This window comes from Bacillus sp. S2(2019) (assembly GCF_005144805.1).
Classification (GTDB): Bacteria; Bacillota; Bacilli; order Bacillales; family Bacillaceae; genus Bacillus; species Bacillus altitudinis.
Genome location: NZ_SWFL01000002.1, coordinates 113,394 through 344,079, shown reverse-complemented (window position 1 = coordinate 344,079; position 230,686 = coordinate 113,394). Strand labels below are relative to the sequence as shown.

232 protein-coding genes, 1 other RNA gene, 1 pseudogene and 2 riboswitches (2 of these 236 only partly in view) are annotated in these 230,686 nt (G+C 41.8%); of the genes and pseudogenes, 181 read left to right on the top strand and 53 right to left on the bottom strand.

Annotation, left to right across the window (positions count from 1 at the left end):
- The 6 genes from nikA (FBF75_RS06925) to abc-f all read left to right on the top strand — a co-directional run.
- A protein-coding gene (nikA, locus tag FBF75_RS06925) for a nickel ABC transporter substrate-binding protein (protein ID WP_025208017.1) crosses the window boundary here: on the top strand, window positions 1-671 show its 3' portion. It extends 973 nt beyond the left edge of the window; the window shows 671 of its 1,644 coding nt (coding positions 974-1,644); the start codon falls outside the window, past its left edge; its stop codon occupies window positions 669-671.
- Window positions 672-686: 15 nt separating this feature from the next.
- Window positions 687-1,616 carry a nickel/cobalt ABC transporter permease gene (gene opp1B / locus FBF75_RS06920; RefSeq protein ID WP_025208016.1) on the top strand — a complete coding sequence of 310 codons (930 nt, stop codon included), beginning with the start codon at window positions 687-689 and terminating at the stop codon, window positions 1,614-1,616.
- 5 nt (window positions 1,617-1,621) lie between these two features.
- Entirely contained in the window at window positions 1,622-2,509 is an 888-nt protein-coding gene (opp1C, locus tag FBF75_RS06915; RefSeq protein WP_025208015.1) for a nickel/cobalt ABC transporter permease, read from the top strand.
- Window positions 2,472-3,290: an ABC transporter ATP-binding protein gene (locus FBF75_RS06910; protein ID WP_136944562.1), complete on the top strand. Its 819-nt coding sequence runs from the start codon at window positions 2,472-2,474 to the stop codon at window positions 3,288-3,290. The genes opp1C and FBF75_RS06910 overlap by 38 nt, the downstream gene beginning before the upstream one ends.
- The gene (locus FBF75_RS06905) at window positions 3,284-4,054 is read left to right on the top strand and encodes an ABC transporter ATP-binding protein (RefSeq protein ID WP_017368095.1); all 771 of its coding nucleotides are present in this window, start codon (window positions 3,284-3,286) and stop codon (window positions 4,052-4,054) included. Before FBF75_RS06910 ends, FBF75_RS06905 begins: the two co-directional genes overlap by 7 nt.
- Before the next feature lie 334 nt (window positions 4,055-4,388).
- On the top strand, window positions 4,389-5,948 hold the full coding sequence (gene abc-f / locus FBF75_RS06900; RefSeq protein ID WP_025208012.1) for a ribosomal protection-like ABC-F family protein: 1,560 nt from the start codon (window positions 4,389-4,391) through the stop codon (window positions 5,946-5,948).
- 16 nt (window positions 5,949-5,964) lie between these two features.
- Here the strand turns inward: abc-f and FBF75_RS06895 are convergent, their stop codons facing one another.
- Complete coding sequence (locus FBF75_RS06895; protein WP_048001963.1) at window positions 5,965-7,374, bottom strand: polysaccharide deacetylase family protein; 1,410 nt, start codon at window positions 7,372-7,374, stop codon at window positions 5,965-5,967.
- 310 nt (window positions 7,375-7,684) lie between these two features.
- Here FBF75_RS06895 and FBF75_RS06890 point away from each other — a divergent pair, with 310 nt between their 5' ends.
- The 4 genes from FBF75_RS06890 (at window position 7,685) to FBF75_RS06875 (ending at window position 11,018) form a co-directional block, all read left to right on the top strand.
- A complete protein-coding gene (locus FBF75_RS06890; RefSeq protein ID WP_038475387.1) occupies window positions 7,685-8,737 on the top strand; it encodes a FecCD family ABC transporter permease in 1,053 nt (350 codons plus the stop codon).
- The gene (locus tag FBF75_RS06885; protein WP_017359188.1) at window positions 8,734-9,735 is read left to right on the top strand and encodes a FecCD family ABC transporter permease; all 1,002 of its coding nucleotides are present in this window, start codon (window positions 8,734-8,736) and stop codon (window positions 9,733-9,735) included. The genes FBF75_RS06890 and FBF75_RS06885 overlap by 4 nt, the downstream gene beginning before the upstream one ends.
- Window positions 9,736-9,751: 16 nt before the next feature.
- A complete protein-coding gene (locus tag FBF75_RS06880; RefSeq protein ID WP_136944561.1) occupies window positions 9,752-10,648 on the top strand; it encodes an iron-hydroxamate ABC transporter substrate-binding protein in 897 nt (298 codons plus the stop codon).
- Between the two features lie 145 nt (window positions 10,649-10,793).
- On the top strand, window positions 10,794-11,018 hold the full coding sequence (locus tag FBF75_RS06875) for a phage holin (RefSeq protein WP_008347764.1): 225 nt from the start codon (window positions 10,794-10,796) through the stop codon (window positions 11,016-11,018).
- Window positions 11,019-11,310: 292 nt separating this feature from the next.
- Here FBF75_RS06875 and slrR read toward each other — a convergent pair whose 3' ends face one another.
- Complete coding sequence (slrR, locus tag FBF75_RS06870) at window positions 11,311-11,781, bottom strand: HTH-type transcriptional regulator SlrR (protein WP_136944560.1); 471 nt, start codon at window positions 11,779-11,781, stop codon at window positions 11,311-11,313.
- A gap of 257 nt (window positions 11,782-12,038) precedes the next feature.
- Between slrR and FBF75_RS06865 the strand changes: the two genes are divergently transcribed.
- The 19 genes from FBF75_RS06865 to FBF75_RS06775 all read left to right on the top strand — a co-directional run bounded on the left by FBF75_RS06865 (window position 12,039) and on the right by FBF75_RS06775 (window position 32,354).
- Window positions 12,039-12,770 carry a YveK family protein gene (locus FBF75_RS06865; protein ID WP_007500132.1) on the top strand — a complete coding sequence of 244 codons (732 nt, stop codon included), beginning with the start codon at window positions 12,039-12,041 and terminating at the stop codon, window positions 12,768-12,770.
- Complete coding sequence (locus FBF75_RS06860) at window positions 12,760-13,443, top strand: CpsD/CapB family tyrosine-protein kinase (RefSeq protein WP_007500133.1); 684 nt, start codon at window positions 12,760-12,762, stop codon at window positions 13,441-13,443. The genes FBF75_RS06865 and FBF75_RS06860 overlap by 11 nt, the downstream gene beginning before the upstream one ends.
- A gap of 165 nt (window positions 13,444-13,608) precedes the next feature.
- Entirely contained in the window at window positions 13,609-15,483 is a 1,875-nt protein-coding gene (locus tag FBF75_RS06855; protein WP_136944559.1) for a polysaccharide biosynthesis protein, read from the top strand.
- Window positions 15,449-16,588: a glycosyltransferase family 4 protein gene (locus FBF75_RS06850; RefSeq protein WP_136944558.1), complete on the top strand. Its 1,140-nt coding sequence runs from the start codon at window positions 15,449-15,451 to the stop codon at window positions 16,586-16,588. Before FBF75_RS06855 ends, FBF75_RS06850 begins: the two co-directional genes overlap by 35 nt.
- 2 nt (window positions 16,589-16,590) lie before the next feature.
- Window positions 16,591-17,430 (top strand): glycosyltransferase EpsE, encoded by an 840-nt coding sequence (gene epsE, locus FBF75_RS06845; protein WP_017368088.1) that lies wholly within the window; start codon window positions 16,591-16,593, stop codon window positions 17,428-17,430.
- Entirely contained in the window at window positions 17,423-18,553 is a 1,131-nt protein-coding gene (locus tag FBF75_RS06840; protein WP_136944557.1) for a glycosyltransferase family 1 protein, read from the top strand. The genes epsE and FBF75_RS06840 overlap by 8 nt, the downstream gene beginning before the upstream one ends.
- A gap of 14 nt (window positions 18,554-18,567) precedes the next feature.
- The gene (locus FBF75_RS06835) at window positions 18,568-19,671 is read left to right on the top strand and encodes an EpsG family protein (protein WP_050826622.1); all 1,104 of its coding nucleotides are present in this window, start codon (window positions 18,568-18,570) and stop codon (window positions 19,669-19,671) included.
- Between the two features lie 27 nt (window positions 19,672-19,698).
- Window positions 19,699-20,727 (top strand): glycosyltransferase family 2 protein, encoded by a 1,029-nt coding sequence (locus tag FBF75_RS06830; RefSeq protein WP_060832670.1) that lies wholly within the window; start codon window positions 19,699-19,701, stop codon window positions 20,725-20,727.
- Window positions 20,727-21,755 (top strand): polysaccharide pyruvyl transferase family protein, encoded by a 1,029-nt coding sequence (locus FBF75_RS06825; RefSeq protein WP_017359196.1) that lies wholly within the window; start codon window positions 20,727-20,729, stop codon window positions 21,753-21,755. Before FBF75_RS06830 ends, FBF75_RS06825 begins: the two co-directional genes overlap by 1 nt.
- Before the next feature lie 28 nt (window positions 21,756-21,783).
- A complete protein-coding gene (locus FBF75_RS06820; protein ID WP_060832669.1) occupies window positions 21,784-23,313 on the top strand; it encodes an MATE family efflux transporter in 1,530 nt (509 codons plus the stop codon).
- Window positions 23,314-23,333: 20 nt separating this feature from the next.
- The gene (locus FBF75_RS06815) at window positions 23,334-23,927 is read left to right on the top strand and encodes a sugar transferase (protein WP_060832668.1); all 594 of its coding nucleotides are present in this window, start codon (window positions 23,334-23,336) and stop codon (window positions 23,925-23,927) included.
- Window positions 23,890-24,579 carry an acetyltransferase gene (locus tag FBF75_RS06810; RefSeq protein WP_060832667.1) on the top strand — a complete coding sequence of 230 codons (690 nt, stop codon included), beginning with the start codon at window positions 23,890-23,892 and terminating at the stop codon, window positions 24,577-24,579. Before FBF75_RS06815 ends, FBF75_RS06810 begins: the two co-directional genes overlap by 38 nt.
- Window positions 24,576-25,739 carry a DegT/DnrJ/EryC1/StrS family aminotransferase gene (locus FBF75_RS06805; protein WP_008347739.1) on the top strand — a complete coding sequence of 388 codons (1,164 nt, stop codon included), beginning with the start codon at window positions 24,576-24,578 and terminating at the stop codon, window positions 25,737-25,739. The genes FBF75_RS06810 and FBF75_RS06805 overlap by 4 nt, the downstream gene beginning before the upstream one ends.
- A gap of 164 nt (window positions 25,740-25,903) precedes the next feature.
- Window positions 25,904-27,523 (top strand): nickel ABC transporter substrate-binding protein, encoded by a 1,620-nt coding sequence (nikA, locus tag FBF75_RS06800; RefSeq protein ID WP_048002931.1) that lies wholly within the window; start codon window positions 25,904-25,906, stop codon window positions 27,521-27,523.
- 18 nt (window positions 27,524-27,541) lie between these two features.
- Window positions 27,542-28,486 carry a nickel ABC transporter permease subunit NikB gene (nikB, locus tag FBF75_RS06795; RefSeq protein WP_060832666.1) on the top strand — a complete coding sequence of 315 codons (945 nt, stop codon included), beginning with the start codon at window positions 27,542-27,544 and terminating at the stop codon, window positions 28,484-28,486.
- Entirely contained in the window at window positions 28,483-29,316 is an 834-nt protein-coding gene (gene nikC / locus FBF75_RS06790; protein ID WP_060832665.1) for a nickel ABC transporter permease subunit NikC, read from the top strand. Before nikB ends, nikC begins: the two co-directional genes overlap by 4 nt.
- A gap of 13 nt (window positions 29,317-29,329) precedes the next feature.
- On the top strand, window positions 29,330-30,136 hold the full coding sequence (gene nikD, locus FBF75_RS06785; protein ID WP_136944556.1) for a nickel import ATP-binding protein NikD: 807 nt from the start codon (window positions 29,330-29,332) through the stop codon (window positions 30,134-30,136).
- Window positions 30,137-30,149: 13 nt separating this feature from the next.
- Entirely contained in the window at window positions 30,150-30,965 is an 816-nt protein-coding gene (locus FBF75_RS06780) for an ABC transporter ATP-binding protein (RefSeq protein WP_056702803.1), read from the top strand.
- Window positions 30,966-31,028: 63 nt separating this feature from the next.
- Complete coding sequence (locus FBF75_RS06775; protein WP_056702800.1) at window positions 31,029-32,354, top strand: MATE family efflux transporter; 1,326 nt, start codon at window positions 31,029-31,031, stop codon at window positions 32,352-32,354.
- 24 nt (window positions 32,355-32,378) lie between these two features.
- Here FBF75_RS06775 and yvfG read toward each other — a convergent pair whose 3' ends face one another.
- Window positions 32,379-32,594, bottom strand: coding sequence for a protein YvfG (yvfG, locus tag FBF75_RS06770; protein WP_017359206.1), 216 nt, complete (start codon window positions 32,592-32,594; stop codon window positions 32,379-32,381).
- Between the two features lie 70 nt (window positions 32,595-32,664).
- Between yvfG and rpoN the strand changes: the two genes are divergently transcribed.
- Window positions 32,665-33,963, top strand: coding sequence for an RNA polymerase factor sigma-54 (gene rpoN, locus FBF75_RS06765; protein WP_136944555.1), 1,299 nt, complete (start codon window positions 32,665-32,667; stop codon window positions 33,961-33,963).
- A gap of 173 nt (window positions 33,964-34,136) precedes the next feature.
- Window positions 34,137-34,874: a FadR/GntR family transcriptional regulator gene (locus tag FBF75_RS06760; RefSeq protein WP_041507789.1), complete on the top strand. Its 738-nt coding sequence runs from the start codon at window positions 34,137-34,139 to the stop codon at window positions 34,872-34,874.
- Between the two features lie 227 nt (window positions 34,875-35,101).
- Here the strand turns inward: FBF75_RS06760 and FBF75_RS06755 are convergent, their stop codons facing one another.
- On the bottom strand, window positions 35,102-36,544 hold the full coding sequence (locus tag FBF75_RS06755; RefSeq protein WP_136944554.1) for a sigma-54 interaction domain-containing protein: 1,443 nt from the start codon (window positions 36,542-36,544) through the stop codon (window positions 35,102-35,104).
- Window positions 36,545-36,753: 209 nt separating this feature from the next.
- Here FBF75_RS06755 and FBF75_RS06750 point away from each other — a divergent pair, with 209 nt between their 5' ends.
- The 13 genes from FBF75_RS06750 to FBF75_RS06690 all read left to right on the top strand — a co-directional run bounded on the left by FBF75_RS06750 (window position 36,754) and on the right by FBF75_RS06690 (window position 50,266).
- Entirely contained in the window at window positions 36,754-37,947 is a 1,194-nt protein-coding gene (locus FBF75_RS06750) for an ornithine--oxo-acid transaminase (protein WP_060832659.1), read from the top strand.
- Between the two features lie 138 nt (window positions 37,948-38,085).
- Window positions 38,086-39,471 (top strand): amino acid permease, encoded by a 1,386-nt coding sequence (locus tag FBF75_RS06745; protein ID WP_052463368.1) that lies wholly within the window; start codon window positions 38,086-38,088, stop codon window positions 39,469-39,471.
- A gap of 288 nt (window positions 39,472-39,759) precedes the next feature.
- Window positions 39,760-40,797: a sugar-binding transcriptional regulator gene (locus FBF75_RS06740; protein ID WP_008347711.1), complete on the top strand. Its 1,038-nt coding sequence runs from the start codon at window positions 39,760-39,762 to the stop codon at window positions 40,795-40,797.
- Between the two features lie 31 nt (window positions 40,798-40,828).
- Window positions 40,829-41,836 (top strand): type I glyceraldehyde-3-phosphate dehydrogenase, encoded by a 1,008-nt coding sequence (gene gap, locus FBF75_RS06735; protein ID WP_007500174.1) that lies wholly within the window; start codon window positions 40,829-40,831, stop codon window positions 41,834-41,836.
- Window positions 41,837-42,049: 213 nt separating this feature from the next.
- Complete coding sequence (locus FBF75_RS06730; protein ID WP_017359212.1) at window positions 42,050-43,234, top strand: phosphoglycerate kinase; 1,185 nt, start codon at window positions 42,050-42,052, stop codon at window positions 43,232-43,234.
- A 30-nt stretch (window positions 43,235-43,264) separates the two neighbouring features.
- The gene (tpiA, locus tag FBF75_RS06725) at window positions 43,265-44,026 is read left to right on the top strand and encodes a triose-phosphate isomerase (protein ID WP_060832658.1); all 762 of its coding nucleotides are present in this window, start codon (window positions 43,265-43,267) and stop codon (window positions 44,024-44,026) included.
- Window positions 44,019-45,554 carry a 2,3-bisphosphoglycerate-independent phosphoglycerate mutase gene (gene gpmI / locus FBF75_RS06720; RefSeq protein ID WP_017359214.1) on the top strand — a complete coding sequence of 512 codons (1,536 nt, stop codon included), beginning with the start codon at window positions 44,019-44,021 and terminating at the stop codon, window positions 45,552-45,554. Before tpiA ends, gpmI begins: the two co-directional genes overlap by 8 nt.
- A 29-nt stretch (window positions 45,555-45,583) precedes the next feature.
- Entirely contained in the window at window positions 45,584-46,876 is a 1,293-nt protein-coding gene (gene eno, locus FBF75_RS06715; protein WP_136944553.1) for a phosphopyruvate hydratase, read from the top strand.
- Between the two features lie 280 nt (window positions 46,877-47,156).
- Window positions 47,157-47,426, top strand: coding sequence for a hypothetical protein (locus FBF75_RS06710; protein ID WP_008347702.1), 270 nt, complete (start codon window positions 47,157-47,159; stop codon window positions 47,424-47,426).
- A 59-nt stretch (window positions 47,427-47,485) separates the two neighbouring features.
- Complete coding sequence (locus FBF75_RS06705; protein WP_008347699.1) at window positions 47,486-48,253, top strand: ATP-binding cassette domain-containing protein; 768 nt, start codon at window positions 47,486-47,488, stop codon at window positions 48,251-48,253.
- The gene (locus FBF75_RS06700; RefSeq protein WP_136944552.1) at window positions 48,225-49,622 is read left to right on the top strand and encodes a hypothetical protein; all 1,398 of its coding nucleotides are present in this window, start codon (window positions 48,225-48,227) and stop codon (window positions 49,620-49,622) included. Before FBF75_RS06705 ends, FBF75_RS06700 begins: the two co-directional genes overlap by 29 nt.
- The gene (locus FBF75_RS06695; RefSeq protein WP_079920171.1) at window positions 49,619-49,984 is read left to right on the top strand and encodes a hypothetical protein; all 366 of its coding nucleotides are present in this window, start codon (window positions 49,619-49,621) and stop codon (window positions 49,982-49,984) included. The genes FBF75_RS06700 and FBF75_RS06695 overlap by 4 nt, the downstream gene beginning before the upstream one ends.
- The gene (locus FBF75_RS06690; protein WP_065461090.1) at window positions 49,985-50,266 is read left to right on the top strand and encodes a hypothetical protein; all 282 of its coding nucleotides are present in this window, start codon (window positions 49,985-49,987) and stop codon (window positions 50,264-50,266) included.
- A 20-nt stretch (window positions 50,267-50,286) separates the two neighbouring features.
- Here FBF75_RS06690 and FBF75_RS06685 read toward each other — a convergent pair whose 3' ends face one another.
- Both FBF75_RS06685 and FBF75_RS06680 read right to left on the bottom strand, forming a co-directional pair.
- The gene (locus tag FBF75_RS06685) at window positions 50,287-50,751 is read right to left on the bottom strand and encodes a GNAT family N-acetyltransferase (RefSeq protein ID WP_017359218.1); all 465 of its coding nucleotides are present in this window, start codon (window positions 50,749-50,751) and stop codon (window positions 50,287-50,289) included.
- A gap of 15 nt (window positions 50,752-50,766) precedes the next feature.
- Entirely contained in the window at window positions 50,767-51,231 is a 465-nt protein-coding gene (locus FBF75_RS06680; protein WP_136944551.1) for a hypothetical protein, read from the bottom strand.
- A gap of 118 nt (window positions 51,232-51,349) precedes the next feature.
- Here FBF75_RS06680 and FBF75_RS06675 point away from each other — a divergent pair, with 118 nt between their 5' ends.
- The gene (locus tag FBF75_RS06675) at window positions 51,350-51,985 is read left to right on the top strand and encodes a MarC family protein (RefSeq protein WP_035389414.1); all 636 of its coding nucleotides are present in this window, start codon (window positions 51,350-51,352) and stop codon (window positions 51,983-51,985) included.
- 55 nt (window positions 51,986-52,040) lie between these two features.
- On the opposite strand, the gene FBF75_RS06670 is transcribed toward FBF75_RS06675, so the two are convergent.
- Complete coding sequence (locus tag FBF75_RS06670; RefSeq protein WP_060832655.1) at window positions 52,041-52,577, bottom strand: GbsR/MarR family transcriptional regulator; 537 nt, start codon at window positions 52,575-52,577, stop codon at window positions 52,041-52,043.
- 269 nt (window positions 52,578-52,846) lie between these two features.
- Between FBF75_RS06670 and FBF75_RS06665 the strand changes: the two genes are divergently transcribed.
- From FBF75_RS06665 to FBF75_RS06650, 4 genes are read left to right on the top strand one after another with little or no spacing between them, the layout of a single operon-like run.
- Window positions 52,847-53,995: a betaine/proline/choline family ABC transporter ATP-binding protein gene (locus FBF75_RS06665; RefSeq protein ID WP_017359222.1), complete on the top strand. Its 1,149-nt coding sequence runs from the start codon at window positions 52,847-52,849 to the stop codon at window positions 53,993-53,995.
- Window positions 53,996-54,008: 13 nt separating this feature from the next.
- Window positions 54,009-54,662 carry an ABC transporter permease gene (locus FBF75_RS06660; RefSeq protein ID WP_008347681.1) on the top strand — a complete coding sequence of 218 codons (654 nt, stop codon included), beginning with the start codon at window positions 54,009-54,011 and terminating at the stop codon, window positions 54,660-54,662.
- Between the two features lie 13 nt (window positions 54,663-54,675).
- Complete coding sequence (locus tag FBF75_RS06655; RefSeq protein ID WP_008347678.1) at window positions 54,676-55,593, top strand: osmoprotectant ABC transporter substrate-binding protein; 918 nt, start codon at window positions 54,676-54,678, stop codon at window positions 55,591-55,593.
- Between the two features lie 21 nt (window positions 55,594-55,614).
- Window positions 55,615-56,304 (top strand): ABC transporter permease, encoded by a 690-nt coding sequence (locus FBF75_RS06650; protein WP_008347676.1) that lies wholly within the window; start codon window positions 55,615-55,617, stop codon window positions 56,302-56,304.
- Between the two features lie 81 nt (window positions 56,305-56,385).
- Here FBF75_RS06650 and FBF75_RS06645 read toward each other — a convergent pair whose 3' ends face one another.
- The 3 genes from FBF75_RS06645 to FBF75_RS06635 form a co-directional block, all read right to left on the bottom strand.
- Window positions 56,386-56,706: a winged helix-turn-helix transcriptional regulator gene (locus FBF75_RS06645; protein ID WP_007500199.1), complete on the bottom strand. Its 321-nt coding sequence runs from the start codon at window positions 56,704-56,706 to the stop codon at window positions 56,386-56,388.
- 82 nt (window positions 56,707-56,788) lie between these two features.
- Window positions 56,789-57,190, bottom strand: coding sequence for a helix-turn-helix domain-containing protein (locus FBF75_RS06640; RefSeq protein ID WP_008347673.1), 402 nt, complete (start codon window positions 57,188-57,190; stop codon window positions 56,789-56,791).
- A 130-nt stretch (window positions 57,191-57,320) separates the two neighbouring features.
- Window positions 57,321-57,725 carry a helix-turn-helix domain-containing protein gene (locus FBF75_RS06635; RefSeq protein ID WP_007500204.1) on the bottom strand — a complete coding sequence of 135 codons (405 nt, stop codon included), beginning with the start codon at window positions 57,723-57,725 and terminating at the stop codon, window positions 57,321-57,323.
- A 154-nt stretch (window positions 57,726-57,879) separates the two neighbouring features.
- On the opposite strand from FBF75_RS06635, the gene FBF75_RS06630 reads away from it, so the two are divergent.
- The 7 genes from FBF75_RS06630 (at window position 57,880) to ssrA (ending at window position 63,246) form a co-directional block, all read left to right on the top strand.
- Entirely contained in the window at window positions 57,880-58,113 is a 234-nt protein-coding gene (locus tag FBF75_RS06630; RefSeq protein ID WP_008347669.1) for a helix-turn-helix domain-containing protein, read from the top strand.
- 37 nt (window positions 58,114-58,150) lie between these two features.
- Window positions 58,151-58,441: an AbrB/MazE/SpoVT family DNA-binding domain-containing protein gene (locus FBF75_RS06625; protein ID WP_017359225.1), complete on the top strand. Its 291-nt coding sequence runs from the start codon at window positions 58,151-58,153 to the stop codon at window positions 58,439-58,441.
- A gap of 187 nt (window positions 58,442-58,628) precedes the next feature.
- Window positions 58,629-58,862 (top strand): preprotein translocase subunit SecG, encoded by a 234-nt coding sequence (gene secG, locus FBF75_RS06620; RefSeq protein WP_003212746.1) that lies wholly within the window; start codon window positions 58,629-58,631, stop codon window positions 58,860-58,862.
- 123 nt (window positions 58,863-58,985) lie between these two features.
- Complete coding sequence (locus FBF75_RS06615) at window positions 58,986-59,732, top strand: alpha/beta hydrolase (RefSeq protein ID WP_008347663.1); 747 nt, start codon at window positions 58,986-58,988, stop codon at window positions 59,730-59,732.
- 19 nt (window positions 59,733-59,751) lie between these two features.
- Window positions 59,752-62,091: a ribonuclease R gene (gene rnr / locus FBF75_RS06610; RefSeq protein WP_008347660.1), complete on the top strand. Its 2,340-nt coding sequence runs from the start codon at window positions 59,752-59,754 to the stop codon at window positions 62,089-62,091.
- A gap of 139 nt (window positions 62,092-62,230) precedes the next feature.
- Entirely contained in the window at window positions 62,231-62,701 is a 471-nt protein-coding gene (gene smpB / locus FBF75_RS06605) for an SsrA-binding protein SmpB (protein WP_008347658.1), read from the top strand.
- A gap of 181 nt (window positions 62,702-62,882) precedes the next feature.
- Window positions 62,883-63,246, top strand: a transfer-messenger RNA (tmRNA) gene (gene ssrA / locus FBF75_RS06600).
- A gap of 110 nt (window positions 63,247-63,356) precedes the next feature.
- On the opposite strand, the gene FBF75_RS06595 is transcribed toward ssrA, so the two are convergent.
- Window positions 63,357-64,193, bottom strand: coding sequence for a hypothetical protein (locus tag FBF75_RS06595; RefSeq protein ID WP_017368065.1), 837 nt, complete (start codon window positions 64,191-64,193; stop codon window positions 63,357-63,359).
- A 414-nt stretch (window positions 64,194-64,607) separates the two neighbouring features.
- On the opposite strand from FBF75_RS06595, the gene FBF75_RS06590 reads away from it, so the two are divergent.
- Window positions 64,608-65,174, top strand: coding sequence for a hypothetical protein (locus FBF75_RS06590; protein WP_017359229.1), 567 nt, complete (start codon window positions 64,608-64,610; stop codon window positions 65,172-65,174).
- 102 nt (window positions 65,175-65,276) lie between these two features.
- Here FBF75_RS06590 and FBF75_RS06585 read toward each other — a convergent pair whose 3' ends face one another.
- A complete protein-coding gene (locus FBF75_RS06585) occupies window positions 65,277-65,522 on the bottom strand; it encodes a hypothetical protein (RefSeq protein WP_017368063.1) in 246 nt (81 codons plus the stop codon).
- Between the two features lie 239 nt (window positions 65,523-65,761).
- On the opposite strand from FBF75_RS06585, the gene FBF75_RS06580 reads away from it, so the two are divergent.
- From FBF75_RS06580 to FBF75_RS06535, 10 genes are all read left to right on the top strand, one after another.
- Window positions 65,762-67,360, top strand: a complete 1,599-nt coding sequence (locus tag FBF75_RS06580) for a histidine kinase N-terminal 7TM domain-containing diguanylate cyclase (protein WP_046344481.1) — start codon at window positions 65,762-65,764, stop codon at window positions 67,358-67,360.
- Window positions 67,361-67,615: 255 nt separating this feature from the next.
- The gene (locus FBF75_RS06575) at window positions 67,616-68,071 is read left to right on the top strand and encodes a DUF6376 family protein (RefSeq protein WP_017368061.1); all 456 of its coding nucleotides are present in this window, start codon (window positions 67,616-67,618) and stop codon (window positions 68,069-68,071) included.
- Window positions 68,072-68,168: 97 nt separating this feature from the next.
- Window positions 68,169-68,474, top strand: coding sequence for a metal-sensing transcriptional repressor (locus FBF75_RS06570; RefSeq protein WP_008347647.1), 306 nt, complete (start codon window positions 68,169-68,171; stop codon window positions 68,472-68,474).
- Between the two features lie 83 nt (window positions 68,475-68,557).
- On the top strand, window positions 68,558-68,764 hold the full coding sequence (copZ, locus tag FBF75_RS06565) for a copper chaperone CopZ (protein WP_008347645.1): 207 nt from the start codon (window positions 68,558-68,560) through the stop codon (window positions 68,762-68,764).
- An 84-nt stretch (window positions 68,765-68,848) separates the two neighbouring features.
- Window positions 68,849-71,284 (top strand): heavy metal translocating P-type ATPase, encoded by a 2,436-nt coding sequence (locus FBF75_RS06560; protein WP_060832650.1) that lies wholly within the window; start codon window positions 68,849-68,851, stop codon window positions 71,282-71,284.
- Window positions 71,281-71,469, top strand: coding sequence for a hypothetical protein (locus tag FBF75_RS06555; RefSeq protein ID WP_136944550.1), 189 nt, complete (start codon window positions 71,281-71,283; stop codon window positions 71,467-71,469). The genes FBF75_RS06560 and FBF75_RS06555 overlap by 4 nt, the downstream gene beginning before the upstream one ends.
- Window positions 71,470-71,586: 117 nt before the next feature.
- On the top strand, window positions 71,587-72,864 hold the full coding sequence (locus FBF75_RS06550) for a cation:dicarboxylate symporter family transporter (protein WP_007500222.1): 1,278 nt from the start codon (window positions 71,587-71,589) through the stop codon (window positions 72,862-72,864).
- A 16-nt stretch (window positions 72,865-72,880) separates the two neighbouring features.
- Window positions 72,881-74,326, top strand: coding sequence for an aspartate ammonia-lyase (gene aspA / locus FBF75_RS06545; RefSeq protein ID WP_007500224.1), 1,446 nt, complete (start codon window positions 72,881-72,883; stop codon window positions 74,324-74,326).
- A 117-nt stretch (window positions 74,327-74,443) separates the two neighbouring features.
- Window positions 74,444-75,760 carry an ATP-binding protein gene (locus FBF75_RS06540; protein ID WP_017368058.1) on the top strand — a complete coding sequence of 439 codons (1,317 nt, stop codon included), beginning with the start codon at window positions 74,444-74,446 and terminating at the stop codon, window positions 75,758-75,760.
- Window positions 75,757-76,692, top strand: a complete 936-nt coding sequence (locus tag FBF75_RS06535) for a response regulator (RefSeq protein ID WP_017359238.1) — start codon at window positions 75,757-75,759, stop codon at window positions 76,690-76,692. The genes FBF75_RS06540 and FBF75_RS06535 overlap by 4 nt, the downstream gene beginning before the upstream one ends.
- A 220-nt stretch (window positions 76,693-76,912) precedes the next feature.
- On the opposite strand, the gene FBF75_RS06530 is transcribed toward FBF75_RS06535, so the two are convergent.
- Entirely contained in the window at window positions 76,913-77,521 is a 609-nt protein-coding gene (locus FBF75_RS06530; RefSeq protein WP_035389404.1) for a TetR/AcrR family transcriptional regulator, read from the bottom strand.
- 88 nt (window positions 77,522-77,609) lie between these two features.
- On the opposite strand from FBF75_RS06530, the gene FBF75_RS06525 reads away from it, so the two are divergent.
- On the top strand, window positions 77,610-78,158 hold the full coding sequence (locus FBF75_RS06525) for a hypothetical protein (RefSeq protein WP_019743629.1): 549 nt from the start codon (window positions 77,610-77,612) through the stop codon (window positions 78,156-78,158).
- Window positions 78,159-78,196: 38 nt separating this feature from the next.
- Here FBF75_RS06525 and FBF75_RS06520 read toward each other — a convergent pair whose 3' ends face one another.
- The 3 genes from FBF75_RS06520 to FBF75_RS06510 are packed head-to-tail and all read right to left on the bottom strand — an operon-like array spanning window position 78,197 to window position 80,764.
- On the bottom strand, window positions 78,197-79,135 hold the full coding sequence (locus FBF75_RS06520) for a metal ABC transporter substrate-binding protein (protein WP_108610975.1): 939 nt from the start codon (window positions 79,133-79,135) through the stop codon (window positions 78,197-78,199).
- 13 nt (window positions 79,136-79,148) lie between these two features.
- Complete coding sequence (locus tag FBF75_RS06515) at window positions 79,149-80,021, bottom strand: metal ABC transporter permease (RefSeq protein WP_007500236.1); 873 nt, start codon at window positions 80,019-80,021, stop codon at window positions 79,149-79,151.
- On the bottom strand, window positions 80,021-80,764 hold the full coding sequence (locus FBF75_RS06510) for a metal ABC transporter ATP-binding protein (protein ID WP_008347622.1): 744 nt from the start codon (window positions 80,762-80,764) through the stop codon (window positions 80,021-80,023). The genes FBF75_RS06515 and FBF75_RS06510 overlap by 1 nt, the downstream gene beginning before the upstream one ends.
- A gap of 423 nt (window positions 80,765-81,187) precedes the next feature.
- On the opposite strand from FBF75_RS06510, the gene FBF75_RS06505 reads away from it, so the two are divergent.
- The 7 genes from FBF75_RS06505 (at window position 81,188) to FBF75_RS06475 (ending at window position 89,670) form a co-directional block, all read left to right on the top strand.
- The gene (locus FBF75_RS06505) at window positions 81,188-83,287 is read left to right on the top strand and encodes a heavy metal translocating P-type ATPase (RefSeq protein ID WP_136944549.1); all 2,100 of its coding nucleotides are present in this window, start codon (window positions 81,188-81,190) and stop codon (window positions 83,285-83,287) included.
- 146 nt (window positions 83,288-83,433) lie between these two features.
- A complete protein-coding gene (locus FBF75_RS06500) occupies window positions 83,434-84,120 on the top strand; it encodes a DsbA family protein (protein ID WP_017359241.1) in 687 nt (228 codons plus the stop codon).
- Window positions 84,117-84,530 (top strand): disulfide oxidoreductase, encoded by a 414-nt coding sequence (locus tag FBF75_RS06495; RefSeq protein ID WP_007500241.1) that lies wholly within the window; start codon window positions 84,117-84,119, stop codon window positions 84,528-84,530. Before FBF75_RS06500 ends, FBF75_RS06495 begins: the two co-directional genes overlap by 4 nt.
- Before the next feature lie 345 nt (window positions 84,531-84,875).
- Entirely contained in the window at window positions 84,876-85,487 is a 612-nt protein-coding gene (locus FBF75_RS06490; RefSeq protein ID WP_007500242.1) for a trimeric intracellular cation channel family protein, read from the top strand.
- Window positions 85,488-85,807: 320 nt separating this feature from the next.
- Window positions 85,808-87,823 (top strand): Na+/H+ antiporter, encoded by a 2,016-nt coding sequence (locus FBF75_RS06485; protein WP_017359242.1) that lies wholly within the window; start codon window positions 85,808-85,810, stop codon window positions 87,821-87,823.
- Window positions 87,824-87,886: 63 nt separating this feature from the next.
- Window positions 87,887-88,756, top strand: coding sequence for an ROK family protein (locus tag FBF75_RS06480; RefSeq protein WP_035389396.1), 870 nt, complete (start codon window positions 87,887-87,889; stop codon window positions 88,754-88,756).
- A gap of 68 nt (window positions 88,757-88,824) precedes the next feature.
- Window positions 88,825-89,670 carry an aldo/keto reductase gene (locus FBF75_RS06475; RefSeq protein WP_041507765.1) on the top strand — a complete coding sequence of 282 codons (846 nt, stop codon included), beginning with the start codon at window positions 88,825-88,827 and terminating at the stop codon, window positions 89,668-89,670.
- 218 nt (window positions 89,671-89,888) lie between these two features.
- Here the strand turns inward: FBF75_RS06475 and modB are convergent, their stop codons facing one another.
- The 4 genes from modB to FBF75_RS06450 form a co-directional block, all read right to left on the bottom strand.
- Entirely contained in the window at window positions 89,889-90,554 is a 666-nt protein-coding gene (modB, locus tag FBF75_RS06465; protein ID WP_041507764.1) for a molybdate ABC transporter permease subunit, read from the bottom strand.
- On the bottom strand, window positions 90,554-91,330 hold the full coding sequence (gene modA / locus FBF75_RS06460; protein ID WP_116306211.1) for a molybdate ABC transporter substrate-binding protein: 777 nt from the start codon (window positions 91,328-91,330) through the stop codon (window positions 90,554-90,556). The genes modB and modA overlap by 1 nt, the downstream gene beginning before the upstream one ends.
- Window positions 91,331-91,445: 115 nt before the next feature.
- On the bottom strand, window positions 91,446-93,296 hold the full coding sequence (locus tag FBF75_RS06455) for an LTA synthase family protein (protein ID WP_116306210.1): 1,851 nt from the start codon (window positions 93,294-93,296) through the stop codon (window positions 91,446-91,448).
- Window positions 93,297-93,419: 123 nt separating this feature from the next.
- The gene (locus tag FBF75_RS06450) at window positions 93,420-93,911 is read right to left on the bottom strand and encodes a metal-dependent hydrolase (protein WP_025207969.1); all 492 of its coding nucleotides are present in this window, start codon (window positions 93,909-93,911) and stop codon (window positions 93,420-93,422) included.
- Window positions 93,912-94,081: 170 nt separating this feature from the next.
- Here FBF75_RS06450 and FBF75_RS06445 point away from each other — a divergent pair, with 170 nt between their 5' ends.
- The 3 genes from FBF75_RS06445 to FBF75_RS06430 all read left to right on the top strand — a co-directional run bounded on the left by FBF75_RS06445 (window position 94,082) and on the right by FBF75_RS06430 (window position 96,639).
- Window positions 94,082-94,510: a MarR family winged helix-turn-helix transcriptional regulator gene (locus FBF75_RS06445; RefSeq protein ID WP_007500254.1), complete on the top strand. Its 429-nt coding sequence runs from the start codon at window positions 94,082-94,084 to the stop codon at window positions 94,508-94,510.
- A gap of 82 nt (window positions 94,511-94,592) precedes the next feature.
- Window positions 94,593-94,736 carry a small acid-soluble spore protein SspJ gene (gene sspJ / locus FBF75_RS06440; RefSeq protein ID WP_008347117.1) on the top strand — a complete coding sequence of 48 codons (144 nt, stop codon included), beginning with the start codon at window positions 94,593-94,595 and terminating at the stop codon, window positions 94,734-94,736.
- Window positions 94,737-94,858: 122 nt separating this feature from the next.
- A riboswitch (Lysine riboswitch) is annotated at window positions 94,859-95,037 on the top strand.
- Window positions 95,038-95,229: 192 nt separating this feature from the next.
- Entirely contained in the window at window positions 95,230-96,639 is a 1,410-nt protein-coding gene (locus FBF75_RS06430) for an amino acid permease (RefSeq protein ID WP_035701368.1), read from the top strand.
- Window positions 96,640-96,676: 37 nt separating this feature from the next.
- Here FBF75_RS06430 and FBF75_RS06425 read toward each other — a convergent pair whose 3' ends face one another.
- Window positions 96,677-97,615 (bottom strand): iron-hydroxamate ABC transporter substrate-binding protein, encoded by a 939-nt coding sequence (locus tag FBF75_RS06425; protein WP_041507762.1) that lies wholly within the window; start codon window positions 97,613-97,615, stop codon window positions 96,677-96,679.
- Window positions 97,616-97,874: 259 nt separating this feature from the next.
- On the opposite strand from FBF75_RS06425, the gene FBF75_RS06420 reads away from it, so the two are divergent.
- The 20 genes from FBF75_RS06420 (at window position 97,875) to pdxA (ending at window position 123,137) form a co-directional block, all read left to right on the top strand.
- The gene (locus FBF75_RS06420; RefSeq protein WP_008347113.1) at window positions 97,875-98,927 is read left to right on the top strand and encodes a FecCD family ABC transporter permease; all 1,053 of its coding nucleotides are present in this window, start codon (window positions 97,875-97,877) and stop codon (window positions 98,925-98,927) included.
- On the top strand, window positions 98,928-99,950 hold the full coding sequence (locus FBF75_RS06415; protein WP_048003212.1) for a FecCD family ABC transporter permease: 1,023 nt from the start codon (window positions 98,928-98,930) through the stop codon (window positions 99,948-99,950).
- Window positions 99,951-99,971: 21 nt separating this feature from the next.
- A complete protein-coding gene (locus FBF75_RS06410) occupies window positions 99,972-100,787 on the top strand; it encodes an ABC transporter ATP-binding protein (RefSeq protein ID WP_017359249.1) in 816 nt (271 codons plus the stop codon).
- Window positions 100,788-100,965: 178 nt separating this feature from the next.
- Window positions 100,966-101,688: a response regulator transcription factor gene (locus FBF75_RS06405; protein WP_008347112.1), complete on the top strand. Its 723-nt coding sequence runs from the start codon at window positions 100,966-100,968 to the stop codon at window positions 101,686-101,688.
- Between the two features lie 3 nt (window positions 101,689-101,691).
- Window positions 101,692-103,446, top strand: a complete 1,755-nt coding sequence (locus FBF75_RS06400; RefSeq protein WP_017359251.1) for a HAMP domain-containing sensor histidine kinase — start codon at window positions 101,692-101,694, stop codon at window positions 103,444-103,446.
- Between the two features lie 136 nt (window positions 103,447-103,582).
- Window positions 103,583-105,019: a glucuronate isomerase gene (gene uxaC, locus FBF75_RS06395; RefSeq protein ID WP_136944548.1), complete on the top strand. Its 1,437-nt coding sequence runs from the start codon at window positions 103,583-103,585 to the stop codon at window positions 105,017-105,019.
- A gap of 67 nt (window positions 105,020-105,086) precedes the next feature.
- Entirely contained in the window at window positions 105,087-106,097 is a 1,011-nt protein-coding gene (locus FBF75_RS06390; RefSeq protein WP_046344464.1) for a LacI family DNA-binding transcriptional regulator, read from the top strand.
- Window positions 106,098-106,156: 59 nt separating this feature from the next.
- The gene (locus FBF75_RS06385; RefSeq protein WP_136944547.1) at window positions 106,157-107,608 is read left to right on the top strand and encodes a tagaturonate reductase; all 1,452 of its coding nucleotides are present in this window, start codon (window positions 106,157-106,159) and stop codon (window positions 107,606-107,608) included.
- Complete coding sequence (locus tag FBF75_RS06380; RefSeq protein ID WP_017359255.1) at window positions 107,605-109,098, top strand: UxaA family hydrolase; 1,494 nt, start codon at window positions 107,605-107,607, stop codon at window positions 109,096-109,098. The genes FBF75_RS06385 and FBF75_RS06380 overlap by 4 nt, the downstream gene beginning before the upstream one ends.
- Window positions 109,099-109,118: 20 nt before the next feature.
- On the top strand, window positions 109,119-110,510 hold the full coding sequence (locus FBF75_RS06375) for a glycoside hydrolase family 28 protein (RefSeq protein ID WP_136944546.1): 1,392 nt from the start codon (window positions 109,119-109,121) through the stop codon (window positions 110,508-110,510).
- 171 nt (window positions 110,511-110,681) lie between these two features.
- Window positions 110,682-111,632, top strand: coding sequence for an ABC transporter substrate-binding protein (locus tag FBF75_RS06370; protein ID WP_136944545.1), 951 nt, complete (start codon window positions 110,682-110,684; stop codon window positions 111,630-111,632).
- Window positions 111,598-112,656 carry a FecCD family ABC transporter permease gene (locus FBF75_RS06365; protein ID WP_052320875.1) on the top strand — a complete coding sequence of 353 codons (1,059 nt, stop codon included), beginning with the start codon at window positions 111,598-111,600 and terminating at the stop codon, window positions 112,654-112,656. The genes FBF75_RS06370 and FBF75_RS06365 overlap by 35 nt, the downstream gene beginning before the upstream one ends.
- Entirely contained in the window at window positions 112,653-113,945 is a 1,293-nt protein-coding gene (locus tag FBF75_RS06360) for a heme ABC transporter ATP-binding protein (RefSeq protein ID WP_099496741.1), read from the top strand. Before FBF75_RS06365 ends, FBF75_RS06360 begins: the two co-directional genes overlap by 4 nt.
- Window positions 113,946-114,124: 179 nt before the next feature.
- Window positions 114,125-115,027, top strand: coding sequence for a 4-hydroxy-tetrahydrodipicolinate synthase (dapA, locus tag FBF75_RS06355; protein WP_035701352.1), 903 nt, complete (start codon window positions 114,125-114,127; stop codon window positions 115,025-115,027).
- A 4-nt stretch (window positions 115,028-115,031) separates the two neighbouring features.
- Window positions 115,032-116,204, top strand: coding sequence for an iron-containing alcohol dehydrogenase (locus tag FBF75_RS06350; RefSeq protein WP_017359261.1), 1,173 nt, complete (start codon window positions 115,032-115,034; stop codon window positions 116,202-116,204).
- Window positions 116,205-116,275: 71 nt separating this feature from the next.
- Window positions 116,276-117,679, top strand: coding sequence for a sodium:solute symporter family protein (locus FBF75_RS06345; RefSeq protein WP_025207958.1), 1,404 nt, complete (start codon window positions 116,276-116,278; stop codon window positions 117,677-117,679).
- Window positions 117,679-118,854 carry a sialidase family protein gene (locus FBF75_RS06340; protein ID WP_099496740.1) on the top strand — a complete coding sequence of 392 codons (1,176 nt, stop codon included), beginning with the start codon at window positions 117,679-117,681 and terminating at the stop codon, window positions 118,852-118,854. The genes FBF75_RS06345 and FBF75_RS06340 overlap by 1 nt, the downstream gene beginning before the upstream one ends.
- A 146-nt stretch (window positions 118,855-119,000) precedes the next feature.
- Window positions 119,001-120,785, top strand: coding sequence for a sigma-54-dependent Fis family transcriptional regulator (locus FBF75_RS06335; protein ID WP_169476064.1), 1,785 nt, complete (start codon window positions 119,001-119,003; stop codon window positions 120,783-120,785).
- A gap of 25 nt (window positions 120,786-120,810) precedes the next feature.
- Window positions 120,811-122,157, top strand: coding sequence for a four-carbon acid sugar kinase family protein (locus FBF75_RS06330; RefSeq protein WP_048003203.1), 1,347 nt, complete (start codon window positions 120,811-120,813; stop codon window positions 122,155-122,157).
- On the top strand, window positions 122,133-123,137 hold the full coding sequence (gene pdxA, locus FBF75_RS06325) for a 4-hydroxythreonine-4-phosphate dehydrogenase PdxA (RefSeq protein WP_048003202.1): 1,005 nt from the start codon (window positions 122,133-122,135) through the stop codon (window positions 123,135-123,137). Before FBF75_RS06330 ends, pdxA begins: the two co-directional genes overlap by 25 nt.
- A gap of 36 nt (window positions 123,138-123,173) precedes the next feature.
- Here the strand turns inward: pdxA and FBF75_RS06320 are convergent, their stop codons facing one another.
- Window positions 123,174-123,920, bottom strand: a complete 747-nt coding sequence (locus FBF75_RS06320; RefSeq protein ID WP_136944544.1) for an SDR family NAD(P)-dependent oxidoreductase — start codon at window positions 123,918-123,920, stop codon at window positions 123,174-123,176.
- Between the two features lie 186 nt (window positions 123,921-124,106).
- On the opposite strand from FBF75_RS06320, the gene FBF75_RS06315 reads away from it, so the two are divergent.
- The 7 genes from FBF75_RS06315 (at window position 124,107) to liaR (ending at window position 129,587) form a co-directional block, all read left to right on the top strand.
- Window positions 124,107-124,676: a cob(I)yrinic acid a,c-diamide adenosyltransferase gene (locus FBF75_RS06315; RefSeq protein WP_136944543.1), complete on the top strand. Its 570-nt coding sequence runs from the start codon at window positions 124,107-124,109 to the stop codon at window positions 124,674-124,676.
- A gap of 365 nt (window positions 124,677-125,041) precedes the next feature.
- Window positions 125,042-125,437, top strand: coding sequence for a membrane protein (locus tag FBF75_RS06310; protein ID WP_019744034.1), 396 nt, complete (start codon window positions 125,042-125,044; stop codon window positions 125,435-125,437).
- A 15-nt stretch (window positions 125,438-125,452) separates the two neighbouring features.
- On the top strand, window positions 125,453-126,118 hold the full coding sequence (gene liaH, locus FBF75_RS06305) for a stress responsive protein LiaH (protein ID WP_019744035.1): 666 nt from the start codon (window positions 125,453-125,455) through the stop codon (window positions 126,116-126,118).
- A gap of 111 nt (window positions 126,119-126,229) precedes the next feature.
- Complete coding sequence (gene liaG, locus FBF75_RS06300; RefSeq protein WP_136944542.1) at window positions 126,230-127,099, top strand: LiaG family protein; 870 nt, start codon at window positions 126,230-126,232, stop codon at window positions 127,097-127,099.
- Between the two features lie 30 nt (window positions 127,100-127,129).
- Window positions 127,130-127,894 carry a cell wall-active antibiotics response protein LiaF gene (liaF, locus tag FBF75_RS06295; protein ID WP_034646654.1) on the top strand — a complete coding sequence of 255 codons (765 nt, stop codon included), beginning with the start codon at window positions 127,130-127,132 and terminating at the stop codon, window positions 127,892-127,894.
- Entirely contained in the window at window positions 127,891-128,955 is a 1,065-nt protein-coding gene (liaS, locus tag FBF75_RS06290) for a two-component system sensor histidine kinase LiaS (RefSeq protein WP_008347087.1), read from the top strand. Before liaF ends, liaS begins: the two co-directional genes overlap by 4 nt.
- On the top strand, window positions 128,952-129,587 hold the full coding sequence (gene liaR, locus FBF75_RS06285; RefSeq protein ID WP_007500305.1) for a two-component system response regulator LiaR: 636 nt from the start codon (window positions 128,952-128,954) through the stop codon (window positions 129,585-129,587). Before liaS ends, liaR begins: the two co-directional genes overlap by 4 nt.
- A 42-nt stretch (window positions 129,588-129,629) precedes the next feature.
- Here the strand turns inward: liaR and FBF75_RS06280 are convergent, their stop codons facing one another.
- From FBF75_RS06280 to FBF75_RS06265, 4 genes are read right to left on the bottom strand one after another with little or no spacing between them, the layout of a single operon-like run.
- On the bottom strand, window positions 129,630-129,998 hold the full coding sequence (locus tag FBF75_RS06280) for a hypothetical protein (protein WP_007500307.1): 369 nt from the start codon (window positions 129,996-129,998) through the stop codon (window positions 129,630-129,632).
- 37 nt (window positions 129,999-130,035) lie between these two features.
- Window positions 130,036-131,157: a Ger(x)C family spore germination protein gene (locus FBF75_RS06275; protein ID WP_058213628.1), complete on the bottom strand. Its 1,122-nt coding sequence runs from the start codon at window positions 131,155-131,157 to the stop codon at window positions 130,036-130,038.
- Entirely contained in the window at window positions 131,154-132,248 is a 1,095-nt protein-coding gene (locus FBF75_RS06270) for a GerAB/ArcD/ProY family transporter (protein WP_008347081.1), read from the bottom strand. Before FBF75_RS06270 ends, FBF75_RS06275 begins: the two co-directional genes overlap by 4 nt.
- Complete coding sequence (locus FBF75_RS06265; RefSeq protein ID WP_136944541.1) at window positions 132,235-133,659, bottom strand: spore germination protein; 1,425 nt, start codon at window positions 133,657-133,659, stop codon at window positions 132,235-132,237. The genes FBF75_RS06270 and FBF75_RS06265 overlap by 14 nt, the downstream gene beginning before the upstream one ends.
- A 115-nt stretch (window positions 133,660-133,774) precedes the next feature.
- On the opposite strand from FBF75_RS06265, the gene FBF75_RS06260 reads away from it, so the two are divergent.
- A complete protein-coding gene (locus FBF75_RS06260; protein ID WP_003213147.1) occupies window positions 133,775-133,942 on the top strand; it encodes a YvzF family protein in 168 nt (55 codons plus the stop codon).
- A gap of 87 nt (window positions 133,943-134,029) precedes the next feature.
- A complete protein-coding gene (gene fumC, locus FBF75_RS06255) occupies window positions 134,030-135,424 on the top strand; it encodes a class II fumarate hydratase (protein ID WP_017359275.1) in 1,395 nt (464 codons plus the stop codon).
- A gap of 112 nt (window positions 135,425-135,536) precedes the next feature.
- Here fumC and FBF75_RS06250 read toward each other — a convergent pair whose 3' ends face one another.
- The gene (locus FBF75_RS06250; RefSeq protein ID WP_017359276.1) at window positions 135,537-136,415 is read right to left on the bottom strand and encodes a TetR/AcrR family transcriptional regulator; all 879 of its coding nucleotides are present in this window, start codon (window positions 136,413-136,415) and stop codon (window positions 135,537-135,539) included.
- A 192-nt stretch (window positions 136,416-136,607) separates the two neighbouring features.
- Here FBF75_RS06250 and spxO point away from each other — a divergent pair, with 192 nt between their 5' ends.
- Window positions 136,608-136,772, top strand: a complete 165-nt coding sequence (gene spxO, locus FBF75_RS19645; protein ID WP_008347070.1) for an anti-adapter protein SpxO — start codon at window positions 136,608-136,610, stop codon at window positions 136,770-136,772.
- A gap of 19 nt (window positions 136,773-136,791) precedes the next feature.
- Here spxO and FBF75_RS06245 read toward each other — a convergent pair whose 3' ends face one another.
- Both FBF75_RS06245 and FBF75_RS06240 read right to left on the bottom strand, forming a co-directional pair.
- Window positions 136,792-138,123, bottom strand: coding sequence for a HAMP domain-containing sensor histidine kinase (locus tag FBF75_RS06245; protein WP_007500323.1), 1,332 nt, complete (start codon window positions 138,121-138,123; stop codon window positions 136,792-136,794).
- A complete protein-coding gene (locus FBF75_RS06240; RefSeq protein WP_008347066.1) occupies window positions 138,120-138,794 on the bottom strand; it encodes a response regulator transcription factor in 675 nt (224 codons plus the stop codon). Before FBF75_RS06240 ends, FBF75_RS06245 begins: the two co-directional genes overlap by 4 nt.
- 337 nt (window positions 138,795-139,131) lie before the next feature.
- Here FBF75_RS06240 and FBF75_RS06235 point away from each other — a divergent pair, with 337 nt between their 5' ends.
- Window positions 139,132-140,502: a S1C family serine protease gene (locus tag FBF75_RS06235; protein WP_017368023.1), complete on the top strand. Its 1,371-nt coding sequence runs from the start codon at window positions 139,132-139,134 to the stop codon at window positions 140,500-140,502.
- A gap of 244 nt (window positions 140,503-140,746) precedes the next feature.
- Here FBF75_RS06235 and FBF75_RS06225 read toward each other — a convergent pair whose 3' ends face one another.
- Window positions 140,747-141,589, bottom strand: coding sequence for an oxidoreductase (locus tag FBF75_RS06225; protein WP_017368022.1), 843 nt, complete (start codon window positions 141,587-141,589; stop codon window positions 140,747-140,749).
- Window positions 141,590-141,702: 113 nt separating this feature from the next.
- Between FBF75_RS06225 and FBF75_RS06220 the strand changes: the two genes are divergently transcribed.
- The 3 genes from FBF75_RS06220 (at window position 141,703) to FBF75_RS06210 (ending at window position 143,449) form a co-directional block, all read left to right on the top strand.
- Complete coding sequence (locus tag FBF75_RS06220; RefSeq protein ID WP_169476062.1) at window positions 141,703-142,149, top strand: YusW family protein; 447 nt, start codon at window positions 141,703-141,705, stop codon at window positions 142,147-142,149.
- A gap of 145 nt (window positions 142,150-142,294) precedes the next feature.
- On the top strand, window positions 142,295-143,125 hold the full coding sequence (locus FBF75_RS06215) for an ABC transporter ATP-binding protein (protein WP_008347057.1): 831 nt from the start codon (window positions 142,295-142,297) through the stop codon (window positions 143,123-143,125).
- A 72-nt stretch (window positions 143,126-143,197) separates the two neighbouring features.
- Complete coding sequence (locus FBF75_RS06210) at window positions 143,198-143,449, top strand: YusU family protein (protein WP_017359282.1); 252 nt, start codon at window positions 143,198-143,200, stop codon at window positions 143,447-143,449.
- 232 nt (window positions 143,450-143,681) lie between these two features.
- Here FBF75_RS06210 and FBF75_RS06205 read toward each other — a convergent pair whose 3' ends face one another.
- The 3 genes from FBF75_RS06205 to FBF75_RS06195 are packed head-to-tail and all read right to left on the bottom strand — an operon-like array spanning window position 143,682 to window position 144,441.
- On the bottom strand, window positions 143,682-144,029 hold the full coding sequence (locus FBF75_RS06205) for a spore coat protein (RefSeq protein ID WP_017359283.1): 348 nt from the start codon (window positions 144,027-144,029) through the stop codon (window positions 143,682-143,684).
- A gap of 12 nt (window positions 144,030-144,041) precedes the next feature.
- Window positions 144,042-144,293 (bottom strand): hypothetical protein, encoded by a 252-nt coding sequence (locus FBF75_RS06200; protein WP_060698253.1) that lies wholly within the window; start codon window positions 144,291-144,293, stop codon window positions 144,042-144,044.
- 10 nt (window positions 144,294-144,303) lie between these two features.
- Window positions 144,304-144,441: a YuzL family protein gene (locus tag FBF75_RS06195; protein ID WP_008347049.1), complete on the bottom strand. Its 138-nt coding sequence runs from the start codon at window positions 144,439-144,441 to the stop codon at window positions 144,304-144,306.
- 199 nt (window positions 144,442-144,640) lie between these two features.
- On the opposite strand from FBF75_RS06195, the gene FBF75_RS06190 reads away from it, so the two are divergent.
- The 22 genes from FBF75_RS06190 to FBF75_RS19800 all read left to right on the top strand — a co-directional run bounded on the left by FBF75_RS06190 (window position 144,641) and on the right by FBF75_RS19800 (window position 164,446).
- Window positions 144,641-147,028, top strand: coding sequence for a 3-hydroxyacyl-CoA dehydrogenase/enoyl-CoA hydratase family protein (locus FBF75_RS06190; RefSeq protein WP_136944539.1), 2,388 nt, complete (start codon window positions 144,641-144,643; stop codon window positions 147,026-147,028).
- Window positions 147,029-147,040: 12 nt separating this feature from the next.
- Window positions 147,041-148,216 (top strand): acetyl-CoA C-acetyltransferase, encoded by a 1,176-nt coding sequence (locus FBF75_RS06185; RefSeq protein WP_007500336.1) that lies wholly within the window; start codon window positions 147,041-147,043, stop codon window positions 148,214-148,216.
- A gap of 14 nt (window positions 148,217-148,230) precedes the next feature.
- On the top strand, window positions 148,231-150,012 hold the full coding sequence (locus FBF75_RS06180) for an acyl-CoA dehydrogenase family protein (RefSeq protein WP_046344434.1): 1,782 nt from the start codon (window positions 148,231-148,233) through the stop codon (window positions 150,010-150,012).
- A gap of 110 nt (window positions 150,013-150,122) precedes the next feature.
- Window positions 150,123-150,479, top strand: coding sequence for an arsenate reductase family protein (locus FBF75_RS06175; RefSeq protein ID WP_008356673.1), 357 nt, complete (start codon window positions 150,123-150,125; stop codon window positions 150,477-150,479).
- 65 nt (window positions 150,480-150,544) lie between these two features.
- Window positions 150,545-150,928 carry a glycine cleavage system protein GcvH gene (gene gcvH / locus FBF75_RS06170; protein WP_003213614.1) on the top strand — a complete coding sequence of 128 codons (384 nt, stop codon included), beginning with the start codon at window positions 150,545-150,547 and terminating at the stop codon, window positions 150,926-150,928.
- A 44-nt stretch (window positions 150,929-150,972) separates the two neighbouring features.
- Complete coding sequence (locus FBF75_RS06165) at window positions 150,973-151,209, top strand: YusG family protein (protein WP_008347037.1); 237 nt, start codon at window positions 150,973-150,975, stop codon at window positions 151,207-151,209.
- Window positions 151,210-151,340: 131 nt separating this feature from the next.
- A complete protein-coding gene (locus tag FBF75_RS06160; RefSeq protein ID WP_008347035.1) occupies window positions 151,341-151,685 on the top strand; it encodes a toprim domain-containing protein in 345 nt (114 codons plus the stop codon).
- A gap of 11 nt (window positions 151,686-151,696) precedes the next feature.
- On the top strand, window positions 151,697-151,999 hold the full coding sequence (locus FBF75_RS06155) for a thioredoxin family protein (RefSeq protein ID WP_007500346.1): 303 nt from the start codon (window positions 151,697-151,699) through the stop codon (window positions 151,997-151,999).
- A 120-nt stretch (window positions 152,000-152,119) separates the two neighbouring features.
- A complete protein-coding gene (locus FBF75_RS06150) occupies window positions 152,120-152,461 on the top strand; it encodes an SCP2 sterol-binding domain-containing protein (protein ID WP_008347033.1) in 342 nt (113 codons plus the stop codon).
- A gap of 102 nt (window positions 152,462-152,563) precedes the next feature.
- Window positions 152,564-152,672: riboswitch (SAM riboswitch) on the top strand.
- A gap of 155 nt (window positions 152,673-152,827) precedes the next feature.
- Entirely contained in the window at window positions 152,828-153,853 is a 1,026-nt protein-coding gene (locus tag FBF75_RS06145) for a methionine ABC transporter ATP-binding protein (RefSeq protein ID WP_025207944.1), read from the top strand.
- On the top strand, window positions 153,846-154,514 hold the full coding sequence (locus tag FBF75_RS06140; protein WP_025207943.1) for a methionine ABC transporter permease: 669 nt from the start codon (window positions 153,846-153,848) through the stop codon (window positions 154,512-154,514). The genes FBF75_RS06145 and FBF75_RS06140 overlap by 8 nt, the downstream gene beginning before the upstream one ends.
- A 14-nt stretch (window positions 154,515-154,528) precedes the next feature.
- On the top strand, window positions 154,529-155,350 hold the full coding sequence (metQ, locus tag FBF75_RS06135; RefSeq protein WP_007500351.1) for a methionine ABC transporter substrate-binding lipoprotein MetQ: 822 nt from the start codon (window positions 154,529-154,531) through the stop codon (window positions 155,348-155,350).
- 103 nt (window positions 155,351-155,453) lie between these two features.
- On the top strand, window positions 155,454-155,822 hold the full coding sequence (locus FBF75_RS06130) for a carboxymuconolactone decarboxylase family protein (protein WP_003212803.1): 369 nt from the start codon (window positions 155,454-155,456) through the stop codon (window positions 155,820-155,822).
- Window positions 155,823-156,037: 215 nt separating this feature from the next.
- Window positions 156,038-156,175, top strand: a complete 138-nt coding sequence (locus FBF75_RS19640) for a YuzK family famiily protein (RefSeq protein WP_008356693.1) — start codon at window positions 156,038-156,040, stop codon at window positions 156,173-156,175.
- Window positions 156,176-156,385: 210 nt separating this feature from the next.
- The gene (gene sufC, locus FBF75_RS06125; RefSeq protein WP_007500355.1) at window positions 156,386-157,171 is read left to right on the top strand and encodes a Fe-S cluster assembly ATPase SufC; all 786 of its coding nucleotides are present in this window, start codon (window positions 156,386-156,388) and stop codon (window positions 157,169-157,171) included.
- An 18-nt stretch (window positions 157,172-157,189) separates the two neighbouring features.
- On the top strand, window positions 157,190-158,503 hold the full coding sequence (gene sufD / locus FBF75_RS06120; RefSeq protein ID WP_025207941.1) for a Fe-S cluster assembly protein SufD: 1,314 nt from the start codon (window positions 157,190-157,192) through the stop codon (window positions 158,501-158,503).
- The gene (locus tag FBF75_RS06115) at window positions 158,503-159,723 is read left to right on the top strand and encodes a cysteine desulfurase (protein ID WP_136944538.1); all 1,221 of its coding nucleotides are present in this window, start codon (window positions 158,503-158,505) and stop codon (window positions 159,721-159,723) included. The genes sufD and FBF75_RS06115 overlap by 1 nt, the downstream gene beginning before the upstream one ends.
- The gene (gene sufU / locus FBF75_RS06110) at window positions 159,713-160,159 is read left to right on the top strand and encodes a Fe-S cluster assembly sulfur transfer protein SufU (RefSeq protein WP_136944537.1); all 447 of its coding nucleotides are present in this window, start codon (window positions 159,713-159,715) and stop codon (window positions 160,157-160,159) included. The genes FBF75_RS06115 and sufU overlap by 11 nt, the downstream gene beginning before the upstream one ends.
- Before the next feature lie 17 nt (window positions 160,160-160,176).
- Window positions 160,177-161,574, top strand: coding sequence for a Fe-S cluster assembly protein SufB (gene sufB, locus FBF75_RS06105; RefSeq protein ID WP_007500362.1), 1,398 nt, complete (start codon window positions 160,177-160,179; stop codon window positions 161,572-161,574).
- A gap of 785 nt (window positions 161,575-162,359) precedes the next feature.
- The gene (locus FBF75_RS06095) at window positions 162,360-162,698 is read left to right on the top strand and encodes a nucleotide pyrophosphohydrolase (protein WP_136944536.1); all 339 of its coding nucleotides are present in this window, start codon (window positions 162,360-162,362) and stop codon (window positions 162,696-162,698) included.
- A 3-nt stretch (window positions 162,699-162,701) separates the two neighbouring features.
- Window positions 162,702-163,451: a GIY-YIG nuclease family protein gene (locus FBF75_RS19805; RefSeq protein WP_240692317.1), complete on the top strand. Its 750-nt coding sequence runs from the start codon at window positions 162,702-162,704 to the stop codon at window positions 163,449-163,451.
- Entirely contained in the window at window positions 163,448-164,446 is a 999-nt protein-coding gene (locus FBF75_RS19800) for a DNA/RNA helicase domain-containing protein (protein ID WP_240692316.1), read from the top strand. The genes FBF75_RS19805 and FBF75_RS19800 overlap by 4 nt, the downstream gene beginning before the upstream one ends.
- 467 nt (window positions 164,447-164,913) lie before the next feature.
- On the opposite strand, the gene FBF75_RS06085 is transcribed toward FBF75_RS19800, so the two are convergent.
- A complete protein-coding gene (locus FBF75_RS06085) occupies window positions 164,914-165,933 on the bottom strand; it encodes a hypothetical protein (protein WP_136944535.1) in 1,020 nt (339 codons plus the stop codon).
- A gap of 595 nt (window positions 165,934-166,528) precedes the next feature.
- Between FBF75_RS06085 and FBF75_RS06080 the strand changes: the two genes are divergently transcribed.
- Window positions 166,529-167,113, top strand: coding sequence for a TetR/AcrR family transcriptional regulator (locus tag FBF75_RS06080; protein WP_136944534.1), 585 nt, complete (start codon window positions 166,529-166,531; stop codon window positions 167,111-167,113).
- A gap of 57 nt (window positions 167,114-167,170) precedes the next feature.
- Window positions 167,171-169,027: an alpha/beta fold hydrolase gene (locus FBF75_RS06075; protein ID WP_136944533.1), complete on the top strand. Its 1,857-nt coding sequence runs from the start codon at window positions 167,171-167,173 to the stop codon at window positions 169,025-169,027.
- A 78-nt stretch (window positions 169,028-169,105) separates the two neighbouring features.
- Here the strand turns inward: FBF75_RS06075 and FBF75_RS06070 are convergent, their stop codons facing one another.
- Window positions 169,106-169,750 (bottom strand): FMN-dependent NADH-azoreductase, encoded by a 645-nt coding sequence (locus FBF75_RS06070; RefSeq protein WP_136944532.1) that lies wholly within the window; start codon window positions 169,748-169,750, stop codon window positions 169,106-169,108.
- An 83-nt stretch (window positions 169,751-169,833) separates the two neighbouring features.
- Here FBF75_RS06070 and FBF75_RS06065 point away from each other — a divergent pair, with 83 nt between their 5' ends.
- Window positions 169,834-170,772 carry a helix-turn-helix transcriptional regulator gene (locus FBF75_RS06065; protein ID WP_136944531.1) on the top strand — a complete coding sequence of 313 codons (939 nt, stop codon included), beginning with the start codon at window positions 169,834-169,836 and terminating at the stop codon, window positions 170,770-170,772.
- Window positions 170,773-170,844: 72 nt separating this feature from the next.
- Here the strand turns inward: FBF75_RS06065 and FBF75_RS06060 are convergent, their stop codons facing one another.
- On the bottom strand, window positions 170,845-172,050 hold the full coding sequence (locus FBF75_RS06060; RefSeq protein WP_136944530.1) for a DUF418 domain-containing protein: 1,206 nt from the start codon (window positions 172,048-172,050) through the stop codon (window positions 170,845-170,847).
- 236 nt (window positions 172,051-172,286) lie between these two features.
- On the opposite strand from FBF75_RS06060, the gene FBF75_RS06055 reads away from it, so the two are divergent.
- The 10 genes from FBF75_RS06055 to FBF75_RS06010 all read left to right on the top strand — a co-directional run bounded on the left by FBF75_RS06055 (window position 172,287) and on the right by FBF75_RS06010 (window position 181,655).
- A complete protein-coding gene (locus FBF75_RS06055; RefSeq protein WP_046526621.1) occupies window positions 172,287-172,982 on the top strand; it encodes a response regulator transcription factor in 696 nt (231 codons plus the stop codon).
- Window positions 172,969-174,276, top strand: coding sequence for a HAMP domain-containing sensor histidine kinase (locus FBF75_RS06050; RefSeq protein ID WP_116306170.1), 1,308 nt, complete (start codon window positions 172,969-172,971; stop codon window positions 174,274-174,276). The genes FBF75_RS06055 and FBF75_RS06050 overlap by 14 nt, the downstream gene beginning before the upstream one ends.
- Before the next feature lie 38 nt (window positions 174,277-174,314).
- Window positions 174,315-174,743: a phosphate-starvation-inducible protein PsiE gene (psiE, locus tag FBF75_RS06045; RefSeq protein WP_116306167.1), complete on the top strand. Its 429-nt coding sequence runs from the start codon at window positions 174,315-174,317 to the stop codon at window positions 174,741-174,743.
- 489 nt (window positions 174,744-175,232) lie between these two features.
- Window positions 175,233-176,144, top strand: coding sequence for an alpha/beta hydrolase (locus tag FBF75_RS06040; protein ID WP_136944529.1), 912 nt, complete (start codon window positions 175,233-175,235; stop codon window positions 176,142-176,144).
- 71 nt (window positions 176,145-176,215) lie between these two features.
- Window positions 176,216-177,118: an alpha/beta hydrolase gene (locus tag FBF75_RS06035; protein ID WP_136944528.1), complete on the top strand. Its 903-nt coding sequence runs from the start codon at window positions 176,216-176,218 to the stop codon at window positions 177,116-177,118.
- Between the two features lie 139 nt (window positions 177,119-177,257).
- Window positions 177,258-178,211 carry an ABC transporter substrate-binding protein gene (locus FBF75_RS06030; RefSeq protein WP_019743810.1) on the top strand — a complete coding sequence of 318 codons (954 nt, stop codon included), beginning with the start codon at window positions 177,258-177,260 and terminating at the stop codon, window positions 178,209-178,211.
- A gap of 72 nt (window positions 178,212-178,283) precedes the next feature.
- The gene (locus FBF75_RS06025; protein ID WP_007500383.1) at window positions 178,284-179,300 is read left to right on the top strand and encodes a FecCD family ABC transporter permease; all 1,017 of its coding nucleotides are present in this window, start codon (window positions 178,284-178,286) and stop codon (window positions 179,298-179,300) included.
- Complete coding sequence (locus FBF75_RS06020) at window positions 179,293-180,330, top strand: FecCD family ABC transporter permease (RefSeq protein WP_041091855.1); 1,038 nt, start codon at window positions 179,293-179,295, stop codon at window positions 180,328-180,330. Before FBF75_RS06025 ends, FBF75_RS06020 begins: the two co-directional genes overlap by 8 nt.
- 21 nt (window positions 180,331-180,351) lie before the next feature.
- A complete protein-coding gene (locus FBF75_RS06015; protein ID WP_136944527.1) occupies window positions 180,352-181,071 on the top strand; it encodes an IucA/IucC family C-terminal-domain containing protein in 720 nt (239 codons plus the stop codon).
- 125 nt (window positions 181,072-181,196) lie between these two features.
- Entirely contained in the window at window positions 181,197-181,655 is a 459-nt protein-coding gene (locus FBF75_RS06010; RefSeq protein ID WP_025207927.1) for a hypothetical protein, read from the top strand.
- Between the two features lie 120 nt (window positions 181,656-181,775).
- Here the strand turns inward: FBF75_RS06010 and FBF75_RS06005 are convergent, their stop codons facing one another.
- On the bottom strand, window positions 181,776-182,654 hold the full coding sequence (locus FBF75_RS06005; protein WP_017367997.1) for an endonuclease I family protein: 879 nt from the start codon (window positions 182,652-182,654) through the stop codon (window positions 181,776-181,778).
- 173 nt (window positions 182,655-182,827) lie between these two features.
- Between FBF75_RS06005 and FBF75_RS06000 the strand changes: the two genes are divergently transcribed.
- Both FBF75_RS06000 and FBF75_RS05995 read left to right on the top strand, forming a co-directional pair.
- Window positions 182,828-184,063, top strand: a complete 1,236-nt coding sequence (locus tag FBF75_RS06000; protein ID WP_136944526.1) for a pyridoxal-phosphate-dependent aminotransferase family protein — start codon at window positions 182,828-182,830, stop codon at window positions 184,061-184,063.
- A gap of 163 nt (window positions 184,064-184,226) precedes the next feature.
- Window positions 184,227-185,420: an MFS transporter gene (locus FBF75_RS05995; protein WP_019743815.1), complete on the top strand. Its 1,194-nt coding sequence runs from the start codon at window positions 184,227-184,229 to the stop codon at window positions 185,418-185,420.
- Window positions 185,421-185,468: 48 nt separating this feature from the next.
- On the opposite strand, the gene FBF75_RS05990 is transcribed toward FBF75_RS05995, so the two are convergent.
- Both FBF75_RS05990 and FBF75_RS05985 read right to left on the bottom strand, forming a co-directional pair.
- Window positions 185,469-186,626, bottom strand: a complete 1,158-nt coding sequence (locus tag FBF75_RS05990; RefSeq protein ID WP_136944525.1) for an oxalate decarboxylase family bicupin — start codon at window positions 186,624-186,626, stop codon at window positions 185,469-185,471.
- Between the two features lie 64 nt (window positions 186,627-186,690).
- Complete coding sequence (locus FBF75_RS05985; RefSeq protein WP_136944524.1) at window positions 186,691-187,863, bottom strand: PucR family transcriptional regulator; 1,173 nt, start codon at window positions 187,861-187,863, stop codon at window positions 186,691-186,693.
- 316 nt (window positions 187,864-188,179) lie between these two features.
- Here FBF75_RS05985 and FBF75_RS05980 point away from each other — a divergent pair, with 316 nt between their 5' ends.
- The 4 genes from FBF75_RS05980 (at window position 188,180) to yunB (ending at window position 191,681) form a co-directional block, all read left to right on the top strand.
- Window positions 188,180-189,031 (top strand): DUF72 domain-containing protein, encoded by an 852-nt coding sequence (locus tag FBF75_RS05980; RefSeq protein ID WP_050826579.1) that lies wholly within the window; start codon window positions 188,180-188,182, stop codon window positions 189,029-189,031.
- A 63-nt stretch (window positions 189,032-189,094) separates the two neighbouring features.
- Window positions 189,095-190,468, top strand: coding sequence for a bifunctional metallophosphatase/5'-nucleotidase (locus FBF75_RS05975; protein WP_113747025.1), 1,374 nt, complete (start codon window positions 189,095-189,097; stop codon window positions 190,466-190,468).
- A 67-nt stretch (window positions 190,469-190,535) separates the two neighbouring features.
- Entirely contained in the window at window positions 190,536-190,841 is a 306-nt protein-coding gene (locus FBF75_RS05970) for a YunC family protein (protein ID WP_007500404.1), read from the top strand.
- Between the two features lie 69 nt (window positions 190,842-190,910).
- The gene (gene yunB, locus FBF75_RS05965) at window positions 190,911-191,681 is read left to right on the top strand and encodes a sporulation protein YunB (protein ID WP_007500406.1); all 771 of its coding nucleotides are present in this window, start codon (window positions 190,911-190,913) and stop codon (window positions 191,679-191,681) included.
- Between the two features lie 78 nt (window positions 191,682-191,759).
- On the opposite strand, the gene FBF75_RS05960 is transcribed toward yunB, so the two are convergent.
- On the bottom strand, window positions 191,760-192,224 hold the full coding sequence (locus FBF75_RS05960) for a DUF2691 family protein (protein ID WP_136944523.1): 465 nt from the start codon (window positions 192,222-192,224) through the stop codon (window positions 191,760-191,762).
- Between the two features lie 192 nt (window positions 192,225-192,416).
- Here FBF75_RS05960 and FBF75_RS05955 point away from each other — a divergent pair, with 192 nt between their 5' ends.
- Window positions 192,417-192,647: a hypothetical protein gene (locus tag FBF75_RS05955; protein WP_035389306.1), complete on the top strand. Its 231-nt coding sequence runs from the start codon at window positions 192,417-192,419 to the stop codon at window positions 192,645-192,647.
- Between the two features lie 81 nt (window positions 192,648-192,728).
- Here FBF75_RS05955 and FBF75_RS05950 read toward each other — a convergent pair whose 3' ends face one another.
- Window positions 192,729-193,673 (bottom strand): M23 family metallopeptidase, encoded by a 945-nt coding sequence (locus FBF75_RS05950; RefSeq protein WP_240692325.1) that lies wholly within the window; start codon window positions 193,671-193,673, stop codon window positions 192,729-192,731.
- Between the two features lie 323 nt (window positions 193,674-193,996).
- Between FBF75_RS05950 and lipA the strand changes: the two genes are divergently transcribed.
- Complete coding sequence (lipA, locus tag FBF75_RS05945; protein ID WP_008360456.1) at window positions 193,997-194,893, top strand: lipoyl synthase; 897 nt, start codon at window positions 193,997-193,999, stop codon at window positions 194,891-194,893.
- Window positions 194,894-194,932: 39 nt separating this feature from the next.
- On the opposite strand, the gene FBF75_RS05940 is transcribed toward lipA, so the two are convergent.
- Window positions 194,933-195,568: a YhcN/YlaJ family sporulation lipoprotein gene (locus FBF75_RS05940; protein ID WP_007500413.1), complete on the bottom strand. Its 636-nt coding sequence runs from the start codon at window positions 195,566-195,568 to the stop codon at window positions 194,933-194,935.
- A gap of 120 nt (window positions 195,569-195,688) precedes the next feature.
- Between FBF75_RS05940 and FBF75_RS05935 the strand changes: the two genes are divergently transcribed.
- The 3 genes from FBF75_RS05935 to FBF75_RS05925 are packed head-to-tail and all read left to right on the top strand — an operon-like array spanning window position 195,689 to window position 197,209.
- Entirely contained in the window at window positions 195,689-195,964 is a 276-nt protein-coding gene (locus FBF75_RS05935; RefSeq protein WP_060832611.1) for a YutD family protein, read from the top strand.
- Between the two features lie 18 nt (window positions 195,965-195,982).
- A complete protein-coding gene (locus FBF75_RS05930) occupies window positions 195,983-196,417 on the top strand; it encodes a DUF86 domain-containing protein (protein ID WP_024719757.1) in 435 nt (144 codons plus the stop codon).
- 21 nt (window positions 196,418-196,438) lie between these two features.
- On the top strand, window positions 196,439-197,209 hold the full coding sequence (locus FBF75_RS05925; protein WP_008346835.1) for a TIGR01457 family HAD-type hydrolase: 771 nt from the start codon (window positions 196,439-196,441) through the stop codon (window positions 197,207-197,209).
- 42 nt (window positions 197,210-197,251) lie between these two features.
- Here the strand turns inward: FBF75_RS05925 and FBF75_RS05920 are convergent, their stop codons facing one another.
- Complete coding sequence (locus tag FBF75_RS05920) at window positions 197,252-197,752, bottom strand: phosphatidylglycerophosphatase A family protein (protein WP_024719755.1); 501 nt, start codon at window positions 197,750-197,752, stop codon at window positions 197,252-197,254.
- Between the two features lie 113 nt (window positions 197,753-197,865).
- Between FBF75_RS05920 and yutH the strand changes: the two genes are divergently transcribed.
- From yutH to FBF75_RS05890, 6 genes are all read left to right on the top strand, one after another.
- Window positions 197,866-198,906, top strand: coding sequence for a spore coat putative kinase YutH (gene yutH, locus FBF75_RS05915; protein WP_007500419.1), 1,041 nt, complete (start codon window positions 197,866-197,868; stop codon window positions 198,904-198,906).
- A gap of 74 nt (window positions 198,907-198,980) precedes the next feature.
- Window positions 198,981-199,949: a 2-hydroxyacid dehydrogenase gene (locus FBF75_RS05910; protein WP_035389298.1), complete on the top strand. Its 969-nt coding sequence runs from the start codon at window positions 198,981-198,983 to the stop codon at window positions 199,947-199,949.
- Between the two features lie 222 nt (window positions 199,950-200,171).
- Window positions 200,172-201,473, top strand: coding sequence for a homoserine dehydrogenase (locus FBF75_RS05905; protein WP_017358915.1), 1,302 nt, complete (start codon window positions 200,172-200,174; stop codon window positions 201,471-201,473).
- Complete coding sequence (gene thrC, locus FBF75_RS05900; protein WP_008346825.1) at window positions 201,473-202,534, top strand: threonine synthase; 1,062 nt, start codon at window positions 201,473-201,475, stop codon at window positions 202,532-202,534. Before FBF75_RS05905 ends, thrC begins: the two co-directional genes overlap by 1 nt.
- Complete coding sequence (thrB, locus tag FBF75_RS05895; RefSeq protein WP_136944521.1) at window positions 202,531-203,463, top strand: homoserine kinase; 933 nt, start codon at window positions 202,531-202,533, stop codon at window positions 203,461-203,463. Before thrC ends, thrB begins: the two co-directional genes overlap by 4 nt.
- A gap of 103 nt (window positions 203,464-203,566) precedes the next feature.
- Entirely contained in the window at window positions 203,567-205,537 is a 1,971-nt protein-coding gene (locus tag FBF75_RS05890) for a S9 family peptidase (RefSeq protein ID WP_136944520.1), read from the top strand.
- A gap of 44 nt (window positions 205,538-205,581) precedes the next feature.
- On the opposite strand, the pseudogene FBF75_RS05885 reads toward FBF75_RS05890, so the two are convergent.
- Window positions 205,582-205,881 (bottom strand): annotated as a pseudogene (locus FBF75_RS05885) (NifU family protein).
- 121 nt (window positions 205,882-206,002) lie between these two features.
- Here FBF75_RS05885 and FBF75_RS05880 point away from each other — a divergent pair.
- Both FBF75_RS05880 and FBF75_RS05875 read left to right on the top strand, forming a co-directional pair.
- The gene (locus FBF75_RS05880) at window positions 206,003-206,332 is read left to right on the top strand and encodes a YuzD family protein (protein WP_008346819.1); all 330 of its coding nucleotides are present in this window, start codon (window positions 206,003-206,005) and stop codon (window positions 206,330-206,332) included.
- 100 nt (window positions 206,333-206,432) lie between these two features.
- Entirely contained in the window at window positions 206,433-206,663 is a 231-nt protein-coding gene (locus tag FBF75_RS05875) for a WYL domain-containing protein (RefSeq protein ID WP_136944519.1), read from the top strand.
- A 48-nt stretch (window positions 206,664-206,711) separates the two neighbouring features.
- Here the strand turns inward: FBF75_RS05875 and FBF75_RS05870 are convergent, their stop codons facing one another.
- Window positions 206,712-207,779: an NAD(P)/FAD-dependent oxidoreductase gene (locus FBF75_RS05870; protein WP_024719749.1), complete on the bottom strand. Its 1,068-nt coding sequence runs from the start codon at window positions 207,777-207,779 to the stop codon at window positions 206,712-206,714.
- Window positions 207,780-208,034: 255 nt separating this feature from the next.
- Between FBF75_RS05870 and FBF75_RS05865 the strand changes: the two genes are divergently transcribed.
- The 3 genes from FBF75_RS05865 to erpA all read left to right on the top strand — a co-directional run bounded on the left by FBF75_RS05865 (window position 208,035) and on the right by erpA (window position 209,832).
- Entirely contained in the window at window positions 208,035-208,271 is a 237-nt protein-coding gene (locus FBF75_RS05865; protein WP_008346813.1) for a YuzB family protein, read from the top strand.
- A gap of 270 nt (window positions 208,272-208,541) precedes the next feature.
- On the top strand, window positions 208,542-209,396 hold the full coding sequence (gene dapF / locus FBF75_RS05860) for a diaminopimelate epimerase (protein WP_058213652.1): 855 nt from the start codon (window positions 208,542-208,544) through the stop codon (window positions 209,394-209,396).
- A 73-nt stretch (window positions 209,397-209,469) separates the two neighbouring features.
- Window positions 209,470-209,832, top strand: a complete 363-nt coding sequence (gene erpA / locus FBF75_RS05855) for an iron-sulfur cluster insertion protein ErpA (RefSeq protein ID WP_008357254.1) — start codon at window positions 209,470-209,472, stop codon at window positions 209,830-209,832.
- 231 nt (window positions 209,833-210,063) lie between these two features.
- Here the strand turns inward: erpA and FBF75_RS05850 are convergent, their stop codons facing one another.
- The 3 genes from FBF75_RS05850 to FBF75_RS05840 form a co-directional block, all read right to left on the bottom strand.
- Window positions 210,064-210,960, bottom strand: coding sequence for a DUF2268 domain-containing putative Zn-dependent protease (locus FBF75_RS05850; RefSeq protein ID WP_017367976.1), 897 nt, complete (start codon window positions 210,958-210,960; stop codon window positions 210,064-210,066).
- Window positions 210,960-211,712 (bottom strand): MerR family transcriptional regulator, encoded by a 753-nt coding sequence (locus tag FBF75_RS05845; RefSeq protein WP_169476060.1) that lies wholly within the window; start codon window positions 211,710-211,712, stop codon window positions 210,960-210,962. Before FBF75_RS05845 ends, FBF75_RS05850 begins: the two co-directional genes overlap by 1 nt.
- Before the next feature lie 117 nt (window positions 211,713-211,829).
- Window positions 211,830-212,246, bottom strand: a complete 417-nt coding sequence (locus FBF75_RS05840) for a hypothetical protein (RefSeq protein ID WP_136944518.1) — start codon at window positions 212,244-212,246, stop codon at window positions 211,830-211,832.
- Window positions 212,247-212,448: 202 nt separating this feature from the next.
- Here FBF75_RS05840 and FBF75_RS05835 point away from each other — a divergent pair, with 202 nt between their 5' ends.
- On the top strand, window positions 212,449-212,655 hold the full coding sequence (locus tag FBF75_RS05835; RefSeq protein WP_008346803.1) for a hypothetical protein: 207 nt from the start codon (window positions 212,449-212,451) through the stop codon (window positions 212,653-212,655).
- Between the two features lie 46 nt (window positions 212,656-212,701).
- Here FBF75_RS05835 and yumC read toward each other — a convergent pair whose 3' ends face one another.
- Window positions 212,702-213,700 (bottom strand): ferredoxin--NADP reductase 2, encoded by a 999-nt coding sequence (gene yumC / locus FBF75_RS05830; protein WP_008357239.1) that lies wholly within the window; start codon window positions 213,698-213,700, stop codon window positions 212,702-212,704.
- A gap of 389 nt (window positions 213,701-214,089) precedes the next feature.
- Here yumC and FBF75_RS05825 point away from each other — a divergent pair, with 389 nt between their 5' ends.
- The 4 genes from FBF75_RS05825 to FBF75_RS05815 all read left to right on the top strand — a co-directional run bounded on the left by FBF75_RS05825 (window position 214,090) and on the right by FBF75_RS05815 (window position 216,714).
- Complete coding sequence (locus tag FBF75_RS05825) at window positions 214,090-215,307, top strand: NAD(P)/FAD-dependent oxidoreductase (protein WP_162149727.1); 1,218 nt, start codon at window positions 214,090-214,092, stop codon at window positions 215,305-215,307.
- Between the two features lie 135 nt (window positions 215,308-215,442).
- A complete protein-coding gene (locus FBF75_RS19635; protein ID WP_008346797.1) occupies window positions 215,443-215,568 on the top strand; it encodes a YuiA family protein in 126 nt (41 codons plus the stop codon).
- An 81-nt stretch (window positions 215,569-215,649) separates the two neighbouring features.
- On the top strand, window positions 215,650-215,970 hold the full coding sequence (locus FBF75_RS05820) for a YuiB family protein (protein ID WP_003212933.1): 321 nt from the start codon (window positions 215,650-215,652) through the stop codon (window positions 215,968-215,970).
- Window positions 215,971-216,069: 99 nt separating this feature from the next.
- Window positions 216,070-216,714: a 3D domain-containing protein gene (locus tag FBF75_RS05815; RefSeq protein ID WP_017358926.1), complete on the top strand. Its 645-nt coding sequence runs from the start codon at window positions 216,070-216,072 to the stop codon at window positions 216,712-216,714.
- Between the two features lie 40 nt (window positions 216,715-216,754).
- On the opposite strand, the gene FBF75_RS05810 is transcribed toward FBF75_RS05815, so the two are convergent.
- Window positions 216,755-217,231: a divergent PAP2 family protein gene (locus FBF75_RS05810; RefSeq protein ID WP_008346791.1), complete on the bottom strand. Its 477-nt coding sequence runs from the start codon at window positions 217,229-217,231 to the stop codon at window positions 216,755-216,757.
- A gap of 326 nt (window positions 217,232-217,557) precedes the next feature.
- Here FBF75_RS05810 and FBF75_RS05805 point away from each other — a divergent pair, with 326 nt between their 5' ends.
- Together FBF75_RS05805 and FBF75_RS05800 are read left to right on the top strand one after the other, a co-directional pair.
- Window positions 217,558-219,048: a leucyl aminopeptidase gene (locus FBF75_RS05805; protein WP_046344402.1), complete on the top strand. Its 1,491-nt coding sequence runs from the start codon at window positions 217,558-217,560 to the stop codon at window positions 219,046-219,048.
- 139 nt (window positions 219,049-219,187) lie between these two features.
- Complete coding sequence (locus FBF75_RS05800) at window positions 219,188-220,516, top strand: Na+/H+ antiporter family protein (RefSeq protein ID WP_008345907.1); 1,329 nt, start codon at window positions 219,188-219,190, stop codon at window positions 220,514-220,516.
- A 47-nt stretch (window positions 220,517-220,563) separates the two neighbouring features.
- Here the strand turns inward: FBF75_RS05800 and FBF75_RS05795 are convergent, their stop codons facing one another.
- The 3 genes from FBF75_RS05795 to FBF75_RS05785 all read right to left on the bottom strand — a co-directional run bounded on the left by FBF75_RS05795 (window position 220,564) and on the right by FBF75_RS05785 (window position 223,753).
- The gene (locus FBF75_RS05795) at window positions 220,564-221,160 is read right to left on the bottom strand and encodes a biotin transporter BioY (protein ID WP_008345905.1); all 597 of its coding nucleotides are present in this window, start codon (window positions 221,158-221,160) and stop codon (window positions 220,564-220,566) included.
- Window positions 221,161-221,276: 116 nt separating this feature from the next.
- Window positions 221,277-222,413 (bottom strand): alanine dehydrogenase, encoded by a 1,137-nt coding sequence (gene ald / locus FBF75_RS05790; protein ID WP_135226222.1) that lies wholly within the window; start codon window positions 222,411-222,413, stop codon window positions 221,277-221,279.
- 110 nt (window positions 222,414-222,523) lie between these two features.
- Entirely contained in the window at window positions 222,524-223,753 is a 1,230-nt protein-coding gene (locus FBF75_RS05785; RefSeq protein ID WP_046526545.1) for a PucR family transcriptional regulator, read from the bottom strand.
- A 407-nt stretch (window positions 223,754-224,160) separates the two neighbouring features.
- Here FBF75_RS05785 and FBF75_RS05780 point away from each other — a divergent pair, with 407 nt between their 5' ends.
- The 5 genes from FBF75_RS05780 to esaA all read left to right on the top strand — a co-directional run.
- Window positions 224,161-224,454 carry a WXG100 family type VII secretion target gene (locus tag FBF75_RS05780; RefSeq protein ID WP_003213769.1) on the top strand — a complete coding sequence of 98 codons (294 nt, stop codon included), beginning with the start codon at window positions 224,161-224,163 and terminating at the stop codon, window positions 224,452-224,454.
- 95 nt (window positions 224,455-224,549) lie between these two features.
- Window positions 224,550-224,789, top strand: a complete 240-nt coding sequence (gene yukD / locus FBF75_RS05775; protein ID WP_008345897.1) for an ESX secretion system protein YukD — start codon at window positions 224,550-224,552, stop codon at window positions 224,787-224,789.
- Window positions 224,790-224,803: 14 nt separating this feature from the next.
- Entirely contained in the window at window positions 224,804-226,117 is a 1,314-nt protein-coding gene (essB, locus tag FBF75_RS05770) for a type VII secretion protein EssB (RefSeq protein ID WP_007500453.1), read from the top strand.
- A gap of 51 nt (window positions 226,118-226,168) precedes the next feature.
- Entirely contained in the window at window positions 226,169-230,644 is a 4,476-nt protein-coding gene (essC, locus tag FBF75_RS05765; RefSeq protein ID WP_136944517.1) for a type VII secretion protein EssC, read from the top strand.
- On the top strand, window positions 230,641-230,686 hold the 5' portion of the coding sequence (esaA, locus tag FBF75_RS05760) for a type VII secretion protein EsaA (RefSeq protein WP_136944516.1). Its footprint extends 2,852 nt past the window's final position; only the first 46 of its 2,898 coding nucleotides appear in the window; the start codon lies at window positions 230,641-230,643; its stop codon lies off the right edge, out of view. The genes essC and esaA overlap by 4 nt, the downstream gene beginning before the upstream one ends.

Genomic DNA, 230,686 nt, shown 5'->3' with positions numbered 1-230,686 from the left:
TTACAGAAGGGATTTTAAATGGAACTGAACAGGTGGCACATACACTGCTCGCCCCATCAGTCCCTTACGCAAATATTCCGCTTAAAAAGAAAACCTATCAAAAAAAGAAAGCAGAGGCATTATTAGATGAGGCAGGCTGGAAGCTAAAAGAAGACGGCTATCGCTATCAAAAAGACAAGCCGCTCAGCGTGACCATTTATTATAATTCGGATAATGCAGGTGAAAGAACGATTAGTGAATCGATTCAGCAGGACTTCAAGCAGGTTGGAATCAAGCTGGATATTAGAGGTGAAGAAAAACAGGCATTTTTAGATCGTCAAAAAACAGGAAAGTTTGATCTTATGTACTCTCTATCTTGGGGACTTCCTTATGACCCTCAAACATACGTCTCTTCATTTCGTGTTGCATCCCATGCTGATTATCAAGCTCAGTTAGGATTGAAAAAGAAAAAGTGGCTGGATGAGACCATTACGAAAGTATTGGTGGAGCCGGATGAGCAAAAGAGGGCACAAATGTACCGAGATATTTTGACGTATATTCATGATGAAAATGTGTATATCCCTATTTCCTATTCTGTGACAAAGGCCGTTTATAATAAGCGCCTCAAAGGTGTAGATTTTCATGTATCTCAGTATGAAATTCCCTTTGATCGAATGTATTTTTCGTCATAAATCGGAGGCTGAGACATGACACGCTATATCATAAAACGATTATTGCTTCTTTTGCCGCTCATTGTATTCATTACGTTTTTTGCGTTTGTGCTACTTGCGATGCGTGCGAGTGATCCAGCTGAGGTCGCTTTACGTGTGAACCAAGTAACCCCAACGGAAGAGATGATTGAATCTATGCGTCAAGAGCTAGGCTTAGATCAACCGTTTTTCATACGCTATGTCACATGGCTTAAAGACGGATTAACAGGTGATTTTGGCAGTAGTTATGTCACACATGAGCCTGTACTTGACCTGATGATGGAGGCACTTCCTGCGACTTTACAGCTTGCAGGGATGTCCCTTTTGTTTATTATTGTGCTGAGTTTGTTATTCGGAATGGTGTGTGCATATGCGGCACATACATGGTTGGATCGAATCGTGAGAGCATTTGTGTTTATTGCAGCTTCCATGCCTAGTTTTTGGTTGGGCATTTTGTTTATCTGGCTTTTTTCAGTCAAATTTAACTGGGTCAACACGAGTGGAATGGAAGGATTTAAATCGATTCTTTTGCCAGCGATGACTTTATCACTTGGCTACTTATCGACCTATGTGAGACTCATTCGAAATCAAATCCTAAAGTTTCAGCACGAGCCCTTTGTTTTTTATGCAAGAGCTCGTGGTTTAAAGGAACGAACCATTCAATTGAAGGTGATGAGACATGCCCTTCAACTAGCAGTAACAGCACTCGGTATGTCAGTACCAAAGCTCATTGCAGGAACCGTCATTATTGAAAATCTCTTTGCTTGGCCAGGGGTTGGCCGTTTGTGTGTAACAGCTATTTTTCATGCCGATTTCCCTATTATTCAAGCCTATTTGTTTGTGATGGGATGCCTGTTCGTTGTGTGCAACCTCGTTGCTGATGTCATACAAATGATCATGAACCCGCAGTTAAGAAAGGAGGTCTAAAAAATTTGATCGTATGGAATCAATTAAGAAAAGATCGAATGGCTATTCTGTCTATCTGGCTTTTGGTACTTGTCACATTAGCTGGGCTGTTTGCACCGTTTCTAGCGCCGCATGACCCAACTGACACGAACATTCTTCAAAAATATGCTGGTGTGAGTCTAACATATCCCCTCGGAACCGATCAGCTGGGGAGATGCGTATTGTCCCGGCTCTTATATGGTATTCGGACAACGATGCTTGCTGCCGTGCTGACAATGTGTATCACGATGTTCATTGGCACGATACTTGGACTTGTAGCTGGCTTTTTTAGAGGGAAAGTTGATGGAGCTCTAATGAGAATATGTGATGTCATGCTGTCATTTCCAGCAGAGGTGATGATTTTGGCCGTTGTGGGCATTATGGGACCTGGGCTTTTCAATATTATTTTGGCCAATGTCCTTGCAAAATGGGCTTGGTATACAAGGATGATTCGTTCGTCAGTCCTGCAATATACGAATGAACCATCTGTTCAGTTTGCGAAAGTATCTGGGGGTTCACCTTTTTATATCCTTCGAAAACATCTATTTCCTCGCATCTCAGGAGAGATTGCTGTCTTTGCTACACTTGACGCAGGCTGGGTCATTTTAAATATTTCTGCTCTGTCTTTTCTTGGATTAGGTGTGAGTGCACCTACACCGGAATGGGGCATGATGCTCAACGAGGCGAAGAATGTCATGGTGACGCACCCGGCTCATATGCTCCCGCCTGGACTTGCGATCTTATTTGTGGTCATGGCACTGAATTTTTTAGGAGACAGTCTTCAGCAGGTCATGAACCCTGCCATGCATCTTAGTAACAAAAAAAGGGGGAGACGGTTTGCCTTTCATCGAGATAAAAAAACTGTCCGTACATGATCCGATTCAACAAAAGGATTTGGTGGCAAATATCACGTTTACATTACATAGACAACGTTGTTTAGGCGTTATTGGAGAAAGTGGAAGCGGAAAATCAACCGTTGCAAAAGCATTAATTGGCCTTATCCCTCCTTCGCTAGAGATGATTGGGACCATTTTGTTTGACGGTGAAAAATTGACAAGTCAGACTTTACAGCAGTGGAGAGGAAAGCGAATTGGCTACATTCCACAAGATGCTATGAATGCGTTCAATCCAATTGAAACAATTGGTCATCAAATACTTGAAACGTTCCAGCGGCATTTGGGTTTACGTGGAAAAGAAGGGACAGCACATGCGATCACTGGGCTAGAACGTGTCCATTTAAACAATCCGCATATGTTAATGAAAAAATATCCTCATGAGCTGTCGGGAGGAATGCTTCAACGTGTCGTGATTGCCATTACGATCATGCTTTTTCCTGACGTGATCATTGCCGATGAGCCTACAGCATCATTAGATGCATATAACCGGCGTGAAGTCATCACACAATTACAGAGGCTGAAAGAAGAAACAGGAGCTGCCTTGATCATCATTTCGCATGATTTAGGCGTCGTTCAGGCAATCGCTGATGAATTGTTGGTGATGCACCAAGGGAAGATGCTTGAGCATCGTCATGCAAAAGAGATATTTACATCACCTGAGCATCCTCAAACGAGGCATTTACTAGAAACGAGGCTTCGCTTATCGGCACCCCTTGAAGCACTGAGGCAGCAGAAGAGAGTGAGGGCATTCCCATGCTGATCACAGCAAATCAACTACTTAAACATGGAGAAGATAAAGGACGCTTTTTTCATAAAGAGGAATCCATAGCACGCATAGCTCAGGTTTCATTTCAGATTGGAGAGGGTGAATGTGTCGGGTTAGTCGGTGAGAGCGGTAGTGGTAAAAGTACAATAGCACGTACGCTGCTTGGTTTAGAAACATTAGACGGCGGAGAGATAAAGATAGGTAGATGGCCAGCTCATACATGGCGTAAGATGAACCGGGGGAAAATGAGTGTTGTTTTTCAGGATTATCTATCTTCTGTCCATCCTTCCTTTACAGTGAAAGAGATCATAGCAGAACCCATGCAAATAATAAAGCGAAACATGGATGTGAACCAAAAAGTGTTGTCCCTGCTCAAGCAAGTAAGACTTCCATCGTCTTTGCTAAATCAATATGCTCATCAGCTAAGCGGCGGTCAGCTCCAGCGTGTATGCATAGCAAGAGCCATATCGACGAATCCAGCCATTCTCATCTTAGATGAAGTCCTTAGCTCACTTGACGTTTCTGTCCAAGTTCAAATATTGGAGCTTCTTGAAACATTAAAGCAAGAGTTAGATATGACCATTCTCATGATTACCCATGATCTAGAGGCAGCCGTTTTTTTATGTGATCGACTTCTTTTTTTACATGAGGGAAAACTTGTGGAAGAATGTAAAAGTGACCAGCTGTTTGAAGCGACTCATCCATTTACGCTCAAGCTAATAGACTCACTCATGCCTTTTCAGCTTGACAAAAAATAACCAATCTTTTATCGTATACGTAACAAACGACGGAAGGGTGACCCAATGCAATGAAGTACTAATCCTATGACCTGTAAGCAAAATGAAAGAACGAAGGCAGTGAGCAAACGATATGTGTTGCTATGTTTGCTGCGTTTTCATTTTTTAGCTTCGGAATAGGATGGTACAGCTTGGGAATCAAAGATTGAAGTGATGGATACGGGGGAGATGTGTGCTCATTTGATGAACCGCATGTCATTCTGTATCGATACGCTTATTTTTGTACACCATTTTGCCTCCTATTCTGAGAATGGGAGGCTTTTTCATGTCTCCTGATACGAAAGGAGAGGGTTGGATGTTACTGAGAGCCCACCAATTAAAAGTATTTCGAAAGGATCGTTTGTTATTTGATATAGAGGAGCTTGCCATTCATCAAGGGGACCGAATCGGCCTTGTAGGGACAAATGGCAGTGGGAAAACGACATTGCTCCATGTACTGGCGGGGAGGGAAAAACCAGACAGCGGCACATTTGCACACACTACAACTTGTACGCTGCTTCCTCAACTAAAGACAGGAGATGGCAGACAAAGTGGCGGAGAGATGACTCAAGCTTATATTGAGAGAGCTTTAAGCCGGCCTTCTGCCCTTTTATTAGCCGATGAACCGACGACTCATTTAGATACGGAGCATATTGAGTGGCTAGAAGAAAAGCTTCGTTATCATCAAGGTGCTCTGATTGTCGTCTCGCATGACCGTGCTTTTTTAGATGCGTTATGTACAGACATTTGGGAATTGGAAGATGGGAAGCTCAAACCATACAAAGGCAACTACAGCGATTTTGCCCGGCAAAAAGAACTCGAACATCGCCAGCACGTGGAGGCGTACGAGGTGTATACCCAAAAGAAAAAACAGTTAGAACATGCACTGCAAAAGAAAATGAAAAAAGCTGACAAAGCGACAAAGCCATCTCCAAAGTTGAAATCCTCGGGGCCTAAAATTGCAAAGCCTTATTATGCAAACAAGCAAAAAAAGCTTCAAAAAACAGCCAAATCTATTGAAACAAGAATGGAGAAATTAGAAAAGGTGGAGAAGGTGAAGGAAGTCCAGCCTCTTCAAATGACGCAGCACACCATGAAGGAAGTGGCAAGCCGCTCCATTTTTCGTGTCGAACATGTAGATGGCATGGCAGGAGATAAAGTCCTTTGGAAAAAGGCGAATGTTGAAGTGAGAGGCGGAGACAAAGTCGCGATCATTGGGAAGAATGGGAGCGGTAAAACGACATTTCTCCGAATGCTTGTAAACGGACATCCCGGGATTTTTCGTTCAGAAGCCGTGAAGATTGGTTATTTCAGCCAAGATCTTTCAGGACTGAATCAAGATGAATCGATCTTACAAAATGCACTGGAACAGGCGATTCAAGATGAGACGATCGTTCGCACCGTTTTAGCGAGACTTGGGTTTCGGGGAGACGATGTGTATAAGCTGACGAACGTATTAAGCGGCGGGGAACGGGTGAAGACGATGCTTGCAAAGTTGCTCGTCAGTGATGCCAATGTTCTGATGCTTGATGAACCGACGAACTTTTTAGACCTTGCGGCAGTAGAAGCGCTTGAAGGACTTTTAAAAGATTACCCGGGCACAGTTGTGTTTGTCTCCCACGACAGGAGGCTCATTGAGCAGGTGGCTACTCGTATTCTTCATGTGCACGAGGGTACCATTGAACGCTTTGATGGTACCTATGAAGAATATAAACAAAAGGAAGAAAAGCCAGCTGCTACAAAGAAAGAAGAAGAGCTCTTGCTGATTGATATGCAGCTGTCTGAAGTGCTCAGTCGTTTAAGCATCGAGCCTTCTCATGAGCTTGAAGAGACGTTTCAAGCATTGTTAAAAAGAAAGAAGTTGTTAGAGTCATAAAAAAAAGCCCCTGTGTTTACTGCACAGGGGTCTGTTCGTTTCGTTCTTTTTTCAATTGTTCAAGTTCGCTGACTGTGACAAGCTGGTAGCCTTGTTTGGTGAGTTCATGTATGATCTTCACTGCTGCTCGAGCAGAGCTGTCATAAATATCGTGCATGAGTACGGTTTTGCCATCTGCTGCATGTGAGAGAACATGGTTTGTGATCTGCTGGCTGTTGCGAATTTTCCAGTCCTCAGGATCGACATCCCACAATGAAACGTTCATGCCCACTGCTTGATTGATGTCGGGATTTGTTCCTCCATATGGCGGTCTAAAGTGCGTAGGAGTATAACCGCTAGCCTTTTTAATCAGCTTCTGCGTGTCTTTTACTTGTTTGACCGCTTCTTTTAGAGGGAGTCTCGTTAATAAAGGATGGTTATATGAATGGTTTCCGATCTCATTTCCCCCCTTTAAAATGTCGGCAAGCATTCCAGGATAATACTGAACCCTGCTTCCTAATACGAAAAAGGTGGCGTGTCCTTTATTTTCCTTCAGCGCTGCTAAAATGGTTGAAGTTGTGGCTGGGTTTGGACCGTCATCAAATGTGAGTGCGATGGCTTTTTTATTCGGATCAAGCTTTGGCTTTTGCGGCAGCTTGACGGCTTTTCTTTTTGGATTCGGTTCTTTGATTTCATTCTGATTTTTGGTCTTATTCATATATTCCGGCTTCAAGATATCTTTTAGCAGCGTCTTTTTGATCGCCAGCGTTTGCGGACCTAAGTCCTTTGCGGCTACTTGAGAAGCTGGGAAATAGAACTCTATATATTTCTCTTTTAAGGCGAATTGACTGAAGTTTTGATCAGTAGGGGCTGTTCCTTTTTGAAGGAGTGATAGATCCTTAGACAAGGTTTTATCTTTTTTAAGCTCCGTGTATGTAATATAGGATAATTTTTTCAAATAGTCCTTTTTGGGTTGAAATAAATCTTTTGTGTCAAGAAAGTCTTTTTTCTGAAAATCGAAATTGATTGTGACGTGATGAGTGGTCCCATTTTGCTGACCTGTATATGTGTAGGTCGTAAAATAAATGGCCGCAGATTGTTTTGCATAGTGCACCATGTCATAGTCAATATTCAGTTCAAACCGTTTGTTTTCATCAATGTCCTTTGCTTCACTAAATGTCTTTTTGAAATGCTCTAATGCTGAATTCGCATAGCTTTGAATCTTGTCATCTAGCTTTTTTTGATGAAAAAGTGGATAGTTCACCGCATATCTCATAAACTTCCCGTCATTTACAAGAGTGACAATTTCAACATTTTTATAATTCGTATCCTGCTTCACATTTTTCTTCTCTGTACCGCTTGCTTGCTGATTTTGAAAGAATGCAACTGCTCCAATGACGATGGCAAGCGCAAATAGGATGATACTCCATTTTCCCTTTACTGACACAACTTTCAATTCTCCTCTCATGACGGGTCATTCTTTATTCCTTTGACATCTGTTTGTAATATTTTTATAACAATTGACTTACTTTTGTAATTTTAGGGGATTTTCATGCGGAATGTCAACTATTTTCCTATTAAAATACTGTAAAAATTGATAGGTCTTTCACAACGAGAAAAAGCAGAAGGAAAGAATTCTCTTATTTGCCGTCTACCAATACCTTCAATAATAAAAAAAATGAGCCGTACATTGATTTTTCAGAGGCTGACGGCTATAATTTTGATGATTATGATTCTCATTTTCAAACTGACTTTTAATGAAGAAAAGGATGACACCGATTTTGCCGGATAAGCGAACATCTCAACAAAAACGATCATCACCTATTTTGTTCTTTTTATTGTTTTTTCTCGCTGTCATTGGTTTATTGGCAGCTATGTTTTTGGCTGTTTCCTACGGTGCAAAGTCATTGTCTTTGCAAACGGTCTGGACAGCTGTGTTTGACTATCAGTCTCATGTGACAGAGCAGCAGATCATTCATGAATTAAGGCTTCCTCGTGTGCTAGGAGCTGCACTTGTTGGAGCGGCCTTTGCTGTGGCAGGTGCGCTTATGCAAGGCATTACAAGAAATCCGCTGGCAGATGCCGGGATATTAGGCATTAACGGCGGTGCGATGTTTGTAGTCGCTCTCTGTTTTGCTTTTTTTCCAGGAATGCCTTATTCCGCATTGATGTTATTTTCTTTTTTTGGGGCCGTTCTCAGTACGCTGCTGATCTTTGCCATTGGGGCGGCTGGCGGCGTGCTGACCCCACTTCGGCTCACTGTAGCTGGAGCTGTTGTTGCCGCATTGCTGCATGCGCTAAGCTCGGGTATCGCCATTTACTTTGATCTCAGTCAGGATCTGGCTTTTTGGTATGCAGGGGGTGTGGCAGGTGTCAAATGGCCGCAGCTGATGATCCTTGCTCCAGTCATTCTCATTGTCATCGTTTGGGCGATGTTATTAGGACGATCCCTCTCGTTATTATCACTTGGTGAAGATGTAGCTGCGAATTTAGGGGTGAAAACCCGGCAAGTGCGAATACTAGGTATGGCAGCTGCGGTTCTGCTGGCAGGCGTTTCTGTATCGGCGGTTGGGTCTATTGGGTTTGTCGGGCTTGTCATTCCGCATATTGCACGAAAGCTGGTTGGGGTCAATTATCGTTTCGTCATTCCGATGTCAGCGATTTTAGGCGCAATGCTTCTCGTCTTCGCTGATCTTGCCAGCCGGACAGTAAATCCGCCAAGAGAGCTTGCCATTGGCGTCATGGTGGCACTTGTTGGTGTTCCTTTCTTCTTATATATTGCCAGAAAAGAAGGGAGGAACCTGTCATGAAAGAGAAACGGCGTGCTCTTGTCGTGACAGCCGTTTTGCTTTGTCTGAGTGCGGCTGTCGTGCTGTATAGTTTAAATACCGGCACGCTGAAACTCAGTCCTCTCGTTGTCGTCAAAACGTTATTTGGCTTTGGAGATTTCCAAAGTGAGACGGTGCTGTTTGATTATCGTCTGCCTCGAATCGTCGTGACGATACTAGCTGGAATAGGTCTAGGTATCGCAGGTGGCATTTTGCAGAGTTTATCCCGCAATCCACTTGCCGATCCTGGGATTATCGGTCTGAATGCAGGAGCCGCATTCGGCTTAATCATCTTTGTGACGTATTTTCACGTACTAGAAGGAAATCCATCTTTACTCATTCCGCTCTTTACATTTGGTGGTGGCCTACTTGCGGCGGCAGTCATCGTTCTTCTTGCGTACGACAGGCATGAAGGGCTTGTACCTATCCGGCTGATCCTTGTTGGAATTGCCGTAGCTGCGGGGTTTAGTGCATTGACGTTATATTTGTCATTGAAACTGGATGAAGATACATACACCTTCGCTTCAAGGTGGCTTGTGGGAAATGTATGGGGAAGAGACTGGATTCATGTACTTGCGCTCCTGCCTTGGATCGTATGTCTTGTCCCGCTTACGCTCATGCAGTCCAGCACACTCAATGCGTTAACATTAGGTGATGCCGTTGCCTCAAGTGTCGGAGTACGTGTACAACGTAAACGACTTTTTCTTCTCACCTTAGCTGTTGGTCTAGCGAGTGCAAGTGTATCGATGACAGGCGGAATTGGTTTTATTGGCCTTGTTGCACCTCATTTGGCGAGGCGTCTTGTCGGCTCACTGCACCAATATTTTTTACCAGTGAGCGCCTTGCTTGGATTGTTGATTTTGGTCAGTGCTGATACACTCGGACGTTCCATATTTGCCCCAAATGCCATCCCAGCGGGTGTGGTTGTGGCTTTTATCGGAGCACCTTATTTTCTCTATTTACTAACAAAAACAAAATAAGAAAGAGGAACTCATCATGAAAAAAGTACTTGTGTTTGGTTTAACGCTCTGTTTCTTGATTCTGGCCGCTTGTGGTCAACAGGAAACAAAGAAGACAACAAATCAAGATGAAAACGGAACACCTAAGATTGCGTCCTTGTCGATTCATTTAACAAATGATTTATTAGCACTCGGTATAAAACCTGCTGGCTCTGTTGTAGGGGGAGACTTAAAAGATTTCCTTCCACATGCGAAGAAGCAGCTCAGCCAGACGAAAAAGCTGGGCATTGCAGCAGATCCTGATATGGAGTCATTGCTTGCTTTAAAACCAGATGTCATTTACGTCGATGAAGAACTAGCTGGACAAGACTTATCAAAATACAAAAAAATTTCCAAAACCGAAGTGTTTAATTTAAATGATGGCACATGGCGTGATCATTTGAAAAAAATCGGCAAGCTCGTCAATAAAGAAAAAGAAGCCGATCAATATATTAAGGACTACAATCAAGAAGCAAAAGAAGTCAAATCACTCATCCAGAAAAAGATTGGAAATGGAAAAGTGATGGCAATTCGTGTAACAGCAAAAGAGCTTCGAGTATTTAGTATGAAACGTCCGATGGGGCCAATTTTATACGATGATTTAGGACTGACACCTGTAGATGGTGTGAAAAAACTGGACAGCAAACGTCCATTTGAAGTCATTTCTCAAGAAGTGCTTCCTGACTTTGATGCAGATGCTATTTTTGTCGTCGTGAATCGTGATGATAAGGCGCAACAGGCATTCAAACAGTTAGAGCAGACGCCGATTTGGAAAGGCCTAAAAGCTGTGAAGAAAAACCAAGTGTATCCGATTGCCGATCAGCCATGGCTTGATTATTCAGCTCTAGGCAACAAAATGGCAATGGATGAAGCAAAAAAGATGTTCTCTAAATAATCAGCACATAAATCAAGGCATCATTCCGCATCTAGGAATGATGTCTCTTTTTTTGATTCATTCTTCTATTCATTCGCTTTTTGCATACATATGAGAGGGAACGAGCAGTATCGTCCGTATGAAAGGATAAGGGGAGGGGTTACAGTTGAAGGTTCAAAAAATTAGTGCAGGCACTATTGCGAGGCTTGTGCTGCTTTTATTGGCACTTGTGAACAGCGCTCTCACCGCTGCAGGAAAAAGCCCAATTCCAATTGATGAAGAAGGTGTGCAGCAATTCATTACGTTAGCTTTTCTTGGCATCACATCACTATGGGCCTATTGGAAGAACAATGATATTACGAAAAAAGCACGAACCAAAAAAGAAGAATAACAGAAAACAGAGCCTTTTCATGCAAAAAGGCTATCAGCGTGTAGAAAAACCCTCGCATTCGGTGACAGTCCTGCGCTTCGGTGCTCACGAATGTCAAATTCGCTCCGCTCCGGTGCTCGTCCTTCCTAGACTGCAAAGGTTTTCTATCACGCTGAAAAGAAGACAAAGGGCTAAAATCAAGTTCATTTTAGCCCTTTGTCCATAAACTGAATAGAGCCTTTTCATATAAAAAGGCTCTATTTCATCGAAGCGACAAGCGCTTCTCCCCGCAAATTGGTTTTATCTCAGTGGCTTACGCCCGGTGTTCTCCCATATTGGTAAGAAACGCTTTCACTTCCTCGATGGTTAAGCCAATGGCCTTTGCTTCACTCATGAGACGCTTCCATTCTGACATATTTGAGTCGGTCAGCTTTCTCTGATGGACATGCAACGTCTTTCCTTCCTGCTCCTTTCTGTAGGTTTGGAGCAGCTGATACAGTTCTTCTTTAGGCATGCCGGATTGGACGGCATGAACGATATGATCCCGCCACTCCTGTTCACCGCCCTCAGCGTAATGAAACATCATCGTTTCTGCATCAAACAGCTCTTGTAAATCAATTTCTAGTGATGAGGATACCTTTTTTAAAAACTGGACAGATGGATTACGGTGGACACCACGCTCAATTTTACTCAAATACGATTTAGAGACATGGGCATCTTCAGCCAACTGCTGGATTGAGTATCCTTTCCTCTTTCGGTAAATTCGTATCACCTTGCCTATCATTCGATATATGATCTCCCTTCTCCCCGGCGAATCGTTCTGCGACCTTTTCGTTCATTATAAGAAATAAATTGTTCTTTATAAAATTCAAAAACGTAAGAAACAGGAAGTAAACAAAAGAAAACGAACGATTTCGTTCTTTAAAAAGAACTATAAGACCTATTATGACATTTTTCTTTGCGGGTATTATCTTTTATAATCCAATCATTAACAAAAAGAAACCATATATAACCTTTTTATGATGAAATCGGGAGGTATCTATGAATGAGAATATAGGTTTTAAGCAGCTGTTTTCTGTCATAAAAGAGAAAATGGCCCTTCTGATCCTGATTGTCCTGATCGTAACGGGCATTTCAGCCTACTATCAGTTCTATGTCTCGACTCCTGTATATCAGGCAACCACTCAAATTCTTGTTCATAAACGAAGCAGTGATGCACAAGCGAATTTAAACGATATTCAGATGAACCTTCAATATACACGTACCTTTCAAGTCCTATTAAAAAGTCCAATTGTCATTGAAAAAGTAAAAGAAACACTCAATCTTACAGAATCGGCAGAAGGATTAAAACACAAAATTGCCACAAGTACAGAAAATGAGTCAGAGGTCATAAATATTTCTGTACAAGATGAGGACCGAGCGAAGGCAGTAGCCATTGCGAATACAGCCACAGAGGTGTTGCAAGAAGAAATCAAAAAAACCATGAATATGGATCGCATTAATGTTTTGTCTGAAGCCAAGCTGTCCAACACGATACTAATGAACTCACGTAAATTCGTTCACATCGTTCTGGCACTAGGCGCCTCTGTATTAGGGGGAATGACACTCATTTTCTTAATGAATTTACTCGATGATACGGTAAAACGAACACATCAAATAAGAGAAGAGATCGGATTGCCGTCGCTCGGCAGTGTCTATCAGATGCATGCAGACAGGAGGGCAAAAAAAGACAAGCAGTCCGTCATAACGGGAGGACAGAACATTGATTTTTAAGAGGAAAAAACGAGAAAAAAGAGATTTATCCTGCATTTCTGTATTAAATCCTCACTCTGTCATTGCGGAACAATTCCGAACGATCCGAACGAACATCGAATTCACGTCGATTCAAACGAGGCTGAAGTCGATATTGGTCACATCCTCCTTGCCGAAGGAAGGAAAATCATTTACGGCTGCAAACTTGGCAGCTGTTTTTGCACAGCAGAAAAAACGGGTTTTGCTCATGGATGCTGATTTACGTAAACCAGCCATTCATGAATATTTTGATCTGAGTCCGCACACCGGATTGACCAATGTGCTATTAAATAATTGCACTTTGGAGGAAGCCATTTTGCCTACACCGATTGAGCATTTAGAGCTGCTTCCGAGTGGGACCATTCCGCCAAATCCTGCTGAGCTGCTTTCCTCCTCTGTGATGAAGCAGCTATTTTACGAGATTGAGCAGCAGTATGACATGGTGATTGTGGATTCCACACCGCTTCTGCCTGTAGCCGATGCCAAAATATTAGCGAACCGGACGGATGGAAGCATTCTTGTGGTGTTAAGCGGTAAAACGAAGATTGCCGCTGTGAAGAAATCAAAAGAAGTATTAGAGGGGACGACAGGGAAACTGCTTGGGGCGATGCTAAATGGCAAGAAAGTGAAAAAGGGAAGGCACTATATGTATTAAAGAGATTGATAGGTGATGTCTCCTAATCTTTAACAACGGAGGCACTCGATCCTGCTGTGGGCATGACATATGCCTTAGATGCTCGTCATCGGTAGTGGGATGTGAGGACGGGTTTGATGCCCATTTTATGTAAGAATAGTGATGCTTTAAAAAGGGGGAGGAGCGTTGACTTACGCCCAAAGATTATCAATCATCGTGGCACTAGATTCATATCTCATTTTAGTAGCCGTCTTTTTTGGCTTTCAATTTGTCCAAGAGGCGGCGTTAACCGTATATACATTTGAAATGCTCGTCATTTCTTCGCTCAGTCTACTGATCGGGCACCATTTGTTTTCGTATATTTTTCACGTGTACAAGCAAGTATGGGCCTATACAGGGGTTAGAGAGCTATTTTCTTTAATGAAGACCTTTGCGTGTTCATTTTTATTTTCCATGACGATGCTGTACATTTTTGTGCAGACATGGCCATTTCGCTTTTTATTCATTGTCTGGCTTTTCCATGTGTTATTCATCGGTGCATCACGTATGGCATCCAGGCTGTTTCATGATGGTGCGAAGCGGTTTCAAGTTGAAAAGGAGCGGGCACTAATCATTGGCGCTGGATCAGCCGGGACCATTATCGTTCGTCAGCTTCAGCAGTCGAGTGATGTACATATTGAGCCGGTCGCTTTCATTGATGATGACAAAACAAAGCATAAGCTTGAAATTATGGGGCTGCCTGTTCTTGGGGGAAAAGAACATATTCAAAGGGCTGTTGCGATGATGGATATTCAAAAAATCATTATCGCTATTCCATCCAAAAGCAGTCACACATTAAAAGGACTATATAAGGAATGTGTAGCGACTGGAATCAAAACACAGATTATGCCGGAAATGGAACAGATTTTAAAAGGAACCCATGCGCTGAATCAATTGCGGGATGTACAGCCAGAGGATTTGCTTGGAAGAGAGCCGATTCAATTAGATACAAGCCGTCTATCCGTTCACCTAAAAGGAAAAACGATTATGGTGACAGGAGCTGGCGGGTCTATCGGGTCAGAAATCTGTCGTCAAATTTGTGTATTTTCCCCTCGGGCGATTGTGCTTGTGGGACATGGAGAATTTAGCATTCATTCTATTTTACTAGAGCTGAAAGAATTGTATGGAGACAGCATTAGCCTATATCCACAAATTGCGGATATTCAAGATAAACAAAAAATGAGTGAAATCGTTGGTCATTTTCAGCCGGATATGATTTATCATGCCGCCGCGCATAAACATGTCCCGCTCATGGAAATCAGCCCGAAAGAAGCGGTGAAAAACAATATTATCGGGACAAAAAATGTGGCAGAAGCTGCACATGAGCACGGAGTTGAAACATTTGTCCTCATCTCATCTGACAAAGCGGTCAACCCTGCCAATGTGATGGGAGCGACAAAGCGGTTTGCTGAAATGGTGATTATGCAAATGGGGGCAAGCAGTGAAACGAAATTTGTCGCCGTCCGGTTTGGGAATGTACTCGGAAGCAGGGGGAGCGTCATTCCGATCTTTAAAAAACAAATTGAAAAAGGCGGGCCAGTGACTGTCACGCACCCAGCCATGACAAGATATTTTATGACGATACCAGAAGCATCAAGGCTTGTTATTCAAGCTGGTGCACTAGCAGAAGGAAGGCAGATTTTTGTTTTAGACATGGGGGAGCCAGTCAAAATTGTCGACCTCGCAGAAAACCTCATTCACCTCTCAGGCTACACCACAGACCAGATTCCAATCACATTTACGGGTATTCGTCCCGGAGAGAAAATGTACGAGGAGTTACTCAACCAGCATGAAAAAGCACAGGAGCAAATTTTCCCGAAAATCCATATTGGGCATGCCTTGGATGGTGATCCGTATGTGCTGAACCGCTTTATTCACGAATTTAATATGATGAGTGACGATCAATTAAGACAGGCCTTGTTTGCCGCCATTGAGTCGCATGATGTATTGCCTGAACCGATGCAACGAGAGGAGGAGCCACTTGCTAATGAAGAAAAAAGTCTTGTTTTGCGCAACGGTTGATTATCATTTTAAGGCGTTCCATCTCCCGTATTTCAGATGGTTTCAGGAACAAGGATGGGAAGTGCATACAGCGGCAAATGGCCAGCTGGAGCTACCGTATGTGGATCAAGCGCATGCCATTCCGATTCAGCGTTCCCCTTTTCATCTGCACAACCGGCTCGCTTATGTGGAGCTGAAAAAACTGTTAGAAAAAGAGCATTATCAGTTCATCCATTGTCACACACCGATGGGGAGTGTCATTGGCAGGCTAGCGGCCAAAGGGACGCGCAAAAAAGGGACGAAAGTTCTTTACACAGCGCATGGGTTTCACTTTTGGAAGGGGGCACCGCTTCAAAATTGGCTGCTTTATTATCCAGTTGAGAGATGGCTCGTTCAATATACGGATGCACTCATCACCATTAATGGAGAAGACTATGAAAGAGCCGATCGTCTGTCAAAAGAGAAGGCGGCTGTGCATTATGTTCCCGGTATGGGTGTCGATATGAAGCGATTTGCACCAGTTGATGACAAAGAAAAAGACCGCCTTCGTAAAGCATATGGTTTTACCACGCAAGATTTTATCGTGCTGTGTGCTGGTGAATTAAATGACAATAAAAATCAAGGAATGCTCATCAAAGCTTGCGCGCAGGTGTATCGGAATATACCACATGTGAAAATTGTATTTGCTGGAGAAGGGACCAGTCGGTCGTCCTATGAAAAGCTGGTCTGTCAGCTGAATCTTGAGGAACATGTACAGTTTGCGGGATTTTGCAAACACATCGAAGATTGGATGCATATGAGCGATGTATGTGTATCAACCAGCTTGAGAGAAGGACTTGGGATGAATCTTCTTGAAGCGATGTCTGCTGAAAAGCCGGTGATTGCAACAGAAAATAGAGGGCATTGTGAGCTCGTCAAACATGGAGTGAACGGCTTTTTAATCAAACCGAATGATGTGAATGGTTTAGCCGTTTATTTACAACAGCTCTATCATAAAAAGGACCAGCTTCACCTAATGGGGAAAGCGGGACGTTCTATGGCTCACGCATTTGCACAGGAGCATACGATAAGTGCTATGGAGGAAATTTACACAACGTATATGGATCAAAAAGAGAAGGTGATGTGAGCATGCGTCAGCCGAAAGTATCGATTATCATGGGTGTTTACAATTGCCAAGAAACAGTAGAAGAAAGCATTGAATCGATTCTCCGTCAAACCTATGAAAACTGGGAGCTCATCATATGTGATGATGCATCAACAGATGGCACCTATGAAAAAGTGCTGCACTATACCATGCGTGAACCCGATAGAATTCGCCTCATCCGAAATGAACACAATCAAAGACTTGCCGCCAGTTTAAATCGTTGTCTCACTGAAACGAATGGAGAACTGATTGCAAGACAGGATGGCGACGATATATCGGTGTCTACACGATTAGAAAAACAGGTTCGTTTCCTTGATGCACATCCGGAATATGATGTAGTTGGTACGGCGATGACGGTGTTTGATGAGTCAGGGACGAAGGGCGTTCGAGCACTTGTCTCAGAGCCTGATCGAAGGGTGCTAGCAAGAGGAACGCCTTTTTGTCATGGGACGATTATGATGAGAGCGTCTGCCTACAAGGCTTTAAATGGCTATCGTTCTGTCAAAACAACCAGACGGATGGAAGATATCGATCTTTGGATTCGTTTTTTTGCTGCGGGGAGAAAAGGCTTTAATCTGCAAGAGCCCTTATACCTTGTAAGGGAGGATGAAGCGGCCTTTCAGCGCCGGAAATTCCGATACTCAATGGACAATGCCTGGCTTGTGTTAAAAGCATGCAAGCAATTAAAATTGTCGCCGTTTGATTATCTCTTTGCGCTTAAGCCGGTCATCCGTGCCTGTATGTCACCAAAGATCATGAGGTTTTATCATCAGCGGAAACTTGGAGGATCTATGGTGAAAAGGAGGACGATTCGGGATGAATGAGCCAAAGCGTGTACTTCATGTTGTGGGCGGAATGAACAGAGGCGGAGCAGAAACGATGATCATGAACATCTATCGAGCGCTCGACCGGAATGTTCTTCAATTTGATTTCGTTACCCACCGGGAGGATGTCTGTGATTACGATGAGGAAATTCGTCAGCTTGGCGGGCGGATTTTTTATGTCCCAAGTATTGGAGCGTCCTCTCCATGGACGTTTGTCAAAACGTTGACGAAGACGATTAAGCAAACGGGACCTTATCAGGCGGTGCATGCACATACAGATTTTCAAACGGGCTTTTCTGCCCTTGCTGCGAAACTGGCAGGTGTGAAGATACGCATTTGCCATTCACATAATACGGCTTGGAAACAGTCTCCTAGCCGGGTGGATCATTTGATGCTCAAAGGATTTCGTCAGCTGATCTTTGCCTTTTCTACGAAGCTTGTTGCATGCGGTGAAGATGCCGGTGTCTTTTTATTTGGACAAAAAAGAATGCACGATGGACGAGTGGACATTTTGCCAAATGGGATTGATTTGAATCTTTTTTTTCAGTTGGAGCCAGAAGCGAAGGTGAAGATGAAAAAAGACCTCCATCTTCACGAGAGAAAACTGATCATTGGACATATTGGCCGATTTCATGAGCAGAAAAACCATGTTTTTTTCATCGAATTAGCGCAGACACTGAAAAAACAAGGGGTCTCCTTTCAGCTAGTTCTCATAGGAGATGGGCCGCTCCGGGCAGTGGTTGAATCGTATGCAGAGAAAGCAGGATTAATGGAAGACATTGTGTTTACGGGCGTTGTCTCAGAGGTTCCGCAGTATATGAAAGCATTTGATGTGTTTGTGATGCCGTCTTTGTTTGAAGGTCTTCCGCTCGTATTAGTGGAAGCGCAGGCATCTGGACTCCCATGTGTGATTTCAGATCATATCACAAAGGAAGTCGATTTAGGCTGTGGGCTTGTGAAAAGGAAATCCTTGCAAGATTCAGCACATGAGTGGATGAAAGCCATACTAGAAGCTTACCATGCAGACCCTCCTCTTCAGGAGACGATTATTTCTCAGCTTGGCCTTAGAGGATTTGATGTGAAACAGAACATCACCCGTGTGATGAATGTGTATGGATTGTAAGGAAGGATTGGCAGATGGCGGTTTATTTGGTGAACATGATCATGGTCTATTTATGGTCGAGCTTTGCTGCATTTTATGGCAGACGTGATGATACCATACAAAGCGGCTGGCGGCCGAACAAGCTTCTGGTGTTTTTTCCATTTTTATTTCTTTGTATTGTGGCGGGCATACGCTACAAAGTAGGAACTGATTTCGTCACCTATGGACAAATGTATGAGTTCTCCGTCAACTATGACAAGCCTTGGCATATTTTCGGATTCGGTGTAGACAAGGCCGCCACTGATCCGGGCTTTACATTGATCTTGTGGATGCTCAATCAACTGTCACATGAGCCGCAAATCATGTATATCACAGTTGGGATCATCACCTATTTTTTTATTATCAAAACACTTGTGCGATATGGACGACCATTTGAGCTTAGTATGCTACTATTTCTCGGCACATTTCATTATTACGCTTCGTTTAATGGCATGCGGCAGTATATGGTGGCAGCGATTCTTTTTTATGCCATCCATTTTGTCATCAAAGGTCAGTGGAAATGGTATTTTCCGCTCGTGCTTGTATGCGCGCTATTTCATTCCTCGGCACTCATTATGATTCCAGTCTATTTCATCGTCAGAACAAAGGCATGGTCTTGGATGATGCTTGTGTTATGTATGATTTTTCTAGGCTTAACCGCTCTGTATGACCGCTTTGTCTCCGTGTTTGTGGTGATGCTGCAAGGGAGTTCTTATGGTCATTACGAGGAGTGGCTGACAACGAATACGAATGGAATGAATGTGACGAAAATTGGTGTCTTGATTTTACCGTTATTGCTTGCGTTCTTTTGTCGAAAACGACTTCGTGAGCTGACGCCAGAGAGTGATTATATTGTGAATTTTTGCTTGCTTGGATTTTTGTTTGGCATCCTTGCAACGAAGGATGTCATTTATGCAAGATTTCATATTTACTTTGGTCTGTATCAGCTCATTTTACTGCCTTATTTCACACGGATTTTTGATCAGCGAACCAATTTCTTTATGTATATCGGAATTGCGGTTTGCTATATTTTGTACAGCATCATGCTGATGCCGTTTGATTCTTCTGTTTTACCGTACCGAACAATTTTTACAAAGTAGATTTGAAGAAAGGTGGGGCTTGCTGTCATGCCAGCTATCAGTCTATTGGTCGCAGTCTATAACACTAGTCAATATGTGGAGCAGTGTCTTCAATCGATTGCAGACCAAAGCTTTTCAGATATAGAGGTCATCCTCATTAACGATGGATCTACCGATCACAGTGGAGACATCCTTGAAGCGTTTGCTGCGCGTGATGAGCGATTTCGGGTGATTCACCAAACCAATCAAGGGCTGGGAGCGGTGAGGAACAGGGGCATAGAAGAAGCAACAGGAACGTATCTTGCCTTTGTTGATTCAGACGATGTTCTCGCTCCTCAATACTGTGAGGCTTTATATCAAGAAGCCGAAAACACTGGTGCCGATCTTGTTGTTAGTGAATATTGGATTCAGTTTGAACAGTCAAAACGGATCATACCGACGACGCTGTTAGCTCAGCAGAAAGCCGATAAGACAAGTTTAATAGAATCGTTATTACATGGTGAGATCACGGGATTTTCATGGAATAAGCTGTATCGGCGGGCATTTATCGAAAAGCATCATATCCGTTTTCCGTTGAGAGGTGAGCTTGAGAATATTGAAGATCAATATGTCACGCTGCGCTGTTTTTCTTTATCACGTATCATTGCCTTTGTTCATGAGCCGCTTTATTATTACCGGGTTCATTTGTCATCCATTGTCCAGCGATATCAAAAGCAGTATTTTCAGCATGGACTGGCGTTTTATGACACGCAGCGTTTGTTTTTAAAAGAGCATGATGAGCTGACACCATATGAGAAGGCTTTTTGTTTTTTTATCGTGAATCATACGCTGCATTGTATGCTCAATGAATGGAAGAGCCAAAATTCCCTGTCCTTTCAAAAAAAGCTTGGTCATATGCGTGAAATGGTGACACATGAAGCTTTTCAGAAGGCTGTGAAACAAGTGGAACCATCGAAGCTGACTGTGCGAAAGCGAATGATCTTATTCCTTGCTAGGCTGCAGTGGGTGTATCCGCTCTCTGCCGCAGCTTCAAGCTATCAAAAATGGATTGAATATCAAACGAGAAAATCGGGGTGATGAGTGTGACATTCCAGCAATTAAAAGCACATGCCGCAGAGTGGCTGCTCTTAAAGGTCAAGTATCCACTTCAATATAGGTTGAGCCGCCAAAGACTGCCAGAGCTGCGTCATCAGAAGAAGATCATTCTCACGCTGCTACCGGCACATGACAACTTAGGTGATCATGCGATTGCCTATGCGAGCTGCTGTTTTTTACAAAAGCATTTTCCAGACTATCAAATCATAGAAGTAGACATGCAGGAGATGTATCGTCTAGCACGTCCGCTGAAGCACGCGCGGCACCCAGAGGACATTGTCTGTATCATCGGCGGGGGCAACATGGGCGATTTATACCGATATGAAGAATGGACAAGACAATTTATCATGAACGCCTTTAAGTCCTATCCCGTCATTCAGCTGCCCGCTACTGCTCATTTTACAGAAACAAAGAGAGGGAAAAGAGAAGAACGCCGCGCCATTCAAGCATATCAGCAACACCCGAGGCTTCTTTTGATGGCAAGAGATCAAACCACCTATCAATGGATGAAGCAGCATTTTCCTAATAAAGAGGTGTGGAAACAGCCTGATATGGTCCTGACATTAGACGAAACATCAAAGAGTCAAACCCGTAAAGGAGTGCTGCTTTGTCTGCGTGAGGATAAGGAGGCATATCTCACGAAAGAGAAACGAGAACAACTGCAGGAGCATATCAAAGAAACGTATGATCAAGTTGGTTTTATCACAACAACCATTGGGAAGCGAGTGAATCGAACGACTCGTTTAGAGGAATTATCCACGTTATGGACGCAGTTAAGACAGGCACAAGTCGTCGTGACAGATCGACTGCATGGCATGATCTTTTGTGCGATCACACATACACCGTGTGTTGTCATCAGGTCGTTTGATCATAAAGTCATGGAAGGATATGAATGGGTAGCGCACTTGCCATTTATGACCCTTTTGAAGGAACCAACGGAGGAAGCGGTGAAAAAGGCCATTCATCAGCATATGAAAACAAGCGGACAAAAGGGAGAGGAAGCTGGATGAAGGCCCTTAAACACTGCGTGAAATCACCATGAACCGTGCGTTTCTTTACAATGTCAGTGCAAATGTGATGACGTTTATCTTGATGATGCTGATGTCTGTTTGTTTAACGCCTTACATTGTTCATACACTTGGAGTGGAAGCGTTTGGTCTGATTCATCTGACGCAAAATATGATCAATTATTTATCGGTCATTACGGCTTCATTAAGTGCTGTGGTGGTGCGTTTTTTTTCTGTTGCCGCTCATAAAGGAGAGATGGAACAAGCGCAGCGCTATCTCGCTTCCTATTTTGTCAGTTCTCTTTTTTTATCCATCTGTCTTTTTTTACTTTGTCTATTCATGTCTCAGCAGCTGGTTGACTGGCTCCATGTGCCTGCTCATCTTGCAAAAGATACACAGATCGCCTTTGTGTTAGGGGGTCTTTTATTTATGCTCAATTTCGTCATGTCTGGTATTGGGGCGGCACCGTTTTATGCGAACAAATTATATGTATCGAGTGTTGGACAGGCCATTCAGATGTTTGGCAGGGCGCTTGTGATTGTGCTGCTATTTACCGTGACGACACCAGCTATTTGGCATATTCCGCTTGCAGCCGTTATAGGGAGTTTCGCCGCTTTGGGAATGGTTCTCTATTATTTTAAGAAACTCATTCCTTGGTTTTCGTTTAAGTGGCGGTACGTTTCTTTATCTTCAAGTCTCACGCTGGTTCGATCAGGGGTGTGGCATTCATTTGAGCAAATGGGCATTTTGTTGTTTTTACAAATCGATTTATTGATGACCAACTTACTGATTGGGGCAGAAGCGACTGGACAGTATGCCGCCATTTTACAATTTCCATTATTATTGCGCACCCTTGCAGGGACACTTGCGGTTGTGTTTGCCCCAACGATCACAAAATTATATTCAAATCAAGACGAGCAGGGGCTCATTCAATACGCCGCCAATGCCATGAAATGGAGTGGTTTATTTGTAGCATTCCCCGCAGCTCTGTTAGGAGGTCTTGCCGGTCCGCTCATGTTGTTATGGCTTGGACCAGCCTTTGAGGAACTGAAATGGCTGCTGATGATTCATGCGGCTTATTTGTGTTTCACGTTGATGTTTTTACCGCTGACCTATGTACCTACTGCCTTTAACCGATTTAAAGTGCCGGCGGTTGTGACACTCATATTAGGCGGTTCCAATGTCCTGTTCGCCTATGTACTGACTCACCTACTTCAGCTCGGGTTATATGGCATTGCATCAGCAGGAGCCGTTGTTTTATTGATGAAAAATATCGTCTTTCTCCCATTGTATACAGCCAAGATCACGAAACAGAAAAGTACCATCTTTTACAAACATACAGTCGTTCCGCTGTTTGGGGCTCTATTCATATGGGGGATCTGTGCCGGCATTCAGGCTGTGTATGATGTGACGAGATGGTGGGAGCTATTTTGTATTGGCGGAATATGTTTCGTTCTCTACTTAGGTTATTTGTATCAATTTGCAGGAACAAAACAAGAGCGGATACAGCTCATGCGTAAGGTGAAACAAGCTGCTATTGAACGAGCTGTCTCCCGCTAGTGTGGAAAGGAGAAGCAATGATGAAAAGAATAATAGATGTGGTCGTGGCACTGACACTGCTCATCGCAGGGAGTCCTCTTTTCCTTCTCATCTATGGACTCATTCGGTGGAAAATCGGAGCGCCTGTGGTGTTTCGACAAGAACGGCCTGGTCTGTACGGACAGCCGTTTATGCTTTATAAATTTCGGACGATGACCGAGGAACGCGATGAACATGGCGTACTGCTTCCAGACCATCTTCGATTAACAAAAACCGGTGCCTTTATTCGTAAGCTCAGTCTTGATGAATTGCCGCAGCTTGTCAATGTACTCAAAGGGGAAATCAGTCTCGTTGGACCAAGACCGCTTTTAATGGAGTATTTACAAATGTACACAGAGGAGCAAGCGAAGCGTCATCTTGTAAAGCCTGGTATCACTGGATGGGCCCAGGTGAATGGGAGAAATACTCTCTCTTGGGAGGAGAAATTCACCTATGACCTCTGGTATGTAGAGCACCAATCGTTTTGGCTCGATATGAAAATCTTATGGATGACCTTGCTGAAAGTCATCAAAACAGAAGGGGTGCAGCAGCCAAATCATGCAACAGCTGAAAAATTCAAAGGAACCGATATGTAAAGAGCAGCCCATTGGCTTAATAGGGGCTGGCGGACACAGCAAGGTCATTCAAGAGTTGATTTTTTTGCATCCTGAGTACTCATTGTGTGCTGTATTAGACGATCGATTTGAGGAAGCTGACACTCAAACCGGCATTCTGTATGGTCCGGTTTCTATGAGTCAAAAGGTAAGATGTGAAATACCTGATATGCAATGGCTGATTGCCATTGGGCAAAATGAAATCAGACAGAGGATCAAAGAACGTCTCGCATTTGAAGAGAGGGCATTTGCCACACTGATTCATCCAGAGGCAGTTGTGAGCTCGTCAACGAAGATTGGCCGGGGAACGGTTGTGATGGCAAGGGCTGTTGTGCAAGCAGATGCAGTAATTGGTGAGCATGCCATTATCAACACCGGTTCTATCGTGGAGCATGATTGCTTTCTCGAATCCTTTACGCACCTATCCCCGGGAGCCGTGCTCACCGGTTGTGTCTCTGTGCGAGAGGGTGCTCATATTGGAGCTGGGGCTGCTGTCATACCTGGCAGAACCATTGGAAGCTGGGCAGTGATCGGCGCAGGAGCGGCAGTGACCCGAGATATACATGATCAGAAAGTCGCCGTAGGCGTTCCTGCAATTGAGATCAAAGATCGAAGAGAAGGTGGGAAATCATGAGAGACAGGAAACGAATCTACTTATCTCCTCCTCATATGAGTGGAAAAGAACAGATGAAAATAGAGGAGGCATTTAAGAGCAATTGGATTGCACCATTAGGACCGCTTGTAAATGAATTTGAGCAAGTGGTCGCGGATTATGCAGGGGTGAAGAGAGGAGCGGCATTATCTTCAGGAACAGCAGCCATTCACCTTGCCTTAAAACTCCTTGGCGTTCAAAAGGGAGATATGGTCTTTTGTTCCACTCTCACATTTGTTGCCAGTGCAAATCCTATTTTATATGAACAAGCGACGCCTGTTTTTATTGATTCAGAAAAAGAGACTTGGAATATGTGTCCGCTGGCGTTAGAGAAAGCCTTTGCTGAAACAAAACGACTTGGGAAAAGACCCCGTGCGGTTATTGTCGTTCATTTATACGGACAAAGTGCGAAAATGGATGAAATCATAGCGGTGTGTGAGGCATATGATGTGCCAATCATTGAAGATGCGGCTGAATCGTTAGGCAGTATATATAAAGGAAGAAAAAGCGGTTCAATGGGCAGGTTCGGTGTGTACTCTTTTAACGGAAATAAAATCATTACAACATCAGGAGGCGGAATGCTTGTCAGTGATGATGAAGCAGCCATCGACCGCTGCCGATTTCTCGCGTCACAGGCGAGAGAACATGCCCTACACTATGAACATCAAGAGGAGGGATATAACTATCGGATGAGCAACCTGCTCGCAGGTGTAGGAATTGCACAAATGGAAGTGTTAGAGGAGCGTGTTCAGCAAAAACGCCGCATTTTCGAGCGTTATCAAGATGCTTTAGCCGATATTGAAGGCCTTCAATTTATGCCAGAATATCAAGACACCACATCAAACCGCTGGCTGACCACATTCACCATTGATCATCATGCACAGATGTCTCCAGTAGAGATGATAGATGCTTTAGAACAAAAGCAGATCGAAGCAAGGCGTGTATGGAAGCCGCTGCACCAGCAGCCGCTCTTTCATGGTTATCCTTTTTATACAACAGCCGATGAAGTCCCTGCATCTGAGTTGTTATTTGAGACAGGTCTTTGCCTGCCATCTGGTACAAGCATGACAGACGCGGAACAGGAGCTTGTCATTGATACACTGTACAACGCCCTGCAAAAGAAAGCATTACCCTCCTCATAGGCTGCTCGTTCATCAGCAGCCTGCCTCTCTTTTTAACAAATCCCTTAATTTGTGGAATAATAAGGAATATATATTGTCATTTCGTTTCAAATATGATATTGACAACAGAGTCCTTCCTCCTTAAAATGAAAATGATTATCAGCATCAATTAGGAGGAGCAACTTATGTCTATTTGGAGTAATTTTCCGAAAATTAAAATAAATACAATATTACCTATCCTACTGATCTTCTTACTAGTAGGCTGTTCTCAAGCAAATAATGGAGCAGGTGGAGACAAGGATCATCCTGATATGATCACCATGGCATGGCCAAGAGATATTGGCGAAATGAATCCACACATATACAATCCATCACAATTGTTTGCCCAATCCATGATTTACGAACCATTGGTGAGCTATCAAAAAAATGGAAAGCTTAAACCTGAATTAGCAAAATCATGGGATGTTTCCAAGGATGGCAAGGTGTATACGTTCCATCTTAGAGACAATGTCACGTTCTCAGATGGATCTAAATTTAATGCGAACATTGTGAAAAAGAATTTTGATACGATTTTAAAAAACAAAGAAGTACATAGCTGGTTAGGTGTCATAAAGAAAATCAAAAAGACAGAAGCAGTGGACAAGCAAACGTTTAAACTCACATTAACTGAGCCTTATTATCCAACTGTTCAAGAGTTAGCTGTTGTGCGCCCCGTACGTTTCCTAGGCGAAGCAGGTTTTCCGAAAAACGGAGATACATCAAAAGGAATCGAAAAACCAGTGGGGACAGGTCCTTGGGTATTAAAGACGTACAAAAAAGATGATTACGCGATTTTTGAACGAAATGACCACTACTGGGGAGAGAAACCAAAGGTCAAAGAAATCAAAGTGAAGGTCATTCCAGATGCCGAAACAAGAGTGATGGCATTTGAAAAAGGCGATGTAGATTTACTTTATGGAGAAGGAACGATTAGCCTTGATGCTTTTAAACAACTAGAGGCGAGCGGCAAGTATGAAACGAAGATGTCAGAGCCTGTAGCCACAAGACAGCTTGTCATGAACACAAAAGTCGATCAGCTGTCAGATGAGAAAGTGCGTCACGCCCTTCAGTATGCGATCAATAAAACATCATTGGTGGAAGGTGTGACCTCTGGCTTAGAGGATGTAGCAGATCACATCTTGCCGACAAACATGCCATATACGTCAGGCATCCGGGTGAAATCTTTCCAGTATGATGTGGACAAAGCGAAGGCTTTACTGGATGAAGCGGGCTGGACGCTTCCAAAAGGAAAAACCATACGCGAAAAAGACGGAAAAACGCTTGAGTTTAGTATGATGTATGACTCAGCAGAATCGATTCAAAAAACAATGGCTGAAACACTGCAGGCAGAATGGGCAGCCATTGGCGTTGGCGTCAAACTTGAAGGTGTCGAGCTGGCGACGCAGGTTCAGCGGTTTAAAGCGAACAAATTTGATATGAACTTCTTTAGCAATTACGGAGCGCCGTATGATCCGCATACATTTATGAACGTTGTCTCATCAGATGGTTTTGGATTCAAAGAGGCGATCTCAGCGTATCCGAATAAAGATAAGCTGATCAAAGAAATGACGGAGATTCCATCGACAACAAATGAAAACAAACGCAAAGCACTTTATTCGTCCGTCTTATCTTCCTTGCAAGATCAAGGGGCGATTGTGCCAATCTCTTATTTTAAAAAGACAGCTGTTTATCAAAAAGATGTGAAGGACTTTGATTTCCCTGCGAATCGAGATGAACACCCTTTCACAGGCATCAAGCTGAAGTAACAGAAGGAAGGTAAGCAAATGAGCCGCTATATCATCAAACGAATGTTATCTATCATTCCTGTATTTCTACTAGCCACACTGTTCACAACTGGCATGATTCATCTGTCACCAGTTGATCCAGCGGAGGCATATTTAGCAGCGGCTCATATTCAGCCTACTGATGAGGTATTAGCCCAAAAACGAAGTGAATTTGGTTTAGATGAACCTTTTTACATGCAGTACCTTCATACGATTGAAAAAGTCGTCCGTCTTGATTTTGGGCGGTCGTATATGACCAATCAGCCTGTGCTTGATGAGGTGATCTATCGAATACCTGCGACGATTCAATTGGCGTTCACTAGTCTGCTGATCGCAATTTGTGTCAGTATTCCACTGGGCTTTTTCAGCGGGGTGAGAAAAAATGGCGTTGTAGATCATGTGAGCCGGTTGATTTCCTTCCTAGGAGCATCTATCCCGACCTTTGTTTTGGGGTATTTGCTCATCTTCTTTTTTTCAGTGAAACTCGATCTTTTACCTGTTGAAGGTGTTGGTACATGGGAACATCTTGTACTGCCGTCCATTACACTGGCTGTGCCGTTAATTGCGATGTATACGAGATTATTGCGAGCGAGTGTGAGTGAGACGCTTCACGAGCCTTTTGTTCAATATGCGAGAATGAGAGGGTTAAAGGAACAATCGATTATGTTCAAACATGTCTTCAGAATGGCGATATCACCGATGCTGACAGGACTTGGCGTGAATCTTGGCAAGCTGCTCACAGGAACTATTATTGTAGAGGCTGTTTTTTCATGGCCTGGATTTGGACGATTTTTTATTGAAGCGATCTTTAACCGGGATCTGCCGGTCATTCAATTTTATGTGTTGATGGCGGCGTGTATCTTTATCTTAAGCAGCTTGATAGTGGATCTTCTTCAGCTGCTCATTGACCCCCGTATTTCTAGAAAGGAAGGCCGCCAGCCATGATGACAAAAGTAAAACACCTCTTCTATCATCAAAAGATGATCTCGATCTGTGTGCTGCTGCTCGGTCTCCTGCTCATTGTGACGGTATGTGCACCATGGATCGCTCCGCATGACCCAGCGGCTGTCAATCTTGCAATGAAGCTAAAGGGTTCTTCATGGGAGTATCCTCTAGGCACCGATCAATTGGGAAGATGCAATTTATCCCGTATTCTATATGGTGCTCGTATTTCACTAGGCTGTGCGTTGTTAATCTTTGTTTCCTCTCTATCTATCGGTTTAATCGTAGGGCTGATATCTGGATATAAAGGCGGCTGGATCGATCACGTATTGATGAGATTGTGCGACGGGGTCATGGCATTTCCGAATTTGGTACTGATCCTCGGATTAGTCGGTATTTTTGGACCGGGGCTTTCTCAAGTGGTGCTGGCTTTGATGCTTGTGCAGTGGGTGTATTACGCCCGCGTCTTTCGAGGGATGGTCCTTAGTTTAAAAGAACAAAACTTTATTGCAGCTGCGAAGATTAGTGGTACTTCCCATTGGAATATCATGAGAAAGCATATGATTCCGAATGTACTGCCGCCACTCGCGGTTGTGGGCACACTTGAAATGGGCTGGGCGATTATGGACATTTCAGCCATGTCTTTTCTAGGCTTAGGGGTTCAGCCCCCTACGCCTGAATGGGGAGCGATGATCCATGAAGGAAAATCTTATATTCAAACAAATCCTCAGCTGATGCTTTATCCGGGCCTTGTGATTATGGCTGTGGTCATTCTATTCAACTTACTGGGAGAAGCCCTTTCAGAGAAATATGGCATCAAACGTCGTGTGTAAAGGAATGAGTCAGATGGAAGAGTCTATTTTAAACATAGAGAACCTGCATGTGCATACGAAAACGCCGCAAGGAACCATTTCTCTCGTTCAGGAAATAGCATTTGAGGTAAAGCACGGTCAAATTGTTGGATTAATTGGTGAGAGCGGATGCGGAAAAACGGTGACAAGTATGTCGATCTTAAACATGCTTGATCGAAAAACAACGGAATTGACTGGCAGTATCACTCTACAAGGTCGAGAATTGATCGGTTTGAGTGAACAGCATATGCGGTCTATTCGTGGCAAAGATCTCTCATATATCATGCAAAATCCAATGAATAGCTTTACGCCTGTATGGACAATTGGACATCAATTGATTGAAACAATCCGCCGGCATACAGCTGTCAGTAAAAGGCAGGCACGGGTCCAGGCAATTAAAGCCTTAGAGAAAATGAACCTGCCGCATCCAGATCAATTACTGAGTAAGTACCCTTTTGAATTAAGCGGGGGGATGCTCCAGCGTGTCATGATTGCTATGGCTGCCTGTATGCATCCGCCTCTGATCATCGCAGATGAACCGACAACCGCATTAGATGTACACAATCAGAAGCTGGTGCTTGAGCACTTGAATCAAATTCGTCATGAATACGGAACGGCGATTTTGCTCATTACCCATGATCTTAGTGTGATTGCAGAAATGGCAGACGAGGTCGTGGTGATGAAACAAGGAAAAATCGTTGAAAAGGCTGAAGTTCTTGAGCTTTTTGAACACCCGAAGCATGATTATACAAAGAAACTTTTAGCAGCTCGTCCATCCATGCCAGCTGTTTGCACGATTTGAGGTGAGAAGACCGTTGCATTTAATAGAAGTGAAAGCAGTTAGTCATTCATATGGCAACCGATCGTTTCTGATGAGGACAAAAGGGAGAACCCCTGTCCTGAAAAACGTTCATTTGACCATTGAAGAAGGCACTTGTCTAGGGTTATTAGGTCAAAGTGGTGCAGGGAAAAGTACACTCGGCCGCATCATCCTTGGACTAGAGAAGCCGAGGGCCGGACAAGTTCTGTTTGAAGGTCAGGATATCATTCGTGCAGATCAGCGGACACATCAGCATTTCCGCCGACATGTACAAGCGGTATTTCAAGATTCATATTCAGCGGTGAATCCAAGGTGGACAGTGGAACAAATTCTATCTGAGCCACTTGAAAACTATGAACCAATGACCCGTAAAAAACGTCAGCATATACTCATTCACTGGTTAGAAAGAGTAGGGCTCAGTGAGCAGGATTTGTCCAAGTACCCATACCAATTTAGCGGCGGCCAGCTACAGCGGATCAACATCGCCAGAGCACTGGTGCTTCAGCCAAAGCTCATTGTGCTGGATGAATCAGTCAGTAGCTTAGATATGGTTACGCAGGCAGTCATTTTAGATTTGTTAGTCGAATTAAAGAAAGAGCTGAAGCTTGCATACTTATTTATCACACATGATTTGACAGCGGCCTATCATTTAAGTGATCAATTAGCGATTCTTGATCAGGGTGAACTTGTGGCTCAGTTTCAATCGAAGGATGATTTCTTTCTATCAGAGCACGAAGCTGTGCTGAAAATGAAGGAGGCAACGCTCGCCAGCCACCCTTTGTCTCGAACGATTGGCAGGCCGGTTCGTTAACTTTTTCATTCCCTCAATGCCTCTTTTAAGAGAGGCTATTTTTCATGAAAGGCAGGTGGCATCGTGAACCATCGAGCATATTTAGCTTTGGCGATCCCTTTAACCATTTCAACGATGACCACGCCATTACTTGGAGCTGTCGATACAGCAGTTGTTGGCCAGCTTGCCAACCCCGCTTATATAGGAGGCGTCGCAGTCGGCAGTCTCATTTTTAGTACATTGTACTGGCTGTTTGGCTTTTTACGGGTAAGTACATCTGCTTTTGCCGCCCAAGCAAACGGAGCGCAGAACGAGGAGCAGGGTGTTCTTGCTTTTCTAAGGCCTTTTTTGCTGGCTATTATCGTCGGGCTTTGTTTTATTGCTCTTCAATGGCCCATTATTCAATCCGCATTATGGATCATCTCTCCTGCTGCTGATGTGCGCGAATATGCAGCGGACTATTTTCATATTCGGATCTGGGGAGCGCCATTTACATTGATGAATTACGTCATACTCGGCTGGCTGATGGGGATGGCAAAAATGAAAGAAGCCCTTTCTTTACAAATTTTGATCAATGTCATGAATATGATCTTGGCATTGATCTTAGTTCATGCGTTTTCTTTTGCCGTCAAGGGTGTGGCAGCGGCGACATTGATCTCTGAACTCACTGCTTTTGTGTTAGGGGCCTGGATTATCTTGAAGCATACGTCAAACGGTTTTCGGATGCCGTCTCTCCGGCAGGTGATGGACACACGTGCAGTAAAGAAAATGTTGCATGTGAATAAAGACTTGTTTATCCGAACGATCTGTCTGCTTGTTGTGATCAACATGTTTACAGCAAAGGGAGCTTCTTTCGGAACAGAGCAATTGGCGGCGAATGCCATTTTATTTCAAATTCACTACATCATGGCCTATTTGTTCGATGGATTTGCCAATGCATCCAGTATTCTTGTCGGCAGATCAGTAGGGGCGAACGACCGAGCGCTTTATGATAAAACATTAACCCTTTCGAGACAATGGGCAGTTGTGATGGCATGTGTCATTGCGGCAGCTTACTTTTTCTTTAAAGTACCGATTTTGAGCCTGTTTACAAATTTGCCTCAGCTTCTTGATGTGACACTGCAATATGCCGATTGGCTCGTTCTTTATCCGTTTGCTGCTTGCTTTGGCTTGGTGATTTATGGTGTATTCACAGGTGCGACAGAAATTGCTCCTGTCAGGAATTCAATGCTGTTTGCGATGATTTTGTTTGTGGCTGTTCAAGCGGCAGTCATTCCGATATGGCACAATCACGGACTATGGTTTGCCTTTATCATTTATACTGTAGGGCGGTCCGGCTTTTTGATGATGTACAAATCGAAGCTTGATCAAAAGCTTTTCCTACATGATAAACACCCTTTGCAATCGTGACAAAGGGTGCTGTTTTTCGTCCATTTATTCGCTTTCTTTTTTCACCTTTTGGTACGCTTCATCGAGATGCTGAATTCGTTTCAAGACAACAGCATTTTTCGTCAATTGGTCCTGCACAAGTGTAGAAACCACTGAACGATAATAAGCGTTCATGGCATGAATCTTGTCTTCATGTTGATTCATGGCAATGTGCTGTTTTAAGTTATCAATAAAGTATGGAACAGAAAAAAGTTCAGACATGGAAATCACTCCTATTTCGTATATACGGTCCGTCAATCTTCATGTAAAATGATGAGAGGGAGGGGAGACAATGAGCCTTAAACTGCAACAAGAATTAGTATTAAAGCAGGTACTCACGCAAGAACTCAGGCAGGCGATTACGCTGCTGCAACTGAATTGTGCAGAGCTGGGTGAGTATCTTGATCAGTTAGCGCTTGAGAACCCTCTGATTGAGCGGAAAGACACGGACAGCTATCAACCAGTTTATCATAAAAGAACGCAAGATCGAATGACAGAGCCGTATCGTACGCATCAAAAAGAAAGCCTGCAAATGTATTTAAAGAGACAGGCTATTGATTTGAATTTAAGTGAAAAGAATCAAAGGATTTTTCAATTCATGATTGAGTCCATTGATTCCAATGGCTATTTAAATGAACCGGTTGACCAAATGGCCGCTGTGTTACAGGCTTCGGCAGAAGAAGTAGAGGCCGTTCTTCATCAGCTTCAATCATTAGAGCCTGCCGGGATTGGCGCTAGATCATTGCAAGAATGCATCCTGCTCCAGCTTAGACGAAAAAAGGATCGCTGGTATGAAGCAGAGCTGATCATCGAAGGGCATTTCTTTCTGTTCGCAAGGAAGGCTTGGAAGGAAATCGCAGCTAAAACAGGTATGCCGTTGAAAACCCTGCAAGCCATACAAGATGAGGTGTCGCTTCTCGAACCAAGACCAGGCCTTCATTTCTCTTATGAAGAAGAGGATGTGTATATAGAACCAGATGTGTTGATTACAGCTGCGGGAGGTCACATCACATTCGAGCTGAACCAGCGTGCTTTTCCGGATATTGAAATGAATGAAGGGTATTTCGCTATGATTCAAGATCAAAAGCGGCATGAAGCATATGCATATTTAAAGGAAAAGCATCAGCAGTACAATTGGCTTGTTCAAGCGCTGAAGCAGAGAAAACAAACGATGACAAATGTCGTTCGTGAGATTATCTTACAACAGACTGATTTTTTCCTGACAGGGAAGCATAAAATGAAACCGCTTACGATGAAGCGGGTTGCAGATAAATTACAAGTACATGAGTCGACAGTGAGTCGAACAGTCAAAGGGAAAATGGTGCAGACTCCTTATGGGTTAATGGAAATGAAACAGTTTTTCCAAGCGAAACTAGAAGGGCATTCGCTTGAAGAAGCATCCAGCTACACAGTGAAGACCCACATTGCAGAGCTGATTCAATCAGAAAATAAGAAAAAACCGTATTCGGATCAGCAAATCATGACGCAGCTTCAGCAAACCTTTGGTATCCGCGTCTCTCGCAGAACCATTGCCAAATATCGTGAACAAATGAACCTTCCGTCTTCCACGCTGCGGAAGCGATATGATTAAAAAGAAGCACATGCCAGAAACAATGGCATGTGCTTCTTTTTTGATGAGTGGAAGAGTGAGAGAAGATTTCTTGAGAATTGAAAAAAGGGAAGACGTGTGATCTGAATTTTGGGGTAAAGTATAAGATAGGGCATGAGCCGATAGGGTAGACAACAGTGATGAGGTGAGACCAATTGAAATATAAACAAATCAAAACGAAAAAAATATATGAAGAAATTGCGGACGCATTAGTCGAATCCATTCGAACGGGGGAGCTTCTTCCGGGCGAAAAATTAGACTCGGTTCAAGCACTTTCTGAAAACTTTCAAGTCAGCCGTTCCGCTGTGAGAGAGGCGCTGTCCGCTTTGAAAGCGATCGGATTAATAGAGATGAAGCAAGGAGAAGGCACATATGTGAAGCAGTTCGATCCTGAGCAGCTCACATTTTGTTTATCTCCTGCTTTTTTGATGAAGCAGCAGGATATCGTACAGCTTCTTGAAGTGAGATCAATCATTGAATCAGGTGCTGTCAAAAAGGCAGCATTGCTGCGGACAGACGAGGACCTCCATCGACTGCATGAGGCACTAGAACAAATGAAGCGTGCAGAAGCGCATAAAGAAATTGGTGAAGAGGCAGACCTTACATTTCATCTTGCCATCGCTAAAGCCTCAAAGAATCATTTACTGGCGGCGTTAATGAATCAGGTCTCATCCTTATTAATTGAAACGATGCGGGAAACGAGAAAAATCGTGTTATTTTCAAGAAAAGCGTCCATACGTCAGCTTTACAAAGACCATGAACGTATTTATCAAGCTGTCATGGACAAGCAGCCAGAAGAAGCGGAGAGGGCGATGCTTACACATTTGGAAACAGTAGAACAACTTCTTGGTGATGTGCTGCAAGAACAGGAAGGAAAGCCAGATATTCAATAAGCTGTGCCGAAAAACGGCACGGCTCAGCGTGTAGACAAACCCTCGCATTCTTTGTCAGTCCTGCGCGCTGGTACTCACGAATGTCAAATTCGCTCCGTGCCAGTGCTCGTCCTTCCTAGACTGCAAAGGTTTTCTATCACGCTGAAAAGAAGACAAAGGGCTAAAATAAAGGTCATTTTAGCCCTTTGTCAACAATCTAAGCTGTGCCGCATAAGGGCACAGCTCTATTATTGACGAGAAATATGCAATTTTTTCATTCGATATTGCAGACTTTGCCTGCTCATGCCCAATATCTTTGCAGTCTGTGAAATATTGTCGTCCATTTTATTTAAGTAATGGACGATGTATTGTTTTTCAAATCGTTCCATTTGGGTTTGGAAATCAGTTGTATGATCTGAGCTCGTGTAGACAAACGTATCAGCTGCAGCTGCTAGATTAAGCGGACTCATCTGCATGTGTTCACTAGGATGACCTTCTCCTTGCTTGAATCGGAAATGGTAAGGAAGGTGATGCAAGCTTAAGTATGTTTCGTCCATCATCATATTCATTCCAGCCTCAATCACATGCTCCAGCTCTCTTACATTACCTGGCCAATGATAAGTTTGGAACAGGGCAAGTACCTCTTCATCAGCCGCCTTCACATTCATTTGAAACAGTTCATTATATTTTTGAATAAAATGCATCACAAATGTCGGGATGTCTTCTTTTCGCTCAGAGAGCGGCGGGATAAACAAGGTGACAATGCCAAGCCGGTAAAATAAATCCTTTCGCATCCGTCCACCTGCGATCGCATCCACAGGGTCCTCATTCATATTAGCAATCACTCTCACATCAATGGCGATTTCTTTTGTACTGCCTAACCTTCTCACGCGCTTCTCCTGCAAGACGCGCAATAGTTTTGCTTGAAGAGCCGGGTGTAATGAGTTGATTTCATCTAAAAGCAGTGTACCACCTTGTGCTTGTTCGAATAGACCGGGCTGATCTGTTGCCCCTGTAAAAGCCCCTTTTTGTGTTCCAAAAAGCAGACTTTCAATGAGGTTATCAGGCAGCGCTGCACAATTCTGCGTAATAAATGGTCCAGATGAACGGCTGCTGCCATTATGAATGCTTTGTGCAAATAGCTCTTTCCCCGTCCCTGTTTCACCAACAATCAGCACATAAGAAGAGGTACGTGTGGCTCGTTTCGCATGTTCAATTACTTCTAAAAAGGCAGGACTTTCCCCAATGATTGAATCAAATGTAAAGCGTGTGTTTCCTTTTTTCTTCATATTGTGGTGAATGAGCCGTTCCAGTTTCGTGACATCATTCGAAATTTCAACTGCCCCTTGAATCAAACCGTCTCGAACGAGCGGGTATGTATGGTTAATCGTTGTGATTTCTTTTCCATTGTAGTTGTGATACGTCTGCTTTGCATGAACCGTTTGTTTCCCGGTTCGCAGCGCTTGGACAAGTGTACTGTGCATCTCGTCCTGAAACACAAAGAGGTCTAATACATTTTTATAAAGGACATCAGAACGTTTTAAAGATTCGATCTCCATCATTTTTTTATTATAAACAATGGTATTGCCATTTTCGTCAATGGCGTGAACCCCAACATCAATTAAATCGAGCATTTGTTTATATAGATCAATCTCATTTTCAAGCTTTGCGGTATGCTGATCTTTTTTCACTTGCGCCACCTCCAGACATTACCTCTATTTTACATGAAAAATTTTGCGGTTTCCTCTAAAAAAATTTGCATATGCAAAATATTTCTGCGTTAAAGGTGAGAACAATCCTAGGCACAGAGCGATCACTAAGTTGGCATGATCCTTGCATAACATAAGAGTGAAGATGAACCCCATAAAAAGAGGCAAGCTTACAGAAGGAGGAATACACGATGACACAGACAAAAGCATTGATTCATCAAACAGAACAATACGGTGCGGCGAACTATCATCCGTTGCCAATTGTGATTTCAGAGGCTGAGGGAGTGTGGGTGACTGATCCTGAGGGCAACCGCTACATGGATATGCTCAGTGCATATTCTGCAGTCAACCAAGGACATCGCCATCCCCGCATTATAGAAGCGCTTAAAACACAAGCTGACCGCGTGACACTCACATCAAGGGCCTTCCATAATGATCAGCTTGGTCCTTGGTATGAGAAGATTTGCAAATTAACGAATAAAGAGATGGCATTGCCGATGAATACAGGAGCAGAGGCTGTGGAAACGGCGATAAAGGCAGCGAGACGATGGGGCTATGATGTCAAGGGTATCGAAGAGAATCGGGCAGAAATCATTGCATGTACCGGGAATTTTCATGGTCGTACAATGACGGCTGTGTCACTTTCTTCGGAAGCAGAATATCAAAGAGGTTTCGGTCCGATGCTTCCGGGCATAAAGCTCATCCCTTATGGAGATATTGAGGCGTTACGCAAAGCGATCACTCCGCAAACAGCAGCTTTTCTCTTTGAACCGATTCAAGGGGAAGCGGGCATTGTCATGCCGCCCGAGGGCTTTATAAAAGAGGCAAAAGCGATCTGTGAGAAGGAACATGTGTTATTGATCGCAGATGAAATTCAAGTGGGATTAGCGCGGACTGGCAAGATGTTTGCATGCGACTGGGAAGGCATTGAGCCGGATATGCTGATTCTTGGTAAAGCACTTGGCGGCGGGGTATTCCCGATCTCATGTGTTGTAGCAAATCGTGATATTTTAGGTGTGTTTAACCCAGGATCTCACGGGTCTACCTTTGGCGGGAATCCTCTTGCGTGCGCAGTATCGCTAGCTGCACTAGATGTGTTAATCGACGAGAAGCTTGCCGAGCGCTCATTGGAGCTTGGGGAATATTTCAAAGACAAACTGTCACGCATTCAAAGTCCTGTCATTAAGGAAGTGCGCGGGCGTGGACTCTTTATTGGGATGGAACTGACTGAGGCAGCTAGACCTTATTGTGAGAAGCTCAAGCAAGAGGGGCTGTTATGCAAAGAAACCCATGAGACAGTGATTCGATTTGCACCGCCGCTTACCATTTCAAAAGAAGACTTGGATTGGGCAATCAATCATATTGAATCATTGTTTCAAGCATAAATGATCAAGGGGAGAATCCTTCAAATTCTCCCTTTCTCTTTCAATGAACGGCGAATTTTGTCAAAGGTTGATGAATAGAAGAGTGAAAGTGGGGAAACGGATTTGAAGCCAGAACAGCATAATGAACTAGAGCGTTCCATGAAAAGCAGACATCTCTTTATGATTGCCTTAGGTGGGGTCATCGGAACAGGCCTTTTCCTTGGATCAGGACTCATTATTCATCAAGCAGGCCCAGGGGGAGCCATTCTTTCATTTATCATTGGCGGGTTGCTCATGTATTTGGTCATGCTCTGTCTTGGTGAATTAGCAGTGGCGATGCCGACAGCTGGTTCCTTTCAGGAGTATGCAACCAAATATATTGGTCCGTCCACAGGCTTTATGATCGGCTGGCTCTATTGGTTTAGCTGGGCATGTACGATCGGACTTGAATTTACATCAGCAGGGATTCTACTCCAAAGGTGGTTCCCAGATATCCCTGTTTGGCTTTGGTGTCTTGCCTTTAGCGTCATCTTATTTTCCATCAATGCCATCTCGGCACGCAGCTTCGCTGAAACAGAGTTTTGGTTTTCAGCCATCAAGGTGGCTGCGATCTTATTGTTTATTATCATTGGAATTGGCGCAATTTTCGGAATGATTCATTTGAAAGGTGGGGAACCTGCCCCTCTATTTCGTCATTTGACGGATCATGGTGGACTTTTTCCTAATGGTCTTTTTGCGATTTTATTAACCATGGTCACAGTCAATTTCTCCTTTCAAGGAACAGAGCTTGTAGGGATTGCAGCAGGGGAGAGTGAAAGTCCAGAAAAAACACTCCCGCGCTCTATTCGGAATATTATTTGGCGGACGATGGTCTTTTTTGTTTTATCGATTGCGGTTCTTGCAGCGCTTCTGCCATGGCAGACCGCCGGCGCAGTGGATAGTCCGTTTGTTGTGGTGTTGGACAAGGTCGGCATACCATATGCTGCAGATATCATGAATTTTATTATCATCACAGCGGTCTTATCTGTAGCAAACTCTGGACTATATGCATCATCACGTATGCTTTGGGCGCTTTCAAAAGACGGGAAAGGACCTGTTTTCACGAAAAAATTATCCAAACGTAAAATCCCGATCAATGCCTTATTGGTGACAATGGGTGTATCCGCTCTATCACTGCTCACGAGTGTTGTAGCACCAAAAACGGTATATGTCTGGCTCATATCCATTTCGGGTATGGTGCTTGTCGTGGTTTGGATGTCTATTTGTTTATCCCAATACTTCTTTAGGAGACAATTCATTAAAGAGGGCGGAGATGTAAAGGATCTTGTCTTCCGAACGCCTTTTTATCCATTTGTGCCATTAGCAGGCTTTATCGCATTTGGCATTGTTCTTATCAGTTTATTCTTTATTGAGGATCAGCGGATTGGTCTTTATTGCGGAGTTCCATTTATGGCCGCCTGTTATATCATTTATTACCTCAAGATTAAACCGAAGGAAGATGCGAAACGGTTTAATGAAGAGAAAGAAACGATACCGAAAACATAAGCAGGCGGCTTTTGACCGCCTGCACCTTTTCAAAGACAAATGCATTCAATATAGAAGAAAATAAATAGTTTGAAAAAAATAAAATAACGGAAAGCTAGATGACAAGCAGGTTATCGGTCAAAATGTGTCTATTTTTTGTCAAAATGTGTTTGTAAGAGTTGAAAATGCAAGATTATCCTGTTAAAATAATTAAAGAAAGCAGGGATTGATTTTTTTTGGCTGTGGCGGGACGTTTTTTGTCACAGTGGGACGTTTTTAGTCCAACGTGAAAAGAAAGGGTCGTTAGCCATGAATCGTTTATTGGAAGCTCAAAAAAAATTATTACCAGATCTTCTCACAGTTATGCAAAAGCGCTACGACATTTTGCAGTACATCAGATTAGCTGAACCAATTGGTCGCAGAAGTCTTGCGACAAGTCTTGGTCTGAGTGAACGTATCTTAAGAGCTGAGGTTCAGTTCTTAAAGGAACAAAATCTGCTGGATGTCAAAACGAGCGGTATGATGCTGACGACTGAAGGTCATGCTTTGCTTGAAATGCTTGAAGGAATGATGAAGGACGTTTTAGGTTTAACCTTTTTGGAAAATACATTAAAGAGGAAATTAGGCCTGGAAGAAGTCATCATTGTTTCTGGTGACAGCGATGAATCCCCGTGGGTGAAGCAAGAAATGGGAAGAGCTGCTGTCCAGTGTATGAAAAAAAGGTTTACTGGAAATAATATCGTCGCCGTCACTGGCGGAACGACGATGGAAGCTGTTGCCGAAATGATGACCCCTGATGCCAAAAACAGAGACATGATGTTTGTCCCTGCGAGAGGCGGTCTTGGGGAGAATGTAAAAAATCAGGCAAACACCATTTGTGCCCACATGGCTGAAAAAGCTTCCGGTACTTACAAACTGCTGTTTGTTCCAGGACAGCTGTCAGAAGGTGCTTACTCTTCCATTATTGAAGAGCCGTCTGTCAAAGAAGTGCTTCAAACGATTAAATCATCCACGATGCTCATTCATGGAATCGGTGAAGCAAAAACAATGGCGATGAGACGAAACACACCCGCTGAAGATTTAAAAAAGATTGATGAGCATGACGCAGTGACAGAGGCTTTTGGCTATTACTTTAATCGTGATGGCGAGGTCGTCCACAAAGTGCACTCCGTCGGCATGCAGCTAGATGATTTAGAAAGCATTCCACACATCATTGCTGTTGCAGGTGGATCATCAAAGGCTGGAGCCATTGAAGCTTATTTCAAAAAACCCCGCCGAACGGTTCTCGTCACAGACGAAGGAGCCGCAAAAGAGTTATTAAGGGAGTCAATCGATCCCTCAATATAAAACATTGTGACCTATAAAAGGAGGAAACATCATGGCAGTAAAAGTCGGTATTAACGGATTTGGACGTATTGGACGTAACGTATTTCGTGCAGCATTAAACAATCCTGAAGTTGAGGTAGTAGCGGTTAACGATCTAACAGACGCTAACATGCTTGCACACCTTTTACAATATGACTCTGTTCACGGAAAACTAGATGCAGAGGTTTCTGTAGACGGTACGAACTTAGTAGTAAACGGTAAAACAATCGAAGTATCAGCTGAGCGTGACCCTGCGAAATTAAGCTGGGGTAAACAAGGCGTAGAAATCGTTGTTGAATCTACTGGATTCTTCACAAAACGTGCAGACGCTGCTAAACACTTAGAAGCTGGCGCTAAAAAAGTTATCATCTCTGCTCCTGCTAACGAAGAAGATATCACAATCGTTATGGGTGTAAACGAAGACAAATACGATGCAGCTAGCCACGATGTCATCTCTAATGCATCTTGTACAACAAACTGCTTAGCTCCATTTGCAAAAGTACTTAACGATAAATTTGGTATCAAACGCGGTATGATGACAACTGTTCACTCATACACAAATGACCAACAAATTCTTGATCTTCCGCACAAAGACTACCGTCGTGCTCGTGCAGCTGCGGAAAACATCATCCCAACTTCTACAGGTGCTGCGAAAGCTGTTTCACTTGTATTGCCTGAACTTAAAGGTAAATTAAACGGTGGCGCTATGCGTGTTCCAACACCTAACGTTTCTTTAGTTGATCTTGTTGCTGAATTAAATCAAGATGTGACAGCTGAAGACGTAAATGCAGCACTTAAAGAAGCAGCTGAAGGAGAACTTAAAGGAATCCTTGGCTACAGCGAAGAGCCATTAGTATCTGGTGACTACAATGGTAATGCAAACTCTTCAACAATCGATGCTCTTTCTACAATGGTAATGGAAGGCAGCATGGTGAAAGTCATTTCTTGGTACGATAACGAGAGTGGATATTCTCACCGCGTTGTTGACCTTGCAGCTTACATTGCAAAACAAGGTCTTTAATTTCTCACACTGAAGGAACTCACTTGGTTCTTTCCTAGAGACACGATATAATGAAGACGGACAAGGGAAGGGGAAGCATCCCTTTCCCTTTTTCTCTGTATTTATCCGTTCTGCACGATTTCTCGTTTTGATGAGGGCAAAATGGGAAAAGGATAAAGAGAGACTTGTCCAATGCGTAAGGAAACCAGAATAAAGGAGGATCTCCTGACGAGCATGAATAAGAAATCAGTAAAAGACATTGACGTAAAAGGTAAAGTTGTGTTCTGCCGCGTAGATTTTAACGTTCCAATGAAGGACGGAAAAGTGACGGATGATACTCGTATTCGCGCAGCATTACCAACGATTGAGTATTTAACAGGACAAGGCGCAAAGGTACTACTAGCTAGTCATTTGGGTCGTCCGAAAGGTCAAGTTACTGAAGAACTGCGTCTGACACCTGTAGCAAAACGTCTGCAAGAGCTTCTTGGACAAGAAGTGAAAAAAGCAGATGAAGCTTACGGCGACAACGTGAAAAAGCAAATCTCTGACTTAAAAGAAGGAGATGTGCTAGTGCTTGAAAACGTTCGTTTCTATCCTGGTGAAGAAAAGAACGATCCTGAATTATCAAAAGCGTTTGCTGATTTAGCCGATGTGTATGTCAATGATGCGTTCGGTGCTGCACACCGTGCACATGCATCCACAGCTGGTATTGCAGCGTATCTTCCGGCTGTTTCAGGCTTCCTCATGCAAAAAGAGCTTGAGGTTCTAGGGAAAGCCATTTCAAACCCTGATCGCCCATTTACAGCGATTATCGGTGGCGCAAAAGTAAAGGATAAAATCGGTGTAATTGAAAGTCTTCTTGATAAAGTGGACAACCTGATCATCGGCGGCGGACTTGCTTATACATTTGTCAAAGCACTTGGCCACGAAGTAGGAAAATCTCTATTAGAAGAAGACAAAGTAGATTTAGCGAAATCCTTTATGGACCGTGCAAAAGAAAAAGGCGTGAACTTCCTGATTCCAACAGATGTTCTGGTAGCCGACGACTTTTCAAATGATGCGAATACAAGCATTGTGCCAATCTCTGAAATTCCAAGTGATCTAGAAGCACTTGATATTGGAACAGAGACAAGAGAGAAGTATGCTGATGTCATTAAAAACAGCAAACTTGTTGTCTGGAACGGACCAATGGGTGTATTTGAAATCGATGCATTCGCTAAAGGAACAAAAGCAATCGCAGAAGCACTGGCAGAAGCAAAAGATACATATTCTGTCATTGGTGGTGGAGATTCAGCAGCAGCTGTTGAGAAATTTGGTCTTGCCGATCAGATGAGCCATATTTCTACAGGTGGCGGCGCTTCACTTGAATTTATGGAAGGCAAAGAACTTCCAGGTGTGACTGCATTAAACGATAAATAAGACCAAAACTGCTATAAGGAAGTGTCAATCATGAGAAAACCAATTATAGCTGGGAACTGGAAGATGAACAAAACACTTGGTGAAGCTGTAAGTTTCGTTGAAGAAGTCAAATCATCTATTCCATCTCCTGACAAAGTGGAATCTATTGTCTGTGCACCAGCCCTTTTCCTTGAAAAGCTGAACAGCCTTTCTAACGGAACAGACCTTAAAATTGGTGCGCAAAACATGCACTTTGAAGAAAATGGTGCATTCACTGGTGAAATCAGCCCTGCTGCGCTTAAAGATCTTGGCATCGGCTACTCAGTGATCGGTCATTCAGAGCGCCGCGAATTCTTCGCTGAAACAGATGAAACAGTGAACAAAAAAGCACATGCTGCATTCAAGCATGGCATCGTTCCAATCATCTGTGTAGGTGAAACGCTTGAAGAACGTGAAGCAGACAAAACAAACGAACTTGTCGCTGATCAAGTGAAGAAAGCACTAGCTGGTTTAACGAAGCAGCAAGTCGCTGAATCTGTGATTGCCTATGAGCCAATCTGGGCGATCGGTACAGGTAAATCTTCTACAGCGAAAGATGCAAACGATGTTTGTGCGCACATTCGCCAAACGGTTGCAAGCGAATTTGGTCAAGAAGCGGCAGACAGCCTTCGCATTCAATATGGCGGAAGCGTGAAACCTGCGAATATTAAAGAATATATGGCAGAATCCGATATTGACGGTGCTTTGGTAGGCGGCGCAAGCTTAGAACCTCAGTCTTTCGTTCAATTATTGGAGGAAGGTCAATATGAGTAAGAAACCAGCTGCATTAATCATCTTAGATGGATTCGGTTTAAGAGGCGAAACAGTCGGTAACGCTGTTGCCCAAGCAAAGAAACCGAACTTCGACCGCTACTGGAACGAATTCCCGCATCAAACCTTAACGGCTTCAGGTGAGGCAGTAGGCCTCCCAGAAGGTCAAATGGGGAACTCTGAAGTTGGGCATTTGAACATCGGTGCAGGACGCATCGTGTACCAAAGCTTAACAAGAGTGAATGTTGCCATTCGTGATGGGGAATTTGAGAAAAACGAAACGTTCCTAGATGCAATGACTTATGCAAAAGAAAATGACAAGGCGCTTCATTTATTCGGTCTCTTGTCAGACGGCGGTGTGCATAGCCACATCCAGCATCTTTTTGCCTTGCTGAAACTAGCGAAAAAAGAAGGCTTAACAAAAGTATACATTCACGGCTTCTTAGACGGACGTGATGTTGGTCAGAAGACAGCGAAAGTGTACTTAAAACAGCTTGAAGAACAAATCAAAGAAATCGGTGTCGGAGAAGTTGCAACACTTTCTGGACGCTATTACTCAATGGACCGTGACAAGCGCTGGGATCGTGTGGAGAAAGCATATCGCGCGATGGCGTATGGTGAAGGCCCAAGTTATCAAAACATCTATGATGTCGTTGATGACTCCTATGAAAATGGAATCTACGATGAGTTCGTTATTCCATCTGTCATTACGAGAGAAAATGGTGAGCCGGTTGCAAAAGTAAACGACGGCGACTCTGTGATTTTCTATAACTTCCGTCCAGACCGTGCGATTCAAATTTCAAACACATTCACAAATGAAGATTTCCGCTCGTTTGACCGCGGGGAAGCACATCCGAAGGATTTACACTTCGTCTGCTTCACACACTTCAGTGAAACGGTAGATGGCTATGTGGCTTTCAAACCAGTGAATTTGGATAACACAGTAGGAGAAGTACTTTCTCAAAATGGATTGAAGCAGCTGCGGATTGCTGAAACAGAGAAATATCCTCACGTGACGTTCTTTATGAGTGGTGGACGTGAAGAAGAATTTCCTGGAGAAGACCGCATCTTAATCAATTCACCGGATGTGGCAACCTATGACCTCAAGCCAGAAATGAGCGCTTATGAGGTAAAGGATGCACTTGTTGCAGACATCAATGCTGACAAGCATGATGCGATCATTCTGAACTTTGCTAACCCAGATATGGTGGGGCATTCAGGAATGCTTGAGCCAACAATCAAAGCCATTGAAGCAGTAGATGAGTGCTTAGGAGCTGTAGTCGACGCAATCCTAGCAAAAGGCGGACATGCCATCATCACGGCAGACCACGGTAACGCAGACGTGCTCATTACCGAAGAAGGAAAGCCGCATACTGCACATACAACGAATCCTGTGCCAGTCATCGTGACGAAAAAAGGTGCGACGCTTAGAGAAGGCGGCATTTTAGCTGATCTATCTCCAACGCTTTTAGACTTACTTGGTCTTGAAAAACCAAAAGAGATGACAGGAACATCATTGATTCAAAAATAACAAATTGATTCAAAAGGAGAGAAATAACGATGCCATACATTGTTGACGTATATGCACGCGAAGTATTAGACTCTCGCGGTAACCCAACAGTTGAAGTAGAAGTTTACACAGAATCTGGCGGCTTTGGCCGTGCACTAGTACCAAGTGGTGCTTCTACTGGTGAATATGAAGCAGTAGAACTACGTGACGGAGACAAAGACCGTTACCTTGGAAAAGGTGTTTTGACAGCTGTAAACAACGTAAACGAAATCATTGCACCAGAGCTTTTAGGCTTTGATGTCACTGAACAAGTCGCAATTGACAAAATGTTAATCGAACTTGACGGAACAGAAAACAAAGGGAAATTAGGTGCAAACGCAATCCTTGGCGTATCTATCGCTGTAGCACGTGCGGCTACTGATTTCTTACAAATTCCACTTTATCAATACCTTGGTGGATTCAACTCCAAAACGCTTCCAGTGCCGATGATGAACATCGTCAACGGTGGAGAGCATGCGGATAACAACGTAGACATTCAAGAATTCATGATTATGCCTGTAGGTGCTCCAAACTTCCGTGAAGCACTTCGCATGGGCGCACAAATCTTCCATAGCCTGAAATCTGTATTAAGCGCAAAAGGCTTAAACACAGCTGTAGGTGACGAAGGTGGATTCGCTCCAAACCTTGGTTCTAACGAAGAAGCACTTCAAACAATCGTAGAAGCGATTGAAAAAGCTGGTTTCAAACCAGGTGAAGAAGTGAAACTTGCGATGGATGCTGCATCTTCTGAGTTCTATAACAAAGAAGACGGTAAATATCATTTATCAGGTGAAGGTGTTGTGAAAACATCTGCTGAAATGGTTGACTGGTATGAAGATATGGTATCGAAATACCCAATCATCTCAATCGAAGACGGTCTTGATGAAAACGACTGGGAAGGTCACAAACTATTAACTGAGCGTCTTGGTAGCAAGGTTCAGCTAGTAGGAGACGACTTGTTCGTAACAAATACGAAGAAGCTTTCTGAAGGAATCAAAAACGGCGTTGGTAACTCAATCCTCATCAAAGTAAACCAAATCGGTACATTAACTGAAACATTTGATGCAATCGAAATGGCGAAACGTGCAGGCTATACAGCTGTTATCTCTCACCGTTCTGGTGAAACAGAAGACAGCACAATTGCAGACATTGCAGTTGCAACTAACGCTGGACAAATCAAAACAGGTGCTCCATCTCGTACGGACCGTGTGGCGAAATACAACCAATTACTTCGCATCGAAGATCAATTGGCTGAAACAGCTCAATACCACGGCATTGCTACATTCTACAACTTGAATAAGTAATGTAAAGCAACGCGCTGCGTGCGCTCTTTTGAAAAGAGCGTATCGCAGCGCTTTTTTTATGTTGAAATAAAGACGCAAAGCTGGCTCAAGCGAATAGGCTCTGCTTCCTTTGTCATATCCTATTTTTGTAAAAAATCATCCTTCAGTCAGAGGTGAAACGATGAGCTTGACGATTTATAAGCAATAAATCATGAAAACTCTTCTAAAAATATGATCTGAATTGAACTTATGCTATTTGCATGGGGGTGGTATCATTTTACATATATTAGGGGGTGATGAGATGCTGAATCCTTTTAGCCTTCGTTTTCCAGTAGGCGTGTACATGTATGTCCTTCACCTACTGGCGGCATATGATGAAAGGAAGCAACGAATTCTAACTTCTAAGAACGTACAGAAAAATGCATTTTGGATTTATGTCCTTGCCGCTATCTTAGGCATTGTGACAGCTGCAGCTTTGATTTGGGCATGCAAAACATTTGGAAAAGGCTCGAAATTTTTAGGAGAGTTCAAGTTTTTAGGCCTGTATATTAAAATCAAATGCGGCTTCTAACAAATGGTGAGAACAGATGCGAGGTCATCTGTTCTATCTGAAATAAATGGAGGGACATGATGCTGACATTACACTTAACAGAAAAAACGTATAGCCGCACCTTTTCTCTCCGCGATATTCAGTTAAATGTAGAGAAAGGACGTATGCTTCTGCTTTTGGGGCATAATGGGGCAGGAAAAACCACGATGATTCAGTCTATGTTTGGCCTGACACCATTTACGGGTGTTGTCTCTTTAGATGGTAAACAGCTGAATTTTCAATCCTCAGCACATATCTCCTTTTTGAAAGAACATGTTTCCTATATTCCTGATGATCATGCTTTGTTTGATTATTTAACGCCGAGAGAATATTTTCATTTACTCCAGCTTCCAGACAAACGAAATGGACCTCGAGAAGAGGCCTTCGTCGATCTGTTTGAGCTGAGACCTTATATGGATCAGCCAATTGCCCAGCTGTCTCATGGCAATCAAAAGAAAACCCAAATCATTTCACAGCTCCTTAGGTCTTGTGATTATTATGTATTCGACGAGCCTACAAATGGACTTGATCCAGATATGATGATCATCTTAAAAAAGGTGCTCATGAAGCTGAGAAATCAAGGTGCAGGCATTCTCATTTCTACCCATCATTTGGGCTTTGGTGAGACATTGTATGACCACCTTATGATCTTAAGAAACGGTGATATCAAGCTGGATATGTCACGTCAAGAAACAAACAAAACATTCCCTCATCAAGCACTTGAGGATATTTATAAAGAAGTGAATCAAGATTACTATATGCAGGTGGAGAGGTTGCTCAATGACTTGGACACGACACGTTCTTCATAAAATAGAATGGGGCATGCTCACAACGAAAATCAAGCAGCTCGGCAAAAAATATCCTTTGCAGCTTCTCGCCGCAGCCGTTTTTTTATTGCTGATCTACGCCATATACGTTGTCATGAGCCTGCGTTTTTTTATGCAAGTAGGGGAGAGCGAACCAGTTGCTTTATACCTTCAATTTGTGAAAATGACCCTGCTGCTTTTGGGAGCAGGTATTGTCTTTTCCCGTCATAAAATGAAGCGTCAAGAGTATCAGTTCTTCTTTTTGAATAGTGCGATGCAAAGTGTCTCATTTGTCCTTTGTGTGTATTTCTTTCCAGTGCTGTTTTGTTTCATCATGCTTGGTCTGCTTTTTTTACCCATCCTATTAGGACTGATCATTAGCGGCGTTACACTATCTTTGTATTGGATCATTGTGGTAGGGATCACTTGCTGTGGATTGGCGCTGTATACGCTTGCTTCTTGGATGCTGATACGCATTGGTGTGAGCCATTTTATATCAAAAACAAAAGAGCATTTACTGCTGCAAACGATTGGATTTGTGACGCTCGGTGCTTTCGTGTTTCTCCTTTTTCAAAAAGCGGTTGAGATGATTCACGTATGGCCGTCTATCTATCTTGTATTTCTGATGATCTTTCTATGTGCAGGGTGGTTTTGGCTGAAAGGCTTGGCGGCTTGTTATGTCAATCGGATGTTTTTGCAGCTAAAGATAGAGGTGAAGTCGTTTTCTTACCAAAAAATCAGATCGGATTCTTCATTTTTCACACATCTGCGGCAGGAACTCGTTTATTTCAGCCGATCAGCTGTGTTTAAAGAACAAGGTATTTTGTTCCTGTTTCTTGTCTGTTTCACGATAGGTCTCCCATTGATCTTCACTCCGGCAGAAACTGGCTGGATGTATGCCTTTATTGTGCAGTTTGCGTTAAAGGAAATACTTATTATGCTACCGCTCATGATTGGCAGGGAATATCATCTCAATCAGCGAGCCATTTTTATGTTAAATACATCAAAGGGTGCCTATTTATTATCAAGAATTTTATTTTATTACACAATGAATGTATTGATTTATTTTGTCTATATCGGGCTTGCTTATTTCATGATTGGGGTTGAAAGTGAAGGGCACGGTTTGGCAAGCTTGTCCATTTTATTGATCACTGTCATGGCGGCATGTGTCGGGTTTGTCGTGAAGATTAGTGATTTTAATAAACTGTTTGTGATCGTGATGATGATTGCTGTGTTCAGTATGTTGGATATGCTTTTAGTCCAGTGGCTTTCAGCAAATACCCAGCTGCTTTCAACTGCCTATATGGCTTGTTCAGCCGCATTCTTCATCTTCATATATGCTGCCATGCTAAAGAGGCCGATTGTGCGATGATGACGCTTTTATTTTGCTTAATAGCCGTTGTGCTCATTCATGAACTCGGACATATCCTGATGGTGATGGTGTGCAACAAAATCGAAAAAAGGCCCATCTTTGATTATGTGGTGATGATCGATTGGAAGCACGTGTCGATTGTCCATGAGAAATTTTCACGGCCGGGTTTTAATATGATGGTCGCACTTGCAGGTCCTGTGTTTCCAGTGATCTGCTCGGGTGTGCTTTTCTTCATATGGAGGCATCCATTGACGCATCCATTGCTGCTTTTTTCTTTATTAAATACAGTGATGCTGCATCCAGCTTGCCCAGACGGGAAAAATATCATCGCCAGTTTAAAAGAGATGAAAGGAGAGAACTAAATGGTTAAAGTATTTCATTCGTTTTCTAGCGGTTTAACGCTTGCGATGCTTTATGTGTTTGCTGTGTTTATGACGCCAGTATTTTTAATGCTGCTAGAGGTTCATCATGTTGAATCAAGTCCAACTCTATTTGGTATGCCATTTTATATCATGAAAATTGAACAGTATCAATTCAGCTCAGAGGCAACGCTCTTTGGGTGCGTGGTCTGTTTTTTAGCGGGTGCCGCTCTCTACTTCTTGATTCAATATATGATTCATGCAGTGAAAAAGAGCAGAACATAAAAAAAGCAGGCTGAATGAAGTCAGTCTGCTTGAAGAACGAGTGACAACCGCACCATATCCATACACTGAATACCGTTTTCATAAATCGGTTCATCATAGTGCTTCAGAAAGAAATCGTGATCGATAGACGCCATGCGAAAACCGCATTTTTGATAAAGGGCGAGCTGCTGAATACTAGAGTTGCCTGTGCCAATTTCAATTGTATGAAAGCCAGCTGCCTTGGCTTCTGAAATAGCATGGCGGATCAGCTGCTTCCCAATTCCTCTACCTTGCCATGACTCCTTCACGGCGACATTCATGATTTCCACTGTCTGCTGAGACAGAGGCGTCAGAACATACACACCAATCATGTCCTGTTTATGAAAAGCAACATAACAAGAACCAGATTGTACATAGGCAAGGACTTTTTCAGTTGAAGGGTCAGCTAATAGTAAAAGATCCATAGGAACAGATTGATCATGAGACAATGGCCGAATCTGTATCAAATCATTTCATCCTCTCTATTCTTTGATATACCCTTGTTTAACACCCCAATCATATTGATCCTGCACCCATTGAGAAGGAGGATGATGGGTGACATTTGGGTCTTTTTTGACAGTTGTTTTCCTAGTCGTTTGTGCTGCCTGCTTATTCGCTTGAGCCGTTGCTTTCGCTGATGCCAGTTCTTTTTGAAGCTGGCCTATTTTCAATTCAAGCGCTTTACGCTGTTTGGTTTCTTTTTGATGCGCCTTCTTTTCTTTCTTCAGCTTGTTTGTGATGGTGGACAATTCCTTTTTTTGACCATCCATTTCATCTTTCATATCCGTGCCTTCTGACTTTAATTGTGTCAGCTGCTCATCATTCTTTCTCATTTCTTGCTGGTGTTTTTTCTCTGCCGCGGTGAGCGACTGCTGCTGCCACACAATCCAGCCAGTTGCACCTAGGATGATCACAGACAAGACAATGATCGTGATGTTTTTTTTCATGTTCTATTCCCCTTTCGTTAAACCTCTATTATCATCGGTTAAAACAAACCAGGTTTTAACAGAACAAGGGAATATTCGCATCAGATTAGCAGACACTATGAAAAAAGGAGGGTGTCTGTTGATTTCCTTTATGATTCATGTCATTGTGTCATTATTTGCTGTCTCAAATCCCATTGGAAACGTGCCTCTTTTCATCACTTTAACAGAAGGCTACTCAGAAAAAGAACGCGCCCAGACGGCCAAAAAAGCGATTGTTGTGTCTTTTATGATTTTGATTGCCTTTCTTTTGGCAGGCAGGCTCATTTTCAAATTGTTTGGCATTGATATCCATGCACTCCGTATCGCCGGAGGTATTTTTATTTTTGGTATCGCTTACAATTTGCTGAATGCAAAAGAATCACATGTTCAAAACCCTCATTCGGATGAAAAGGCAGAGAGCAAAGAGAAGGCCGATGTTTCGGTGACCCCGCTCGCCATTCCGATCATTGCCGGACCTGGTACAATTGCGACTGTCATGAGCTTAACGCCAGGAAGCCACCAAGTAACGCTTCATCTGCTTGCGATTCTTATTGGCATTGTGGTTGTACTTGCCATGACCTATTATGCATTTCATTATTCAAGTTTCATTATGCGAAAAATGGGGAAAACAGAGATGAATGTCGTGACACGATTAATGGGATTGATTCTAGCTGTTGTGGCAGTAGAGATGATTGGCGCAGGGATCAAAGGGATGTTCCCAATGCTAATGTCATAAGTGTATATAAAAAAGCTGTTTTCTTCTACAAAATTGTAAAATAAAACAGCTTTTTTTAAGGTTTTGGCACATGTTGAAATACTTCTTCACTTTCAAAGAACTCAATTAAACGGCTAATCCAGTCATAATAATCGAGACTTTCCTTGATTTCGGAAAGAAGAAGATTGATTTTATCTACTGTTTCTTCTGGCAGGTCATTTTGTTCAAGCAGCTCCAGCAATTCCTTGCATGTCTTCTTATGTGCCTTGCGATTTTTGCTGACAACACGTGACCAATTGGCTGCAAACAATGAAATAAAGGTTTGATATTGATCTTGCTCAACGTCATATAAATCTTTGCGTATTCCTTTTTCATAAACCTTTTCAGCAATATTCAGATCAAGCATTTCTCGAACGACTTGACTCATTCTTGTTTTGCTCATGCCGGTCGCCTCTGAGAGCTCACCGAGCGTCATTGGTTTACGGTTCATATGAATGATACCAAGCACTCTACCCACTGTGGCAGAAAGACCAAAGGCATTCATGTTCTCGGCAGCTTTTTCAATATAATGATCCTGTGCTTTTTGAATGGCGCCTAACGCTTGCTTGTCCATTCCTCGCTTCATCCCTTCACGACTGACAATTTGTAACACAATATATCATATACCTGTTTGTTCATGAAAACAATAAATATTGAGTATTTGCTCGTAAGTTGGAGGAAAAAGGAGGGATCGGTACATATCAGGCCGTTAACTGAAAATTTTAAATAAATCTTATGCAATACAAACACATCGTAAACTTTTTATTTTATAAAGTTTGCACTATAATAAATAAGGTGTAAATTTTCTGAAAATATATATCCGACTAATTGGAGGTGTCTCATTTGCTGAAACTAGAGAATGTATCTAAGACGTATAAAGGCGGAAAAAAAGCTGTCAAAAATATTGATTTAGAAATAGCAAAAGGAGAATTTATTTGTTTTATTGGACCGAGTGGCTGTGGAAAAACAACAACCATGAAGATGATTAACCGACTGATTGAACCTTCCTCAGGAAACATATTGATCGAGGGAGAAAACATTATGAAAAAAGATCCAGTCCAATTAAGAAGAGAAATTGGTTATGTGATTCAGCAAATTGGACTTTTCCCTCATATGACCATCGCACAAAACATTTCCCTTGTGCCGAAGCTGCTGAAGTGGCCGGAAGAAAAACGAAAAGAACGAGCGCGTGAATTGCTCAAACTCGTCGATATGGGGCCGGAATACTTAGAGCGTTACCCGCATGAACTCAGTGGAGGACAGCAGCAGCGTATCGGCGTTCTTCGCGCACTTGCAGCAGAACCCCCTTTAATCCTGATGGATGAACCATTTGGAGCACTTGACCCGATCACAAGAGATTCATTGCAGGAAGAATTTAAGAAACTGCAAAAAACGTTAAATAAAACAATCGTATTCGTCACACATGACATGGATGAAGCGATTAAACTTGCAGACCGCATTGTCATTTTAAAAGATGGAGAGATTGTCCAAGTGGGCACGCCAGATGATATTTTACGTAACCCTGTGAACGAATTCGTAGAAGAATTCATCGGGAAAGAACGTCTGCTTCAATCAAACCCGAATATGGAACGTGTGGAACAAATGATGAACACGTCTCCAGTCACAATTACCGTCGAAAAAACATTGACAGATGCCATCTTTATTATGAGAGAAAAGCGGGTTGATTCCCTGCTTGTCGTTGATGAAAATCATGTGCTGAAAGGCTATATCGATATTGAAACCATCGATGCAAACCGCAGAAAAGCAGCCTTCGTTGGCGATATTTTAAATACAGAATTTTATACAGTACAAGAAGGTGCGCTTCTTAGAGATACTGTCCGAAAGATCTTAATACGCGGCATTAAATATGTACCGGTTGTCGATGCAAAAGGGCACTTAAAAGGTATCGTCACACGTGCAAGTCTTGTAGATGTCGTATATGACTCTATTTGGGGAGAAGATACCCCGGAGGCTGTCACTGAAATGAACTAAGGGAGGTGTACACATGGATCAAATCATCGATTTTCTTGAGAAAAATGGTGGGGAACTCCTCACAAAAATGTGGGAGCATTTATACATTTCTTTAATTGCCGTTGTGTTAGGCATTATCGTGGCCGTTCCTTTAGGCGTCATTCTTACACGAATGAAAAGAGGCGCCGGTTTTGTCATCGGCGTCGTGAATATCTTTCAAACACTCCCTAGTTTAGCGATTCTTGCATTTTTTATTCCTATTTTGGGAGTTGGAAAAATACCTGCGATCGTTGCGCTATTTTTCTATTCCGTTTTGCCTATTTTAAGAAATACGTATGCCGGTGTTCAAGGTGTGAACAAAAACTTGCTTGAATCTGGTAAAGGGATTGGCATGACGACATGGGAACAAATTCGTCTTGTGGAACTGCCGCTTGCTGTTCCGGTCATTATGGCAGGGGTCAGAACCTCAACGATTTATTTAATTGGGTGGACAACACTTGCTGCTTTTATCGGTGGAGGCGGTCTTGGTGACTACATTTTAATTGGGCTTCAGCTTTACCAGCCGGAATACATTATTGCGGGTGCGATCCCTGTCACTATTTTAGCAGTCATCATTGACCTTACATTGATGAAGCTTGAGAAAAAAGTAACACCAGAAGGCTTAAAAGGATTGAAGGAAGTTTCATAAGGAGTTGGCTCATGTGAAGAATCGAAAAACAAAATGGATCAGTGCACTGCTTGCCGGATGCTTGCTATTCATAAGTGGCTGTTCACTTCCTGGACTAGCCGGCTCTTCAGGGAGCACGCTGCGAATCGGTGCACAAAACTTTACAGAATCAGAAATTATGGCCTATATGGTGGGAGACATCATTGAGCATTACACAGATAAAAAGACAACCATTGTGAAGAATTTAGGCTCAAATACGGTGCAGCAGAAAGCAATGGAAAACGGTGATGTCGACATTTCGGCAACACGATATACAGGCACGGATTTAACAAGTACGCTAGGAATGGATGCAGAAAAAGATCCAAAGCGTGCAATGGAAATCGTCCAGAAAGAATTCAAAAAACGCTATGATTACAAATGGTTTGATTCCTATGGGTTTGATAATACGTATGCCTTTGCTGTGACGCAGAAGATGGCGAAGGAAAACAACCTAGAAACAGTCTCTGATTTAAAAAAGAATGCCAAAAATTATCGCTTCGGTGTAGATAATATTTGGCTGAAAAAGAAAGGTGACGGTTACGAAGGGTTTGTGAAAACATACGGAATTGAATTTGGAAGCACTTTTCCGATGCAGATCGGTCTAGTCTATGACGCATTGAAAAATGAAAAAATGGATATTGTGCTTGCCTATTCAACAGATGGCCGGATCAAAGCGTATAATCTCAAAATCTTAAAAGATGATAAACGATTCTTCCCACCATACGATGCATCACCAGTTGTCCCTGAGAAGGTATTAAAAGAAAATCCAGGACTGGACAAGGTGATCAACAGGTTGATTGGAAAAATCGATACCGAACAAATGCAAGAGCTCAATTATCAAGTCGATGGAGAACTAAAAGAACCAGCGACTGTTGCGAGAGATTTTTTAAAGAAACACAATTACTTTGAGTAAGATTGGGAGGTGTCAGAGCTGATGGACACACTGCAGCAATTATGGGCGTATTATCAACAGAACGGTTCATATGTGTTAGAAGAATTTTACCGGCATTTCCTCATGTCAGCGTATGGAGTATTATTTGCGGCAATTGTCGGAATACCAGTCGGCATCTTTGTGGCGCATTACCGCAAACTGAGCAATTGGGTGTTCGCAATAACCAATGTCATTCAAACCATTCCAGCGTTAGCGATGCTTTCTGTGTTGATGCTTGTATTAGGACTTGGCGCAAATACAGTCATCTTATCACTCTTTTTGTATTCGCTTCTGCCGATTATCCGTAACACGTACACAGGTATTGTCAGCATTGAGCATGCCTATTTAGAATCGGGGAAAGCGATGGGTATGACGAAATGGCAAGTGCTGAGAATGGTTGAATTACCGCTTGCTTTATCTGTCATTATGGCTGGTTTAAGAACCGCACTTGTGATCGCAATCGGTATTACAGCGATTGGGACATTTGTTGGTGCAGGAGGACTTGGTGATATCATCATCAGAGGATCAAACGCGACAAACGGAACAGCCATTATTTTAGCAGGTGCTATTCCAACTGCGCTCATGGCCATTATTGCCGACCTTGTCATGGGCTGGCTTGAACGCTATTTAAGCCCAACCAACAAGAAAAAAGAAAGCAAGGCGTTAGCTGAAAAAAACATGACATCCGCATAAATGCTTGAAAAGACAAAACCTCCTCTACATCTGTAGGGGAGGTTTTTTTATCATGATTAGGCGGCTCACATCAGGAGACATTTATGATTCAAGTGTGATCCATTCAGAGGACCACTTCGCAATTTCCTCAAAAACGGGTGCAAGTGAGCGCCCCATATCAGTTAATGAATACTCAATACGCACGGGTGTTTCAGCAAAAACCTCCCGTTTTACAATGCCTGCTGCTTCCAGCTCTTTTAATCTCTCAGATAAAACCCTTCCGCTTAAATTGGTCAGAGCTGCTTCGATTTCACTAAAGCGCTGTGAACCTGAGAGAAGCTGAAAAACAATCAGTGCCACCCAGCGTTTACTTAATAACTCAACTGCTTTTTCAAACCGCGGGCACATATCAGATTGATTCATCTTTCTTCACTCCAATCTGAACCCATTATACCGTAATTCTGTCAAAAATCGGCGCAAAAAGCTTGTCAATGATCAAAACATTTTACGATGACGAACGGCTGTTTAGTAGAAATAACAAATAGCGGTTTAAATCCTCTATCTCATGTTTAGAAAGGGTGGACCATATGTCCCCATTAAATATTTCAAGATCATCAAGTTCATATTGCTCTGCCGCTTCTTTTATTTGGGTAAAAGCCGTTTCTTCTTCCTTTATGACATAGGCAGAAGACGCTTCTTCAATATACCCTGCAGCCTGCATCATGTCCTCATAAGGTACTTTTAATGCACCTGCTAGTTTTTTAATTGTAGGAGGTTTCGGAATGCCGCGTTTCCCGTTTTCAATCCGAGAAATACCAGCAGCGCTGACCTCTGAATACATCGCTAATTGGTTCACCGATAGTTTCCTTTTCTCACGTAATGCTCTTAAATATGCACCGAAGTTCATCAACTCAAAACCTCACATGGTTAAAGATTAGTTATCTCTAGTGTACTCGATTTGTTGACTATTGGCAATAAGTGCACCATGAAAATATTGACATTAGTTAATAGTGGATGTATCTTATGTTTATGCCCCGCTATTTGTTCGCCTTTTTTTGGTTAATGAGCGTGAGAAAGTATTGATTCAGCTGGCTGATGTCTTGTGCGGTGAGTGTTTCCCATTGGTCTCCATCGAAAATAGGGAGATGTTCTACATCCTTTTGAAGCGCCGTTTGATAGATTTTTAATATGGATTCATATTTCGGTTTCATTTCATGCACTTTTTCCTGTTCAATATAACCGGCAAGCAGCATTAAATCCTCATAAGGCACCTTCAAAGCGCGTGCTAATTTTTTTATGGTTAAAGGCTTTGGCACACCACGCTTTCCATTCTCAATCCGAGAAATACCGGCAGCGCTTACGCCTGAATACATGGCGAGTTGATTGACAGACATCTTTCTATTCTCTCTTAAAATGCGTAATTGTTCACCAAAGTGATTCATGTCATCGAACCTCACATTTCAGTATATGACTTATTTTAGTATGATCATTGACCAAAGGAAATAGAAAGGGCGTAAAAGTGTTGACATAAGTTAATGAATCCGGGAGATATGAGAGTCCTACATGTTGTACATATTGATCCTATAGGAGGTTGTAATGATGGTCGAAAAGATTCAGATCAGGCGGGCATTTGTGATGCAGTATATGATCGAAAACGATATGTCTTTAAATCAGCTCGCAGATGAAATTGGCATCTCTCCTGCCACACTCAGCAGGGTATTGAATGGTCACAGGAAGCCAGGACAGCTTGTCATTGGCAAAATGATTCATTACTTTGATAAAAAATTTGAAGATTTATTTTACTATGAAGATGTTGACAAAAGTCAATAAATGAAATCATCGTATGATCATTAAGGAGGCGGCTTCATTGAAAAGAACTGGAATGGTAAGACACATCGATTCGCTTGGCAGAATTGTTCTGCCTTCAGAAATGCGAAAGGTACTCAATATAAAAGAAGAGCAGCTGTTAGAAATTTTCATCGAAGATCAAACCATTATGCTGAAAAAATATGATGCAGATAAGAGCTGCTTATTAACTGGCCAAATAACGAAATACAACAAAAGCTATGGAAACGGAAATGTCATACTGAGTCCTGAAGGAGCTGAACGGTTGTTAGTAGAATTAAAACAGCTCTTAAAAGAAGAAGCAACTCGCTAAAAACGTTTTTTAACCTCAAAAATTGCATATAAAAAATGCTGCATACAATCCATTGGAGCGAAATTGAATCAAAATGACATATAGAGTCGACAATATATAGGAAATCTTTATTTTGATGTTTCGTGACATGCACCTTGTTTTCATGTAAAATAAAGTTATGTGTACCAGTTTGTCTGGAGGTGTTTTCATGCACGCATTTGTTATCACATTACTCGTAATTGTCAGTATCGCACTTATCATCGTTGTATTATTACAATCAAGTAAAAGTGCAGGACTGTCAGGCGCTATTTCAGGTGGAGCCGAGCAGCTTTTCGGTAAGCAAAAAGCGAGAGGTCTTGACTTGATTCTTCACCGATTAACTGTCATTTTGTCAGTGCTTTTCTTCATCTTAACACTTGCATTGGCATATTTAGGCGTGTAGGCGCGAGTAACAGAAGGTCTGATCTTTTTTCAGACCTTTTTTTATTATCAGCACTCTTTTGTGTTTGTTTCATACATACAAGTGGAAAATATAAACCATATCAGAAGGAAAGGAAGTCACATCATGAAAGTTGTTACACCAAAACCATTTACGTTTAAAGGTGGAGAAAAGGCGGTGCTTCTTCTTCACGGTTTTACTGGGAATACAGCCGATGTTCGTATGCTTGGGCGTTATTTGAATGAAAGAGGCTATACATGCCATGCACCTCAATACAAAGGACACGGTGTACCGCCAGAGGAGCTTGTTCATACAGGTCCTACAGATTGGTGGAAAGATGTAGAAGAAGGCTATCAATTTTTAAAAGACGAAGGCTATGAGGAAATTGCGGTCTGCGGACTATCCCTCGGAGGAGTTTTTTCATTAAAATTAGGTTACACTGTACCTGTAAAGGGAATTGTACCTATGTGTGCACCTATGTACATAAAAAGTGAAGAAGTCATGTACCAGGGTGTACTAGATTATGCCCGTAACTATAAAAAATTCGAGGGTAAGTCAGAGGATCAAATTGAGCAAGAGATGGAAGAGTTCAAGAAAACACCAATGGGTACGCTCAAGGCTCTTCAAGAACTCATTGCAGATGTCAGAAACAATGTTGACATGATTTATTCACCTACTTTTGTTGTTCAGGCACGTCATGATCATATGATTAATACAGACAGTGCAAACATTATTTATAACGAAGTAGAGACAGATGAAAAACATTTAAAGTGGTATGAAGAATCGGGCCATGTTATCACGCTTGATAAAGAGCGGGAGAAGGTTCATCAGGATGTATATGCATTCTTAGAATCACTCGATTGGTCAATTTAAATATATAGGGGGTTAGAGTGTGCAAAAAGAAGAATTTATGGATGAATTACTTGCGTTTATGCAAGAAGAGGCGTACAAACCATTAACAGTACAAGAATTAGAAGTCATGATGGAAATTACCAATCCAGATGATTATAAAGAGCTCGTCAAAGCACTTGTGATATTAGAGGATCAGGGGCTTATCGTCCGTACCCGCAGCGACCGCTATGGTGTACCGGAAAAAATGAACTTGGTAAAAGGGAAGCTGTCTGCTCATGCAAAAGGATTTGCATTTGTGACACCAGAAGAGTTTGGACAGGATGATATTTTCATTCCGCCAAATGAGCTAGGCACAGCAATGAATGGCGACACCGTTATGGTTCGTGTCAGCCACAAATCAAATGGCACCAAAAAAGAAGGAACGGTCATCCGTATACTAGAGCGTAATACTCAGACGGTTGTCGGTACCTATACAGAAACGAAAAGTTTTGGTTTTGTCATTCCTGATGATAAAAAAATCACAAACGATATCTTCATTCCAAAATCCGCTAAAAACGGAGCGGTTGAAGGTCATAAAGTCGTTGTCACGCTGACAAGCTATCCAGAAGGAAGAATGAGCGCAGAGGGTGAAGTGACGGAAATTCTCGGTCACAAAAATGACCCTGGTATCGATATTTTGTCGATTATTCATAAACACGGTCTACCAGGTGAGTTTCCGGAAGAAGCGCTCCAGCAGGCAGCAGACACACCTGAAACGATTGATGAAAAAGACTTAGAAGGCAGACGTGATCTGCGCAATGAAACGATCGTGACGATTGACGGTGCAGATGCAAAGGACTTAGATGATGCCGTAACCGTGCAAAAGCTCGATGATGGCAAATATAAGCTCGGCGTGCACATTGCAGACGTTTCTCATTATGTTACAGAGAATTCGCCGATTGATCAGGAAGCCTATGAGCGCGGAACGAGTGTGTATCTTGTCGACCGCGTCATTCCAATGATTCCTCATCGCCTGTCAAATGGCATTTGCTCATTGAATCCGAAGGTTGATCGTCTCACACTCTCTTGTGAAATGATCATTGATCGAAGTGGGAAAGTCGTCAAACACGAAATTTTCCAAAGTGTGATCAAAACGACGGAAAGAATGACCTATTCCGATGTGAATAAGATTTTAGTTGACCAAGATGAAGAGCTTTTAGACAAATACGAGCCGTTAGTACCAATGTTCCAAGAGATGGAGAAGCTTGCAGAAATTCTGCGTGACAAGCGAATGGAGCGCGGAGCAGTCGACTTTGATTTCAAGGAAGCAAAAGTGCTTGTAGATGATGAAGGCGCAGCAAAAGACGTAGTCATTCGTGAACGTTCTGTTGCCGAAAAACTAATTGAAGAATTCATGCTGGTGGCAAACGAAACAGTTGCCGAGCATTTCCACTGGATGAATGTTCCGTTCATTTACCGAATTCACGAAGAACCAAATCCTGAGAAGCTTCAGCGCTTTTTAGAGTTCGTGACGACATTTGGTTACATTGTGAAAGGGACGTCAACGAACATTCACCCGCGCGCACTTCAAAGTGTCCTCGATGCTGTCAGAGATCAACCAGAAGAAGTCGTCATTCAAACTGTGATGCTTCGCTCTATGAAACAGGCGAAGTATGATCCAGAAAGCATTGGCCATTTTGGATTATCAACGGAATTCTATACACACTTCACATCGCCGATCCGCCGTTACCCGGATTTAATCGTGCATAGGCTGATCAGAACCTATTTAATAGAGAAAAAGACAGACGAAGCGACCCTTGAAAAGTGGGGCCAACTGCTGCCAGAAATCGCAGATCATGCATCTACAATGGAGCGCCGCTCTGTTGATGCTGAGCGCGAAACAGATGACCTGAAAAAGGCAGAGTTTATGCTTGATAAAATCGGTGAAGAGTTTGATGGTATGATTAGTTCCGTCACGAATTTCGGACTATTCGTTGAACTGCCGAATACGATAGAAGGTCTTGTCCATGTGAGCTACATGACAGACGATTACTATCGTTTTGATGAACAGCACTTTGCCATGATCGGTGAGCGGACAGGGAATGTCTACCGTATCGGTGACGAAATCACTGTCAAAGTGGTGAGTGTGAATAAAGATGAGCATTCCATTGATTTTGAAATCGTCGGGATGAAAGGCACTCGCCGTAAATCACCAAAAGACTTCAAGTTCAAAAAACGGACAGATCCACCAGCCAAAAAAGGACGCGGAGGTCAAAAGGCCTCTGGGGAAAAAGGCAAAGAGGATAAAGGCGGCGACTGGTTTACAGGTCGTAAAAAGAAGAAAAAGAAAAAACGCGTATTTGATAACGCACCGAAACAAAAGCGCAAAAAGAAAAAGTAACGTGACAAAAAGCAAATAGGGCATCACGCTCTATTTGCTTTTTGACCACGTGGCAGCAGCATTGTCGAAAGCTGGATTGTTTGATAAAATAATCCGTACGATTTGGACCGTGTCTGTGCCAAAAGGAGGGTGTACGCCAATGCCAAAGGGAGAGGGAAAGGTTGTTTCCCAAAACAAAAAAGCCAATCATGATTATTTTATAGAAGAAACATACGAAGCCGGCCTTGTATTACAAGGAACTGAAATCAAATCCATACGAGCAGGAAAAGTGAATTTAAAAGATTCCTTTGCCAAAATCGAACGGGGAGAAGTGTTTCTTCACAATATGCACGTGAGCCCATACGAGCAGGGGAACCGTTATAACCATGATCCGCTCAGAACGAGAAAGCTGCTGCTCCACCGCAAACAAATCAGTAAATTGATTGGTGCGACAAAGGAAGAGGGCTACTCACTTGTTCCCATTAAACTCTATTTGAAAAATGGCTTTGCCAAAGTGCTAATTGGAGTCGGTAAAGGGAAGAAGAAATATGATAAACGTGAAGATCTGAAGAAAAAAGATGCGAAACGTGAAATCGAGCGAGCTTTCCGTGACCGGCAAAAGCAATTCTAGACGCATGCAGATGGCTTGCTGAGAGCGGAAGCATTATGCTACAATATGTTATGCAGTAAACAATCATCGTCGTCTTTTTACAGAAACCACCAGTTGTTTCGAGCGATGAGATTGTTATAATAGTCATATACGGAAGCAGTTAAGCTAAAGAACGTTTCCATCCCGTATATCCCTTTTACAAGGGGACGTTACGGATTCGACAGGGATGGTTCGAGCTTAGGCCGCGAGCCGAGAGGCGATCTCGTTAACACGCACCTAAATGTAACTGGCAAAACTAAAAGTTTTAACCAAAACTTAGCACTAGCTGCCTAATAAGCGCAGCGAGCTCTTCCTGACATCGCCTATGTGTCTGTGAGGAGCCCAATGAAGTAGGCTACGCTTACGTTTTCGTCTGAGGACGTAAGAAGAGATCCATCAGACTAGCTCTCCAAGCGCCCGTCAGCAGGCATGAGGATGAGTGAACACGTAAATATGTTGACTACGCTCGTAGACGCTTAAGTAATCGATGTCTCTGGACGTGGGTTCGACTCCCACCGTCTCCATATGATTTTAAAAAAGTGTCAAAACCCATGTTAGATAAGGGTTTTGACACTTTTTAAATACGTGAAATTTTATAGTTGCAATGAACTTTTGCTATATGTTGCTGTTACAAATATTATAGGAATTCATAATTTAGTTTCAGTTGTTTATATATAAGTGAACTTCGTTCAAGAATAGCTTGATTAACAAAAGTTAAAAATTCACTCAGATTATTTTCATCTTTGGTACTAACTGTTTCTTTAAAGTGATTGCGCCAAAATTCTTTTGGTTCACTGGTTAAATCTTTTGGGTTTTCTAAAAAGCTCTGCAAAAAATTCTTCTCCACAAAATTAGGCCAAGTTTTAAAACTTAAAATCCACTTAGCGGATTCAATAATATATTTTTTATACTTAAAAGTGTTATTGTTCATTGTGTTTTCTAAAAAAATCTCAATAGAATCATTACTATTCATAAAATCATTTAAAATGACTTTAATATGGTTCAAAGTTAGATCCCAATAATCATAGGTAGATTTATAACGTTTGCTATTAAAAGGAGAAAACCAATTTTTATTATTTTTGATGGCGTATACAGGTATAAAATTACCTACTGTGTGTGTTAATTTTGCATAATCTTTAAATATAGGATTAGATAAATCATATGTCTCCTTATAAAAGGCTTTGTAAGGAGTTACAAATGAATTCATTGTTTCTCCATTTGCCTCAACAAAATCTGTTTGTTTAGTATTCCAGAATTCAAATTGATTTCCCCATAAGCGTTTGTATATTTCAAGGGTCAAAGGTAATCTATCACAATCAGATTGGGAACCATAAATATTACCTTTATATAGAATAATATTTGCAATAGGGTTTTTTTCATCATATATTAAATTTCTTAAATCAAAAACCTCTCTTTTGAAATCATAATTTATAAATTCTTCTTCTGAAAGTTCTATTAATTCATCAAAAGTCATTCGTAAGTTCTCCTTTATTTATTAGAAGATTATCTAACTTCATTTTATAACCTCTTTATTATACTTTAATATACTTCATCTAATTCATTTCACACTTAAAATTCAAAAATTAAGAAGCGATTCGGCAATGTAGCTTGTTTCTAAACTTTCAGAAGCCGTCGTATCTAGTGTCTGGAAGATAGATGCTTAGGTTGTTTCTTATAGAATTTTTTATTAGAAAGTTAGGGAGAATACCTAAATATACCTATTTTTTAACCGATGATAATTTGTAGGGAAATATCACCAGATAATGACAGGGGGACATTTTAGTTAAAAGAAAAAAGTTCGAATAGACCCTACAAAGCATATGATGAAACAGCTAAAGTAGTTGACGAATTAGAAAAAGTCTCAAAGGATAAGGAGTAATTCATAAAAATGAAAACAAACAAAAAGACAATCATTTCAGTATTTCTTTTAGTATTTACATTGATGATGGGTACAGCATGCGGTAAAAATGAATCAGAAAACGGTTCATCAAACAAAGCAGCAGCAAAACAAGAAAAAATAGAAAAAATGACTGATAGCGAATATGCATCATGGTATAAGGGATATCTAAAACGGTTTGAAGAAAGAATTATGTCTTTTGTTTTATCGTTGGTTCCTTTAGACGAGGTTTACGATAAAGAATGGGCTAGTGATGTTGAGACAAAGATTGATAGCATGAGAGAATTACTCAGCGAAGCCAAAGACAAAGAAGTTAAAGTTCCTGATACGTATAAAAAAGTAAACGAGTACTTGGTGAAAGCGGATGACAAATTTGAATCACTTTTCAAAGATATCTTAAAAGTAATCAAGCGAGATAAAGTCAGTGATGATGATTTAAGTTTCATGAATTCTAGAATGAAAAAAGCTTTAGAAGAAGTGGATAATGCTAAAAAAGAGATGAGTAAAATGAAAGACAATAAATCAAATGAAAAACAAAAAGATAAATCAAATTCATAATTAAGTAAAGAAAAAGACGTCTGCTTTACAAAGCTCAGTGGGTCTTAAGAATAACGAGTTTAGTTCACAACATAAGAAGGATGCTACATACTGTCATCCTTCTTACTTTTCATGTAAGTTCCTCGAGGAAAACCGGACCAACCGAACAAACAAAGGGCAAACCACAATCACCGCCATCATCATCAAAAGCCCATCAGGCATAATCTCCACAAATGTTGTCTGAATCACATAAACTGCAATCAGCAGCAAATAACTCATTAAAAATAACAGCCCAGATCGTTTCTTTTGAAATGGCTTCTCTAAAAGAATCAGCATAAACAAACCTGCCATGATGATCAAAAAAGTCATCTCCTTTCAAGCCTCCTTTTCATTCATCTCCACATTGTACAGATATTTCACTTGCTACAATATGCTTTATCCTTAAATTAAGTAAAAAGTAATGAACAGATGAGGCACCACGACTAGTAAAATGACGAACGCTTTCCAAAAAACCGCCAACCAATTCAAAATCACATCTTCCCATTTGAGACGTCCTCATATATAGTAAGATTAGACTAGTTCTAAATAACTGAAATTGGGGCGTTTACATGGATTCGATTGTTTTACATTTTATTGTGATCATGAGTGTTTCTGGCATTCTGTCCGTAATATTATCAATCATTGCTCATGCAAATCGCCATCGGTATATTGGCTGTCAATTGTTTATGTATATGTCTGGAGCAACTGCGATTTATATTTTTGGACATACATTTGAATTATTGGCGCGCACCCCTCAAGAAATTACATTCTGGGTTAGTTTTCAATACATAGGTCTTCCGTTTATTGCACCGTTCAGCCTGATGATTGTGCTGCAGTTTACTGGTTTCCATCAATATGTAACAAAGCGCCGCGTGCTTCTCTTCTTGCTGATTCCAATTTTAACCACCATTCTGGTGTTCACCAACTCTTTTCATTCACTCTTTTACCGAAGCATCACGATGAATACAGTAGACGGGTTTTTATTAGCTGATTTTACCATTGGTTATTGGTATATCATTCATGGGGTCTATACATTTGGTTGTTCCATGCTCGCTATTTTTATGCTGCTTTGGTTTTTACGTGTGAAGAAAGATTATTTGAAACAGGTTCTGATCTTGCTCGTTGGAATATTATTACCGATCACGACTTCTTTTATCTATTTATTAGGTGTCACGCCCTTTCACATTGACCCAGTACCAGTGGTGATGTTTTTAACCAACGCACTCTACTTATGGGCGATTATGTCTTTTCATCTCTTTAAGCTCTCTCCCATTGCGATGGAGCGTGTGTTTGAACATATGTCAGAAGGTGTTCTTATATTGGATCGATACCGAACACTGATTGATTATAACCCTGCGGCTGCATTGATCATTCCTGTGCTCGCTAAAAAGGGAATCGGCTATAAAATCGATGATATATTCTCAGGGATCATCAAAGAGCCGGCGTTTATCCAGTGGCTGCGTTCTCCGCAGGATCATTCACAGTATGATTTAATGTGGGAAAAAGAGCAGCCCTTCTATTATCATCTCACTGCTTCTTCTCTTTTTAATAGAAGAGGCGAAGTCGAAGGCAGGCAAATTGTGATCAGCGATGTTACTGAGCAGCGACTATTGCAGGAAGAGCTGGAGCGCCGAGCATATATTGATGGTTTGACGAATATCTTCAATCGGTCTTCCTTTATTGAACGAACGCAGATGTTATTGGAAGAGGATGCGCAGGATACTGCGATATTGCTATTTGATATTGATTTCTTTAAACAAATCAATGATACGCACGGACATCACATTGGAGACGAGGCATTGCGTCATGTTGTGTCCATTTGTCAGCAACATTTGAAGATGGATGATTTATTTGGGCGATATGGCGGAGAAGAGTTCGCCATTTGTCTCCCACATCATTCATTTGAAGAGGCATGTCATGTTGCGGAACAGATGAGACATTCATTTGAAGTGAGTTTCTTTCAGACAGATGAGAAAAAAGTAAGAGTGACAGCAAGTTTTGGCGTCGCCCATACAGCGAATGATCCCTCTATATTAGAAACGCTTCTATTTGAGGCAGATCAAGCCTTGTATATGTCAAAACGCCAGGGACGTAATCGGATTTATGCATCAACTGGTTCGGACTATATGCTGTACCAAAAGCAGGATCTTCCGCCTGCTTCTCATTGACTGTTGTCCTTCATTTAGATATGATAAACATAACATTTGAACGGTTTCCTAAAGGGGAGTAGCTTTTACGGTTTGGTCGTCATTACAGAAACATCCGTTGTTTCTCGGCCATTCCGGCATGAACATGTTAGCCAGACCTTTGCCTATCACACTTGAGGCAAAGGTCTGGCTTTTTTTAAGGTCTTTTTGCATCTGTGTGGTTGGGAGCTGGACAAATGAGGGGTTTCAACATAGCAGATGAAAGGATGATGGATCTTGAAACAATATGTGATGGCGTTTCTATTTACCGGTACGTTTTTGTTAAGTGGATGTTCTGGACTGCTAGACCAAGTAAACGATACAACGACATATGTCACAGAGGCAAATGAGTATGTGACAGATATTCAGCAATTCACAGAGGATTTTCCACAGCTTGCGGAAGAAGCTGTACAAGATGTTGCCAAAAGAGCAGATTTGACGCAGCAGCTGGAATCATTGAAAGCAGACATTCAAGAATTTAATGAACTCACAGCCCCATCAATAGCAGAAGACCTGCATGCACAAATCATAGAGAAAAATAAAGTGCTGTCAGAGGAGATTCAAACCTATTTACAGCAATTGAAAATGGACAACTTCGATGCTGCAGCTATTTTAGAGGATCAGCAAGGCCTCATGAAGCAGCTTCAGCAATCTGTCAACCTTTTGCAAGATATTGAACAGTTGACAAACTAGGATAAACAAACGGTGATCACAGCATATCTTTGCCTTTTCAGGTGAAGATATGCTTTAATTGAATGTAAGACAAGTATGATAGAAAAAAGGTGATCAGATGACAGAACAAGAAGAAAGACATATCGCTTCGCCTAGAGCCGAGAAGGAAAAAGAGCAATTAATCAACCGCTTAAAACGAGTGGAAGGTCAAGTGCGAGGGATTCAGCAAATGATTGAAAACGATCGTTACTGTATAGATGTCGTGAATCAAATTTCTGCTGTCAATGCAGCTTTAAAAAAAGTGAGTCTTCAATTAATGGAAAAGCATACACATCATTGCGTAGCAGATGCCATTAAGAGCGGTAATGGGGATGAAGCCATTGAAGAGTTGATGAATGTCTTCACGAAGTTGACAAAATCGTAGCAAACAGCGGATCATTTATGTTTACAATGATACCCTACTAGGGTATAGTAAAAATAGAAAATGATTGATGGAGGCGATGAGAAGTGGAACAAGCAACACTACAAGTGCAAGGCATGTCTTGCGGACATTGTGTGAAAGCAGTCGAAGGAAATGTAGGAGAATTAGCAGGTGTTGAATCTGTGAAAGTCCATTTAGATAAGGGTCAGGTGGAGGTTTCCTTTCACTCAGATCAAATCACGTTACACCAGATCTCTGATGTCATTGAAGAACAGGGATATGATGTCGTATAAAATGAGCATACGTGCTGCATAAGACAGCACGTATTTTTTTAAAAATAACAATACCCCCATGGAGTATGTGGAGAGGTGAGATAAATGAAAAAAGAAATTGATTTTCAAATTACGGGAATGACTTGCGCCGCCTGTGCAGGCCGCATTGAAAAGGGCTTGAACAGGTTGGAAGGTGTGGACGCCGCCAGTGTGAACTTAGCGCTTGAAACATCCCACATTGTGTATGAAACAGAACAACTCACAGCAGAGGATCTAAAACAAAAAATTCAATCTCTTGGCTATGATGTGGTGATGGAACAAGCCGAATTTGATATAGAGGGAATGACGTGTGCTGCTTGTGCAAACCGAATTGAGAAAAAAGTCAACCGGATGGAGGGTATTGATCAAGGGTCAGTGAACTTTGCGCTTGAGACACTTCAGGTGACGTATCATCCAGGGCAAATATCTCCAAGTGACATAAAAGAGGCTGTGAAATCCATTGGGTATTCATTAATCGAACCAGCCGAAGAGCATGCAGAGGAAGGGAAAAAAGACCATCGCCAAGTAGCGATTGAGAAACAAACGGCACGCTTTTTGTTCTCGATGATTTTGTCATTGCCTCTTCTTTGGGCAATGGTCAGTCATTTTTCTTTCACATCGTTTATTTGGTTGCCAGAAGCGTTTATGAATCCATGGGTTCAGCTCGCATTAGCAGCGCCCGTCCAGTTCATTGTCGGCTGGCCTTTTTATGTAGGTGCTTATAAAGCGTTGAAAAATAAAAGTGCCAATATGGATGTCCTTGTGGCATTAGGGACATCAGCTGCTTTTTTCTATAGTTTATATGAAAGTATTCAGTCAGCGGTTCAAGGTACACATGAGGCGGGCCTCTATTATGAAACGAGTGCTGTGCTGATTACGTTGATTGTGCTCGGAAAGTTAATGGAAGCAAGAGCGAAAGGGAGATCATCAGAAGCGATTCAAAAACTGATGGGCTTACAAGCGAAAGAAGCTGTGATAGAGCGAGATGGGAAAGAAATGACCGTTCCTATTTCTGAAGTGAAAGTGAATGATTTTGTGTTCGTCAAGCCGGGTGAAAAAGTCCCGGTAGACGGAGAAATCATCGAAGGAACAACAGCGATCGACGAATCGATGATTACAGGAGAAAGTCTGCCAGTTGATAAAACCACAGGAGATACAGTCATCGGGGCAACCATCAATAAAAATGGATTTGTGAAAGTGAAAGCAACAAAAGTAGGAAAAGAAACGGCTCTTTCACAAATCATTCGAGTCGTCGAACAAGCGCAAGGCTCAAAAGCACCAATTCAAAGAATGGCAGATCAAATTTCAGGGATATTTGTCCCCATTGTTGTTGGATTGGCTGTGCTCACTTTTCTGATTTGGTATATCTTTGTTGATCCAGGAAATGTGACAGCAGCCCTTGAGACCTTTATAGCGGTCATCGTCATCGCATGTCCTTGTGCGCTTGGTCTTGCTACACCGACCTCTATTATGGCAGGCAGCGGCCGTGCAGCTGAATCAGGGATTTTGTTTAAAGGCGGAGAGCATTTAGAGATAACCCAATCACTAGATACAGTAGTGCTAGATAAAACAGGGACTGTGACAAAAGGGGAGCCGAGTCTTACAGATGTGATTGCGTCTGCCAATTGGACAGAAGATACGCTGCTTCAGTTAGCAGGATCGGCAGAACAGCAGTCAGAGCATCCACTTGCCAGAGCGATTACAGAAGGCATGAAGAACCGGGGTCTCCAAGCGGTCGAGGTAGAAGCTTTTCAAGCAGATCCTGGTCATGGAATTGAAGCAAGGGCTGCGGGACATGAGCTTTTGATTGGCACACGGAAGCTCTTAAAGAAACATCATATCAGCTGCGAAGCACTAGAAGCAGTTGTTACTGAGCTTGAAGAACAAGGAAAAACGGCGATGCTCATTGCCATTGACCGCGAGCCAGCAGGTATTGTCGCTGTTGCAGATACGATCAAATCGTCTTCTTCTCAAGCGGTCGCTCGTCTCAAAGAGCAAGGGATTCACGTCGTGATGATGACAGGAGATAACAAACGCACAGCAGAAGCGATTGCGAGTGAGGCAGGCATAGATCATGTGATCGCTGAAGTTCTTCCTGAGGAAAAAGCGGCTCATATTGCAACGCTTCAGAAACAAGGAAAAAAAGTGGCGATGGTTGGAGACGGCATCAATGATGCCCCTGCCCTTGCAACAGCAAATATCGGGATGGCTGTCGGAACAGGTACAGATGTTGCCATGGAAGCGGCAGATATTACGCTCATGACTGGAGATCTCCATGCCATTGCAGATGCACTTGAATTTAGCAGAAAAACGATGAGAAACATTAAACAGAATCTATTTTGGGCACTTGCTTACAATTGTATTGGCATACCAGTCGCCGCATTTGGGTTCCTGGCACCATGGCTTGCAGGAGCGGCAATGGCCTTTAGTTCTGTATCGGTTGTGCTGAACGCACTAAGATTACAGCGATTGAAACCTGTCAGAGAGGGTGTAGCAAAATGAAGCTGAATGTCAAATGGGTGTGGACGGTGAGTGCTGTGATTTATGTAGCCTTTGTACTGATAGGCTATGCGATTTATGTCGAACTTTCTCCTCTTCAAGAGCCGCCAGCTGATCATATGCAACATGAGACTTCATCAGAAGCGAAGTCTTTTTTTAACAATTTTGTGGAAAAACCCACCTTTTAAAAGATTTTTCATAAAAAATTCACTTCTTTTTGTTCCTTTTTGTCGTTTTTTGTAGGTTCATCGTTAAGATGCGATTAGGCAACAAAGAAAGCGTTATCAAAAAAAGGGGGTCCACGTATGAAAAAGTTAGGGTTAGCTTCTCAAATACTCATCGCACTTGTTTTGGGTGTTGTCGTAGGAGCACTATTTTATCAAAATGAAACCGTTATTAATGTGTTAACGCCGATTGGCGATATATTCATCCACTTAATTAAAATGATCGTTCTTCCAATTGTTATTGCTGCATTGATTGTAGCCGTTGCAGGTGTAGGCGATATGAAAACCATCGGAAGACTCGGTGGGAAAACGATTCTTTACTTCGAAATTGTGACAACGATTGCATTAGCAGTTGGACTGCTTGCAGCAAACGTTTTCCATCCTGGTACAGGAATTGATATGAGTAACATGGAGAAAGGCGATATCTCTAAATATGAAGAGACATCTAAGTCTTCTGCCGAAAAAGCTAGTTTCTCTGAAACGATTGTGCATCTTGTGCCAACAAACGTGTTCCAATCCATTGCAGAAGGTGATCTATTACCAACAATCTTCTTTACAGTGTTATTCGGATTAGGAATTGCAGCAGTTGGAGACAAAGGAAAACCAGTGTTAGGATTCTTTGAGGGGATACTCGAAGCAATGTTCTGGGTGACCAATAAAGTGATGAAGTTTGCACCATTTGGTGTATTCGCGCTCATCAGTGTGACGGTGATCAAATTCGGGGTCGGAGCGCTCCTCCCGCTAGGTAAACTGGTACTTGTCGTTTACGGCACAATGGCATTCTTCGTGATTGTCGTACTTGGCATTATCGCAAAATTAGCTGGAACAAGCGTCTTTACACTATTTAGAGTGTTAAAAGAAGAAATCATTCTTGCATTCTCAACAGCAAGTTCAGAAGCTGTATTGCCTAGATTAATGGACAAAATGGAGAAGTTCGGATGCCCGAAAGCGATCACGTCGTTCGTTATCCCAACAGGCTATACCTTTAACTTAGATGGAAGTGCCATCTATCAATCCATTGCCGCCATATTTGTTGCACAAATGTACGGCATGCCTCTTTCCATCTATGAGCAAATTACGTTACTATTAATCTTAATGCTCACATCAAAAGGAATGGCTGGTGTACCAGGTGCATCGATCGTTGTTGTTATCACAACACTTGGAGCAATGGGACTTCCACTTGAAGGACTTGCCTTCATCGTTGGGATCGACCGTATCCTTGACATGGTTCGTACAACTGTTAACGTATTTGGTAACTCACTTGCAGCCATTGTCATGTCTAAGTGGGAAAAAGTGTTTGATCAAGAGAAATCGAAGAAGTATATTGAGGAATTAAAACAACAAACAAAAGCAGCGTAAAAGGAGATCTTTTCAAATGACGAAGCTACAGGACAAGCAAGTTCGTATCGAACGAGACTTTCTAGGTGAAAAGGAAGTAGACACTCAAGCGTATTATGGAATTCAAACATTACGTGCAGTAGAGAACTTTCCAATTACTGGCTACCATGTTCATGAGGAACTCATCAAAGCATTAGGGATTGTCAAAAAGGCAGCCGCACTTGCAAATATGGATACAAAGCGACTATATGCTGGTCTTGGAGAAAAAATTGTTCAAGCCGCAGATGAAGTGATTGAAGGAAAATGGAACAATCAATTTATTGTCGATCCAATTCAAGGCGGAGCTGGCACTTCAATGAATATGAATGCCAATGAAGTCATTGCAAACAGAGCGCTTGAACTACTAGGAAAGGAAAAAGGCGCTTATACTGAGCTAAGTCCAAACACGCATGTGAACATGTCGCAGTCAACAAACGACGTTTTCCCAACAGCGATTCATATTTCAACATTGAATATGATTGAAAAACTACTTTATACGATGGAAAACATGCATCAAGTCATGACAGAAAAAGCGCAAGAATTCGATCATGTCATCAAAATGGGACGTACGCATCTTCAGGACGCTGTTCCAATCAGACTTGGTCAAGAGTTTAGTGCATATGCAAAGGTTCTTGCTCGTGATATTAAACGAATCAAGCAGTCTAGACAGCATTTATATGAAGTCAATATGGGCGCAACAGCAGTTGGAACAGGACTGAATGCTGATCCTAAATATATTCGCCAGGTCGTTGGTTATCTAGCTGACATTAGCGGATTGCCGTTAGTTGGAGCAGAAGATTTGGTCGATGCTACGCAAAATACAGATGCTTATACAGAAGTATCAGCTGCACTGAAAGTATGTATGATGAATATGTCCAAAATGGCAAACGATATTCGTTTGATGGCTTCAGGTCCTAGAGCAGGCTTTGGTGAGCTGCACTTGCCGCCTAGACAGCCAGGTTCATCTATCATGCCAGGGAAAGTCAACCCAGTGATGCCTGAGGTCATGAACCAAGTGGCATTCCAAGTCATTGGAAATGACCACACGATCTGTCTTGCATCAGAGGCTGGTCAGCTTGAACTGAACGTCATGGAGCCAGTTTTAATATTCAACTTACTACAGTCTCTCAGCATGATGAAAAATGTATTTGAATCTTTTGTCGATAACTGCTTGCGTGACCTAAAAGCAGATGAATCGAGATTAAAAGAATATGTAGAAAAGAGTGCTGGTGTCATGACGGCGGTCAATCCGCATATTGGTTATGAAGCTGCTGCACGAATTGCGAGAGAAGCGATACTTACAGGCGTATCTGTACGTGAGCTTTGTCTGCAAAATGATGTGTTATCAGAGGAAGAGCTTGATATCATCTTAAATCCTTTTGAAATGACGAAACCAGGTATTGCTGGCGCATCACTTTTAGAAAAGGATCGTTTAGAAGATTAAGCGGCATCATGAGAAGCGCACACCGACAAATGTCCGGTGTGCGTTTTTTCATGGACTGTTTGTTTTTCTGAAGCTCACATAGTATACTATCGTCAATTATTAGGGATGTGACTGCGTTTGAATCTACTGAAAAAATGGTTGAATACAGAGCCTTATTTAATTATCATGCTCATTGTTCTGACTCCGATTGGGGGAGAGCTGAAATTTTATCCATTTGAGGATAGCTTTCGGGTCAGCTTTGGAACCGTTGTCTTTTTCTTTATCCTGCTTCAAATGAAAAAATTCCCGGCATGGGCAAGCGGCATCATTGCGGGGGGATCCGTGTTTGCATTCCGGGTGCTTCTTGATACCGCTGTGTCAGGCCACTTAGCGCTGGAAGAGGCCGTTTCTTTAAGATTTCCTTCCCTGCTGTATTACGTCGTCTATGGTACGCTTTTTTATGTATTACAGGTCAGACGTTTCCGTGATAAGCCTTGGCTCATTGGGGCGACAGGGATTATCATGGAACTATGTGCAAGTGTAGTCGAAATGATTGCACTCAGGGGAGCCATTGATGAAATTTTAACAGTGAGAACGCTGTTTCAACTATTTGTATTGGCGATTTTCAGAAGCTTTTTCGTGTTGGCTTGTTATACGATGATTCGATTATACGAAGAACAGGCGAGAGAGCGACAAATGAAGAAGGAAAAGGAACACCTGCTGATGCTGCTGTCAAATCTTTATACGGAATCTACATATTTTTATAAAACCCTTGCACATGCTGAGCACATTACAGCTACTTCATATCAATTGTATCAATCTCTGCATCATGCAAAGGATACGGAATCATTAGATTTGAAAAAACTCGGAAAAACAGCTTTGCAAATTGCAGGTGAGGTACACGAAATCAAAAAGGATAATCAGCGAATTTTTTCTGCCTTATCAAAACTGATTCATGAGGAAAACTTTCAGGAGTATGCAAGTCCTGCTCATATCGCTGGACTTGTGATTCGTATCCATGAAAATTACGCGGAATCTCTTAAAAAACACATCGTTTTTCATTATGATGAAGAAGGACAGCACCCTGCTTATCATGTGTATACCATTCTATCTTTATTAAATAACATTGTATCCAATGCCGTTGAAGCGATTCCAGTAAATGGAGAGGTATCACTATCCATTTCGCGGAAAGAGAATGATGTAATTTTTCAAATCAGTGACAACGGTCCAGGCATTAAAGAGCGTAACCATCATGTGATCTTTAAACCGGGCTTCACTTTAAAATACGACCAAGCCGGGAACCCATCAAGCGGCATCGGTCTTTCCTATGTGAAAGACACAGCCGAGAAGCTTGGCGGAAGTGTTGAAATGAAGAGTATCCCAAATCAACAAACGATGTTCACTTTAACGATACCAATTGATCAAGTCAGCAGAAAAGAGGGGAATGGGAGATGAGATTTTTTATTGTTGATGATGATGAAGCCGTTCGTTCTTCACTGGCACAGCTCATTGAAGATGAAGAGCTTGGCATTGTGGCAGGGGAAGCAGAGGATGGTGCTGAAGTAACAGCGAGCTACTTAAATGATTTGCATATTGATATCTTGTGTATTGATCTTCTGATGCCGGAAAGGGACGGTCTTGAGACGATTCGAGCGATCAAGGATGAATTTCATGGGAAATATTTAATGCTGTCACAGGTAGAAACAAAGGAACTCATCGGCCAGGCATATACGCTCGGTGTCGAGTATTATGTGACAAAGCCGATCAATCGGGTAGAGGTCTTAAGTGTGCTCCACCTCATGATTGAACGTCTGCATTTAGAGCACTCAATTGAAAATATTCAGCATTCGCTCAAATCGGTCATGCAGTTCCAGCAGCGCGGACAGACCACGAAAACGAAGCAGCGTGGGAAAAGTCTTGCAGAGGCAGGTCAGTTTTTGCTCGCGGAGCTTGGGATTGTCGGTGAAAAGGGGTCTAAGGATTTACTAGATATGATTCTTTTCACAGATCAGTATTTAGCGTTACATGCCGATCAGCACGACTCTTTTCCTTCATTAAAAGTGATTTTCACTGGCATCACAGAGGATAAATTAAACGAACCTTTTACATCAGCAGATATCGCAAGAGAAGCAAAAGCAGCGGAACAGCGGGTAAGACGTGCGATCAACCAATCATTGAAACACATCGCCTCGCTCGGGTTAACCGATTTTTCTCACCCAACCTTTGAAAACTATGCATCAAAATTTTTCGATTTTACCATTGTGCGTAAGAAAATGAGTGAACTCACAAAAGAGACAAGTGGAAGAGAAGAGCACACACGTATCAATGTGAAGAAATTTGTACAGGTGCTCTATTACGAGGCGAAACGTATTTTTATGGAAGATTAAAAAAGACATGCTCTCTATAAGGAGGGCATGTCTCAGCGTGTAGACAAACCCTCGCATTCGGTGTCAGTCCTGCGCTTCGGTGCTCACGAATGTCAAATTCGCTCCGCGCCAATGCTCGTCCTTCCTAGACTGCAAAGGTTTTCTATCACGCTGAAAAGAAGACAAAGAGCCAAAATAAAGTTCATTTTAGCTCTTTGTCAACAATCTGAAGACATGCTCTCTATAAGGAGGGCATGTCTTTTTTTGTGATGGATTGAAGATGCATCTGTAGCACGGAGCGCATGAGCTGAGGCGGTAAACGATGGGGCTGTACGATTCCATTCAATGCAAGCCCATTGATGACCGCATAAAGCCGCTCAGTTTCTAATAAAAGATCGACATGATCTAGCAGTAGCTCATCCTCTTTCAATTTCATTAAGCAAAATTGAACGGTTTGAAAAAGCTCGTCATACATCTTTGCATTGAGCGGCTGTAAGTCTGGTTCAGTCAGTGCCTTGACTGTAAAAGCCTGCCACACCTCCATTTCAAATATTCGTTCTTCGTCTAGTGGAAGAACCTGCTCCAATAATGTGAATACATTTTCCTCTGTTGAACCGTTTAATGGAAGCTTAGCAATTCGCTCCTTCACTCTTTCCTGGATTAAGTTCATGGAGAATAGAAATAATTCTTGCTGTGTGGAAAAATAATGACGCATAGAGCCGGCTGAAATGCCAGCTTCAACGGCTATTTTTCGTACAGAAGCGCTTTCCAATCCCTCTTGTTTAATCACTCTCATAGCAGCTTGAGCGACCTTTTGTTTTTGTTTATGGTGATCGACGATTTTTGGCATACATTGATTTTAGCACAGCTATTGTTTTTTTAACACAGTTGTGTTATTTTTTATTTAATACAATCGTATTAAAAAGGATGTGGGGAAATTGGTCGGTTTATTGATTGTGGCATGTGAAATTGGTTTTTGGCTGTTTATTCTTATGGGCTTAACACTGCGTTATGTGTTTAAACAGAAAAAATGGGGTGCTTTCTTTCTTGTCTGTACGCCGGTTTTAGATCTCATCCTTCTTGCGGCTACTTATATTGATTTAAAGCAAGGGGCTGTGGCGAGCGTCATTCACGGGCTTGCGGCTGTTTATATTGGTGTGAGTCTGGCCTTTGGACATCAAATGGTGAAATGGGCGGATGCTAAGTTTGCTTATCGTTTTGCAGGTGGTCCTAAGCCAAAGGGGAAACCAAAGTACGGGAAGGAGCGGTCTTTGTATGAAATGGTGGGCTGGACACGTCATTTCATCTCTTATGTCATCGGAGCGGGGCTGTTATATGGATTGACCTATCTCATCCAAGCACCAGAACGAACGGAATCTCTGATGCAGCTTGTCAGTGTGTGGGGGATGGTCTTAGCCATTGATTTCATCATTAGCATCAGCTACGTCATTTGGCCGAAAAAACACCCAGAAAATGTAGCAGGTTGACAAAAAAGACAGGCGGACTCATTCCACCTGTCTTTTTGCTATGAGGACAATCCTTTGTAAATGGTGTCGATATTCCATTTCATCATGTGATAGTAGCTGTCCCCATCTTCACCTTCTTTGCCGATAGAGTCCGTAAATACTTTCCCCTTAATCGGAACTCCTGTTTCCTCAGATAGGCTTTCAAGGCTGCGCTTATCTACACTTGTTTCAAGAAAAAGGGCAGGAACTTGATGGTCTTTGACAAAATGAATGATGCGCTTCATTTGTCCAGGTGTTCCTTCACTTTCTGTGTTGATCTCCCAAATGTAGCCGGCTTTCAGTCCATACGCATCCGCAAAATATTTGAATGCCCCTTCGCTTGTGACAAGGAGTTTTTTGTCTTTTGGCAGTTGATCAAACTTGTCTTTTGCTTCATCGTGAAGCGTTTGAAGCTTTTTGATATAGGTTTCAGCATTTTTCTCGTAATCCTCTTTATGCTCAGGATCTGCTTGAATGAGTGCATCTCTGGCATTTTGCGCATAAAGAATCCCATTCTCGACATTCAGCCATGCGTGTGGGTCCTGCTGGCTTTCAAGCCCTTTTGAAGATAAATGCTTCACTTTGACGCCTTTACTCAGCTCGGCTACAGGTGCATCATCCCCGTCCTTGCCGCTCGATTCAAGCAGTTTTTGAAACCAGCCATTCCCTGTTTCAAGGTTCAAGCCATTAGATAGAACAAGGTCTGCATCCGTCGTATACTGAACATCCTTTGGTAGTGGGTCAAATTCATGTGGGTCTGTACCAATGGGAACAATGCTGTGAATAGAGACATGCTGTCCTCCTACTTCCTTCACAATGTCATAAAGAATGGAGTAGGTTGTGACAACTTTTAATTTACCGTCATCTTTTCCGGAACTTTTTTGCTGAGTAGAACAGCCTGCGATGACCAAAAGGGCAATACATACTGCGGTCAAACGGATTGCTAATACCTTCTTCATATATGTCCTCCTTTTACATAGACGCTTCCTTTTTTAGCTGTGTTCGTTTTCGCTTCGATTTTAAGGATCTCCACAATATCCCTTGTTTCGGTGAAAAGATAAAGGCACTGCCGAATAATATGGTCGCGACCAGCACAATGGAAGCACCAGACGACAAGTTATACGTAAAGCTGAGCCCAAGTCCTACGACAGCTGAAACTGCTCCAAAAAAAGCAGATAAATAAATCATGATCCATAGCCGGTCTGTCAGTAAATAAGCGGTGGCAGCTGGTGTAATAAGCATTGCAACAACAAGAATAATACCTACAGTTTGCAGAGACGCCACGGTCACTAGGGTCAATAAGGTCATGAGGAAATAATGGATCATGCGATTCGGTAAACCGTAAACCGAAGAAATCACTGGATCAAATGAACTAATGAGCAGTTCTTTGTAGAAAACAATGACAGCCAGCAAAATGAAAATGCCGATGCCAAGCGTGATCCACATATCAGATGAACGAACGGCTAGTACGTTTCCAAACAAGATATGATATAAATCGCTGGAACTTTTTAAAAATGTAATCAAAATGATCCCAATAGAAAAAAAAGCAGTGAATACGATCCCGATGGCAGAATCATTTTTAATACGGCTGTTTTGACTGACATATCCGATGCCGATGGCTGTCAGTACACCAGTTAGAACCGCACCAAAGAAAAAGTTAATGCCGAGCATATAAGAGATGGCGACACCTGGAAGTACAGCGTGTGAAATCGCATCTCCCATCAAAGCCATTCCCCGTAAAATGATAAAGCAGCCAATGACGCCGCAGATGATCCCTACCATAACGGATGTAAATAACGCTTTTTGTAAAAACGCATATTCAAAAAGTCCGGTTAAGAATTCCATTACGCGTCTCCTCCTGCTGATTTTAAAAATGGCAGTTGTGTTTCGTATGCTTGGAGCATGACCTCAGGACGAAGAATATCATGTACAGGCCCTGCTTTGACCAGCTTTTTATTTAGAAGAACGAGATGGCTGAAGTAATCATCGGCTTTACTTAAGTCATGGTGGACGACCAGAATGGTTTTTCCTTCATCTCGTAATTCCTTCAAAATGCCGATCATCGTTTCTTCACTTGCCATATCAATTCCGACAAATGGTTCATCTAAACAAAAGAGCTGTGCGTTTTGAGCGAGTGCTCGTGCAAGGAAGACACGCTGCTGCTGACCGCCAGATAATTCCCCAATCTGTCTTTTGGCAAAGTCCTGCATCCCGACCTTTTCTAAGCAATGGTACGCATAGGCACGGTCTTCTTTTTTCGGTCGTTTGATCAATCCGAGCTTTGGGTATGTGCCAAGCAGTACGGTATCCAGCACATGGATAGGAAACGTCCAGTCTAGATCATTTCTTTGCGGTACATAGGCGATCTGTTTTCTCACTTGTTTAAAGGGTTGTTCAAAAAAGCGAATATCCCCTTGATCCTTTTCAATTAAATCTAAACATGCTTTCAATAAAGTCGATTTACCAGCACCATTTGGACCAATGATTCCAGTCATTGTTCCTTCCTGTATGGAAAGAGAGACGTTTTCTAGTGCATCCTGTCCGTGGTATGAGACATACAGGCGGTCGATTGTTAAAGCGTTTGACATCTCTTGCGGCCCCTTTCGATCATCAATTGCGTTTCCTAAAAATATATGCATACATTTAATAATTTTGACTAAAGGATGAAATGATTCTCTAACGCTAATTTGTTTCCTTAAGGAAACTTTTATCTTATTCTAATCGTATGTCCTTCTTTTGTAAAGAGAAATGCTGAAATATTCCCATCAAGCGATCGTTTTTATGTTATGCAACGAAGAGGGGACATGAGCATGGATTATTGAAAATTCACGTGACATCCTTGAATACGAAAAATCTCAAACATTTGCTTATAAATGATTGACAGTTTGTAAGAACTCCTCATATAATAAGGGTAATTCAATATATGAATATGTGCTCATATATAATATCTACAGCAGCTGATAGGTTTGATTGAATCAGGGAAGGCTACTTATATAGAAAAAGGTGAGAACATGAAAAAGATGAAGGATGAATACGTATTAAGCGGTCTCGATTGTGGAAACTGTGCACGTAAAATTGAAACAGGTGTCAGCAAACTCGAAGGAGTGGAAGCTTGCTCAATTAATTTTGCGACGGGTACATTAACTGTGACACATGCTGATGCACAAGAAACGATGTCAAAGCGTATTGAAAAAACCGTTCAGTCCATTGAACCTCATGTGAGTGTATCACCAAAAGAAGAAGGACATCACCACGATCACGATCATGGAACAAAGAATTTAAAAACGATTGTACTGAAATTAATTGGTGGTGCAGTCATTGGAACGGCGGCTTATTTTATACCTGACAATGGCTTACTGAAGTTCATCATGTTTTTCGCCGCGTATTTACTAGTTGGCGGAGATGTTGTCTTGAAAGCACTGAAAAATATTGTGCGCGGTCAAGTATTTGATGAGAACTTCTTAATGACCATAGCTACAGTTGGTGCTTTTGTGATTCAGCAGTATCCTGAGGCACTGGCAGTCATGCTGTTTTACCAAATTGGAGAACTGTTCCAAGGGGCAGCTGTGAATCGCTCTAGAAAATCAATTAGCGAATTAATGAATATCCGTCCAGAATACGCAAACCTCAAAGTGGGGCAAGAAACAAAAAAGGTAAAGCCGGAAGAAGTCAAAGCTGGTGACCGTATTGTCGTCAAACCAGGTGAAAAAATTCCTTTAGATGGACGCGTGATAGACGGTTATTCTCTTGTGGATACCTCTGCACTAACTGGGGAGTCTGTTCCAAGAGATGTGGAAGCAGGAAAAGATGTGCTTGCTGGATTTGTGAACCAAAACGGCATTCTTGAAATTGAAGTGCAAAAAGAGCTCAGTGAGTCAGCGGTTACGAAGATTTTGGATTTAGTGGAAAATGCAAGCAGCCGTAAAGCGCAGACAGAAAACTTTATCACAAAGTTCGCTAAATATTATACACCTGCTGTGGTCGTGCTAGCTTTATTGCTTGCCTTTGTACCACCGCTTCTCATCCCATCAGCTCAATTGTCTGATTGGGTGTACAGGGCACTTGTCTTTCTTGTCATTTCGTGTCCATGTGCACTCGTTGTATCCATTCCATTAGGTTTCTTTGGCGGAATTGGTGCCGCATCAAAACAAGGTATTTTAGTGAAAGGCAGTAATTACTTAGAAGCCTTAAACTCTGTCCGCTATGCGGTGTTTGATAAAACAGGTACTTTGACAAAAGGGAACTTTACAGTCACTCATATCGAAGCAGCGAATGAGAAATGGTCAGAAGAGGAATTGCTTTCTTTTGCGGCACTGGCAGAAGCACATTCTTCTCATCCGATTGCGGAATCGATTAAAGCGGCTTACGGAGCGTCTCTTGATGAGAGTCAAATCGAATCTTACGAGGATATTGCGGGTCATGGGATCAAAGCGACAATTCACGGAGCCCATGTATTGGCAGGTAACCATCGCCTGATGGAACGAGAGGGCATTGCTTTTGAAAAAGAAAAACGAAGCGGAACGGTTGTGTATTTAGCAATAGACGGTGAGTTTGCGGGATCTATCTTGATTGCAGATGAAGTAAAAGACGATGCAGTTGAAGCGATATCTTCTCTAAAAGCTGCGGGCATTCAAACCGTGATGCTTACAGGGGATGCTTCGCAAGTAGGAAATGCAGTCGCACAGCAGATCGGCATTGACGAAGTTCACACTGAATTATTGCCACAGGATAAAGTCGCCAAAATCGAAGACATGTATGAGAAAAAAGCATCTCAAGACAAATTATTGTTTGTTGGTGATGGCATAAACGATACGCCGGTTTTGGCAAGAGCGGATATAGGTATTGCCATGGGTGGACTTGGTTCAGATGCAGCAGTTGAAGCGGCTGATATTGTGATTATGACAGATCAGCCATCGAAGGTAGCGGAAGCTATTGCTGTCGCTAAAAGAACGAGAGCCATCGTATGGCAGAATATTGCGTTTGCTCTTGGGGTGAAAGCCGTCTTTCTCATACTTGGTGCATTCGGTATTGCAACGATGTGGGAAGCCGTCTTCTCGGATGTTGGTGTCACTGTACTGGCTGTTTTAAATGCGATGAGGGTCATGAAATAAAATTGTAAGGAAAAATTCATGAATAGCGTCTTTCATAATAGACCCCCTCTTGTTAAAATAGAAGAAGTTGGATAATGGCATTTTCCTGAGCTGTTATCCTTTTTCTTTGTGAAGGAATGAATGAAAAAGATAAGGTAGGTGCTTTTGTGAGTAAAAAAAATAATCAATCTTCATCCATCAAGTTTGCAGTTATATTAACCATCATTGCAGCTCTTCTCATCGGTATTTTCGTTGTGATCGGTAACAACAACAGCCAAGAAGCACAAACAGTCGACAGTAAGCCGTCTATTAAAGGACAGCCTGTCATGGGAGATCAAAAGGCAAAAGTGCAAGTTGTTGAGTTTGGGGACTACAAATGTCCATCATGTAAATCATTTGAGACAGACATTTTCCCAAAATTGAAAGCAGACTACATAGATAATGGCGATGTATCCTTCTCATTTATTAACTTACCACTGCCTGTTCATGGGGACGGTGCGGTATTAGCAGCACTGGCTTCTGAAGAAGTGTGGAAAGAAGATCCGAAAAACTTCTGGGCCTTTCATGAAGCGGTCTACAACGCACAACCAGATAGTGAAGCAGAATGGGTAACGCCAGCAAAGCTCACCGAATTGGCGAAGAAGACAACGAAAATTGATACGGACAAGCTGAAAGATAACCTATCAAAGAAAACATATCAGCCACAGCTGAACACAGATGATCAGCTGGTGAATCAATACAAAGTAAATGCAACACCAACTATTTTCATTAACAATAAACAAGTCCAAAACTTTTATGACTATGATGAAATCAAAGAATTAATTGATCAAGAGCTGAAAGGGAAAAAATCATGAAAAATAAACTGATTTACTTATACAGCGCTTGGATCGTCTCAATTGTGGCGACGATGAGCAGCCTGTATTTAAGCGAAGTAAAGAAGTTTATTCCATGTGATATGTGCTGGTTTCAGCGCATTTTCATGTATCCGCTTGTGCTTTTACTTGGAATTGCTACATTCCGTGGCGATGTCAAAGTGAAGTACTACGTTCTCCCTTTGGCCGGGATTGGTGCTTGCTTTTCCATCTATCATTATATGGAACAAAAGATTCCAGGCTTTGCATCGATTCGTCCTTGTCTAAGCGGTATTCCTTGTTCCGTTGATTATCTGAACTGGTTTGGTTTTATCACCATTCCACTCTTAGCTCTCATTGCATTTATTCTGATCATCATTAGTATGCTGCTTTTAAATGCAAAAGAAGATTGAGGAGATAGCCTGCTTTTAAGCAGGCTATCAGCGTGTAGACAAACCCTCGCATTCTTTGTCAGTCCTGCGTGCTGGTGCTCACGAATGTCAAATTCGCTCCGCGCCAGTACTCGTCCTTCCTAGACTGCAAAGGTTTTCTATCACGCTGAAAAGAAGACAAAGGGATAAAATCAAGTTCATTTTAGCCCTTTGTCAACAATCTGAGCCTGCTTTTAAGCAGGCTATTTTTTATTTTTGCAAAAAGATAAAATTTAAAGAAAATTTGTATTGCTTTTCATTTGTGTCAGATATACATTAGGGGGAGAGTGTTAGATGATCAGACAATGGTAAGGAGATAAGCGGAAAATGGCATGGGAAGTGTTAAGTATTATTGGCATTGTGGCATTCGCCATTAGTGGTGCGATTGTCGCAATGGAAGAAGAGTACGATATTCTTGGTGTGTACATTTTAGGGATTGTCACAGCATTTGGTGGGGGAGCGATTCGGAATCTATTAATTGGTCTTCCGGTGTCTGCTTTATGGTCGCAGGGCAAAATGTTTACCATTGCCCTTGTATCCATTACGATCGTGTTCCTATTTCCAAAGCTTTTGCTCAAGCACTGGAGCACGTGGGGGAATTTCTCGGATGCGATCGGTTTAGCAGCCTTTGCGATTCAAGGCGCATTATTTGCTGTACAAAGAGAGCTCCCGCTCAGTGCGGTCATTGTGGCAGCCATTTTGACTGGAAGTGGCGGCGGCATTGTGCGTGATTTATTAGCAGGACGAAAGCCACTTGTGCTAAAAGCAGAGATTTACGCAGTATGGGCAGCCCTTGGCGGCTTACTCGTCGGACTCGGCTTAGCGCAAGGAGAGCTTGCTTTATATCTGCTGTTTGTCATCCTCGTCATATGCAGGGTTTGTTCCTACTTATTCAAATGGCGGCTTCCCGCTAGGTCTTATTTTTTAAATAAAGGGTAAAACGAAAAGAGGGCGATGTCGCTCTTTTTTTTATGTGTTATTCGAGCTTGATGTCAGCAGGTCAAGCTGTTTTCGTGTAAAATAAAAGTAGATTCTTTATTCATCATTGGAACAATACACGAGATGAAAATATTGTCATTTGACTGAATATGTAGATTCAGTCTTTTTTTGCCTAGATGGATTGTTATGTGTTGGTTTCGCTTTTTGCGGGATACTAAAGAAACGCTCATGACCGAACGGATGGATCTGAAAGAAATGAACACATCTTTGCATGTAAGCAAAACATGACGGAAAAAATGAAATGGGAGGGACATGTACTAGTGGAGATTTTTTTGGCAGTGCTCGTACTACTAGCACTCATTGCATCATCTAATATTATCAATCGTTTTCTGCCCTTTATTCCAGTTCCATTAATCCAAGTGGGTTTAGGGATATTGGTCGCAGCTTTTCCTTCAGGTTTACATATTTCTTTAAATCCTGAGCTATTCTTCGTTTTATTTATTGCACCGCTGTTATTTAATGATGGGAAGCGTACCCCAAGGGACGAGCTGTGGAAATTAAGAGCGCCCATTCTTCTATTAGCTTTAGGGCTCGTATTTGCGACAGTCATTGTCGCAGGATATACCATCCATTGGATGATTCCAAGCATACCACTTCCAGCTGCATTTGCGCTTGCAGCGATTTTATCACCGACAGATGTGGTTGCTGTAAGTGCACTTTCCAGCCGTGTGAATATGCCAAAGGGGATCATGAGACTGCTGGAAGGCGAAGGGCTGATGAACGATGCGTCAGGACTTGTTGCCTTTAAATTTGCTATTGCAGCAACGGTTACAGGGGCATTTTCCATTGCAGAGGCATCCTTTAGCTTTGTTCTTATTGCTGCTGGCGGATTATTGACTGGATTTATTCTGTCGTTTTTTATCATTCGTTTTCGCTACTTTCTCCGCCGTTTAGGCATGGACGATGTCACAATGCACATCATCCTGCAAATCCTCACGCCGTTTGTGATTTATTTAGCAGCGGAAGAAATTGGCGTATCCGGCATTTTAGCCGTTGTTGCCGGTGGTGTGACACATGCCATCGAGCAAGACCGAATGGAAGCGAATTTAGCAAAACTGCAAATTGCTTCTTCAAACACGTGGAATATTATTTTATTTATTTTAAATGGCCTTGTTTTCGTTTTACTTGGGTTACAAATTCCTGATGTATCGACCGTCATTTTCCAAGATGAAGCCTTTAATAATATGCAGGTCATCAGTTACATTTTAATCATTACATTCTGTCTGATGATTCTCAGATTCCTATGGGTATGGCTGTTCTGGGCAGGAAACTGGAGTGTATCGAAAAAGAAGAACGCGAAAAAACCGAAGCTGCGTGCTTCCATGCTGATGACATTCTCTGGTGTTCGTGGTGCTGTTACATTAGCAGGTGCTTTCTCCATCCCATTTACGCTTGCAGACGGATCACCATTTCCTGAGCGTCATTTAATTATTTTCCTCGCAGCAGGCGTCATTTTATGTACACTCATTTTAGCGAGTGTGCTGCTGCCTATTTTATCGGAGAAAAAAGATAAGCAAGTGGATGTGGACTTAGATACAAAGATTCAGCACGCGAAACGGAAGCTGCTGAGAAGTGCCATTAAAACTCTAAAAGAAGGAATGAATGAAGACAATCGAGAAGTCTCCCTTGCACTCATCAATGATTACCGAATGAAGCTGAGAAATATTCAGCGGGAACCGTACCAGTTTGGTATGAGAAAACAAGAGAGAAAAATCAGACTGCACGGCATTAAAGCAGAACAGATGAAACTTCAGCAGTTGATCGAGGAAGAGAAAATCGACAAAGAAGAAGCGTATGAGCTGCAAGAGAGATTTCATGAGTTGGAAATGCTCTATTCCAACTCCTTTAAAATTCGTTTCTCAAAAGTGAAGTTTCTGCGCTTACTACAATGGCTTCAACTATGGCGTCCGAATCAGCGTATTTCAAGCGGCATATTAGAAAACGAGGAATCGTATAAACAAATCCGTAAGAAAACGGCTGAAGCTGCGGTGGATTCTATTAAGCACCATATGACCGAAGACAATCAACAAACGTGTCATCAAGTCATTGGGTTTTACAATCAAGTGATATTCCGCTGTGAACATGGTCCTTCTTTCTTTCAGCAAAAGGATCGTACGTTTGACCGGAAGAAGAAAGAGCTTAACTTCCAAGCCGTACAGACGATTCGTAATGAAATCCAAACCTTATATGAAAATGGCGAAATCAATCGTGATATTGCCCATCATTTAAGGGAGTATATCAACGACATGGAAGCAGTCTTACTGACCAATACATGATGTTGTCATCTTCTCCCCTATGTTTTATGATGAAAAAAAGAGACGAGCAGGGGGAGAGGCAGGATGACATATTACGGAGCGATTGAAGCTGGGGGAACAAAGTTCTGCTGTGCCATTGGTAATGAGCATGGGGATATCATAGAGGAATTAACCATTCCAACAGAGCACCCGGAAAAAACCATCCAATCACTTATTCCATTTTTTCAGCAACATGAAATTGCAGCATTAGGGGTCGGTTCCTTTGGACCGATTTGTGTCCAGAAAGACGATCCTTCTTACGGTTACATCATGAATACGCCGAAAGTTGAATGGAAGCATTACCCGTTGATACCTGAGCTGGAGAAACAATTAGGCGTACCGGTGTCCTTTACGACAGATGTCAATGCCGCAGCATTAGGTGAACTGACAAAAGGGGCCGCCAAAGGGCTAAGCAGCTGTCTGTATATCACGGTCGGTACGGGGATTGGTGCCGGGGCTGTTGTGAAAAATGAACTTCTCCACGGTCACTCACATCCAGAAATGGGGCACATCCTGGTCAGGCAGCATGAATCAGATCAGTTTGCAGGTGTCTGCCCAGCGCATGGTACTTGCTTAGAAGGACTGGCGGCAGGTCCAGCTATTGAGGCAAGGTGGGGAAAGCCGGCTAAAGAGCTTACCGAAGAAGAAGAAGTTTGGTCTCTTGAAGCAGATTATTTAGCACAGGCATTAATGCAATACACGCTGATATTAAGCCCAGAACGCATTATAATGGGTGGAGGCGTCATGAAGCAAAAACAGCTATTTCCGCTCATTCGAGAGAAGCTGGCTGCGTATGTCAATGATTATGTCGACATGCCGCCGCTTGATACATACATTGTCTCTCCTGGACTTGAGGACAAGGCAGGTATGACAGGTGCTTTGCTGCTAGCGATTGAAGCGAAGAGAAACGCCTGATAATAGAGTTTTCAAACGCAACATGAGATAATGAAAAAGATGGAATCTATGAAAAGGTGGTTGTTAACATGGTCAAAAGCTTGAATGATACCGTAACACTAAATAACGGAGTAGAAATGCCATGGTTTGGTTTAGGTGTATTCAAAGTGGAGGACGGCAACCAAGTGGTTGATGCCGTCAAAGCAGCCATACGAAACGGTTATCGCAGCATTGATACGGCTGCCGTTTATAAAAACGAGACAGGCGTAGGGAAAGCCATTAAAGAATCTGGCGTAAAAAGAGAAGAATTGTTCATTACGTCAAAAGTATGGAACACAGATCAAGGATATGACAAAGCACTCGCTGCATGCGACGCAAGCTTAAACCGGCTCGGTCTTGATTACTTAGACCTCTATTTGATTCATTGGCCTGGACCAAATGCAGATACATTTAAAGAGACATGGCGTGCGCTTGAGAAGCTTTATAAAGATGGAAAAGTAAGAGCGATTGGTGTCAGCAACTTCTACGTGCAGCATTTAGAAGAGCTGTTAAAAGATGCGGAGGTTGTTCCAGCGGTGAACCAAGTGGAGTTTCATCCAAAACTGACACTTGTCGAATTACGACAATATGCGAAAGAAAAAGGCATTCAAATTGAAGCATGGTCTCCGCTGATGCAAGGAAAGCTTTTGGATCATGACGTATTAAAGGAAATTGCAGCACAATACAACAAATCTGTGGCTCAAGTGATCTTGCGTTGGGATCTGCAAAGCGGCGTTGTCACCATTCCAAAATCAATCAATGAAGATCGCATTAAACAAAATGCCGACATTTTTGACTTCGAGCTTTCACAAGAAGACATGGAAAAAATCAATGCACTTAATAATAACGAACGTGTCGGGTCTAATCCAGAAACGATGACGGTTGGGTTTGAATAAATAAAATTATCCCCTCAGCGTGTAGACAAACCCTCGCATATTTTGTCAGTGCGTGCTGTTGCTCACGAATGTCAAATTCGCTCCGCGTCAGTACTCGTCATGCCTAGACTGCAAAGGTTTTCTATCACGCTGAAAAGAAGACAAAGGGCTAAAATGAACTTAATTTTAGCCCTTTGTCAACAATCTGAATCCCTTTCTCTTTTTGAGAAGGGGATTTTTTAATTCCTGCTTCTGCGCACAGCCAACAGCATGAGGAAAGACAGGATCACAATACAAATGGTCCAAGCCCACGCAAGTTCCATTCGTCCAGAATCAATCGCCACATAGATGGCTGTTGGGAGGGTTTGCGTTTTCCCAGGAATGTTGCCAGCGAACATTAAAGTCGCTCCAAATTCTCCTAACGCCCTTGCGAAACTTAAAACTGCACCAGAGAGAAGAGATGGCAGTGCGAGTGGGACGGTAATATAGGCAAAAACCTGAAAAGAATGCGCACCATCAACTTTTGCAGCACCTTCAATGTCTGACTCAATCGTAGAAAATCCAGCTTTCGCTGATTGATACATGAGCGGGAATGCGACAACTGTCGATGCAATGACTGCTGCCCAATAAGTGAAGATGACAGGCTGATGGAAGATCCATTCAATCGCTTGTCCAATCACACTGTTCTTCCCGAACGCAACGAGCAGCAGAAATCCTACGACCGTTGGCGGAAGGACAAGCGGCATCATGAGGAGCGTTTCCACGATCATTTTTCCTTTGAAAGATGTACGGGCCATCCAAAAACCAATGGACGTTCCTAAAACGACAGCCAATAATCCGCTGAAAGCAGCCACTTGTACGGACAGCCAGATAGGTGAAAGAAAATCTTCGGTCAGCATCGGCATTATTTCACTTGAAAGCCGTACTTTTTAAAAATCGCTGCGGCTGGATCTGATTGGAGATATTGAAAAAAAGCTTTCGCCTCTTTCATGTGATCGGTCTGTTTGACAATGCCAACAGGATAAATGATGGGGGAATGCATGTCTTGATTTGCCTCATCTACTATCTTTACTTTGCGAGAAACGAGCGCGTCCGTCTTATACACGACACCAGCTTCCACATTTCCTGTTTCGACATAGTTTAATACTTGACGAACATCCTTGCCATAGACAGCGTTCTGTTTCACCTGGTCCCATATATTCAGTTTTGTGAAAATCTCTTTTGCATATGTACCAGCAGGAACAGATTCAGGTGTACCAAGCGCTATCTTTCCTTTTATGTGATCAACATCGCGAAAGGTTTTGATAGAAGAGGAACCTTCTTTTGGCACGATGAGGACAAGCTCATTTTGTATGGCATCTTTTGTATGGTCCTGATCGATGTCGCCAGATTGAACAAGATCATCAAAAGGCTCTACAGCTGCTGAGAAGAAGAGATCCGCTTTTGCTCCTTGAGCGATTTGCTGCTTCAATGCGCCGGATGACCCGAAATTATTCGTGAGTGTCACGTTTGGATGAGCATCTTCATAGGCAGATTCAATCTCTTTCAAAGCATCCTGCAGGCTTGCCGCCGCTGAAATCACAAGTTCTGTCTTTTTGCTTTGATCTGGTGACGTCGACTCCGTTTGACACCCAGTCAGGAGCAAACAGATGGCGACGAAGGTTAAGAATAAATATTTCATGATCACACCTCTTTATCATTCAACATCATGTGTATCCTTTATTATAATCAAACTTATTTGACCATTCATAGGCTTTCAGGAAAAGAGAAAAGAAAAAGCCGCCAGAGGGCAGCTTTTAATGCTGATAAAAACGTAGTAAGTTCCCGTTGATCACTTTATCTGATAGAGACAGCTCTTTATTGGTTTTTTCTATATAGGGCTGGCATACTTCATCTTCTTCAACAGGTTGTTTTGTTTTTTGATCATAGCACGTGTTCTTTGTATAAAGATAATCATCCGTAATAAAGTTTCCATTTCTCAGCACAGCGAACGGTGTACGCTCATTGGAGAAAAGGTCATTTCCAAATTGAATAGAATCTTTTGATTCAATGCCGAGTAAATGAAGAAGTGTCGGTTTGACATCCATTTGACCGGCTGTTTCAGAAATGGTTTGAGGGGCCTCGTCTGTCACCCCAGGAATGTAAATCAAAAAAGGGACCCGCTGCAGTTTAACCGCATCAAACGGTGTGATTTCATCCTGCTTCAGCAGCTCTGCCATTGCCTCATGATGTGCTTCTGAAATGCCATAGTGGTCTCCCATTAAGACAAACATTGTATTTTCATATAGTCCTTCTTCTTTCATTCGTTCAAAGAACCTTTTGATGGCTTCATCTTGATAGCGAACGGTGGTCACATAGCGGTTTAAAATGGTGCTAGTCGAATCGTATTCATCAATGAACTGATCCTTTGGATCAATTTCAAATGGGAAGTGATTGGTTAAGGTAATAAATGTGCTGTAATAAGGCGTCTTCAGCTTTTTTAAATAATCGATGGATTGATCAAAAAAGTCGATATCTTTTAAGCCCCAGCCAGTCGAATTCTGTTCATTGACATCAAATGAATCGACATCATAAAAGCGGTCAATCCCAAGAGATTCATACATCACATCACGATTCCAGAACGTTTTATTATTCGCATGAAATTGGACGGATTGATAATTCTCTTTTTTCAATTGCTTGTACAGTGTGTCATATTCGTTGTCACTCGCTGTGAAAAAGACAGCGCCACTGCTAGATGGATAGAGGGAGTTTGCGACGATAAACTCTGAGTCCGACGTTTTGCCTTGCTCTGTCTGCTGATAAAATTCATCAAAATAGAAGCTTTTTTTGGCAAGTTGATTTAAAAATGGTGTGATATATTGTCCATTCACCTTTTGATTCATGACAAATTGCTGCGTTGATTCAAGTGAAATGAACACGACATTTTTGCCTTTAGCAAGTCCAAAGTAGTCTTCATTCGGTGCACTGTAATCAGCTTTTGTGTAGTTTGCCACTGTTGAAAGTGTATCTTCGTCAGCAAAGGCTTTTTGACCAATACGTGCTGTTTGAGCGGCACCGTCATACAAATGGAATTGAAACAGCCCAAGGTTGCGTACAATGACTTCTCGATCATACGAGCTTGTCAAAAATCGAGGGTGGTCCATCAAAGCTGAGCTGACATGGAACAATAGCAAGCTGCAGCAAACCACATAGTATGTTTTGATCGTCTTAAAAGACGCTTTTGGTGATAGCGGTTTCCGTTTTAAGAGCCATGCCAGCACTACAAAATCAATCAGCATGAGTATAAATAGCGGATGAAACAATTCAGTCATACTGCTGCCCATATCTCCCATGTTCTTTGCTTGAAATAAGACAGGAATGGTAATGAAATCAATATAAAAACCGTAAAAGATCGTATTCGATATCAAAATGGCTGTCAAAATAAAATTTGTGGTCAATAAAAAGACCTTTTGTTTCGTTTCATTTAAGAAAAGAGCAATCCCAAACAAAGGGAGCAAAAAGCTAAGTGGATTAATCAAAAGCAGCCACTCGTGAAACAGATTGGCCGTTCGTATATGAAATCCGAATTGATAAATGATGTATGTTTTCATCCACATAAAGAGGATGGAGTACACTAAAAACCAGTGATTTTTGAAAAACGCTTTCATTTATGTAACTCCTCACCATTCTGTATTCAGCTGCAAGGCAAAAACACTTATCTTAAAACTACTAAAAAAATGAGGAATGATCAATTCATATCCTGCTTTTTTGCAAAACTCTTTTTTCTTTTTCTAAAACGGCAATGGGATGGATATTCCGCAAATGACAGCCATGTAATAGCAGGTGACAATGGTCAGAGCAGCTAGTACGACTTGTTCTCCTGTGCTGCCTGTTTTGACATAAAAGGGGAGGCGTACTTTCATGGTTGCAGGGAACAAAAGTTTAATACCGTTCACTGTGCCTGCATCAAGGATGAGGTGGCTTGCCATCCCAACTAGTAACCCGGTACTGAGGCTGTCATTTGGAATGTATGTTGTCGCAATAAAATAAATGATCAGCAGAAATAATAAACTATGTGTAAAGGTGCGGTGACCGAATACACTACTGATCAGTGTGGAAAGGAGCGGGAATTTCCTGCCGATTTTGCTTTTCGTATGACATAGATCTGGGATGAGGGCACCTACTGATCCAGCAGCAGCCATCGTCACTGGTTCGAATCCGTAATAATAGGCGACGGCTGTGGAGGCGGCAATTCCGCCCATAATATGTGTTTTTCCTGTCATGATGCGTACTCCTGTTCTGTTTTTTGTTCAAGTACTCACTATATCAAGGGTGAATCCATTCAGCAAGGCTTATTTCTAAAGAAAATGGGATAAAATAGTTGGCTGTTTGGAAAAACATTCTATAATAAGAAGGAAGTCATGTTGACACTAACGATAAGGATGCGATTCGGATGAGTAATGCAGACATTTTAAAAGAAATTGTTCTTGTACATTATGAAGTCAGCCGTAAATTAAACCGCAAGTTACTTGAGTTAGAAAAAGACATCACGCCTCCACAGATATATGCTCTTTCTATATTGATACAAGGAAAAGTATCACATGCTGAAGAGCTCAAACAAAGACTCTCTCTCAACCCAGGTGCCGCTTCCATAGCTCTCAATAAATTATGTGAGCAAGGCTACATTCAGAGAGAACGGGACAAGGACGATCATTCCCTTGTCCGGCTAGAAGCCACGGAAAAAGGGCTGGCTATTTACGAAAAGCATACACGTCTTTTTGGAAAGGTGATTCAGCATATGATGTCAGACTTCACAGAGGAAGACTTAAAGACCTTTCTAACGTATTTGCAAAAAATGAGACAGACCTTTCACGATGAATGAACCGCTCCTCTTTGTATAATGCTGAGCGCTGTAGCACAAATTAAACAGGCAAAGGCATTTTATGAAAAGGGGGGAAATAGCGATGTCATTTTTCCAAAAGGATAAAAAGGCGAAAAGCGAGAAAGACCATCAGCAGGTTGATCAGCTGTTAGAAGAAGCAAGTAAAGAACTAGCAGGCGATCCGCTTCAGGAAGCTGTCCAAAAGAAGAAAAACAACCATCAATAAGCTGACAAAAAGGCGGAGAATCATTTCTCTGCCTTTTTTCTATGTTTTTCCCTTTGACAGATATGAGAATGTTTGATAACCTTCGTGTAGTAAAAATGAATAGAAATCCTCACGCTATGTCTCAGTGAGGTAGAGGTTGCGCGGATGATGAGTCACTCATGGGAGAGATGGAATCGTTGATCATGAGAAAAAAGGCATCAGCGCCGAAGTGTAGAGAGAGCTCCAACTTTCTTTATGCTGGGTCTGCATTGAACAAATGCAGGACTGCCACGTCTTTGAAGCGTGGAGGGCTATCCGGAGATCAAGGTGTATGTTTTGAAAAGCATGGACTTTTGTTCAGGCTTTTTTTTATGTTCTGATTGCCTAAGAAAAGGGTATGCTGGTAAGAAAGTGACCCAACATGAACATAAAGAATGCAAGTCATTGCTTCACAAATATATCAATGAAGATACTGCCGGGTCTGGTCCAAAGTGAATATAACGGAGGTACGAAAATGGAACAGACAAAAAAATGGGGTTTTTGGTTATTGACGGCTTTTGTCGTCGGAAATATGGTGGGTTCAGGCATCTTTATGCTGCCTAGTACACTTGCCCAGCATGCAAGTCCTTTAGGTGTGACGATGGCATGGCTTGTCACAGGTGGCGGCGTACTGATGATTGCCTTTGTGTTTGGACATTTGTCCATTCATAAACCGCAGCTGACAGCTGGACCACAAAGCTATGCAAGAGCGCTTTTTAAAGATCCGAAAAAAGGAAAAGCAGCCGGTTTTACAATGGTTTGGGGATATTGGGTGGCAAGCTGGATTAGTAATGTCGCCATTATCACAAGCCTAGCTGGTTATTTAACAACCTTTTTCCCAATTTTAACCGTGAAAACGGAGATCTTTACTTTTGGAAAAGAAGCGATCACACTTGGTCAGCTCACTACGTTTATCGTATGTACAATCCTTCTATGGGGGACTCATACGATTTTAATTACAAGCTTAAGCGCAGCAAGTAAGCTGAACTTTATTACGACCTTTTCAAAGGTGCTTGGATTCGTCCTTTTTATTGTCGCAGGCTTATTTGCATTCCAAACAGCATTATTTGAACATTATTACTTCCCTGTTGAAGCAGCAAGTGGTGAAGGAGTGCTCGGACTTGGAGGCCAAATTCATCATGCGGCCATATCCACACTATGGGCATTTATCGGCATCGAATCTGCTGTCATTTTATCAGGAAGAGCCTCTTCGCAACGTGATGTCAAACGTGCGACGATTACAGGACTTTTAATTGCACTGTCTATTTATATGATTATTACCTTGATTACAATGGGCGTTCTGCCGCATGATCAATTGCAAGGTTCTGATAAACCATTCGTAGACGTGCTTCAGCTCATTATCGGACCGGCTGGCGGCATTGTCATGGCACTTCTTGCGATCATTTGTTTATTTGGTTCGATGCTTGGCTGGATTTTGCTTGGTTCTGAAGTCCCTTATCAAGCAGCAAAAGCTGGCGATTTCCCAGCAGTGTTTGCAAAAACAAACAAAAAAGGCAGTCCTGTTTTTGCTTTGACTGTCACAAATATCATGTCACAGCTGTTTATTTTCTCAGTCATGTCACGTACGATTAATGAAGCCTTTACTTTCTTAACAACATCAGCGACACTTGCGTATCTCATTCCGTATATCGTGTCGTCGATCTACAGCTTTAAGGTCATCATGCAAGGTGACACATATGAGCTCCAAAAAGGAAACCGGACAAGAGACGGGATCATTGCGCTTGTGGCCATGGGGTATTCCGCTTGGGTCATTATTTCAGGCACAGCTGATTTAAAAACATTTGGTCTTGGTATTGGATTGTTCTTAGTTGGCATTTTACTCTACCCATTCATGTCCAAAAAATTTGCCAAAGGTACAGTTTAAAAAATACGTTTCTCCAGCATTGGAGAAACGTATTTTTTTATGAGGCAGATGTTAATCGATCCACAATAAATTCGAGCTGACCTTCTAGTGACACAGGGTCATTAAAGAAGTAACCGACTGTATCTGTTTCAAATACGCGTTTGTTTTGGACAGCAGGAAGTGATGCCCAGATGCTGCTTTTATATACTTGATCGCCATTACTTTTTGAACCGCTCCATGGGCTTGTGAAAATATAATCACCTGCAAATTCTGGAAGCTTTTCAAGAGAAATGTTTGCATAACCGACACCACTGTCGATGGCTTCTTTTTGGACGGCCTTCGGAGCTTTTAATTGCAGCTCGTCATAAATGATTTCACCACCGCGTGCAAAAGTGTTACCGAAAATGTAAATGCCCTTATCGAATGGTGATACGATCGAAACGGTTTTGTTTCCTACAGCTTTTGTTACTTTTGGTTTCACTTCAGCAATTTTGGCATCCCATTTTGTGATCCAATCCGTTGCTTTTTTTGATGTGCCTGTCATTTTACCAAATTCTTTTAGCTGGTCTTTAAACGAATATTGATTGTATTGAATGGCAACTGTAGGTGCAATTTTTTTGTATTGATCAAATTTCTCATCTTCTCCCCAAGCAATGATCATATCCGGCTTCAAAGAGGCTACTTTCTCAACAGAGGGAGATTTTCCAATATTTTTCACTCCATCTGTTTTTCCTTTATAGAAAGGGTTTTTAAAGATGGGCGCAGTGGCAGCAATTGGGGTTTTGCCGAGTGTGACGAGATCCCCGTAATAGCTTTCCGCCAGAAGCACAATACGTTGTGGGTTTTGAGGCAGTTTCACTTCACCCTTTACATCTTGATAGGTGATCGTGTCATTTTTTTTGGCTCCCGATTCTTTATTGGAAGTGCTGCCGCAAGCAGCAGTAAAAATCATAAGGGTCATGAAGGAAATCAAAAGAAGTCCAGTTCGTTTTTTCACTAAAGTTCGCTCCTATTCAATTGTTTATGATAATGATTCTCATTCGCGATTATATCTTAACATGATAGAAGAAAAAATGCATCGGCTATTTTATGACCAAAATGAAAATGGTGAAATTCTCCCGGTTTTTTGATGAAAATAAAGAAATTTATTAGAACAAGGATTTCAAAACGTGAAGAAAGTGATATACTAGACTCCGAGATTGATAATCATTATCACTAATAACGAATAGATATGAACGGAAAGGAAGAGACTGGTTTTGGGCTCACAATCGAATAAACAGCTGTCAGCTAAAGATGATGCGATAGATATTGTGACAAAGCCTTTTGGTACAGCAGCTGTTGTCATCATAGGAATCATTGCTTTAGCATTCGGTCTTTTTTTATCAGTATCGCTAGGAGCGGCAAACATTCATTTACACACGGTATGGGAAGCCGTCTTTCATTTTGATTCACAACAAACCTCACATCAAATCATTAGGGAACTAAGGCTGCCGCGTACAGTTGGTGCCGCACTTGTCGGTGCCTTTTTAGCAGTATCGGGTGCCATCATGCAAGGCATGACAAGAAATGCGCTTGCGTCTCCTGAAATCATGGGTGTGACAAATGGCTCTGCATTTGCGATTGCCATTGCGTTTGCTTTTTTCCCAGGCCAATCTTCTTTTACATTAATTCTTTGGTCATTTTTGGGTGCAGCACTTGGCGCCTCTATTGTATTTGGGGTTGGAACCCTTTCAAAAGGGGGACTTACTCCTGTGAAGCTCGCATTAGCCGGTACGGCTGTTGGCGCACTTTTAAGCTCAATTTCCTCAGCGATTGCCATTCGATTTGACGTCGCGCAAGATATGAGTTTTTGGTACGCAGGCGGTGTGGCTGGTGTGAATTGGAGCAATATTAAGATCATCATTCCAGTTGCGGCTGTAGGACTGATCATCGCAATGATTCTTGCCCGCTCCATCACGGTTTTAAGCTTAGGTGATGAATTAGCAAAAGGGCTTGGACAATATACACGAACAGTCAAGGTACTTGGCATATTGGTCGTGATCCTTTTAACAGGTGCAGCCGTGTCAGTTGCAGGTTCTATTGGCTTTATCGGGCTTGTGATTCCTCATGTTACGCGTTTCTTGGTCGGCGTTGACTATCGCTGGATTATCCCTTGCTCAGCTATTTTAGGGGCTATTTTGCTCATTTATGCAGACATTGCGGCAAGGCTTGTCAATGCGCCGTTTGAAACGCCAGTGGGTGCCATTACAGCCATTATAGGCGTTCCTTTCTTCTTATATTTAGCGAGACGTGAAAGGAGCGGAATTTAAATGGAAATGGTGCAGCAGGCAAAGAAAAAGAAATACAAACGAACGATGGTCATGATCTTTTTAGCGATCGTGGCTGTGTTCCTGATTAGTTTAAATACCGGAGAGATACGGATTTCTCCGATGGATACATTCAAAACATTTTTTGGACTCGGAAGTGAAATGGATGAGCTTGTATTATTCGAGTTCAGACTTCCAAGGATGGTCATCGCTTTACTTGTTGGCGCTTCTATCGCTGTATCAGGAGCCATTTGGCAAGGTGTTTCTCAAAATGGTTTAGCTGATCCCGGCATTCTAGGTGTAAATGCGGGTGCAGGCTTTGCGGTGGTTTTGTTTATCTTTGCCTTTCAGGGCTCGATGTCGAACTTAGGTGATTTTTCAATATTTGTACTGCCGCTTTTCGCTTTCGTAGGTGCCGCCTTTGCTGCATTCCTCATCTATGTGCTAGCGTGGAAAAAGGGCATTACGCCTGTTCGATTGATTTTAACTGGTATTGGGATCAATGCTGCATTTTCGGCAGCGATTGTGGTTATTCAATTAAAGATGAGCCCAAATGATTTTAACCAAGCCATTGTGTGGCTGTCAGGAAGTATTTGGGGCTCAAGTTGGACATATGTCTTATCAGTCGTGCCGTGGATGCTGATTTTTCTTGTATTAGCGATGGTGAGGGCACGCTACTTAAATATCATGAATTTGGGTGATCAGATATCTTATGGCTTAGGGATTTCAGTTCATAAAGAAAGAAGTTTTCTCATGCTGATTGCAGTTGCATTAGCCGGTGCGAGTGTCGCTGTTGCAGGGAGTATATCGTTCCTAGGGTTAGCGGCACCACACCTCGCAAGAAAGCTAGTTGGTCCGAAACATCAAGGAATGATACCGGCGTCCGCTATGATTGGTGCACTGCTGTTATTACTTGCAGATACACTTGGGCGTGTCATACTTGCTCCATCAGAGGTGCCCGTTGGACTTGTCGTTTCTGCCTTAGGCGCACCTTACTTCATTTACTTATTGATGAAAACGAACTAATGAGGAAGGAGAGTACAACAGATGAAATCACTTGAAACAGAAAAGCTTTGTATTGGCTATCATGACCGTTTGATTGTAGACGATTTAAATATCAGCATCCCAAAAGGCAAGGTGACGACATTAATTGGGCCGAATGGGTGCGGGAAGTCAACGATTTTAAAAACAATGTCTCGTATTATGAAGTCCCATCAAGGTGCTGTTTATTTAAATGGCCAGGCGATCCATCAAACACCAACAAAAGAAATTTCAAAACAAATGGCCATCTTACCGCAGACGCCTGAAGCGCCAAGTGGTCTGACCGTTTATGAGCTTGTGTCATATGGACGTTTCCCGCATCAAAATGGATTTGGTCGTTTATCAAATGAGGACAAACGAATCATCAGATGGGCACTTGAGGAGACGGGAATGATTGCGTTTCATGACCGGCCAATTGAAGCGCTCTCCGGTGGACAGCGTCAGCGGGTATGGATTGCGATGGCACTCGCTCAGGAAACAGAGCTGCTTTTATTAGACGAACCAACGACGTATTTAGATCTTGCTCATCAGCTGGAGATCCTTCAGCTGTTAGAACGCTTAAACAGAGAGCAGGGCAGAACGGTGCTGATGGTGATTCATGACCTGAATCATGCTGCACGCTTTTCACATTACATGATTGCCCTCAATCAAGGGAAAGTCATTAAAGAGGGTACGCCTCATGAGGTCATGACAAAAGAGGTGCTCAGTCAGGTGTTCCACATCGATGCAGAAATTGTGCTTGATCCGAGAACGAATAAGCCGATCTGTTTAACATATGACTTAATGAATCATGAAAGAAAGCTTGAAGCTGTGAACGGATAATAGATGGACAAAAAACTCGGTATGTATGACCGAGTTTTTTTGCATCTTCTGGTATTACCTTGTTATGCCATTTTCTCCAGTTGATCTTTTTTCGCTTTTATGCAGAAAAGAGGTACTTTTTTACTTTGGACAATGGTAATATACGGTTAGAGATCATAGCTAGAAAGGAAAGAGATGCGTGGAAACAGCAAAAATATTGATTGCAGATGACGAAGAAGCAATTGTAAAAATGGTTGAACGCGTATTAAAAAAAGAAGGGTTTCAACATATTTATAAAGCCTATCATGCAGATGAAGCATTAGATATTGTCAAAAACGAGGACATCCACCTCTTACTTCTAGATGTGATGATGCCCGGTAAGTCAGGCTTTGATGTTCTGCCTGACATCAGGAAAATGACGAAGGCACCGATTTTCTATTTAACAGCAAGAACGTCTGATGTAGACAAATTGACTGGATTTGCACAAGGTGCAGACGATTACATCACAAAGCCATTTAATCCGTTAGAGCTAGTAGCTAGAATTAAGGCGCACTTAAACCGAACTTATGTCTCCTTACAGGAGGAGCAGGAAGAAGCGCACAGTCAATATGAATATGCTCATTTCTCGTACCATCCTCATGCAGCCGAGTTGAAAGTAAGGGGAAAGGTGACGGCTTGCTCAGCTCAGCTTTTGTCCTTGCTGAAGTATTTTTGTGACCATCCGAATGTGGTACTTTCAAAAGATCAAATCTATGAGAAAGTATGGGGTGTTCCGTCATATGGTGACAACAACACCGTCATGGTTCATATCCGAAAGCTGAGAGAAAAAATAGAGTTAGATCCAAGCCAGCCTGAATATATTGTGACGATCCGTGGTATGGGCTATAAGTTCATTCCGCAACCTGTGAAGGTTCTTCAATAGTTTATGAATTTACGAACAAAACTTTTCTTTCACTTTGTCGGACAAATGTTTATTGTCATCGTCATTCTAACGATCGGGCAAACATTCTCTGAAAATCTTTATTTTCAAAAGCGCTATGAGAATATGACTGAAACTGGTTTAACGAAGGCAGATGGAGATACACTCATGAGCTGGCTTTATTTTAACGAGGATGGAAAAATGGAAGCCGATGATCAGCTCAAACAAGCAGTGGAAAAACGTGATGGCTGGCTACAAGTGATTGATTCCAAAAAACGCAACGTCTATAGCTATCAACTCCCTAAAAACATTCCAACATCCTATCAAAAGGATGAAATGATCAAGATCTTTGAAAAAAGACAATTTAAAGATTACAAGATGTACTTCTGGCCAATTGAGATTGATCAAGAAAGCTTTATCGTCTTATATGGATTTAAAACGAACAGCACAAAGGTAGCCAATTATCTCAAGCAGCATGAAAAAAACCTGGCTGCATTGTCTCAATATTCGGTTGAAACAAAAGAATTTTTGAAAAGAATGAATGGATCGGTGCATCTGTTTAATGAAGAAGGAAAATACTTAAAAGGTATCCGAGCCAAAAATAATTTGAAAAATAACGTAACGGATGTTGAACTGCTCAAGTATCAATCAAAGCCTTGGGAGTTTAGAAGTGACCTGTCGTATATCAAAGTGAATAAGGATTTGTATATGATTGTTTCGGTGCCAAACAAAGTATACAGTCCAGACGAGCTTTATGATAAAGAGACAGAGGCTTTAAACCAATATACAACGCTTTTGATTGCAGGTCTTGCGCTTACGATTATTATCGTTATGACATTATGGTACTCGTATCGCTATGGGCTACCGATCTATCACATTATTCGCTGGCTGATTTTCTTATCGAGAAATAAATTGCAGGAGCCAACCAATAGAAAAGGTATTCCAGTAAGTAAAAATAAAAAAGGCCGTATTAAGCGGGAGTACCGGCTGTTTGAGGATATCCTCAAAACAATGGATCAGCTCACCAATACGTTAAAAGAGAATGAAGCAAACCGAAGAAAAATTCAAACCACAAGGGAAGAATGGATCGCAGGGCTGTCTCATGATCTAAAAACGCCTCTTAGCACGATTTACGGCTATGGATTAATGCTAGAATCAGATCAATACCAATGGTCCAAGGAAGAAGTCATGGAAATGGGACAAGTCATTCGTGAGAAATCAGAATACATGTCGACCTTGATTGAGGATTTAAACCTCACGTATCGATTGAAAAATGGTGCATTGCCTATTAATCGAAAACCTGTTGAACTTGGTGAATTTTTAGCCTCCATTATGGACGAGTTTTCAAGAAGCACGCTTTCAGAAGATTATTTATCATCCTTTGAAGATCAAACAGAGGGTGTCATGTTTGAGATCGATAAAGCCTGGTTTAGACGAGTCATTGAGAACCTGCTGGCGAACGCAGTGAAGCATAACCAGAAAGGTACTCTTATTCAAGCTGTTCTATCTGAAACAAATGATGAAGTTCGGATCGAAATGAAAGATAACGGACGCGGCATGGCGCAAGAAACGGTGGATCATTTATTTAATCGTTACTATAGAGGGACAAATACGAATGATCCAACAAATGGAACAGGACTAGGACTGGCGATTGCAAAAGAGCTTGTCTTACTGCACGATGGCGATATTCAAGTAGAAAGTGAATTAGGTCAAGGAACAACTATTGCGATTATCCTAAAGAAAACACCATCTGTAAAATAGCCAAAAAACGATTTTCTTTTCTAAAGGAAATCGTTTTTTCTTGTTTTAGGATTGAAATCAATTTTGTAAACGATTACAATAAAATTGTTAACGTGAACAAATTGATTTTCATCATTATAAGAGATGGGGGAGTTTGATGAAAGCCTTTTTAGATGAGCAGTTTTTATTAAACAGTCAAACGGCGGAAAAGCTATACCATGAATTTGCAAAGAACCTTCCGATTATCGATTACCATTGTCATTTAAGTCCAAAAGAAATCTATGAAAATAAAACGTTCCAAAATATAACCGAAGCATGGCTTTACGGAGATCATTACAAATGGCGCGCCATGAGAGCAAATGGGATACCTGAAACACATATCACAGGAGATGCCTCAGATGATGAGAAATTTTTAGCTTGGGCGAAAACCGTTCCGATGACGATTGGAAATCCTCTCTATCACTGGACCCATCTAGAGCTAAGACGATATTTTGATGTTGAAGAACTTTTGAATGAAGAAAGCGCAGACATCATCTGGAAAAAAGTAAATGAAAAGTTGCAAGGAGATGGATTTGGTGCGAGAGATTTCATTGTGAAATCAAATGTTGAAACGGTTGTGACGACAGACGATCCGGTTGATTCGTTGATTTATCACCAACAACTGCGGGAAGAAGGCTTTTCTGTGCAAGTACTGCCAGGGTTTCGGCCAGATAAGGCATTAGATATCACAAATGACTTGTTTATCGAGTATGTTCATCAGCTGGCGGAGGTTTCATCTATCAAGATCGAATCCTATCAAGACTTCATAAAAGCACTTCATATGCGAATCGATTTCTTTCATGAACAGGGCTGTTTGATTTCAGATCATGCCATCAATGAAATGACTTACGAAGACACGACGGAAGAAGAAGCTACGATCATTTTTCATAAAAGAATGTCTGGACATCCATTGACGGAAAAGGAGAAGGTTCAATTTAAAACGCACACATTCATTGAACTAGGTCAGGCATATGCTCAGCGGGGATGGGCGATGCAGCTTCATATCAATGCGCTCAGAAACAACAATTCAAAAATGTTTGAGCGGCTTGGACCAGATACCGGATATGATGCAATGAATGATGAAGACATTGCAAAACCTCTTTGCCGCGTATTAGATCGGTTAGAACAAGCATATGCATTGCCAAAAACCATCCTCTATTCCTTGAATCCAAGGGACAATGTGGTGATTTCAACGATCGCTGGAAGTTTTCAAGATGGAAAGACTCCTGGGAAAATGCAGCATGGAACAGCCTGGTGGTTTAATGATACAAAGCAGGGAATGACAGAGCAGATGATGGCACTTTCCAGTATCGGACTGATCAGCCGATTTATTGGGATGTTGACAGATTCACGAAGCTTCCTGTCTTACACAAGACATGAATATTTCCGTAGACTGTTATGTGACATCATTGGAGATTGGGTGGAAAAAGGTGAAGTGCCTAATGATCTCAATTTGCTAGGGGGAATGGTAAAAGGAATCAGCTATGAAAATGCAAAGCAGTATTTTCAATTTGAACGGGCAAATGAGCTTTCGCATAAAAGCAAGATGATATGAACAAAAAGCAAGAATATGAAAGCGTTTTTATGATAAGATGATAAAAAATCATAAAAGGCGGAATAGCATGACAGTCACAATCAAAGATATAGCAAAATTGGCAAACGTTTCTCATACCACAGTATCAAGGGCTTTGAATAACAGTCCTTTTATTAAAGAGAAAACAAAACAAAACATCTTGTCGATTGCAAAACAGCTGAATTACTCACCGAATGTCCATGCCAGAGGCCTTGTCTCGCAAAAATCATTTACAATTGGTCTGTTTTTTACGAGTTTAACAGAAGGCACATCCTCAAGTTTCTTTGTTGATGCATTAAAAGGCGTCAACAGTGTAATAACAGAAAACTATCATTTGGTTGTAAGAGGAATTGACGATTTTCACGATTACACAACCATTCATAAACAGCGGTATGATGGTATTTTGCTCATGAGCCAAAGCGAGCATGATGAAGCGTTTATCCATCATGTGAAAAAGCAGGGCATTCCCATTATTGTACTGAATCGCCGTGTAGAAAGTAATCAAGTGATGAATATATTAGCGGATGATGGTGAAGGGGCATACCAAGCTGCACACTATTTCATTCAGCAGGGGCATAAACAAATTGCCATTATTGAAGGGAAAGAAGGGTTTAAATCCACACAGGAAAGAAAAGCTGGTTTTCTGCAAGCACTCATTGACCATCATGTACCCATGAAGAAGGAATACATGATCACAGGCGACTATCATATGAAGAGCGGCTATGAATCAATGGAAGCCTTACTCACTCTTGATGATCCGCCAACTGCCCTTTTTTGCTCAAACGATGACATGGCGATTGGTGCGATGAATGCATTGTTTGCAAAAGGTAAAAGGTGTCCTGATGATCTCTCTATTATCGGATTTGATGATATTTCATTTTCATCTTATACAACGCCTGCCCTCACAACAGTCAAAAAGCCAATTGAAAAAATGTGTGCGCTTGGAGCAGAAGCGATCCTTTCAGTCATCAACGGTGAAAAGCAAGAAGACGATCATCTGGAAAAAGTGTATGTCCACACAGAGCTGATGATTAGAGATTCAGTCAAAAAGATGCAGTAATCAGCATCTTTTAAATGAAAATGTTCACGTGTGCAAAAAATGCGGGGGAGGAAAAGCGTTTGAGACGATTATCCAAAGATGTGTACCCAGTGGCTGAATATCCTGAAACCATTCTACAAATTGGCGAAGGAAACTTTATGCGGGGATTTATGAATTGGCAGATCCAGAAGCTAAACGACTGTACAGATTTTAAAGGAAGAGCAGTGGTCGTTCCTCCTCGAAAAGGATCAGTGACCGCTCTAAATGAACAAGATGGTTTGTACACTTTATGTATTCAAGGATTTCATGACCAAAAAGAAATGAACGAACGGATCGTCATTCAATCCATCAGCAGGGGAATCAGCACATATACAGATTATGAAGCCTTTTTACATGTAGCGGAAAGTCCTAATGTGCGCTTTGTCTTTTCTAATACAACAGAGGCAGGACTTGTGTTAAGAAAAGAGGACCGATTAGAAGATCGGCCGCAAGTAAGTTTTCCAGGAAAGCTGACAGCCTTCTTGTATCACCGCTTCAAAGCTTTTTCTGGAGATGAGAAAAAGGGCTTGATCATTTTACCTTGTGAATTGATTGAACAAAACGGTGATCGATTAAGAGAATATGTGATCACAATGGCAGCTGAGTGGAATCTTCCGCCTGATTTTGTGGCTTGGGTCAAGGAAGCCAACACGTTCTGTAATACGTTAGTTGATCGGATTGTCCCAGGGTTTTCTCAGAAAGCAGCGGAGACTGTTCAAAAAGAAGAGGGGTATATCGATGAATTGCTTGTCACGGCAGAATATTATCACCTGTTTGTCATTGAAGCACCTCCGTTTGTTCAAAAAGAGCTTCCTTTTCAAGAAGCAGGGTTAAACGTACTTTTTGTGGAAGATATCGCTCCCTATCGTATGAGCAAGGTTCGCATTTTAAACGGTGCGCATACAGCGATGGTGCCGATTGCATATTCATGTGGCTTGGATACTGTCAAAAAAGCGGTGGATGATGAGCATGTTGGTGTGTTCATTCGCCGCATGCTTGAGGAGGAAGTGCTGCCAGGTTTGCCACTTCCTGAAGAAGAGCTGCTGCTTTATACACAATCCGTTTGGGATCGATTCTGCAACCCTTTTGTCAAACATCAATTACTCGATATTGCCTTAAATGGTGTATCTAAATTTCGGGCACGTATTCTCCCGTCTCTTCTAGATTATATAGAGCTAAAAAAACAGTTGCCTACGAAGCTTATGTTCTCACTGAGCAGTTTGATTTATTTTTATCAAGTCCATGCAGATCAAATAAAGGATGATGAGTCTGTGATGACATTCATGAAGGAAGCATGGGAGGAAGTGGACCATTCCTATGAATTAATGGTCGATCAACTTCTTTCAAACGAAGTTTTATGGGGGATGGATTTGACGAAGATCGCAGGGCTGAAGGATGCAGTAGCCGAGCAGCTCACCTTCATACATGAAAATGGCATGAGAGCTGCTGTTCACCAAATACTTCAATATGAAAGTCAGGGGGAGAAGGCATGAGGGACTTTGTTGTGATTCATCCTTCAGATAATGTTGGTATCGCTTTAAAAGTGCTTGAGCAAGGCGAAGAGCTTCAGCACCAAGGTCATACAATCATTTTAAAAGAAACCGTTGCTAAAGGTCATAAATTTGCATTGGCTGAGATCAAAGAAAAAGAGAATATCATCAAATATGGCTACCCCATTGGTCATGCATCCACTGCGATTTCGACTGGAGAATGGGTGCATACGCACAATATCAAAACGAATCTATCAGGTAAGCTCGATTACGAATACCGCCCTTCTTTAACAGAAAACCCCTATGAAAAAACGAATCTGACATTCAAAGGGTATAAACGAAAAAATGGCGCAAGTGGTATACGAAATGAGCTTTGGATTGTCCCAACAGTTGGGTGTGTCAATGGCATTGCCGATCAAATCATTCAAATATTTACCGCTGAAATGGGGGGGAGCATCCATCCTTTTGAAACGGCGTTAGTATTAAAGCACAATTATGGATGCTCACAACTTGGGGATGATCATGAAAACACAAAAACAATACTTCAAAATGCGGTAAAGCACCCAAATGCTGGAGGGGTTCTCGTTCTAGGGCTTGGCTGTGAAAACAATGATATTGAGGATTTTAAAGCTACATTAGGGGAGTATGACCAGACGAGGGTGAAATTTTTAAGAAGCCAAGAAGTAGGGGATGAGATTGAGACAGGTGTCGCTTTACTCAAGGAAATTTATGACGCAGCGAAAGAAGATCAGCGTGAAGACATTCCGTTATCTGAGCTGAAAATTGGCTTGAAATGCGGAGGATCAGATGGGTTTTCAGGCATTACTGCAAATCCACTTTTAGGTAGACTGTCCGATTTTATTGTGGCTCAAGGCGGAACCACCGTCTTAACAGAAGTGCCGGAAATGTTCGGGGCTGAAGAGATCTTAATGGAGAGAGCGGAATCAAAAGCGACATTCGACAATATTGTGCAGATGATCAATGATTTTAAACAATACTTTATGGATCATCGACAGCCAGTATATGAAAATCCTTCCCCGGGAAATAAAGCAGGAGGAATTTCGACATTAGAAGATAAATCTCTCGGCTGCACACAAAAAGCGGGTACTTCCGTTATAAAGGATGTTTTAACATACGGGGAGCTGCTAAAACGAAAAGGATTGAATTTATTAAGTGCGCCTGGGAATGATTTGGTTGCTTCATCTGCTCTCGCAGCGTCTGGCTGTCAGCTCGTCCTCTTTACAACAGGCAGAGGCACACCGTTTGGCACATTTGTTCCAACGATGAAGGTATCGACCAATACCGCTTTATATGAAACAAAAAAACATTGGATCGACTTTAATGCGGGGGAATTGCTTGAGGATGTACCAGAAGATGTGGTGCTAGAGAAGTTCATTGCCACGGTGATTGATGTGGCGAGTGGAAAGCTGTTAAATCATGAAAAAAACAATTTTAGAGAGTTGGCTATTTTTAAAACAGGTGTGACACTTTAAGGCGTCTGGGGGATAAGGAAATGTCTAAAAAACGGAATTTGATGTATGTGACAGCAGGAACAGTACTAACAGGAATTGGACTCGCACGTTTAGCAAAGCAAGGGAAAAAAGACAAAGAAACAGATGGTATAGATCATGTGTTAAAGCAGATAAAAGCGCCAAAGTTCCCAGATCGTGAATTCAATGTCATTCATTATGGTGCAGATAACAAAGGGATAGAGCTTTCGACAAATGCTATTCAGTCTGCCATCGATGATGCACATCGTTTGAAAGGAGGGCGAGTGCTGATTCCTGAAGGGACATTTTTGACAGGCGCTCTAGAATTGAAAAGCAATGTAGAGCTTCATCTTCATGAAAATGCCTATGTGACCTTCAGCCAAGATACACGTCATTATCTTCCGCTTGTTCTAACAAGATATGAAGGCATTGAGCTTTATAATTATTCGCCACTTATTTATGCCCATCATGCAGAAAACATCGCGATTACAGGAGCAGGCATGCTGGACGGGAGAGGGGATGAACACCACTGGTGGCCTTGGAAGTATGGAACAAATGGTCAGCCCTCTCAAGATCGGGATCGTCAGCTCCTTTTTGATATGGCTGAAAAAAGAATACCAGTGGAAGAAAGAGTGTTTGGCGAAGGACATTATTTAAGATCAAGCTTTATCCAGCCATACAATTGCCAAAATATTCTCATTGAAGGAGTAACCGTAAAGGATTCACCGATGTGGCAAGTCCATCCGGTGTTAAGTGAAAACGTCATCGTCCGCGGGGTGAATATCATCGGTCATGGCCCAAATACAGATGGTGTGAATCCAGAGTCGTGCCGACATGTGCTCATTGAAGATTGTTATTTTGATAATGGCGATGATTGTATTGCCATTAAATCGGGCAGAAATGAGGACGGCCGGAGAATCGGCGTTCCATCTGAAAACATCGTCATTCGTAGAAATACGATGCGTGATGGTCATGGCGGAGTAACGATCGGGAGTGAAATCTCTGGAGGCGTCAAGTATGTATATGCAGAGGATAATGTCATGGACAGTCCGAACCTTGACAGGGCATTGCGCATTAAGACCAACTCTGTCAGGGGCGGTACCATTGAACACATCTATTTTAAAAACAATCTAGTGAAAAGCTTAAAGCATGAGGTGGTCTGTATCGACATGATGTATGAGGAAGGGGATGCCGGTCCGCATAGGCCTGTAGTCCGTCATATTGAAGTAGAAGGGTTAAAAAGCAGCGGAGGGCGATATGGTGTCAAGATCGCCGCATACTCACATTCCCCGGTCACACACTTTAAAATGAAAGACTGTGTCATTGACGATGTCACATACCCTCTTTCATTGGAACATGCAGTATCTCCTTCATTTCAGAAAGTTGTCATTAATGGTGAACATATCAACCAATAGCGGAAGTGAAAACAGCCACGTCAAAGGCTGTTTTTCTTTTACAAGGACAGACAAGACGTATTCGGAATCACATATACAACCTATCTGCACTGTAGTATAATATTCCCGAAATTAGAAAAGAATTGACGAAAGAGATGACGTCAAGCAGTACATAAAGCAGGGGGTTTATTGATGAAGAAGTTAACTGGTATTTGGCTATCATTGTTACTTGTGATCGGTGTTTTAGCAGGGTGTGCAGGTGCGGAAACGGACCAAAAAACAAACAGTTCAAAGCCTAAAGAGACAGAGGCTGCGGCATTTCCTGTATCCATCAAAGATGCAGCTGGTAAAACAGTTGAAATCAAAGAACAGCCTAAACGAATTGTTTCGTTAATTCCAAGTAATACAGAGGTTGCCTATGCCCTTGGTCTTGGAGATAAAATCGTGGGTAGATCAGATTTTGACAACTATCCAAAGGAAGTAGAAAAGGTAGAGAAGATTGGCGGTCTTGATTTCAATGTAGAGAAGGTTATTTCCTTAAAGCCTGATCTAGTCTTAGCACATGCATCACAAATGAGCTCAAAAGACGGATTTAAACAGCTTGAAGATGCAGGTATTCAAGTGCTGACTGTCAATGATGCGGCTTCCTTCAAAGATGTTTATAAGTCTATCCATATGATTGGTGAAGCAACCGGCGTAAAAGAGGCATCAACGAAGCTTGTAGATGAGATGAAATCAAAACTGAATGACATCAAAAAACAAGCAGAATCCATCTCCAAAGACAAACAAAAAACAGTTTTTGTCGAAGTATCAGGTGCGCCTGAAATTTATACAACAGGTAAACAAACGTTTATGGACGAAATGTTGTCTGTCATTCATGCAAAAAATGCTGCTGGCGACCAAACAGGCTGGGTGCAAATGACGGAAGAATCAATTATTAAACGAAATCCTGATGCTATTGTTACGATTGATGGCGCAAGCTTAGATGATCTGAAAAAAAGAGACGGCTGGAAGGCGATCAAAGCAGTCAAAGAAAAACAAGTCTTTCAATTGAATACGGATCTGGCATCACGACCGGGACCGCGATTGGTTGAAGGAGTGGAGGCTCTTGCGAAAAGCATCTATCCTGACACGTTCAAATAAAATCATCATCGCATACACAGCAAGTGTTTTACTTCTTGTGGTGAGCATTGGAATGGGAATCTCATTTGGCAGTTTAGGGATTCCCATTCCTTCTATACTTCGGATCTTTGTTCATGAAGTATTTGGAATTCAGGCCGGAACCATTGATGCAATTGACCGCAATATTATGATGAATATCCGGCTGCCGAGAGTGATATTAGCGGCGTTAGTCGGAGCAGCTCTGGCGTTATCTGGTGCAGCCTTTCAAGGTTTATTAAAAAATCCTCTCGCTGACCCTTATACACTTGGGGTATCTCAAGGGGCATCTGTGGGGGCTGTAGCCACATTGTTTTTCAGTTTGCAGTTTCCTTTGCTCGGCAGTTTTACACTGCCTTTTTTGAGTATGACAACAGCGCTTGTCACACTATGTCTCGTCCTCTTTTTTGCCCGTCTGGTTCACCGAGGAATGAGCATTTCTTCTTTAATTTTGACGGGGGTCATCTTTAGCTCTTTTTTAGGAGCGCTCATTTCATTAATGATTGCGTTAACAGGTGATGATTTAAAAGAGATTATTCATTGGCTTCTAGGCAGTGTGTCTATGAGAGGCTGGCGATATATTGCTCTTTTCCTTCCTTTTTTCCTCATTGGTACATTTGCATTGATCTTGATGGGAAGAGATTTAAATGTGATGACATATGGCGAAGAAAAGGCAAAACTGTTAGGGGTTCATGTGAAACGGAGCAAATATGTGGTGTTGCTTGCTGGTTCGATTCTGACTGGAAGTGCGGTGGCTGTGTCAGGAACGATCGGATTTGTAGGACTGGTGATTCCGCATTTTATCCGTCTTTTATCCATTACGGATCATCGTCATTTGCTGCCTTTGTCGATGCTGAATGGTGCTTCCTTTCTCGTTTTAGCAGATGTGCTCTCCCGTACGATCATTGAACCGACTGAATTGCCTATTGGCATCATTACAGCGTTAATTGGTGCACCTGTCTTTGGCATCATCCTCATTCGCAGATATAGAGGAGGGACGCATCTATGATTCAAGTGAAGGAAGTTAGAGGAGGATATGGAGAAAAAGAGGTCATTCACGGCGTGAGTTTTGAAGTGGAGCGAGGGGAATTCCTCGGCATCCTTGGTCCAAATGGGAGCGGTAAGACGACACTGCTTAAAATGATCGCAGGTATTTTAGCACCTGAGAGCGGCCAAGTAACACTAGATGGCCATCCAGTTCAATCCTACCGGCCAAAGGCACTTGCGCAAAAATTGGCGGTTCTTCCCCAGAAGACCGATCAAGCCTTTTCATTTACAGTGAAAGAAACGGTCCAGTTTGGGCGTTATCCTTATCAGAAAGGGTGGCTACAATCTGTTACAAAAGAAGATATCGAGATTGTCAGCAAGGTGATGGACCAAACAGATATTGCTCAATTTAAGGATCAATCCATCCATGAGTTAAGCGGTGGAGAACAGCAGCGGGTTTACTTAGCCCAAGCGCTGGCTCAGTGCCCTGACTATTTATTGCTGGATGAACCAACGAGTTTTCTTGATTTAGCTTATCAAAAAGAGTTACTCGATTTGATTAAACAAGAGACCGCTTCCTCTAACTTAACGGTAATCGGTGTGTTTCATGATGTGAACATTGCCAGTTTGTATTGTAACCGCCTGCTTTTGCTGAATGAAGGAAAGACGGACATGCTGGGAGAACCGCATCATGTGTTGACCACCGAACGGGTGAACCGGGTGTATGAAACAGATGTAACACCTCTCCAACATCCACTGCGGGCAAACCCTCAGCTGGTAATTGAACCTGCGTCCATCTCTGAACATTCAAGGCTGAACTTAGCGGATGGGTGGAAAACATATGGCACAAACGGAATGACATTTTCTACTCATCAGCCATTGCGCATCCTTTCATCACATGAGAAAAGCGGGGGTTTCTTTTGGACACGCTCCCTTGGAACGGGAACTGAAGCACTCCATGACATGCTGGATGATGAGGAAGGGTACTTATTTCTTGGTCAATCTGATGGGCCGAAGCAATACGCCGCTGAAGATGATGATGATGATGAAGATGTCCTTCTTTATGGGATGCATCAAGAAGGAGAGCTGTCCGTTTGGCTTGTGCTGAAAGGAACGATATCAGATGGTGCGTCTGTCCAGCTGATGGGCGAGCTGACGCACTTCATTAAACAAGAGACAAGTATCCAGGTGCATCATCTTTGTATCGCTGCTGCCAATGCAGAAGAAAAGGAGCATACTGCTCATTTACATGAAAGAGTCAGACTGAAAGTGAAGCATCTTCTTCATACATTGAATGCTATAAAAAAGTGAACCGGCTGGTTCACTTTTTTTGTTGAAAACATCAACATCTACTTATGTCATCCACTGAATATTTGAAAAAAACGAAAAATATGTTGCTAAATAAATCATATTGCTTTTATAATAAGAATAATGAAAGCGTTTTAATAATTAATTGTTTAAAAATGCAACAATCGGAAGGGGAGGATCATTTGAACATTCAAGGAATCATTCCAGCTATTTTGACACCGCTTACAGAAGAAGAGCATTTTCATCCAGAAGTGACAAAGCAACTTATTGATCATTTAATCGACTCAGGTGTGCACGGCATCTTTGCTTTAGGGACAAACGGCGAATTTCATTTGTTTTCAGAGGAAGAAAAGCTTCAAATTGCTGAAACTGTTGTAAAGGCTGCGGGCGGCAGGGTGCCTGTATACATGGGAGCAGGTGAGAATAGCACTAAGGCAACCATTAAGCTGTCAAACAAGTTCGCAGATTTAGGCGTAGATGTCTTGTCGGTTATCACCCCTTATTTTGTTGCGCCATCACAAGAGGAGCTGTATGAGCATTTTCGTCATATTTCAGAGAATGTGACCATCCCCATTTTACTTTATAACATTCCATCAAGAACAGGTGTGTCACTTGCGCCAGAGACGGTTGCAAGGCTCAGCGTCCTACCGAATGTGTTAGGTATTAAAGACAGTAGTGGAGATATTGCCAATATCAAAGCGTATCTCGATGTCACAAAGGATGAAGAGTTTGTCGTGCTTGCAGGAACGGATTCCCTCATTTTAGAGACATTGAAGCTAGGCGGAACAGGTGCAGTGGCGGCAACGGCAAATGTGCTTCCCAAAACCGTCGTTGGCATTTATGAATCGTTTCAGCAAGGAAATCTTGACCAAAGTGAGCAATGTCAGCAGCAGCTGCAGCCGTTAAGAGCGACATTCACATTAGGAACGTTACCAGCACCTTTGAAAAAAGCAGCTGAACTTTCAGGGATTCCTGTAGGTCCGCCAAAAAGCCCGGTCAAAGCATTATCCGGCGAGGCTTTAGAAGCTGTGATGAACATGATGGAGAATTATCGGATACAAGCAAAAGCAGCAAAGGAGTCGTGAAGAGATGACAATATCACATTATCACTTTCAAACGGCATCACACATTGTTTCTGGCGCCCACTCTCTAGAGCTCCTTGGGGAGAAACTAGAGCTATTAGGACTTAGCAAATTGAGATCGATTTTTATTTTAACGCAGCCATCCATCGTATCTCTTGGTTACGCAGATCAAATCAAAACAGAACTTGCGAAAAAAGGGATTGCGAGTGAGATCAGCACAGAGATTAAGCCTGAACCAACGGAAGAAAATATCGAGGACGTATTCCAGACATTTTTAAAAGGGGAGCATGAAGCCATTATTGGGATTGGTGGCGGGAGTGTGCTGGATGCGGCCAAAATATTAGCTGTTCTAAAGACGAATGATCAGCCAATTTCTGATCTCGTTGGCACGAACCTTGTTAAAAAAAGAGGAGTTCCAACGATTCTCATTCCAACAACCTCAGGTACGGGATCAGAAGTGACACCAAACGCGATTGTTACCTTTCCGGAAAAAGAATTAAAAATTGGCATGGTCAGCCCATACCTTTTGCCTGATCTTGTGATCTTAGATCCCGCACTGACACTCAAATTGCCAAAAGCCATTACCGCAGCTACAGGGATGGATGCGTTTACGCATGCGCTTGAATCGTATATTTCAAATAAAGCCAATCCATTTAGTGATATGTTTGCACTCGAATCGATGAGGCTCATTTCAGGAAGTATTCAGGAGGCCTATCATCACGGGGATAATATGACAGCAAGGGAAGATATGCTGGTTGGTGCCATGTATGGCGGGATGGCGCTCACAAGTGCCGGAACCGCTGCTGTTCATGCAATGGCTTATCCGTTAGGGGGGAAATTCAAAATTTCACACGGTGTCGCTAATTCCATGCTGCTTCCTCATGTCACGGCGTTTAATGCAGACCATATCAAAGATCGTCTTGAAGATATTGCTAGAGTGATAGGGATCGAAGAGAAAGGCTCAAAGCATACGCTTGCAGAGCAAGTGATTCGTCAAGTAGAAGAGTGGACAGCGGATTTACACATTCCTCAACAACTCAAAGCCTTCGGCGTGTCAAAAGAAGATGTGCCGGCACTTGCTGAAGCTGCTTCGGAGGTGAAGAGATTAATGGATAACAACCCGAAGCCGATGTCTGTCTCTGATATTGAACAGATCTACATGAAACTGCTCCACGTTTAACACTTCATACGTCACTGGGATGGGACATGAGAAGTTGCTTCATACGGCTTGCACACAAAGGGGGATTTTAAGTGAATGTCTTAAGTAGTTCTGTCATCACATTTATTTTAATCGTCATTATTCTCTATATTCTGTTTACGACCTGGCTGACGATGCGTTTCCGTAGTAAGTCTAACTCAGAATTTAACAATGCCGCTAAGTCACTTCCAGCTATTGTGGTCGGTATTTTGTTAATGAGTGAATTCATTGGGACGAAGTCAACTGTCGGAACAGCTGAATCTGCTTTTACACACGGGCTTTCCGCTTCATGGTCTGTTATCACAGTTGCTATTGCCTTTTTTATTTTTTCCTTTTTCTTAGTGGGAAAGTTTTATCGAACAGGACAATACACGATTTCAGGTATTATTGATCAAAAATTTGGGAAATCAACAAAGCTTGTTGTCTCTGTCATTATGATTGCAGCCCTGCTCTTAGTGAATCTAGGAAACTATTTAAGTGGTTCAGCTGCCATTGCATCCATTCTTGGCCTTCCTTTAATGACCTGTGCCATCATCACGGCGGTTGTGAGTACATTTTATTTTACTTTCGGAGGAATGAAGGGGGTTGCATGGGTCACGATCCTTCATTCAATTGTGAAGTATGCGGGGATTTTAATTACACTAGGGGTAGCCCTTTATTTAACAAAAGGCTTTGAGCCAATGAAACAAACATTACCCGACCATTTCTTTACATGGGATGGGACCATCGGTTGGGGAACGATTGGAGCCTGGTTTATAGGAAACATGGGGGCCATTTTTGCGACGCAGTTTATCATTCAAGCGATCACCTCGTCGAAAAGTGAACGAGAAGCGAAAAAATCGACCCTGTATGCAGCACTCCTTTGTTTGCCGCTTGCCATTGCGATCGGGATCATCGGTGTCGCAGCCCGTTATTTGTATCCAGACATTGATCCTATTTATGCTTTCCCTGTCTTTTTACAGCATATGAATCCGATTTTGAGCGCTATTGTGGCAACATCGCTTGTCGCATCCATTTTTGTTGGTGTCTCGACGGTTGCACTTGCTACAACCACGTTGATTATTGATGACTTTTATGTACCGAAAAAGAAACCATCACCAGAGCAGCGTATGAAGGTGACTCGGTATGTAGCTGTCATGGTTGGGATTGTGCCGCTTGTGGGGGTCGCGCTTGCACCAGAGTTGCTGTCACTTTCCTTTTTTACACGAGCACTTCGAACATCGATTGCAGTTGTAGCAGCAATGGGCTTTTACTTGCCATACTTTAATTCAAATAGAGGAGCAACCATTGGTCTTGCCGCTTCAGGCATCGCCACGACGGTGTGGTATTTACTCGATAATCCATTTGGAATCGATAATATGTATGTGGCCATTATCATTCCTTTCCTAGTTCTGGTGATGGATCGATGGATCAGCCCGCCAGCTAAAAAGGATCAATCACTGAAAGGAGAATTATGATGACAAATGAAGACATCATGATCAAAATAGATGGAAAATTGCGACAAAATGAACAAGACGCAGCTAGAAAAGAAGCCTTTTTACCAACAGATTGCGTGCAAAACCATGCGGCTAATCTCATCGAACTGGATAATGGAGATTTGCTGTGTGTATGGTTTGGCGGTACGCAAGAAGGAATTCCTGATATCTCTATCTATATGTCAAGGCTCAAGCAAGGAAGTAATCAATGGACGAAGGCTGTGAAGCTGTCTGATGATTCTACAAGATCTGAACAAAATCCAGTTCTTTTTCAAGAGAAAGATGGCAGGCTGTGGCTGCTTTATACAGCACAACTTTCTGGCAATCAAGATACAGCTCTTGTGAGATATCGTTTATCGGAGGATAGAGGAGAGACTTGGGGAGAGATTGGTACTTTATTTGATCAGCCGGGGACGTTTATACGACAGCCTATTGTTATATTGGATAATGATGATTGGCTCCTTCCGGTGTTCTATTGTAAAACGATTCCTGGCGTAAAATGGACAGGAAACCGTGATGTCAGTGCTGTGAAGATTTCCTCAGATCAAGGGAAGACCTGGGAAGAGGTCACTGTGCCCAACAGTACTGGCTGTGTTCATATGAATATCGGAAAATGTGCGGATGGTTCCCTGCTTGCCCTCTTTAGAAGCCGGTTTGCTGATTCGATTTATATGAGCCGTTCAGTGGATCATGGACGGACATGGTCTGAGCCAAGAGCAACAGAGCTGCCAAACAATAACTCATCCATTCAATTTACGGTGCTCCATAATGGTCATCTTGCCCTCGTTTATAACCATATCAATGCGGATGATCAAACAGAAAGAAGAGCGTCCTTGTATGATGAAATTGAGGATGAAGGCGATACACGAACGGCTGTTGATACAGAGGCGCGTCCAGCCTTTTGGGGAACACCGCGTGCGCCAATGACACTTGCCATCTCGACGGATGACGGTGCGACATGGCCCGTCAGACGTAACCTTGAAATTGGCGATGGATATGCCATGACAAACAACTCAAAGGACAAATTGAATCGAGAGTATTCTTATCCATCCATCACAGAAGGAAAAGATGGTAGTCTGCACATTGCGTTTACTTTTTACCGGCAGGCCATCAAGTATGTGTGTGTGAAAGAAGAATGGACTCATCACACGTCTTAACCGCAAGGGATCAGTGTTTCCGTGAATTGTAACCCTCATTTTCTTCATTTATAATTGATGTTTGGAGGGTTGTCTCAATTTGCTAACATTTGGACTCCCTCAACGTATGTCTCACGATGAAGAGATAAAAAATGGGGGTCCTTTTCATGAATATAAAAGTATTAGGTATTGCACCGTATAAAGGATTAGGCGATGTATTAATCGACCTTGCCAAAGACGAAAAAAGCATCACATTCCAGCTTGAAGTCGGAGATCTTAGGTCTGGTGTTGCACTGGCAGAACAGGCCGAGGCTCAAGGAATGGATATTATTATGAGCCGCGGGGGGACAGCTGCGCTTATTCAAAAACACGTCAACATTCCAGTGGTGGATATCCCTGTGTCAGGCTACGACTTGCTTCGTGCCCTCACGCTGATTAAAGATTACCAAGGGAAAAAAGCAGTAGTTGGATTTGAAAATATTACACAAGGTGTACGCACCATCGGAGAGTTATACGGGATCAAAATTGATATTTATACAATACAGCAAGAGGAAGAAGTGTGGGATCTTTTACAGCAGTTACAGGAGCAAGGGACACAGGTTGTACTGGGTGATGTGATTACAGATAAAGCGGCCAAGGAGCTGGGGATGCAAAGCATGCTCATTACCTCAGGACGTGAATCTGTCAAAGAAGCGTTTCATCAAGCAAAACAAATGTACCGTTTATATAAAGAGGCGACAGCTGAGCAGCGCCTCTTTCGTGAAATGATTGATCAAGAGTCAAAAGGGATGCTGATCATTGATCAGCACAATCAGCTTTATTTTATCAATCAGCAAATGAAAGAATGGACAGAAAAAGGGTTATTTGCACCGTTTACGTCTCATGTTGATGTGATGGATTGGTGCCCGGCGCTTGAACCAGCAGTAAAAGCAGTTCGAGAAGGAAAACAAAATGGATATTCTCAAATCTCCTTTCAGCAGCAAGTGTGGCATGTCAAAGGAAGCTTATTATCTAAAGGTGAGCTGCTTTTGACGATTGAGAAGCCTTCTGCTGTGATTAATAGGGAGGGGCAGCGTATATGGACGCTGGCTGCACCTGTTCATTCAGCACATCCATTTGCTCTTTTTACTGAGCAGAGTTCAAATATGAAAGATGTGATTAAAAGGGCAAAGGCGTTCAGCCAAACAGATCGATCGATTTGTCTCTATGGTGAACAAGGAACTGGTAAATCAAGCCTTGCTTTTGCTATTCACCAAATGAGCGAGAGGAAAAATGAGAGCTTTATGACGGTGCATTGCAGCCGTTTGACTGAATTAGATGATGTAAACATAATTCCGGTGCATCAAAAAGGGACGATCTTTCTGAAGGATATTGATCGTGTCCCAATGGCTATGCAGCCCATTATGGCCGAGCAGCTTAGTCATCATCAGCAGAACATTCGCTGGATGGCTGCATCTACAGTTGATTTGTTCAAATTGATGCAATCTGGGGCGTTTCATGAAGACCTATATACGTGTTTGCAGGAGCTCGTCATTCATGTCCCGCCGTTATCTGAACGGGCAGAAGATATTGAGGATATGAGCAGGTTATTTATAGCTGAATTAAATTCTCTTTATGGGACGCAGGTTGTTGGGCTGTCAGCAGATGTGATTGCCGCCTTTCAAAACGAGCGATTTAGAGAAAATGTCCGGCAGTTCAAGCGGATTATGGAGGAACTGGTGCTGACAACAAAAAGTGGATATATCACGTTGAGTAAAGCAAAGCCGGCAATTGAGCAACTTGCTTCTGAGAATGAAGAAAAACAGCTGTCCAGCTATTTACATGGCACGCTTGACGAGATTGAAAGACGAATCATTCGGACGGTACTGGAAGAAGAAAATATGAATCAATCAAAAGCAGCAAAGCGGCTGAATATTAACCGCACGACGCTGTGGAGAAAGTTAAAGGAATAATATGCAATGAGACCGAGGTGTCTAAATGACAAACGATCTATTAAAAAAAGGAGCGAACTTAGAGCAAAAGGTGATCATTGTGGCTGATGATTTAACAGGCGCAAGTGATACAGGTGTTCAATTTGTGAAGGCCGGTTTAAAAGCCTCTGTGCTGTTCCAGCCGTCATTTGAGGATATGAGCCGGTACAAGGAGGAAGATGTATTGATTGTCGATACAGACTCGCGAAGTATGTCTTCTGAAAGAGCGTATAATGAGGTCAGTCAAATGGTTCAGCCGTTTCTACAAGGGGATTCACACCTTTTCTTTAAAAAAATAGATTCAACGTTAAGAGGAAATATAGGAATAGAGCTTCAGGCACTAATGGATCTTGGCCGGTTTGATGCGGCAGTCATTGCCCCCGCTTACCCCGATGCGAATAGATCTACGGCCTATGGCATTCATTATGTGGAGGGTGTGCCTGTTCATCTATCAGAAGCAGCGAAGGACCCAAAAACGCCTGTCCTGACATCCAGTATTTCAGACTTAATTGAAGAGCAGACAAACATCAAGCCAAAACATCTTTCGCAGCAAGCGGTCTATTCAGAGCTAAACGAAACGAGTCATGACGTTTCATCTTTATTAAAACATGGTCATCAATGGTTTGTGTGTGATGCAGAAACGAACAATGATTTAACACAGATCGTTGATTTGTTTATGAAGATCAATCAAAGAGTGCTTTGGGTCGGGTCAGCTGGACTCGCTGGCGCATTATCATCGTATGTTGCGAAACACCGCAATCTTTCTCGTGCAAAAAAGCATGAATCTGTTCTCATCGTTTCAGGAAGTGCTTCTCAAAAAACAAATGAGCAGTTTGCTTTTTTAAGAGAAAAGCACGATTGTCTCGAGGTGAAAGTGAACCCGTTGAATGTATTAAACGGCCGTGAAGCATGGGAAAGGAAATCAGTCATGGATCAGCTGCTCATGCGTCAGGATGAAGATATTCTCCTTTATACAGACGCAAGGCCAGAAATGGTTGAACAGATGTTGGCATACGGTGAAGCGAATGGCATGACAAGACAAGAAGTAGGAAGTACCTTATCTGTCTGTCTTGGTAAGATCACAAAAGACATTGTTGAATTAACAGGGGTGAAACGCCTTTTTTTAACTGGTGGAGATACGGCGCGTGCGATATGCCATGAGCTTGGAGCAGGCGGGATTCAGCTGTTGAAAGAAATTGAACCCGGCATCCCGCTTGGGCGGCTCGTTGATACGAGTGTATATGCGGTCACAAAAGCAGGGGCATATGGTCAAAAAGATTCTGTGCTCCATGCGGTTGAAGTGTTGAAAAACATAGAGGGGGTAGACGAATGGCAAAACCAATCATTGCTGTAACGATGGGAGATGCTTCTGGGGTTGGTCCTGAAATTATTTTAAAAGCCTTCCAGCAAAGCCGTTTACATGAAGAAGCCGTTCTATTTGTCATTGGAGACACCCATATATTAAATAGGGCGAAAGATTTTGTGAATACAGATGTGGAGATTGTCAGTATTAAAGAACCGGAGGAAGCGGAACAAGTAAAAGCTGGTGCCGTTCCTTGTCTTGATCTTCATCTATTAACAAGCGATATTCCAGTAGGAGAGATTTCAAAAGAAGCAGGGAAAGCCGCTTTTCGATATCTTGAAAAAGCCATTACACTTGCGAATGACTGTAGAATTGACGGCATTTGTACAGCACCGTTAAACAAGGAAGCACTTCATAAGGCTGGTCATATGTATCCAGGGCATACAGAAATTTTAGCTGACCTGACAGGTACGGACGATTATGCCATGATGCTGGCAGCTCCTAATTTAAAAGTGGTGCATGTGACGACACATATCGGATTAATGGATGCCATCTTAAAAATCAATCCTGAGCGTGTATACACAACGATTAAACTGGCTCATGATACCCTCGTTCGGTCTGGTATCCCTGCACCTAGAATTGCTGTGTGCGGGATTAATCCACATGCCGGGGAGAATGGTCTGTTTGGAAACGGAGAAGAAGAGGAGAAGATCATTCCAGCGGTAGAACGAGCACAGGATGAAGGGGTTCAAGTATTTGGCCCGCTACCAGCTGATACACTGTTCTTTAGGGCGACAAGAGGCGACTTTGATATCGTTGTGGCGATGTATCATGATCAAGGGCATGGACCAATCAAGGTGCTTGGCTTAGAATCAGGCGTTAATATTACAGTTGGATTGCCTATAATCCGTACAAGTGTCGATCATGGGACAGCATTTGATATTGCAGGAACAGGAAAGGCTGATTCTGCGAGTATGGAAGAAGCCATTCGGCAGGCAATCATGCTTTCTGGTACGAGAGAGAACCGATAGTAAAAGTGAAAGAGCCTTCCAATGGAGGCTCTTTCTTTAGTTCATATACGTTCCGCCATTCATATTGATGGTTTCCCCTGTGATGAAATCTGACTGATCAGAGGCTAAAAAGGTGACGGCGTTTGCGACTTGCTGCGGTGTTCCAATTGTTTTCAGAGGAATTCTTTCTAAAACAGATCTACGGTATTCATCACTCCACTGTTTGCTCATGTCTGTCTCAATTGGCCCAGGACAGACAGCATTTACATGAATGTGGTGTGCTGCTAATTCTTTGGCAAGATGCATCGTTAAGTAATTGATACCTGCCTTTGAAACGCCGTAAGCAGGTGATGCATTGTGATGAGGGGTTTTGCCAGTAGTTGAACTCATGTTGACAATCTTCCCGCCTTGCTGTTTGATCATGTCAGGAATGACTGCTTGACACATGAGAAACGTACCCGTCAAATTAATATCAATTAGTCTTTTCCATTCATCAACAGATGTATCGACTGTTGATTTCCGCAAATTGATCCCAGCATTATTGACCAATATATCAATCTGTCCGAAATGTTCTTTCGCCTTCTCAACGAGGGAGGCAGCTGTCTCTGGTAAACTCGCATCACCAGCGACATAAACAGCGCGTGTCTCTTCTTTATTCATAGAGGAGCAAACGTCTTGCAATAGTACTTCATTCGTTCCGTTCAGCACCACTTTAGCTCCTTTAGAGACAAATGCCTCCGCAATGGCGCGGCCAATCCCTCTGCTTGCACCAGTAATAATTGCTACTTTGTTTTGTAAAGTCATCTATCATCCCGCCCATCTATCATAATTAAAAAGCGCTTTCATTTATTATAAAATGTGATGTTTCATCATTCAACATATAAAGTGGAAATGAAGAGGTTTTGGATAAAAGTGTTTCATAATAAAACAAATACATCTTTTCCACTTCAGGGTATACTAAAAGGAACAAGCAATAGAGGGGGAAAACAGGTGAAACTTTATACAAAAACCGGAGATCAAGGTCAAACAGGCTTGATTGGCGGACGGGCTGATAAAGATGACGCAAGAGTAGAAGCGTACGGTACATTAGATGAGGCGAATAGTTTGATTGGACTTGCCCAGGCAAACTTGAGGCAGCATGGCGAATTGTTTCAAGATGTTCTGTCAGAGCTGATGGTCATACAGCATGAACTGTTTGACTGCGGCGGTGATTTAGCAGCGGTGAAACCACCGAAAGAAGGCAAGTTAACAGAAGAATCTGTGACAGTCCTTGAAAAGCGAATGGACGTGTATGTAGAAGAAGCCGCACCGCTGACTAAATTTATTTTACCTGGCGGCCAGGAAGGCGCTGCCCTCTTACATGTGGCTCGAACAGTTGTCAGGAGAGCCGAGCGGCATATTGTGACACTCGCAAAGCAGGAGGAAATTCCAGCAGTTACGCTCATATATGTGAACCGTCTATCCGACTATTTATTTGCTGTCGCCCGTATTGTGAATCATCGGCTCGGTGAAGCGGATGTTGAATATGAACGAAGTGCAGACGTGTTTCGTTCTAAATGAGGAAAAGCACTCTTCTAGTCGAAGAGTGTTCAGCGTGTAGACAAACCCTCGCATTCTTTGTCAGTCCTGCGTGCCGGTGCTCACGGATGTCCAATTCGCTCCGCAAAAGTAACTGTTCTTCCTAGACTGCAAAGGTTTTCTATCACGCTGAAAAGAAGACAAAGGGCTAAAATCAAGTTCATTTTAGCCCTTTGTCAATAATCTGAGCACTCTTCTAGTCGAAGAGTGCTTTTTCTATGGATTCAACCGCTCAGTCTGAGCCATGTTACGACTCTGGTCGCAACCAAAGATCAATCTACGACACGTTTTGTCGGCTTCCTTTTTTGACTATAGTGAAAGCAAGGAGCAAGAAAGGAGGCATGAAGATGAAAATCACAAGTAAAACCATCATCGGTTCAATCCTGATGTTTATCGGTTTATCCATCTTCTTTGGTGGTTCATTGGGCGGGCTGATCCCGACTTTGATTGGGGCGTGGCTCATTTATGTAGGTGTCAAAAAATATGATAAAGGCAGTAAAACAACTGGGGTCATACTCACTATTATCGGTGTATTGCTCGTCGCACAGTCGCTGCCATTTTTACTCGGAATCGCATTTGCTGGAGTACTTCTCTACTTTGGCTGGAAGATGATTAATGGTGAATCTGCAAAGGAATCATCAGGTAGATCATCCTATATGGAGCCAAACACGGCACCGAACATGGAAGAACCCATGCACACGTCATTTGATCAAGAATGGGAAGACTTTTTAAAGAAAAAATAAAAGGAGGAATATGAAATGGTATTAAGAAGAGTACGTGATATGTTTGTTGCAACAGTCAATGAAGGTTTAGATAAATTGGAGAATCCGCGTGTCATGCTGAATCAATATGTTCGTGATATGGAGGACGATATTGCCAAAGCGAAACATGCGATTATCAAACAGCAAACCATTCAGCAAGGTTTCTTGAGAAAAGCAGAAGAGACAGAAGCATTTGCTGATAAGCGAAAGAAACAGGCGGAGCTGGCGTTTCAGGCAGGAGAAGAAGAACTTGCACGGAAAGCACTGACTGAAATGAAGTATTTTGAAGAAAAGCACAATGAATATCAAGATGCCTATCAGCAATCTGTTAAACAGCTGAAAGAGCTGAAAGAACAGTTGCAGCATCTAGAAACAAAACTGCGTGATGTTAAAGACAAGAAGCAAGCGCTGATTGCAAGAGCCAATGCCGCACAGGCAAAGCAGCATATGAATGAATCTATGAATAAAATTGATAGTGAAAGTGCTTATAAAGAATTTCTACGCATGGAGAACCGTATAGAGGAAATGGAGACAAAAGCGGGTAGTTATGCACAATTTGCCGATCAGGGTGCTTATGCTCATCTTGATTACGCTGATGAGGTTGAAAAGGAATGGCAAAAGCTTCAACGATCAAAGCAGCCTGAGAAACAGCCGGCAAACTAATGGAAATGTGTCAAATCGGAAGAAAAACAGGATTTTTCTTCCGTTATTTGATTTCTTTCTGTTTCGCTTTTCCTTATAATAAAAAGGTCAAAGGATAAAGGGATGATATAAATGAAACGGTTCATTGGTCTAATTTGTATACTTGTTGGTGTTTTTTTGATGATTGGGATGCTTTTCAAAAATGGAGATCTCTTTCATTTGAGCTTTTCTCGTGATAAAGCGGTCACAACAGCTTCAGCGAAAAAGGATGAGGTTGAACAATTAGATATCTCTCTTTCTGGATTTAGCATCAAGGTGAAGCCGGAAGATCGTTCGGATATTTCTGTGATGGTTGTGAATGGAAAAGGGAAAATGTATGCGGAACAAACAGGCGGAACATTCAAAGTCCGTGCTGAAAATAAAGGATTTTTGTTTTTCTCTGCATTTGAAAAAGGAGAACTCTTAGTCAAAATTCCAACAGATTATCATAAAGATGTGAAAATAACAGGTGGAATCGGCGTGAGCGAAGTAAATGGCGAAGGAAAGCTGTCTCTTCAAGATGTGACGCTCAAATCAACGAGCGGAAACCTCACAGCTGAGAACTTCTCAGCAAATCGAGTGGAAATCAAGGCGACTTCTGGCAGACTCTCAGTGTCTCATATTGATGCGAAGGAAAGTGATATTGGTGCCACTTCTGGTCGTGCTGATATTCAAGATGTAAAAGGAAAGCTGCAATTAGGCATGACAAGCGGCAGGCTGACAGCAAGCTTTGATACAATTGATTCACCAGTCGACTTTCACATGACATCAGGCAGTGCGAAATTGAACTTGCCAGATGAGGGAGATTTCAAAGTTCAAGTGAAAAAAACGAGTGGAAGTATTGATCATTCGTATGATTTTGACCAAGCGGATAGTGAAGGCCGAGGTTTTACAGGCACGCATGGGAAAGGGACACACTTAGTCGATATTGAGATGACAAGCGGAAACTTAAAATTGCGGTAAACAAACGAAAAAAGGAAGGAGGCGAGTCAACTGCGTTTTTCTAGAAATCAAATTTTAGGCATCATTGTGGTGATTTTTGGTATTAATCTTTTTCTCAAAATTATTGGGATTGGGGCAGACCTATTTTGGCCAGTGTTTTTTGCTCTATTTGGTTATTGGCTGCACTCTCGATCTAAACGTTGGCTCGGTTCGGTTTCCTATATTTTTGCAGGCTTTCTCTTCTTGAAGTTTCTACTAAATATCACGTTTAGTTTGACTGGGTATTTATTTGCTGCCTTTTTGATCTATGCGGGCTATCGTTTATTGAAAAACAAACCTGTTTTTGATGTCGATAAAAAGGAATCATCAGACGATGGAAAGCCTTCACTGAAAGTCAATCTTGAAAAAGAGGGCGATCAGAAGAAAACAAAAAGCCAGGCAAAGCCGCGCAAAGAACATGATTTCTTTATCGGTGAAGTCAGGCTGATGAAAAAACCATTTCAATTAAGCGATTTGACCATTTCAGGTTTTATTGGCGATGTCAAAATCGATTTATCAAAGGCGATCATTGCTGAGGAAGAGAGCACGATCGTCATTAGTGGACTCATTGGAGATGTCGATATTTATGTACCTCAGGATATTGAAGTATGTGTGAGTGCTTCGGCTGCGATCGGTGATATGAAAATCATTGATGAAAAAAGAAGCGGGTTCGGCAGTAAAGTGTATGTCATGACAAATGATTATGATGAGAGCAAGCGAAAAGTGAAAATCTCCATCTCTCTATTGATTGGGGATGTGGATGTGAGGTACTTATGAGGAAACTGCATTTAGGCATCCAGTGGCAATCTGTTCGTCTGGCAGTCGGTATCTCGCTTGGTGTTGTCATCATGACGACATTCCCGATGTTTTTTTATTACCAGCTTGATCCCATGATTTTGCTGTCTACGCGGTGGTTCGGCATCCCGTTTTTTTGTATTTTACTCATTATTAGTCTCGCCATTGGTGTATCAGCGGGGCATGTGTTTGGCTATCAGCATAAAAAGCGGCTGGATCAGCTTGTAGAGTCGATTTTGAAGTTTGAAAATGGGAATTTTGCCTATAGACTGCCTTCTCTAGGTGATGATGAAATTGGTTTGGCGGCAGATCAATTAAATGAAATGGCGAAACGAGTGGAAGGGCAAGTAGCCTCCTTACAAAAGCTCTCAAATGAGCGAGCTGAATGGCAGGTTCAAATGAAAAAATCGGTTGTCTCTGAAGAGCGTCAGCGTCTAGCGCGTGAGCTGCATGATGCAGTCAGCCAGCAGCTATTCGCCATTTCGATGATGACGTCTGCGATTCTTGAAGGGATGAAGGAAAAGGATGAAAAGATTTTAAAGCAAATGCGACTTGTGGAACGAATGGCTGGCGATGCACAAAATGAGATGCGTGCACTCCTTCTGCATTTAAGACCGATCACCCTTGAAGGAAAAGACTTGAAAAAAGGCTTGATTGAGCTGCTCAATGAATTTCAGGCAAAGCAGCCAATTGATATTGATTGGGAAATAGAAGATGATGCTCCGCTGTCTAAAGGGGTGGAGGACCATCTGTTCCGAATTGTGCAAGAAGCCCTTTCCAATGTGTTTAGGCATGCAAAGGCGACAAAGGTGACAGTGCGTCTGCTCATTCGAAACCGTCAAGTTCAGCTGAAAATAATTGATAACGGGATTGGTTTTCAAACAGATCATGTGAAGACTGCTTCCTACGGACTTGAATCGATACGAGAAAGAACAAGTGAAGTAGGCGGTGTCGCAGAGATTATGTCATTTGAGGGAAAAGGCACACAAATTGATGTGAAGGTTCCCATTTTTGATGAAGGAAAAGGAGAGAACGTTCGATGATTCGAGTGCTTTTAATTGACGATCACGAAATGGTGAGAATGGGTCTTGCTGCTTTTTTAGAGGCACAGGCGGATATTGAAGTCATCGGTGAAGCGTCAGATGGACAAAAAGGTGTAGAACTAGCGGTTGAATTAAAGCCAGACGTGATTTTAATGGACCTTGTTATGGAAGGCATGGATGGCATCGAAGCAACGAAAAGAATTTGTCAGGAAATAGAGGATGCCCGGATTATTGTACTGACGAGCTTTATTGATGATGATAAAGTGTATCCAGTGATTGAGGCTGGTGCTTTAAGTTATCTTTTAAAAACATCGAAAGCAGGAGAAATTGCTGATGCCATCAGGTCTGCGAGTATCGGCGAACCAAGGCTTGAATCAAAAGTAGCTGGAAAGGTCATGAACAAACTCCGCCATTCATCAAATGGGTCCATTCTGCACGATTCGTTAACCGCAAGAGAAATGGAAATATTAAAGCTGATTGCAGATGGGAAATCGAATAAGGTCATTGCTGAGGAATTGTTTATTACCATCAAAACAGTCAAGACGCATATTACCAACATTCTTTCCAAGCTTGATGTAGAAGACCGCACACAAGCAGCCGTGTATGCACATCGCCATAAGCTGATTCAATAAAAAAACAGCTTTCAAATGAAAGCTGCTGGAACATGCGCAAAATTAGTCCTTCTGTCCTGTGATTGGACGTTCGGATAGTTGATGGAGCTCAGGAACTGGAAAAGCCTCCTGCTCCTCGGCCGATTTGTCTTCCAGGGTTTTCTTCATCTCGGAAAGCAGCTTGACGCTTTCCTTTGCCACTGCCGCTTTTTTCTCTTGCAAATCAATGATCTGTGAAAGTCCAACAAATAAACCGCCTCCAATCAGAAGGAGCGCAGGGGTTTGTCCATAATAAATCACGATCAAAAATGTGCTTGAAAAGCTGTCGGCTTCAATGAAGAAATCTTCTTTTGATTGCATGAATACCACGACTAACAGAAGTATTCCTAGAATCAAAAATAGAATGCCGGCCGAAAGTAAAGCTCGTTTCATGATTGACACCCTTTTTTTCTTACCATTTTAACATACTCTATAAGGATTGTGTTGCGCCCTTAGTCCCGAAGTCACGGATTTTCACATTTACCTTGTAACGAATATCCGATTCACTAAAAATGTCATCCCAATGTTTTGCTTCTTTTCGATAGTCTTTCGGATATGCAATGCTTGCTTTTTGATAAAACCCACAAATATCTGCTTTGATTTCATGCTGTAATTCCCCGATAAAATCTTTCACATTCTCCTCCAGTCGATGTGCCACAACTTTCTCAATTTCTTGGAGGTATTTTTCATTAAATGAATTTTCCCGTTCATTCCAATCCTCAGACATTCTGCCATCAAGCTCCACTGACACATCAAATTCATATTTGCCACTGGCTGTTTTATGGGTGTCAATGTTGTGTTTGATTTTAAAGATCTCAAAAGAATAAATGCTATGTTCATATTGGAATTCAATCACTCCGCCTGTTGCATCTCCAGTCAGCAGGTTGTAGGACTGCACCGCTAAAGGAGAGATGTTGGTGAGAAATCGTTTGTTCTGAATAATCGAGGCACCATCCAGCATTAATTTGCCCTGACTGACACTGACTTTCGGAATGGCAAAGGATACGTTGTTTTGCATAGCAGAAGAAATATCTCCTAAGGAAACGGGCTTGAACATACGAATGGTCGTTTTTGTATTCGAAGAAATATCGTATAAGGTGGAAGCCGCAGGCTGCCCGTCGTCATTGATTTTCAGCAGATCTCCAGGCTTCTCAGAAGCCATAAAGACAAGGCTTCCTCTTCGTGTTTCATTGTCCCGAATGAATTGATTGATGACCAAATCGAAATTATTTTCATTGATAAGGTCTTGAGAAAACAAATAAACCCTCAGCTGCTGAGCAAAAATGCGGTGTGTTTTTAGGGCCGTCGTACGAAAAATTTGGTGTATGGAATCACCGCTTGTTTCAATAATCTTCGTCGGATCTTTCACGCTTGATTCTTGCTCAATTTTTTGCGGAACGAGCACCTGCATAGACAGCTTCAATTTATGTCCGCCATCTCCTTTATCTACAGCAAATCCAATTGCCATGTTGAGCTCCTCGATATTTGTACTATCCCAGCACCCGCATAATAGAATCAGTGAGAAGAGCGCAAGAACCGCTTTCTTTTTCATGCTGTTTTCCGCCTCCTTTTGAAAAATACGATGATAAATAACAGAAACGGGAGTATACCAAATAGAAGAAAGAACAAGTTGTTAACGTAGGTTAAATAGTCTCGGACCGTATCAACATCTTTTGGGAAAAGAGCGGCAAAGAAGATCACAATGCCCATCAAGGCGAGCGCGATTTTTTTAGGGAATTTAGTCAATTTGATGACTCCTATCGTAGCAAAAAACGTATATCCTACAAAGCTCGTATAAAGCTGGACAAGCCAAACAATCAGCAAAAAGGATTCAATCCGTTCAATAAAAATCCCCTGAATATCAAATGATTGAAATAAGGCAATGGTCGGCCACGTCAGAGTCGCCGTTTCTTTCACCGTGAGCGCACCAACCACAAGAATATAGGTGAAAATATAGATGATCGCAGGAATCAAAAAGCCGATGGAGCCATATGCAAAAGTGTGTTTTTGCGTATTCATATAGGCAGGCATGAAAAGCATCATTTCAATGCCGACAAACGAAATGGCCGAAGCATTCAAGGAATTGAAAACAGGGGAAATGCCCTCTCCTAAAACTGGCCGTAGGTTATCGAGCTTAAACTCTTGTACACTAAGTCCGTAGGCTACAAATAAGATGATGAGTGTGACAATCAGAAAAAAAGGGCACAGCCGGGCAAAATCACCAATCCCCCCAATCACAAGGTAAAAACCAACCAAAATAAAGCTAATCATCGTCACGGCTACAGGTGTGTTTTGAAGTAGAAAGAATTTCACCATCTCAGACATAGCTCGTACTTCATAGCTGGCAACGCCGAGAAAGTAAATAATAATCAACAGGTTGGCAAGTGAGCCAATCCATTTTCCAAGTCCTTCTTTTGTATAGTCATAGTAGGAAGAAAAGGAGACCTTTTTCATCATGAGCACATTGACAAAAATGAACACAATGTATATCACACTCATGAGTAAGAGTGCAATCCAGCCGTCAGGTGTAGGCGCCGCTTGAGCCATTGATCTTGGCAGAATCATCATACTTGCGCCTAGTGTGGTATTGGCGATAATGGCACTTGCCTGATAGCTTGTGATCGACTCTTTATGATTGACCATGTTGTTCCCCTTTCTTTTGATTTTTCAAAGGCAATCTGATGATGGAATTGTCCTCATTTTTATAGCTGAACACAAAATCTGGTGAAAAATATGGGGTGCCAAAGCTTTTTTGTCTTGTCAAATGAGTGAGTAAGACGAGCATAAACAGGACAAGTCCATATAAACCGAATGCAGCTGCAGCAAACATGGATACAAAGCGAAGGACACGAAATGATATCCCCATTCCATATTGAGGAAAGGTAAAGGATGCAAGTGCAATGACGCTGACAATAATGACCATAATGGAGCTGACGATATGGGCTTGTACGGCTGCCTGCCCAATGACAACACCGCCCACAAGTCCGATTGTTTGTCCAAGTGGATTAGGAAGCCTTAACCCAGCCTCTCGAAGCAGCTCAATGGTCATTTCCATGATGAGTGCTTCCACAATAGGAGGAAAGGGGACATTCTCTCGTGTGCTTGAGATGGAAATAGCTAAAGTTGTGGGCAAAAGACCTTGATGGAAGGACACAAGGGCAATATAAATGGCTGATAAAAACAATGTGAGAAAGATGGACGTAAAACGCAGCAAACGAATCAGAGAGGCGGCGATCCACCTTTCATAATAATCATCAGGTGACTGCATAATCGTCGCTAGGGAAGCAGGCACAATTAAGATAAAAGGCGAATGATCAACAAAGATGGCGACGCGCCCATTGTTTAAAGCAGATGCGACTTTATCAGGCCGTTCTGTGTTTTGAATTTGTGGAAAAGGAGAATACACATTGTCTTCAATCAGCTCCTCAAGAATGCCTGAGTCTTGAATATCATCTATGGTGACTTGTTTGAGACGCTTTTTTACCTCTTTTAAAACAGAGGGCTCAACGATACCATCAATGTACATGATCGATACTTGGGTGTATTTCTTTTCGCCGATTTTCATATCTACTGTTTTGAGATCAGGGTTTTTCAAACGCTGTCTGACGAGAGCTAAGTTCGTGTTGATATCTTCAATGAAACCAATTTTTGGTCCTCTTACGATGGTTTCAGATGTAGCATCTCCTAAATTACGTTTCTTCGTTCCGTGTGTTTCTAAAATATAAGCATGCTGAAATCCATTAATCAGTACGACACAATGTCCTTGGAAAATAGCATCTACTAGTTCTTCAGAGGTTTTCACCGTACGGGTAGTCATCATCGATAAATTGGATTCTAGCTTCTCTTTTGTCAGAGAGGCATGATCTTGCAATAGCAGTTTTAAGAAGGTTTGAATCTGCATCGCTTCGTTCATTTCTTTAATGTATAAATAATAAACAACCTGTCCATGAGGCAATGTTTTTTTCTCATGGATCAAATCATCCATGTCCTTTAACTGAGGGAGAATGACAGAGAGATTATCGTATAAGTGCTCTTTCAATGGAGTTTGATTCAAAAGGATCACCCGCCTCAATTTCTTTTTCTTAGCATTACCTGCTTGAAAAAACAATATTCTGTGTTACATTATTTTGTGGTATATGAAAGAATCACGGTGTTGGAGGAAAGAGAAGATGGCGCAAATTCGTTTAGCAGGAACAAAAGAGGAGATCGACCGTATTCTACAGTCGTTTGACAAGCATTATGAGGTGACCTATACGTCAAAAGATTACGGAAAAACAAATCCAAAATACAAATATTCCAAAGATGTTCGTGTTTATATTGAACTAAAATTAAAATAAAGATAAAATTTTAATTGAAAACGCTTAAAGGATTTTCGTTTTTTGTATAGAATAGAGTTGAGTGATGAAGCTATGGAGGGATACATAATGACAGAATTTAGAATCGAAAAAGATACAATGGGCGAAATCAAGGTGCCACAGGACAAGTTCTGGGGTGCACAAACACAACGAAGTAAAGAAAATTTCAAAATCGGTTCTGAGAAAATGCCAAAGGAAGTTGTGAATGCGTTTGCAATTTTGAAACGTAGCACAGCGATTGCGAACGAACGTCTTGGCAACTTAGAAAGTGAAAAAGCTGAAGCGATTGCTGCTGTATGTGATGACATCATCAGTGGTAAGTATGACGAGCATTTCCCGCTTGTTGTATGGCAAACAGGAAGTGGAACACAAAGTAACATGAACATGAACGAAGTCGTTGCAAATAGAGCAACTGCTTACTTGAAAGATAAAAATAGTGAATTCAGCATTCACCCGAATGACGATGTCAACCGTAGCCAAAGCTCAAATGATACATTCCCAACGGCTATGCACGTGGCAGCTGTTTTAGCTGTGTACAAAAAGCTATTGCCTGCGATTGACCAGTTAAGAGCGACGCTTGATGAGAAAGCAAAAGCATACCAAGAGATCGTGAAAATTGGCCGTACGCATTTGCAAGATGCAACACCTCTTACAGTGGGCCAAGAGATTAGCGGCTGGGTGTACATGCTTGATCGTTCAAAAGAAATGATTTTAGAATCTACTGAAAAAATGAGAGAACTTGCCATTGGCGGAACAGCTGTTGGTACGGGAATTAACGCACATCCTGAGTTTGGTAAATACGTGGCAGAAGAAATCAGCCAGTTAACAGGTCAAACGTTCAATTCTTCACCAAACAAATTCCATGCGCTGACAAGCCATGATGAAATCACATATGCACACGGTGCGCTTAAAGCACTTGCAGCTGACTTAATGAAAATTGCCAATGATGTGAGATGGCTTGCAAGTGGTCCTCGTTGCGGAATTGGTGAATTGATCATTCCTGAAAATGAGCCAGGCAGCTCCATTATGCCAGGAAAAGTCAACCCAACTCAAAGTGAAGCTTTAACAATGATTGCCGCACAAATCATGGGGAATGATGCAACAATCGGTTTTGCCGCAAGCCAAGGAAACTTCGAGCTGAACGTATTTAAGCCGGTCATCATCTATAACTTCTTGCAGTCAGTTGAATTGCTTGCTGATGGTATGAACTCATTCCATGACAAGTGTGCCGTTGGAATTGAACCAAACCTAGAAACGATCGAGAAAAACCTAAACAATTCATTGATGCTTGTGACGGCACTCAACCCGCACATCGGATATGAAAATGCAGCGAAAATTGCGAAGCTTGCGCACAAAGAAGGATTAACGCTAAAAGAAGCTGCCCTTCAATTAGAATTATTAACAGAAGAGCAGTTTGAAGAGTTTGTGAAACCAGAAGAAATGGTGACACCGAAAGCAAAATAAGACACCAGAGGCCTCTGTGCCTCTGGTTTTTTTATGGAAACTTCCTGAAATCACAGAAAAGAAGTTTGATTGTTTGTCACAATCATAAACCCAGGGCAAGCAAGCCCTGGGTTTATAAATGATCTTCTTTTAGAATGCGTAATAAGGAGCCGGAGACCGGCTGAAGCGGTGTGTATAATTTCAATTGATAAAGCATGCCTTTGACGATGACTTGTCTTGGCTTTTGTTTGTTTAACTCGTTTTCTAAAATGCCAAGCGCTTCAAATAAATCTGGCTCGTCTTTCACTTCATAATGTGCTTCTGCCAGCTCTCTTAATTCTTTTAATAGAGATTCTGTGAGCGGGTCAAATGATCGTTCATAAATCGGGCCGAACCAGTCGCTTGCTTGGTCCACAGAAATGAGTGGATGGTCATTGCGCTTCATCATACCGCCCATTAGATCATCGATACGGTGAATCATTGTTGCGGCAAGCTCCTCTGCTTCGAGCTGAAAATCATATAAAATGGCAAGCTCAAAGTAAACGTGACTCATGCCCTCAATCGTTAAACATAGATCAGCCATATAAGGAATGGCCGCATCTCCATACACTTGCTTAATGTTATCAATGTGCAACTGAATCGTCGCAAGTCGAATTTGCTTTGCGAGCTGTTGCGTTTCTTCGTTCAATGGGAGCGCCCTGTCGCTTAGCTGCATTTTAATAAAATCTTTTTGCTGCAAAATATTATCGTAATAGACAGTGAGCTGTTTCCGGTAGGCCTCTTTTGGTGTGCCGCCCTCTGTTTGAACCTCATGAATCCGGGTAAATACCTTATCGTAATAGTAATGCAAGATCGAAATAAGTAGTGCTTCCTTCGATTTGAAATAAAGGTAAAACGCACCCTTTGACATGTGGCATTCATCCGCAATTTCCTGAACAGACGTTGTATTATAGCCTTTGCTGGCAAATAACTTCATACCAGCCTCAATAATCATTTTTTCTTTCTTTTTCAATATGAATGTCATCCTTTCTTACCGAGCGACAAATGTCTTAGGAAACGTGCGCAAAGAGATGTGACTAATCGGTCATAAACGACAAAACTTTTCAAAAATTAATCAGATTGTAACTTGTTTTTTACAGTGTAATTCTTTATATTATAAAGTAAGGTGACCAACCGGTCAAAAAATGTGAAAGGATGATGTTCCATGAGAGAAATTGATGATATGATTAGACGCTTGAAAGCAAAAGGAATTCAAGTAGAAAAAGTCAAAATGCCGAAAGAGACAACCATTGAAAAGAAATGGATGTATCAAGCTGGCAAGAAGATCAAAGCCACATACCGTGATTTCAATGGGTATTCATTCATCTAAAAAAGACTGCGGTAAAAACCTACAGCCTCTTCTTTGGAACAGTGATCGTATAGCGTACACCTAGTTCATCATTTTCAATTGATATGGACGCTTGATGCATTGAAAGAATTCGTTTGACAATGCTTAATCCAATGCCGAATTCGCCCTTTTTTCCCTTACTAAAAGGTTCGTATAGGCTGGATAGCATGTGTTCTTCAATTGGAGGGCCATCATTACGAATGACGATGCGAATTTGATCCTCTTCCTGCTTCATATGAATATCAATTTTATTTTTTGCGTAGCGAAGTTGATTTTCTAATACATTTTCAAATAATTTGCTCCATTGTTCTGGATCGCCTTCAAGTGCAGCCTCATCATCTAAGTCCACGTTCCACTGCAATTCATTTTTCGACCAGCGTAAACGGTCAACCACTTCCAGCATTGTATTACTCACAAGGAAGGGAGAATGCGCCGGATGTTGTTTTGATAAATAATCAAGCTTTGTTAAATACAGCAAATCTTTGATTTTCTTCTCAAGCTTTTCCGCTTCGCCTTCAATCACTTCCACCGTTTGTTCAAGATCTCCTTTAGGGAAAATTCCATCTTTAATAGACTGCGTATAACCGCGGATGACCATCACAGGTGTTTTTAAGTCGTGTGATATATTTTGCAAAAGCGTTCGTTCTGTTTCATCCTTTTGAATGAGCTTTTGTCTCATTTCTTCAATCGTATGCCCCAGCTTGCCAATTTCATCTTGCCGGTCAACCATCACAGGATCGTCCCAGTCTTCTTGTGCAATGCGCTTGACGTGCTTTTCAAACGCGACGATTGGACGTGATAAGTAGCGGGCGAGCCAAATCGATGGAATCCAGCTTAGTAAAATAACAGTTCCTAAGATGAAAATCAGCTGTTTAAACAGTGTAAAGGACAAGTCATCTCGATAAGAATCGGGTGCATATGACAAGAGAATATATTGTGTATTGCCAGTTGAGACTTTTTTGATCACAAAAAAGATATGCTGGCCATTCACTTCTTCAGAATAGCGTTTTGTTGCGCTTTTTTGTTTTTTAACAAAGGACTGCACTTTTTCAATAAAGGCATGCGGGAAAAACTGAGCCATTTGATTTAATTCATCTGACGGAATCAGAATGTGCTGAACCGAGCGGTTTTCTGGTGTCGACTTTGGTGAGCCGTCTCGATTCAGAGGGTATTCTGTTAACACTTGCTGCTCGTTTTCGATGTTTTTATAAATTTCATTCGTAAAGAAGCTGCGTAATGTATTTGAAAATAAAATGATCAGGACAATCGAGATGGTGAGTAAAATGCCAGAGATGACAACCCAAATTTGAAAAGCGAGTGGTTTGTTCTTCATCCTTTTAGCATCCTATAGCCAAATCCATAAATGGTCTCGACTTTTAAGTCAGGCATTTTTTTTCGCAGCCGTCTGACAAGATCATCGACCACACGATCTGTCCCGAAGTAATCGTGCCCCCAGATCTTGACGAGGATATCTTCCCGGGAAAAGGCATGTCCTTGATGATGGGTAAATAAGAGCAGCAAATCAAATTCCTTAGACGTTAAGTTAATCAGCTGATCTCCTTCATACACCTCTCTTACGTCCTCGTGAATGATATAGGAAGAAACGGGTGTGACGCTTTGCTGAGGTGTGTCACTGTTTTTATATACAAGCTCCAGCAGCTTTTGCACGCGGATGATCAGCTCGCGCGGAAGAAAGGGTTTCGCAATATAATCACTGCTCCCGAGTTCTAAGCCAAGCACACGATCAATATCTGCATCACGTGCCGAAATAAAAATGACCGGTACGTCAGGCGAGGCTGCTTTGATTTCTTTAATGAGTGTGTAGCCGTCCGTATCAGGCAGCATAATATCTAAAATCCATAGATGCGGTGGCTTGTTCATGGCCGCGCGTGCCGCTTCTCCGGTTAAAAAAGAGGACACATTCCAATTTTCACTCTCTAAATATTTGGTTAACAGTTCATTTAAATTCTGCTCATCTTCAACTAAATAAATGGTGTACGACAAAGTCTTCCACATCCTCTCAACGTCATTATAACGGGATACAAAGGCGGCATGTCAACAATCACACGCTTTTTTCACAATTTCACATATTCTTCTCATTATTATCCCATAATGTTTGTTTATGATAAGCTCAAGGGAAAAAAGGGCATAGACAAAAGGCTAATGAATAGGTGCTTTTCACCAATGTGCACACCTTGCTTTTTTTCTATGAATAAGTATTATATAATTTGACATATTGTCATAAAGAATTTTTCAATGATATTGCCATTAAGAGGACATGAGTCCTGTCTAGACATATGAATGAAGCATTTCATGAAAATGATGCAAAGGAGTGCAAGCGATGGATTTCCGAAGAGAAGATGAAGAGAAAAAGATGAATGATCAAGAACACACACATCAAGAGAATGAGAAACAAATAGAAGAACCAGAAAAAGAGAAAGAACTCGTTTTTCACCATCATGAAAACGAAGCATCTGCCTCTCAGGAGAGGGTGTCAAACGGGTCTCCTCAAGTGATTGATGACCGTTCGTCTAAAAAGGAGAAAAAACGGAAGGCTGCATGGCTGAGTCCGATTCTTGGAGGGATTATTGGTGGCGGTCTTGTGCTTGGCATTACACCGCTTTTACCGCAGTCACAAGATACAGCGGCAAACACTCAAACCCAAACAGCATCAAGCGAACCGGCTTCATCTGAAAATTTCTCAACAAAACAAATCACCAATGCGACGAATGTTGCTGATATGGTAGAAGATTTAGAGCCGACGATTGTAGGGGTTTCAAACTATCAATCTACACAAAACTCGTTCGGTCTTAGCGGTGATTCAACTGAAGCAGAAGCTGGAACGGGTTCTGGTGTCATCTTCAAAAAAGATGGCAAAAAAGCATACATTATCACAAATAACCATGTAGTCGAGGGTGCCAATAAATTAAAGGTCACACTATACGATGGAAAAACAAAAGATGCGAAGCTTGTCGGTAGTGACGTAATGACAGATTTAGCTGTCGTGGAAATAAATGCTGACGGCATTGATAAAGTTGCAAGCTTTGGAGATTCTTCTAAGCTTCGGGCTGGAGACAAAGTCATCGCAATCGGGAACCCGCTCGGTGCGCAGTTCTCTGGTACAGTAACAGAAGGGATTATTAGTGGTCTCGATCGTACCGTTGAAGCCAATACATCATCTGGAACCGTTGAGATGAATGTGCTTCAAACAGATGCTGCCATTAACCCTGGAAACAGTGGCGGTCCACTGATCAATACAGACGGTCAAGTCATCGGTATCAACAGCTTGAAAATTAGCGAAAGCGGAGTAGAATCACTCGGATTTGCGATCCCAAGTAACGATGTAAAACCGATCGTAGATCAGCTGTTGAAAAATGGAAAAGTCGAACGTCCTTACCTTGGCGTACAAATGATTGACCTTGAGCAAGTGCCTGAAACGTATCAGGAAAATACACTTGGCCTATTTGATAAACAAATCGGTAAAGGCATCTATGTAAAAGATGTTTCTAAAGGATCTCCTGCACAAAAAGCAGGCTTGAAGTCTGGAGATGTCATCATCAAGTTCAAAGGAAAAGATGTAGCGAACAGCTCACAACTGAAAGAAATCCTTTATAAAGAAACAAAAATTGGCGATAAAACGACAATGACTGTCATCCGTGATGGAAAGAACAAAAATCTTGATATTACCCTTGGGCAGTCTGATAACGAATAAAAGAAAACAGGTGGATAAACGATCCACCTGTTAGATTGTTGACAAAGGGCTAAAATGAACTTGATTTTAGCCCTTTGTCTTCTTTTTTTCAGCGTGATAGAAAACCTTTGAAATCTAGGAAGGACGAGTACTGGCGCGGAGCGAATTTGACATTCGTGAGCACCAGCACGCAGGACTGACAAAGAATGCGAAGGTTTGTCTACACGCTGACAGGTGGATAATCGATCCACCTGTTTTTTTGTGCCTATTTTTTTGAGGATAGTGTCCGTAAAATAATGTTTTCCCATACATTCCAAGGCAAGAGCTGCTTTGCTATGAATGAAAGCCGAACACCTTTCCCGACAAGATACCTTAGCTTTTTTAGCCGCTTCTTCTCTGCAAGCGAAACCACAAGCTCTGCAACTTCGCCGGGATCTCCATAGTTGTTTTTTTGCGCCTCTATATAGGACATCATCTTTTGATAAATAGCTGTGTATTTAGAACCTTCTGCAGGCGGCGTCATTTGCTCATTCATGGAGGTGTTCCAAATGTTCGTTTGGAAAGAACCCGGCTCAATCAAAGCGGCCTGAATGCCAAACGCAGCCAGCTCAATTCGCAAACTCTCTGTATAGCCCTCTAGCGCAAACTTTGACGATACATATGGAGAGAGTGCGGGCATTCCCATGAGTCCGCTGATACTGCTCATATTCAATATTTTTGCACCGCTCGTCATCAACGGAAGGACTGCTTGTGTCATTTCCATCACACCAAAGACATTCACTTCAAATTGCTCTCGGTACTGATCAACAGGCACTTCTTCAGCAAAACCAGCATAGGCCGTTCCTGCATTGTTCACAAGCAGGTGAATCGGAGCATAGGCATTAAGCCTTTTTTGAAATGCTTGAATGGACTGTGTATCTGTCACATCTAATGCTTCAATATGTATCGATTCGGATAAAGCGGCGTTCTTTACTTCTTCGGCAAGCTTTTTCGCATTGGTTTCCTGTCTTACGCCAGCAATCACAGTGTACCCTTGCTGAGCGAGGCGCAGTGTGATGAGCTTTCCGAAACCGCTGTTGGCACCAGTCACAATGGCTGTTTTATTCATCATCCGGTTCTCCTTTTTGTTTTAATCTACCATAGTCTGCTGTTTTATTGAATAACGAAAAGGGGCTTGGAGAAGAATAAAAAACGATGCTATAAAATAGGAGGAAATACATGATGTGCTGGAAGAAGGCTGGACTGCTAGGAGTGCTGTTCTTTATGCTGTCTGGCTGTCGTTCAATCGAACCAATACAACATTCACATGAAGCAGAAGCTGAAAGTCTGTCCGCTGTTCAAATGAAGGAACTGCCATTTCAGCATTTGCAATTGCACGTACAATATGGACAAAAAAGCGAATTATATGAAGCTACCTATCGTCAAGCAGGTGGAAGAGAAGAAGCACTCATTCGAGATCATATGAATGGTGTCCGCTATGAAGGAGAAGAAGCTTTACGTGAAATGAAGATGAAGCTCAATGATATGTCGATTCCTAGTGCAAAGCTGAATGAAACATATGTCAATGAGTTATTATCTGCTTTTAATTTAGATGATGATTATCAGCGGATACGAGTCGATATCAAGCTCGAAGATGGGACAAAACGTGCATTCGAAAAGAAAAAGTAAACGAGACTTTCTCATTTTTTAATTGAAAATGATTTTCAAGATCACTTAAATCTGATACACTAAATTGAGATAAGTGATCTTTGACGTCTACATAGACGATATTCAATATAAAAAATTTGGATGAGAAAAGGAGCGTTTGAGCGGAATGAGTGCCATTTCTACTGAAGGTTTAAGCTTAGGTTACGGAGAAACAATGATCATAGACGAACTAAATGTGTCAATCCCTAAGGGTGAAATCACAGTATTTATTGGCAGCAATGGATGCGGTAAATCCACGCTACTTCGCTCTTTGGCCCGTCTCATGAAGCCAATGGGTGGTTCTGTCCTGCTTGAAGGTCATTCTATTGCCAAATTACCAACAAAGGAAGTGGCGAAACAGCTCGCCATTCTTCCGCAAGGACCGGAAGCGCCAGAAGGATTAACGGTACATCAACTCGTCAAGCAAGGGCGATATCCTTATCAAAATTGGCTGAAGCAATGGTCAAAGCAAGATGAAGAAGCGGTAAATCGCGCACTGAAATCAACGAAGATGGAAGACCTTGCTGATCGAACGGTTGATTCATTATCAGGTGGACAAAGGCAGCGTGCATGGATTGCGATGACATTGGCACAGGAGACGGATATTATTCTATTAGATGAGCCAACAACGTATTTAGACATGACGCACCAAATTGAAATCCTTGATCTTCTTTTTGATTTAAATGAAAAAGAGCAGCGCACGATTGTCATGGTTCTGCATGACCTCAATCTCGCTTGCAGATATGCGCATCACCTTGTGGCCATTAAAGACAAGTCAATTTATGCAGAAGGAAGACCGGAAACTGTCATTAACTGTGATCTTGTGAAAAATGTCTTTGATATGAACTGCCAAGTAACAACAGATCCTTTATTCGGAACACCGTTATGTATTCCGCACGGCAGAGGACGCTGTATTGTCCAACAGGCACAAGCTGAGACATTTCTTGCTGCAAGATAATCGTATGTGAAAAGCCTGACATCTGTTACACGCAGAGTCAGGCTTTTTTCTGAAAAAAGGAGCGGAATACAAATGGGAAATGAATTAGATGAAAAGCTCGAAGGCCTGCTTGATAAATATACAGAGCTGCTGCTTGGTGAAACGAATGAGGAACTGAAAAGAGATGTCTCGCAGTGGATCATCTATTCTCATATTGCCAAAAGCATGCCGCCTTTAGCCAAGCATTTTAATGACACGTATCCAGAGGCAAAAGAAGACATCAAAGAAACGATTCAGCGGATCAAGCAATTAAATGAAGCTCATCGTGCCAATAAAGACCGTTAAAAAACTGCCAGTACGAGCTGGCAGTTTGAGATTGTTGACAAAGGGCTAAAATGAACTTTATTTTAGCCCTTTGTCTTCTTTTCAGCGTGATAGAAAACCTTTGCAGTCTAGGAAGGACGAGCACCGGAGCGGAGCGAATTCGACATTCGTGAGCACCGAAGCGCAGGACTGACACCGAATGCGAGGGTTTGTCTACACGCTGAAACTGCCAGTACGAGCTGGCAGTTTTTCTTTATGACATGGGTGATGATCCGTACGGTGATTGATCTGTCAGTGTTTGCTGGAACTTCTGATGTGCTTGCTGAAGCTTCTGCTGGTCAGCAGCTTCGACAGAGTACCAGCCATATTTGAACATGACATCATATAAATGTCTTTGCGCTTTTTGTGTTTCGAGCGCAATTCGCTGAATATCTTGGTAAAGAGATTCATGGCTGAATTCATTGAGCGCTGTGTTATATCCGCTTGTCATATATTTTTCAGTCGACAAAAGGTCTGTGACAAAGTCGCGATCGTTCATGTTTGTCGTTGTTGGAACCGGCGTTTGTGGATTCCCGATTTTTTGTTGGTTTTGCTGTTCCATGTCTGTTACCTCCTATTGCATAAAGCCAGAAGACTGGCCTTGCCCTGAGCTGCCTAAATGTTGAAGTATTTGTGTGTAATGCTGATGGTGCATTTGACCAACTTGATTGAGTTCTTGTTTCAATGTTTGATCCTGACAATGCTCGGCCATAAAGTGGGCCTTTTTCATCGCGATCAAATTCCAGTTCAGCATATCCTCTAGGTACAAGGAATCCTTTACTGAAATTACCTGTGGGGGCATATTCATTTGCTGGTTGTTCAAGATGTGTTCCTCCTTACGATTTCTTTTTATATTGCTGATTTTGACTGGTCTTTTTACCGCCTAGGTCTGCTTCTTGTGATGGACCTGCGTTTCCTTTCACACTTGCAGCACTTACGCCTGCTTTTGATGGGTTCTTTTGCAAACGAGACATGTGGACATCACCTCCATTCTTACAATTCCCCCTCGTCTTTAATTCATACGCTGTAAAGAAAGACGCATGAGAATGTGTAAATTTTTGAAATCTGCTATTGAACTGTTTCGGAAAATCTTTTAAGATAAAGAAAGAGGCATTGCTTTTTTTTGGACAAAAAATGAATGACTGTTCATTCAAAATGTTTAGGGGGATATTTATGGGCAAACATATTCGCAAGGCGGCTGTCATTGGTTCAGGTGTCATGGGCTCAGGCATTGCTGCACATCTAGCCAATATCGGGATACCAGTAACATTGCTAGATATTGTGCCACATGAACTGACAAAGGAAGAAACGGCAAAAAAGCTAACGCTTGATCACCCTAGTGTTCGGAATAGATTAAGCCAAGACGCAATGAAAAAATTGTTAAAGCAAAAGCCAGCACCTCTTACTTCAGCCAAAAACCTATCATACATCACACCCGGAAATCTCACAGATCACCTTTCCTTATTACACGATGCTGACTGGATCATTGAAGTCGTCACTGAAAAGCTCAGCATTAAACAACACGTATTCTCTCTCATCGACGAACACCGCAAAGAAGGCAGCATCGTATCCAGCAATACATCCGGTATTTCTGTTGAAAAAATGGCAGAAGGCCGATCAGCTGATTTTAAACGCCACTTTTTAGGCACTCACTTTTTTAACCCAGCTCGTTATTTAAAGCTGTTAGAAGTAATTCCTATTCAAGAAACAGATCCAGAAGTACTCTCATATATGAAAACATTTGGTGAAGATGTACTTGGCAAGGGTGTGGTCGAAGCAAAAGATACACCGAACTTTATTGCCAACCGAATTGGCACTTATGGGCTTCTTGTCACAGTGCGTGAAATGCTTGAGAACAAATACACGATCGGAGAGGTCGATTCTGTTACAGGTCCACTCATTGGCAGACCGAAAAGTGCGACCTTCCGCACACTTGATGTGGTGGGACTCGACACATTTTCTCATGTAGCCCGCAATGTGTATGAACAGGTAGAAGGAAAGGAAAAAGATATTTTTCAGCTGCCTGAGTTTATGGAAAGAATGCTCGAAAAAGGGTGGATCGGCAGCAAAGCAGGGCAAGGATTTTATCAAAAAAACGGAAAGAGCATTTTAGAGCTTGATCCTGTCACACTCACATACGGAGAACGGACAAAGCTGAAGGATCCGGGCATTGACATTGCCAAGCAGCAAAAGGGGACAAAAGCGAAATTGAAAGCGCTTATTTATCAAGACGGCCGTGCTGGGCAATTGCTTTGGAATATGACCGCACCTGTTCTTCTTTATTCAGCTCAACTAAAAGGCGACATTGCGGATGATATTCAGTCCATCGATAACGCCATGAAATGGGGATTTGGCTGGCAGCATGGCCCGTTCGAGCTGTGGGATGCGATTGGCGTGAAAAAAGCCGTCAGTCGAATGGAAGCGGAAGGGCACAGCATCCCGACCTGGGTGCGAGATATGCTTTCACAAGGACATGACACATTCTATCAAGAAAATGCCGAAGGAGACCGTGCATTTTATCAGAATGGTGCTTATGAACAGGAAAAGGGAAACGACAAGAATATTTCGTTAGCTAGATTGAAAAAGAAACACGATGTCATTTTTAAAAATACAGGTGCAAGCTTGATCGATATCGGGGATGATGTTGTCTTGCTTGAATTTCATTCGAAAAGTAATGCCATTGGGCTTGATGTCATTGATATGATCAATCGTGCTGTAGATGAAACGGAAAAGAATTATAAAGGGCTGGTCATCGGTAACCAAGGAAAGAACTTCTGTGTTGGTGCGAATCTCGCCTTAATTTTAATGGAAGCACAGGACGACAACTTCTTTGAAATTGATTTTGTCATTCGCAGGTTCCAGCAGGCGATGATGAAGGTGAAGTATAGTGACCGTCCAGTTGTGGCTGCACCATTTGGTATGACACTTGGCGGAGGGACGGAGCTTTGTCTACCAGCAGCCGCTATCCAAGCGTCCAGTGAAACGTATATGGGGCTTGTCGAAGCGGGGGTCGGACTCATACCGGGCGGAGGCGGAAACAAAGAACTCTATATTCGCCATCTGCAAGGAGCGGAAAAGCCATCAGCAACTGCGATCCAAGATGCTACGCTACAAACCTTTGAAGCCATTGCGATGGCAAAGGTATCTACATCAGCAGAGGAAGCGCGTGATATGAAGATGCTCCGAGTGAATGACCGGATCAGCATGAATGGTGATCATTTAATCCATGATGCGAAACAACTCGTTCTTTCTCTTGATGAAGCGGGTTATCGTGCACCGCTGAAGCGAAAGGTGCCCGTGATGGGGGGAACAGGCTACGCAGCAATGGTGCTGGCTGCTGAAAACATGAGATTGTCTGGATACATTTCAGACCATGACATGTCCATTGCGAAAAAACTAGCACATGTCATTTCTGGCGGCAAATTGCCATTTGGTACAGAGGTGGATGAACAATACTTATTAGAGCTTGAAAGAGAAGCCTTTTTAAGTCTTGTAGGGGAAGTCAAATCTCAGGCACGCATGCAGCACATGCTCGTTAAAGGAAAACCTTTACGTAACTAGGGGGGAGTCAAAATGAGAGAAGCAGTGATTGTAGCTGGCGCAAGAACACCAGTAGGGAAAGCCAAAAAGGGATCATTAAAACATGTCAGACCTGATGATATGGGCGCATTGTGTGTAAAAGAAACGCTAAAGCGTGCCGGTGATTATGATGGAACAATCGATGATTTAATCATCGGATGTGCGACACCAGAAGCAGAGCAAGGGCTGAATGTGGCCCGGAATATTGGGGCATTAGCAGGTTTGCCATATACAGTACCTGCTATCACCATTAACCGCTATTGCTCTTCTGGTCTGCAGTCAATTGCTTATGCAGGTGAACGAATTATGCTTGGGCAGGCAGAAACCATTTTGGCCGGAGGCGTCGAATCGATGTCGCAAGTCCCAATGATGGGTCACTCCATTCGTCCAAACGCTCTTTTGGCAGAGCAAGCGCCTGAATACTATATGAGCATGGGCCACACAGCGGAGCAAGTGGCGCAAAAGTATCAGGTCACAAGGCAAGATCAAGATGCTTTTGCGGTGAGGAGCCATCAAAAGGCAGCAAAGGCACTTCAAGAAGGGAAATTTTCAGATGAAATTGTTCCCGTTGATGTGACAGAAAGACGGGTAGGAGAGCAGAATCAACTAGAAGAACGCCAATTTACGTTCTCACAAGATGAAGGTGTCAGAGCGGGCACAACAGAGGAGGTTCTCTCAACGTTACGACCTGCCTTCTCAACAAAAGGCACAGTGACTGCAGGAAACTCTTCGCAGACGAGTGATGGAGCGGCATGTGTCATGATGATGGATCGCGAAAAAGCATCTTCTCTTTCTCTTCAGCCGCTCGCCAAGTTCAGAGCGTTTGCTGTTGGCGGTGTACCACCTGAAGTCATGGGAATTGGGCCGGTTGAAGCCATTCCGCGTGCACTGAAAATCGCTGGTCTAGAGCTGAAGGACATCGGGCTTTTTGAATTGAATGAAGCATTTGCTTCTCAGGCGATTCAAGTCATTCGTCATTTAGGGATCGATGAAGAGAAGGTAAATGTCAACGGCGGCGCCATTGCCTTAGGACATCCGCTAGGCTGTACAGGAACGAAACTCACGCTGTCACTCATACATGAAATGAAACGGCGAAATGAACAATTTGGTATTGTGACGATGTGTATCGGCGGGGGCATGGGAGCGGCAGGCATTTTTGAATTGATCTAAAGGGGGAAAACAGGATGAAAGCAATGGAAGATGTAAAAAAGGGTGGCAGTTTCTTAATTGATGAGACGAATTATGAGCATATCTTTACACCAGAGGATTTCTCTGATGAACATCAAATGATCGGGAAAACAACAGAAGATTACATTTTACAAGATGTCGTTCCGCACATCGATCAAATTGAAAATCATGAATTCGAGCATTCTGTTCGTCTCTTGAAAAAGGCTGGAGAGCTTGGCCTGCTTGGTGCGGACGTTCCTGAGGAATTTGGCGGGCTTGGGCTAGATAAAATCAGCTCAGCCATCATTACTGAAAAATTTGCAAGAGCAGGCAGCTTCTCTCTTTCTTACGGCGCCCATGTCGGGATCGGTTCTTTGCCGATCGTGCTGTTTGGCAATCAAGCGCAAAAGGAAAAGTACCTGCCAGGACTCGCCTCTGGAGAAACAATTGCGGCATATGCCCTAACAGAGCCAGGGTCAGGTTCTGATGCGCTAGGTGCGAAAACAACGGCAGTCCTGAATGAAGCTGGAACACATTATGTCCTCAATGGGGAAAAACAATGGATCACAAACTCCGCATTTGCCGATGTGTTTGTCGTGTATGCGAAGATTGATGGGGAACACTTCTCTGCTTTCATCGTAGAAAAAGATTTTCCTGGAGTCAAAACAGGACCTGAAGAGAAAAAGATGGGCATTAAAGGGTCCTCGACAAGAACGTTAATCCTTGAAGATGCCGAAGTGCCAAAGGAGAATTTGCTTGGTGAAGCAGGCAGAGGCCATGTCATTGCCTTTAACATTTTGAACATTGGACGCTATAAACTGGCTGTAGGGACAATTGGTGCATCAAAACGAGTCATTCAATTATCGGCAGAGTATGCCAATCAGCGTAAGCAGTTTAAAACACCAATTTCTCAATTTAGCTTAATTGGCGAAAAAGCAGCCAACATGTCGGCAAAGCTTTATGCCATGGAAAGTGCTGTATACCGCACAGTCGGGTTATTTGAACAAAGAATGGGTCTGTTAAGTGACGAGGAGCAAAAGGACGGGAAACAAATTGCGCAATCCATTGCAGAATATGCGATTGAATGCTCTCTTTGTAAAGTGCTTGGCTCTGAAACGCTCGATTATATTGTGGATGAAGGTGTGCAGATTCACGGCGGATATGGTTTCATGCAAGAATACGAAGTCGAAAGAGCCTATCGCGACTCACGAATTAACCGTATTTTTGAAGGAACGAACGAAATTAATCGATTGCTTGTGCCAGGCACCTTCTTGAAGAAAGCGATGAAAGGAGAGCTTCCGCTTCTTCAAAAAGCGCAAACCCTTCAGGAAGAGCTCATGATGATGATGCCGGAAGAGCCGGGTGATCAGCCGCTTGATCAAGAGAAATACTTACTTGCCCATGCGAAAAAGATCGCCTTGATGGTGGCAGGTATGGCCGCGATGAAATATGGGAAAGCATTAGACAAAGAGCAAGAAATCCTTGTGAATATAGCAGATATCGTCAATGAACTCTTTGCTGCTGAGTCGGCGGTCTTGCGTACGGAAAAAGCAATCGCAGCATCAGGCACAGAAAAAAATGCACAAAAGCTTGCGTATACACAAATTTTCACGCAGGAAGCCTTTTTAAAAATTGAAGCTCATGCGAAAGAATCATTGATTGCCATGGAAGAAGGAGATTCACTCCGTATGAGTCTGTCAGCCCTTCGCAAGCTGACAAGATTCACGCCAATGAATGTCATTGCGAAAAAGCGTGAGGTGGCGAAACGAATCTTTGAAGCAGAGAAATATATCGTATAAGACGGCTGAAAAGGTGCGGATATCATGCCGCACCTTTTTGTAAGCATACATTTAGGTTTTTCATATGTTTTGTGATAAAATGTTGTCACTATTTGCAGGAGGTGAAAATGGTGGCTTTAGATTTTTACGAATACCCATCTTGCGGTACATGCCGAAAAGCAAAGAAATGGCTGGAAGAACACAATAAAGACATCAACAGCATACATATCGTCGAAGAGACGCCTGATAAAGAAACATTAAAAGCCCTTTACGAAAAAAGCGGTTTAGAGCTGAAGAAATTCTTTAATACGAGCGGTCAGAAATACAGAGAGCTGCAGCTGAAAGATAAACTTCCTGCAATGTCAGAGGACGAGCAGCTTGAATTACTTGCTTCTAACGGAATGCTAATCAAGCGTCCAATTACAACAGACGGCAAACGAGTGACAGTTGGATTTAATGAAGATACATTTAAAAGCGTCTGGAAATGATGTAACTTTCATTCAGATTGTGGTATCTTCAATATAGATTGTAAGAAAAGACTGGAGGGTATGAAATGAGCACACCAAAAGATTTACGTTATTCAGAAGAACACGAATGGGTCAAAGTAGAAGGAGATAAGGTGCGTATCGGTATTACGCATTTTGCTCAATCTGAGCTAGGCGATATCGTGTTCGTTGAGCTTCCTGAAGTAGGAGACAAAATTACAGCGGACGAGCCTTTCGGAAGTGTAGAATCAGTCAAAACAGTTTCTGAACTATACGCACCGATTAACGGCACAATCGTTGAAGTAAACGATGAGCTTGATGACAGCCCAGAGTTCGTCAACGACTCTCCATACGAAAAAGCTTGGATGATCGTAGTAGAGCCAGCGGATACATCTGAAATCGAGAACTTAATGACAGCTGAGCAATATGAAGAAATGACAAAAGAAGACTAATTCATGTGAAATTGGACACTCTACCTTTATGGGGGGTGTCCAATTTGTCTTTTCAAAAAGAACAGGTGGATATAACAGAGCATGTCACTGGACGATTCAAAGAGAGCGGCATGGTGCTTTACCATCAAAACGAAGAGATTGGCACGATGATTAGTGAAAATCAATATGAATTAAAATCAGGTTATTCCTATGATCAAAACCGTTTTTATCGTCTGTCAGATACGTTGACCCATGGGACTGAAAAATATGTAGACTGTGACGATGAAAATGGCTGGTGCTAATCACAGATAAGGCTGTAGTGAGTGAATGCTACAGCCTTTTTGTTGATCAAGTGCCCAATCTTTACAACCCGAATGAAAGATTGTAATCTAAGGAAGAAGTGAATCAACGTCAAAAGGGCCAGGTGATCGTGATGAATGTCGAGATAGAAAAGGTCATCATTGTAGAAGGTAAATCAGATAAACAGAAGCTAAAAGAAGTCATAAGTGAACCTGTTACCATCATTTGCACCAATGGCACGATCAGTACATCGAAGCTGGATCAGCTTGTGGACGATTTATTCGGGAAAGACGTTTACATATTAGCAGACAGTGACGATGCTGGCGACAAACTGCGGAAGCAATTCCGAAAAGAATTCCCTGAAGCACTGCATCTTTTTGTCGACAGAACGTACCGCGAAGTGGCCGCTTCACCGTCAGCCCACATTGCATCTATTCTATTAGCTGCAAACATTGATGTTCATTCGAAATATTTATAAGGGTGACGTATATGAAAGAGATTGAAGAGCATGAATTCAAGGAGATAGAGGACGATTTATTTCTTTTGTACTTATATACACCATTTTGCGGAACATGCCAGCTGGCAAAGAAGATGCTGGCAGTGGTTGATGCCATGCAGCCGGAAGTTCCTTTTTATGAAAATAACTTAAATTACTCGCCAAGTTTTGCAAAAGCATTTGAGATCGAAAGTGTCCCTTGCTTTCTCCTGTTTAAAAAGGGTGAAATCGTGCAAAAAGGCTATGCCTTTCACTCCGTTCCATATCTTCACGAAATGATTGAAACCGCTAAATAAAGCGGTTTTTTGTCATATTTCAAGCAATTCATTTGAAAATTTGTCGAGCTATTTATAAAGGACAAGCCGATGTTTGTAGAGAAATGTTATGTATAACCAAATGACAGGGAGGTTATACATGTGGAAAATGTGAAAGCCCATGGAAGTGCAGGGCAGCGATTATTGTTAAAGCCGTTGCTCTCATCATCATCCTTGAAGATTACATTTGAGGCGGAAACGGACTCTTGTACATTGATTGTGGATGAACGTGGTGAAGTGAAGAAACTACCTGCAATTGAGTTATCGGATCTCATCTTTTATGGTGAGCGAAAAGAGATTTTGCAATTATTAGATGGAGACATGTCCTTACAGCAGCTGATCAGCAGAGGACAAGTGAAAGTGAAAGGCTCATTTCGAGCTCTTCTAAGACTAGAAGCGGTACTTTGGCTGACGAACGGTTTTTTTCGAAAAATGATAACGTAGTCGTTTACTTGGAAATTAGCGATTTACAGCGTTGACATATCTCAGATAGCATGATATTCTACGTTAGTAAAAACATGAACATCACATAAAACAACATATTTTCTCTTATTAAGAGAGGTGGAGGGACGTGCCCTATGAAACCCGGCAACCGTCAGCATAGCTGAAATTGGTGCCAATTCACTCAAAGCCGCAACGCTTTGAAAGATGAGAGAAAGGCGTATTTGATATAAAAGGCCTTTCTGCTTGCGTTGCAGTTAGGTCTTTTTTACTGACCTTGCGTCAGGCTAGCGTCATAACAGTCGGAAGAATAAATGAACGTATGTGATGGCAACCTATAGATTCAGCAAGAAAGCAGGTGAACAGACTGTGATCCATTTACAGAATGTATCAAAAACGTATCTTTCAAAAAGCGGAAATGTTGATGCCGTGAAAGACGTCAACTTGGATATCGATAAAGGTGAAATATTCGGAATTATCGGGTATAGCGGCGCTGGGAAAAGCTCCCTGATTCGCCTATTAAACGGTCTGGAGTTGCCAACAGAAGGAATCGTTGAAGTGGCAGGCAACCGGATCAATGAAGTATCGAATGCGAAACTTCGGAAAGCAAGACAAGAAATCAGCATGATTTTCCAACACTTTAACTTGCTCTGGTCAAGAACAGTGAGACAAAATATTATGTTCCCGCTCGAGATCGCAGGTGTACCAACGTCAAAACGGAGAGCTCGTGCAAACGAACTGATTAAATTGGTCGGTTTAGAAGGAAAAGAAAATGCATATCCTTCTCAGCTCAGCGGCGGGCAAAAGCAGCGTGTAGGGATTGCGAGAGCATTAGCAAATGACCCAAAAGTTCTGCTATGTGACGAAGCCACTTCTGCGCTTGATCCACAAACAACGGATTCCATCCTTGAGCTTTTAGCCGATATTAATAAACGACTAGGACTCACCATTGTATTGATCACACACGAAATGCACGTCATTCGCAAAATTTGTCACCGTGTGGCAGTGATGGAGAATGGCCGTATTGTCGAAGAAGGCGAAGTATTACGTGTCTTCAGACAGCCGAAAGAAGAAATGACGAAGCGATTCGTGAAACAGCTTGCTGAACCAGAAGAAGCAAAAGAAACGATCGAGCACGTCCTAGAGAGAGTAAAAGAAGGTCAGGTCGTCAGGTTGTCCTTTATTGGAGATTCTGCCGAACAGCCGCTGATCACGGAAATTATTCGATCCTTCAAGGTCGATGTGAACATCCTGCAAGGAAAGATTTCTCAAACGCAGGAAGGCGCGTTTGGAACACTCTTTATCCATATTAATGGAGACGAGAACGAAGTTAGAAAAGCCATCGCCTATATCCAAAGCAAACAGGTTGAAATTGAGGTGATGACACATGTTTGAGAAATGGTTTCCGAACGTTGATCTAGAGGTTATTTGGAACGCGACGGGTGAAACGGTCTATATGACACTCATTGCACTAGCGTTTGCTTTTGCTATCGGCATCATCCTTGGGCTGTTGCTCTTTTTGACAAGTAAAGGCGGTTTATGGGAAAACAAACCAATTAATGCTGTCATCGGCGCAGTCGTCAACATTTTCAGATCGATTCCCTTTATCATATTAATCATTCTATTATTAGGATTTACTAAACTAATTATGGGCACGATATTAGGCCCAAATGCAGCATTACCAGCCCTTGTCATTGGCTCAGCCCCTTTCTACGCACGTCTTGTCGAAATTGCACTGCGTGAAGTAGACAAAGGAGTCATTGAAGCAGCACGATCTATGGGAGCAAAAACGTCGACCATTATTTTCAAAGTATTGCTTCCAGAATCACTGCCAGCCCTTATTTCAGGAATTACTGTAACAGCGATTGCTCTGATTGGCTCTACTGCGATTGCAGGAGCAATTGGAGCAGGCGGACTTGGTGACCTTGCTTATGTAGAAGGATACCAATCTGGTAATACAGATGTCACACTTGTAGCCACTGTGTTTATTCTGATCATCGTCTTTATCATTCAAATAATCGGTGATTTGATTACAAATAAAATTGATAAACGTTAAGGGAGGAATTATTCATGAAGAAATTGATTTTAAGTGCACTATTTCTAGCATTTGCAGGCATTTTAGCTGCTTGCGGTTCATCAAATAACGCAAGCGATAACAAAACCATCACGGTTGCCGCTTCAAAAACACCACATGCCGAGATTCTTGAAGAAGCAAAACCACTTCTAAAAGAAAAAGGCTACGATCTAAAAGTGAAAGTACTGAGCGATTATAAAATGTACAACAAAGCATTAGCTGAAAAAGAAGTGGATGCAAACTTTTTCCAACATATCCCTTACTTGAACGAAGAAAATAAATCAAACAAAGATTACAACTTAGTGAGTGCTGGTGCCGTTCACCTTGAGCCTTTCGGTATCTACTCTAAGAAATACAAATCAGTAAAAGATATTCCAAACGGCGGCACGATCATCATGACAAACAACGTAGCTGAGCAAGGACGTATGCTTGCCCTATTACAAAATGCTGGTGTGATCAAGCTTGATCCAAAAGTAGATACAATCAACGCAACAGTCAAAAACATCAAAGAAAACCCGAAGAACCTAAAATTCAAAAAAATCGCTCCTGAACTAACAGCGAAAGCTTATGAAAACAGTGAAGGCGACGCTGTATTTATTAACGTTAACTATGCGATCCAAAATAAATTGAATCCGAAAAAAGATTCAATCGAACTTGAGCAAACGAAAAACAACCCGTATGCAAACATCGTCGCTGTTCGCAAAGGTGACGAAAAATCAGAGAAGATCAAGGTATTAATGGAAGTTCTTCACTCTGATAAAATCAAAGAATTCATCGACAAAAAGTATGATGGTGCAGTATTGCCTGTATCTGAATAACAACTTGTAAACCTCGCTTTCATGAAAGCGAGGTTTTTTGTGTATTTTTTCAAATCTCGCTCATAATAAAAACGAACAAATGACCTGAAGGGATGGAATGAAGATGAATGAACAGCATATGAGCGGATCCATGCAGCAATCACTGACGGATTATAAAACGGCGATGGGCGAATTCCAGAAGAAAATGCCGGTGTTTGGCAAGAAATTTAATGAATTTACGGAGCAGTGCTTTCAGAGCGATTCCTTAACACAAAAAGAAAAACAAATGATTGCCCTTGGCATCAGCATTCATGCACAAGATGAATATTGCATGATCTATCATACAAAGGGAGCGCTCGACCAAGGCGCAACAGAAGAGAATTTGCTGGAGGTCGTCAGTGTGGCGGCAGCGTTTGGCGGCGGTGCTGCGCTAAGTCAAGGCATCACAGTTGTTCAGCAATGTATTGATGAATTTGGAGGACAGACGCATTAAGGGAAGGATAAGATGGTATTTTTCCAAATCAGGGAGTTGAGTTCTTCTCAGCCAAGTGTGTGAGAAAATATGCCAGTATACTGCGTCATATCCTTTTTGAGTGAAGCAGCATGCCTTTGATACAATGGAGCTACACTCAAAGAAGGGAATGGTTTATTATTTGTTCGGACCAGAGTACACTGGGATTGGATTATACCGCCGAGATGGAAAAGGCCATGCATCAATCTCATGGCATGAGTTATGCAGAGTACGAAAGAGACCATGACTTACGAATGAAAGTAGAACTTAAACGAGAGCAGTCCTATCGAGATGAGAAAAGACAGCTCGCAAAAATGAATATACGAGGCTATTGATAGCTAAGGGGCGGGGAGAACAGTTTCCCGCCCTTTCTTTATGAAAACAGTCTTTTCGACATAAATCCTTTTATCTACCTGTATTTTTTGTTAGAATTTTGAGAGCATCCTCTCACGCTTGTCGTGAATGTGTTGTATTCACTTTTAATTTGTTATAAAATTAGAATGAGAATAAATTGAGAATAATGATTATTTTGGAGGTATCGATATATGACTGCTTCGACATTAACAATTAAGGACTTGCACGTTGAGATTGAAGGGAAAGAAATCTTAAAAGGTGTAAACCTAGAAATAAAAGGTGGAGAATTCCACGCAGTAATGGGACCAAACGGTACAGGTAAATCTACTTTATCTGCTGCAATCATGGGCCATCCTAAGTATGAAGTGACAAAAGGCAGCATTTTGCTTGATGGCGAAGATGTTCTTGAAATGGAAGTAGATGAGCGCGCTCAAGCGGGTCTTTTCCTTGCAATGCAATATCCATCTGAAATTAGTGGTGTAACAAATGCAGACTTCCTTCGTTCGGCTATTAACGCACGCAGAGAAGAAGGCGATGAAATCTCTCTCATGAAATTCATCCGCAAAATGGACGAAAACATGGAATTCCTTGAAATGGACCCAGATATGGCACAGCGCTACCTAAACGAAGGTTTCTCAGGTGGGGAGAAAAAACGTAACGAAATTCTTCAATTAATGATGATTGAACCAAAAATCGCCATCCTTGACGAAATCGACTCTGGTCTTGATATCGATGCACTGAAAGTTGTTTCTAAAGGGATTAATAAAATGCGCGGCGAAAGCTTCGGCTGCTTAATGATCACTCACTATCAGCGTTTATTGAACTACATCACACCAGATCACGTTCATGTCATGATGCAAGGACGTATTGTGAAATCTGGCGGACCAGAACTAGCGCAGCGTCTAGAAGCAGAAGGTTATGACTGGATTAAAAAAGAGTTAGGAATTGAAGACGAAACTGTTGGTCAAGAAGCGTAAGCGTTAGGAGGATTATTGATGACATTAGAAACGAAATTATCAGTAGATCAAGATTATGTCAAAAGCTTCTCCGAGAAGCATCAGGAACCGGCATGGATGAGTTCCCTTCGCTTACAGGCTCTTGAAAAAGCAGAAGACCTTCCAATGCCAAAGCCTGACAAAACGAATATTTCAAAATGGAATTTAACCAATTTCAAACAGCATACAGTTGAAAGTGCGCCATTTGGATCTTTAGAAGAGCTTCCTGAAGAAGTGAAATCTCTTATTGATTTAGAGGACACAGATAAGACAGTCTATATACAGCGTGATCAAACGCCAGCATACTTGTCTCTTTCTAGTGAAGCAAAAGATAAAGGCGTGATCTTCACTGATATCCATACAGCGATTCGCGAACATGGAGAGCTAGTGAAGAAATATTTCATGACTGATGCAGTGAAAGTGGATGAGCACAAACTAACAGCTTTACATGCTGCTTTAGTGAATGGCGGAGCTTTCCTCTATGTACCGAAAAACGTAGAGCTTGAGGCACCAATTCAAGCCGTTTATCTTCATGAAAATGACGAAACAACGTTGTTCAACCATGTCATCGTTGTAGCAGACGATCATAGTGCTGTGACATATGTCGAAAACTACATCAGTACGGCAACACCAGAAGAAGCGATCTTCAATATCGTGTCTGAAGTCTTCACAGGTGCAAATGCCCGCGTCACTTACGGTGCAGTGGATAATCTTGCAGAAGGTGTGACAGTCTATGTGAATAGACGTGGTATGGCAAATGGTCGTGACAGTAAAATCGAATGGGCGCTTGGTCTGATGAATGATGGAGACGTTGTGTCTGAAAACATCACAAAGCTTATGGGCGACGGTACATTCGGTGATACAAAATCAGTTGTTGTTGGCCGCGGGAATCAAACGGAAAACTTCACAACAAGCATCATCCACTTCGGTAAAAACTCTGAAGGGTATATCTTGAAGCATGGTGTCATGAAGGATCAAGCATCTTCTATCTTTAACGGGATTGGTAAAATCGAGCATGGCGCAACGAAGTCAAATGCGGAGCAAGAATCTCGTGTTCTCATGCTGAGTGAGAAAGCACGCGGTGACGCTAACCCAATTCTTTTAATCGATGAAGATGATGTAACAGCAGGGCACGCTGCGTCTGTTGGGCGTGTTGATCCAATTCAACTCTATTACCTCATGAGCCGTGGGATTTCCAAAGAAGATGCAGAAAGACTTGTCATTTATGGCTTCTTAAATCCAGTCGTCAAAGAACTGCCGATTGAAGGAGTTAAAAAGCAGCTCGTTTCTGTGATTGAAAGGAAAGTAAAATAATGAATATCAAAGACGTTCGTGAGCAGTTTCCAATCCTTCATCAGCAAGTGAACGGACATGATTTGGTGTATTTGGACAGTGCAGCGACATCTCAAAAACCACGAGTTGTCATTGATGCAATGAATGAGTATTACCGGTCTTACAACTCGAACGTCCACCGGGGTGTTCATACCCTTGGCACAAAAGCAACGGACGCATACGAGGGTGCAAGAGAGAAAGTTCGAGCATTCATTGGTGCTTCTTCTGTCCAGGAGATTATTTTTACTAGAGGTACAACAACCGCACTAAACACAGTGGCAATCAGCTATGCAAGAGCAAACCTTAAAGAAGGCGATGAGATCGTCATTACGCATATGGAACATCATGCGAATATCATCCCTTGGCAGCAGGCAGCAAAAGCAACTGGCGCCACATTGAAATATATTCCGTTACAGGAAGACGGCACGCTGTCGCTTGAAGATGTGAAGCAAACCATCACACATCAAACGAAAATCGTTGCTGTCACACATGTCTCAAACGTATTAGGAACCATCAATCCAATTAAAGACATTGCAAAGATTGCCCACGATCACGGTGCAATTATTGTCGTCGATGGTGCCCAGAGCACCCCGCACATGCAAATTGATGTTCAGGACTTGGATTGCGACTTTTTCGCCTTCTCTGGGCATAAAATGTGTGGACCGACTGGCATTGGTGTTCTTTACGGGAAGAAGGACCTTTTGAATAATATGGAGCCTGCTGAGTTTGGCGGTGAAATGATCGACTTTGTGGATCTATATGATTCTACATGGAAAGAGCTGCCGTGGAAATTTGAAGCGGGAACACCGATTATTGCAGGAGCAATTGGGCTCGGAAAAGCGATTGATTTCTTAAATGACATCGGAATGGAGGAAGTCAGCCGTTACGAGCATCAGCTTGCGACTTATGCACTTGAGCGCTTTAAGGAGCTTGAAGGTGTCACGGTTTACGGACCGCAGCACCGAGCTGGACTTGTGACGTTTAACTTAGACGACGTCCATCCTCATGATGCCTCAACTGTTCTAGATACGGAAGGTGTCGCCATTCGTGCTGGACATCACTGTGCACAGCCGCTCATGAAATGGCTTGGTGTATCAGCGACTGCAAGAGCAAGCTTCTATCTGTACAATACAGAAGAGGAGATTGACGAGCTCATGGCAGCGCTCCGTAAGACAAAGGAGTATTTTACGAATGTCTTTTAATGTAAACTTAGACACACTGTACAGACAAGTGATTATGGATCATTATAAAAATCCGAGAAACAAAGGTGTGTTAAACGACAGCATTGTCGTCGATATGAACAACCCTACGTGTGGTGACCGCATTCGTCTCACGATGAAAATCGAAGACAAAAAAGTCATGGATGCGAAATTTGAAGGAGAAGGATGCTCGATTTCGATGGCATCTGCCTCTATGATGACGCAGGCGATTAAAGGGAAAGATATTGAAACAGCTTTGAAAATGTCTCAGATTTTCTCCGATATGATGCTAGGAAAAGAATACGACGATTCCATTGATCTTGGTGACATTGAGGCGCTGCAGGGAGTAGCAAAATTCCCAGCGCGCATCAAATGTGCAACATTATCCTGGAAGGCGCTTGAAAAAGGCGCATCTGCCGAAGATAACGGCAAATCATAAGATTGGAGTGAAAATGGATGGCTAAAAAAATGCCAGATGTTGGTGAATATAAATACGGCTTTTCTGATAAAGACGTTTCCATTTTCCGTTCAGAGCGCGGACTGACAAAAGAGATCGTTGAAGAAATTTCTCGTATGAAAGAAGAGCCTCAGTGGATGCTCGACTTCCGTTTGAAATCTCTTGAGCACTTTTACAACATGCCGATGCCACAATGGGGCGGAGATTTAAATGCATTAAACTTTGATGAAATTACGTACTACGTAAAACCATCAGAACGCTCTGAGCGTTCTTGGGATGAAGTACCAGAAGAAATCAAACAAACCTTTGACAAGCTTGGAATCCCTGAAGCAGAGCAAAAGTACTTAGCAGGTGTATCTGCTCAGTATGAATCTGAAGTTGTGTATCACAACATGAAGCAAGATCTTGAAGATCTAGGCATTGTGTTTAAAGATACAGACAGTGCATTAAAAGAGAACGAAGACATCTTCCGTGAGCACTGGGCAAAAGTCATTCCTCCGACTGACAACAAATTTGCTGCGCTTAACTCGGCTGTATGGTCTGGTGGTTCATTCATCTACGTACCAAAAGGCGTAAAAGTAGATACACCACTGCAAGCATACTTCCGAATCAACTCTGAGAACATGGGTCAGTTCGAACGTACACTGATCATCGTTGATGAAGGCGCACACGTGCATTACGTAGAAGGTTGTACAGCTCCAGTTTACACAACAAACTCACTTCATAGTGCGGTTGTTGAAATTATCGTGAAAAAAGGCGGCTACTGCCGTTATACGACGATTCAAAACTGGGCAAACAACGTCTTCAACCTTGTGACAAAACGTACAGTATGTGAAGAGAATGCAACAATGGAATGGATTGATGGAAACATCGGTTCTAAGCTGACAATGAAATACCCAGCTGTCATCTTAAAAGGTGAAGGCGCTCGTGGTATGACATTAAGTATTGCCCTAGCAGGTAAAGGTCAGCACCAAGATGCAGGTGCAAAAATGATTCATCTTGCACCAAACACATCTTCAACGATCGTATCGAAATCGATTTCCAAACAAGGCGGTAAAGTCACATACCGTGGAATCGTACACTTCGGACGCAAAGCAGAGGGTGCACGCTCAAACATCGAGTGTGACACACTCATCATGGATAACAAATCAACATCTGATACGATCCCTTACAATGAAATCTTAAACGACAACATTTCATTAGAGCACGAAGCGAAGGTATCGAAAGTATCAGAAGAGCAGCTATTCTACTTGATGAGCCGCGGAATTTCTGAAGAAGAAGCAACAGAAATGATCGTCATGGGCTTCATCGAGCCATTCACAAAAGAACTGCCAATGGAATACGCCGTTGAAATGAACCGTTTGATTAAGTTTGAAATGGAAGGTTCTATTGGTTAATAAATAAAAAACCTTTATATATCAGGGGTTTGAGAGGATTTCATATCGTGCCAAATTTGTGCCAGGTTGAAATTATCTTTTAGTGTAGGAGGCGAACTTTTTTAGTTCGTCTTCTTCAATTTTTTCAGTAATATTAAGATAAGTGTCGACAGTTGTTTTGATGGTTTTATGCCCCAAACGATTTGATGCATATTGAAGGCTTGCACCTGATTCAAGCAGTAGAACGGCATGAGTATGCCTAAAGAGTCAGTAGCCGGATTTCTCCATCTCATTCGGCTGATTCAATAAATTCCTGTTCAGGCAGTATGGGGGCAAAGGAGGAATAACAATGTACACTATGATTGAAGAAGGATGGAAAGCATATTATCGCCAATATCGGCAGAAACCAGAAAACAAGAAAAAAGGCTAGTATCCTATCAAGTTCATCGTTCAGCCAATTATATGGAATATCGAAAATCCAAATTAAAGGATGTTAATAAAAAAATGTTTTGTTCAAAAGGCTTGAGAAGTTAGGCGGAAAGACTTAAGCCTAATATGTCATTTAGTTTTAATAGCTTTTTGTTATTTTTAATTGAAAACAACCCCTCCAATCGTTTAGCAGCTATTTTATGTAGTTGCTCTTTTTATTGAATTAAAGGGACAGGATAGTTGAAGAAGGAAGGTTCGTAACATAAACTAAATATGTACATAAATATTGAAGGATTGTTAGAAAAGAAACCTACTATACCTGGTTCAATAATCAAGATAGGGGAAACATTTTCTGAAAGGAATGAAAGGAAATTAATATGAGTGAAACAATGCAGCGGATTAATCAATTTAGAGATGAGCGCAATTGGCGGCAATTTCATAATGAAAAAGATTTGGCAATTTCCATCTCTTTAGAAGCAAATGAATTATTGGAATTATTTCAATGGAAAACACCAGAAGAATCCAAAGAAAATCCTGAGCGACTTAAAGAAGAACTGGCAGATGTGCTGATTTACTCTTATATGATGGCTGATAATCTGGGATTTGATATTGATGAAATCATCGCAGAAAAATTGATTAAAAATGCTGAGAAATATCCAGTTCCTAAAAGCTTTGGTCAAAAAAAGAAATATAATGAACTGGATGAGGTGGATTAAGCAATGGCTAAGTACAACTGTATAACATTGAAAGTGAAAAATGGAGAATTGGAAGGTTTCGATAAACTTCGCCAGTCTGAACAAAATATTCTTAGAAATGGCAATGTCGTTTATATCTACAAAGGTACGAAGTCGAAAAAGGTTTACATTGGACAAACGAAACACTTTACTGAGCGGAATAGGCAGCACTACAATGGTCAAGAGGAAAAATTTAATATAGCAGATTTCGACCAAGTAATGATTCTTATTTCATCCTATTTCAACGGTTCAGCCTTAGATGATGTCGAAAGCCAGCTGATAACCTACTTTATGGCCGACAATCCAAAATCTAAAAAGCAGCTGGTTCAATATGATAATGATGAGATTATTAATCGAACCTATGGCAACAGTGTCAATGACTACCGAGAACGAGAAAAGGTTGCTTCAGAAGTTATTTTACCTTTTTGGGAAAAAGAGCTATACCCTAATGGATGGGTAAGCACAAAGACTTTAGAGGAGTTGCGCAATGGTGCACTGGTCAAATATAGCCCAATCAAAGAATTAACAAACCAGCAAATGGGCTTTCTTGAAGAGATTGAATCGAATCCTGATAAAAGCTTTGTGATTAATGGGGATGCAGGGACTGGCAAAACCGTATTGCTGACTCATTTGGTCGCTAAACTATTGAAAGAAAAACCTAATCAGCGAATAGCAGTCGTTTTGCAGCTAATTGGATTAAAACGGCAAAGGATATCTTTAGAGTATATGGAATGAACAACAGTAACCTGACACTTGCTACCTCGACACAGTTGATTAATGCCGATGAAAATTATGATGTTGTAATTGTTGACGAATCTCATAAGCTTTCTAGAAAATTTTCCAAGCAAATGGCATCCTTCAACAAAGTGTATAAGGGAAGATTTGCCCAGGATGATAACCACTTGGAGTCTTTAAAAAAAATAGGCCGTCAAATCGTGTTAATGTATGACGTATTGCAAGCTATTCGCCCTGCCAATATGACACGTGTGCAATTCAAAGAAGCAACCAAAGACTTTGAACAGAGATACTTAACAACACAATTTAGAATCCAAGCTCCAGCAGGAAAGAACTATTCATCAGAAGACTTCGTAAATGGTATTAAATATCTATTGTATAAGGATACAGGTCTATTAAAACAAACGAATTTTAACCCGAAATTTGACAGAGCTGTGTTCCAAGATAGTAATGCTGATGCTTATTTTGGCTATTTTGAAACGGAACCTTTAAAGAATTTGATTGATTGGGTAGAAGAAGACAGAAATTTCAATCCTGAACATATAAACCGTGTGCTAGGTGGATTAGTTGAACCTTGGAAGCAGGCTGATGGCAAAGACCCGTTAATCACTCATTGGCATGAAGGAAATATCAAACGAAGATGGAATTCCACTCAAGAAAATTGGATTAATTCAGTGGATGCCGATGCTGAGGATCAGATTGGCTCCGTTTTTGCAGTCCAGGGTATCGATTTGAATAAAGTCGGTGTTTTAGTCGGCAATGATCTTCAAGTCGATGCAAAGGGACGGTTATTCGGCAATCCAGAGAATTTTCATAATGTAAACGGCAAGTTCTCCAAAGACGATGAAAGCCCTGAAAATGCACATGAATTTACCTTATTTGTGTTGAATATTTACTATATTCTGATGACTAGAGGAATTGACGGGATTCGGCTGGGATTCTGGAAAAATGATGCATTTAAAAAGTATATGGAGGAAGTATTGGAGATTAAATAAGTACCTGATATTTTGCATGCTTGACTAACGGGTGCTTTATCTCAATAAGAACACCTTAAAAAAATGAAAAAAACTCACAGCGGCGACCGTGAGTTCTTACTGTAAAATCCTTGTTTTATGTGACTTCAGACAATGGCAACGCAATGCCAAATTCGTGCCATGTTGAAATTACTTTTCAGTGCAGGAGGCGAACTTTTTAAGTTCGTCTTCTTCTTTTTTAGTAATATCAAGATAATAATTGTTATTGAACGAACGGGTTAGGGGAAGAACTAACAATTTGATTTGACTGGGATAATTGACGATGATATAAAATAAGACATCTAAGTGTCTTATGTACTTTCAAATCAAACACACCGATAAATTAGAATTTTATGCTCCCTTAATCCGATGTCCGACAATCGTTATCTCATTGGCTTAGTGCATCTTGACAAGTGCAGTTAATTTAATCGATATCTGAAAATATGTGATTAAAAAATTCCAGCAGTTTTAAGAAATTTCATTTCCTTTTCGTATGTATTACAAGTATACGGAATTTCGAATAAAGGTATATTATGTGACTTTGCATATTTACGTTTTAATTCGTCATTCTTTACTTGATACTCAAATTGTGAAACACCACCGAACTCATCTACAGGCTTATAATGTTGTTCACCTTGACACTCAATAAGACATTTAATGCTATTATCTGAACCGAGAATAGCAAAGTCATAACGCAACAATTTCTTTTGCCCTACACCATATAAGTCTTGAAACTCAACCTCAACTCTATATGCTACATTCTGTTTTCTTAGTATTTTAATAGTTCGCCATTGAAATGATGAAATGTTATGACAGTCACAAAAAGCATTACAATAATATCCATCCATCGCTCTAGACCCGTATGCATCAATTTTTATCTCAAAATCTGATGATTTAAATTCATATTCTTTACCACACAGATAGCAACGACATTTATATAACTTATATACAATACATTTGCCAGCTCCAGCTCCCTTTTTTCGTTTGTCATATGTAATAGGTATTCCCTCATAATTTTCATTAATACATTCTAATATCTCTAATGATTCATGTGTGGTATTGGAATAATCAATATGATAGCTTTCGTCTTTTACTCTGGGATATGAAGCTACTCTCTTTTTAATACGCTCTTGCTTTAACCCACAACTTTTATCTTCTCCTATACCTTCAAACCCTTCACAATCTCTCCATCTTTTTCCTGAAAAATCAGTCTCAACCATATAAACTACTTTTCCACATTTACACTGACATTTATATAGCTTATGAGACTTGTAACGTTGTATCCATTCATCAAAAGTATCTACAGATTCAATATTATTATTAGGATTTTCCCTCCCATTTATAAACTTTTGCTTATCTTGTTCTAGTTTTACAATTCTATCTTTAGCAACTTCTTCTTGATATGCTTCAAAACCAGCGATTATAGTAAAACATCCATGTTTCGTTCCAATAGACAATAGCCTGTCCAAGTATTTCCAGCCTCCCCATTTATAATAAAGATATTAACGATCTATCGAATAGCTATGTATTTTATAACAACTTTACCATCTTTCTCTTATAATGTGTTAATTTGCTTTGCCGTGAGTGCTTACTGTAAAGTCCTGATTTTATATGATTTTTCCAATGCCAACACCGTGCCAATAACATGCCAAGTTTGTGCCAAGTTAAAATTATAATCCATTTTATACGATTTAAAGAAATAGCTATATATCAAGGGTTTGGGCTACCTTTTTATAAATCAATTCGTGCCATTTCGGGTAAAATTAATCAAATTCGAGATGGAAGGTTCAATCTGTTAATAAAGACATTGAAACACAACGCTTTTGAAGGCATTTAATTTCGAGTGATATCGTTATGATACCATTTGTTAATTAAAGACCTTCATGGTGTTGTGTTTTTTTTATGTAAATGTGGAGAAGTATACAGTATTCTTCCTGGAATGACAGATTAATCTAGTTCGTGAAGTCAGGCCCATTAAAGCCATTATATTTTGTAGCATCAAACTTTTTTCTAAATATACATAAATACTTGCCCTGAATAAATTAGTACTGTATAGTTCTAATTATGACAAAGGCAAAATTAATAAATCAAAAACGGGTACTTGAAGTAGCTGCAACTTTATTTTTAGAAAAAGGGTTTGCTTATACAAGTATGGATGAATTAGTTCGTGTAAGCAAAGTGTCAAAGTCTAATGTGTACTATCACTTTTCTAATAAGGAAGAATTATTAGAAGGGGTCGTTGATTATTGGATTGATATGTATCAAGCTGCAATGGATGACGTACTGTCTCAGACCCAATTTTCAGTTGAAGATCGAATTCAACTGTTTTTAAAGCAATTATCACAAGGAGTTCAGGCGAGAGAGTATAAGGGCGGCTGTCCATTTATTACTCTTTATATTCAAAGTCCTGCACAGGCCACACAAATAAAAGAAAAAATAGGTCTTTTTTTTACAGGATTACAAGAGAAAGTTTCTCTATTACTGAAACAAGGGGTAGAGAACGGGGAATTCAGAGATTCGATTCAGATTGATGAGGTGGCATCACTTTTTATGACAAATCTTGAAGGAGCGTTATTTATTTCAGAAACATTGAAGGATGCCACTGTCATTACAAAAACAGCAGATCATTTATTTAACTTGCTTCGATAAAGAAGCATTTTTTTTACATCAAATTAGTACTGGTTAGTACTAAAAAGGAGACCTCATATGAAAACAGTATTTTTAATTGGTGGAACAGGCTTTATTGGAAAGCAATTAGTGAAAGAATTAGTCAAAGAGGATGTGAACATTCTTCTTTTAGTGAGGTCAAAAAGTAAAGCAACACGCATTTTTCAAGAAAGAGGCATTTTAAAAGAGGCAGTGATGCACTTTGTTGAAGGTGATTTGACGAAAGTCGATTTGGGTCTAAGTGCTGAAGATCAGGAGAGGGTATTGAAAACGGATGTGATCATTCACGCAGGAGGCCCTATGGATATTCAAGCGACAAGTAAAGAGGCAGCTTCCGTCTTTTTAAATGGCGCCAAATATATTGGTGAATTAGCTAAAAGTATTCATCAATCGAAGGGCTTGCAGCAATTTATTCATGTTGTCGGTTATATGAGTCCCTTTGATGATCAAAATAGCAAGATTGCCATCGACGTGTTTGAAGAAGGAAACGATTACTTGAAAATAAAAAATCCTTATGAGAGAACAAAGTTTTTAGCAGATCTTTATATTCGTCAGCAGGCATCAGCAGTAGGTTATCCGCTTTCTGTCATTAATCCGCCAACTGTCGTTGGTAGTAGTCAAACAGGGAGTACAGAGCAAATTGCAGGATTGGGTTTGCTTGTAAAGAGTATGCGAAGAGGGCTCATGCCGGTGATTCCTGGAGGTAAGGACTATCGGTTACCACTTATTTCAAACGATGAGTTTGCGAAGTGTATTGTACAGGTTTTCAAGTTGGAGCAGCCGGCTATTCAAACATATACACTTGTTGAAGACAAAGAGCACGATCAGAATGTTGCTGAACTATTAAGTATGATGTCAGAAAGCATGAATATGAGGACGCCAAACATCTCTGTCCCAATGCCACTGATGAAAGCTATCATGAAGAGTGGTGTCAGTAAACTCACAAACATTCCTTCTGACGGACTGAATTTTATGACAAAACGAACGTTTTCAAATGTTTCAGCGAAAAAAATAATGGGAGAAGATTGGTTTAAGAAGACGAGTGTCATGACATTTTTCCCTGCTGTAGTAGCTGATCTAGATTATCGAATGATGGCTCAAAATGGTGAGCACCAACATTTATTTAAACGAACATTATGCGATAATAACACCCTTTACCAATTACAAGGAGAGGGGAAGCCGTTTATTTTATTACATGGTTTATTGAGTGATGGAGAAGATTTATTTCCTTTAGCACAAGAGCTTCATGAGAAAACAGGTCAACCTGTATGGATCTTGGACCTTCCTGGTTTGGGGCGTTCTCCATTTAAACGAGCGAAACATCTTCTAGACATCTATTTAAATGTAGTGAAAAAAGTAATAGAGAAAGCGACGAATGGTGCACATCTGATCGGCCATTCATTCGGTGCGTATATTCTTTTGGAAGCATTGGGACAAGAATACATCGATAAGAAGTATTCAATCACTTTACTGCAGCCGCCTGTTGCTAAACAAAAGGCAAAATCACTATATGTTCCTCAATTTCTGAACAAATGGACATTAAGATTGGCAACGACTCATTTGATAGAGCGTTATGTATTAAGAAATGGTTTGTTTGAAAGCACGGAGAGCATCCCTGAACATTATATTGAAAAAATCAGAAACAGCTTTACTTCTCCTAGAATTTTAAATACGACGGTTCAGCTTAACCATTTATTACTGAAAACCGATCAAGGTGACTTTAAAGAAGTCACAAAGGATCATCTTCACATGATTTGGGGGGAGTATGACAGAGGCTATTCTGCGCCATCGCATCTTGGGAAGGTTGATTTTGTTCCGTATGGCCACCATTTCCCTCTTAGCCATCCGAGTGAAACGGCAGCATTAGTCATCAATAATATTTGTACTAGCAGATAGGAGTCACCCCAAAACGAAAAAATAAGATTGATGACAAGTGAGCAAAATTTTTCGTTCTGGGTCTTGAAAAAATAGAGGTTAACGAGGTGCATAAAACGCATCTAAGGTTTTCGTCATATCATCAGATGCAGATTGTAAGATAGTCCTTTGATCTAAAATCGCTGTTCCTTGTGCCCGGACAATATGAAATTGTTGAAAACCCATCAAGTTTTGGAATATTTCTTTTAGGTAGTAATGTGAGAATTCCAGAGGTGTGTAGCGATCGTTATTTGTGAAAATTGAGCCGCTTGCTTGAAGCAAAAGTACACGATAATCATCAGTCATCAGACCAACTGAACCCTCTTCTGTATACTTAAACGTTTCCCTAGCGATCAAAATATTATCTATATAATCTTTCATACGTGACGTCACATTGAAATTATGAACAGGTGATACAATCACGATTCGATGGTGTGCTTTGAATTGAGCCAATAAAGCAGCAGAAGAAGCGGCGATTTTTTCCTCCGCAGCTGTTAATGATTGTTCAGATGCTTGCTTATCCCAAATACGTAGCAGCTGGTCTTTTTCGATACGAGGAATTTCAGTTCCATATAAATGTAAAATGGTAGGCTCCTCATGAGGGAATCTTTTTTTAAACTGTTCTAAAAATAGTGTTTGCAGTTTGTTTGAATAACTTTCTTGATGAGTGAAATCAGGGTGCGCGTTAATAATGAATGTTTTCATATGCATGCTCCTTTTCTTTTGATAAACTGAGTATAAAATATAAAGGTGACAAAACCTGTCACCTTTTTCAGAAGGAAAATCAAATGAAAAAATCAGAACGCTTAAACCAAGAGCTTATTTTTTTAAGTGATAAATATTCATTTCAATTAAAAGATTTAGAAACTGAATTTGGCATTTCTAAACGTACGGCTTTAAGAGATATGGAAGAGCTAGAGTCCATGGGCTTAGCTTTTTATGTTGAAAATGGCAGACATGGAGGATATCGGATCGTGAATCAATCTCCATTGGTTCCGATCTATTTTCAAATAGATGAAGTTCAAGCCATTTTTTTCGCTCTTAAAGCCTTAGATCTGTTGTCAGCAACACCATTTAAAAAGTCTTACTCACAGATTCGCCAAAAACTGTTTGCTACAATGTCTGATGAGAGAAAACATCGGATCACGGAGATTTTGGATGTGATTCATTACTATCATGTCGCGCCAGTGAGTGAACAACATCATTTGGATTTGATATTGCAGGCAATGATGGAAGATCAAATCGTGAAGATGACATACACTCAATATGAACATAAAAGGATCAGGCTACAATTTCTTGAGTTGTTTTATCGAAATGGGATTTGGTTTACCGAAGCATATGATGTTCAGAATAAAAAGTGGGGCATCTACAGATGTGATTGTATGACGGACATGATGATCGAAGAAGAAACGAAAGACACATTGACGAAGGAAGAATTAAAAGCACTGCAGCTTGAATACGAAAAAACCTATCATGATATCTCTTTTAAATGTCGATTAACGGAACAAGGGAAAGAAAAGTTTTTGAAGAATCATTATCCGAATATGAGATTGGAGACCATTGATGATACGCCTTATATAGTGGGTGGGTACAACCAAGAAGAATTATCTTATATGACTCACTATTTGATCTCATTTGGGAAACATGTGAAAATTGAATACCCCGATGAATTAAAAGAGAGTTATTTGACTCAATTGCAAGAAATGATGGATCAATATATAAAATGAACGGATTGTATCTGAATCACAAAAACTCAACACATGAAAAAAGGCGAACTGTCGTAATTCGCCTTTTTTCTATTACTTCGCCGCCTGAAATGTATTTGTTTTCGATTTGTCATTGACCTTTCCATACGTCAGCTGACGCCAGATAAATTCCATCGGTCCAGACTTAAATCGCTTTAACCATAACGTACTGAAAAGGACAAGGAAGGCATACACGCCAATAGCCATGAAGAACGTACCAGCCGGTGAAAGATGATCGGCAAGTCCAGCTCCGTACTTGAGAAATAGCATTGTGCCAATAATGGAGTGAAGCAAATAACAGGTCAGGGACATTCGTCCGACTTTGGTGAACACCATTAAAGTACCTCGCAGCTGAGGAATGTGCAGAAACAGCATCGCAAGTGAACTCATATAAAACATACTGCCAGTCAATCCCCCATTTTGCTCAAGTGCAGAGACAATGTTCATCCATGGCGTATGTTCAAAAGGGGTGACCGCTGTCATAATCGTACTGGCTAGTGTGATAAGAAAAGCAATTGTACAAATCATCCAAATACGATTCCAAATCGCTTTTTTCGTCTCCATGTTTTTGAAAAACGACATTTTCACAAAATACACACCAAGTAAAAACATGAAGAACATGGAATAGACGGTGGAAAATGAGCTCGAAGCCATCGTGAACATATCCGTCCACCGGTCACCTATCGATGCTAAATAAGTCAGACTGTTGTGACTGGTCAATTCAAAATCGGCAAAATCCGGCTTGCCTGATGATCCTGTGCTGATGGTATTGAGCAGCATGGTGAAAAGAGGCGTGAGCAATTGAATCACAAAGAGTGTGATGAGCCAGTACTGGATGGTTTTGGCTGTGCGTTTGTAAAAGAAAAGCAGTAAAAAGCCCGCGACAGCATAATAGGTCAAAATATCACCAATCCATACAAACGTGACATGCAGAAGACCAATCCCTAAGAGAATGGTTAATCTGCGAGCAAACAACTTGTTCGGGCTGTCCACCTTTTGAGCGGCTCGATCCATAAATATCATAAAACCAACCCCGAATAGAAAAGAAAATAACGTAATGAATTTCCCTGAGGCAAACCAATTCACAATGTGGTGAAAACCATCATTAGACTCCATCTCAAATCCCTTGACCGAATCCACAATCAAAAAATAGTTGACCAAAATAATCCCCATTAAGGCGAATCCTCGTACGATGTCCAAGAAATGCACCCGTTCTTTAAGACTCATTGGTTGTCCGTGTTCTACCTTGCTTACATTCATATTAATGCTCCTTTTCATGTATTGGATCTAAAGATAGATCCTTCAATGAATCAATATACAGGCCAATTCTTAATCATTTATGAAGATCCAATTTTTTGAAAATAAATGTGACAACTTGATGGCAATTGATCATATTCATAAACACTTAAGATTTATGGTGTATCTTTTCACATAGCTAGATGATATATAGTAATAATATATAAGAATGAAGTCATGGAGGATGAGGTGAGAGAGATATGACCCATCGAATATTAGTTGTAGAGGATGATCAGGATATTGGTGACCTGTTGCAGGAATCTCTGACACGTACAGGGTATGAGGTGTTGAGAGCCATGAATGGCAAGCAGGCATTGCATGTTATAGATGATTCGCTGGATTTGGTGATTTTGGATGTCATGATGCCAGGTATCTCCGGTATAGAAACGTGCCAGCAAATAAGAGCCTCCTCAAACGTTCCCATTTTATTTCTGACAGCCAGATCAAGTACATTGGATAAAACAGAAGGATTACTCGCTGGCGGAGATGATTATATGACAAAACCTTTTTCAGAAGAGGAGCTTCACGCTAGGGTCATGGCGCAATTGCGCAGATATACCATCTATCAGGAAAAAAAGGAACAGGAAGAAACCTATTTAGTTGGTGGTAGCCTGAGGGTGAGTGAGGAATTTAATGAAGTGTGGAAAAGTGGGCAGCAAATCAAGTTATCTGATTTAGAATATCGGATATTAAAACTGCTCATGAACAAACGAAACAAAATATTTTCTGCTCAAAATATTTATGAAAGCGTGTGGGGCCAGCCTTATTTTTATTGTTCAAACAATACGGTTATGGTGCATATCCGAAAGCTGCGTGCCAAAATTGAAGATGACCCGGCTCGTCCCGTGTATATCAAAACAGAATGGGGGAGAGGATACCGGTTTGGCACATCGTAAATATACGCTGACCAAAAAGCTGTCACTGCTCATTTTGGTCGCTGCTATCGTAAGTGGTGTTGTCTTTTTGACACTGCAAAAGATCACTGATCACCTGATTGAAGGATATTTAAGTTCGGATGAGTACTATAAGGAAGAATCTGCTAGATACATTCAAACATTCAGCCGCTACGTTTCAGAACATGAGCTGACTTCAACGGATCGAAAAGCATTCGGTGAGTGGGTGAAAAAAGAAGATTATATTAATCTCACTGTTTACAAGGATGAAGTGCTTCAATATGACTCGATTTACTCTGTCGCTGACGAATCGGCCTATGGGAAAGAAAAGGTGACCGACTACGCAAAGCGTCATTCTTACCCGGTTCAATTTAGCGACGGAGAAGGTAGGGTTATGGTAGACGGATTTTACTCCTCTCGATATCACGATCTCGCCTTTACACTAGAACTGCTTGGTGCAACACTCATTTTTCTCATGATTGTGCTTGTTGGCATTCGCCGAAGTCTGCGGTACTTGCAAACGATCCGTGAAGAGATTCATATTCTTGAAGGCGGTGAGCTCGATTATGAGATGACAGTGAAGGGGCATGATGAATTGGCCATGATTGCAAAGAGTATTGAGGATTTAAGAACAGCCTTTTTGGACAAGCTTCAGGCTATTGATGATCTGCAGGAAGAGAGCCGCAGCTTGGTGACCGAAATGTCGCATGATATGAGGACCCCGCTGACATCACTCATCATGAATCTTGAATTTGCGAAAAAAGAGGAGGCTCTAGCGGATACCCGCAAGGAGCAATATATAGCGAGTGCGTATGGAAAAGCCCTGCAATTAAAGAATCTGTCTGACAATCTATTTGCCTATTTCCTGCTAGATAAAGATCACGAGTCAGAGCTTGAAACCGTTGCAGTGAAAGAAGTGATTTATGATCTTCTATCAGATCAGGTCGCCCTGCTGCATCAGGAGAATTTCACGGTCCATATTGTAGGCGAAATGCCGGATAGCTATATTAATGTGAATGTCGAGGAGCTTGGCAGAGTATTTGATAATGTGATGTCTAACTTACGTAAATACGCAGATCCTGAAAAGGACATTCAGATCACTTTTTTATCCGACCAAGATGTCTTTGAAATCCATGTGAGCAATGCGATAAAAAAGACAGACATCATACCGGAAAGCAATGGACTCGGGGAACGAAGCATCAAGCGGATGATGTCCCGAATGCATGGACAGTTTGAAAGTGTAGAAAAACACGATACCTACTACATCGTACTGCGATTTTGGAATACCAAAATATAGAGAGCAAAAACAACATCATGGAATGGGGAAACAATCTGATGAAACGATTCAACAATTTCCAAAAGGTACCTGATCTCTTGCAAGGCCTTCTGAATATCTGCCTGTTCTTTCTAGCGATTGCGCTAAGCGTACTCTTAATTAGTGAAACATGGTACATCGTACAATTCGTCTATAAAACATTGTTTAACAAAGGAGAAAGCTATTATGGAATGCTTGGCGAGCTGCTGATCTTCTTTATGTATTTTGAATTTATCGCCTTAATTATTAAATACTTTAAATCTAACTTTCATTTTCCGCTTCGCTATTTTATTTATATAGGGATCACAGCGGTCATCCGTTTGATTATCATTGATCATGAAGAGGCGGTATCGACGTTCTGGTGGGCGCTGGCCATACTTGCAATGACCTGTGCACTCTTTATTGCGAGCAAAAGAGATGCTGCTCAAGAGCATGAGGAAGTGAAGTGAGGAAGAAGAAGGACGAGTGGTCAACACTCGTCTCAGCGTGTAGACAAACCCCTGCATTCGGTGTCAGTCCTGCGCTCCGGTGCTCACGAATGTCAAATTCGCTCTGCTCCGGTGCTCGTCCTTCCTAGACTGCAAAGGTTTTCTATCACGCTGAAAAGAAGACAAAGGGCTAAAATCAAGTTCATTTTAGCCCTTTGTCAACAATCTGGGACGAGTGGTCAACACTCGTCTTTTTTGTGTTTAAATGAACAGTTTTTGAATATGTGTTGATTAATGAACAATGATTGAAAGATTGACAATTGATGATGATGTATCTAGAAAATATAATATAAATAGACAGGTGTTCATAAATGAATAGATGTATAGAAAAAGTATTCTGTCCAAAGCAGTTAACGGATTCACAAGTTCTTATGTTATGCTTTAGAAAAAGAGAAACCATTCTTTTCCTAGACATTGATTGTCATCATTCTATCTATAGGGGTCGATCGTATGCGAAGTATTCAAAGTTTGTTTGTTGAATGGTTACTTGTACTTACAAAGAAGAAACTAAATGTTGAGGGGTATTTAGAAGAACGAAGAATGGCGAATCAATTACCTTATGTGCTGCCTGAGAAGTTGAAAAAGAAATATCACATCACCAAAAGCAGCATGTTTTCAGTCGATACGTACATGTTGAAATCAGATGTGCAGCCAGATGATCATCAGGTGCTATTTTTACATGGAGGAGGCTATATTGAGCAGCCGCTCGTATGGCATTGGCGTTTCTTGGATCGATTGACGAAGCAATTAAATAGTACGGTGTATGTGCCAGTTTATCCAAAAGCACCGAATCATCAGTATATGGATGCAATCGAGAGTGTTCTCCCAGTTTACCAAGCTCTTTTAGAAAAAGGAACACCAGAAAAAATCGTCATCATGGGTGATTCTGCTGGCGGCGGTTTATCGCTCGCCTTTGCTCAATACTTAGCAAAAAAAGGTCTCCCGCAGCCTGGAAACATGATTCTATTATCACCATGGCTTGATGTGACATTAAGTCATCCTGATATCGCTAAAATGGTTCCAAAAGAGCCAATGCTCAACCTAGATTTACTGATCGAGTCGGGCAAAACCTATGCAGGTGATACAGATGAAACACATCATTTGATCAGCCCGATCTATGGAGAAATCAAATCGTTAGGACGAATTTCTGTTTTTATTGGCACTCATGAATTCTTTCTCCCAGATGCCCGGAAATTCAAAGAGATGGCAGACAAGCAGGGTGTTCCCATCAACTATATCGAATACCCAAAAATGAATCACGTCTTTCCTGTCTTCCCTATTCCCGAAGCGAACCAAGCGTTAAAACAAATTGTCGCTATTATTGAGAGTAAGACGTTCCCTTTGAGGGATATGACAAAATAGGATGCGAACATGAGGATGGCCAGCAATGCTCTAGCCATTCTCGTGTCTAATTGGAGGATCAAAAGTTAATTATGAACGAAACAGAACCGTTCTCATTTACAAGTATGCAGGAAGTAGCTCCTGTAGCTATTCCAGAAAGACAGTTCATTCAATCACATGACGGCATACGTCTTGCTTATTATCCGTTTTTATCAGAAACAAACACGCAGACCAATGTGATCATCATTCATGGCGGAGGCGCTCACAGCTTGGCTGGTTATGAGCATATCGCCTATACATTGCAACATGATTTTCACGTGAATGTGTTTTTGCTGGATTTGAGAGGCCACGGATATTCTGAAGGAAAGAAGGGGGATACACCCAAAGTCACTGACGTGTGGCAAGATATTTCGCAAGTTGTGGATGTCATCAAACAGCAGCACGAAGGAGCACTTTATCTTTGTGGTCATTCCTCTGGAGCTGGATTGCTGCTTCAATATCTATCTTGGGATGAAAAAAGAAAAGTAGACGGTTACTTTTTTATTGCTCCTGAATTTGGCTACAAATCTGACACAGCGAAGTCTAATCAAGTCCCTTTTGCCACAGTTCAAGTTTGGAAATTCGTGCTATCTGCGATGACAAAAGGAAGGCTGATGGGGCATTCAGAAGCTGTACGATTTCACTACCCAGCATGGGTGATTGCACAAGATCCACTTCTTTTAACAGGCATTACCATCAATATGTCTCTTGCCTTAACGCCATCTGCACCTCAAAAACAATTTGCAAGGCTGGACCAGCCTTATGGCATGTTTGTTGGAAGTGAGGATGAGTTATACGACGTAGACAAATTTCATCCGTATCTGACGCTTCCAAATCAGCAGGTGAAAAATCAATCTGTTTACCAAGTGATAGAAAACCATACTCATTTGTCCATTTTACTAGAATCGGGAAAAAAGATTGGGCATACAATCCAAATGTGGAAAAGTTCCAATTAACCTGAACAACTAGTCAACACTCTACCTTTTTCTTAAAAATTTACATTGACACCATCCTTTTCTATGATAAAATCATAGTGTGATAATGAGAATCGTTATCAAACGATATGACTACATATAGAATGGATAGGTGAGGTACATGTTCAAAAAATCTTTTTGGTCGCTATTAGTTGTGCTCTCCATCATATTACTTGCGGCTTGTGGCAGTAATAGCAGCGAAGGCAAGTCAGATAGTAATGAGAAAACAAGAACCGTTGAAAGCGCTATCGGTTCAACTGAAATTAAAGGATCGCCTAAACGTGTGGTGACGTTGTATCAAGGAGCAACTGATGCAGCCGTCGCTATGGGCATTAAACCAGTGGGTGTTGTAGAATCTTGGCTTGAAGCACCTACGTATAAATATTTAAGAGATGATTTAAAGGGTGTCAAAATTGTTGGGCAGGAAACACAACCAAACTTAGAAGAAATTGAAAAGCTGAAGCCAGATGTCATCTTTGCATCAAAGATTCGCCACGAAGAAATATTTGATCAGCTGAAAGAAATCGCGCCAACTGTTGCAACTGACACAGTGTATACTTTTAAAGATACAGTAAAGTTAATGGGTGAAGCGCTAGATCAGCAAGATAAATCAAAAGAATTGCTGACGAAGTGGGATGACCGTGTCGCTGATTTCAAAGAAAAGGCGAAAAAGGACATTAAAAACTGGCCATTGAATGTCGCAGTTGTTAATTTCCGAGCGGATCATACGCGAATCTACCAAACTGGATTTGCAGGTTCGATTTTGACAGAGTTAGGATTTGAAGGGCCTAAGAATATTAAAGATAAAAAACTAGATGTTGTCCAATTAACAGACAAGGAAAGCATTCCACAAATGAATGCGGATGTGATCTACTATTTCATAGGTGAACAAGACAAGGCTGCTGAAAAAACATATAAAGAGTGGACAAGTCATCCTTTATGGAAACAGCTTGACGCAGTCAAAGCAAAAGAAGTGCATAAAGTGGATGAAATCACTTGGAACATGGCAGGCGGAATCATTGCTGCAAACATGATGCTTGATGATATTTATGATCGTCTAGGAATTGATCAATAAGTAGAACGGAGGAGAAAATGTGAACATACCATTTTCTCCTTTTTTCCATAACAGATTGAAAGCGGGAATCAGATGAGAAGTTTATTAAAAAAGGATTCGAGCAAGGCACTGCTATTTGCTGGATTCATCGTATTGATGTTGGTCTTTTTTATGCTCAGTATTTCTCTTGGGCAAACCTCAATTTCCCTCAAAGCCACCATCCATGCGTTTCTTCAGTTTGATGAGTCAGATCCAAACAGTGTGATTGTCATGACATCCAGATTATCAAGAGCTTTAATTGCAACGGTCGTTGGATCAAGTCTAGCGATTTCAGGTGCACTCATGCAGGCATTGACGAGAAACCCGCTGGCTGCACCAGATCTTTTAGGTATTAATGCAGGTGGACTCTTTTTTATTGTGATTTCGATTGTTTTCTTTTCTACAGAGTCGTTAACAGGTTATATGTGGACGGCCTTTTTAGGCGCTGCCATTGCAGGTATGCTCGTCTTTCTTCTAGGCTCCATTGGAAGAGACGGACTGACACCGGTCAAAATTGTGCTCGCAGGTGCTGCGATATCTGCTCTATTTGCGTCCTTTACTCAAGGACTTTTAATCGTGAATGAACAGTCCATTCAAAGCATCCTGTTCTGGATGGCTGGTTCAGTGTCAGGAAGAAGTATAGATATGCTGCTGCCTGTGCTGCCTTATATTCTAGGGGCGACTGTGGTGGCGCTGCTTCTTGGCCGCTCGATCAATGTCCTTTTATCGGGTGATGATATTGCGAAAGGGCTTGGCCAGCGTACGCTTCTTTTGAAGATGACGATGGGGGTACTTGTTGTCTTTTTAGCAGGTGGTTCCGTCGCTGTCGCAGGATCCATTGGATTTGTTGGTTTTCTTGTGCCGCATATTGTGAAAAAGCTTGTTGGACCTGACCACCGCTGGGTACTGCCGTATTGTGCCGTTGTAGGGGCGTCGCTTTTACTTGTCGCAGATCTTGCCGCTCGTTTTCTGATCATGCCGCAGGAAGTACCGATTGGTGTCATGACGGCGGTAGCTGGAGCGCCTCTATTTGTTTATCTCGTGCGCAAGGGGTTGAAGACAGGTGGCTAAAACATATACAGTGCGTTCAAAGGGCGGGCGCATTTCATTTCAATTTTCAAAGCGGACGTTTTTGATTTTACTATTATTGACAGGCGTTGCCTTTGGTTTATTTATTCTGAGCCTTTGTATGGGCAGCCGCTTTATTCCGCCTACTGATGTGCTGCTGCATATCTTCGGACAAGGCGAGGGAAATACGTTTGTATTAAATACGTTGAGGATTCCAAGGACCCTGCTTGCGATTTTAGTGGGAGCGGCACTTGCGGTATCGGGGCTTATTTTACAAGGTCTCATTCGAAATCCGCTTGCATCGCCTGACATCATAGGAATTACGAGCGGTGCGTCGTTTGGCGCCATTATGTTCATCGTCTTTTGGATGGGTACTGTGCCTATTGCTTATCAGTCGTTGTGGGCCATTGCAGGCGCTTTTGCGGTATCATGCCTGATTTATTTGCTTTCATGGAAAAAAGGCGTCAAGCCGATCACGCTCGTCTTGATGGGAATTGGGATTTCCGCCATTATGAAGGCGTGTGTGACGTTTACTCTTGTGCTCAGCGATACGATGACCACGACCAAGTCATACATCTGGCTGACGGGCAGTTTATATGGTTCTACAATGAAGGACGTCATCGCAATGCTTCCTTGGGTATTGATTATTTTACCGATTGTCATGGTGCTGGCAAGAACGATGAATGTAAAGGAGCTTGGGGATGATCTTGCAACAGGTCTCGGAGTCAAGGTTCAGGCGAAGCGGTTATTCTTTCTACTGATGAGTGTGACATTAGCCGGTATTGCCGTTGCATTCGCAGGTGGTATTGAATTTGTTGGACTGATGGCGCCACATGTGGCAAGGATGATCATCGGTCGTTCCTTTATTGCGCTTGTTCCAGCATCTGCGCTTGTTGGAAGTATTCTCGTGATGCTGGCAGATTTAGTTGCGAGAACGGCTTTTCTTCCGTTAGATGTTCCGGCAGGCGTTTTTACGGCGGCAATTGGTGCACCGTTCTTTATTTATTTGTTATATCAACAGCGAAATCGCTAAACGAAAGATGGGGGTTTTGATATGAGGCCAGAGTGGGTTGAGAGAGAATTACTTGATTTCGGGGTACACATCACAAATGGACCAATGACATCTGATCGCACACTTGCTGCGCTTTTTTCAGAAGCATCTATCAGACGTTTATTAGAAGCTGAAAAGGAAGCGATGCATGCCCCGAATATAGCAGTGGCGGCATCCATGTTTTCAAAGCGCTATGCCTATTTAGTTGTTAGTTCTACTTTGTACTTGATGACGATGTATGATGCTGTCTATCGGTTTTCACCAGAGGCGTGTGTCTTTAGAGAAGATCGTAAAATTGAGCTAGATGAAACGCTCTGTTCTTTTGTTCAGTTAGAAGGAGATCGTCATGAGTGGAGAGAGCAGGTCGTCCGCACGCTATTTACGCAGTGTGTCACACCTCTTTTAGATGTATTGAAACGTACTTCAAGACTTCCGTATTCAATTTTATGGGAAAATGTAGCGGTACGTATCAATTCTCTTTACCGTAGCATGATGCGAGAAACGGAAGAGCCTAAAATGAAAGAGCGCATACGGGAGGATTATTTGTTTCTGAAGAAGGCGTCGGGTGATCTTTTCGGAGCGAAGCAAAATCCTTTCCAGCACAGCTTAAATTTAGATGAAAGTTTGCTAGACACATCAAATCGAAAGACTTGCTGTATGTATTATAAGCTTGAGAAAAAATCAGAGAGCCTTGATTATTGTCTCGTCTGTCCGCTAAAGTAAAAAAACACCTTATGCAAGGTGTTTTTTTATTAGATTAGATTTTTCTTAAATATTTATATGTAAATTTAAATATGATATTTATGTTATATTGTTTCATTATATCATCATTTATGGAAGGAACTGATATGAAAAAAATTATCATATATATCATCTTTATTTTCATCATCATCATTGGCTTGTTCTTCATTCAACCACTTAAAAACCACATCTCTTTTCTTAAAGTAAAAAGTACAAATCTTACTGAATTAAAGGTGGGAGAATTGAAGTTGGGATTAATAAAGAGAAACTATAGTGAAAACGAGTGGATTAAAACTTCAAATTCAAATTATTTTAAAGTGAATAATAGAAAAGAAATAGTGGCAATCTCTTTAGAAAATAATCAAAGTAATATAAACAACACAATAAATATTCATTCAACTAAAAAAGATATCTATGATTATTTAGGTGAAAATTATTATCGTAGAAATGACGATCAGGGATATGAAATTTTAGGCTATAAGGATTCAAAGCATGATATCAAAATAGAATTTTTCTGTTTAGATCGCAATGTAGAAAGAATTATTATTAGTAAATTGGGGGAATAAACATAACATAATGATCAGAATCTTTATAAGATGAGAAGTGTGTTTGATGTTGTATGATCCTCTTTTTTAGAGATATTAATGGAAAGAGGCACTGCTTGCTCATAGCAGTGCCTCTCTTTTTTATTCCCAAATATCGCTTACCCATTCAGGGTGATCAATGAAAGGATTGCGATTGTGCTGGTACGTTTGATAGATGATTTCGTTACGATTCCGTTCGATTTGATCGACTGGATCTTGCTTGTGCCATTTCAATAGGACAGACATTTTGCCGTGAAGAGGGGCGCTTCCATTATTCACTTTGTTGTTCAATTCTAAATCTGGGAAACGGTCATCACCTTCATATCGGACGGCCATATAAAAGAGCATTCTTGCTACATCTCCTTTCACCCGGCTATGAGGTTCAAATGAGTCGCTGTCGTAGAAGTTGCCCGGAGCTCCCTTGTATTCATTTCCGCCTATATCAAAATCTAAATTTCCTCGTGTGCTATTCGTTTGTACGTCTGTTGCCCGAAGGTGATGGAGATCTGTACCAGGTCCTTGGCTCGTCCCAAAATTGCCGTGAGATTTAGCCCACACATGCTCCCGGTTCCACTGTCCCACGTTTCCTCCATTTGCTTGCTTTGACCTGGAGATACCGCTATAGAGCAAGAGCACATTGCTTGGATTTTTTGGATCTTCATCCGTTTTCTTTAATGCATCCCAAACCTGGCTGTAGGATAGCTGCGTATGATCATCAATAATATCGTGTAATGCTTTCTTAAGAGCAGGCCCAGATTTGCCAGCAGCAGATTGGTAATAGGAATCAATTTGACTTGAAGCGGTTGTTTTCGCATGTTGAGCAGATGTTTCGGTTTGTAGCTGTAACGGGGAAAAGGTGATGGTTTGACTCGGTTCATTCAGAGTAAAGCCTTGAGCATTTGCAGCGGGAGGCAGCGGAGCGGCAAATGTACCGAAAATCATGATTCCGGCGGCCACAGTTCCAAATAAAGATCTTTTCATTCTATTTCCTCCTTCATAGGGAATGTATACTCTTTAGTTCTATCATATTGCCATAAAGAAATAAATGGATTTATCGTAAATTTTATGTAATCAATTCGTAAGAAAAGAGATTGCTATTTTATCAGCATTGCTGTATAAGTGGGCATATAAGGATGGACACAGCAAGGGAGAGGATGGATAACGTGAAAGAACTACACACACCTACTAGAACCATTATGACACCAGGACCTGTCGAAGTAGATCCGAGAGTCCTTCGGGTGATGAGTACACCAATTCTTGGTCAATTTGATCCTGCATTTACAGAGATCATGAATGAAACGATGACCTTATTACGATCACTTTTTCAAACAGAAAATGAATGGGCTTATCCAATTGATGGGACGTCCCGCTCAGGACTTGAAGCTGTGCTTGCCAGTGTGATCGAGCCCGGAGATGTGATGCTCGTTCCGGTCTTTGGACGCTTCGGTCATTTGCTGATTGAAATTGGACAGCGCTATGGTGCTGAGGTACATACAATGGAATGTGAATGGGGAACGGTTTTTAAGCAAGACGACATCATCGCAGAGATGCATCAAGTCAAGCCGAAAATTGTTGCGATGGTTCATGGTGAAACATCTACCGGAAGATTACAGCCGCTTGAGAAAATTGGTGAAGCATGCCGAGCGCTTGATGCGCTTTTTATTGTAGACGCTGTGGCGACAATTGGGGGTGTCGAGGTCAAGGTAGACGAATGGAAAATCGATGCGGCAATTGGGGGCTCGCAGAAATGCTTGTCTGTTCCATCAGGGATGTCACCGATCACATATAATGAACGAGTGGCAGACGTCGTACAATCGAGAAAGAAAGTAGAAAAAGGGATTGCAACACAGGACGAACTGCAAAAACAGGTAGACATTTCTCCAATCAAAAGCAATTACTTTGATTTAAGCCAGCTGCAAGATTATTGGAGCCCGAGGCGGTTAAATCATCATACAGAAGCGACGACGATGCTTTATGCTCTGAGAGAAGGGGTTCGTCTTGTGCTGGAAGAAGGCCTGAAGGAACGTTTTCAGCGCCACTTGTTTCATGAAAAGGCTTTAATGGCAGGACTTGAAGCGATGGGGCTTGAATTATTTGGGGATCCAGACTGCAAAATGCCGATCGTGACGTGTATCGTCATTCCAAGTGATATCGACGGAGAAGCGGCCCGGGCTGATCTTCTTCATCATTTTGGAATTGAAATTGCGAGTTCATTTGGGCCGCTTGCAGGGCGGATATGGAGAATTGGCTCAATGGGCTATAGCTGCCGAAAGGAAAATATTCTATTTGTTTTAGCAGGCCTTGAAGCCATCTTGATGAAGTACGGAGCAGCCATCAATTGTGGCGCCGGGTTACAGGCGGCTCTTTCCATCTATGAACAAGCTGAATAAAAAAGGGATACTCAAAATACTCGCCACCAGCGGGTATTTTTTATTTGGGAAAAAACGCTGTTTTTTGAAAAACTAGACTTATAGAGAGCGATATCGCTATACTGAAGAAGTTCTAATCATTTTTGTCATCATTTTCATTTATTTTGAAGAAAGAGGTTTTGATATGAAAAAAATGGGCAGATTGTACATTTTGATGCTCAATATTTTTATTGCCATGCTTGGATTTGGTCTGATCGTTCCTGTCATGCCAAGTTATATTGAAGCCTTTGGCGCAACTGGGAAAACACTTGGTTTCCTCGTTGCTGCAACTGGCCTCACACAATTTGCCTTATCACCCGTCGCCGGAGCGCTGACTGATCGATTTGGACGCAGAAAATTGATTATTGCCGGGATTGCCGGCTTTACGGTAGCTCAATTTATTTTTGCATTTGCCGATCAGCTTTGGATGCTGTTTGTGTCTCGATTTTTAGGCGGAGCTGCTGGTGCGCTGCTGATGCCCGCCATGTTTGCCTACATTGCTGATATCACAAGTGAAAAGGACCGAGGGAAAGGGATGGGTCTTTTTAGTGCTGCGATGACACTTGGTTTTGTCATTGGACCGGGTGTGGGCGGTTATTTGGTTGAGTTTGGGATTGCTTTTCCTTTCCTCATCGCTGGTTCTTTTGCAGCCCTGTCGACGCTGTTGTCTTTCTTGTTCTTACCTGAAACCTTAACAAAGGAAAAGCAGGAAGAAGCACGATTGAATAAAGAGCTTCATTTCAATCCTTTTACGCAGATGATTCAGGCTTTAAAAACACCATACGGTTTTTTGTTTATCTTGGCCTTTGTTTTGAATTTCGGAATTATTCATTTTGAATCGATTTTTGGCTTATATGTAGACCAAAAACATGGCTTTACACCGAAGGATATTGCATTTGTGATTACGGTAGCTGGACTTGCCGGTGTCATCGTTCAAGGTGCTTTAGTAAATACCTTTGTGAAACGATTTGGCGAAATGCGAGTTGTTCGTTATGCCCTTTTAGCTGCGGCATTTATGCTGATCGCCTGCCGCTTTGCCCCTTCCTTTTGGCTCATTTTTACGGGCTCCATTTTATTTTTATCGGCCACCTCGTTTGTTCGTCCAGCTCTCAATACATTACTATCTAAAATGGCAGGGAATCAGCAGGGGGTAGCAGGCGGCCTCAATACCTCCTTTATGAGCCTTGCGAATATCGTCGGGCCAAGTCTTGCGGGTATTTTATTTGATGTGAATATTGAGCTGCCATTTATGTTTGGAACGCTGGTGCTTTGTATGAGTTTCATTGCTTCTATTTTATGGGCGAAAAAAGCGCAGCAACATTCCCATGCCGTATCGTAAAGACAGCATAGAAAAAACCGATCAGCACAAATGGATCGGTTTTTTTCGTCATCGCTCATACTTCACGACTGGTGATTTTTCTTTATGCAGCGAATGAATCAATGCATCGTCTACATGCAAATGCTCCTTCACTAATTGAGGAGGGGTTAAGGCCATCCATTGGTTCAATGAAATATCTGCAAATCGATCGCTTTTAAACATTTCTAGAAACCAAAGGCTCGTTTGCCCGATATTTTGTATGTAATGCCCCATTCCGAAAGGAACATAACCAACATCACCTGCTCTGTAATTAAAGGTGCGAGCTGTCCCGCCTGCTCCAAAAACCGTCATTTTGGCTGTACCGGTTAAATAGTATTGCCACTCATCATTATTCGGGTGCCAGTGCATTTCTCTCATCCCGCCAGGTTTTACCTCCACAAGTGCAGCAGCAATGGTTTTAGATACTGGAAAATTGCGTGAGTCGACAATTCGTACGGTTCCACCAGAGGTCACGATTGGTTTTTGACGAAGGAGCTGGTGGGTAAATGGCGGTTTGATGCCGCCGTATGGATCAGAGACTGTTTGGCTTTCAATGGATGCCGGTGAAGAGCCTTGAAACATATAGCGTTGTTTATGTGGAATGCGGTCAAATAGCTTGATTGGCACGCCGAAATTAGCAGAAAGAATGTCTTTTGGTGTATGAGCAAACCAGTCTGTGATGGTGAACGTATCAAATTCAGAAAAAGCACCATCATCAAACACAAGGAGAAACTCACAGCCATCCTCAAGACCTTGAATGGAGTGCGGAATACCGGGCGGGAAATACCACAAGTCTCCTTCTTCTACATCAGCGATCATATTCCGTCCTTCTGCATCTACAGATGTGATCCGGGCTTTACCTAAAATCATATACGCCCATTCCGCCTGCTTATGCCAATGAAGCTCACGAACACCTCCGCGCGTAAGCCGCATGTTCACACCAGCAATAGTTGTTGATACAGGCAGCTCTCGCTCGGTAATTTCCCTCGACCAGCCGCCATGATTCAAGTGCATATGTGTATCAGAATATGAAAATTTTAAATTAGGAATCGTCCCCGCATCCGTTTTAGGGGGAACGAACATATCTGGGTTCTCCATATCGCGCAGAACGTCTCGCGGGCCTAAATCGGTTGCGCCGGCCCCATCGTCTCGAATCGGTTGCGGGATGTGACGAATCTCCTCATCCATTTGACACCACTCCTTGTCATTCACATTTCTCCTCCAAAATATATGAGACGTAAGAAAAAAAGATTCAATCCGAATCGGATGAAAGGTGCTTTTGAATACGCAAAGCTAAGCGCAAGCGCAATGTTGCGTCAGGATCTTTTAGGCTGATCTGAAGCAGTTCTTCACATTTCTCCAGTCGATATATCACGGTGTTGCGATGAACAGATAAACGTTTGGCTGTTTCTGAAATATGGCAATGTGTTTCGACATAAACAGATAAGGTGTGGAGAAGGTTTGGATCGACTTGTGATTGTTCATATAATGGGTGGAGATACCGCTCATAGAATGTTGTTAAATCTTTTGGTGGGATGAGCTTCAGTAAATCTGACACATCTTTTGCTTGATAGAACTGAATATATTCAGCTCGTAATGAGAGCTGGCCTGATTGCAGAGCATGGGCAGCTTCACTGAATCCTTTTGGCAGATCGGTGATGAGATAACCGCTTAAGCTCACACCAAAGGAAATGGTGGCATTCACATGTTGTTTAATAAGGATCTGCATTTGTTTTAAAAAAGAGCAGATCGATTTGTTCATTGCCAGCCAGCCGCCAGTCTCTTCTATAAGGAAGATGCCGATATCTCCTTTGACAAAAAGAAAGGCGGGAAATGGACAGTGCGAAAGGGTGCTTTCAAGTAAAGCAAACACATCATCTACAAGGGTTTGCTGCTTAAGGAAACAAGTGAAATGACTGCTCTGATCAAGTTGACAGACGATACATATATAGGGAATCGTTGTGTTTAATCCAAACATGCGTGCCAGACAGGAAACATCTTGCTCTGAGGAAATCGTCCCCTCCATCCATTTGCGAAACCATTCATTTTTGGCTCGCCCTGTAGATTGCTTGATGGCATGTTGTTTGATACGTGAAATGGACATGGCATTTACAGCTTGTACAATGGTCAAATGTAGCTCCATATCGTCTTGAGGATGAATGAAGGCGGGAACGACTAAATAATCATAAGCTTGTTCGTTTATATAGATAGGAAAAACAGAAACGCTTTCTTTTGAATGAACCATAGAAAAATAATGCTGCTGCGTACTGTGAAACAAGCGGAGCATTTGTATCCAATCTGGGTTTGTCATACCTTGGGATGAGGTGAAAAGAATACGTCCATACTGATTGATCAAATAGACAGGCTGATGAATTCTTTGGGCCACTTTTTGCAATACTTCAACATGATGATCGACAATGTTCATATCCACTCATTCTCCTTTTTTAGAGCTGAAGCCTTTGGTGAAGATGAATAAAAAAATGGACAATCGCTGTCAAAGTCTCTGATATAAATGTTATGTTATCAGCTCCATTCAATTTAGATAGAAAGTTGTCATTTAATATCACAAAAAAGATGGCAGAGCAAAATCACGTCACATCAGTCATCTTCATTCAGAAAAATGGGTAAATATGATATGTTGTAGACAGAAGAATTTCTTTCAGAAAGATGGGTATCCCAAGAAACAAAGACTTTCAATGGGAAAATCCGTTTAGACAAGCAAGTGGCAAGAGGTGAGATAGATGATTTATATCGGATTAACTGGCTGGGGAGATCATGACAGTCTGTACCCGCCGAAAATCGGCAGCTCTCAAAAGCTGTTTCACTACGCATCAACGTTTCCCATTGTGGAACTGGATGCAAGCTTTTATGCTGTTCAGCCTGAGCGCAACCATGAAAAATGGATAAAAGATACGCCAGACGCCTTTCAATTTGTCGTGAAAGCATATCAAGGAATGACCGGGCATCAAAGAGGCGAGATCCCGTTTGCTTCAAAGGAAGAAATGTTTGATGCCTTTATTCTTTCACTGACTCCTCTCATTCGAGCAGGGAAACTGGCGATGGTTCTGTTTCAATTTCCACCATGGTTTGATTGCAAAAAGGAGCACGTCCACTATTTAAGATGGTGTAAGGAGAAGATGGGGGATATTCCTTGTGCACTTGAATTCCGAAACCGGACTTGGTTTTCAGACGAGTTTTATGAACAAACCTTATCCTTTATGGAGAAAGAAGGGTGGATTCATTCCGTCTGTGATGAACCGCAAGTCGGAGAAGGGTCTATACCGCCAGTCATAAAAGCCACACACCGTGACAAAACATTAGTCCGTTTCCACGGAAGAAATAAACAAGGCTGGCTTCACCCAGCAGATCATGAGAACTGGCGTGAAGTTCGTTACTTATATTTATATAATGAAGCTGAACTAAAGGAATGGAAAAAGAACCTCGACATCCTGCATCAGCAGTCGAAAGATGTATATGTCGTATTTAATAATAACTCAGGCGGAGATGCGGCGACGAATGGCCAGCAAATGATTGATTTGCTGGATTTGACGTATTCAAGCTTATCCCCGAAGCAGTTAGATTTATTTAGTTAAACGAGAGCTGCGGCTTTCAACTTGAACGAGACGGTTCAGTGACAACTTGAGGGAGAGATCAACATGCTGCAGAAGCTATGGTTATATCATACAAACGACTTGCACAGCCACTTTGAAAATTGGCCGAAAATCGCAGCTTATATTGAAGAAAAGCGTCAAGTTCACGATCAGATGCTCTTATTTGATATTGGCGATCATATGGATCGAGTAAACCTTGTATCAGAAGCGGATTATGGAAAAGTGAATGTCAAACTCCTCAATCAGCTTGGCTATGATGGAGTCACAATTGGTAATAATGAAGGCATTACATTGCCTCATGAGCAGCTCGACCAATTGTACAAAGACGCACAATTTTCGGTGATCTTATCTAATTTATTTAAAAAAGGCAAAAGACCATCGTGGGCAAAGCCTTATGAAGTGATCACATTGAAGAATGGACTGAAAATCGCCATCTTAGGGGTGACCATTGCGTATACACCTGTCTATGAAAAGCTGGGCTGGGACATTACAGACCCATTTGAGAGCATACGGGAGATGCTGCAAGAAGTGAAAGGACAAGCCGACGTCATTGTTCTTCTTTCCCATCTAGGCATCATCCATGATCGAGAGGTAGCCCATGACTTCCCGGAAATCGACATCATCTTAGGCTCACATACGCATCATCTTTTAGAACAGGGCGAGATGGATAATGGTGTTCTTCTTGCTTGTGCTGAAAAGTATGGGCATTATATTGGCTGTGTCGAGCTGACCATTGATACAGCGAGTAGCGAGCTCATCGAGAAAAAAGCGACAGTGCAATCAGTGGACCAGCTGATCAGTGAATCCGATGAAGCGATCACGACTTTACAGAAAGCTGAAAGAAGAGCGAAGTCACTCATGCAGGAAAAAGTGACATCCATTGAATCAAAGCTCGAAACAAAGTGGTTTGATGACTCCCAGCTTCCGCAGCTTTTAACAGATGCCATTAAAGAATGGTGCGAGGCAGATATCGGCATGATGAATGCAGGGATGGTGCTTGATTCATTAGAGGCTGGCATCGTCACAAGAGAGGACATTCACCGGATATGTCCTCATCCAATTAATCCAATCAGGGTGACACTTACTGGGAAGCAATTGATCGAAACAGTGTCTCGTGGCTGTGAAGAAAAAATGGAACAGCTACGCATCAAAGGTTTTGGCTTTAGAGGCGAACTGATGGGGAAAATGCTATACAGCGGTTTGACTTATTCATTAGAAGAGGGCGAAACCAAACGAGTAAAAGATGTCTATGTAAACGATCAACTCGTCAAAGAAGATGATTCCTATACGGTTGGCACAGTGGATATGTATACACTTGGCTCTCTTTTTCCTCATATACGTGACCATGAACACATTGAATATTTCATGCCGGAATTTTTGCGTGATGTCCTGAGCTGGCGATTGAAGGACGCCAAGTGAAATCCGCTCCAGCCTAACAACACTTGCCCTCCCTTCACATAGATTGTGTTGAAGGGAGTGAAGGGATATGGTGAATTTAACACCTATTACAATTGATGGCCATTCCTTTACAGCCGTCACCGTCAAACTGCCAAAGACCAATTTCATGGCAGTGACAAATGAGCATGGTTATATTATGTGCGGTGCACTTGATGTCGGGCTCCTAAATGAAAAGCTTGCAGATAGAGGAATCATCGCAGGAAGAGCAGTCGGTGTAAGAACCATCGAGCAATTGCTGGATGCACCTTTAGAATCTGTGACATATGCCGCTGAGTCGCTCGGCATTCATGCTGGCACAATTGGAAGAGATGCATTATTAAAAATGGTGAAATAAAATGAACAGATGATTCCTATCCCCCCGCCTGTCTGCATACACTTGTAATGGAGAAGGGGGGATTTTTTATTGAGATTAAACCGCCGTTATCGCCCCTATAAAAAGGGCCCTCTGCCATTTCGTTATGTCATGCTGCTTGCCATATTATTTTTTGTGCTCTCAACTGTCATTAGCCTATTCTTCATCAATCGTTCCATTAAACCAACGTTGATTCACATTGCTGAACTAGAAACAGAACGAATTGCCAATCATCTCATCCAATATTCTGTTCAGGATTTTGCAGATGATCAGGAGAATATGAAAGATATGGTTGTGATGAATACAAGTGAGAACGGAAAAGTGACAACTATCGACTTCAATGCGCAAGCAACATCGAAAGCAATGGCTGACCTGTCACGTCACCTTCAAAAAAATCTAGAGGACATTGAAAAGGGGAATTTTCAAAAAGAGGCAAAAGAAGCATTAAAGGATCAAACAGATGGACATGACGGCATTATATATAACATTCCGCTTGGGCAAGCGTCCGGAAATGCACTTATCGCCAACCTAGGACCAAAAGTACCTGTACGATTTAGTGTCATTGGTGACCCGCATACAGACGTTGAAAAAAACATCAAGCCATATGGCATTAACAATGCCTTGATTGATATTAGTGTGCTCATTGAGGTGAAGGTGAGAGTCATCATCCCATTCGCCTCAGAAACCATCGTCGTCAAAAATTCCGTGCCTGTCTCCATCCAAGCCGTTCAAGGAGACGTCCCAGATTATTATAATGGCAGCGGAACAAATTCAGGCGCTCCATCGATTGTTCTGCCGGAGAAAAAGGAGAAGAAAGAATAACAGCCCAATGGACGAATTGGGCTGTTTTTTTCATATGCTGTGATTGCATATAGTGTTTTTGTGATGAACGTTTTGTTGTTACGAAACAGACAGTCTTGTCCTTGTATCATTTTCATCGGTGATATAGGTCACGTCTTCAAATCCACATTCAACTGCATTCTTGTATAGCCATTCGAGTGTTCCCTTATTTTTGCAATAGATCGTGACATAGGAGCAATCGGCCACTAAAATAACAAGCTCGCATTGGCTTTCAATAAATTCTTCATAGGTCTTAATATGAGACAATGTCCCTTTTGGATATGCTTGTAAATCGGCGAAAATCATATAATACGTCTTGTTTTCAATGAGGTGTTTGATTTCTATACCGTCCATTTCTGTTTTACCTTCAGGAAAAAGTTCTTCATCTTTTTCACCATCAACTAGTATATTCGAGTCTTCGGTATCGATTCGCCAGCTGAATTTGGTGATGTCGATCGGTTTTAGCACTTCTCCAAGGAAGACTCCGTATTCATTTGGAATGGTAAAGGTCATTCCTCTTTTCAAAAAACAGCCCCCTAACTCTTTGTGAAGTAGTCTTTCATTGGCTCATCATATCCTAATTAACCAGTTGATTCCATACGGATTACATGTCATGATAAATGTTCATTGTTTTACTTTTTTAAATAGTGATAGCTATCCTGAAGGCTGATTTTTCACGATCGTCTGTTATGAAAGTGAGAGGAGGATTTGATTGATATGAAGAAAATTTATGTAAGCGGGTTTTGTTTTTTGGTATTTGCCATTGTATTTAGTGCTAAATATATGTCAGCATCGATATTATTAGCTGGGAGTGACAGTTTGAGTGTCGACTTATTTAGAGGGATGTTTGACATGATTCCACTTGAAGTAACAGTTGTGTATCTCCTTTTTTTCATTATGGGGATTCTTTTTTTAGTTTTAGGATTGAAAGAAAAGCATAAGCAGTAATTGCTTAAGCATGATTTCCGGGGAAATGTTGATACATATCAAAAGGAGAAGCAAGCGGTATCGCTAAACTTCTCCTTTTATTTAATGACGTTTCCGCTCGGCTCTTTCCCATGCCCTTAAATGAGGGTAAGGATCAAACGACCATTCAGTTCGTCCATTGTCTTTATACATGCCGTAATGAAGGTGTGGCGGGAATTTTCCTGCTGTGCCAGGTGGACCGTAACCGGAGCTTCCGACTGATCCGATGACTTGACCAGGTTCTACAATCTGCCCAGCTTTGAGTCCTTTAGCAAAGCCATTTAAGTGGGCAAAATAATGATAATGATTATGAATATCTCGAATGCCGATCCGCCAGCCGCCAAAGCGGTTCCAGCCTTTCATTTCAATCACGCCGTACGATGTCGCACGAACAGGAAGACCGTAATGAGCAAAAAGATCAGTGCCCTCATGAATTCTTCTGCCTCCAAAGCCTCTCGCATCACCCCATGTACTCCTGTAGCTGTAGTCAGCGCCAACCGGAAGAGGAAACGCATGCTTTCCAAGGTCAAGATGGCCGTAATGCTGATAGAGCTTCATAAAAGATGAAATGATTCCAACGGTTTGATCACGTCCGTAATAATCCCACAGCGCGATTTTTAATTGGTCGATGCTGCTGCCGTAATGGAGCAAGTATTGAGCAAACGTGAACAGGACATCTTCATCGTTATCGATTTCTGCTTTTCCATCCCCATTACCATCAAGCCCAATACCGTCAAAAACTTTAATGCTTAATGGAGAGGTATCCTGCTTATTGGGATTTTCTGGTCCTATCCACATTTCCCGGGGAATGTAGATGCCAATCACACCTGTTTGTTTGGGTAAATCTCTTCTGTTTTTGCGTATATTGTGTTCATACTGATCAACCGCAGCAAGTACATACCACGGGACCTGTGTGGTGATGGCGATCTTTTCATACAGTGCCATTCGCTGTTTTAATTCATCAGGCTGCTTGTTTGCCCCTTGTGCTTGGACTGATGCGGGAATCATTGAAAGAGCGATGATGATCGCTAAAACCACTTTCACAAACGTCCATCTCCTTTCTTCGAACATCTCTTCTACCGTTTAGTGTGGTTTGATCACGTTATTTCATAAGAAGAAAATGTTAGTAATTTTCTTCTGTTATTTTAGGAGTCTTTTGGGTATTTTTGCAGCTCATTCCCTTGTTGTTCAATCTGTACTATGTTAAAGTGTCTAAAGAAAAGGCCTTAGGCCGAAGATTCAATTTTTTGCGGCAATAGCTGCATCCATCGTATATAGCAGGAAGATGATTGTATATGCACCTTTAATGAATTCATATGGAGATGATGGAATTGGCAAAGAAGGAAGAGCACGTAAGAAAACCGGACTGGCTTAAAATTAAGCTGAATACGAATGAAAACTATACCGGTTTGAAAAAAATGATGCGGGAAAACAACCTGCATACCGTTTGTGAGGAAGCGAAATGTCCGAATATTCACGAATGCTGGGCAGTGAGAAGAACTGCTACATTTATGATCCTCGGATCTGTTTGTACGCGCGCATGCCGTTTCTGTGCGGTGAAAACCGGACTTCCTACTGAGTTAGACTTGCAAGAGCCAGAACGCGTGGCAGATTCAGTGGCTTTGATGAATTTAAAGCACGCTGTTATAACAGCGGTTGCAAGGGATGACCAAAAAGATGGTGGAGCAGGCGTATTTGCTGAAACTGTTCGTGCCATTAGAAGAAAAAGTCCATTCACAACAATTGAAGTTCTCCCTTCAGACATGGGTGGCAATTATGATAATTTGAAAACGTTAATGGATACACGCCCTGATATTTTAAATCACAATATTGAAACAGTACGCAGGTTAACACCAAGAGTTCGTGCACGAGCTACATACGATCGTTCATTGGAATTCTTGCGTCGTGCAAAAGAAATGCAGCCTGACATTCCAACGAAATCAAGCATTATGATTGGACTCGGTGAAACGAAGGAAGAAATCATCGAAGTTATGGATGATCTTCTTGCTAATAACGTTGACATCATGGCAATTGGTCAGTATTTACAACCTTCGAAAAAGCATTTGAAAGTGCAAAAATACTACCATCCAGATGAGTTTGCAGAGCTAAAGGAAATTGCCATGTCAAAAGGCTTTAGCCACTGTGAAGCTGGACCGCTTGTCCGTTCTTCTTATCATGCAGACGAACAAGTAAACGAAGCGTCTAAGAAGCGTCAAGCGCAAGCATAACAAAGAAAACGCCAGAGCTCTCTGGCGTTTTTTCTCGTATTAATTTTGGCCGTAAGGTGCGTTTCGTCTCATGGTCCGATCGGAATTCGTCATGCCATTGGCATCTTCTTTCGTTGAAATATCTCCGCCTTGAGGAGAGTATTTCATTTGTTGAATCGTTTTCGTTAAAATTTGATCAAAATCACGTGAATTGGTTTGAAGACGTGAAAAATTGGCAATGGATTGAAAGTGCTCTGGGTTATCAGAGACGTACACATGATAATAACGAGGGAGAACAGAAACCGCTGTTTTTTTCACTTGATCGGCTGATTCATCTCGGTTTTTGTTGCCTGTTCGATACACAATGAGGGCATCCTCGTCTGTGACAAGTGTTGCTGCATCCTTTATATTTGGCAGCTGGATGGCTAAACTTGTAATCACGTGGGCAAGATGCTCACGATTTAAAGCAGGGGTTCTTTCCTTCTGATCGGTTACTTGCTGGCGCTGATAACGAACATAGCCTGCTCGATTCGTATCTGCTTCTGGCATGTTGGAATTATTTCCTTCATGACGATCAGACAGGCGAATTGTCTTGCTGGAAGAATCTTCATCCACTTGCCGGTTCATGCCTGATTGAAAGCCGCATCCGCCTAAAAGCATGCATAGGAGAATAGTGGCTGTCAGTTGTTTCATCATAAATGTGACCTCCTTTTTTCTTTAGCTTCGGCTAAATCGGAAAAAACATGCTTTAGCAATTGATGGAGTTGTTCCAATGAATTATCATTAAAGGTGGATCGTTTAAAAAGAGGTGAGAAGATGATCGTCATTCAGAATGCTAGCTTTGATCTTGTCAGAGAAATCAAAGACGGCTTTGATGAGGAAGCGTTTAAAGCAAGGTACTCAGATATTTTAAATAAGTATGATTATATTGTGGGGGATTGGGGCTACAACCAGCTAAGGCTGAAGGGGTTCTTTGATGACCAAAACCAAAAGGCCACATTCGATACAAAAATCAGTACACTCGATGAATACATTTATGAATACTGTAATTTTGGCTGTGCCTATTTTGTCTTAAAGCGGATTAGAAAATAACGCAAAGGGGGCGTCATGATGTATTTCGTAGACAGAAAGAAGATTGAAGAGACATTACGTTTTTTTGAGGAGCAATATGATTTGATGCGCAGTCATCAAACATGGTCAAGCCCTTTAGAAAAAAAAGCGCTGGAACGAATTGTTCATTTGCTCGTCGAATGTATTCTTGATACAGGAAATGATATGATTGACGGCTTTATCATGCGGGACCCGGGAAGCTATGACGACATCATGGATATTCTTGTGGACGAAAAGGTTGTACCAACAGAAGAAGGCACTCACCTGAAAAAACTGGTCTCGTGCCGTAAAACACTTGTTCAGCAATACCAAGAAGTGGTTCATCACGATTTGTTGCAGGTCATCAGTGAGGTAGAACAGGCGCTGCAAGTCTTCCCGAATCGAATTCGCACTTACTTGGAGCAGGAGCTTGGACCAGTATCAGCGTTTAAATAAACCATTGGAGTTGTAAGCAGCATGAAATACAAAGGCTATTTAATTGATTTAGACGGGACGATGTATAAAGGAACAGAAAAGATTGAAGAGGCGGGGCAATTTGTTCACAAGTTAAATGAGTTGAACATCCCTTATTTGTTTGTCACGAATAACTCTTCACGCACACCGAAGCAAGTAGCAGAGAAACTGGTTTCATTCGATATTCCAGCAACGGAAGAACAAGTCTTTACAACAAGTATGGCGACGGCAAACTATATCGCAGAACAAAAGAAAGATGCCTCGGTGTATGTGATCGGAGAAGAAGGCATTCAGCAGGCCATCGAAGAAAAAGGCTTGTCGTTTGGTCAAGAAGACGCTGATTTCGTTGTCGTTGGAATAGACCGCGGTATTACATATGAAAAACTAGCGGTAGGAGCCATTGCGATCCGTCAAGGTGCACAATTTGTTTCAACAAATGGAGATATTGCCATTCCGACAGAAAGAGGGCTGTTACCTGGAAATGGATCGTTAACATCTGTGCTGACGGTTACAACAACAGTGCAGCCAACATTTATCGGAAAGCCAGAGTCTATCATTATGGAACAGGCCATGCGGGTGCTCGGGACAGATGTGTCAGAGACGCTCATGGTGGGCGATAATTATGATACCGATATTATGGCAGGGATGAATGCAGGGATGGATACACTGCTTGTCCATACAGGCGTCACGACAAAAGAGCTGCTTCAGAAATATGACAAACAGCCAACCTATGTCATTGATTCATTATCTGAGTGGATTGAACGATTATCTTAATGAAAAGAGGACAAGCGTCAGACGCACGTCCTCTTTTGTGTTTTATTCTGCATTTCTCGCACTATGTGCCAGTCTGCTTGATGCTGCCGCAGCAATAGCACCGACAATGTCATCTAAAAAGGTGTGGCATTCGCCTGAGGATTTATCGTTGAGTTTCCCGAGAATCCCTGGTTTTTCTTTATCGATATATCCGTAATTCGTAAAGCCGATGGAGCCATAAATATTAACGATGGCAAAGGATAAAATTTCATCCACACCATATAGACTTTCATCTGTTTCAAGAATGGATTGCAGCGGTTCTGTCAGCTTTTTTTGCTCAGCGAGAACATCTAGTTCAACGCCTGTTAAGATGGCATTTTGGACTTCACGTTTTGCGATGACACGTTCCACATTGTGGATGCACTCTGTCATGTCTAAGCCAGGATGATATTTTTCCTGCAAAAAGAAGACAAGGTCTGCTATATCTTGAATGGTTACGCCTCGTTCTTGTAAACGGCGTCTTGCTGTTTTTTCTACTTCGTTCATCTCATGATGATGCGGCATGTTCCTCACCCAATCCTCGTAATTTGTCCACAACGTGTGAAAAAGCTTCGGATAGTAAATAGTATTCATAAATCCCTCAACCTGCGACTACGATATGATAAGAGACTGATTTTATGAACGCAGGTGAAATCATGAAAGAAACCATTTATCACACATTTGGTATTGATGTGCGTCAATTTATGCCATATGGCAGTTATCAGAGCTTTCAAACGGCGAAAGCTCTCTTCATCATTGTTCCCGTGTCTCATTTGCGAGAAGAAGAACTCACAGAGCTTTATCATATCAGTCAGTATTTACTGAATGACGGTGACCCATACGTTGCCGTGTTTGAATTAACAAACGAAGAGAAACCGACTTTTACCCATGGAAAAGAACTGTACGCTCTATTAAAGGCAGCACCGCGGGTTACAAGCCGCTCATTTCAGCACGCACCAGAGCTGGCGGCTTTTCATGTCAGAGGGAGAGGGTTTCCTTATGAGGTGTCTGAAACAAAACGTGTCGGAGCTTGGAAGGAATTATGGGCAAAACGGTTAGACCAGCTGGAAGGCTTTTGGATGCAGCAAATGCATCAAAAACCACTTGAACGATTTGAAAAGAAATTCATTGAATCCTTTCCGTATTATCTCGGATTAACGGAAAATGCCATTCAATATTTAGTGGATACAGAGCTTGATGATGAACCAAAAGAATGTGATTCAGGTACTGTTTGTCATCAGCGCTTTTCACGTATGACCTGGCCACATGAGCAGCCGCTTCGTTTACCTGTTGACTGGGTATTTGACCATCCAACAAGAGATATCGCGGAATATTTAAGAGAAACCTTTGTCCAGCATAAGGAGGATTTAATTGAAGAGGGATTCTCCTTTTTGCAGCAATATGAGCAGGTTACGCCTCTTTCATCATTTTCAAAGCGTCTGCTGTACAGCCGTCTTCTGTTTCCGCTTCATTATTTTGAAATTGTCGAAGGTTATTATATGTCAGGAGAAAATGAAAAATCTTATTATGAAGAACGATTAGATTACGTTTTAAATGATGCGAACCGCTACGAATATTTTCTCAAGGTGTTTCAAGAATTGAGTGCCATGCGCAGCGGTGGGCATCTCATTCCTCCTGTTGGATGGATTCATCAATCCGCTGATTTGAAGTTTCAGTGAACAGACGAAACGTCTCTTTTCTCTTGAGGCGTTTTTCGTTATGCTTAAAGAAATCAATCAAAGGAGTGTTCTTCTTGACGAAACCTTATGTCTATATCACAAGAAAGCTTGATGAAACAACACTTACACCATTAAAAGAAGTCGCTCATATTGACATGTGGACGAGCGAGGATGAGCCGTGTCCAAGAGAAGAGTTAGAAAAACAAGCGGCTCAAGCAGATGGGCTGCTCACAATGCTGTCAGATCAAGTAGATGAGGAACTTTTATCAAATGCTCCAAATCTAAAAGTGGTCGCGAATCTCGCGGTCGGCTATGACAATATTGATCTAAAGGCAGCTAAAAAGCACGGGATCACGGTATGTCATACACCGGACGTCTTAACAGAATCGACGGCTGATTTAGCCTTTGCGCTTTTGATGGCGTCAGCAAGACGAATTGTCGAAGCGAGTGATTGGATTAAGGATGGGAACTGGACAGGCTGGGGGCCGCTTCTTCTAGCCGGTGCGGATGTTCATCATAAAACGTTAGGGATTGTCGGAATGGGCAGTATTGGAACCGCACTGGCCAAGCGGGCAAAAGGTTTTGATATGAATGTTCTGTATCATAATCGTTCAAGAAAGCCAGAAGCAGAAGCGCAGCTAGGTGTGACCTATGCCGCATTTGATGAGCTGCTTACGCAGTCTGATTTCATCGTTTGTTTGACGCCTTTAACGCCTGAAACGAAAGAAATGTTTAATAAGAAAGCATTTGAGCAGATGAAGAACACGGCTTACTTCATCAACGTTTCCAGAGGGCAGACGGTAGACGAAGATGCTTTATATGATGCTGTCACGACAGGGAAAATTGCAGGAGCAGGTCTTGATGTATTTAGCAAGGAACCAGTCAGCCCAGATCACCCGTTAACGACATTACCAAATGTAACAGTGCTTCCTCATATCGGAAGTGCAAGTGTTGAAACGAGAAAAAACATGATGCATTTATGTGCTGAAAATATTGCGCTTGTCCTGCAAGATCAGCAAGCCAAAACGCCAGTTCAGGCGTAATCTCAAGCTTCCCGGCTTCGGGAGCTTTTCTCACAAAAATATTTTGAAAATATAGAATCTTGATATAAATAGTTGTTAAGCGGTTTCATTCTCATATTCTCTTATTTTATTACCTTGTCAAAATGAGGATACCCCTTTATAATGTGTGTACATTGAATGTCTGTGTTAGGTTAACAAATGTCTTTTTAGAGAGGACATTTACGGAGAAAGGTGGAATTTCAGGTGAAGGCAATTCGAGTTGGACTACTAGGATTAGGAACAGTGGGGAGCGGTGTCGTTAAGATTATTCAAGATCATCAGGATAAATTAATGCACCAGATCGGCTGTCCGGTATTAATACAAAAAGTGCTTGTGAGCAATCCCGATAAAAAAAGAGATGTGGATGTGGCAAGAGAGGTCTTCACAACTGAAGTATACGATGTGATTCGAGATCCAGAGGTCGACGTCATAATTGAAGTAATGGGCGGCATTGAAGAGACAAAACAATATTTAATAGATGCATTAAATGAGAAGAAGCATGTGATTACAGCCAATAAGGATTTAATGGCGCTATATGGCACAGAGCTTTTACATGTAGCAAAAGAAAACGGCTGTGACCTTTACTATGAAGCAAGTGTCGCAGGTGGGATTCCGATTTTGCGTACACTAGAGGAAGGTTTAGCCTCTGACCGCATCACAAAAATGATGGGAATCGTGAACGGGACAACGAACTTTATTTTAACAAAAATGAATGTCGATAAAAGTGCGTATGAAGATGTATTAAAAGAAGCGCAGGATCTTGGCTTTGCAGAAGCAGATCCGACGGCGGATGTAGAAGGACTAGATGCGGCAAGAAAGATGGCCATCCTGGCAAGACTCGGCTTTTCCATGAATGTAGACTTAGAGGATGTGAAAGTGAAAGGCATCTCTGACATCTCGGATGAGGACATTAATTTCAGTAAACGTTTTGGCTATACAATGAAGCTGATTGGAATTGCCCAAAGGGACGGAGAGAAAGTGGAGGTCAGCGTACAGCCAACTTTACTTCCTGATCATCACCCGTTATCTTCTGTCAACAATGAATTTAATGCTGTCTATGTTTACGGAAGTGCTGTCGGAGAAACGATGTTTTACGGACCTGGAGCAGGCAGCCTGCCAACGGCAACAGCTGTTGTCTCTGATTTAGTCGCTGTTATGAAAAACATGCGTCTTGGTGTGAATGGCAGTGGATTTATTGCACCGCAATTTGAGAAGAAAATCAAATCATCATCCGAAGTATTTGCACAGCAATTTTTAAGAATACATGTGAGAGATCAAGTCGGAGCTTTCTCCCGCATTACATCGATTTTTTCTGAAAGAGGCATCAGCTTTGAAAAGATCCTTCAGCTTCCTGTCAAAGGGCATGATGAGCTTGCTGAAATTGTGATTATTACACATCAGACATCAGAAGAAGATTTCTCAAATATCCTGCAAACATTAAACGATCTCGACGTGGTGGTTCAAGTGAAGAGCACGTACCGAGTAGAAGGGAACGGTTTAAGCTGATGAAGTGGAATGGACTCATTGAAGAATTTCAAGAATTCTTACCAGTAAACGAACAAACACCTAAACTAACATTAAATGAAGGAAACACACCGCTGATTCATCTCGCAAAGCTTTCCGAAAAACTGGGGATTGAACTTCATGTGAAAACAGAAGGCGTCAACCCTACAGGTTCTTTTAAGGATCGCGGGATGGTCATGGCCGTCGCAAAAGCAAAAGAAGAAGGCAATGATACGATCATGTGTGCATCGACAGGGAATACGTCTGCAGCAGCGGCAGCTTATGCGGCGCGCGCTGATATGAAATGTATTGTCATCATTCCAGATGGAAAAATTGCCTTCGGTAAGCTGGCGCAGGCTGTCATGTACGGAGCAGAAATCATTGCCATTGACGGCAACTTTGATGATGCGCTGAAAATTGTCCGTAGCATCTGTGAAAAAGCACCGATCGCACTTGTTAACTCCGTCAATCCATACCGAATTGAAGGACAAAAAACAGCGGCATTTGAAATCTGTGAGCAGCTAGGCTCCGCACCAGACGTACTGGCGATTCCTGTTGGAAATGCGGGGAATATTACAGCGTACTGGAAAGGCTTCAAAGAATATCATGAGAAAAAAGGCACTGGACTGCCAGTCATGCGTGGTTTTGAAGCAGAAGGTGCTGCAGCCATCGTTCGAAATGAAGTCATTGAGCAGCCAGAAACAGTCGCAACAGCCATTCGCATCGGAAACCCTGCAAGCTGGAAGCAAGCTGTAGCAGCGGCAGATGAATCGAACGGGAAAATTGATGAAGTGACAGATGAAGAAATTCTTCATGCCTATCAATTGATCGCACGTGAAGAGGGTGTGTTTGCAGAGCCAGGGTCTTGTGCATCAATTGCAGGTGTGCTCAAACAAGTGAAATCTGGAGAAATTAAGCCAGGCAGTAAAGTCGTCGCTGTACTGACAGGAAACGGATTAAAAGATCCAAATACGGCGATTGATATTTCGCACATCAAACCGGTCACACTGGATGCAGATGAAGATCAAATTCTGGAACATTTAGAAAAGGCCGCACGCGTATGAGTAACGCCTCCATGCTTTTTTCAATCACAGTACCGGGAAGCACTGCCAACTTAGGACCAGGCTTTGACTCAGTCGGAATGGCGCTCAGCCGCTATTTAAAGCTATCGGTCTATGACCATGATAGCTGGCTGTTTGAAGCAGAAACAGATGTCGTGTCTGGTATTCCATCAGGCACCGATAACCTGATCTACCAAACAGCTAAAAAGGTCGCAGATGACTTTGGAAAAACACTCCCGCCTGTTCATGTCAAAGTGTGGAGTGATATTCCATTAGCAAGGGGGCTGGGCAGCAGCGCTGCTGCCATTGTCGCCGCTATTGAGCTCGCCAATCAGCTGCTTGAATTAAAGATGACCGATGATCAGAAGCTCTTTTTTGCAAGTGAGGTAGAAGGTCATCCAGATAATGCGGGTGCCTCTTTATTCGGTGGTTTACTCATCGGTCTTCATGAAGAAGACAAGACACATGCCGTTAAAGTGCAGCATGTGGATGTAGATGTCGTCGTCGTGATTCCTTTTTATGAAGTACTCACAAAGGATGCCCGTGATGTCCTGCCAGAGGATTTTTCCTATAAACAGGCCGTGAGCGCGAGTGCAGTGAGTAACGTCCTTGTCGCCGCCTTAATGACGCAGAACTGGCCGCTTGTAGGGGAAATGATGAATAAAGATTTATTTCATCAGCCATACCGCACGATGCTTGTCCCAGAGCTATCAAAGGTGGAGCACGTTGCTTCATTAAAAGGCGCATATGGAACAGCATTAAGTGGTGCTGGGCCGACCATTTTGACCTTAGTGGAAAAAGGAAAGGGAGAAGCGCTGAAAAAGCAGCTTGCTCAAAATTTCCCGCATTGTGAAGTAGATGTGCTGACGGTGCCGGTAGAAGGGGTCATCGTCGAGCATCATTCTGTGAATCAAATGAAGAACGTGCTATAAATGAGCACGTTCTTTTTTTATCCTTGTTTTTCACAACAAAAGCAGGGATTATTATTTAGAGAAGCGAACTATTTTTGGTACATAAAAGGGGGGAGATCTATTGATGAAGAAATTGATAACAGCAGAGGATTTAACGCAAATCGTGTCTGTTTCTCATCCAGTCTATTCACCAGATGGAAAAAAGGCTGTTTTTACAAAAGTATCGGTGAATGAAAAAAAGGATGATTACAATATTCATTTATGGGTTCGAGATGAAGGGACAGGGGAGCTGTCACAATGGATATTCGATGATGGAAAGCATCATCAGCCAGTGTGGTCAAATGACGGGAAGCAGCTTGCGTTTATTTTGCAGAAGCCAAAGGAAGTCCCTCAGCTCGCACTCATTCAGAGCGATGGCGGCGGCATTCGTACTTTAACGAATATTCCTTACGGCGTATCTCATCCTGTATTTTCACCGGATGGAGCGTTCATTTATGCATCGGTCTCATTAAAACAAGAAGAATCTGTTCATGATGAAAAAAAGGAAGAGTGCGATGACTTTGCTCCGGCCGTATATGATGATTTGACTTATAAAGCAGATGGCAGAGGCTTTTTAGACGGGCGTCTGACGCAAATTGTACAAATCGATGTCTGCTCAGGGGAGGTAGAGACGGTTACGAGTGAGCAGCATCATCATGTGAATCATGTCGTCTCTCCTTGCGGGAAGTGGCTCGCCTATATTCAATCCAACCCGCAGACGTTTTACATAAGTGATATCTGTCTCCTGTCATTAGAGGACGGTACATCCAAGAAAATCACCCAATCAACAGGCGCTTACTCGACCGTATCATTTTCTCCAAATGGAGAAAGCCTGTTGTACATTGGACACGAGCGTGAATTTCAGAATGCAACCTTCCCATCATTGTGGCTGTATGATCTGAAGGAGAAAAAGACCGTTCAACTGTCAGAAATGCTCGATATGTATGTTGGTAACTGTATGGCAGGGGATAGTGTCATAGGTGAAGCCAATCAGCTTCCGCAATGGACGAAGGATAGTCAGGGGTTTTATGCGCTTGTTTCTGATCAAGGGAGTACCGGGATTTATTATTTCTCTATTGAAGGCTTAGCCTATCCCGTTCGTTTAGAGGCAGAACATGTGACGAATTTCAGTCTTCATCCAGATGAATCAAAAATGCTGATCAGCCGTCTTTCACCTGTCTCGCCTAGTGAGCTGTATGAGCTGACTTTAGGGGAATCCTCACTCAAGCAAATCACGTTTGAGCATGATGACTTTCTAAAGGAACATGTCATATCCGAACCTGAACCAATTTCTTTCCAGTCAAAAGAAGGAGACGTTGTACATGGCTGGTTGATGAAGCCTGCTCAGATGGAAGAGGGGAAGACATATCCACTTATCTTAGAAATTCATGGCGGGCCGCATGCGATGTACGGTCATACGTATTTTCATGAATTTCAAATGCTCGCCGCTGAAGGGTATGCGATTGTTTACATCAACCCTCATGGCAGTCATGGATACGGACAGATGTTTACAGACCGGGTAAGAGGCAGCTATGGTGACGTTGATTATGAGGATGTCATGCTGGCTGTTGATCATGTGCTCGAAGCCTATGACTTTCTTGATGAAACAAGGCTTGGCGTAACAGGCGGCAGCTATGGCGGTTTTATGACCAATTGGATTGTCGGACAGACAGACCGTTTCCGTGCAGCTGTTACACAGCGTTCCATTTCAAACTGGATTAGCTTTTATGGCATCAGTGATATCGGCTATTTCTTTACAAAATGGCAGGTGGATGGGGATATTTATGATTCGGTTGATAAGCTATGGGATCGTTCGCCGCTAAAGTATGTAAAACAGGTGAACACACCGCTTCTCATCCTGCACAGTGATGAAGACTACCGCTGCCCAGTCGATCAAGGAGAGCAGCTTTTTGTGGCATTGAAGGAGCTTGGAAAAGACACGAGATTAGTCAAGTTTCCTAAGGCTTCTCATGATTTATCCAGAAGTGGCCACCCTGGGCAACGTATTCAAAGACTGACCTTTATTCAAGAATGGTTTAGAGAGAAGTTATCCTAATTAAAAAACGGCCCAGTATGGGCCGTTTTCATGTCATATATGAATTAGAAAACCTGTTCAACTTCTACAACGCCAGGTACTTCTTCTAATAATGCGCGCTCAATACCGGCTTTCAATGTAATGGTTGAACTTGGGCAGCTGCCGCATGCACCAAGAAGGCGTAATTTCACAATGCCATCTTCAATGTCTACAAGCTCACAGTCTCCACCATCACGTAATAGAAATGGACGAAGTTTGTCCAGTACTTCCTGTACTTGGTCTTTCATTTCGACTTCAGTCATTAGATATAATCGCTCCTTTCACAACATATCACCATTATATTCATCTGGACGATAAAAATCTATTGATTGGTTTCAAAGTTTCCTTCTCATTATAGCACAATCTCATCTTGAAACAAAAAGTGATTTTGACTTTTTTCATACAGAAAATTCAGCTAAAATAAAGAAAGAATGGGGGGCTTGTCAAATGAACAAAACCGTTGACCTTTATGTATATGGAAGAGATGTCCTGTGCGCTAGCTGCGTGAATCTGCCTTCTTCAAAAGATACATTTGAGTGGTTAGATGCAGCATTAAAACGAAAATATCCAAATCAGCCGTTTCGCATCACATATATCGATATTGAGCACCCGCCTGAAAACGAACGCCAAAAAGAATTATCTGAACGAATTCTTGATGATGAATTCTTTTATCCGCTTGTCCTTGTTGAGGATCAAATTGTAGGAGAGGGCAATCCGAAATTAAAAGATATTTATCAAGAAATGGAGAAATATGGGTACGAAGAGAGCAGTGAATGAGCTGTTCTTTTTTTAGAAAAATAAATCGAACAAACGTTCCTTTTTAGGTTGATTTAGAACGTTTGTTCGTATATAATGAGATGAAAGGAGCGTGAGCATCATGAATTATTTACTAAAACAATCTCTTCATCAACAAATACCGATTGATATGATTTATATGAAGAAAAATGGAGAGTGCTCGAAACGAAAAATCATTGTACATCGTCAAACTGAACAGTTCATACAAGCGTATTGTTTATCGAAGAAGACGATCAGAACGTTTCGTAAAGACTGCATTCTTGCGCTTGCTCCTATCAAAGTGAACCATCCATTGGCACATGCCGTTTCATAATAAAAGCTCCTTCATTAGAAGGAGCTTTGAGAAAAAATTCACATCATTTTATCCATTGTGATGCTTATACATCCAAAGAAGTCCAGATTTTAAGAGTCTTGGAACACGACCAACAAGCGGGCGATCCGCTACTAAGCCAAAGCCGGCTTTTTTCCCTAAAGAGCCGAGTACGCCTTTTAACTTAAACTGCGGGTAAGCCTCAGGAAGCGGCTCGTTCTTCCAGCGTTTCTGTAGAGATTGCACAATTTGCTCTGCCTGTGCCTCGGCAAGCTGTGCACTTGGTGCGTGCGGCAAGCTTGCGCAGTCACCTACGACATAGACATGCTCATCTCCAGGGAGATTGTGATGAGGAGTTAAGACGACACGGCCTTGGGCGTCTTTTTCAACATCCATATCTCGCACGACTTTACTTGGCTGAATTCCTGCTGTCCACACGATGACATCTGCTTCAATGGCATCGTCATGGTTGTACACAACTCCTTCTTCAACCTTCGTAATATTGGCGCAGTTAATGATCTTCACATCATTTTCTTCAAACCATTTTTGTACATATAAACTTAATCTTTTTGGGAAACTGGAAAGAATCAGTTCTCCGCGGTCAAAAAGAATGATGTTTAAATCAGAACGGCTTTCACGCAGTTCACTGGCCAGCTCTACCCCGCTAAGTCCAGCACCGACGATACCAACCGTTGCACCTGCACTCAAATTGTTTAATTTGTTATACGTATGTCTTGACTGATCAATGGTTTGAATGCTGTATGTATGTTCTTTCGCACCAGGGACATTGTGATACTTGTCCTCACAGCCGAGTCCGATTACCGTATCATCATATGGAAGCGGTTCACGGTCGCTAAATAAGATCTGTTTGTTTTCAATATCAATTTTTTCTACTTCCCCGTATTGAATATCCAGCTTCGGATGCTCTGGAAAAGATACTCGAATGTGATGATCAGAGATCGTTCCAGCAGCAAGTGCATAATATTCTGTTTTTAAACAGTGGTAAGGATTTCGATCAATTAATGTGATAGTAACATCATCAGGTAATTGATTTGGCAATAAGCGGTGGAGAACCCGCATATTCCCGTAACCTCCGCCGATCAAGACTAAATTTTTCATGACGATTCTCCTTTTCCCCCTAGACATTGAAAAACACTTATACTAAAAAACTTTAAGTTAAAATACCAAATAAAATTATATCGAATTTACTGTGAAACCACAATAATTGTTTCAAAATAACCTACATATTCATTACTTAGTCCTAAATAGTAAAACATTTTACGGGGAATAGGCGTAACGATTTATTGAAGCTCATGTTTTGACTAATAGAAGGAATTTCGGTAGGATAGTAAGGCAAATGTGAGGTGAAGCACAGTGTTTCCACTGATCGAATTTTGTGTAAGTAATCTTGCACAAGGGTCTCAAGAAGCAAAAGAGAAACTTGAAAAAGACCCAAACTTAGATGTAATGGAATACGGTTGTTTAAGCTACTGCGGCAAATGTATGGACTCCCCATTTGCCCTTGTGAATGGAGAATTTGTTTCTGGAGAAAATGCAGAGCAGCTAGTTGAGCGTATTTATGCTTTTATAGAGGAAAACGACATGTTTTAAATGCACCACATGGGTCATGAGGTGCATTTTTTTCATATATTCAGTTTCCGTTTTTTAGGGGAAAATATAGAAAGCGCATCCAATATGTTATGCTAATAAAATATCATCAAAATGAAGCATCACACGAGAGAAAAAGAGACATATGCATAATAAAAGCCCTTTGCCATGGCAGCAAAGAGCTTCTATGTATGAAAAACGGGGGATGATAAGATTGTCTCCTGAATCGACTCCTTTTATACTATAAAGAAACAACATTTTTGGAGGACGCTCATGACATCATTTCAATTCACGAAAATGCACGGACTAGGAAACAATTATATATACGTCAATCAGATGAAGGAACAGCTTCCAGAAGAGCAGCTGTCAGAGATAGCGATCCGTGTTTCTTCTGTTTATACAGGTATCGGTTCAGACGGAATGATCCTCATTTGCCCATCAGATGTTGCGCCTGTGAAGATGCGCATTTTCAACAATGATGGATCAGAGGGGAAAAACTGCGGTAACGGTCTGCGTTGCGTTGCTAAATATGTATATGAGCATCAAATCGTAACAGACACAACGTTTAAGATTGAGACATTGTCAGGACTTGTTGAGGCGACCGTTCATGTGCAGGATGGTCACGTTCAGTTAGTGACAGTAGATATGGGTAAACCTCGTTTTGAAAAAGAAGCGATGCCAATGCTTGGTGAACCGGCCAGTACAACGATTAATGAACCGCTTGATTTTGGCACGACGACCTTAAATGGAACAGCTGTTTCAATGGGGAATCCCCATATCGTTTTCTATTTAGAAGACATTGAACAGGCGCCGCTCGATTCGCTTGGGCCAATCATTGAAAAGCATGACATGTTTCCAGAAGGCGTCAATGTAGAATTTGTTGAACGAGTCAGTGAAACGGAACTGCATTTCCGCGTGTGGGAAAGAGGATCAGGGATTACGCAAGCGTGCGGAACAGGAGCATGTGCTGCGGCTGTATCAACGATTGTCAATGGACAGGCGAAAAAAGAAACGGATATGACCGTTCATCTAGCTGGCGGAGACCTCATCATTCGCTGGAAAGACAATGACCATGTGCTGATGACAGGACCTGCTGAAACAATTTGTGACGGCACATTCTATCTCTAAACCATTTATTTGAGAAAAGGCAACATCACGTTTATAATTGAAAAGAAACATCCAGTCAAAAGGAGGGATGATCGTGAGTACACCAGTAACGATTACAGAAGCTGCTGCATTGCAGATTAAAGATATGATGAAAGAACATGAAGAAGAAAATGCGTTCCTACGAGTGGGCGTAAAAGGCGGCGGCTGCAGCGGTCTTTCATACGGGATGGGCTTTGACCATGAAGTCTCAGAGAAAGATACGCAGTTCGAACAGCACGGCATAAAGGTTCTTGTTGACTCCGAAAGCCTTGATATCATGAACGGCACCATCATTGATTTCAAACAATCACTAATGGGCGGCGGTTTCACGATTGACAATCCGAACGCGATTGCGTCATGCGGATGCGGTTCTTCGTTCAGAACAGCTACCAATACCGGTACGCCGGAAGAGTGTTAGAATTTCAGTATCAATGAATTCTGTAAATCCATTTTGAATAAAAACCTCCTCAATTAGATTATAAATTTGAGGAGGTTTTTTTATGTTCTTTTTTAAAGGTGCTTAAAATTCTAACAAGGTTTTCAACAAGTCTATTTGAAATGATTAGATATAGCATGAGCATACAGTATGTTTCGTACGATAATTAGAATTCATTATTACACCGATTTGCTTTGAAATTCATTAAAATGTTTAGGTGAAAAATAATCCGCAATTTTTTAAAATTTCATTTGTATCAAGTACGGTTGCTTCTTCAATTCCTACATTATTCATTTTCATAAAAGATTGTACAGCTTGATAACCTACTGCATAGCCTGCAAAGGGTGATAATCCGACAGGTTGATATCCTTGTTCTTTTGCAATGTTATCACCAAACATATAACTACTGACCTCAGCAAACCCTTTCGTATATAAAGCGTCTTTAATCACTTCTTTTGAATATTCTAAGTCCTGTTGATCAAAAGAAGTGACCCAAGGTCCTAGCATCTTTTCACCATAAAGTTCTTTTGCAAATGATTCAGCTAAACCTTCTATAATTAAGTAATCTCCAACCGTTACATTTCCGTAATCCCATTCAAAATAGGAAAAACGAATATTATGATGGAATTCATGCGCAATTAGAGCGGGGATCCGTGGGATGTTATAAGAGTTCGGATATATTGAGCATTGGATAAATCCCGGAATTCCTCCAAAGCCACAATACCCTTTTTGTTGTTCTAGCTTTTTCGGATCAGCTATATATAGACCAAATCTCAATTCATCAGAATTTATATGAAGGTTGTGTTTTTTGATAAAATTCATACAATAGTTCAAGGTGGTATTTGCCATTTGAAGAGCTTGAATTTCTTGTAGTTTTTTTAACGCTTGTTTACCAGTTTGTGTTTGTGATACATCAAGATAGCCAAGCATATTGGTTGCCATGATGACATCATAGCCATTTTTTTGTGTAGCTTTTAACGGAACGTTTATCATATTCCACATCTTTTCAAAAGGCCTCATCATGTTGTATCGAAAAAAGTGTTCTTTATTTTCTTTTAGCGAAAACAATTTTTCGTATTGAGCGATTGTATCTTCAATGATGATGTTCATCAGCTTGGACCTCTTTTCTGTTGATCAGCAAATACTTTCATGGCTTCACTCATGAATGAAGCCAAGCCCTCACCATATTGATCTATATTTTTTGTAAATCGTTCATCTTGAATATAAAGTTGACCTAATCCATAAAATGCCTCGAGGGAGTATTGAGTAAAGTGATTATTTAAAAATTCATACCATTCTTTGATGGCGGCTTGTACCTCTTTGGATTGAGGAGTGAGGTTGCGGAGGGATGCTAAGTTATGAAAAACTCTATCCCATCTTAAAGATAAATCATGTTGTTCATCTTTCGACAATCGACTTAATTTGAAGTTCACGTTATCAATGGACTGATTCCCCCAGCGACAGCGAGCTTCTTCTTCATATTGGTTGAATTTCATGTTCATTCCCTTGAACCTCTCTTTATTTGTTAGGTGAATTTCTCCCGTTATATGTTTTAGCGTCTTATCAATATTTTCAATCATTCTATCGAGTGTATTTCGTTTTTCCATCAACATTTTTCGTTGTAATATAAATGCTTCATGTTTATCAAATGACGGATTGTTTAGGATTTCTTTTATTTCCTTTAAGTTAAATCCCAGTTCTCTGAAAAATAATATTTGCTGTAGTGTTTCAAGGTTTTCTTCTGAATAAAGCCGGTAACCAGCATCCGTGACTTCTTTTGGGGTCAACAAACCAATTTGATCATAATGATGAAGTGTACGAATACTAATATCAAACAATTCAGCGACTTCTTTTACTTTCATATTCAACACATCTCCTTATGATATTCACTATAAAGTATGACGTTACGTCAGGGTCAATAGAAAAGGATCAATGAAGGTGTAAAAATGAAAAAAAGACACTCATTCAGCGTCTCTTTCTCAAATTGTTTCTTCTATTTTCAATAGTTCTTTATCCAAGACATCCACCAACTCTTGGGTGCTAAACATATAGATCACCACTTCTTTATTGCCATCTTCCACATGGACTTCAATTTCAATTTTAATCTTTGCTGGTTTTTCATGGTATACCACTTCAAAGATGCCCATTCTTTTTGTTTCATTGTTTTTATTCATTTTTTGAACGTTGGTGAGTATCTGTTTGATTTCTTGATCACTCAAACCAGCATCTAAAATCGAAGTAGACACATGTGTTAAAAAAGGTTCTAGCTGATCAACATCCATATTCAATCCGGCAGCGAATTGAACATAGTGTTTGTTATAGTCTTTTGCAAACACTTCAACTGAACCGCCAATCATCAGTAACAAGCTCAAACTAATCATGAAACGCTTTATCATCTTTCCACCTATCCTTCATTACGATCTTCTACTTCCTATATCGGCTGAACCAATCAAACCTTCATTGATTCCATTTCTTCTTAAACAATTTGTAAATCGCTCAATTTTGTTACAGCTTGTCCTCACAACTGGCTATTTCCACTCGAAAAGAGTATCATGAGAACCAAACATATACTGTCATCAGAAAAGAGGTTGCTGAGGTTTGAGTGAACAAATCAATTGCAGGAACTGTCATGAACTGATTCCGTATCGTTCAAAAACATGTCCATCTTGCGGGATAGACAAGCCGCTTCCGAAAAAGGAACGTGTGAAGGATCGGGTGATTTTGGTTGTGGCAGGAATTGTTGTGGTGTTACTTGCTGCAATGGTACTTGGAATGGCGAATGCCTATATTGGGATTTTTAAATAAACAAAAAAGGAGTTCCGCAGATGGAACTCCTTTTTTTGATCCGTTCTTATTTATTTTCAAATAAGCTTGTGGAATGAAGCGGCTGTACACGAGCTTTCGGGTCCATGTAAGCTTTGGCGTTGTTCACAGCAGTTGGTGCTTCACCAAATCCGCTTGCGATTAATTTGACTTTTCCTTCATACGTACAGATGTCTCCTGCCGCATAGAAGCCTTCGATATTGGTTTCCATTGTGGATTTGACCACGATAGAGTTCTTTTCGATTTCAAGGCCCCATTGTTTGATTGGTCCAAGGGAGGAAACAAAACCGAAGTTGACGATCACATCGTCCACATCTAGTACTTGTTTTTTATCGCCTTTCACTTCTTCAAGCACAATTTGTTCAATGCGGTCTTCCCCAATGAGCTCAGTTGGCACAAATGGTGTCAGCACATTGACTTTCGAGTTGTGCAAGTTTTCTACACTGTGCTCATGTGCACGGAATTTATCACGACGGTGAATAATCGATACTTCTTTTGCGATTGGCTCAAGCATCAGTGCCCAGTCAACCGCAGAGTCTCCGCCGCCAAGAACAGCAACACGTCTGCCAGCGAATTGGTTCAGGTCATTGATGAAGTAATGCAGGTTGCTTCCTTCAAATGATTCTGCTGCATCTAGCTCAAGCTTTCTCGGTTGGAATGCACCGTTACCAGCTGTAATGATGATTGTTTTTGAATAATGAACCTCTTGATTCGTAACGAGTTTGAAAATACCGTCTGCTTGTTTTTCAACCGTTTCCACAGCTTGCTCTAAGCAAATGGTTTGGTCAAATTTATCCATTTGTTCCTTTAAATTATCAACTAATTCTTGTGCGCGGATTTTTGGGAAACCAGCCACATCATAAATGTATTTTTCAGGGTAAAGAGCGGATAGTTGACCGCCGAGCTGAGGAAGGCTTTCAATGATTTTCACACTTGCCTGTCTCATGCCCCCGTAAAACGCAGTAAACAATCCGACTGGGCCGCCCCCGATAACGGTAATGTCATATACCTTAGAATCTTCTTGCATTCCTTAATCCTCCCAAATGAAAATTGTTATCACTATATCATATCATACCACATATCGTCGTTTGACTTGTTTTGAAAAACTTGTCGTTTTTTGATGCCGATGCTGTGAAAAGTGGAAAAAAGAGAGAAAGACCGTTTATCCTAAGGATTTTCAGTTTAAAGCCTTGAAAAAAGGAGCAGAACTCGCTATTATTGTTAAGGGAACTAAATATTAATTTTTTATGAATTTTTGTCGGAAACGGTCAAATGCTTTCGTTTTTTGTAGGTGAAAGTTCAGATTTTCACATACTTATTTTTTGTTTAAATTTCATAAAATGCCGCAAAGCGGTTGAGAATAACGATATGTAATTCTTTATCCGTTTTACAGCAAATTTAAAAAAGGTGGATGTGATTCCAGTGAATAAACCGAAAATCGTTGTATTAGGTGCAGGTTATGGCGGATTAATGACTGTAACAAGATTAACAAAACAGCTTGGCACAAATGATGCGGACATTACTCTTGTGAACAAGCATAATTATCATTACGAAACAACATGGTTACATGAAGCAAGTGCAGGTACTCTTCATCATGACCGTTGTCGTTATCAAATCAAAGATGTGATTAACAGTTCCCGTGTCAACTTTGTACAAGCAACAGTTGAAAGCATTAATAAGGAAGAGAAGAAAGTTGTGACATCAGATGGCGAACTTTCTTATGACTACCTTGTTGTTGCGCTTGGTGCTGTTCCTGAAACATTTGGTATTGCAGGACTGAAAGAATATGCATTCTCAATCTCTAACATCAACTCTGCTCGTCAGCTTCGTGAGCATATTGAGCTTCAATTTGCGACTTATAATACAGATGCTGAAAAGCGCCCAGAGCGTCTAACTATCGTTGTCGGCGGTGCAGGCTTCACAGGTATTGAGTTCCTTGGTGAGCTTGGAAACCGTGTACCTGAGCTTTGCAAAGAGTATGATATTGATCAAAAAGACGTGCGTATTATCTGTGTAGAAGCTGCACCAACAGCTCTTCCAGGATTTGATCCTGAATTGATCGACTATGCGATGAACTACCTTCAAGGTAAAGGTGTTGAGTTCAAAATCGGTACAGCGATCAAAGAATGTACGCCTGAGGGCATCATTGTTGGAAAAGACGATGATACAGAAGAAATCAAAGCTGAAACTGTTGTATGGGCTGCTGGTGTACGTGGTAACCCAATCGTTGAAGAAGCTGGATTTGAAAACATGCGCGGCCGCGTAAAAGTGTCTCCAGATCTTCGTGTACCAGAAAATGAAGATGTATTCATCATCGGTGACTGCTCATTAATCATCAATGAAGAAATTAATCGTCCATACCCACCTACTGCACAAATTGCGATGCAGCAAGGTGAAACAGTAGCGAAAAACCTTGCAGCACTAGTAAAAGGTGGCACGCTTGAAAGCTTTAAGCCAGACATCAAAGGAACAGTTGCTTCTCTTGGTGAACACGACGCTGTAGGTGTTGCGTTTGGTAAAAAACTTCAAGGAACAAAAGCTTCTGCAATGAAAAAAATCATCGACAACCGTTCATTATTCATGGTTGGCGGACCAGGACTTGTTCTGAAAAAAGGAAAATTCAAGTTCTTCTAAACCGATATAGACAAAAACGTGTATCCCTGTGGTACACGTTTTTTCATGTTTGACGGAATATTTTCTCACTTGGTACTGGACAGAAAAATATGTTATGATGAATTATCAGAAAATTTAGATTAAGGAGTGAGCAATATGAATGCACAAACGAAAGAAAAAAAGTCAACTTGTCAGTATTGTTCAGGAAAAGGATATTTTCAGTTATTGCTCGGCGGATCAGAAACATGTGAGGAATGTAAAGGGACAGGAAAGAAGCATTAATCTTACGGCTTTTTCCATTGATTGACTTCATCTCTATTTCCAAGTTAAACTAATGATGGGATATTTGGGGGTGGAGATGAAGTGATCAGTTTACCAGTCGTTATCATTTCAGTTATTTTATTTTTCGTGTTATTCTTCGGCATTGGCTTTTTGCTGAATATGCTGCTGAGAATGTCATGGATTATGGCAATTTTATATCCAATTGTATGCCTTTTCATTATCAATAATCAAAAGATGATCGCTTATGTAAGAGAACCAGGCATTGCTTTTTCCGGGATAGGAGACCGCATCGTTTCTCTTGCTGCGGCAGATATCATCATTTTATTAAGTGGTCTAATTGGTGCCATTGCCTCAGGTTTTGTCATCAATGCCCTTCGTAAAAGAGGCTATCAAATGTTTTAACTCACTTGTCTACACGCAAGTGGGTTTTTTTGTTTCTCCTTTGCATAGTTTCCATTTTGTTTGGAAACAAATAGATGGGTAGAGGAGTGACAAATAGAAATGAAAACATGGATGAAACGATTGTTCATGACAGGTCTGTTTATGCTTGCCTTGATGACAAGCTTTACGGGCATATCTGGCGTAGAACCAAGTGATCTCGCTGCATGGGTGAAAGAGACCGATGCCGGTAAGCACGTATCTTCTTTTTTAAAGCATCCAAAAAGGCAGACGATGGCGGTGAAAAGTGATGATTTGCGTGCTGTTTCTCTCGAAGAAGCATTTAATTGGAACGATTATCCGAAGCAAAAGGTTGTCGCCACAGGTTATACAGCAGGAGTAGAATCAACAGGTAAGACGAAAGAACATCATGCATATGGCATTACATATTCAGGCGTCAAAGTAAAACGTGATTTATATTCAACCGTGGCAGCGGACCCATCTGTCTTTCCGATAGGAACTGTCCTGTTTATCCCCAATTATGGCTATGGTGTAGTCGCAGATACTGGGAAAGCGATTAAAGGTCATAAGCTTGATTTATATTATGAAACGGTTGATGATGTGTATAGAGAATGGGGTAAAAAAGTGCTGGACGTTTATGTGATTAAAAAGGGTGAAGGGACGCTGACAGAAAAAGACTTAAATCAGTTGAACGAAGCAGAATCGATGCAAGTGTTCCGGCAGCAGTTTCAAGCCAATAAAGAATAAAAAAGCTTTGGATCTCAAAAGGTCCAAAGCTTTTTCGTTTCTACATGAAGTAATAATCTAAGATGAGTGTGAGCAAGATTCCTGTTAAGCCGCCGAAGAAGACTTCAATCGGCTTATGCCCAAGAAGCTCTTTCAATTTCTTTTGCTTCTCTTTTTCTTCCGCATTTGGGAAGTTCTTTGCCTCGGCAACAAACCGGTTAAAATCTGTGACCAGTTTGTTCAGGACAGTTGCCTGTTCTCCTGCCTGTCTGCGAACACCTGTCGCATCAAACATTGTAATAATGGCAAAGATGGCGGAAATGGCAAAAATAGATGTTCCTAGCCCGTGCTCTAAAGCAACTGCTGTTGAGAGTGCTGTTACTGCTGCGGAGTGTGAACTTGGCATTCCGCCTGTGCTTGTAATGAGCGACCAATCTAGTCGTCTAGAAATGATAAATTGAATCGGTACTTTTACAAATTGTGCAAAAAAGATGGCTGCAAGGCTGGCAAGCAGCGGAAAATTCGTCAGTACGCTCATGAACAAGAAACATCCTCTCTTTAAGAAAAAATAACGTGCGAAATGATAAAGTATTTACCCTAGTAAGATAAAAAAATGATGGCAGTAAGAACTGTTGCCAAGTCCATGTTCATTATAACATTAAAGAAAGTAGATGTGGAACGAGGAGACCATGGACAGGCTGCTATGGATCGCTGCCGCTTTTTCATGATGCCCTTCCGCGTGCCAAAATATAAATGTTCTTCAAGGGAAGACAGGCTGGCAATGATCGTATCAGCACATAAATTTTGATATAATAGAAGTTCCAATGTGAAATATGGAGTTCATTGAAGGAGCGTGTGATAAATATGTTTTTCTCGACAAATGAGTTGCAACATAAAGATACACTGGCCATCGGACTTTTTCAAAAGAGCCAATTATCAGGAAAAGCAAAAGAAATGGATGAATTACATGGAGGAAGAATCACTGAATTACTAAAAGAAGGCGATATTTCGTCTAAGCGAAATCAGCTTTCGAAATTTTTCCCATCCCCTGAAACCGGCATTAAACGTATTTATTTTGTCGGGCTTGGGAAGGAGTCAGATTACACGTTTGAAGAGGCAAAGGAAGTGTTTGCGCATTTATTTAAAAAGCTTCATCAAGATAAAAAGCAAGCAGTTTCGGTTTTGCTTGATACATTTACAGGAAAGGATCTGCCTGTTCAAGATGCAGCCCATGCCCTTTCTGAAAGCTGCCTTTTAGCTACATATGAATTACAAGATTTTAAACATAAAACGAATGAACCGGATCGCTTTATCGAATTTGTTTATGCAACAACGGATCATGATGCTGCCGAAATTCAGGCAAGTCTGAAAGTGGGCGAAGTCTACGGACAATCGGTCAATTCGGCTCGTACACTTGTGAATATGCCGCCGAACATGCTCACGTCCTCTGATCTTGCATCCTATGCGGCAGAGCTTGCTTATAAATATGAATTCGAGATTGAAATTTTAGATAAAGAACAAATGGAAGAGCTCGGAATGGGCGCTATTCTAGCCGTTAATAGAGGCTCAACAGAACCACCGAAGCTGATTGTATTGAAATATCAAGGCAAGGAAGAATGGACAGACGTCATCGGTCTTGTCGGTAAAGGGATTACGTATGATACAGGTGGGTATTCCTTAAAGCCAAGAGCAAGTATGGTGGGGATGAAAACAGATATGGGCGGCTCAGCCTCTGTTTTAGGTGCAATGGAAATCATTGGTGAACTTCGTCCAGAGCAGAATGTCATTGCGGTCATCGCCTCAACAGATAATATGGTCTCAGCAGATGCGATGAAGCCAGATGACGTCATTGTCTCACTAAGCGGCAAAACAATCGAAGTGCTTAACACGGATGCAGAAGGCCGTCTTGTTTTAGCAGATGGTGTGACCTATGCGAAGCAGCATGGTGCCTCTGTGCTTGTGGATGTTGCGACATTAACAGGCGGTGTCATTGTGGCACTTGGGAATGAAACAACAGGCGTGATGACCAATAACGATGAACTGTATGCCCAGTTTAAAGAGGCATCAGAAGAATGTGGGGAAATGATTTGGCAGCTGCCAATCACCGAAAAAGATAAAAAACGAGTAAGAAACAGCAAAATGGCTGATCTGAATAACTCACCAGGTCGTGATGGTCATGCGATCATGGCAGGTGCATTCATTGGGGAATTCGCTGAAGACACCCCTTGGGTTCACTTAGATATTGCAGGAACAGCCACGACAGAAAAGCCTTCATGCTTTGGTCCAACAGGAGCAACAGGTGTGATGGTCAGATCATTAGCGACATTTGTGGAACGATTTGAACCGAAGAAATAACAACGGAAGCTCTGCCAACTGGCAGAGCTTTTTATGTAGGACATACGCCATTTGACGAAGTAAATTTTCTATGGTAACATACGTTGGTACTTTAATTATCTACTACATTAGTAAACTAAAGGATTTCGGAGGTTTCACCATGAATGCAGTTGTTTTAGCGGTTGTTTTAATGTTGATATTAAGCTTGCTGCGGGTCAATGTCGTGATTGCGCTGGCACTTGGCGCTTTAGCGGGCGGACTTGCAGGTGGATTAGGTCTAGGGGGAACAGTTCAAGCGTTCACTGACGGTCTTGGCGGAAATGCGACAGTGGCGATTAGTTACGCACTATTAGGTGCATTCGCAGCCGCACTGACGAAAACGGGTCTTCCTGATGCCATGGTCGAAGGAGCTGTGAAGCTTCTTGGAAAAGAAGGCGATTCAAGAAGAAAAACATTATCAAAAGTGCTCATTATTCTGGTCATTTTGATCGTATCTTGTTTTTCTCAAAACGTTGTTCCTGTTCATATTGCCTTTATTCCGGTCTTAATCCCGCCATTATTAAAGGTGTTTAACGAGCTTCAAATTGACCGCAGACTGCTAGCATGTGTGATGACTTTCGGACTTACTGCACCATATATTTTGCTTCCGGTCGGTTTTGGACAGATTTTTCACGGAATGCTTCGTGACAACATGAAAGATGCAGGTTTAACAGTGAATTTAGCAGACATTCCGTATGCGATGCTGATTCCTGTAGGCGGCATGGTTCTTGGCTTGATCGTTTCACTCTTTGTCTATCGTAAGCCAAAAACATATGAGAATCGTGACATTACGGATGTAGAAAAATCAGCATATACAAAAAAGAGCTTATTCTTTGCTGGACTTGCGATCCTTGTATCACTTATTGTTCAGTTATATCTCTCTCAAAGCCTTGGAGTCGAAGGGATGATCTTCGGTGCGCTTGCAGGCTTGCTTGTCTTGTTTGTAACGGGAATGATGAAACGCGATGAAGCAGATGCGCTGATTACATCTGGCATGAACATGATGGCATTTATCGGATTTGTCATGCTTGTTGCAGCTGGATTTGCCAATGTTTTAACGAAAACAGGAGATATTGAATCTCTCGTCAAGGCGTCTTCTCAATTTATCGGAAACAGCCAAAGCTTAGCGGCTATTTTAATGCTACTGGTGGGTCTGCTAGTGACAATGGGCATTGGCTCATCATTTGCAACGATTCCGATTATTACGACGATCTTTGTCCCGCTTTGTTTACACTTAGGATTCAGCCCGATGGCGACTATTGCGATTATTGGTTCAGCTGCGGCGGTAGGAGATGCAGGTTCACCTGCAAGCGACAGTACACTCGGACCAACATCTGGACTGAATATGGATGGACAGCATCACCACATTTGGGGTACATGTGTCCCAACATTCGCTTTTTATAATATCCCGCTCGTCTTGTTCGGCTGGCTTGCCGCAATTATGCTATAAATGAAAAAAGGTTCCTTACTCATAGAGTAAAGGAACCTTTTCTGATATTAGGAAGCTGTTTGTTCTTTTCGAAAGGATGTGGCTTTTGAAACTGATCGATAAATTTTAGGTGCCAGCATCGCAAGGAGGATGGTCAGCGCATAGTCTTTTACCATAAACCAAATCATGAAGAACCATGTAGTTTGATAAGAGATTGGTGCGTTCAGCCATACATTTAATGCGATGTATGTATAAGTTGTCCCGATCACATACATCACGGTCGTTCCTGCAATGGCTGCAAATAAAAAGCGGCCAAAACCAGGGTTTTGTCTTTTTTCAAGAATGAATCCGGCAAGCCAAGCAGCAGGAATGTATGATAACACAAAGCCACCGCTTTTTCCTAAAATAACGCCGAGACCCGCCGAGAACTGTGCGAATACAGGTGCACCAGCGATCCCAACAAGAGCATAGACAATCATGGCCAATGCGCCAAGTCGTCTGCCCAACAAAAGACCAGCAAGCACACAAAAAAACGGCTGCATCGTAAGTGGGATTCCGCCGACCTGTAAAAATGGCACAATGGATGTGATATTGGCTCCGATAGCCATGAGTGCAGCAAACATCCCGACGAGCACAAAGTCAGCTGTTCTTGTCTTCTTTTGCATGATATTTCCCCCTGTCTTATCTGTACAAATAGATTAAGGGGAAGAGGTTTTTTTGTCAACTCATTTTTATTTTAGGTTAACAATAAAACCCGCCCCTGAAAAGGGCGGGCTAGATATTAAGCTTCGGTCATGGAAGAGGTTTCAAGGGCTTTACTAACAGGCACATAATCATAGCCGAGATCACGAGCGACAGCTTCATAGGTGATATGTCCGTTCATCACATTGACGCCTTCAGCAATTGTCTTGTTTTCTTTGATCGCTTTTGCAGCGCCTTTATTTGCAATCTGCAGTGCGTATGGGACCGTGACGTTTGTTAAAGCAACTGTCGATGTTCTCGGAACCGCTCCTGGCATATTGGCAACAGCATAATGTAAAATGCCGTGCTTTTCATAAGTAGGCTGATCATGTGTTGTAATATGATCGATTGTTTCCACAATCCCGCCTTGGTCAATGGCTACATCGACAATGACAGAACCAGGCTTCATTTGTTTCACCATTTCTTCTGTGACAAGGGTTGGAGCTTTGGCACCTGGGATGAGAACCGCACAAATGAGCAGGTCTGCCTCGCTCACTGAATCTGCAATGTTAACAGGATTAGACATTAACGTTTTCATTTGGTGACCAAACTGATCGTCCAGCTGACGTAATCGTTCCGCATTTACATCAATAAGGGTGACATCTGCGCCAAGTCCGATCGCCATTTTCGCTGCATTTGTTCCAACGACACCGCCGCCAATAATGGTGACTTTCCCTCTCGATACTCCTGGCACGCCTGCGAGCAGAATGCCTTTTCCGCCTTTTGGCTTTTCTAAAAATTGAGCACCAATTTGAGCAGCCATTCTACCTGCAACTTCAGACATTGGCGTTAATAGAGGGAGTGATTTTCCGTCCGTTACCGTTTCATAAGCAATGGCTGTCACACCTTTTTGTTTTAATGCTTCAGCCAAGGAGGGCTCTGCTGCAAGATGCAGGTACGTAAATAAGATCAGACCTTCTCTGAAATATGAATATTCTTCTGGTAATGGTTCTTTTACCTTCATAATCATATCAGAAGATGCCCACACATCTTTCGCTTGATCAAGAATCTCTGCACCAACAGATACATAATCGTCATCAGTGAATCCGCTTCCAAAACCAGCGTTCGTTTCAATTAAAATCTGGTGTCCAGCTGAAAGCAATTGAGATGCTGCTCCTGGTGTTAATGCGACCCGGTTTTCATTGTTCTTAATCTCTTTCGGAATGCCGATGATCATATCAATTCCTCCTATGCTTATCTATTGATATTGTATGTCTAGTGTATCCTGAAAGTTTAGAAAATTCTTCGGTTGAATGAAAAAATTAAAAAACGCCTCTTTGTGAAATTTCACAAAGGGACGTTTTTTAGCTTCATATCAAGATAAATGGTCATTTTCTCATTCATGTTTTTTAAATCAATTTCTGCAATGTCCGTAATCCGCTTCAGTCTGTAATTCAGTGTGTTGATATGAATATTTAACTGCTTTGCGGCGATATTGGCGTTGCTGTCACAATCAATAAATCGTTCAAGGGTCTCGACGAGGTTGGAATGATGCCTGAGGTCGTAATCCTCAAGCTTTGATAAAGAGTAACTGGAATAAGACGATCCCTTTCGTTTTTCAGCAAGCACATCTAAGTATTGATAAATACCCAGTTCAGAAAAGCTGTTCAATTGTTCTGTTTCCACAGGAAAGCGTTCTTTTGTTTTTAAGACTGCCAGTGCTTCTTTATAGGATGGCTGAATATGAGTAATGTGATCATAAATTCCACCAATGGCCGCCTGAACGTGATGGATCTGATACCGATCAGACAACTGCTTTAGCATGCCGCTTGTGAATTGTTTAATATCTTGAAGCGGATGTTCTGTTTTTGGCGAGACAAGAATAATGAATTCGTTAAAATCAACAGTTGTTAAAAGCACCTGCACTTGCTGCGTTGTTTCAAGCAGATAGGAGAGCTTCTTTTCCGTATCTTCTGTGAGTTCATCACGAAGGCGAAAGATAATAATGGCATACGTGTCTGGACATCTCATCCCAAGCCTCAAGAAGAGATCAAGCATCTCATCCTTTTCATGAATATGTCCTGTGAGCATCTTCCAAAATAGCTCCTGATTGCGTTCTTCTGTTTTCGTTTTTCGAATTTGTAAATTGAGTAATTTGTTTTTCACGGCATGTGCTGCCATCTTGAGAAGGTCCATTTCTTCATCTGAAAAAGGCTGCGTGGATTCAATCGCCCAGATAAAGCCGAGCACCTCTTTGTCTTTCCATATGGAAATGGCAACCCTGCTGGATAGACCGACTTCTGCAATTTGAGGTACGCGAAGCGGTTCATCTGTTTTAAGGAGTGTAGGAATGATACCGTCTTTCCAAAGCCGATTAATGACTTTTTCCGGTACACGGCGGGAGATAATGGTTGAAGTTCTGGCGGGATCAGTGAAATCATTATGTGTGCTATAGGCTAATAATCGATGATGAGTATCTTCTATAGTAATAGGGCAATTGAGCACATCACTAATTTGGTCTGCCACATCCTCTAAACGATCAAGGCTATACTTAAACGGATCTGTCTTTTTTGTCATAAAAAACCCCTGCTTTTTCGAATATTTCACGTACTTACATTATGAAGAGAATCAGGTACGTAAATCAATAAAAAAATGCCATAATCATTAAAAAAACAAAAAGCTTGAGAAATGAGCACATTGGTCATGCGTTGATCACAAAAAGAAATAGTACAATAATAATGTAGTAAAAAATCAATAGGCGGAAAGATTCATCGAAGTGCACGCCCTTTTATTAAGAATATATGACCAAAAAAATGTTAAATACTAGATAAAGAGCGAAAAAACAGTAATTCCATAGACTCATTTTGTAAAATAAAAACAGATTTGTTTGACTGTGTATCATTTCTGTTTTTATAATAATAACGTCAAAAAATAAGTGGATTAGCCCATTATATGGCGGCTATGCACGGGAGGTAATGAGGAATATGTCAGGAATTATTCGCGTAACCCCAGAAGAACTAAGAGCGACCGCTAAGCAATATGGTGTTGAAAGTCAAGAAGTGTTAAACCAAGTTGATCGTCTAAATAGAATGATCTCTGACCTAAAAGGAATGTGGGAAGGTGCTTCTAGTGAAGCATTCGCTGATCAATACGAACAGCTTAAACCTTCATTCATCAAAATGTCTGATCTATTAACAGATGTCAGCAATCAGCTTGATCAAACTGCAAATACACTTGAAAGCACTGACCAAGACATCGCTAGCCAAATTCGCGGCTAATCAAAGGGATTTCCTTTCTAAGTGTGAAAAGCAGAAAAAGCGCCGAGTCTGTCAGTTGATGCCGGCGCTCTTTCTATTTTGTGAGGTGGAAATTTGTGTATATCGATATTACCATCGACTTAAAAAACTATGATGGCAGTGTGTTTGATTTGAGACTATCAAATTATTTACATATTAAACAAGTCATCCATATCGCCTGGCAGGCAAAACAAATCTCACTACCTAAACGAGATGGCGGATGGGTGCGTGTAGTCAATAAGAAAGCTGTGTTTTCAGGCGAATATAAGCTGTCAGACTGTGGAATCACCACAGGAGACAGGCTGGAAATACTATGAAAGGACTTTTGTAAATGGCAGATAAAAAGAGTTCCTATTTAGAAGAACAATTAGAAGCAGTCATGAAAAAAGAGGAAGGCACTTACACCTTCATTTTTCAAAGAGAGACAATTAAACTCTTAGACGGTTTAGAAGCGGCACCGATTAAAGACATCAATCCTTCATTTAAAAAAGAGATCCAATTAACCGAAGGTGAGGTCATCATTTCGATTCAACCGCCTCCTGCCTATCAGGAATTTCGTTTCATCCATGCAAAGGATGAAAAAAGCAAATGGATTTTTTCATACCAGCTTGTCGATGCAGTGTGCAAACACGACGTGAAGCGGCTGCATCCTATTGTTTCTCCTGAAAACATTGTTTTTCATCAAGGCTTAGCGCCTGCATTTTTGCATTACGGGGTCAAAGAAAGCATCCCGCCATATGAAACCGACCAACAACGTTTGTTAAAAGAGGTCAAAGCCGTCATTCTTCGAGTGGTGGACCATGAATATCAGTTTCAAGAATATTTGGCTTATCATGATACGTTGAAATTATCTGAGCAGGCAAAGGAAATAAGTGATACACAGTCGCTGGAAGAATTGTCTGCTTTGATTCAACAAAAAATAGAAGCCATCGAAGCAAAAGAAAAGACGCTCTTAACCATTCCAAAAAAGAAATGGAAGATTGAACGATACATTGGACTTGGTCTCCTTGTTCTTTTGATTCCTGCATTGGTGTATACCATTTACACGTTCTTTTTCGCCATGCCGAAACAAGAAGCGTATGTGGAAGCGAACAAATATTATCTCAACAAACAGTACAGCCAAGTGGTGGATACGCTCGAAAAATACAAAGCCGATCAAATGCCAGTCTCTCTTCAATATGAACTGGCCATTTCGTATGTGCAAACGAATCAAGGGAATCTATTGCTTGACCAGCACAAAAAAGAAATCACGGATACGTACACATTGCAGACAGACCCGCAATACTTCCTGTTCTGGATTCATATTGGACAAGGCAATAGCAAGGAAGCTCTGGATATTGCAAGGGTGCTCGGGGACGACCGATACATATTTACAGCACTCGTCGCCTACCGCAATGAAATTCAAAATGACGACAGCCTATCTGCTGAAGAAAAACAAAAACAGCTAGACCCAATCATTAAGGAAATGGCGAAGTATGAAGAAAAAGAAACAACGGAGACGAGCACCAATGACTCCTCAGATGCAAGCCAAACAGATGAAACAGCTGAACAAAAAGAGCAGTCAAAAGCCGATCAGGAGAAAAAAGAGAAAGAATCTGATGCAAAAAAGAAAACCTCTCAGACGAAAAAAGATGAGAAAAAATAATTCTTTCGATACAACTGACAGTTGGTGCTGTCCGATGAGGAGGTGGAGCGTTTGAGTCTTCTATGGGTTTTTTATGAGGAAGATTATCAAACCGTCCGTTTAGATGAGCAGTTCAACCGGGAAGCTGTGATTGGACCTGAAATAGAGCATACAGTAACGATTCCTTCCCTTTCGTTTGATGAAGGATTGATTCGTTTATCTCCAGATGAAACGAATGACGGCTTTTCTCTTTATCAGGGCGAAAAAAAGAAAGGTCACTTACTTCCACATGAACCATATCAGGTTGGTTCACTCACACTCATGTTGATGGATTCACATCATGATCAAACCATTTATTACCTAGGAAATAGAGTCGAAGTGACTATTTCAAGTGAAGAAATAGATGAAGCGGATGTGTGGAAAGAACAAGCCCATTCAATGTTTCAAGATGCCAAATCCTTCACGTTGGAAAAAATAGAAGGCACTTGGTATGTCATTCCCCAAGATGAAACGATCTATGTGAACGGGAAACAGCTGCACGGTCCACAGCAACTTCTTGCTGGAGATGAGCTGTTTTGGAACCTTTTGACGCTGTCATTGAAAGATGATGATTTATTGCAAGTAACAGCATTTGAACCATTTCAAACACGTTTAGAAAAAACAAGACCGCCAAGTACCGAAACGAAACAAAAATATCCTTTATACAGACGAACACCGCGTTTGATTTACGATCTGCCAGATGACCGGGTGTCTTTCAGTTTTCCTTCACAGGAGAGTGAAAATAACGGCAGAGGACTTTGGCTTGTGGTTCTCCCGCCGCTTGTCATGCTGATTGTCATGGGGATCGTGGCCCTAGTACAGCCGCGAGGTATCTTTATTGTCGTGTCGATGGCGATGTTTATTATGACGTTAATTACTTCGTCCGTTCAATATTTTAAAGAGAAATCACAGCGCAAAAGACGAGAAGAGAAGCGGCAACGCGTTTACTCTCTTTACTTAGAAAATAAGCGGAAAGAGCTGCAAGAGCTGTATGACCGTCAACAATTTATTTTAACGTATCATTATCCATCATTTGAACAAATGAAATATTTGACGTCAGAAATTAGCGGGCGTATTTGGGAAAAGACGCTTGTCAGTGATGATTTTTTACAGCTGCGTCTAGGGACAGGTGCAGTTCCTTCAAGTTATGAATTATCGACGAGCGGCGGCGATATGGCCAATCGTGACATCGATGACTTAATGGAACAAACCCAGCATATGCAAAACGTCTATCGCGAGGTAAAAGATGTACCGATTACGTTCGGTCTTGCGGACGGTCCAACCGGATTAATAGGAAAACCAGCAATTGTCAAAAATGAGCTTCACCAGCTTGTCGGCCAGCTTGCTTTCTCGCACAGCTATCATGATTTGAGATTTGTTTTTATCTTTAATGAACAGGAGTATGAGAACTGGGAATGGATGAAATGGCTGCCGCACTTCCAACTTCCTCATACATACGGGAAAGGGTTTATATACAACGAACAAACACGTGATCAGCTATTGTCTTCTATTTATGAAATTTTGCGAGAGCGTGATCTGGAAGAGGAAAAAGAGAAAAAAATCTTTACGCCTCACTTTGTGTTTATCGTGACAAACCATGAACTCATTGCGGAACATGTGATTTTAGAATACCTAGAAGGCAGCCGGACGGATTTAGGCATCTCAATTATCTTTGCGGCAGAAACAAAGGAAAGCTTGGCTGAAAATATTTCAACGCTTGTTCGTTACATTAACGAAGAAGAAGGAGATATTCTCATTCAGCATAAGAAGGCCGTACGAATTCCATTTCAGCTGGATGCACATGAGCGAGCGGACAATGAGCTGTTTGCTAGAACCTTAAGAACATTAGATCATCAAGTCGGGATGACCAACTCGATTCCAGAAACGGTCTCCTTCCTTGACCTGTTTCATGCCAAACAGGTAGATGACATTGGCATTCGTGAAAAATGGCTGACATCTGAAACAGCAAAGTCATTATCTGTGCCTATCGGTTATAAAGGAAAAAACGATATTGTCGATCTGAATCTGCATGAAAAAGCACATGGCCCACATGGTCTATTAGCAGGAACAACGGGATCAGGAAAAAGTGAGTTTTTACAGACGTATATTTTATCCTTGGCTGTACACTTTCACCCGCATGAAGTGGCGTTCCTGCTCATTGATTACAAAGGGGGCGGAATGGCGCAGCCGTTCCGAAATATTCCGCACTTACTTGGTACGATCACAAACATTGAAGGCAGCAAAAACTTTAGTGAAAGAGCGCTTGCCTCTATTAAAAGTGAACTGAAGAAAAGACAGCGCTTGTTTGATCAGTATCATGTGAATCATATCAATGACTATACGAAACTCTATAAAGAGAAAAAGGCGGAACAGGCGATGCCTCATTTGTTCTTAATCTCTGATGAGTTTGCTGAATTAAAAAGTGAAGAGCCAGATTTTATTAGAGAGCTTGTCAGTGCCGCGCGGATTGGACGAAGTCTCGGTGTCCATCTCATTTTGGCGACACAAAAGCCCGGCGGGGTCATTGATGATCAAATTTGGAGTAACTCCCGCTTTAAAGTCGCATTAAAGGTACAAGATGCATCAGACAGTAAGGAAATTTTGAAAAATAGTGATGCAGCGTCGATTACCGTGACAGGTCGTGGATATTTACAAGTGGGGAACAATGAAATCTATGAATTATTCCAATCGGCGTGGAGCGGTGCACCGTATATGGAAGATGGCTACGGATCAGAAGATGACATTGCCATTGTAACGGACACTGGACTGATCCCATTATCAGGGGTAAGTACAGAGCCAGCAGTGAAAAAAGAGACAGTGACGGAAATTTCCGCTGTTGTGGATGAAATTGAACGTATGCAGCAGGAGCTTGGAATTGAAAAGCTTCCGAGTCCATGGCTTCCACCGCTTGAAGAGCGGATTCCAAAAACACGTTATGCATCAAGTGAAGAGCACGTCTTCCATTTCGCTCTTGTCGATGAGCCAGATCAGCAAAGCCAGCATCCACTATCTTATCAAATGATGGAGGATGGAAATATTGGCATCTTCGGTTCATCCGGCTACGGCAAATCACTTGCTGCAACAACACTGCTTATGAGCTTCGCAGAAAGATATTCACCTGAAGAATGGCATGCATATATTTATGACTTCGGTAACGGCACCTTGCTACCGCTTGCCAAACTTCCGCATACGGCTGATTATTTCTTAATGGATCAAATGAGAAAGATTCAAAAGTCGATGAAGCGTCTTCGTGAAGAGGTTGAATATCGCAAGCGTTTATTTAGACAGCAGGAAATGAGTCATATCAAAATGTATAATGCGTTGAATGAGAAAAAGCTTCCATTCATATTTATCGTGATTGACAACTTTGACATTGTGAAAGACGAAATGCATGAACTCGAATCTGAATTTATTCAGTTAAGCCGTGATGGACAATCGTTAGGCATTTATTTCTTAATCACAGCGACTCGTGTCAACGCAGTCCGTCAATCTCTTATGAACAACTTGAAAACAAAGATTGTCCATTACTTAATGGATCAAGGAGAGGCATACTCCATTATTGGCAGACCGAAATTCAGCTTAGAGCCAATTCCAGGACGAGTCATTATCAACAAAGAAGAGCTTTATTTTGCCCAAATGTTCCTGCCAGTTGAAGGAGAGAACGATCTCGAATTGTTTGAGCATTTAAAACAAGAGATCCAGCTTCTAGATGCTCGCTTTGAATCAGCTGAAAAACCAAAACCTGTGCCGATGCTTCCTGATAAGCTGACGGTCTGGGAGCTTGAGAGTCGTTTAGACGATCAAAAGCAGCCATATGACATTCCAGTAGGACTGGATGAGGAATCTGTGGCACCTGTTTACTTTGATTTGAAAAAGAATAAACACTGCCTCATTATCGGACAAACGCAGCGCGGGAAAACAAATGTGACCAAACTGATGCTTGATCAGCTATTAGTAGCAAAACCTGAGAAGCTGGCCGTCTTTGATTCGATTGATCGGGGGCTCTCTCATTATGCAAAAGAAGAGAACATTGATTACCTTGAAACAAAGGATGATATCACAGAATGGGCAGAGGAAATAGATCGTTTATTCAAGGTGCGTGAAGAGATGTACGTCGAAGCTGTGCGCCGGGGAGAGACTGATCAGTTGTCGTTCTCTCAAATTGTGCTTGTGATTGATGGCATTACGCGTTTTCAGCAGACAATCGACCCGCGTCTTCAAGATCAATTGGCTGATTTCATGAAATCATATGCACACTTAGGCTTCAGCTTGATCGCATCAGGAAATCATACCGAATTCAGTAAAGGCTATGATGCACTCACAAACGAAATCAAACAAGTTCGTCATGCCATGTTACTGATGAAAAAATCAGAGCAAAACATCATACCGCTTCCGTATGCAAGACAAGAACCAGAGATTCAGCCAGGCTTCGGATATTTGGTTGAAAACGGGAAAGAGAAGAAAATCCAGGTTCCTTTATGTGCGGTAGAAAGGAAGAGTGTTCAATGACAGAGCAGCAAAAAAGCTCCATCAAAATCGTGTCTACCATGA

Excerpts from the sequence above, each read along its gene's own strand:
- FBF75_RS06210 (WP_017359282.1), top strand. The coding sequence starts at position 143,198 with ATGGGAAATGAATTAGATGAAAAGCTCGAAGGCCTGCTTGATAAATAT.
- FBF75_RS06505 (WP_136944549.1), top strand. The coding sequence starts at position 81,188 with ATGAAAAAGATGAAGGATGAATACGTATTAAGCGGTCTCGATTGTGGA.
- liaG (WP_136944542.1), top strand. The coding sequence starts at position 126,230 with ATGAAACGGTTCATTGGTCTAATTTGTATACTTGTTGGTGTTTTTTTG.
- FBF75_RS05970 (WP_007500404.1), top strand. The coding sequence starts at position 190,536 with ATGGTGAATTTAACACCTATTACAATTGATGGCCATTCCTTTACAGCC.
- FBF75_RS05785 (WP_046526545.1), bottom strand. The coding sequence starts at position 223,753 with ATGACAAAAAAGACAGATCCGTTTAAGTATAGCCTTGATCGTTTAGAG.
- metQ (WP_007500351.1), top strand. The coding sequence starts at position 154,529 with ATGAAGAAATTGATTTTAAGTGCACTATTTCTAGCATTTGCAGGCATT.
- yutH (WP_007500419.1), top strand. The coding sequence starts at position 197,866 with ATGAACGCAGGTGAAATCATGAAAGAAACCATTTATCACACATTTGGT.
- FBF75_RS06400 (WP_017359251.1), top strand. The coding sequence starts at position 101,692 with ATGAATTTACGAACAAAACTTTTCTTTCACTTTGTCGGACAAATGTTT.
- FBF75_RS06195 (WP_008347049.1), bottom strand. The coding sequence starts at position 144,441 with ATGTCTCGTTTGCAAAAGAACCCATCAAAAGCAGGCGTAAGTGCTGCA.
- sufU (WP_136944537.1), top strand. The coding sequence starts at position 159,713 with ATGTCTTTTAATGTAAACTTAGACACACTGTACAGACAAGTGATTATG.
- FBF75_RS06075 (WP_136944533.1), top strand. The coding sequence starts at position 167,171 with ATGAAAACAGTATTTTTAATTGGTGGAACAGGCTTTATTGGAAAGCAA.
- FBF75_RS19805 (WP_240692317.1), top strand. The coding sequence starts at position 162,702 with ATGGCTAAGTACAACTGTATAACATTGAAAGTGAAAAATGGAGAATTG.
- FBF75_RS05930 (WP_024719757.1), top strand. The coding sequence starts at position 195,983 with ATGTATTTCGTAGACAGAAAGAAGATTGAAGAGACATTACGTTTTTTT.
- FBF75_RS06245 (WP_007500323.1), bottom strand. The coding sequence starts at position 138,123 with ATGAAGAACAAACCACTCGCTTTTCAAATTTGGGTTGTCATCTCTGGC.
- FBF75_RS06890 (WP_038475387.1), top strand. The coding sequence starts at position 7,685 with ATGAAGAAAAGGATGACACCGATTTTGCCGGATAAGCGAACATCTCAA.
- FBF75_RS05880 (WP_008346819.1), top strand. The coding sequence starts at position 206,003 with ATGAACAAAACCGTTGACCTTTATGTATATGGAAGAGATGTCCTGTGC.
- psiE (WP_116306167.1), top strand. The coding sequence starts at position 174,315 with ATGAAACGATTCAACAATTTCCAAAAGGTACCTGATCTCTTGCAAGGC.
- gap (WP_007500174.1), top strand. The coding sequence starts at position 40,829 with ATGGCAGTAAAAGTCGGTATTAACGGATTTGGACGTATTGGACGTAAC.
- FBF75_RS06550 (WP_007500222.1), top strand. The coding sequence starts at position 71,587 with ATGAAAAAGTTAGGGTTAGCTTCTCAAATACTCATCGCACTTGTTTTG.
- fumC (WP_017359275.1), top strand. The coding sequence starts at position 134,030 with ATGACAGAATTTAGAATCGAAAAAGATACAATGGGCGAAATCAAGGTG.
- FBF75_RS05920 (WP_024719755.1), bottom strand. The coding sequence starts at position 197,752 with ATGCCGCATCATCATGAGATGAACGAAGTAGAAAAAACAGCAAGACGC.
- FBF75_RS06430 (WP_035701368.1), top strand. The coding sequence starts at position 95,230 with ATGGAACAGACAAAAAAATGGGGTTTTTGGTTATTGACGGCTTTTGTC.
- FBF75_RS06320 (WP_136944544.1), bottom strand. The coding sequence starts at position 123,920 with ATGACTTTACAAAACAAAGTAGCAATTATTACTGGTGCAAGCAGAGGG.
- nikC (WP_060832665.1), top strand. The coding sequence starts at position 28,483 with ATGATGACAAAAGTAAAACACCTCTTCTATCATCAAAAGATGATCTCG.
- rpoN (WP_136944555.1), top strand. The coding sequence starts at position 32,665 with ATGAGCCTTAAACTGCAACAAGAATTAGTATTAAAGCAGGTACTCACG.
- yumC (WP_008357239.1), bottom strand. The coding sequence starts at position 213,700 with ATGCAAGAAGATTCTAAGGTATATGACATTACCGTTATCGGGGGCGGC.
- FBF75_RS06070 (WP_136944532.1), bottom strand. The coding sequence starts at position 169,750 with ATGAAAACATTCATTATTAACGCGCACCCTGATTTCACTCATCAAGAA.
- FBF75_RS06835 (WP_050826622.1), top strand. The coding sequence starts at position 18,568 with ATGGCGGTTTATTTGGTGAACATGATCATGGTCTATTTATGGTCGAGC.
- FBF75_RS06635 (WP_007500204.1), bottom strand. The coding sequence starts at position 57,725 with ATGAATCACTTTGGTGAACAATTACGCATTTTAAGAGAGAATAGAAAG.
- FBF75_RS06035 (WP_136944528.1), top strand. The coding sequence starts at position 176,216 with ATGAACGAAACAGAACCGTTCTCATTTACAAGTATGCAGGAAGTAGCT.
- FBF75_RS06155 (WP_007500346.1), top strand. The coding sequence starts at position 151,697 with ATGAAAGAGATTGAAGAGCATGAATTCAAGGAGATAGAGGACGATTTA.
- FBF75_RS05780 (WP_003213769.1), top strand. The coding sequence starts at position 224,161 with ATGTCAGGAATTATTCGCGTAACCCCAGAAGAACTAAGAGCGACCGCT.
- FBF75_RS06390 (WP_046344464.1), top strand. The coding sequence starts at position 105,087 with ATGACAGTCACAATCAAAGATATAGCAAAATTGGCAAACGTTTCTCAT.
- FBF75_RS06005 (WP_017367997.1), bottom strand. The coding sequence starts at position 182,654 with ATGAAAAGATCTTTATTTGGAACTGTGGCCGCCGGAATCATGATTTTC.
- FBF75_RS06445 (WP_007500254.1), top strand. The coding sequence starts at position 94,082 with ATGAGTAATGCAGACATTTTAAAAGAAATTGTTCTTGTACATTATGAA.
- FBF75_RS05800 (WP_008345907.1), top strand. The coding sequence starts at position 219,188 with ATGAATGCAGTTGTTTTAGCGGTTGTTTTAATGTTGATATTAAGCTTG.
- FBF75_RS06310 (WP_019744034.1), top strand. The coding sequence starts at position 125,042 with ATGAAAATCACAAGTAAAACCATCATCGGTTCAATCCTGATGTTTATC.
- nikA (WP_048002931.1), top strand. The coding sequence starts at position 25,904 with ATGTCTATTTGGAGTAATTTTCCGAAAATTAAAATAAATACAATATTA.
- FBF75_RS06330 (WP_048003203.1), top strand. The coding sequence starts at position 120,811 with ATGACAAACGATCTATTAAAAAAAGGAGCGAACTTAGAGCAAAAGGTG.
- FBF75_RS06840 (WP_136944557.1), top strand. The coding sequence starts at position 17,423 with ATGAATGAGCCAAAGCGTGTACTTCATGTTGTGGGCGGAATGAACAGA.
- FBF75_RS06535 (WP_017359238.1), top strand. The coding sequence starts at position 75,757 with ATGAGATTTTTTATTGTTGATGATGATGAAGCCGTTCGTTCTTCACTG.
- FBF75_RS06480 (WP_035389396.1), top strand. The coding sequence starts at position 87,887 with ATGACATATTACGGAGCGATTGAAGCTGGGGGAACAAAGTTCTGCTGT.
- dapF (WP_058213652.1), top strand. The coding sequence starts at position 208,542 with ATGACATCATTTCAATTCACGAAAATGCACGGACTAGGAAACAATTAT.
- FBF75_RS06490 (WP_007500242.1), top strand. The coding sequence starts at position 84,876 with ATGGCATGGGAAGTGTTAAGTATTATTGGCATTGTGGCATTCGCCATT.
- FBF75_RS06475 (WP_041507765.1), top strand. The coding sequence starts at position 88,825 with ATGGTCAAAAGCTTGAATGATACCGTAACACTAAATAACGGAGTAGAA.
- FBF75_RS06380 (WP_017359255.1), top strand. The coding sequence starts at position 107,605 with ATGAGGGACTTTGTTGTGATTCATCCTTCAGATAATGTTGGTATCGCT.
- uxaC (WP_136944548.1), top strand. The coding sequence starts at position 103,583 with ATGAAAGCCTTTTTAGATGAGCAGTTTTTATTAAACAGTCAAACGGCG.
- FBF75_RS05950 (WP_240692325.1), bottom strand. The coding sequence starts at position 193,673 with ATGATTCCCGCATCAGTCCAAGCACAAGGGGCAAACAAGCAGCCTGAT.
- FBF75_RS06260 (WP_003213147.1), top strand. The coding sequence starts at position 133,775 with ATGGCGCAAATTCGTTTAGCAGGAACAAAAGAGGAGATCGACCGTATT.
- FBF75_RS06555 (WP_136944550.1), top strand. The coding sequence starts at position 71,281 with ATGAAGCTGAATGTCAAATGGGTGTGGACGGTGAGTGCTGTGATTTAT.
- FBF75_RS06235 (WP_017368023.1), top strand. The coding sequence starts at position 139,132 with ATGGATTTCCGAAGAGAAGATGAAGAGAAAAAGATGAATGATCAAGAA.
- FBF75_RS06710 (WP_008347702.1), top strand. The coding sequence starts at position 47,157 with ATGCTGAATCCTTTTAGCCTTCGTTTTCCAGTAGGCGTGTACATGTAT.
- FBF75_RS06850 (WP_136944558.1), top strand. The coding sequence starts at position 15,449 with ATGAAGAAAAAAGTCTTGTTTTGCGCAACGGTTGATTATCATTTTAAG.
- FBF75_RS06530 (WP_035389404.1), bottom strand. The coding sequence starts at position 77,521 with ATGCCAAAAATCGTCGATCACCATAAACAAAAACAAAAGGTCGCTCAA.
- thrC (WP_008346825.1), top strand. The coding sequence starts at position 201,473 with ATGAAGTGGAATGGACTCATTGAAGAATTTCAAGAATTCTTACCAGTA.
- FBF75_RS06000 (WP_136944526.1), top strand. The coding sequence starts at position 182,828 with ATGGATAACGTGAAAGAACTACACACACCTACTAGAACCATTATGACA.
- sspJ (WP_008347117.1), top strand. The coding sequence starts at position 94,593 with ATGTCATTTTTCCAAAAGGATAAAAAGGCGAAAAGCGAGAAAGACCAT.
- FBF75_RS05995 (WP_019743815.1), top strand. The coding sequence starts at position 184,227 with ATGAAAAAAATGGGCAGATTGTACATTTTGATGCTCAATATTTTTATT.
- FBF75_RS05990 (WP_136944525.1), bottom strand. The coding sequence starts at position 186,626 with ATGGATGAGGAGATTCGTCACATCCCGCAACCGATTCGAGACGATGGG.
- FBF75_RS06030 (WP_019743810.1), top strand. The coding sequence starts at position 177,258 with ATGTTCAAAAAATCTTTTTGGTCGCTATTAGTTGTGCTCTCCATCATA.
- smpB (WP_008347658.1), top strand. The coding sequence starts at position 62,231 with ATGCCAAAGGGAGAGGGAAAGGTTGTTTCCCAAAACAAAAAAGCCAAT.
- FBF75_RS06630 (WP_008347669.1), top strand. The coding sequence starts at position 57,880 with ATGATGGTCGAAAAGATTCAGATCAGGCGGGCATTTGTGATGCAGTAT.
- FBF75_RS06660 (WP_008347681.1), top strand. The coding sequence starts at position 54,009 with ATGGATCAAATCATCGATTTTCTTGAGAAAAATGGTGGGGAACTCCTC.
- FBF75_RS06185 (WP_007500336.1), top strand. The coding sequence starts at position 147,041 with ATGAGAGAAGCAGTGATTGTAGCTGGCGCAAGAACACCAGTAGGGAAA.
- FBF75_RS05940 (WP_007500413.1), bottom strand. The coding sequence starts at position 195,568 with ATGATGAAACAACTGACAGCCACTATTCTCCTATGCATGCTTTTAGGC.
- FBF75_RS06495 (WP_007500241.1), top strand. The coding sequence starts at position 84,117 with ATGAAAAATAAACTGATTTACTTATACAGCGCTTGGATCGTCTCAATT.
- FBF75_RS05935 (WP_060832611.1), top strand. The coding sequence starts at position 195,689 with ATGATCGTCATTCAGAATGCTAGCTTTGATCTTGTCAGAGAAATCAAA.
- sufB (WP_007500362.1), top strand. The coding sequence starts at position 160,177 with ATGGCTAAAAAAATGCCAGATGTTGGTGAATATAAATACGGCTTTTCT.
- FBF75_RS06865 (WP_007500132.1), top strand. The coding sequence starts at position 12,039 with ATGAATGAGAATATAGGTTTTAAGCAGCTGTTTTCTGTCATAAAAGAG.
- sufD (WP_025207941.1), top strand. The coding sequence starts at position 157,190 with ATGACATTAGAAACGAAATTATCAGTAGATCAAGATTATGTCAAAAGC.
- FBF75_RS05955 (WP_035389306.1), top strand. The coding sequence starts at position 192,417 with ATGAAGAAAATTTATGTAAGCGGGTTTTGTTTTTTGGTATTTGCCATT.
- FBF75_RS06510 (WP_008347622.1), bottom strand. The coding sequence starts at position 80,764 with ATGTCAAACGCTTTAACAATCGACCGCCTGTATGTCTCATACCACGGA.
- FBF75_RS06520 (WP_108610975.1), bottom strand. The coding sequence starts at position 79,135 with ATGAAGAAGGTATTAGCAATCCGTTTGACCGCAGTATGTATTGCCCTT.
- FBF75_RS06680 (WP_136944551.1), bottom strand. The coding sequence starts at position 51,231 with ATGAAAAAAAACATCACGATCATTGTCTTGTCTGTGATCATCCTAGGT.
- FBF75_RS06455 (WP_116306210.1), bottom strand. The coding sequence starts at position 93,296 with ATGAAAGCGTTTTTCAAAAATCACTGGTTTTTAGTGTACTCCATCCTC.
- nikB (WP_060832666.1), top strand. The coding sequence starts at position 27,542 with ATGAGCCGCTATATCATCAAACGAATGTTATCTATCATTCCTGTATTT.
- FBF75_RS06275 (WP_058213628.1), bottom strand. The coding sequence starts at position 131,157 with ATGAAAAAGAAAGCGGTTCTTGCGCTCTTCTCACTGATTCTATTATGC.
- FBF75_RS06010 (WP_025207927.1), top strand. The coding sequence starts at position 181,197 with ATGAAAAAAATTATCATATATATCATCTTTATTTTCATCATCATCATT.
- FBF75_RS06880 (WP_136944561.1), top strand. The coding sequence starts at position 9,752 with ATGAAAAAAGTACTTGTGTTTGGTTTAACGCTCTGTTTCTTGATTCTG.
- FBF75_RS06270 (WP_008347081.1), bottom strand. The coding sequence starts at position 132,248 with ATGGTCAATCATAAAGAGTCGATCACAAGCTATCAGGCAAGTGCCATT.
- FBF75_RS06740 (WP_008347711.1), top strand. The coding sequence starts at position 39,760 with ATGAATCGTTTATTGGAAGCTCAAAAAAAATTATTACCAGATCTTCTC.
- FBF75_RS06810 (WP_060832667.1), top strand. The coding sequence starts at position 23,890 with ATGCAACAGCTGAAAAATTCAAAGGAACCGATATGTAAAGAGCAGCCC.
- epsE (WP_017368088.1), top strand. The coding sequence starts at position 16,591 with ATGCGTCAGCCGAAAGTATCGATTATCATGGGTGTTTACAATTGCCAA.
- liaH (WP_019744035.1), top strand. The coding sequence starts at position 125,453 with ATGGTATTAAGAAGAGTACGTGATATGTTTGTTGCAACAGTCAATGAA.
- FBF75_RS05870 (WP_024719749.1), bottom strand. The coding sequence starts at position 207,779 with ATGAAAAATTTAGTCTTGATCGGCGGAGGTTACGGGAATATGCGGGTT.
- FBF75_RS05890 (WP_136944520.1), top strand. The coding sequence starts at position 203,567 with ATGAAGAAATTGATAACAGCAGAGGATTTAACGCAAATCGTGTCTGTT.
- FBF75_RS06820 (WP_060832669.1), top strand. The coding sequence starts at position 21,784 with ATGAACCGTGCGTTTCTTTACAATGTCAGTGCAAATGTGATGACGTTT.
- FBF75_RS06560 (WP_060832650.1), top strand. The coding sequence starts at position 68,849 with ATGAAAAAAGAAATTGATTTTCAAATTACGGGAATGACTTGCGCCGCC.
- FBF75_RS05845 (WP_169476060.1), bottom strand. The coding sequence starts at position 211,712 with ATGAAAGTAAAAGAAGTCGCTGAATTGTTTGATATTAGTATTCGTACA.
- FBF75_RS06745 (WP_052463368.1), top strand. The coding sequence starts at position 38,086 with ATGAAAAGCAGACATCTCTTTATGATTGCCTTAGGTGGGGTCATCGGA.
- slrR (WP_136944560.1), bottom strand. The coding sequence starts at position 11,781 with ATGATAGGCAAGGTGATACGAATTTACCGAAAGAGGAAAGGATACTCA.
- FBF75_RS06025 (WP_007500383.1), top strand. The coding sequence starts at position 178,284 with ATGAGAAGTTTATTAAAAAAGGATTCGAGCAAGGCACTGCTATTTGCT.
- FBF75_RS06815 (WP_060832668.1), top strand. The coding sequence starts at position 23,334 with ATGAAAAGAATAATAGATGTGGTCGTGGCACTGACACTGCTCATCGCA.
- liaS (WP_008347087.1), top strand. The coding sequence starts at position 127,891 with ATGAGGAAACTGCATTTAGGCATCCAGTGGCAATCTGTTCGTCTGGCA.
- FBF75_RS06705 (WP_008347699.1), top strand. The coding sequence starts at position 47,486 with ATGCTGACATTACACTTAACAGAAAAAACGTATAGCCGCACCTTTTCT.
- FBF75_RS06885 (WP_017359188.1), top strand. The coding sequence starts at position 8,734 with ATGAAAGAGAAACGGCGTGCTCTTGTCGTGACAGCCGTTTTGCTTTGT.
- FBF75_RS06340 (WP_099496740.1), top strand. The coding sequence starts at position 117,679 with ATGACAAATGAAGACATCATGATCAAAATAGATGGAAAATTGCGACAA.
- sufC (WP_007500355.1), top strand. The coding sequence starts at position 156,386 with ATGACTGCTTCGACATTAACAATTAAGGACTTGCACGTTGAGATTGAA.
- essB (WP_007500453.1), top strand. The coding sequence starts at position 224,804 with ATGGCAGATAAAAAGAGTTCCTATTTAGAAGAACAATTAGAAGCAGTC.
- FBF75_RS06830 (WP_060832670.1), top strand. The coding sequence starts at position 19,699 with ATGCCAGCTATCAGTCTATTGGTCGCAGTCTATAACACTAGTCAATAT.
- FBF75_RS06580 (WP_046344481.1), top strand. The coding sequence starts at position 65,762 with ATGGATTCGATTGTTTTACATTTTATTGTGATCATGAGTGTTTCTGGC.
- FBF75_RS06805 (WP_008347739.1), top strand. The coding sequence starts at position 24,576 with ATGAGAGACAGGAAACGAATCTACTTATCTCCTCCTCATATGAGTGGA.
- FBF75_RS06615 (WP_008347663.1), top strand. The coding sequence starts at position 58,986 with ATGAAAGTTGTTACACCAAAACCATTTACGTTTAAAGGTGGAGAAAAG.
- FBF75_RS19800 (WP_240692316.1), top strand. The coding sequence starts at position 163,448 with ATGAACAACAGTAACCTGACACTTGCTACCTCGACACAGTTGATTAAT.
- FBF75_RS06335 (WP_169476064.1), top strand. The coding sequence starts at position 119,001 with ATGAATATAAAAGTATTAGGTATTGCACCGTATAAAGGATTAGGCGAT.
- FBF75_RS06515 (WP_007500236.1), bottom strand. The coding sequence starts at position 80,021 with ATGGAATTCTTAACCGGACTTTTTGAATATGCGTTTTTACAAAAAGCG.
- FBF75_RS06095 (WP_136944536.1), top strand. The coding sequence starts at position 162,360 with ATGAGTGAAACAATGCAGCGGATTAATCAATTTAGAGATGAGCGCAAT.
- opp1B (WP_025208016.1), top strand. The coding sequence starts at position 687 with ATGACACGCTATATCATAAAACGATTATTGCTTCTTTTGCCGCTCATT.
- FBF75_RS06080 (WP_136944534.1), top strand. The coding sequence starts at position 166,529 with ATGACAAAGGCAAAATTAATAAATCAAAAACGGGTACTTGAAGTAGCT.
- FBF75_RS06415 (WP_048003212.1), top strand. The coding sequence starts at position 98,928 with ATGGAAATGGTGCAGCAGGCAAAGAAAAAGAAATACAAACGAACGATG.
- FBF75_RS06750 (WP_060832659.1), top strand. The coding sequence starts at position 36,754 with ATGACACAGACAAAAGCATTGATTCATCAAACAGAACAATACGGTGCG.
- FBF75_RS06450 (WP_025207969.1), bottom strand. The coding sequence starts at position 93,911 with ATGACAGGAAAAACACATATTATGGGCGGAATTGCCGCCTCCACAGCC.
- FBF75_RS06645 (WP_007500199.1), bottom strand. The coding sequence starts at position 56,706 with ATGAATCAATCTGATATGTGCCCGCGGTTTGAAAAAGCAGTTGAGTTA.
- yvfG (WP_017359206.1), bottom strand. The coding sequence starts at position 32,594 with ATGTCTGAACTTTTTTCTGTTCCATACTTTATTGATAACTTAAAACAG.
- FBF75_RS05985 (WP_136944524.1), bottom strand. The coding sequence starts at position 187,863 with ATGAACATTGTCGATCATCATGTTGAAGTATTGCAAAAAGTGGCCCAA.
- FBF75_RS06905 (WP_017368095.1), top strand. The coding sequence starts at position 3,284 with ATGCTGATCACAGCAAATCAACTACTTAAACATGGAGAAGATAAAGGA.
- FBF75_RS06350 (WP_017359261.1), top strand. The coding sequence starts at position 115,032 with ATGACAATATCACATTATCACTTTCAAACGGCATCACACATTGTTTCT.
- secG (WP_003212746.1), top strand. The coding sequence starts at position 58,629 with ATGCACGCATTTGTTATCACATTACTCGTAATTGTCAGTATCGCACTT.
- FBF75_RS06825 (WP_017359196.1), top strand. The coding sequence starts at position 20,727 with ATGAGTGTGACATTCCAGCAATTAAAAGCACATGCCGCAGAGTGGCTG.
- modA (WP_116306211.1), bottom strand. The coding sequence starts at position 91,330 with ATGAAATATTTATTCTTAACCTTCGTCGCCATCTGTTTGCTCCTGACT.
- aspA (WP_007500224.1), top strand. The coding sequence starts at position 72,881 with ATGACGAAGCTACAGGACAAGCAAGTTCGTATCGAACGAGACTTTCTA.
- abc-f (WP_025208012.1), top strand. The coding sequence starts at position 4,389 with ATGTTACTGAGAGCCCACCAATTAAAAGTATTTCGAAAGGATCGTTTG.
- FBF75_RS06140 (WP_025207943.1), top strand. The coding sequence starts at position 153,846 with ATGTTTGAGAAATGGTTTCCGAACGTTGATCTAGAGGTTATTTGGAAC.
- FBF75_RS06115 (WP_136944538.1), top strand. The coding sequence starts at position 158,503 with ATGAATATCAAAGACGTTCGTGAGCAGTTTCCAATCCTTCATCAGCAA.
- FBF75_RS06160 (WP_008347035.1), top strand. The coding sequence starts at position 151,341 with ATGAATGTCGAGATAGAAAAGGTCATCATTGTAGAAGGTAAATCAGAT.
- nikD (WP_136944556.1), top strand. The coding sequence starts at position 29,330 with ATGGAAGAGTCTATTTTAAACATAGAGAACCTGCATGTGCATACGAAA.
- FBF75_RS05805 (WP_046344402.1), top strand. The coding sequence starts at position 217,558 with ATGTTTTTCTCGACAAATGAGTTGCAACATAAAGATACACTGGCCATC.
- FBF75_RS06585 (WP_017368063.1), bottom strand. The coding sequence starts at position 65,522 with ATGACTTTTTTGATCATCATGGCAGGTTTGTTTATGCTGATTCTTTTA.
- FBF75_RS06700 (WP_136944552.1), top strand. The coding sequence starts at position 48,225 with ATGACTTGGACACGACACGTTCTTCATAAAATAGAATGGGGCATGCTC.
- gpmI (WP_017359214.1), top strand. The coding sequence starts at position 44,019 with ATGAGTAAGAAACCAGCTGCATTAATCATCTTAGATGGATTCGGTTTA.
- FBF75_RS06225 (WP_017368022.1), bottom strand. The coding sequence starts at position 141,589 with ATGAATAAAACAGCCATTGTGACTGGTGCCAACAGCGGTTTCGGAAAG.
- FBF75_RS06060 (WP_136944530.1), bottom strand. The coding sequence starts at position 172,050 with ATGAATGTAAGCAAGGTAGAACACGGACAACCAATGAGTCTTAAAGAA.
- FBF75_RS06695 (WP_079920171.1), top strand. The coding sequence starts at position 49,619 with ATGATGACGCTTTTATTTTGCTTAATAGCCGTTGTGCTCATTCATGAA.
- modB (WP_041507764.1), bottom strand. The coding sequence starts at position 90,554 with ATGCCGATGCTGACCGAAGATTTTCTTTCACCTATCTGGCTGTCCGTA.
- FBF75_RS05850 (WP_017367976.1), bottom strand. The coding sequence starts at position 210,960 with ATGAACATCATCATTGAAGATACAATCGCTCAATACGAAAAATTGTTT.
- FBF75_RS05795 (WP_008345905.1), bottom strand. The coding sequence starts at position 221,160 with ATGCAAAAGAAGACAAGAACAGCTGACTTTGTGCTCGTCGGGATGTTT.
- FBF75_RS06590 (WP_017359229.1), top strand. The coding sequence starts at position 64,608 with ATGAAAACAAACAAAAAGACAATCATTTCAGTATTTCTTTTAGTATTT.
- FBF75_RS06410 (WP_017359249.1), top strand. The coding sequence starts at position 99,972 with ATGAAATCACTTGAAACAGAAAAGCTTTGTATTGGCTATCATGACCGT.
- FBF75_RS06065 (WP_136944531.1), top strand. The coding sequence starts at position 169,834 with ATGAAAAAATCAGAACGCTTAAACCAAGAGCTTATTTTTTTAAGTGAT.
- FBF75_RS06595 (WP_017368065.1), bottom strand. The coding sequence starts at position 64,193 with ATGACTTTTGATGAATTAATAGAACTTTCAGAAGAAGAATTTATAAAT.
- thrB (WP_136944521.1), top strand. The coding sequence starts at position 202,531 with ATGAGTAACGCCTCCATGCTTTTTTCAATCACAGTACCGGGAAGCACT.
- ald (WP_135226222.1), bottom strand. The coding sequence starts at position 222,413 with ATGATCATCGGCATTCCGAAAGAGATTAAGAACAATGAAAACCGGGTC.
- FBF75_RS06015 (WP_136944527.1), top strand. The coding sequence starts at position 180,352 with ATGAGGCCAGAGTGGGTTGAGAGAGAATTACTTGATTTCGGGGTACAC.
- FBF75_RS05840 (WP_136944518.1), bottom strand. The coding sequence starts at position 212,246 with ATGATAAAGCGTTTCATGATTAGTTTGAGCTTGTTACTGATGATTGGC.
- FBF75_RS06055 (WP_046526621.1), top strand. The coding sequence starts at position 172,287 with ATGACCCATCGAATATTAGTTGTAGAGGATGATCAGGATATTGGTGAC.
- FBF75_RS05975 (WP_113747025.1), top strand. The coding sequence starts at position 189,095 with ATGCTGCAGAAGCTATGGTTATATCATACAAACGACTTGCACAGCCAC.
- FBF75_RS06180 (WP_046344434.1), top strand. The coding sequence starts at position 148,231 with ATGAAAGCAATGGAAGATGTAAAAAAGGGTGGCAGTTTCTTAATTGAT.
- FBF75_RS06360 (WP_099496741.1), top strand. The coding sequence starts at position 112,653 with ATGATTCAAGTGAAGGAAGTTAGAGGAGGATATGGAGAAAAAGAGGTC.
- spxO (WP_008347070.1), top strand. The coding sequence starts at position 136,608 with ATGAGAGAAATTGATGATATGATTAGACGCTTGAAAGCAAAAGGAATT.
- FBF75_RS06370 (WP_136944545.1), top strand. The coding sequence starts at position 110,682 with ATGAAGAAGTTAACTGGTATTTGGCTATCATTGTTACTTGTGATCGGT.
- FBF75_RS05875 (WP_136944519.1), top strand. The coding sequence starts at position 206,433 with ATGAATTATTTACTAAAACAATCTCTTCATCAACAAATACCGATTGAT.
- FBF75_RS05980 (WP_050826579.1), top strand. The coding sequence starts at position 188,180 with ATGATTTATATCGGATTAACTGGCTGGGGAGATCATGACAGTCTGTAC.
- FBF75_RS06190 (WP_136944539.1), top strand. The coding sequence starts at position 144,641 with ATGGGCAAACATATTCGCAAGGCGGCTGTCATTGGTTCAGGTGTCATG.
- FBF75_RS06040 (WP_136944529.1), top strand. The coding sequence starts at position 175,233 with ATGCGAAGTATTCAAAGTTTGTTTGTTGAATGGTTACTTGTACTTACA.
- FBF75_RS19635 (WP_008346797.1), top strand. The coding sequence starts at position 215,443 with ATGAATGCACAAACGAAAGAAAAAAAGTCAACTTGTCAGTATTGTTCA.
- FBF75_RS06220 (WP_169476062.1), top strand. The coding sequence starts at position 141,703 with ATGTGCTGGAAGAAGGCTGGACTGCTAGGAGTGCTGTTCTTTATGCTG.
- tpiA (WP_060832658.1), top strand. The coding sequence starts at position 43,265 with ATGAGAAAACCAATTATAGCTGGGAACTGGAAGATGAACAAAACACTT.
- FBF75_RS06690 (WP_065461090.1), top strand. The coding sequence starts at position 49,985 with ATGGTTAAAGTATTTCATTCGTTTTCTAGCGGTTTAACGCTTGCGATG.
- eno (WP_136944553.1), top strand. The coding sequence starts at position 45,584 with ATGCCATACATTGTTGACGTATATGCACGCGAAGTATTAGACTCTCGC.
- FBF75_RS06730 (WP_017359212.1), top strand. The coding sequence starts at position 42,050 with ATGAATAAGAAATCAGTAAAAGACATTGACGTAAAAGGTAAAGTTGTG.
- pdxA (WP_048003202.1), top strand. The coding sequence starts at position 122,133 with ATGGCAAAACCAATCATTGCTGTAACGATGGGAGATGCTTCTGGGGTT.
- FBF75_RS06570 (WP_008347647.1), top strand. The coding sequence starts at position 68,169 with ATGACAGAACAAGAAGAAAGACATATCGCTTCGCCTAGAGCCGAGAAG.
- FBF75_RS06205 (WP_017359283.1), bottom strand. The coding sequence starts at position 144,029 with ATGGAACAGCAAAACCAACAAAAAATCGGGAATCCACAAACGCCGGTT.
- FBF75_RS05925 (WP_008346835.1), top strand. The coding sequence starts at position 196,439 with ATGAAATACAAAGGCTATTTAATTGATTTAGACGGGACGATGTATAAA.
- FBF75_RS06215 (WP_008347057.1), top strand. The coding sequence starts at position 142,295 with ATGAGTGCCATTTCTACTGAAGGTTTAAGCTTAGGTTACGGAGAAACA.
- liaR (WP_007500305.1), top strand. The coding sequence starts at position 128,952 with ATGATTCGAGTGCTTTTAATTGACGATCACGAAATGGTGAGAATGGGT.
- FBF75_RS06650 (WP_008347676.1), top strand. The coding sequence starts at position 55,615 with ATGGACACACTGCAGCAATTATGGGCGTATTATCAACAGAACGGTTCA.
- FBF75_RS06280 (WP_007500307.1), bottom strand. The coding sequence starts at position 129,998 with ATGAAACGAGCTTTACTTTCGGCCGGCATTCTATTTTTGATTCTAGGA.
- FBF75_RS06670 (WP_060832655.1), bottom strand. The coding sequence starts at position 52,577 with ATGGACAAGCAAGCGTTAGGCGCCATTCAAAAAGCACAGGATCATTAT.
- FBF75_RS05815 (WP_017358926.1), top strand. The coding sequence starts at position 216,070 with ATGAAAACATGGATGAAACGATTGTTCATGACAGGTCTGTTTATGCTT.
- FBF75_RS05810 (WP_008346791.1), bottom strand. The coding sequence starts at position 217,231 with ATGAGCGTACTGACGAATTTTCCGCTGCTTGCCAGCCTTGCAGCCATC.
- FBF75_RS06375 (WP_136944546.1), top strand. The coding sequence starts at position 109,119 with ATGTCTAAAAAACGGAATTTGATGTATGTGACAGCAGGAACAGTACTA.
- gcvH (WP_003213614.1), top strand. The coding sequence starts at position 150,545 with ATGAGCACACCAAAAGATTTACGTTATTCAGAAGAACACGAATGGGTC.
- FBF75_RS06130 (WP_003212803.1), top strand. The coding sequence starts at position 155,454 with ATGAATGAACAGCATATGAGCGGATCCATGCAGCAATCACTGACGGAT.
- FBF75_RS19640 (WP_008356693.1), top strand. The coding sequence starts at position 156,038 with ATGCATCAATCTCATGGCATGAGTTATGCAGAGTACGAAAGAGACCAT.
- FBF75_RS06640 (WP_008347673.1), bottom strand. The coding sequence starts at position 57,190 with ATGAACTTCGGTGCATATTTAAGAGCATTACGTGAGAAAAGGAAACTA.